The organism is Vibrio sp. ES.051 (assembly GCF_002563795.1).
GTDB lineage: Bacteria > Pseudomonadota > Gammaproteobacteria > Enterobacterales > Vibrionaceae > Vibrio.
Map to the genome: position 1 here is coordinate 461,234 of NZ_PDJL01000003.1, position 230,686 is coordinate 691,919.

Annotated in this window: 197 protein-coding genes, 4 tRNA genes and 12 pseudogenes (2 of these 213 cut by a window edge); 130 read left to right on the plus strand and 83 right to left on the minus strand. The window is 42.5% G+C overall.

Annotation, left to right across the window (positions count from 1 at the left end):
- On the plus strand, positions 1-311 hold the end of the coding sequence (locus tag ATG66_RS02740; RefSeq protein ID WP_098413863.1) for an EAL domain-containing protein. It extends 1,342 nt beyond the left edge of the window; only the last 311 of its 1,653 coding nucleotides appear in the window; the start codon falls outside the window, past its left edge; its stop codon occupies positions 309-311.
- 56 nt (positions 312-367) lie between these two features.
- A pseudogene (locus ATG66_RS02745) lies at positions 368-1,577 on the plus strand (IS3 family transposase).
- Here ATG66_RS02745 and ATG66_RS02750 read toward each other — a convergent pair.
- From ATG66_RS02750 to tnpA, 3 genes and pseudogenes are all read right to left on the minus strand, one after another.
- Positions 1,524-1,960 (minus strand): annotated as a pseudogene (locus ATG66_RS02750) (IS66 family transposase); the annotation flags it as partial. The pseudogenes ATG66_RS02745 and ATG66_RS02750 sit on opposite strands and share 54 nt — an antisense overlap.
- A 182-nt stretch (positions 1,961-2,142) precedes the next feature.
- The gene (tnpB, locus tag ATG66_RS02755) at positions 2,143-2,385 is read right to left on the minus strand and encodes an IS66 family insertion sequence element accessory protein TnpB (protein WP_143699668.1); all 243 of its coding nucleotides are present in this window, start codon (positions 2,383-2,385) and stop codon (positions 2,143-2,145) included.
- Positions 2,369-2,679 (minus strand): annotated as a pseudogene (gene tnpA, locus ATG66_RS20920) (IS66 family insertion sequence element accessory protein TnpA). Before tnpA ends, tnpB begins: the two are co-directional and overlap by 17 nt.
- 242 nt (positions 2,680-2,921) lie before the next feature.
- Between tnpA and ATG66_RS02765 the strand changes: the two are divergent.
- From ATG66_RS02765 to ATG66_RS21170, 6 genes and pseudogenes are all read left to right on the plus strand, one after another.
- Positions 2,922-4,817: a methyl-accepting chemotaxis protein gene (locus ATG66_RS02765; protein WP_098413864.1), complete on the plus strand. Its 1,896-nt coding sequence runs from the start codon at positions 2,922-2,924 to the stop codon at positions 4,815-4,817.
- 319 nt (positions 4,818-5,136) lie between these two features.
- Positions 5,137-6,293 (plus strand): IS3 family transposase gene (locus tag ATG66_RS02770; RefSeq protein ID WP_098413849.1). Its coding sequence is split into 2 segments (ribosomal slippage): positions 5,137-5,374 and positions 5,374-6,293, totalling 1,158 coding nucleotides; the frame shifts between segments, so codons are not numbered across the junction.
- Positions 6,294-6,602: 309 nt separating this feature from the next.
- On the plus strand, positions 6,603-6,908 hold the full coding sequence (locus tag ATG66_RS02780) for an EAL domain-containing protein (RefSeq protein ID WP_098413866.1): 306 nt from the start codon (positions 6,603-6,605) through the stop codon (positions 6,906-6,908).
- A 280-nt stretch (positions 6,909-7,188) separates the two neighbouring features.
- A pseudogene (locus ATG66_RS02785) lies at positions 7,189-7,548 on the plus strand (VOC family protein).
- Between the two features lie 137 nt (positions 7,549-7,685).
- Positions 7,686-8,111 (plus strand): VOC family protein, encoded by a 426-nt coding sequence (locus ATG66_RS02790; protein WP_098413867.1) that lies wholly within the window; start codon positions 7,686-7,688, stop codon positions 8,109-8,111.
- A gap of 15 nt (positions 8,112-8,126) precedes the next feature.
- A pseudogene (locus ATG66_RS21170) lies at positions 8,127-8,413 on the plus strand (transposase); the annotation flags it as partial.
- On the opposite strand, the gene ATG66_RS20790 reads toward ATG66_RS21170, so the two are convergent.
- Positions 8,356-8,538 carry a hypothetical protein gene (locus ATG66_RS20790; protein WP_179885574.1) on the minus strand — a complete coding sequence of 61 codons (183 nt, stop codon included), beginning with the start codon at positions 8,536-8,538 and terminating at the stop codon, positions 8,356-8,358. The pseudogene ATG66_RS21170 and the gene ATG66_RS20790 sit on opposite strands and share 58 nt — an antisense overlap.
- A gap of 1,178 nt (positions 8,539-9,716) precedes the next feature.
- On the opposite strand from ATG66_RS20790, the gene ATG66_RS02805 reads away from it, so the two are divergent.
- Both ATG66_RS02805 and ATG66_RS02815 read left to right on the plus strand, forming a co-directional pair.
- Positions 9,717-10,268 (plus strand): hypothetical protein, encoded by a 552-nt coding sequence (locus tag ATG66_RS02805; RefSeq protein ID WP_098413868.1) that lies wholly within the window; start codon positions 9,717-9,719, stop codon positions 10,266-10,268.
- Positions 10,269-10,682: 414 nt separating this feature from the next.
- The gene (locus ATG66_RS02815) at positions 10,683-10,832 is read left to right on the plus strand and encodes an NUDIX hydrolase N-terminal domain-containing protein (protein ID WP_257145706.1); all 150 of its coding nucleotides are present in this window, start codon (positions 10,683-10,685) and stop codon (positions 10,830-10,832) included.
- 36 nt (positions 10,833-10,868) lie between these two features.
- Here ATG66_RS02815 and ATG66_RS02820 read toward each other — a convergent pair whose 3' ends face one another.
- From ATG66_RS02820 to ATG66_RS02835, 3 genes are all read right to left on the minus strand, one after another.
- On the minus strand, positions 10,869-11,294 hold the full coding sequence (locus ATG66_RS02820; protein WP_098413870.1) for a YlcI/YnfO family protein: 426 nt from the start codon (positions 11,292-11,294) through the stop codon (positions 10,869-10,871).
- A 389-nt stretch (positions 11,295-11,683) separates the two neighbouring features.
- Positions 11,684-12,862 (minus strand): site-specific integrase, encoded by a 1,179-nt coding sequence (locus ATG66_RS02830; RefSeq protein ID WP_098413872.1) that lies wholly within the window; start codon positions 12,860-12,862, stop codon positions 11,684-11,686.
- Between the two features lie 12 nt (positions 12,863-12,874).
- Positions 12,875-13,087, minus strand: a complete 213-nt coding sequence (locus ATG66_RS02835) for a hypothetical protein (protein WP_098413873.1) — start codon at positions 13,085-13,087, stop codon at positions 12,875-12,877.
- 116 nt (positions 13,088-13,203) lie between these two features.
- On the opposite strand from ATG66_RS02835, the gene ATG66_RS02840 reads away from it, so the two are divergent.
- On the plus strand, positions 13,204-13,419 hold the full coding sequence (locus ATG66_RS02840) for a helix-turn-helix domain-containing protein (RefSeq protein WP_098413874.1): 216 nt from the start codon (positions 13,204-13,206) through the stop codon (positions 13,417-13,419).
- 217 nt (positions 13,420-13,636) lie between these two features.
- Here ATG66_RS02840 and ATG66_RS02845 read toward each other — a convergent pair.
- Positions 13,637-13,711, minus strand: a tRNA-Gly gene (locus ATG66_RS02845).
- Positions 13,712-13,964: 253 nt separating this feature from the next.
- Between ATG66_RS02845 and ATG66_RS20980 the strand changes: the two are divergent.
- Positions 13,965-14,069, plus strand: a pseudogene (locus ATG66_RS20980) (DUF4136 domain-containing protein); the annotation flags it as partial.
- 291 nt (positions 14,070-14,360) lie between these two features.
- On the opposite strand, the gene ATG66_RS02855 reads toward ATG66_RS20980, so the two are convergent.
- From ATG66_RS02855 to ATG66_RS02865, 3 genes are all read right to left on the minus strand, one after another.
- Positions 14,361-14,684 (minus strand): hypothetical protein, encoded by a 324-nt coding sequence (locus tag ATG66_RS02855; protein WP_098413875.1) that lies wholly within the window; start codon positions 14,682-14,684, stop codon positions 14,361-14,363.
- Between the two features lie 19 nt (positions 14,685-14,703).
- Positions 14,704-15,258, minus strand: a complete 555-nt coding sequence (locus tag ATG66_RS02860) for a hypothetical protein (RefSeq protein WP_257145707.1) — start codon at positions 15,256-15,258, stop codon at positions 14,704-14,706.
- Between the two features lie 267 nt (positions 15,259-15,525).
- Complete coding sequence (locus ATG66_RS02865; RefSeq protein ID WP_098413876.1) at positions 15,526-16,167, minus strand: murein L,D-transpeptidase catalytic domain family protein; 642 nt, start codon at positions 16,165-16,167, stop codon at positions 15,526-15,528.
- 488 nt (positions 16,168-16,655) lie between these two features.
- Between ATG66_RS02865 and ATG66_RS02870 the strand changes: the two genes are divergently transcribed.
- From ATG66_RS02870 to ATG66_RS02885, 3 genes and pseudogenes are all read left to right on the plus strand, one after another.
- Complete coding sequence (locus ATG66_RS02870; protein WP_098413877.1) at positions 16,656-17,042, plus strand: MAPEG family protein; 387 nt, start codon at positions 16,656-16,658, stop codon at positions 17,040-17,042.
- Positions 17,036-17,568, plus strand: a pseudogene (locus ATG66_RS20985) (DNA mismatch repair protein). Before ATG66_RS02870 ends, ATG66_RS20985 begins: the two are co-directional and overlap by 7 nt.
- Before the next feature lie 288 nt (positions 17,569-17,856).
- The gene (locus ATG66_RS02885; RefSeq protein WP_098413879.1) at positions 17,857-18,171 is read left to right on the plus strand and encodes a DMT family transporter; all 315 of its coding nucleotides are present in this window, start codon (positions 17,857-17,859) and stop codon (positions 18,169-18,171) included.
- A gap of 70 nt (positions 18,172-18,241) precedes the next feature.
- On the opposite strand, the gene ATG66_RS02890 is transcribed toward ATG66_RS02885, so the two are convergent.
- Entirely contained in the window at positions 18,242-19,147 is a 906-nt protein-coding gene (locus ATG66_RS02890; RefSeq protein ID WP_179885575.1) for a DMT family transporter, read from the minus strand.
- A 169-nt stretch (positions 19,148-19,316) separates the two neighbouring features.
- Between ATG66_RS02890 and ATG66_RS02895 the strand changes: the two genes are divergently transcribed.
- A complete protein-coding gene (locus ATG66_RS02895) occupies positions 19,317-19,865 on the plus strand; it encodes a GNAT family N-acetyltransferase (protein WP_098413880.1) in 549 nt (182 codons plus the stop codon).
- A gap of 130 nt (positions 19,866-19,995) precedes the next feature.
- Positions 19,996-21,408, plus strand: a complete 1,413-nt coding sequence (locus ATG66_RS02900) for a coniferyl aldehyde dehydrogenase (protein WP_098413881.1) — start codon at positions 19,996-19,998, stop codon at positions 21,406-21,408.
- Between the two features lie 68 nt (positions 21,409-21,476).
- Here the strand turns inward: ATG66_RS02900 and ATG66_RS02905 are convergent.
- Positions 21,477-22,881, minus strand: a pseudogene (locus ATG66_RS02905) (DASS family sodium-coupled anion symporter).
- Positions 22,882-23,153: 272 nt separating this feature from the next.
- On the opposite strand from ATG66_RS02905, the gene ATG66_RS02910 reads away from it, so the two are divergent.
- Entirely contained in the window at positions 23,154-24,728 is a 1,575-nt protein-coding gene (locus tag ATG66_RS02910) for a GHKL domain-containing protein (protein WP_098413882.1), read from the plus strand.
- Positions 24,725-25,402 (plus strand): response regulator, encoded by a 678-nt coding sequence (locus ATG66_RS02915; RefSeq protein WP_098413883.1) that lies wholly within the window; start codon positions 24,725-24,727, stop codon positions 25,400-25,402. Before ATG66_RS02910 ends, ATG66_RS02915 begins: the two co-directional genes overlap by 4 nt.
- Before the next feature lie 80 nt (positions 25,403-25,482).
- On the opposite strand, the gene ATG66_RS02920 is transcribed toward ATG66_RS02915, so the two are convergent.
- Positions 25,483-25,962 carry an aminoacyl-tRNA deacylase gene (locus ATG66_RS02920; RefSeq protein ID WP_098413884.1) on the minus strand — a complete coding sequence of 160 codons (480 nt, stop codon included), beginning with the start codon at positions 25,960-25,962 and terminating at the stop codon, positions 25,483-25,485.
- Positions 25,963-26,106: 144 nt separating this feature from the next.
- On the opposite strand from ATG66_RS02920, the gene ATG66_RS02925 reads away from it, so the two are divergent.
- The 4 genes from ATG66_RS02925 to ATG66_RS02935 all read left to right on the plus strand — a co-directional run bounded on the left by ATG66_RS02925 (position 26,107) and on the right by ATG66_RS02935 (position 30,587).
- Complete coding sequence (locus tag ATG66_RS02925; RefSeq protein ID WP_098413885.1) at positions 26,107-27,654, plus strand: glutamate synthase-related protein; 1,548 nt, start codon at positions 26,107-26,109, stop codon at positions 27,652-27,654.
- Positions 27,655-27,839: 185 nt separating this feature from the next.
- A complete protein-coding gene (katG, locus tag ATG66_RS02930) occupies positions 27,840-30,011 on the plus strand; it encodes a catalase/peroxidase HPI (protein ID WP_098413886.1) in 2,172 nt (723 codons plus the stop codon).
- A gap of 172 nt (positions 30,012-30,183) precedes the next feature.
- Positions 30,184-30,315, plus strand: a complete 132-nt coding sequence (locus ATG66_RS20990; RefSeq protein WP_257145708.1) for a hypothetical protein — start codon at positions 30,184-30,186, stop codon at positions 30,313-30,315.
- Positions 30,312-30,587, plus strand: coding sequence for a nitrogenase-stabilizing/protective protein NifW (locus tag ATG66_RS02935; RefSeq protein WP_098413887.1), 276 nt, complete (start codon positions 30,312-30,314; stop codon positions 30,585-30,587). Before ATG66_RS20990 ends, ATG66_RS02935 begins: the two co-directional genes overlap by 4 nt.
- A gap of 87 nt (positions 30,588-30,674) precedes the next feature.
- Here ATG66_RS02935 and ATG66_RS02940 read toward each other — a convergent pair whose 3' ends face one another.
- Positions 30,675-31,775, minus strand: coding sequence for an alkene reductase (locus tag ATG66_RS02940; RefSeq protein WP_098413888.1), 1,101 nt, complete (start codon positions 31,773-31,775; stop codon positions 30,675-30,677).
- On the minus strand, positions 31,772-31,909 hold the full coding sequence (locus ATG66_RS20795) for a hypothetical protein (RefSeq protein WP_179885576.1): 138 nt from the start codon (positions 31,907-31,909) through the stop codon (positions 31,772-31,774). Before ATG66_RS20795 ends, ATG66_RS02940 begins: the two co-directional genes overlap by 4 nt.
- 209 nt (positions 31,910-32,118) lie before the next feature.
- Between ATG66_RS20795 and ATG66_RS02945 the strand changes: the two genes are divergently transcribed.
- Positions 32,119-32,547 (plus strand): PaaI family thioesterase, encoded by a 429-nt coding sequence (locus tag ATG66_RS02945; RefSeq protein ID WP_098413889.1) that lies wholly within the window; start codon positions 32,119-32,121, stop codon positions 32,545-32,547.
- A gap of 67 nt (positions 32,548-32,614) precedes the next feature.
- Complete coding sequence (locus tag ATG66_RS20800) at positions 32,615-32,719, plus strand: hypothetical protein (RefSeq protein WP_179885577.1); 105 nt, start codon at positions 32,615-32,617, stop codon at positions 32,717-32,719.
- On the opposite strand, the pseudogene ATG66_RS21175 reads toward ATG66_RS20800, so the two are convergent.
- A pseudogene (locus ATG66_RS21175) lies at positions 32,697-32,804 on the minus strand (arsenical-resistance protein); the annotation flags it as partial. The gene ATG66_RS20800 and the pseudogene ATG66_RS21175 overlap by 23 nt on opposite strands.
- Before the next feature lie 4 nt (positions 32,805-32,808).
- Positions 32,809-33,150 (minus strand): ArsR/SmtB family transcription factor, encoded by a 342-nt coding sequence (locus ATG66_RS02950; protein ID WP_098413890.1) that lies wholly within the window; start codon positions 33,148-33,150, stop codon positions 32,809-32,811.
- 509 nt (positions 33,151-33,659) lie between these two features.
- Between ATG66_RS02950 and ATG66_RS02955 the strand changes: the two genes are divergently transcribed.
- Together ATG66_RS02955 and ATG66_RS02960 are read left to right on the plus strand one after the other, a co-directional pair.
- Complete coding sequence (locus ATG66_RS02955; RefSeq protein WP_098413891.1) at positions 33,660-35,423, plus strand: SgrR family transcriptional regulator; 1,764 nt, start codon at positions 33,660-33,662, stop codon at positions 35,421-35,423.
- Positions 35,424-35,433: 10 nt separating this feature from the next.
- A pseudogene (locus ATG66_RS02960) lies at positions 35,434-35,930 on the plus strand (PTS transporter subunit EIIC); the annotation flags it as partial.
- A 77-nt stretch (positions 35,931-36,007) separates the two neighbouring features.
- On the opposite strand, the gene ATG66_RS02965 reads toward ATG66_RS02960, so the two are convergent.
- Positions 36,008-36,343 (minus strand): helix-turn-helix transcriptional regulator, encoded by a 336-nt coding sequence (locus ATG66_RS02965; RefSeq protein WP_098413892.1) that lies wholly within the window; start codon positions 36,341-36,343, stop codon positions 36,008-36,010.
- A gap of 142 nt (positions 36,344-36,485) precedes the next feature.
- Between ATG66_RS02965 and ATG66_RS02970 the strand changes: the two genes are divergently transcribed.
- The 9 genes from ATG66_RS02970 (at position 36,486) to ATG66_RS03010 (ending at position 47,180) form a co-directional block, all read left to right on the plus strand.
- Positions 36,486-36,797, plus strand: a complete 312-nt coding sequence (locus tag ATG66_RS02970) for a hypothetical protein (protein ID WP_098414505.1) — start codon at positions 36,486-36,488, stop codon at positions 36,795-36,797.
- A gap of 687 nt (positions 36,798-37,484) precedes the next feature.
- Positions 37,485-38,642 carry an amino acid permease gene (locus tag ATG66_RS02975; protein WP_098414506.1) on the plus strand — a complete coding sequence of 386 codons (1,158 nt, stop codon included), beginning with the start codon at positions 37,485-37,487 and terminating at the stop codon, positions 38,640-38,642.
- Positions 38,643-39,160: 518 nt separating this feature from the next.
- Positions 39,161-40,360, plus strand: coding sequence for an acetate/propionate family kinase (locus tag ATG66_RS02980; protein ID WP_098413893.1), 1,200 nt, complete (start codon positions 39,161-39,163; stop codon positions 40,358-40,360).
- Between the two features lie 177 nt (positions 40,361-40,537).
- Positions 40,538-42,334 carry a recombinase family protein gene (locus tag ATG66_RS02985; protein ID WP_098413894.1) on the plus strand — a complete coding sequence of 599 codons (1,797 nt, stop codon included), beginning with the start codon at positions 40,538-40,540 and terminating at the stop codon, positions 42,332-42,334.
- Between the two features lie 943 nt (positions 42,335-43,277).
- Positions 43,278-43,820 carry a chromosome partitioning protein ParA gene (locus ATG66_RS02990; protein WP_098413895.1) on the plus strand — a complete coding sequence of 181 codons (543 nt, stop codon included), beginning with the start codon at positions 43,278-43,280 and terminating at the stop codon, positions 43,818-43,820.
- The gene (locus ATG66_RS02995; RefSeq protein WP_098413896.1) at positions 43,810-45,201 is read left to right on the plus strand and encodes a relaxase/mobilization nuclease domain-containing protein; all 1,392 of its coding nucleotides are present in this window, start codon (positions 43,810-43,812) and stop codon (positions 45,199-45,201) included. Before ATG66_RS02990 ends, ATG66_RS02995 begins: the two co-directional genes overlap by 11 nt.
- Before the next feature lie 361 nt (positions 45,202-45,562).
- Positions 45,563-46,330 (plus strand): hypothetical protein, encoded by a 768-nt coding sequence (locus tag ATG66_RS03000; protein ID WP_098413897.1) that lies wholly within the window; start codon positions 45,563-45,565, stop codon positions 46,328-46,330.
- Positions 46,331-46,486: 156 nt separating this feature from the next.
- Positions 46,487-46,684 carry a hypothetical protein gene (locus ATG66_RS03005; protein WP_098413898.1) on the plus strand — a complete coding sequence of 66 codons (198 nt, stop codon included), beginning with the start codon at positions 46,487-46,489 and terminating at the stop codon, positions 46,682-46,684.
- Positions 46,685-46,808: 124 nt separating this feature from the next.
- On the plus strand, positions 46,809-47,180 hold the full coding sequence (locus ATG66_RS03010; protein WP_098413899.1) for an HVO_A0114 family putative DNA-binding protein: 372 nt from the start codon (positions 46,809-46,811) through the stop codon (positions 47,178-47,180).
- Positions 47,181-47,410: 230 nt separating this feature from the next.
- Here the strand turns inward: ATG66_RS03010 and ATG66_RS03015 are convergent, their stop codons facing one another.
- The gene (locus ATG66_RS03015; RefSeq protein WP_025789591.1) at positions 47,411-48,412 is read right to left on the minus strand and encodes a hypothetical protein; all 1,002 of its coding nucleotides are present in this window, start codon (positions 48,410-48,412) and stop codon (positions 47,411-47,413) included.
- A gap of 237 nt (positions 48,413-48,649) precedes the next feature.
- Positions 48,650-51,277 (minus strand): AAA family ATPase, encoded by a 2,628-nt coding sequence (locus ATG66_RS03020; RefSeq protein WP_098413900.1) that lies wholly within the window; start codon positions 51,275-51,277, stop codon positions 48,650-48,652.
- Positions 51,278-52,092: 815 nt separating this feature from the next.
- On the opposite strand from ATG66_RS03020, the gene ATG66_RS03025 reads away from it, so the two are divergent.
- From ATG66_RS03025 to ATG66_RS03045, 4 genes and pseudogenes are all read left to right on the plus strand, one after another.
- Positions 52,093-52,920 carry a hypothetical protein gene (locus ATG66_RS03025; protein WP_025789589.1) on the plus strand — a complete coding sequence of 276 codons (828 nt, stop codon included), beginning with the start codon at positions 52,093-52,095 and terminating at the stop codon, positions 52,918-52,920.
- An 832-nt stretch (positions 52,921-53,752) separates the two neighbouring features.
- Positions 53,753-54,388 (plus strand): hypothetical protein, encoded by a 636-nt coding sequence (locus tag ATG66_RS03030; RefSeq protein ID WP_025789588.1) that lies wholly within the window; start codon positions 53,753-53,755, stop codon positions 54,386-54,388.
- Between the two features lie 26 nt (positions 54,389-54,414).
- Positions 54,415-54,918, plus strand: coding sequence for a hypothetical protein (locus tag ATG66_RS03035; protein ID WP_025789587.1), 504 nt, complete (start codon positions 54,415-54,417; stop codon positions 54,916-54,918).
- 265 nt (positions 54,919-55,183) lie between these two features.
- A pseudogene (locus ATG66_RS03045) lies at positions 55,184-56,119 on the plus strand (IS5 family transposase).
- A 196-nt stretch (positions 56,120-56,315) separates the two neighbouring features.
- On the opposite strand, the gene ATG66_RS03050 reads toward ATG66_RS03045, so the two are convergent.
- From ATG66_RS03050 to ATG66_RS03060, 3 genes are all read right to left on the minus strand, one after another.
- A complete protein-coding gene (locus ATG66_RS03050) occupies positions 56,316-57,314 on the minus strand; it encodes a glycoside hydrolase family 53 protein (RefSeq protein ID WP_098413902.1) in 999 nt (332 codons plus the stop codon).
- A gap of 251 nt (positions 57,315-57,565) precedes the next feature.
- On the minus strand, positions 57,566-58,573 hold the full coding sequence (locus tag ATG66_RS03055) for a LacI family DNA-binding transcriptional regulator (protein WP_098413903.1): 1,008 nt from the start codon (positions 58,571-58,573) through the stop codon (positions 57,566-57,568).
- 78 nt (positions 58,574-58,651) lie between these two features.
- Positions 58,652-59,755 carry an ABC transporter ATP-binding protein gene (locus ATG66_RS03060; RefSeq protein ID WP_098413904.1) on the minus strand — a complete coding sequence of 368 codons (1,104 nt, stop codon included), beginning with the start codon at positions 59,753-59,755 and terminating at the stop codon, positions 58,652-58,654.
- A 214-nt stretch (positions 59,756-59,969) separates the two neighbouring features.
- Between ATG66_RS03060 and ATG66_RS03065 the strand changes: the two genes are divergently transcribed.
- The 10 genes from ATG66_RS03065 to galK all read left to right on the plus strand — a co-directional run bounded on the left by ATG66_RS03065 (position 59,970) and on the right by galK (position 73,562).
- Positions 59,970-61,205: an extracellular solute-binding protein gene (locus tag ATG66_RS03065; protein ID WP_098413905.1), complete on the plus strand. Its 1,236-nt coding sequence runs from the start codon at positions 59,970-59,972 to the stop codon at positions 61,203-61,205.
- Positions 61,206-61,300: 95 nt separating this feature from the next.
- Positions 61,301-62,605 carry a sugar ABC transporter permease gene (locus ATG66_RS03070; protein WP_098413906.1) on the plus strand — a complete coding sequence of 435 codons (1,305 nt, stop codon included), beginning with the start codon at positions 61,301-61,303 and terminating at the stop codon, positions 62,603-62,605.
- A 4-nt stretch (positions 62,606-62,609) separates the two neighbouring features.
- Positions 62,610-63,452, plus strand: a complete 843-nt coding sequence (locus ATG66_RS03075; protein ID WP_041157081.1) for a sugar ABC transporter permease — start codon at positions 62,610-62,612, stop codon at positions 63,450-63,452.
- Between the two features lie 16 nt (positions 63,453-63,468).
- Positions 63,469-64,701 carry a glycoside hydrolase family 53 protein gene (locus ATG66_RS03080; protein ID WP_098413907.1) on the plus strand — a complete coding sequence of 411 codons (1,233 nt, stop codon included), beginning with the start codon at positions 63,469-63,471 and terminating at the stop codon, positions 64,699-64,701.
- Positions 64,701-66,767: a beta-galactosidase gene (locus ATG66_RS03085; RefSeq protein WP_098413908.1), complete on the plus strand. Its 2,067-nt coding sequence runs from the start codon at positions 64,701-64,703 to the stop codon at positions 66,765-66,767. The genes ATG66_RS03080 and ATG66_RS03085 overlap by 1 nt, the downstream gene beginning before the upstream one ends.
- 148 nt (positions 66,768-66,915) lie before the next feature.
- Positions 66,916-68,178: a maltoporin gene (locus ATG66_RS03090; protein WP_098413909.1), complete on the plus strand. Its 1,263-nt coding sequence runs from the start codon at positions 66,916-66,918 to the stop codon at positions 68,176-68,178.
- Positions 68,179-68,347: 169 nt separating this feature from the next.
- Complete coding sequence (locus ATG66_RS03095; protein ID WP_098413910.1) at positions 68,348-70,081, plus strand: methyl-accepting chemotaxis protein; 1,734 nt, start codon at positions 68,348-68,350, stop codon at positions 70,079-70,081.
- A gap of 43 nt (positions 70,082-70,124) precedes the next feature.
- Entirely contained in the window at positions 70,125-71,144 is a 1,020-nt protein-coding gene (galE, locus tag ATG66_RS03100) for a UDP-glucose 4-epimerase GalE (RefSeq protein ID WP_098413911.1), read from the plus strand.
- A 76-nt stretch (positions 71,145-71,220) separates the two neighbouring features.
- Complete coding sequence (locus ATG66_RS03105; RefSeq protein WP_098413912.1) at positions 71,221-72,273, plus strand: UDP-glucose--hexose-1-phosphate uridylyltransferase; 1,053 nt, start codon at positions 71,221-71,223, stop codon at positions 72,271-72,273.
- A gap of 125 nt (positions 72,274-72,398) precedes the next feature.
- Positions 72,399-73,562 (plus strand): galactokinase, encoded by a 1,164-nt coding sequence (galK, locus tag ATG66_RS03110; RefSeq protein WP_098413913.1) that lies wholly within the window; start codon positions 72,399-72,401, stop codon positions 73,560-73,562.
- 88 nt (positions 73,563-73,650) lie between these two features.
- Here the strand turns inward: galK and ATG66_RS03115 are convergent, their stop codons facing one another.
- The 4 genes from ATG66_RS03115 to ATG66_RS03130 form a co-directional block, all read right to left on the minus strand.
- A complete protein-coding gene (locus tag ATG66_RS03115; RefSeq protein WP_098413914.1) occupies positions 73,651-74,079 on the minus strand; it encodes a hypothetical protein in 429 nt (142 codons plus the stop codon).
- A gap of 155 nt (positions 74,080-74,234) precedes the next feature.
- Positions 74,235-74,720: a hypothetical protein gene (locus ATG66_RS03120; protein ID WP_257145709.1), complete on the minus strand. Its 486-nt coding sequence runs from the start codon at positions 74,718-74,720 to the stop codon at positions 74,235-74,237.
- A 56-nt stretch (positions 74,721-74,776) separates the two neighbouring features.
- Positions 74,777-77,200 (minus strand): DEAD/DEAH box helicase family protein, encoded by a 2,424-nt coding sequence (locus ATG66_RS03125; protein WP_098413916.1) that lies wholly within the window; start codon positions 77,198-77,200, stop codon positions 74,777-74,779.
- A gap of 704 nt (positions 77,201-77,904) precedes the next feature.
- Positions 77,905-78,348, minus strand: a complete 444-nt coding sequence (locus ATG66_RS03130; RefSeq protein WP_098413917.1) for a hypothetical protein — start codon at positions 78,346-78,348, stop codon at positions 77,905-77,907.
- Between the two features lie 188 nt (positions 78,349-78,536).
- Here ATG66_RS03130 and ATG66_RS03135 point away from each other — a divergent pair, with 188 nt between their 5' ends.
- From ATG66_RS03135 to vctC, 25 genes are all read left to right on the plus strand, one after another.
- On the plus strand, positions 78,537-78,917 hold the full coding sequence (locus ATG66_RS03135; protein WP_098413918.1) for a hypothetical protein: 381 nt from the start codon (positions 78,537-78,539) through the stop codon (positions 78,915-78,917).
- A gap of 20 nt (positions 78,918-78,937) precedes the next feature.
- Positions 78,938-79,210, plus strand: a complete 273-nt coding sequence (locus ATG66_RS03140) for a hypothetical protein (protein ID WP_098413919.1) — start codon at positions 78,938-78,940, stop codon at positions 79,208-79,210.
- Positions 79,211-79,857: 647 nt separating this feature from the next.
- The gene (locus ATG66_RS03145; RefSeq protein ID WP_441351604.1) at positions 79,858-83,967 is read left to right on the plus strand and encodes an HTH domain-containing protein; all 4,110 of its coding nucleotides are present in this window, start codon (positions 79,858-79,860) and stop codon (positions 83,965-83,967) included.
- The gene (locus ATG66_RS03150) at positions 83,960-85,828 is read left to right on the plus strand and encodes a hypothetical protein (protein ID WP_098413921.1); all 1,869 of its coding nucleotides are present in this window, start codon (positions 83,960-83,962) and stop codon (positions 85,826-85,828) included. The genes ATG66_RS03145 and ATG66_RS03150 overlap by 8 nt, the downstream gene beginning before the upstream one ends.
- Before the next feature lie 492 nt (positions 85,829-86,320).
- On the plus strand, positions 86,321-88,762 hold the full coding sequence (locus ATG66_RS03155) for a hypothetical protein (protein WP_010430686.1): 2,442 nt from the start codon (positions 86,321-86,323) through the stop codon (positions 88,760-88,762).
- A 259-nt stretch (positions 88,763-89,021) separates the two neighbouring features.
- Positions 89,022-89,993, plus strand: coding sequence for a hypothetical protein (locus tag ATG66_RS03160; protein WP_098413922.1), 972 nt, complete (start codon positions 89,022-89,024; stop codon positions 89,991-89,993).
- 133 nt (positions 89,994-90,126) lie between these two features.
- The gene (locus tag ATG66_RS03165; protein WP_098413923.1) at positions 90,127-91,323 is read left to right on the plus strand and encodes a hypothetical protein; all 1,197 of its coding nucleotides are present in this window, start codon (positions 90,127-90,129) and stop codon (positions 91,321-91,323) included.
- Positions 91,324-91,450: 127 nt separating this feature from the next.
- Positions 91,451-91,630, plus strand: coding sequence for a hypothetical protein (locus tag ATG66_RS03170; protein ID WP_098413924.1), 180 nt, complete (start codon positions 91,451-91,453; stop codon positions 91,628-91,630).
- Positions 91,631-92,352: 722 nt separating this feature from the next.
- Complete coding sequence (ltrA, locus tag ATG66_RS03175; protein ID WP_010430665.1) at positions 92,353-93,825, plus strand: group II intron reverse transcriptase/maturase; 1,473 nt, start codon at positions 92,353-92,355, stop codon at positions 93,823-93,825.
- Positions 93,826-94,338: 513 nt separating this feature from the next.
- Positions 94,339-94,641, plus strand: coding sequence for a Fis family transcriptional regulator (locus ATG66_RS03185; protein ID WP_098413925.1), 303 nt, complete (start codon positions 94,339-94,341; stop codon positions 94,639-94,641).
- Positions 94,642-96,060: 1,419 nt separating this feature from the next.
- A complete protein-coding gene (locus tag ATG66_RS03195) occupies positions 96,061-96,843 on the plus strand; it encodes a carbohydrate-binding protein (RefSeq protein ID WP_098413927.1) in 783 nt (260 codons plus the stop codon).
- Between the two features lie 85 nt (positions 96,844-96,928).
- Positions 96,929-97,951: a KTSC domain-containing protein gene (locus ATG66_RS20930; protein WP_218925169.1), complete on the plus strand. Its 1,023-nt coding sequence runs from the start codon at positions 96,929-96,931 to the stop codon at positions 97,949-97,951.
- Positions 97,952-98,430: 479 nt separating this feature from the next.
- Complete coding sequence (locus ATG66_RS03205; protein ID WP_098413928.1) at positions 98,431-100,044, plus strand: IS1634 family transposase; 1,614 nt, start codon at positions 98,431-98,433, stop codon at positions 100,042-100,044.
- Between the two features lie 206 nt (positions 100,045-100,250).
- Positions 100,251-100,337: transfer RNA gene (locus ATG66_RS03210), tRNA-Leu, on the plus strand.
- Between the two features lie 34 nt (positions 100,338-100,371).
- Positions 100,372-100,445, plus strand: a tRNA-Cys gene (locus ATG66_RS03215).
- Between the two features lie 932 nt (positions 100,446-101,377).
- Positions 101,378-101,797, plus strand: a complete 420-nt coding sequence (gene rbsD / locus ATG66_RS03220) for a D-ribose pyranase (protein ID WP_098413929.1) — start codon at positions 101,378-101,380, stop codon at positions 101,795-101,797.
- 23 nt (positions 101,798-101,820) lie between these two features.
- Positions 101,821-103,326: a ribose ABC transporter ATP-binding protein RbsA gene (rbsA, locus tag ATG66_RS03225; protein ID WP_098413930.1), complete on the plus strand. Its 1,506-nt coding sequence runs from the start codon at positions 101,821-101,823 to the stop codon at positions 103,324-103,326.
- Positions 103,323-104,306 (plus strand): ribose ABC transporter permease, encoded by a 984-nt coding sequence (gene rbsC, locus ATG66_RS03230; protein WP_098413931.1) that lies wholly within the window; start codon positions 103,323-103,325, stop codon positions 104,304-104,306. Before rbsA ends, rbsC begins: the two co-directional genes overlap by 4 nt.
- A 95-nt stretch (positions 104,307-104,401) precedes the next feature.
- Positions 104,402-105,280, plus strand: coding sequence for a ribose ABC transporter substrate-binding protein RbsB (rbsB, locus tag ATG66_RS03235; protein ID WP_098413932.1), 879 nt, complete (start codon positions 104,402-104,404; stop codon positions 105,278-105,280).
- Positions 105,281-105,456: 176 nt separating this feature from the next.
- Positions 105,457-106,374, plus strand: a complete 918-nt coding sequence (gene rbsK, locus ATG66_RS03240; RefSeq protein ID WP_098414508.1) for a ribokinase — start codon at positions 105,457-105,459, stop codon at positions 106,372-106,374.
- Positions 106,375-106,415: 41 nt separating this feature from the next.
- Positions 106,416-107,432 (plus strand): substrate-binding domain-containing protein, encoded by a 1,017-nt coding sequence (locus tag ATG66_RS03245; RefSeq protein ID WP_098413933.1) that lies wholly within the window; start codon positions 106,416-106,418, stop codon positions 107,430-107,432.
- 370 nt (positions 107,433-107,802) lie between these two features.
- Positions 107,803-108,711, plus strand: coding sequence for a siderophore ABC transporter substrate-binding protein (locus ATG66_RS03250; RefSeq protein WP_098413934.1), 909 nt, complete (start codon positions 107,803-107,805; stop codon positions 108,709-108,711).
- A gap of 22 nt (positions 108,712-108,733) precedes the next feature.
- Entirely contained in the window at positions 108,734-109,669 is a 936-nt protein-coding gene (vctD, locus tag ATG66_RS03255; RefSeq protein ID WP_098413935.1) for an iron chelate uptake ABC transporter permease subunit VctD, read from the plus strand.
- Positions 109,662-110,612: an iron chelate uptake ABC transporter permease subunit VctG gene (gene vctG, locus ATG66_RS03260; RefSeq protein ID WP_098413936.1), complete on the plus strand. Its 951-nt coding sequence runs from the start codon at positions 109,662-109,664 to the stop codon at positions 110,610-110,612. The genes vctD and vctG overlap by 8 nt, the downstream gene beginning before the upstream one ends.
- A 2-nt stretch (positions 110,613-110,614) precedes the next feature.
- Complete coding sequence (gene vctC / locus ATG66_RS03265) at positions 110,615-111,370, plus strand: iron chelate ABC transporter ATP-binding protein VctC (RefSeq protein ID WP_098413937.1); 756 nt, start codon at positions 110,615-110,617, stop codon at positions 111,368-111,370.
- 58 nt (positions 111,371-111,428) lie between these two features.
- Here vctC and cueR read toward each other — a convergent pair whose 3' ends face one another.
- From cueR to ATG66_RS03290, 4 genes are all read right to left on the minus strand, one after another.
- Positions 111,429-111,815 carry a Cu(I)-responsive transcriptional regulator gene (cueR, locus tag ATG66_RS03270; RefSeq protein ID WP_098413938.1) on the minus strand — a complete coding sequence of 129 codons (387 nt, stop codon included), beginning with the start codon at positions 111,813-111,815 and terminating at the stop codon, positions 111,429-111,431.
- A gap of 251 nt (positions 111,816-112,066) precedes the next feature.
- Positions 112,067-112,315 carry a YgjV family protein gene (locus ATG66_RS03275; RefSeq protein ID WP_098413939.1) on the minus strand — a complete coding sequence of 83 codons (249 nt, stop codon included), beginning with the start codon at positions 112,313-112,315 and terminating at the stop codon, positions 112,067-112,069.
- Between the two features lie 349 nt (positions 112,316-112,664).
- Positions 112,665-113,072, minus strand: coding sequence for a nucleoside diphosphate kinase regulator (gene rnk / locus ATG66_RS03280; RefSeq protein ID WP_098413940.1), 408 nt, complete (start codon positions 113,070-113,072; stop codon positions 112,665-112,667).
- A gap of 275 nt (positions 113,073-113,347) precedes the next feature.
- Positions 113,348-113,788, minus strand: coding sequence for a DUF4174 domain-containing protein (locus ATG66_RS03290; protein ID WP_098413942.1), 441 nt, complete (start codon positions 113,786-113,788; stop codon positions 113,348-113,350).
- Positions 113,789-113,907: 119 nt separating this feature from the next.
- Between ATG66_RS03290 and ATG66_RS03295 the strand changes: the two genes are divergently transcribed.
- The gene (locus ATG66_RS03295; protein ID WP_098413943.1) at positions 113,908-114,396 is read left to right on the plus strand and encodes a LabA-like NYN domain-containing protein; all 489 of its coding nucleotides are present in this window, start codon (positions 113,908-113,910) and stop codon (positions 114,394-114,396) included.
- Between the two features lie 112 nt (positions 114,397-114,508).
- Here ATG66_RS03295 and ATG66_RS03300 read toward each other — a convergent pair whose 3' ends face one another.
- Positions 114,509-115,840: an anaerobic C4-dicarboxylate transporter gene (locus ATG66_RS03300; RefSeq protein WP_098413944.1), complete on the minus strand. Its 1,332-nt coding sequence runs from the start codon at positions 115,838-115,840 to the stop codon at positions 114,509-114,511.
- Between the two features lie 248 nt (positions 115,841-116,088).
- Complete coding sequence (locus ATG66_RS03310) at positions 116,089-116,280, minus strand: DUF2986 domain-containing protein (RefSeq protein ID WP_098413945.1); 192 nt, start codon at positions 116,278-116,280, stop codon at positions 116,089-116,091.
- Between the two features lie 121 nt (positions 116,281-116,401).
- Here ATG66_RS03310 and ATG66_RS03315 point away from each other — a divergent pair, with 121 nt between their 5' ends.
- Positions 116,402-116,911: a GNAT family N-acetyltransferase gene (locus tag ATG66_RS03315; protein ID WP_098413946.1), complete on the plus strand. Its 510-nt coding sequence runs from the start codon at positions 116,402-116,404 to the stop codon at positions 116,909-116,911.
- Positions 116,912-116,924: 13 nt separating this feature from the next.
- Positions 116,925-117,314 carry a nitrous oxide-stimulated promoter family protein gene (locus ATG66_RS03320; protein ID WP_098413947.1) on the plus strand — a complete coding sequence of 130 codons (390 nt, stop codon included), beginning with the start codon at positions 116,925-116,927 and terminating at the stop codon, positions 117,312-117,314.
- A gap of 54 nt (positions 117,315-117,368) precedes the next feature.
- Here ATG66_RS03320 and ATG66_RS03325 read toward each other — a convergent pair whose 3' ends face one another.
- Entirely contained in the window at positions 117,369-118,529 is a 1,161-nt protein-coding gene (locus tag ATG66_RS03325; protein WP_098413948.1) for an MFS transporter, read from the minus strand.
- A gap of 173 nt (positions 118,530-118,702) precedes the next feature.
- Entirely contained in the window at positions 118,703-119,137 is a 435-nt protein-coding gene (gene trxC, locus ATG66_RS03330; RefSeq protein ID WP_098413949.1) for a thioredoxin TrxC, read from the minus strand.
- Between the two features lie 163 nt (positions 119,138-119,300).
- Between trxC and ATG66_RS03335 the strand changes: the two genes are divergently transcribed.
- Positions 119,301-120,395 (plus strand): ketoacyl-ACP synthase III, encoded by a 1,095-nt coding sequence (locus tag ATG66_RS03335; RefSeq protein WP_098413950.1) that lies wholly within the window; start codon positions 119,301-119,303, stop codon positions 120,393-120,395.
- A gap of 142 nt (positions 120,396-120,537) precedes the next feature.
- Here the strand turns inward: ATG66_RS03335 and ATG66_RS03340 are convergent, their stop codons facing one another.
- The 3 genes from ATG66_RS03340 to ATG66_RS03350 all read right to left on the minus strand — a co-directional run bounded on the left by ATG66_RS03340 (position 120,538) and on the right by ATG66_RS03350 (position 124,277).
- On the minus strand, positions 120,538-121,800 hold the full coding sequence (locus ATG66_RS03340) for a hydroxymethylglutaryl-CoA reductase (RefSeq protein WP_098413951.1): 1,263 nt from the start codon (positions 121,798-121,800) through the stop codon (positions 120,538-120,540).
- A gap of 306 nt (positions 121,801-122,106) precedes the next feature.
- Positions 122,107-123,810, minus strand: a complete 1,704-nt coding sequence (locus tag ATG66_RS03345) for an FAD-dependent oxidoreductase (RefSeq protein ID WP_098413952.1) — start codon at positions 123,808-123,810, stop codon at positions 122,107-122,109.
- 281 nt (positions 123,811-124,091) lie between these two features.
- The gene (locus ATG66_RS03350; protein ID WP_098413953.1) at positions 124,092-124,277 is read right to left on the minus strand and encodes a YgaP family membrane protein; all 186 of its coding nucleotides are present in this window, start codon (positions 124,275-124,277) and stop codon (positions 124,092-124,094) included.
- 179 nt (positions 124,278-124,456) lie between these two features.
- Between ATG66_RS03350 and ATG66_RS03355 the strand changes: the two genes are divergently transcribed.
- Genes ATG66_RS03355 through ATG66_RS03375 form a run of 5 tightly spaced genes read left to right on the plus strand, consistent with a single transcriptional unit; the run spans position 124,457 to position 130,071 of the window.
- Positions 124,457-124,765 carry an ArsR/SmtB family transcription factor gene (locus ATG66_RS03355; protein WP_098413954.1) on the plus strand — a complete coding sequence of 103 codons (309 nt, stop codon included), beginning with the start codon at positions 124,457-124,459 and terminating at the stop codon, positions 124,763-124,765.
- A gap of 28 nt (positions 124,766-124,793) precedes the next feature.
- A complete protein-coding gene (locus ATG66_RS03360; protein WP_098413955.1) occupies positions 124,794-125,213 on the plus strand; it encodes a YeeE/YedE family protein in 420 nt (139 codons plus the stop codon).
- 10 nt (positions 125,214-125,223) lie between these two features.
- Entirely contained in the window at positions 125,224-125,682 is a 459-nt protein-coding gene (locus tag ATG66_RS03365) for a YeeE/YedE family protein (protein WP_098413956.1), read from the plus strand.
- A 28-nt stretch (positions 125,683-125,710) separates the two neighbouring features.
- Positions 125,711-129,016 (plus strand): efflux RND transporter permease subunit, encoded by a 3,306-nt coding sequence (locus tag ATG66_RS03370; protein ID WP_098413957.1) that lies wholly within the window; start codon positions 125,711-125,713, stop codon positions 129,014-129,016.
- A complete protein-coding gene (locus ATG66_RS03375; RefSeq protein ID WP_098413958.1) occupies positions 129,016-130,071 on the plus strand; it encodes an efflux RND transporter periplasmic adaptor subunit in 1,056 nt (351 codons plus the stop codon). The genes ATG66_RS03370 and ATG66_RS03375 overlap by 1 nt, the downstream gene beginning before the upstream one ends.
- 60 nt (positions 130,072-130,131) lie before the next feature.
- On the opposite strand, the gene ATG66_RS03380 is transcribed toward ATG66_RS03375, so the two are convergent.
- Positions 130,132-130,998: an endonuclease/exonuclease/phosphatase family protein gene (locus ATG66_RS03380; protein WP_098413959.1), complete on the minus strand. Its 867-nt coding sequence runs from the start codon at positions 130,996-130,998 to the stop codon at positions 130,132-130,134.
- Between the two features lie 309 nt (positions 130,999-131,307).
- Here ATG66_RS03380 and nrdD point away from each other — a divergent pair, with 309 nt between their 5' ends.
- Together nrdD and nrdG are read left to right on the plus strand one after the other, a co-directional pair.
- Positions 131,308-133,428 carry an anaerobic ribonucleoside-triphosphate reductase gene (gene nrdD / locus ATG66_RS03390; RefSeq protein WP_098413961.1) on the plus strand — a complete coding sequence of 707 codons (2,121 nt, stop codon included), beginning with the start codon at positions 131,308-131,310 and terminating at the stop codon, positions 133,426-133,428.
- Between the two features lie 84 nt (positions 133,429-133,512).
- The gene (gene nrdG, locus ATG66_RS03395; RefSeq protein ID WP_098413962.1) at positions 133,513-133,983 is read left to right on the plus strand and encodes an anaerobic ribonucleoside-triphosphate reductase-activating protein; all 471 of its coding nucleotides are present in this window, start codon (positions 133,513-133,515) and stop codon (positions 133,981-133,983) included.
- A gap of 82 nt (positions 133,984-134,065) precedes the next feature.
- Here the strand turns inward: nrdG and ATG66_RS03400 are convergent, their stop codons facing one another.
- A complete protein-coding gene (locus tag ATG66_RS03400; protein ID WP_098413963.1) occupies positions 134,066-135,451 on the minus strand; it encodes an MATE family efflux transporter in 1,386 nt (461 codons plus the stop codon).
- Between the two features lie 120 nt (positions 135,452-135,571).
- On the opposite strand from ATG66_RS03400, the gene ATG66_RS03405 reads away from it, so the two are divergent.
- From ATG66_RS03405 to ATG66_RS03415, 3 genes are all read left to right on the plus strand, one after another.
- On the plus strand, positions 135,572-136,429 hold the full coding sequence (locus ATG66_RS03405; RefSeq protein WP_098413964.1) for an AraC family transcriptional regulator: 858 nt from the start codon (positions 135,572-135,574) through the stop codon (positions 136,427-136,429).
- A 153-nt stretch (positions 136,430-136,582) separates the two neighbouring features.
- The gene (locus ATG66_RS03410) at positions 136,583-137,770 is read left to right on the plus strand and encodes an amino acid aminotransferase (RefSeq protein WP_179885579.1); all 1,188 of its coding nucleotides are present in this window, start codon (positions 136,583-136,585) and stop codon (positions 137,768-137,770) included.
- Between the two features lie 11 nt (positions 137,771-137,781).
- A complete protein-coding gene (locus tag ATG66_RS03415) occupies positions 137,782-138,474 on the plus strand; it encodes an ATP-dependent zinc protease family protein (RefSeq protein ID WP_098413966.1) in 693 nt (230 codons plus the stop codon).
- Positions 138,475-138,549: 75 nt separating this feature from the next.
- Here ATG66_RS03415 and ATG66_RS03420 read toward each other — a convergent pair whose 3' ends face one another.
- Together ATG66_RS03420 and ATG66_RS03425 are read right to left on the minus strand one after the other, a co-directional pair.
- Complete coding sequence (locus ATG66_RS03420; protein ID WP_179885580.1) at positions 138,550-139,086, minus strand: hypothetical protein; 537 nt, start codon at positions 139,084-139,086, stop codon at positions 138,550-138,552.
- A gap of 152 nt (positions 139,087-139,238) precedes the next feature.
- Positions 139,239-139,607: a YgiW/YdeI family stress tolerance OB fold protein gene (locus tag ATG66_RS03425; protein WP_098413968.1), complete on the minus strand. Its 369-nt coding sequence runs from the start codon at positions 139,605-139,607 to the stop codon at positions 139,239-139,241.
- Positions 139,608-139,766: 159 nt separating this feature from the next.
- Between ATG66_RS03425 and ATG66_RS03430 the strand changes: the two genes are divergently transcribed.
- From ATG66_RS03430 to modC, 4 genes are read left to right on the plus strand one after another with little or no spacing between them, the layout of a single operon-like run.
- Positions 139,767-141,218: a cobyric acid synthase gene (locus ATG66_RS03430; RefSeq protein WP_098413969.1), complete on the plus strand. Its 1,452-nt coding sequence runs from the start codon at positions 139,767-139,769 to the stop codon at positions 141,216-141,218.
- A gap of 56 nt (positions 141,219-141,274) precedes the next feature.
- Positions 141,275-142,027: a molybdate ABC transporter substrate-binding protein gene (gene modA / locus ATG66_RS03435; RefSeq protein WP_098413970.1), complete on the plus strand. Its 753-nt coding sequence runs from the start codon at positions 141,275-141,277 to the stop codon at positions 142,025-142,027.
- 12 nt (positions 142,028-142,039) lie between these two features.
- Positions 142,040-142,729: a molybdate ABC transporter permease subunit gene (gene modB, locus ATG66_RS03440; protein ID WP_098413971.1), complete on the plus strand. Its 690-nt coding sequence runs from the start codon at positions 142,040-142,042 to the stop codon at positions 142,727-142,729.
- Positions 142,726-143,832: a molybdenum ABC transporter ATP-binding protein ModC gene (gene modC, locus ATG66_RS03445; protein ID WP_098413972.1), complete on the plus strand. Its 1,107-nt coding sequence runs from the start codon at positions 142,726-142,728 to the stop codon at positions 143,830-143,832. Before modB ends, modC begins: the two co-directional genes overlap by 4 nt.
- A 79-nt stretch (positions 143,833-143,911) precedes the next feature.
- Here modC and ATG66_RS03450 read toward each other — a convergent pair whose 3' ends face one another.
- Positions 143,912-144,349 (minus strand): DUF3069 domain-containing protein, encoded by a 438-nt coding sequence (locus ATG66_RS03450; RefSeq protein ID WP_098413973.1) that lies wholly within the window; start codon positions 144,347-144,349, stop codon positions 143,912-143,914.
- A 376-nt stretch (positions 144,350-144,725) separates the two neighbouring features.
- Positions 144,726-145,964, minus strand: a complete 1,239-nt coding sequence (locus ATG66_RS03455) for a GGDEF domain-containing protein (RefSeq protein WP_098413974.1) — start codon at positions 145,962-145,964, stop codon at positions 144,726-144,728.
- A gap of 258 nt (positions 145,965-146,222) precedes the next feature.
- Between ATG66_RS03455 and ATG66_RS03460 the strand changes: the two genes are divergently transcribed.
- The 10 genes from ATG66_RS03460 (at position 146,223) to ATG66_RS03505 (ending at position 156,061) form a co-directional block, all read left to right on the plus strand.
- The gene (locus ATG66_RS03460) at positions 146,223-146,588 is read left to right on the plus strand and encodes a late competence development ComFB family protein (protein WP_098413975.1); all 366 of its coding nucleotides are present in this window, start codon (positions 146,223-146,225) and stop codon (positions 146,586-146,588) included.
- Positions 146,589-146,629: 41 nt separating this feature from the next.
- Positions 146,630-146,911, plus strand: coding sequence for an HlyU family transcriptional regulator (locus ATG66_RS03465; RefSeq protein WP_098413976.1), 282 nt, complete (start codon positions 146,630-146,632; stop codon positions 146,909-146,911).
- 448 nt (positions 146,912-147,359) lie between these two features.
- Positions 147,360-148,916: a Re/Si-specific NAD(P)(+) transhydrogenase subunit alpha gene (locus ATG66_RS03470; RefSeq protein WP_098413977.1), complete on the plus strand. Its 1,557-nt coding sequence runs from the start codon at positions 147,360-147,362 to the stop codon at positions 148,914-148,916.
- Positions 148,917-148,924: 8 nt separating this feature from the next.
- Positions 148,925-150,301, plus strand: coding sequence for a Re/Si-specific NAD(P)(+) transhydrogenase subunit beta (gene pntB, locus ATG66_RS03475; RefSeq protein ID WP_098413978.1), 1,377 nt, complete (start codon positions 148,925-148,927; stop codon positions 150,299-150,301).
- A gap of 155 nt (positions 150,302-150,456) precedes the next feature.
- Positions 150,457-151,911, plus strand: coding sequence for a sensor histidine kinase VxrA (gene vxrA, locus ATG66_RS03480; protein ID WP_098414509.1), 1,455 nt, complete (start codon positions 150,457-150,459; stop codon positions 151,909-151,911).
- A complete protein-coding gene (vxrB, locus tag ATG66_RS03485; RefSeq protein ID WP_098413979.1) occupies positions 151,886-152,548 on the plus strand; it encodes a response regulator transcription factor VxrB in 663 nt (220 codons plus the stop codon). Before vxrA ends, vxrB begins: the two co-directional genes overlap by 26 nt.
- 6 nt (positions 152,549-152,554) lie before the next feature.
- Positions 152,555-153,436 (plus strand): DUF2861 family protein, encoded by an 882-nt coding sequence (locus ATG66_RS03490; RefSeq protein WP_098413980.1) that lies wholly within the window; start codon positions 152,555-152,557, stop codon positions 153,434-153,436.
- Positions 153,437-153,494: 58 nt separating this feature from the next.
- Positions 153,495-154,616 (plus strand): conjugal transfer protein TraF, encoded by a 1,122-nt coding sequence (locus tag ATG66_RS03495; RefSeq protein ID WP_098413981.1) that lies wholly within the window; start codon positions 153,495-153,497, stop codon positions 154,614-154,616.
- 42 nt (positions 154,617-154,658) lie between these two features.
- Positions 154,659-154,817: a YoaH family protein gene (locus ATG66_RS03500; protein ID WP_098413982.1), complete on the plus strand. Its 159-nt coding sequence runs from the start codon at positions 154,659-154,661 to the stop codon at positions 154,815-154,817.
- An 854-nt stretch (positions 154,818-155,671) separates the two neighbouring features.
- Positions 155,672-156,061, plus strand: a complete 390-nt coding sequence (locus tag ATG66_RS03505) for a universal stress protein (RefSeq protein WP_098413983.1) — start codon at positions 155,672-155,674, stop codon at positions 156,059-156,061.
- 245 nt (positions 156,062-156,306) lie between these two features.
- On the opposite strand, the gene ATG66_RS20995 is transcribed toward ATG66_RS03505, so the two are convergent.
- A complete protein-coding gene (locus ATG66_RS20995) occupies positions 156,307-156,435 on the minus strand; it encodes a hypothetical protein (RefSeq protein ID WP_257145710.1) in 129 nt (42 codons plus the stop codon).
- Between the two features lie 348 nt (positions 156,436-156,783).
- Complete coding sequence (locus tag ATG66_RS03510) at positions 156,784-157,308, minus strand: RNA-binding S4 domain-containing protein (RefSeq protein WP_098413984.1); 525 nt, start codon at positions 157,306-157,308, stop codon at positions 156,784-156,786.
- Positions 157,309-157,433: 125 nt separating this feature from the next.
- On the opposite strand from ATG66_RS03510, the gene ATG66_RS03515 reads away from it, so the two are divergent.
- Positions 157,434-158,387: an endonuclease/exonuclease/phosphatase family protein gene (locus ATG66_RS03515; protein ID WP_179885581.1), complete on the plus strand. Its 954-nt coding sequence runs from the start codon at positions 157,434-157,436 to the stop codon at positions 158,385-158,387.
- 9 nt (positions 158,388-158,396) lie between these two features.
- Here ATG66_RS03515 and cra read toward each other — a convergent pair whose 3' ends face one another.
- Positions 158,397-159,377, minus strand: a complete 981-nt coding sequence (cra, locus tag ATG66_RS03520) for a catabolite repressor/activator (protein WP_005397989.1) — start codon at positions 159,375-159,377, stop codon at positions 158,397-158,399.
- A gap of 374 nt (positions 159,378-159,751) precedes the next feature.
- Here cra and fruB point away from each other — a divergent pair, with 374 nt between their 5' ends.
- The 4 genes from fruB to vdeR all read left to right on the plus strand — a co-directional run bounded on the left by fruB (position 159,752) and on the right by vdeR (position 164,702).
- On the plus strand, positions 159,752-160,885 hold the full coding sequence (fruB, locus tag ATG66_RS03525; protein ID WP_098413986.1) for a fused PTS fructose transporter subunit IIA/HPr protein: 1,134 nt from the start codon (positions 159,752-159,754) through the stop codon (positions 160,883-160,885).
- 9 nt (positions 160,886-160,894) lie between these two features.
- Positions 160,895-161,866 carry a 1-phosphofructokinase gene (gene pfkB, locus ATG66_RS03530; protein WP_053808450.1) on the plus strand — a complete coding sequence of 324 codons (972 nt, stop codon included), beginning with the start codon at positions 160,895-160,897 and terminating at the stop codon, positions 161,864-161,866.
- Positions 161,867-161,884: 18 nt separating this feature from the next.
- Entirely contained in the window at positions 161,885-163,624 is a 1,740-nt protein-coding gene (gene fruA / locus ATG66_RS03535; protein ID WP_098413987.1) for a PTS fructose transporter subunit IIBC, read from the plus strand.
- A 349-nt stretch (positions 163,625-163,973) separates the two neighbouring features.
- A complete protein-coding gene (gene vdeR, locus ATG66_RS03540) occupies positions 163,974-164,702 on the plus strand; it encodes an efflux transporter transcriptional repressor VdeR (RefSeq protein WP_098413988.1) in 729 nt (242 codons plus the stop codon).
- Positions 164,703-164,791: 89 nt separating this feature from the next.
- On the opposite strand, the gene gcvT is transcribed toward vdeR, so the two are convergent.
- Entirely contained in the window at positions 164,792-165,910 is a 1,119-nt protein-coding gene (gene gcvT / locus ATG66_RS03545; protein WP_098413989.1) for a glycine cleavage system aminomethyltransferase GcvT, read from the minus strand.
- Between the two features lie 255 nt (positions 165,911-166,165).
- Positions 166,166-166,792 carry a helix-turn-helix domain-containing protein gene (locus ATG66_RS03550; RefSeq protein ID WP_098413990.1) on the minus strand — a complete coding sequence of 209 codons (627 nt, stop codon included), beginning with the start codon at positions 166,790-166,792 and terminating at the stop codon, positions 166,166-166,168.
- A gap of 379 nt (positions 166,793-167,171) precedes the next feature.
- Here ATG66_RS03550 and ATG66_RS03555 point away from each other — a divergent pair, with 379 nt between their 5' ends.
- The 3 genes from ATG66_RS03555 (at position 167,172) to gcvP (ending at position 171,893) form a co-directional block, all read left to right on the plus strand.
- A complete protein-coding gene (locus ATG66_RS03555; RefSeq protein ID WP_098413991.1) occupies positions 167,172-168,467 on the plus strand; it encodes a serine hydroxymethyltransferase in 1,296 nt (431 codons plus the stop codon).
- 52 nt (positions 168,468-168,519) lie between these two features.
- Positions 168,520-168,900 carry a glycine cleavage system protein GcvH gene (gene gcvH / locus ATG66_RS03560; protein WP_046876056.1) on the plus strand — a complete coding sequence of 127 codons (381 nt, stop codon included), beginning with the start codon at positions 168,520-168,522 and terminating at the stop codon, positions 168,898-168,900.
- Between the two features lie 128 nt (positions 168,901-169,028).
- Positions 169,029-171,893 (plus strand): aminomethyl-transferring glycine dehydrogenase, encoded by a 2,865-nt coding sequence (gene gcvP, locus ATG66_RS03565; protein ID WP_098413992.1) that lies wholly within the window; start codon positions 169,029-169,031, stop codon positions 171,891-171,893.
- Between the two features lie 125 nt (positions 171,894-172,018).
- On the opposite strand, the pseudogene ATG66_RS03570 reads toward gcvP, so the two are convergent.
- From ATG66_RS03570 to ATG66_RS03610, 8 genes and pseudogenes are all read right to left on the minus strand, one after another.
- Positions 172,019-173,632, minus strand: a pseudogene (locus tag ATG66_RS03570) (IS1634 family transposase).
- A gap of 749 nt (positions 173,633-174,381) precedes the next feature.
- The gene (locus tag ATG66_RS03580; protein ID WP_098413993.1) at positions 174,382-175,089 is read right to left on the minus strand and encodes a helix-turn-helix transcriptional regulator; all 708 of its coding nucleotides are present in this window, start codon (positions 175,087-175,089) and stop codon (positions 174,382-174,384) included.
- Between the two features lie 93 nt (positions 175,090-175,182).
- Complete coding sequence (locus ATG66_RS03585; protein WP_098413994.1) at positions 175,183-176,049, minus strand: hypothetical protein; 867 nt, start codon at positions 176,047-176,049, stop codon at positions 175,183-175,185.
- Positions 176,039-178,423, minus strand: coding sequence for a fimbria/pilus outer membrane usher protein (locus ATG66_RS03590; RefSeq protein WP_257145722.1), 2,385 nt, complete (start codon positions 178,421-178,423; stop codon positions 176,039-176,041). Before ATG66_RS03590 ends, ATG66_RS03585 begins: the two co-directional genes overlap by 11 nt.
- Before the next feature lie 91 nt (positions 178,424-178,514).
- A complete protein-coding gene (locus ATG66_RS03595) occupies positions 178,515-179,210 on the minus strand; it encodes a fimbria/pilus periplasmic chaperone (protein WP_098414510.1) in 696 nt (231 codons plus the stop codon).
- A gap of 8 nt (positions 179,211-179,218) precedes the next feature.
- Positions 179,219-179,929 carry a molecular chaperone gene (locus ATG66_RS03600; protein ID WP_373560818.1) on the minus strand — a complete coding sequence of 237 codons (711 nt, stop codon included), beginning with the start codon at positions 179,927-179,929 and terminating at the stop codon, positions 179,219-179,221.
- A 76-nt stretch (positions 179,930-180,005) separates the two neighbouring features.
- On the minus strand, positions 180,006-180,503 hold the full coding sequence (locus tag ATG66_RS03605) for a hypothetical protein (RefSeq protein WP_098413997.1): 498 nt from the start codon (positions 180,501-180,503) through the stop codon (positions 180,006-180,008).
- 81 nt (positions 180,504-180,584) lie between these two features.
- On the minus strand, positions 180,585-181,094 hold the full coding sequence (locus ATG66_RS03610) for a hypothetical protein (RefSeq protein ID WP_257145712.1): 510 nt from the start codon (positions 181,092-181,094) through the stop codon (positions 180,585-180,587).
- A gap of 919 nt (positions 181,095-182,013) precedes the next feature.
- Here ATG66_RS03610 and ATG66_RS03615 point away from each other — a divergent pair.
- The 4 genes from ATG66_RS03615 to ATG66_RS03630 all read left to right on the plus strand — a co-directional run bounded on the left by ATG66_RS03615 (position 182,014) and on the right by ATG66_RS03630 (position 186,259).
- Positions 182,014-183,645, plus strand: coding sequence for a methyl-accepting chemotaxis protein (locus ATG66_RS03615; protein WP_098413998.1), 1,632 nt, complete (start codon positions 182,014-182,016; stop codon positions 183,643-183,645).
- 108 nt (positions 183,646-183,753) lie between these two features.
- Positions 183,754-184,983 carry an alanine racemase gene (gene alr, locus ATG66_RS03620; protein ID WP_098413999.1) on the plus strand — a complete coding sequence of 410 codons (1,230 nt, stop codon included), beginning with the start codon at positions 183,754-183,756 and terminating at the stop codon, positions 184,981-184,983.
- Positions 184,984-185,222: 239 nt separating this feature from the next.
- Positions 185,223-185,954: an AzlC family ABC transporter permease gene (locus ATG66_RS03625; protein ID WP_098414000.1), complete on the plus strand. Its 732-nt coding sequence runs from the start codon at positions 185,223-185,225 to the stop codon at positions 185,952-185,954.
- Positions 185,951-186,259, plus strand: a complete 309-nt coding sequence (locus tag ATG66_RS03630; protein ID WP_098414001.1) for an AzlD family protein — start codon at positions 185,951-185,953, stop codon at positions 186,257-186,259. Before ATG66_RS03625 ends, ATG66_RS03630 begins: the two co-directional genes overlap by 4 nt.
- Positions 186,260-186,402: 143 nt before the next feature.
- On the opposite strand, the gene dld is transcribed toward ATG66_RS03630, so the two are convergent.
- The 5 genes from dld to ATG66_RS03655 form a co-directional block, all read right to left on the minus strand.
- Positions 186,403-188,109 (minus strand): D-lactate dehydrogenase, encoded by a 1,707-nt coding sequence (gene dld, locus ATG66_RS03635; RefSeq protein ID WP_098414002.1) that lies wholly within the window; start codon positions 188,107-188,109, stop codon positions 186,403-186,405.
- A 385-nt stretch (positions 188,110-188,494) separates the two neighbouring features.
- Positions 188,495-189,397, minus strand: a complete 903-nt coding sequence (locus ATG66_RS03640) for a LysR substrate-binding domain-containing protein (RefSeq protein WP_098414003.1) — start codon at positions 189,395-189,397, stop codon at positions 188,495-188,497.
- A gap of 291 nt (positions 189,398-189,688) precedes the next feature.
- Positions 189,689-189,762 (minus strand) — tRNA-Cys (locus ATG66_RS03645).
- A gap of 207 nt (positions 189,763-189,969) precedes the next feature.
- Positions 189,970-191,424 carry an ATPase RavA stimulator ViaA gene (gene viaA / locus ATG66_RS03650; RefSeq protein WP_098414004.1) on the minus strand — a complete coding sequence of 485 codons (1,455 nt, stop codon included), beginning with the start codon at positions 191,422-191,424 and terminating at the stop codon, positions 189,970-189,972.
- A 9-nt stretch (positions 191,425-191,433) separates the two neighbouring features.
- Positions 191,434-193,095 (minus strand): ATPase RavA domain-containing protein, encoded by a 1,662-nt coding sequence (locus tag ATG66_RS03655; protein ID WP_098414005.1) that lies wholly within the window; start codon positions 193,093-193,095, stop codon positions 191,434-191,436.
- A 267-nt stretch (positions 193,096-193,362) separates the two neighbouring features.
- Here ATG66_RS03655 and ATG66_RS03660 point away from each other — a divergent pair, with 267 nt between their 5' ends.
- The 3 genes from ATG66_RS03660 (at position 193,363) to ATG66_RS03670 (ending at position 195,304) form a co-directional block, all read left to right on the plus strand.
- Positions 193,363-193,878, plus strand: coding sequence for an NUDIX hydrolase (locus ATG66_RS03660; protein WP_179885582.1), 516 nt, complete (start codon positions 193,363-193,365; stop codon positions 193,876-193,878).
- Positions 193,879-193,901: 23 nt separating this feature from the next.
- Positions 193,902-194,906 (plus strand): low-specificity L-threonine aldolase, encoded by a 1,005-nt coding sequence (gene ltaE / locus ATG66_RS03665; protein ID WP_098414007.1) that lies wholly within the window; start codon positions 193,902-193,904, stop codon positions 194,904-194,906.
- A gap of 80 nt (positions 194,907-194,986) precedes the next feature.
- Positions 194,987-195,304 (plus strand): c-type cytochrome, encoded by a 318-nt coding sequence (locus ATG66_RS03670; protein WP_098414008.1) that lies wholly within the window; start codon positions 194,987-194,989, stop codon positions 195,302-195,304.
- 187 nt (positions 195,305-195,491) lie between these two features.
- Here the strand turns inward: ATG66_RS03670 and ATG66_RS03675 are convergent, their stop codons facing one another.
- The 6 genes from ATG66_RS03675 to ATG66_RS03700 form a co-directional block, all read right to left on the minus strand.
- Complete coding sequence (locus tag ATG66_RS03675; RefSeq protein WP_098414009.1) at positions 195,492-196,013, minus strand: lipocalin family protein; 522 nt, start codon at positions 196,011-196,013, stop codon at positions 195,492-195,494.
- Positions 196,014-196,125: 112 nt separating this feature from the next.
- Positions 196,126-196,377 (minus strand): DUF2999 family protein, encoded by a 252-nt coding sequence (locus ATG66_RS03680; RefSeq protein ID WP_098414010.1) that lies wholly within the window; start codon positions 196,375-196,377, stop codon positions 196,126-196,128.
- Between the two features lie 186 nt (positions 196,378-196,563).
- Positions 196,564-196,875: a stress response translation initiation inhibitor YciH gene (gene yciH / locus ATG66_RS03685; protein WP_098414011.1), complete on the minus strand. Its 312-nt coding sequence runs from the start codon at positions 196,873-196,875 to the stop codon at positions 196,564-196,566.
- Between the two features lies 1 nt (position 196,876).
- Complete coding sequence (locus ATG66_RS03690) at positions 196,877-197,266, minus strand: DUF3319 domain-containing protein (protein ID WP_098414012.1); 390 nt, start codon at positions 197,264-197,266, stop codon at positions 196,877-196,879.
- Positions 197,267-197,394: 128 nt separating this feature from the next.
- Positions 197,395-198,384, minus strand: coding sequence for a D-alanine--D-alanine ligase (locus ATG66_RS03695; RefSeq protein WP_098414013.1), 990 nt, complete (start codon positions 198,382-198,384; stop codon positions 197,395-197,397).
- 148 nt (positions 198,385-198,532) lie between these two features.
- Positions 198,533-199,102, minus strand: a complete 570-nt coding sequence (locus tag ATG66_RS03700; protein ID WP_098414014.1) for an SPOR domain-containing protein — start codon at positions 199,100-199,102, stop codon at positions 198,533-198,535.
- A gap of 236 nt (positions 199,103-199,338) precedes the next feature.
- On the opposite strand from ATG66_RS03700, the gene ATG66_RS03705 reads away from it, so the two are divergent.
- A complete protein-coding gene (locus tag ATG66_RS03705) occupies positions 199,339-201,972 on the plus strand; it encodes a bifunctional acetate--CoA ligase family protein/GNAT family N-acetyltransferase (RefSeq protein WP_098414015.1) in 2,634 nt (877 codons plus the stop codon).
- Positions 201,973-202,071: 99 nt separating this feature from the next.
- Here the strand turns inward: ATG66_RS03705 and ATG66_RS03710 are convergent, their stop codons facing one another.
- The 3 genes from ATG66_RS03710 to ATG66_RS03725 all read right to left on the minus strand — a co-directional run bounded on the left by ATG66_RS03710 (position 202,072) and on the right by ATG66_RS03725 (position 206,443).
- The gene (locus ATG66_RS03710; RefSeq protein WP_098414016.1) at positions 202,072-202,959 is read right to left on the minus strand and encodes a LysR family transcriptional regulator; all 888 of its coding nucleotides are present in this window, start codon (positions 202,957-202,959) and stop codon (positions 202,072-202,074) included.
- Positions 202,960-203,413: 454 nt separating this feature from the next.
- Positions 203,414-204,430, minus strand: a complete 1,017-nt coding sequence (gene galE, locus ATG66_RS03720) for a UDP-glucose 4-epimerase GalE (protein ID WP_098414018.1) — start codon at positions 204,428-204,430, stop codon at positions 203,414-203,416.
- Positions 204,431-204,484: 54 nt separating this feature from the next.
- Positions 204,485-206,443: a diguanylate cyclase domain-containing protein gene (locus ATG66_RS03725; protein ID WP_098414019.1), complete on the minus strand. Its 1,959-nt coding sequence runs from the start codon at positions 206,441-206,443 to the stop codon at positions 204,485-204,487.
- A gap of 317 nt (positions 206,444-206,760) precedes the next feature.
- Here ATG66_RS03725 and ATG66_RS03730 point away from each other — a divergent pair, with 317 nt between their 5' ends.
- From ATG66_RS03730 to ATG66_RS03740, 3 genes are read left to right on the plus strand one after another with little or no spacing between them, the layout of a single operon-like run.
- On the plus strand, positions 206,761-207,516 hold the full coding sequence (locus ATG66_RS03730; RefSeq protein WP_098414020.1) for a 5-oxoprolinase subunit PxpA: 756 nt from the start codon (positions 206,761-206,763) through the stop codon (positions 207,514-207,516).
- Positions 207,516-208,199, plus strand: coding sequence for a 5-oxoprolinase subunit B family protein (locus ATG66_RS03735; protein ID WP_098414021.1), 684 nt, complete (start codon positions 207,516-207,518; stop codon positions 208,197-208,199). The genes ATG66_RS03730 and ATG66_RS03735 overlap by 1 nt, the downstream gene beginning before the upstream one ends.
- The gene (locus ATG66_RS03740; RefSeq protein WP_098414022.1) at positions 208,196-209,131 is read left to right on the plus strand and encodes a biotin-dependent carboxyltransferase family protein; all 936 of its coding nucleotides are present in this window, start codon (positions 208,196-208,198) and stop codon (positions 209,129-209,131) included. The genes ATG66_RS03735 and ATG66_RS03740 overlap by 4 nt, the downstream gene beginning before the upstream one ends.
- 40 nt (positions 209,132-209,171) lie before the next feature.
- Here ATG66_RS03740 and ATG66_RS03745 read toward each other — a convergent pair whose 3' ends face one another.
- From ATG66_RS03745 to ATG66_RS03755, 3 genes are all read right to left on the minus strand, one after another.
- Positions 209,172-210,611, minus strand: coding sequence for an FAD-dependent oxidoreductase (locus tag ATG66_RS03745; RefSeq protein ID WP_098414023.1), 1,440 nt, complete (start codon positions 210,609-210,611; stop codon positions 209,172-209,174).
- Between the two features lie 351 nt (positions 210,612-210,962).
- Positions 210,963-213,419: an ABC transporter permease gene (locus ATG66_RS03750; RefSeq protein ID WP_098414024.1), complete on the minus strand. Its 2,457-nt coding sequence runs from the start codon at positions 213,417-213,419 to the stop codon at positions 210,963-210,965.
- Positions 213,419-214,111, minus strand: a complete 693-nt coding sequence (locus tag ATG66_RS03755) for an ABC transporter ATP-binding protein (RefSeq protein WP_098414025.1) — start codon at positions 214,109-214,111, stop codon at positions 213,419-213,421. The genes ATG66_RS03750 and ATG66_RS03755 overlap by 1 nt, the downstream gene beginning before the upstream one ends.
- Here ATG66_RS03755 and ATG66_RS03760 point away from each other — a divergent pair.
- From ATG66_RS03760 to ATG66_RS03775, 4 genes are all read left to right on the plus strand, one after another.
- Positions 214,110-214,712 carry an arylesterase gene (locus tag ATG66_RS03760; RefSeq protein ID WP_098414026.1) on the plus strand — a complete coding sequence of 201 codons (603 nt, stop codon included), beginning with the start codon at positions 214,110-214,112 and terminating at the stop codon, positions 214,710-214,712. The two genes, ATG66_RS03755 and ATG66_RS03760, sit on opposite strands and share 2 nt — an antisense overlap.
- A gap of 82 nt (positions 214,713-214,794) precedes the next feature.
- A complete protein-coding gene (gene fabV, locus ATG66_RS03765) occupies positions 214,795-215,994 on the plus strand; it encodes an enoyl-ACP reductase FabV (protein WP_098414027.1) in 1,200 nt (399 codons plus the stop codon).
- A 212-nt stretch (positions 215,995-216,206) separates the two neighbouring features.
- Positions 216,207-218,132 carry a sensor domain-containing phosphodiesterase gene (locus ATG66_RS03770; RefSeq protein ID WP_098414028.1) on the plus strand — a complete coding sequence of 642 codons (1,926 nt, stop codon included), beginning with the start codon at positions 216,207-216,209 and terminating at the stop codon, positions 218,130-218,132.
- A gap of 55 nt (positions 218,133-218,187) precedes the next feature.
- A complete protein-coding gene (locus tag ATG66_RS03775) occupies positions 218,188-219,843 on the plus strand; it encodes an ABC-ATPase domain-containing protein (protein ID WP_098414029.1) in 1,656 nt (551 codons plus the stop codon).
- An 84-nt stretch (positions 219,844-219,927) separates the two neighbouring features.
- Here ATG66_RS03775 and ATG66_RS03780 read toward each other — a convergent pair whose 3' ends face one another.
- Together ATG66_RS03780 and ATG66_RS03785 are read right to left on the minus strand one after the other, a co-directional pair.
- Complete coding sequence (locus ATG66_RS03780; RefSeq protein WP_098414030.1) at positions 219,928-220,548, minus strand: DNA-J related domain-containing protein; 621 nt, start codon at positions 220,546-220,548, stop codon at positions 219,928-219,930.
- 126 nt (positions 220,549-220,674) lie between these two features.
- Positions 220,675-221,514 carry an isopenicillin N synthase family dioxygenase gene (locus tag ATG66_RS03785; RefSeq protein ID WP_098414031.1) on the minus strand — a complete coding sequence of 280 codons (840 nt, stop codon included), beginning with the start codon at positions 221,512-221,514 and terminating at the stop codon, positions 220,675-220,677.
- A gap of 279 nt (positions 221,515-221,793) precedes the next feature.
- Here ATG66_RS03785 and ATG66_RS03790 point away from each other — a divergent pair, with 279 nt between their 5' ends.
- Positions 221,794-222,390, plus strand: a complete 597-nt coding sequence (locus ATG66_RS03790; RefSeq protein WP_098414032.1) for a DUF2238 domain-containing protein — start codon at positions 221,794-221,796, stop codon at positions 222,388-222,390.
- Here ATG66_RS03790 and cutA read toward each other — a convergent pair.
- The 5 genes from cutA to ATG66_RS03815 form a co-directional block, all read right to left on the minus strand.
- Entirely contained in the window at positions 222,352-222,684 is a 333-nt protein-coding gene (cutA, locus tag ATG66_RS03795) for a divalent-cation tolerance protein CutA (RefSeq protein ID WP_098414033.1), read from the minus strand. The two genes, ATG66_RS03790 and cutA, sit on opposite strands and share 39 nt — an antisense overlap.
- Before the next feature lie 13 nt (positions 222,685-222,697).
- Positions 222,698-222,949: a hypothetical protein gene (locus ATG66_RS03800; protein WP_098414034.1), complete on the minus strand. Its 252-nt coding sequence runs from the start codon at positions 222,947-222,949 to the stop codon at positions 222,698-222,700.
- A complete protein-coding gene (locus tag ATG66_RS03805) occupies positions 222,933-224,642 on the minus strand; it encodes an SgrR family transcriptional regulator (RefSeq protein WP_098414035.1) in 1,710 nt (569 codons plus the stop codon). The genes ATG66_RS03800 and ATG66_RS03805 overlap by 17 nt, the downstream gene beginning before the upstream one ends.
- A gap of 79 nt (positions 224,643-224,721) precedes the next feature.
- Positions 224,722-224,955 carry a DUF3389 domain-containing protein gene (locus tag ATG66_RS03810; RefSeq protein ID WP_098414036.1) on the minus strand — a complete coding sequence of 78 codons (234 nt, stop codon included), beginning with the start codon at positions 224,953-224,955 and terminating at the stop codon, positions 224,722-224,724.
- Between the two features lie 6 nt (positions 224,956-224,961).
- On the minus strand, positions 224,962-225,396 hold the full coding sequence (locus tag ATG66_RS03815; protein ID WP_098414037.1) for a hotdog fold thioesterase: 435 nt from the start codon (positions 225,394-225,396) through the stop codon (positions 224,962-224,964).
- A gap of 202 nt (positions 225,397-225,598) precedes the next feature.
- Between ATG66_RS03815 and ATG66_RS03820 the strand changes: the two genes are divergently transcribed.
- Positions 225,599-226,387 (plus strand): M48 family metallopeptidase, encoded by a 789-nt coding sequence (locus tag ATG66_RS03820; RefSeq protein ID WP_098414038.1) that lies wholly within the window; start codon positions 225,599-225,601, stop codon positions 226,385-226,387.
- Between the two features lie 73 nt (positions 226,388-226,460).
- On the opposite strand, the gene ATG66_RS03825 is transcribed toward ATG66_RS03820, so the two are convergent.
- On the minus strand, positions 226,461-227,543 hold the full coding sequence (locus ATG66_RS03825; protein WP_098414039.1) for a site-2 protease family protein: 1,083 nt from the start codon (positions 227,541-227,543) through the stop codon (positions 226,461-226,463).
- Positions 227,544-227,900: 357 nt separating this feature from the next.
- Between ATG66_RS03825 and ATG66_RS03830 the strand changes: the two genes are divergently transcribed.
- Together ATG66_RS03830 and ATG66_RS03835 are read left to right on the plus strand one after the other, a co-directional pair.
- Complete coding sequence (locus ATG66_RS03830) at positions 227,901-229,136, plus strand: outer membrane protein transport protein (protein ID WP_098414040.1); 1,236 nt, start codon at positions 227,901-227,903, stop codon at positions 229,134-229,136.
- A gap of 20 nt (positions 229,137-229,156) precedes the next feature.
- Positions 229,157-230,686, plus strand: the 5' portion of a protein-coding gene (locus ATG66_RS03835) for a VolA/Pla-1 family phospholipase (RefSeq protein ID WP_098414041.1). 906 nt of this gene lie beyond the right edge of the window; 1,530 of the gene's 2,436 nt are visible here — the first part of the coding sequence; it begins with the start codon at positions 229,157-229,159; its stop codon lies beyond the right edge, outside the window.

A 230,686-nucleotide genomic window follows, 5' to 3' on the forward strand; every position in this document is an offset into this window, starting at 1 on the left:
CCATTGATGATTTTGGTGCGGGAATGACCGCAATTACGGAGTTGTTCAGTTTGCCGCTCTATCAGGTCAAGCTTGACAGGGCGCTGGTCATGGAAGCCATGCGATCACCTGCTTGTTTGAAGCTTATTTCGCATTTATGCGACTATGGTCAAAGTCATGGTATTACGATAGTAGCCGAAGGGGTGGAAACCACAGAAATGTTTGACCGACTGAAGTCAACTGGTGTGCCTTATCTTCAAGGTTTTTGTTTGTATCATCCTTCTGAGCCTGACGTGTGGCTAACCTGTCGGGGGTTGCATGAGCCTGAATAGCCACCGACTTGATAGACACCTTTTAGTTAAACAAAATGATTAACAGAGAGGTGCTTATGAGCAGCAAAAGATATCCAGAAGAATTTAAAATTGAAGCGGTAAAACAGATCACTGAAAAAGGTCATAGCGTGGCTGATGTCGCCAACCGCTTAGGGACAACTACCCACGGTCTTTATACTTGGGTGAATCGCTATGGTCCCGACTCCTCCCAACACCAAGCTCAATCTGATGAAAGTGCTGAAATTCGTAGGCTTCGGAAAGAACTGCAAAGAGTTACCGAAGAGCGGGATATATTAAAAAGAGCCGCGGTGTACTTCGCAAGCCAGTCCGACTGAGGTACGCCTTTATCAAAGCCAACCAGTCAGTTTGGCCTGTTCGACGGATGTGTAAAATCCTAGGGGTTCATCCAAGTGGTTATTATGCCTGGCTAAAACACCCTGACAGCAAACAAGAGAAACGGCGTAAGTATCTTCTCGGACTTATTAAACAGTTTTGGTTGGAATCAGGTGGGGTTTATGACTATCGGAAGATATACAGTGTTCTACGAGATGAAGGGGAATCCTGTGGGATCAACCAAGTGTATCGCTTGATGAAACAAGAAGGCTTACAGTCACAACGCGGGTATCGTAAACCCAGAGCTAAAGCGGGTACTGAACATGTCATTTCGGCTAACAAATTAGCCAGAGAGTTCAATCCAGCGACTCCAAACCAATCATGGATAACTGATATTACCTATATAAAAACACATGAAGGTTGGTTGTATCTTGCCGTTGTTGTCGATCTTTTTTCTAGAAGAGTGATTGGTTGGTCGATGAAAAGTCGAATAACTAAAGAGTTAGTTTTGGATGCGCTTTTAATGGCTATATGGCGACGTTCTCCAATCCAAAAGGTACTCGTGCATTTCGATCAAGGCAGTCAGTATACGAGTCACGACTGGAATAAGTTCTTAAAGCAACATGGTCTGGAATCCAGTATGAGTCGCCGAAGTAATTGTCACGATAATGCAGTGGTAGAAAGTTTTTCCAGTTACTGAAAAGAGAACGCGTTAAACGAAAGATTTACTCTACACGAGAAGATGCTCGCATGGATATCTTTGAATATATTGAGATGTTCTACAACGTAAAACACAGGCATGGTTCCAATAATCAATTGTCGCCTGTAGAGTATGAGAAGCAATATGAGAAAAGGCTAACGACTCGGCGGCTATTCACCTTTAAGTGCATTGAGCGGGGTTTCATCCGCTTGAACCACCACTTGTTGAAGTAAGTGCGTTTTCAAGGCAGCGTAAAGTGGCATCGCGTATTGGTATTTGCCAAGGATGATATTGGTAAGCAAGGTTTTTGTCGCGAAGCTCTTAGGGAGTGATTTACGTTTACCACGCTTTTCTTCGAGGTCGTTGTTGTTACCTCAACCTCACCGACCCTCGCGACCTCACATTCCGCTTCGTTGAAGAGACCTTCTTAAAACTCATCGTAAGGTCTTAGCCTCCGAACGATTAACAAACTGGCGGTCGAAGGCGAACTTGAGTTGTTCAAGCAGTGATTGACGCACTTGTTTCCACTCACTTTGCTCCGACATCAGCGTTTTAATCATCACTTGTAGCTCGGCAATATCTTGACTTTTGGGTTGATATTTGGAGTCTTTTTCATGGCATTTATTATACTAAATGTATGCCGTGAATGCTTAGTATATAAGGCTTTATTATAGATTAAGTCATTGTAAAACCGTTTATTGCAACGGGTTTGTGGTCAATAATTGTGAAGCCAGAAAGCAGTCTGTCAAGCTCAAATGAGTGAGGGTAAACACCTGATTTTTCTCTTTTGAAGGCCATTTATATTTGTTTTTTTTCGAGTCGCTTATACCGAAGGGCGAAGCCTGTTTTATCCCAGTACAATACTTTGATTTTGTCACGTTGTTTATTGGTAAACAGGAACAGTGCGCCGCTACCAAGAGGCAAGTCCGTGTCATTCTCGACAATCGCAGCAAGGCCATTAATGGATTTTCTAAAATCGACGCTTTCACGGAAAGGTAAATCTCTGGGGCGCTGAGCATGCGCTTCATGATAATGCTCCAATTAGTTCAGCAAGATAGGTTGCTGGCGTGCCTTCAGGAATACTCAACTCAATGTCGTTTACAAGCAGTGTCATGCTGGCTGTTGCTATCTGGGCCTGATACTTAGTTGTCTTTTCGACAATTTCGGCTCTAAGAAACCTTGAGATACTACGGTTTCGTTGAGTTGTTGGCATTTAGCATAAAATGTTGAAGGATTGAGATCATTGAGCTTACAAAATGCGAGTTTTGATAATGAACTCGATTCAGATTGCTCGATAAGCATTTGCCATTTTTGGTCGGTGCGCCGTTTTACCATTTCAAACCTCCTTTGGATTGGAGAGTTGATCTTATTATTCGTGGATGGCGATTAGAATGCGAGGTTTATGGAGCGCTTACAAATGATGTCGATAAATATTAGAGGTTAAGCCGCATTTTCGAATATTCAAATCATTAATGTAATTGTAATGTGAGCTCTTCGTTTTAGTACTTGAGTGCTATTTCAATCTGACAATTGTGTTGTATCGTTGGTCGATATTTTAGCTGTTGGATTGTTTACTTATGAATGTCGGATTCAAACAAAGTCTTGTTCTGGGCGTGTTATTGTTAGTCACTTTGGCTCTCGGGGTTGTAAGTTTCATCACTTACAATAATGTGTCCTCCGCTTTTAGAGAAGATAAAATCAAAACTGTACAGGAGTATGTAGAGGCGAAAGAAGAAACCGTTCACATCTACTTTCTTGAAAAAATAGCTAGTTTAGAACAGGTAGCGGAGTTTTATAGCCAGAACCCAGTACCTGAAGATAAAGTGAACTTTGTAAAACAGTTGGCCGCGGGAGCCAATGTTGGCAGTGTTGTCTTTACTGAACATAATGGTAAAGCTTATTGGAACCAGACAGCTAAAGACTGGCCTGGCCATATACTTAACGGTGATGCGACAACTAGAGAGTGGTATTTAGTGACCCAAGGTAAACGGGGTGTTGCAATGACAAAACCATATCTAGATTCTGCTGGTAAGGTGTGGGTCTCTATGGCTATAGGAATCAGTAGTGGCGTCATCTCTTTTGACTTTGAGCTATCAAAGCTCAACGAAATTGTTAATAGTTTTAAATCTATGGATGGGGCTGTCGGTATTATCATGGATAGTGAGTCGACGGTTTTAGCGACGTCATCCCCCGCGATTAATAATGGCGAGCAAGCGCTTAAGCTTAAAGGGTTTTCTGATGTTGCCAGAAAAGCATTAGATTCCAAAGCAGCGTTGCTTCAAGAGTATACTTTTGGTGGTGACGACAAAATGTTCTACTCCATCCCTATAGAAGTGGCGGACACTGTCTGGTACTTGGGCGTCGCTCTTAAAGATGACAGAACTTTTGCTCCAATTTACAACACGCGTACTAGTTCAGTGATTATGGTGGTCGGTGGTATCATAATTACTTTGATTCTCTTCTATCTACTTATCACAAAACTTTACCAACCGATCACATCACTTCGTGAGCTAGCGCTGGACTTATCAAAAGGCGAAGCAGACCTAACCAAGCGTTTAGAGCTTGGTCGACGTGATGATTTGGGGCAGATAGCTGATGGCATTGACTCGTTTATCGATAAAGTCCACTTGGCAGTTAAAGAAATAGTTGGTATCTCCGGTAACCTCTCAAGCAATGTCGCTAAGCTTCAATCCTTGACGGTGGAAAATGCGGAGAGCATTAGCCAGCACTCCATAGAAACTGAGCAAGTCGCGACCGCGATTGATGAAATGAACAGTACGGCACAATCGGTTGCTCAAAGCGCGGTGAAAGCCTCTGAGATTACAGTGCAAGCATCGGAGCTTGGTGTTGAGTCGGAGCAAGTAGTGAAGCGTGCTCAATCTTTGACAGAAGACTTACTGCAAGATATGGAGAGCTCGGTTTTGTTGGTTGAGCAGATGGACCAAAACAGCCGAAATATCAGCGATGCTCTTAAGGTAATTGGTGAGATAGCAGAACAAACCAACTTACTGGCTTTAAATGCAGCGATAGAGGCGGCTCGTGCTGGGGAGCAGGGACGGGGGTTTGCTGTCGTAGCGGATGAGGTCCGAACTTTAGCAAGCCGCACTATGGATAGTACAGGAGAAATAGACAAGGTACTGAGCGCCTTGCTTGAGAGTAATCATAAAATGTCAGAGGCTATCTCTCGTACCAAACAGATGTGTTTAGATACAGCGGCAGGACAAGAGCAGGTCGGTGGGAGCTTGAGAACATTAGCTGATTATGCACAACAAACAGACGACGCTAGCACCCAAATTTCTACAGCAGCGGAAGAGCAGTCAGCAGTGGCGGCAGACATTAGTCAGAACATGAATCAAATTAAAGATATCGTAGTGTCATTGAGCACAGGTAGTGAAACATTGGCTGATGAAGCTGAGAAAATTCAAAAATTGAATGTTGGATTGAGTGAAACCATTCGTCAGTTTAAGGTTTAAACGTGTCTGATAGCGAGAGAGTGGGAATGCAAAAAGAAGCGCTTGTCTATGACTTAGCCCCCAATGGGCTACTGTGCTTATATCTAGCCGTGAGTGACACATCCAGTTATGTACCCGCACATAAGCGAAGAGAGATACTGACTGCATACTACAAACGTATGCTGAATGAGGCAAGATATCGAAGTGTGAGGCAGGATGTTCGATGTTTTTTGAAAGCTTGTCGCCATCCTCATAGGAACATTGATGAAGTACTGTTTGAATCGCCACTGATTTCCTAGACGCCTTTTAGTTAGATAAACTAGCTAAAAAAGAGGTGTCCATGAGCCATAAACGTTACCCTGAACAATTCAAAATCGAAGCAGTGAAACAAGTCACTGTTGCCGGCCATTCTGTTGCTGATGTTGCTCAGCGTTTAGGTACCACCACACACAGTCTTTACGCCTGGATTAAGCGCTATGGTCCTGACTCTGAGGAACACCTTCAGCAGTCTGCTGAGTCCGCAGAAATTCGACGATTACAAAAAGAGCTTAGGCGTGTTACTGAAGAACGTGACCTGTTAAAAAAAGCCGCGGCGTACTTCGCAAGCCACCCCGAGTAAGATACGCCTTTATCCAAGAACATCATCACAGCCACTCTGTGCGACATCTGTGTCAGTTGTTTGATGTTCATCCGAGCGGGTATTACGCGTGGAGGAGCTGCACAAAGTCGAAGAGACAACGTGACAATGAACGACTTACAGGCCAACTCAAACAATGTTGGCTTGAGTCTGGTGGCGTCTATGGATACCGCAAACTCCATCGAGATCTGCGTGATCTTGGCGAGCAATGCGGTATTAATCGTGTGCATCGCCTGATGCAGCGAGCAGGACTGCGAGCGCAAGTTGGCTATCGAAAACCGAGAGCTCCTAGTGGTGAGCAACACGTTGTTACGCCAAATCGTTTAGAACGACAATTCGATCCATTAGCGCCCAACACGGCTTGGGTAACGGATATTACGTACATCAAAACGCATGAAGGCTGGCTCTATCTTGGCGCTGTAATGGACTTGTTCTCACGACGAATAATTGGTTGGTCAATGGGCAGTCGTATCACCAAAGAGCTTGCGTTAGATGCTTTATTAATGGCGGTATGGCGTCGTAAACCTGCTGGCAAAGTGCTGGTTCATTCAGATCAAGGAAGCCAATACACGAGCCATGATTGGAGTGAGTTTCTAAGCGCTCATGGTTTGGAGGGTAGCATGAGCCGTCGAGGCAACTGCCATGATAACGCAGTAGCAGAGAGTTTCTTTCAACTGCTGAAACGAGAACGAATTAAGCGAAAAATCTATGCGACTAGAGACGACGCAAAGATGGATGTGTTTAATTATATAGAGATGTTTTACAACCCGAAACGACAACATAGTTCCAATGATGGGCTATCACCGTTAGAGTATGAACGTCAGTATTTTAATGAGGCTAAAAGTCGTCTACTGAAGTAGTGGCGATTCAGTTTGATTTGTACCAAAGTGCACAAAAGGTAAATGGGGAACTCGACTATGACGAGTGTTGAAATTGAGCACTACAATGAATCAAAAGCTGTGAGTTCGTGGTTGTTATTGTATCTATATGGTTATAAGAACCCATTCGCTGTCAATATAAAGCATATCGAGCAGAATGTTTCTCAGATAAAGGTAAAGTTTGTTAAGCAATGTTCTCGGTATGAGTTTGATGAAGTTCCTGCACTTATGGTTATGTCTCTACCTGATGTTTAGCTATTAAGTTGTGAGCCCGCCAGCCTTATCTGAAAGTTGACTGATTATGCACCGTTGGTTCGTGATGGCTTTAGCTACCTAGGGGGGCATAAAGTGGTGGTTGACCGTTATTACGCTCTAAAAGATGGACTTCTTAGCGGTCGGTTATACCAACAAATCACGATAGAGTTTCCTTCAAACGCGTTAAGAGGGCTAGAGGTGTTGGCCCGATGGAGGCATCCTGATTTTGGGTTGGTATCCCCAAGTGACTTTATCCCGCTGGTGGAACAGGTGATAGATACGATAGGATTAAGTGTTCAAGCAAGCTTGTGCGTTCTTAGTGGCATTCGATATGAACAGTGAAAAGCCTACTATTGACTGAGGTAGAGCCGAAATGAGTCAGTCCAATTCTTCTTTCGAAAAGTGGAATATATGCCGGTTTAACATATAAACCAGCCATTGTTTTTCGTTGAACTTTCAGCCCTTGGTGCTTTGGGTCTTCATTGGGTTTCGTGTTCTTCGAAAGGTTGTGAGGGAGGTTGAGTGTTCGTGTAGGAATAAACTTTTGTAAAGCCTAGACAGAGAGTTATATGAATAATATACGTCATGCACTTATCAAGAACTTTTAAAGAGGAGCAAGGAAATGCATCAACATGAGAAGATTAACTATGTTGAGTTTGGCGCAAAAGACTTAGAGTCAACGAAATCATTCTTTTCTTCCGCTTTAGGTTGGGAGTTTGTCGACTATGGTCCTAAATATACAGCTTTTTCAAAGCAAGGGTTGGACGGCGGTTTCTTCAAAGCTGATTATTGTAGCTAGACTCATGTGGCAGGGGACCTGATGATATTCTACAGCTCTGACATTGAAATGACCTTAAACAAAGTTGTTCAAAGCGGAGGTGAAGTCATTCGCCCTATATTTGAGTTTCGTGGTGGTTGCCGTTTTCATTTTCTCGAGCCAAGTGGTAATGAGTTTGCGGTGTGGTCGGAAGCCTGCGTATAACAAGCGCTTTAAGACGGATTCACAATGCTTGGCGGTTTTGATTTGGCTTTGTGTTATCAGCGTAGTATTTGAGTGTATTGCTCTCGCTTCAAGCACGCGCTATACAATCAAGTCTGTTCAGTAAATATGGTAAGTATATGAAGCAACAAAATATTGTCCACATTGCGTTGGTCGTAAGAGACTACGATGAAGCGATTGATTTTTACGTAAACAAACTTCAGTTTGAGCTTATCGAAGATACTTATCAATCTGAGCAAGATAAGCGTTGGGTTGTGGTTGCGCCACCAAATTCACATGGAGTGACTTTGTTGCTTGCCATGGCCTCGAAGCCTGAGCAGTATGATTTCATTGGCAATCAAGCTGGCGGTCGAGTTTTTCTTTTCTTGAACACGGATGATTTCTGGCGAGATTACGAACATATGAAGTCGATAGGAATCGAATTTGTGCGTCCGCCTAAAGAGCAGAATTACGGCACGGTAGCAGTATTCACAGATTTATATGGCAATCTTTGGGATTTACTCCAGTTAAATCCTGAGCACCCAATAGCGAAAAGGTTGGCTTAACAAACATTTCAATATGAAGTTAATACCATTGTTTGTGATAAAGGGTATGACAGCGGATCTTTCCGTTGTTTTGTTCGGGAGCATGGTGGAGAAACTGTCATTGATAAACGCAATTACGGACAATATATAGACAAAGAAAGTATGGATTGGTGCTTATATAAGTACCGTCACTTAGTCGAAAACGCTTTCGCTAGGGTTAACATTATCGTTCTATTCGACGCAGATATGAAAAGCTAGAGAGGAATTATGCCAGCAGGTTATCGCTGGCATTGATGTTAATGTGGCTGCCGATGTATTGCTGAGCATAAAACGTACAGCAAAGTTCAACACGTCCTAGATAGAATGTTTTTTTACAGCTTGATAGGGCGGCTCTGAGCCATTTATCCAACATTTGTGTTGGTAGCCCAGTGATGAGCTGTTGAAGCAATCACACCTCAAAACTCAAAAGCAGACTTAGGCTTTATTACTACATCAAAATCATTGACATCAAATCGTTGCCGTTCTCTCCAAGTCGCGTCTAAATCACTTAGCTGCGTCTTTAACTCATCAAACGGCATCCGCGTTGCATCGCCTCAAGGATAAGAGCCACTAAGTTCTGCCTTTCATCGGTTGAGGTTAGTCGTCCTCTGGCTCTTCCTCGTAAAAGGCTCTCAGCTTTTTTCGTAGAATCAACAGAGCGGCGGTTTCAGCAAGTGCCTTTTCTTCGTGGCGTAACTTTTTTCAGTTCTTTAATTTCAAGTTTGTCAGCCTTGGCTTGCTTTTTAGCTTCAGCTTCGCGCTCTTTGTTCGACATGAAGCCTTGAATAGGTTTGCTCGACCTGTTCGGGGAATAAACCTTTTGCACGGTAATTCTGACTGATTTCATTCTGTCATTGAGTAAGTTTCACGACGATGGGAAGTTCGGTTTGAGGAGAACACTGCTTGGCACTGCGCCTCCAAAACGTCTGAGTTGTTGCCGCTGTGGTGCTAATGCCTTTCTCTTTTGATAACTGGCATGGAATATGATGGCAATAGCTTCTTCAGTATGGCTTCTTTTCTTTCTGTAGGAATACGAGAAAGGTTCACTTATTACCGTCCGAACTGGTTAAATTTTAACAGTGACAACAATCCTGCCAGAGGGGGGGGGCGAGAGATCGTAATCACCGAAATACGCACACATAGAACTTAACTATAAATAGTACTTGAGTACCATTCCGAAATCATACTACGAGAGGTATTATTCGACTGTTTTTTAATTGGTGGATGAGTTGCTTATGTCTGACGGGTTCAAGCAGCGTCTTCAATAAATTTCTTGGGTTGGGGATTTTTTATCTTATGAAAAGAGCTATTGAAGGTAACGGATCATTTTTATATCTGTGACTGCGATTATCGGGCTTCCATCACTAGAGTATGTTTAGCTTTCATGATGAGTTCTTGAACAATATGGTAAGGAGTGATCGTTTGATCCGCCAAAAGTAGAAAAGTTATTGCAGGTAATGTTGAGACTAGTGCTAATTTATCAGCAAAGGCAAACTCTACACCAGATTAAGTCCCAACCTTGAGTTGTTTAATATAGTAGCTCTTGCTTTATTGTCTAAATTCACATTAAACTGTAAGGAAATTAAATTGATCTATATCATTGGTGGCGCATCTAGATCCGGCAAATCTATAGCGGCAAAAAAGTTTGCTTATATACATTCTATTCCATACTTTTCTATTGATTGGCTAATGATGGGGCTAAAACATGGGGCACCATCATTACAAGTTGATGATAATTTATTACCAGATGAAATTGCGAGAAAACTTTGGCCAACACTATACTCGATGATTGAGTGCATGATACATCAGAGGGTTGACTATATTTTAGAGGGTGAGGCGATAATGCCGGAACTTTTGAAAAAGTTGACAGAAAAGTATCCTTTGGAAATATCTTCTGTATTCTTAGGGTATGAACCAGTGTCTATTGAAGATAAGGTTAATGAGGTCATAAGATATAGTGCTATTGCCAACGATTGGATTAGCGATAAGAGTTATGAATATATTACCGAGCATGTGATAAACATGGCTAAACATAGTCAGATTATCAAGAAAAAATGTTTAATAAATAATATGGCATATATAGATACTACGGAAGAGTTTTCAGATAAGATTAAGCAGCTTTGTAATCAGCTAAAGTGAATTTGTGTGATTAAAAAGTGATACTGATGGTATATATTCTATTTCGCTTTCTTCAGTGTTGTTACGGATAGGAAATCGAATTTACTATGTTTGAGATCAACAATACTGTCTGTAAGGTCTAAATTAACAATCAACTTTTCCGATCCTAACAGCGTTAACACAGGAGTAAGTAGCCTTACTCCGAAGTCTATGGGAGCAGTAATTTCCAACCTGTTTTGTTGTCGCTTAAACGAGTATCTGAAACAACTTGGTTAAAATTCCGCTCTAAAACAGTGTATTCTTGATACAAAGACTTCCCTTTAGTAGTCAAATTAACAAAGAGCTTAAATCCAAGCTTGTTTTCTAAGCTCTTGATTTGGTAGTTGATGGTTGACTGCAATATTGACAACCATAACCGATTGAACAATTAAAGTAATGGAGTCATCAATTCAACCTTGGTTAGACTGTGCGAAACAAATTTTAGCGATTACACGATCGAGTGAAACCTATGGGTATGATAAGTATGATTTGGTGGGGTACAAGCAGCTTGATGATAGCGTTCACCAGGTGTTTTCCATACTCTAATGATGCCCTGGTTGTCAATATTTAGCCAAAGCCTGGTTATCCAACCCCAAAAAATTGATCTAAATTAAAGGGACACACAGAGACACTACTCGATGTTTTTTCTCCTTCGTTTAATACGTTAATTTCGTTCAATCGGTCCGCAATTTGTTGATAATACATTCCTTGAACATGCCATCGTTTAGCTAGAGCAGCCGCTGATTGGTTGCCAGTGTTATCAACTTGGCGCATAGTGGTTATCTTTGTTGTACCTACAGTGGAAAGCAGGTTCTGTGCGCACAGTTTCTCTTCATTGTTTTCACGTATGAGTTTTTCTCGACAAGCCTCTTTGACCCACTGAGAAAAATTTTGTGACTTTGGCTTAACTTGTTCTATATCTGTCAGTAGCTCATGCTCAAAGCGAATGTTCTTTTTAGTAGATTGGCGGTTAGTGTTACTGTTCAGCACGACAACAATTTTTTTCATGGTCTACACCTGAATGTGTCAAAACAATAAGGTTGTGCGCCCATCGCAATACGAGCTGTGCGCACACCGAATAACGAGGTATTAGTGGAGAATGGTTTTGATTGAAATATCAATCCGCGATTCCATAGCCGACAAGATCAAGACCGAATCCCGTGCGTTAGGATTATTTAGGCATTGGTGCAACACACTAATTACACCATTGGTCACGTGACAGACAAATTGATGTTCGCATTCAAATTTAATTGGACACAATGCCGCTCTCTCGCGGATCAGCAGATAAATGTCTTCATGAAACCCATCAATATCATTGTGCTTTAACGTCTTGAATGAAGCTTGTTGAATGAGGTCAAAACAAAGACTTGTACAATGAATTGCAAGAGGTGAATATTTCATAGTTCACCACCATTCGCCAAAAAATGAGCAAAAGCACTACCATCACGTCGAGTTAGGTTGGGAACATAACGAGAGTAAACACGAAATAACATGGTCGTGGTTGTATGACCCATCTGGTTTGCAATCCATTCCGGCGCTTCGCCGGAGGCTAATAACAGTGTCGCGTAAGTGTGGCGAGTCTGATATGGATTTCTCGATCTTAGCTTAGCTTGACGAAGAGTCGGGTACCATACCGACTTGGACACACTCTGGTAGTTCAAAGGCTGCCGTTTATTATTGGTAAAAACAAACTTATCTTTTAGGTGAGCTGTTTTCTTATGTTCCTTAAGGGCTTCGACCACTCTATCTGTCAGCATGACCACTCGATATGATCCATCGGTTTTTAAATCAGAAAGCTCACCACGAATTAAGCTCTGATTAACAGCAATGGTCTTGTTGTTTAAATCGACATCTTTCCACATCAGGCCATCAATCTCACCGGTACGCAATCCAGTAAAAAATCGCGTGATGTAATATGTTTTATAGTCTTCAGGAGCGTGAGCAATAACTTGCTCAACTTCTTGAAGATTAAATGGGTCAATTTCAGTACGTCCGACTTTTAATGCTTTAATATTTCGCCATGGAGAAGTAAACTCATAACGATCAGCGGCTTCATTCAACATGACTCTTAGGGGCGTCATAATATGATTGATGCGGGAAGGGCTTAACTCTTTACTTTTTCGACCTGGGACTTTGGCGAGTGTAGATCGAAAGCTTAAGATTTGCTGTTTAGTGATGGCGCTGGTCTTCTTATTCCCGAACACCGGAATGATATACTTATTTAAGATCCCTTTGACATCTTCATAGTGGCCTTTACGCCATTCTACTTTTTTCTCAGACATCCATATATCGGCAAACTCGTGAAGCTTTGGTGAGTCTATTGCATCAAAATAGACCTTTGCTTGACGTTTTCGTTCGTCAGAATTAGCAAATTTCACTACAAGTTTACTTTCAGGGAAATACTTTGAATAATCAAAATTACCAAGCATGATTTCTGCTTCGATGACTTTGAGCAAACGAGATACTCGGTTCCGATTTGCTTTTGTGTCTGATAACTTTGTATATTCTCTACAGCGATGACCTTTGTATCGAAAGTCTAGATAGAGACGTCCACCTCGTGAATTGATACTACCCATATTTAATCCCTCTTAATGTCCTAGTAGAATTGATTCACTTGAAATTCCATTCAGCATTTCTTCTTCAACACGCTCCCAGATAAAGAGAATCTTTCTTCCTCCAAACGGACGAATATAATGGATCCCTTCGAAGAGAACTGAGTCTTTAAGTTGCTCCCGAATAACACGTTTGTCGTACTTAATAACTGAAGATAACTCTTCAGTTGTGAGGTATGTGTATGTCATAATCATTCCCTGTCTTATACGCTACTTTTTGTAGCTCTATAGATACAATATGACGATAAAAGAATCCTGTCAACGCCATTTTGTGTCTTTAGCGAAACATTTAAGGTCTGTAGGAAATGATTAAGTGCCATCTATCAACTTTACTTGGAGCTAAGAAGCTAAAAATTGCAGATGTAGTGAGGGATACTGGGATTAATAGAAGTACGGTAAATAGGTTATTTCACGAAACAAATAATCGTATTGATTTTGATACACTCGAAAAAATATGTCTTTATTTGAACTGCAGCGTGGGCGATCTTCTCGAAGTTCAGGAAGACAAAGATTCAGATTAGTATTTGTAATATTGAGCTTATGAAACGTTAACAAGTTGTGGTCATGTTAAAATCAAGTGCAGAAATCCGGCTTGGTCTCAACATGGTCTCAATTTGGTCTCAACAGAATTTGATGAGTTAAGAGCTGAGTCTGACAATAATAAACAGACACAAAATATTATCCTGAAAAATTCTTTACTTTCAAATGGTTGGGATTGTTAAAGCAGAAGAGAAAACTTGGAGCGGGCAGCGGGAATCGAACCCGCATCATCAGCTTGGAAGGCTGAGGTAATAGCCATTATACGATGCCCGCGCATCGAAAGGACTCAGCTAATATGCCACATTAAATAAAAAATAAAAGTCTTTTCTCATCAATTGCTTGTTGGTTGCTCAAAAAACTATCTATCTGATGGTAAAGCATGCGATTGGCTCTGTTGTGGAAGGCGAGGCGCACTGATATTCGAGAGATTATCACCTAGGTTAGAAGTATCATTACGCTCAATCTACTAATCTAAAGTGCTCACGCTGTATTTATGTCATTAATATTGAAGACGTGTTATCCATGCTCAACCCGGAAGCTCTCAGAATCGATGAGTCCTGAGAAAAGAGAAATGCTAATCGAAGAAGAAATCGCGAAGATGTTTGAAAACTATCTGTATGGAAAAAAATAACGGTTAGAGGTTAGTTGCAAATTACTACGCGCAGGGAAATGTATTGTTCTTGGTTCGGTAACCACGGTGCTTACCGCCGTACTTATTTTTTAGGTTTGTTCTGCTTTTTGATGACAGCGCCGCTAATTACACCACCGTTACGGTTCTATGCTTGTTTAGTGCGGTGTCAGTCAACACTGAGCATTTTTGGTCTGCTGAATGCGCGCTGTGCTGAGCATTTAAAAAGAAAGGCGCTGTCGATGCGCCTTTTGATTTTTTGTTAACGGCCGTATTGAAGTAGTCAATACCGCTTTAATAGCCAATACGATATAAATATTCACCAACCGCTTGGCATTGCTTTTTGTAAGTTTGCTCAACTTCGGACTCGTCGTGATCGGTTGCTTTAAACTCGAGTTCAGCAGACGATAACTGGTTAAAACTGTATTCTCTCTCAGACATCAAATAGTGTTTAAAAATAGCTCGATGTTCTGGAACCGCATTGCGCGCATTCGAAACATTCACACATTCCAATAGTGTTTCGTTGCTCATCTGTTCTGGTTTTTTTTCTGCGTGGACGACGGTAGAAAATGTTGCGACTACTACTGTTAGGAAGGCTGTTTTAGCGAATCTTGTCATAATATGGATCTCGGATGGTTCAAGTAAACATGAGAGCTTCAATGCCTCTCATCGACACGTTTCCGTGCTTCTCTTCATTTGGTTTTATAAAATTAAACGATAAAGAAGGTTCACGACCATGAGTAAAGACATACAGTAAGTTCGCTTCTTTCCGCCCAGAAAGACGATAGAGGGAACGTTGGCTTTTGAAACTCTCGTAACCATTCAGCGGTAAAGGCGGCGTTTGCCACGCTAGCGCAAGTAACGGAGGCGGTAGGAAGGCAACGAGTAAGAAGTAGTTTGGTTTGAAACTTGACGATAATACGCCATCACTCGCAGACGTGCGGCGGCAAGAAACCAGTGCCAGTAAGTCACGTTTAATATGAAGGTAGTAACTATCAGAGCCCCAAGAGCTTGGGTAGGCAAATGAGTGAATGTCTGATAATGCTAGTTCCAAGTCTTGTGGTGTCAGTTTAAGTAAACGCTCTGACGTATAGTGTTTTCTGGCGCCATCTTCATGCGTGTATGAGGCAAGTATGCATCCAGAAAACAGTAACAGAGAAAGAACCAGCAATGTACGAAGTCGATAACGCAAGAAGCAACCCTAACCACATCAAATCATAGTTGGTCACTATGATCGCACAACATTAGCGAGACTATAAAAACAAGCAAAACTGTCGTTTGCCCAACCCCGCGTATACTAACGAGATGGAAGGAGGATGAACAGGGTTATCTGATAATTTGACCAACACTTGATAATTTTGCTTATGTTTTTAACGTAAACAGACGTTTCAACATAAAGTCGTGCGCTATGAGAGACAAGTGATGGTCAATTGCGAGGGAAGGGTTCCCCCTCGGTCACTTACGCACTAGCGTAAATGACACTGCCACCTTTAATGGTATCAATGATCTCACGAGATAACTTCTCTGGTAAAGCTGGACATCCCCAACTACGTCCTAAGTAACCATTCTTTTTGATAAAAGAAGGGTTCGCGTAATCGGCACCATGAACCACAATATATCGTTCTCGAGCTTTGTCGTTGAGACCAGAACTCAGACCGTCTAAACGGAGTGAGTAACCGTTAGAACCGTAATAAGTCGTGTCGGTCAAAAATGTACCTAGCGACGTTTTTCGCGAGTTTACGATATTTGAAAACTGAGTCGCAGTCTGTTTTCCACTATTCACACCGTGTGATACATAAGTGTTGTAGATCAGTTTCTTTTTATCTAAATCAAAAACATAGAATCGCTTTTCAGTCGATGGTTTACTGTAGTCAATGATGGTGAGTATTGGTTTCTTTTTATCAGGCGTTTTTAAATAGGCGGTGTAAGCATCATTAAATAGCGTGAAGTCAATTACACCTTTAAGGTTTGCTTCTTTAAAAGTTTGGTCGATTTGTTTTTGAGTTCCATGACTCTCAATTTGGTTACCCGACTGTTTGGCGAAGGCCAAAGGGGAGACAGACAATAGTGTCCATATAAACAGTAAAAAAAAATTTTTCATTTTGGCTAAATAAAACTCTATGGTGTTACAAACTTATCGGTAGATTCATGTATTCATTAAAACAACATGCACATCAATATAACTCTATTCTCAATGTTTCTTAATCTGCATTTTGCACTTAATATTAAGTTAGGGGTTAGGTTTCGACCTTATTAACTAACTTATTGAAAATATTTAATAATATAAAGTTCGTTGTTGTTTTCGGCAAATGTAAGCGTAAATACTATCCGATTTGAGTAATTAATAAAACTGTGTTTAACAATATTTGTGACTTTATAGATTTATAAAGCAATGTTGTATTTGTCGTCTTAGCTAGCTATCTAGGCCATAGATATTTAATTATTTGTCTGATAAATAAAGAGATTATGGCACGTAATAATTTGAAGCAACTTACGCATTGTCATGATGCTACAGTTATACTCATGGTATGTGGTTCAATTTAGCCCTCGCTCCGTTTGGGGGTATAACAAGACTAAAAAGGATTAAGTATGATCACTGCACTATACGCCAGTATTCTTGCATTACTGATGATTTGGCTAGCCGTTCAGGTCATTAAACAGCGTCGCTTAAATCAAGTTGCTTATGCAGACGGAGGGGTAGAGGCGCTTCAAATTGTGCGCAGTGCACAAAGTAATGCCACAGAATATATTCCTATTACTCTCATTTTGATGGTGCTCCTAGAACTCAATAGTGCTTATCCAACCTGGATACATCTGACTGGCATCATCTTTATCATTGGTCGAGTTATCCATGCGCGCGGGATCTTAAAAGAAGATTTGAAGAGGCGAATCAGAGGAATGCAGGTGACTTTTTTAGTGATTCTTTCGCTGGTTGCATTAAATATGATCTACCTCCCTTATGGTAAGTTATGGTAAAGCTGCTTCGTTATTTTCCGCCACCTTGGGTTCTTGTTCTTATTGGCTTAGTGCTGAATATCGGAGCCATTATCGTGACCAGCCTAATTCTCGATAGATTAAGTAAACAACATACGCTGTTAGCAGAGCAGGAATCCGATAATTTGTATTCCATTCAACTTGCGTGGAACAGTGTGGAAACATTGGAACGGAAAAGAGAAGCCTTATTGCTACATTTGCATTTAAGCCAAAATGGAGCCGTTTCTAAAGAACTAGAGCAAGTATTGCAAGGGCACTTATCAATATGGGTAAATAATGATATTGGGAGATAGAAATAGAAAGACTTCCAGAGTTAATGTCTAAGATAAATCAAGCACAATCCAATTATCGAGATCGTATTGATGAGCATTACATTAATAATATTTAGATCAACGAAATAATGACCCGACAGGATGAGAAAATCGTTTGGTATAAGAATATTGGACTGTTTTTGCAAGTGTTCGGACTCGCATTAATTCTTGCAAGAGATCTAGCGAGAAAGTCATAGAGTATATGAAATGAAAAAGTATATTGGCAATTTCTAGCTATGGCATGCGATTCCTATAACGATTTGGGTGTTGCCACGAGTTATGTAACGGATCTACGGATGAAGCTGTAAACCTTACGCTTAAGTTACGGCGTAACTCGCGTTCTGCTTTTTAAGACTCTGAGTTTTCAGTAGCTTATTTTTAACTCGCGATTTTTTTGATTATACTACAGGGCCACTAAGAAGTGAGGACGACCTCACCGCTCTACTTTTGTCGGGGACGACCCCAATCTCGTTGGGAAATATAAAATGGCTTGGGTAATACTCTTTATCGCTGGCTTATGTGAAATCGCATGGGCTGTAGGCCTTAAATATTCACAAGGTTTTACTAAACTTTCCGCGTCTAGCTTTACTGTCACTTTTATGATTTTGAGCTTTTGGTTACTGGGAATCGCGCTAAGGACGTTACCGCTGGGGGTCGCTTATGGAGTCTGGGTGGGTATTGGCGCGATCGGTACGGCAATCGTTAGTATTTATATGTTTAATGAGCCTGCAACGCTTATTAAACTACTAAGCTTGTTACTGATTGTGGCTGGCATCGCGGGTCTAAAATTGTCGGCTTAACGTCTGCTTAAATACTAGAAGGAAAAGCCAGAGTAGGTTCTGGCTTTTCTGTTTTAACAGTACGAGTGGCTTACGCTCTGCGTTTTACGAACGGTACTCTCATATGCTGACCAAATACGTTGATCAGTGCGCCCGCCACAATCAAGGCTCCACCAATGTAGGTCCATATTGCGGGTAGTTCACCGAAGAAAACAATGCCAATCAGAACCGAAAATACAATTTGAATATAGGAGGAAGCGGATGCTTTACCCGCTTCCTGAGTTTGCATCGCTTTGGTTAATCCTAACTGACCGATTTGGGTAAATACTCCAACCAGCACGAGCATGAAAGTAAGGTAGAGATCGGGAAGGACAAAGTCGTCACCAATTAATGCAATAGAGACAGGCAGAGCAACCAATGGAAAATAGAAAATGATCACCGAACTATCTTCGGTTTGGCTCAATTTTCTCACAATCACGTAAGCGATAGAGCTACCGAATGCGCCTAAAATTGCGATCATGACACTAAACATGGGTAATACGTATTCTGTTTGAGCTCCTGCTTCAGGTTTTACCATTACGTAAACACCAATTAAGCACAAAACGATACAGGTAAAGGTCGACGGCTGAATGCGCTCTTTGAGGAAAAAAACAGCCAATAAAGCGGTAAATACCGGATGGATGTATTGAAAGATCGTCGCCTCTGCCAAAGGTAATGTCGTCACAGAATAATACACGCACATTAATGCCATTGTTCCGACAGCGCCGCGGGCAAGCAGCAATGGTTTGTTATTACCCCAAACGGAAATCCGTTTTCGTTTCACATCTAAGAAGCTGATCACGAGCGAGACAAGCGCCCTCGCGGCAACGATTTCAAAAACCGGAATACCGTTTAGGCTTACGTACTTGACTGTTGCGGACATGAGTGCGAAGCCAAAGGCTGAAAGCACCATAAAGCGCACGCCAATGGGAACCATCGCGTTGAATGAATTCGACATTTTTCTGCTCACTTTTTGCGTTAGCTCGCACTTTAGCATATTCAACTAACAAATGACCAAGTGAATAGGCACTGGTTTTCTTATTGCTAAATCGAGTGGTCAGATTCGAGTTGGTGACGAATATGGATAAGTTGAGATACCCTATAGGGCTTAAACAGTGGGAGACATTATGTATCACGGGAAGGACCAACAAGCACGCTTTTCTGTTTCTGAAAGAGTATCGATTGAGCCACTGTCGATTAAACATGCAGCAGTATTGCTGGATGTTGTAAATACATATCGCGACAGTCTTACGGGTTATTTACCTTGGACTGATTCTGTGACCAACAGGCGGGAAGCGAATGACTACATCTTTCAACGAATTAACAACAAAGCGTTAGACTCGTACTGGTGCGCGATCTATTTTGATGAGTGTTTTAGCGGAGTGATAGGCGTGAAAGGCGTTAATTTAAATACGCGTGCCAATGAAATCGGCTACTGGTTAGCTGAAAACGGGCGAGGGCACAAGGTGATCGATCAAATCCTTGAGGTGCTAATCCCTATTATTAAGGATAATGGTCATGCACATTCAATACAGTTCCATTGCATGGAAGAAAACGTTGCGAGTATCAAAATTGCAGAACGAGCCGGAGCTCAGTTGAAAGAATACGTCGACCATGATTTTGAGATGCTGGATCGTTCTCAAAGGCTTGGTATTTACGAGCTTTCTCTAACATAATCGATGTCATAAAAACACGCTTTGAGCTCCTGAGTTCAAATTCTACTTTCACGAGCACTACAATAGTAACATTGTTGCACTCGTGTTAATTTGGGGCATATCAATTCAGAACTAGGCTAGGAGAAGCACCATGAGCGCAATCGCAGAGGTTGAAGTAGACCATTATTTACAGCACAGTCTTAACCAGTTAAAAATGGCGTACGCGTCTGACCCCTATCCGAGTTTAGATGAGCGTAAGCAGCGACTCGTTTTGCTGAAACAAGCCCTGATTGATAACAAACAAGCTTTGGTCGAGGCGTTGAGTGAAGATTTCGGTTACCGCTCAGAGTTTGATACTGCAATGACCGATGTATTGCCGACCATTTCTCACATTAATTACACTCTTAAACGGTTCAAAAAGTGGTGTAAGCCGAGTAAACGCGAATCAGGTTTATTACTCGCGCCTTCCAAAGTCTCGGTTCAATATCAGCCACTTGGTGTTGTGGGTATCATTTCTCCTTGGAACTTTCCTATTATCCTAAGTCTTGCTCCTGTGGTTACTGCATTGGCAGCTGGTAACCGTGTGATGATGAAGTTGAGTGAGTTCACACCGAAAACCAATCAGGTGATCGTGCATATGTGTCGAGATTTTACTGAGCATATTCAAGTCATTGAAGGCGAAACCGATGTGGCACAAGCGTTTAGCAAGCTGCCATTTGATCACCTTTTATTTACGGGGTCAACCAACGTAGGTCGAGAGGTCGCTAAAGCGGCAGCTGAAAACCTAACCCCGGTAACTCTTGAGTTGGGTGGCAAATCTCCGGTTATTATCGCTGAAGATGCCGACATGAAGAAAACGGTCGATGCTATTTTGTTTGGTAAATGCACCAACGCGGGCCAAATATGTGTTGCGCCAGATTACGCTTTTGTGCCTGAAGAACGAATGGAAGAGTTTATTACGCAGTTTCTAAAACGTTTTGAAAAGCTTTATTTGAAATCGAATAAGGATCAAAAGCTCACGCATATCATCAACCAAAAACAATATGATCGCCTAACCTCTTTGATTGAAGATGCCAAAGCGCAAGGGGCGAAGATTCATACGATTACATCCTCTCCTAAGGCAGAACGTTGTTTGTATCCGCATTTAGTCACAGATACTTCGCCAACAATGCGGATAATGGAAGAAGAAATTTTCGGGCCACTGTTGCCAATTAAGCCTTACTCAAAGGTTGGTGAGGCCATTGAATACATTAATCAACATCAGCGCCCATTGGCGCTGTATGTCATGTCAGACAACGAGTCGACCATCAAATATATCGTTCGCAATACGCACAGTGGTGGCGTCGGGATTAATGACACCGTATTACACGTTGGGGCCGAGGATGCGCCTTTTGGTGGTATTGGTGAATCAGGTATTGGTCACTACCATGGTGTGGAAGGCTTTAGAACCTTTAGTCATGCCAAAACCGTGCTCCACACGCCTAAATGGTTACCAAGAACGGGGATATTAATGCGACGCCGCGCAATGGCAATTAAAACGATCCAGAAGCTATTTCTTCGATAATATTATATTGGATAGACTAAAACCGCCGAATCCGGCGGTTTTTGTATATTTACGTTGCGATGCTTACCTTACCAAAGGCCGAGGAACTTCCACCAAGCGCCACCGACGAAGATAAAGATTGGAATGACGATAAGTGAGAAGATAAAGCCGATCTTCCACCAGTTTTGTAACGTAAGGAAGCCAGTACCAAATAAGATAGGCGCAGGCCCCGACGAATAGTGCGTTGTCGACATATACAGGTTACTGAATATACCGAGTACGATAGCGGCGAGCATCGGAGGGGCACCAGCAGAGATCGCGATGGCTAAAAATGCCGAATACATCGCACTGATATGCGCCATCGCACTTGCCATCAAGTAATGACTGTAATAGTAAACGAGCAACAGTACGACGACGGTTGTCACCCAGCCAAAACCGGAAAGTGATTCTCCTATTGATTGACTAAACCAACCAATAAAACCGAGTTTATTCAGTTGTGCCGCCATCATTACCAATACGGCGAACCAAGTAATGGTGTGCCAGGCTTCTTTTTCACCCAGAACCGCATCCCATGTGATGGTGCGTGTCAATAGTAAAAAAACGAGCCCAAGTAACGCGGTAACGGTTGAGTGAATACCCAATGTTGGACCAAGAACCCAAAGAGACACCATACCGATAAAGGTGATGCAAACCATCAATTCATCGCGAGTCATTCTGCCCATATCCACCAGTTTCTGACGTGCAATTTCGCGCATCTCTGGCGTTTTCTTAAGCTCTGGTGGAAATACTGCGTACATCACTAATGGAATGAGGAACAAACATAATAATCCAGGGACAATAGCGCCCGCAGCCCAACCTGCCCAGGTAATTTCAACACCTTGTTCTTTAGCAAAATTTGCTGCGAGTGGGTTACCTGCCATGGAAGTGAGGAACATGGCACAAGTGATCGCGTTGCATTGGAAGATACATTGCACCAAAAATGCGCCAATTCGGTTTTCGGTTCCTTTTTCTGGATCGGAGTCATAAGCGCTGGCAACAGAGCGGAAGAGTGGCGAGATAATGCCGCCACAACGTGCTGTTGTACTTGGCGTGGCTGGTGCAAAGAGCAAGTCAGTTAAGACTAAACCGTAGGCAAGGCCTAATGAATTGTGCCCAAGCTTGGCGATAAACCAGTAACCGACGCGTCGCCCGAAGCCGGTGGTGATAAAGCCGCGAGAGATAAAAAATGCGGCGGCAATCATCCAAACTAGTAGGGTGAGCAAAATCGGTGAGGGCGGTTTTTATCGGCAGCACGCCAAGTAATGTGGCCAGCGTCAATCCCATTAACGCCATGGCGCCAAGTGGCAGTGGGGCGAGGATCAAACTCAATACCGTGGTGACGAAAATCGCCATCATTTGCCATGCCTGATCGGTGAGTCCTTCCGGGGCTGGGAGAAACCATAAGATACAGCCTATAGCAACCAATAGGAGCATTTTCATTTGAGAACTATTCATACATCCATCTCCAAGTTATTTTTCATCATCATAGAGTTTGGAAATGGCAAAAAACTGAGATAAATCAATTTCATCATCGTCATGCTTGTGTTCTTTATCATCTTGCATGTCATGGCAAAGTCCGTTTGAAAAACAATTAAGAAAAAACGCATTAAATTAATAAAACTCATAAAAATCACCACTGAGATCGGTGTCAAAAATCGTGTGAGAACCACCAAGTCGAAGTGGGAATTGCGGTAAGCTTGGGGCAAGCAATCTCTTGGAATTCTATCGTGCCGTTTACCTCTTTTTCTTTTACTAAACAATTGGCCGTTTTACTCAGTGGCGTGATGTTGCTCGGAATGGTGAGCTGGTGGAGTTACAGCGCTCATCAATTGGATGACATTCTCACTCATCAAATCAGTCTGCGTGCACAAGTGCAGTCACAACAGCTATCGCAATTATCGAGTCTTGTCACGGCGGTTCAATCTGGCAGTGCTAACAAGGTGTCTGACATCATTAATGCGGTTCAAGCGGTCAGTGACGCGGACTTCATCACTGTCAGTGATCGGGCGGGTATCCGGCTTGCCCACCCATTGGCAGAGAGAGTAGGCCTTCCTGTTGTTGGTGGCGATATTGAAAGAGCGCTGGACAGCGGCGAGTCGTACCTATCGTACAGCGTTGGTTCATTAGGCCCTTCTGTTCGCTACATATCGCCGATTTTCTCGAACGATGGCGATGTGATCGGTATGATTAAAGTCGGCTATTTGATTGATACATTGGATCTATGGACAAGCGAGCATCTGGTTCCGTTGGTGTTGTTCGGAATGATTGCGGTCGTTATCTGTATCTGGCTTTCTTGGAAGTTTTCCCGTTATGTTCGAAAGCAAATGCAAGAGCTGGAACCTTGGCAGCTTAAGCAGGCATTAAAAACACATCGGGGCGTGCTGCAAGCGACATACGAAGGGCTAGTCGCGGTTAATTCAGCTGGTTATTTGTATCTGATTAACGACTCGGCACGCACCATGCTGGGCTACAAGCAAGCGTTGGGGGAGATATTCACTGATGGTATTGATAACCCAACGAGTTTTGCGCTTGATGGTGATGATTACATTAACAGTTTGATCCGTGTCAATGGCAAAAGCTTGGTGGTGAATCGAGTCACTTTGCGAACCTCAGTAGGGGAGCCTTATGGCGCGGTGTTTAGCTTGCGAGACCAAAATGAGGTGTACGTTCTTCTAGAAAAAATCGGTCAAGTGACGCAATACATGGATAACATGCGTGTTACTCGGCATGAATACCAAAATAAACTCTCGACTATCTCAGGATTGTTACAAATGGGGGCTTACGATAAAGCATTGGCCGTCTGTTTATCCCAAGCGAAAGCCAGTCAATCTCAATTGGATTCGTTAAATACCCTCCATACGCGTCCAGCGTTGTCAGCATTAATTTTAGCAAAGGCGAGCAAAGCCAATGAACTTGGCGTGGCTTTGAGTATTGATTGCCAAAGTGATTTAAGTGCCTTAGCTCGCAGCTTGTCGGAAGATCAGTTGTGTGGGCTTATTGGCAATTTAGCGCAAAACGCATTAGAAGCAGTAAAAGGGCGAGAGAACGGGTTCGTGAGTATTCGTATTTCGGAGTCAATCAGTGAATATACCATTCAGGTTTTGAATAACGGGCCAGTGATAGAAAGCGAATTTGACGCATTGTGTGAATTGGGTTTTACCACCAAACCAAACAAGATGGAACACGGTGTTGGTATGTATCTTGTCCGATCTATTGTTGAGCAGGGTCAAGGTCATATGGAACTTGACAGCGATGAGACAGAAACAGCGTTCACGGTGTATTTTCCCAAGGAGTTAGCATGATAAAAGTTGTTATAGTGGAAGATGATCCCAATATCGCGGAGCTTCACCATCATTTCATCGAGCAAGTGGATCAATATCAAGTGGTTGGCATTGCTGGCAGTATTCATATTGCTCAGCAGTTAGTGACGCATATTCAACCTGATTTGGTTATTGTCGATAATTATCTACCGGATGGGCAAGGTGTAGAGTTGGTTTATCAATGGCTAGAAGGTAACCAGAAACCAGAATGTATTTTGGTGACGGCGGCGAATGATGCTACAACAGTTCAAAAAGCGCATCGCTTCGGGGCGTTTGATTACTTAGTGAAGCCGGTCGACTATTCAAGGTTAACAGAATGCTTGCAGCGCTTTGCTAAGGTAAAAAGCCACATACGCAATCAAGAAAATTTTCGACAATCTCAGCTCGATGATTTATTTCATCTCGGCAAATCAGCGCAGGTCGATTTAACTGGTTTAGACCCATTTATGTTTTGTCAGGTGGTTAATCTTTTCACCCATGTTCACGTTGAGCATACTGCAGCCAATGTGTCAGAGAGTTTAGCTATCAGTAAAAGTACCGCGCGTCGTTATTTGGATAAGGCGGTTGAACAGGGCGACCTAGTGGCATTTTTAGAACATGGAAAAGTAGGGCGCCCCACGCGGGTTTACCGTAATAAACGGATGTCAGGAAGTTAGATATCTTGGGTTATTCATCAAAGAAAGGCTCCATTGAAAGAGCCTTGTCTTTGAACGTCGACAGGTATTAGGGAGGAACTTTAGTGAAGAACCTCGCTGCTGAATCTTAAATATTTACAGTTACCCATCAGTTGTTTAAATGCCTCTTTATCGAGCTTGATCAGAGTTTCGTGGTCACCCGCTTCAAGATAAACATGATCTAAATTGGCCAGCCTTTCATCACAGACTGTCGACATGTGGTAAGGGCTACCAATGGGTGGGATCGCGCCGTTCTCACAGTCGGTAAAGAGGTGATAAACCATTCTCTCTTTAACCAGATGGAAAGTGGCGTTGAACTCATCGTTTAATCTTGACAGACTTACTTTGTTGTTAGCAGGTAAGACCGCCATCATGTGGTGACCTTCATGATCTTCAAGAATTACGCCCTTTGCTAAATTCATTAAAGGCACACCTGCAGCGACGCCACTTTGTAGCGAGCTATGACTGTGGCTGTGATTCACTGTTTGAAAGTGAATATTGTGTTCAGTCAGATATTGATCGAGTCGGGTTGCAATCGTCATAAAGCCTCCACGTGTATGAGACCCATAAAGAGTATAGGAGAGAACGCGCACAATGGTGTGTTTTACTTGGGTTTCACTGACGCATTTTGGCTCCTGTTCTACCCTTATTGAAAGCAGAATAATAAACAATAATCTGGGGACAATATGAGCAAGCCGATAATCGCGGACAACAAACCGGTTAGAGTAGACCTTACCGAAGGACAAGAGTATTACTTTTGCCGCTGTGGACGTTCAAAAAAACAACCATATTGTGATGGGTCTCATGCTGGAACAGGGCTCAAGCCAATGAGCTTTGTCGCAGAAAAAGATGAAGAAGCCTATCTGTGTCAGTGCAAACATACCGCCAACGCGCCATTTTGTGATGGTACGCATAAACGGTTTTCCGCCGAACAAGTCGGCCAGGAAGCGCCTGAGCAAAAAAAACGAGACAAAAGTGAGAAATCTGCCATTGCGTCTTCAACCCAAGAAGAGCCCACGCTTGCATTTATTCATCAGTTAGCACGAGAAGGATTATCAACGCTGGGCCATCACGGCCCTATGACAGCAATGGGTGTGCCGAGACATCTATTACCGCATTGGGACGCGATACAGATTATGGTGGCTCAGATGGCAACACAGCCACTGATGGAAGATGTGCCTGTCGCGACGGAGCTGATTATAGGTCCTCATGCGCGTAAGCCGCTGATACTGGATATTCCTCTGTTCGTATCAGACATGAGTTTTGGCGCGCTTTCTGAAGAAGCTAAACTCGCGTTAGCCAAAGGTGCGGAGCTGGCAGGAACAGGGATTTGTTCAGGCGAAGGTGGTATGCTTCCGGAAGAACAAGCGGCGAATTCACGATACTTTTATGAGCTGGCCAGTGCGAAATTTGGCTACGACGAAGCGAAACTTTTAAACGTGCAAGCTTTCCATTTCAAAGGTGGTCAAGGGGCAAAAACCGGAACGGGAGGTCACCTTCCAGCAAGCAAAAACGTTGGTAACATTTCTAAGGTGAGAGGGATACCTGAAGGTGAACCCGCGATTTCTCCGCCGACATTTGATGATCTTCACACTGCCCATGACTTTAGAGAGTTTGCAAATAGGGTGCGTGAGATCACAGGAGGCATCCCTATCGGCTTTAAGCTCAGTGCCAACCATATTGAGCAGGACATCCAATTCGCACTGGATGCAAGTGCGGATTACATTATTCTCGATGGTCGTGGTGGCGGTACGGGCGCTGCGCCTGCAATGTTTCGTGACCATATTAGTGTACCAACCATTCCCGCGTTGGCACGCGCGAGAAGATACCTTGATCAAAAAGGCATGAGTGACCACGTCACGTTAATTGTCACCGGAGGCTTACGTGTGCCGATGGATTTTGTCAAAGCGCTGGCGCTTGGCGCGGATGGCGTAGCCATTGCTAATAGTGCTATGCAGTCCATCGGTTGTGTCGCGGCGCGGATCTGTAATACCAATAATTGTCCGGCGGGCATCGCGACCCAAAAAGCCGATTTAAGACAGCGTCTTGATATCGATAAATCTTCCCTTCAGTTAAAAAACTTTTTTGAATCGTCCGTAGAGCTCATGCAAGTCATGGCGAGAGCGTGTGGTCATCACTCTTTGAGCGAATTTACTATTCATGATTTAGCTACTTGGGATCACGATATGGCGCGACTGGCTGGGATTCCATATTCAGGTTTAGATTCACATTAATCTTTCTGTCTATTCACTGAATATAGGTCCATGTTTGATAAGCAATATTTATTTTGTGAGATATAAAAAATTTGACTTGGCGTTAACTCAAAGCTGTGTGTTTGAACTACGCTGGTTGAGGTGGATATTCGATTTATTGAATAACAATGAGTGGTTACCACAACCACAACACGAAGGAGCATTATATGAGCGACAAAAACGGCGGTTCAGTAGGTAAATGTCCCGTTATGCACGGAGGACAGACATCTACAGACAAGTCGGTGATGGATTGGTGGCCGAATGCCTTAAACTTAGATATTTTGCATCAACATGACTCTAAGACAAATCCATTTGGTTCGGACTTCAATTACCAAGAAGAACTGAAAAAACTGGATGTCGATGCACTTAAACAAGATTTAAAAGAGTTGATGACCGATAGCCAAGATTGGTGGCCTGCCGATTGGGGTCACTATGGCGGCTTGATGATTCGAATGGCTTGGCACGCGGCTGGCAGTTATCGCATCGCTGACGGACGCGGTGGCGCCGCGACGGGTAACCAACGTTTTGCTCCTTTAAACTCATGGCCGGATAACGCGAACCTCGATAAAGCGCGTCGACTTTTGTGGCCAATCAAGAAAAAATACGGCAATAAATTAAGCTGGGCCGACCTGATTGTTCTCGCGGGTAACATGGCGTATGAATCTATGGGCTTTAAAACCTTTGGTTTTGGCTTTGGACGGGAAGACATTTGGCATCCAGAGAAAGACACGTACTGGGGATCGGAGCAAGAATGGCTTGCGACAAGTGATGCTGATAATAGCCGCTACTCAGGTGAGCGTGACTTAGAAAACCCATTAGCCGCAGTGATGATGGGGTTAATTTATGTGAATCCAGAAGGCGTTGATGGTAACCCTGATCCACTAAAAACGGCTCAAGATATGCGCGTCACGTTCGCTCGAATGGCCATGAACGACGAAGAGACGGCGGCTCTGACTGCCGGTGGTCACACGGTGGGTAAGTGTCACGGCAATGGTGATGCCGAAAACCTTGGTCCAGAGCCTGAAGCCGCCGACGTTCATGAGCAAGGCCTAGGCTGGATCAATCATAAAACGCGCGGCGTTGGCCGTGACACGGTCACGAGTGGTATCGAAGGGGCTTGGACCACAAATCCTACACAGTGGGATTATGGTTACTTCAAGCTGCTATTCAAGTACGACTGGGAATCGAAGAAAAGCCCAGCGGGTGCTTGGCAGTGGGAACCGATCAACATTGACGAAGAAGATAAGCCAGTGGATGTTGAAGATCGTTCTAAACGTTGTAACCCGATCATGACTGACGCCGACATGGCGTTAAAAATGGATCCTGAATATCGTAAGATTGTGGAAAAGTTCCAAAACGATCCAGCCTACTTTGATGATGTGTTTGCCCGTGCTTGGTTCAAGTTGACGCACCGTGACTTAGGGCCAAAATCTTGCTACTTCGGTCCAGATGTACCAAGCGAAGATCTGATTTGGCAAGATCCAACCCCAGCGGGTAAAACAGGTTATGACGTTGATTTAGTAAAAACAAAAATCGAAGCAAGTGCCCTTTCTATTGCTGACTTAGTTAGCACTGCTTGGGATAGCGCCCGTACTTATCGTGGTTCCGATCGACGAGGTGGAGCAAATGGCGCACGAATTCGTCTAGCGCCGCAGAAAGGTTGGCAAGGTAACGAGCCTGAACGTCTCACGAGAGTACTCAGTGTGTTAGAAAAGGTTGCCGAGGAAGAGGGGTGCAGCGTTGCAGATGCTATCGTTCTTGCTGGTAATGTTGGTATTGAGTTGGCTGCTCGCGCTGGGGGACATGATGTCTCAGTCCCTTTCGCTCCGGGTCGAGGTGATGCCTCGCAAGAGATGACGGATGTGGAATCGTTCGAGGTGCTTGAACCTGTTGCAGACGGTTTCCGAAATTGGTTGAAGAAAGATTACGCAGTGAAGCCAGAAGAGTTATTGTTGGATCGTGCGCAGCTAATGGGGCTGACTGCACCAGAAATGACGGCTCTCATTGGTGGTATGCGTGTACTCGGTAGCAACTACGGTGGCAGTCATGACGGTGTGTTTACTGACCGTGTCGGTACACTGTCGAACGACTTCTTCGTGAATCTGACTAGCATGGCTTATACATGGAACCCAGTCAGTGCGAACCAGTATGAAATTCGAGACCGTAAGTCAGGCTCAGTGAGATGGACTGCGACAAGGGTGGATCTTGTGTTCGGTTCCAACTCTATTCTACGTTCGTATGCAGAAGTCTATGCGCAAGATGATAACCAGGAAAAATTCATCAATGACTTCATCGCCGCATGGACAAAAGTAATGAATTCGGATCGCTTTGACTTGTAAGTCATTTACTTAATCATGACGCGTTAACGAAACCATAAGCAACGAAGGCGGGCATCATGCTCGCCTTTTTTCATTCGAAAACATGTGGCGGAGGTTGATGTTTGATTGAAAATGCGGAAAGCGGCTCCCAAAAGTCTTGATCCAGAGGGTTATCGTGATAGGAAGCTCTATCGTGTTATATACAAAAGAGGTGCGCAGCATTAACCCTGTCGGTGTAAGTGGTTTGAAGTGGCGTCAAATCAAAGAAGAAAAAGAGCAAGACATTTATACTTTGAGCGAACCGTTAAAGCCAAAGAAGTTATGACTGAAAATACTATTCAAGAGAAGATTGCTCGCTTTACCTGTATAGAAGAAGCGTTAGATTATTTCGAGATCGAGTTCGACAGTCGATTTATTGAGAGTAACCGAACCGAACTGGTCAAACGATTTAATGGCTACTTAATCCTTGCGAAGCCGGATGATTGGTTTTCTGGTCGCCGCGCACTTAAGAATGCGTATTGCAAAGTTCAACGCAGCTTGCTGAGTAAAACGACGCGTTCAGCGTGTCGTGGTTGTACTTCTTGCCAAAGGCGATAGAACCCGAAAAAATAGAAACCAAAAGAACCCTGCACCTTTAAAACTATTCGGATAACAGAGCAGGGTTCTTGTTTGAAACGACCGTTTCTAACCCGCTTGGTATTTAGGGTAATCCACGAGACCTTTTTCATCACCGCCAAATAAAGTCGCAGGGTCATGTTCTGCTAGAGGATAGTCGTGTTTAATGCGAGTGGGTAAGTCGGGGTTTGAAACAAACGGACGACCAAAACCAACCATGTCAGCTAAACCACTTACGATAGCCTGCTGCGCTTTTTCTGCATGGTAGCGACCGGCATAAATCAGCGTCCCTTGGTATGCCTCACGAATTGCGGTTTTGAATGCTTGCGGCGTGTCAGGAGCGTCATCCCAATCTACCTCTGCAATGTGAATGTAGACCACATTGAGTTTATTAAGCAGCGCAGCCGCAGCGGTGTAGGTTTCTACAGGTGTTTTGTCTACCGTCCCGTTCAAAGAGGTAAACGGCGCAAGGCGAACGCCTACTCGTTCTGCACCAATGACTTGAGACATGGCTTCAACCACTTCACCAAGAAAGCGTAGGCGGTTTTCAATCGAGCCGCCGTACTCATCAGTACGGCTGTTCGCTTCAGAATCGATAAACTGGTTTATAAGGTAGCCATTTGCGGCATGTAACTCAATACCGTCGAATCCTGCTTCCATCGCGTTTAATGCCGCTTGGCGATACTCTTCAATGACATTGTTGATATCTTCTTTGGTCATTTCACGAGGCTCGACAACATCCACAAAGCCCGGCTCATCCGTTCCGTTGTCGATAAATACTTTGACGTTTTTCGCTTTTATCGCAGAAGAAGAAACAGGTTGCGCACCGCCAATATTATCTGGGTGAGTGACGCGGCCTACATGCCATAATTGCGCGAAGATAGTGCCCCCTTTGTCGTGCACAGCATTGGTGACCTTTTGCCATCCTGCGATTTGCTCTTGACTGTAAATGCCAGGAGTCCACGCATAGCCTTGGCCTATTGGCGAAATTTGCGTGCCCTCAGCAACAATTAACCCTGCTTCTGCGCGTTGTGCGTAATAAGTTGCCATCGTTTCGTTCGCGACATTACCGGGTTGAGAAGCACGAGCGCGCGTCATTGGTGGCATAACGATGCGGTTTTTTAATGATAACGAACCAAGTTGAATCGGTTGAAATAATGCGTCTGTCATAGGGAAATCTCGTTATTGTTTGGTTTGAATGAATTCGATTGGGGGCTGTCTGGATCGTTGAGGAATGCAAAGTGCATCTCGCTGCCTTTTGCTGGGGTCGGCGTACGGGTCATTGAATGGAGCAACTTCATCATTCGTCTTTCCATTACGTTGCGTAATTATTGTGTAGACAATACCGCCACTAGCTTGGAACTTTAAATTATCGTTATTTATAAAAATGATTATTTTTCATTATGGATTAGATGTTTAATTACTCAGGCGATGCAAACAAAGATTACTAGTCGTTTCTTTAAGAATAATTGGCATATGCTAAATAGTCTTTTTTAAAACGCGAGTTGCTGCCATGTCCTTAAATAACTACGTTCATACTACCCATGAGTCTCATCACCAATGCGCAGTTTGTTCTTCAATTGATGTCAACCCAAACTCTTTGGCAGTGAATTACCAGTGTTTGCATGATGGCACTGTTACTGGAGAGTTTCATGTTTTACAGCATCATCAAGGTTATACAGGACTGCTGCATGGTGGTATTGCCAGCTCCTTGCTCGATGGTGCGATGACGCATTGTTTATTGTTTAAAGGTATTCAAGCCCTTACGGCACAACTAGACGTTCGCTTTCATGCCTCTATTGCGTTAGGTGAACAGGTCAACATTACTGCTTATTGTGAACGAGAAAGGCGAGGTATTTATCTGCTAGTCGCTCAGTTGATTGTCAAAGACAAAGTAAGAGTGAGCGCGAAAGGTAAGTTTATTTGCCCAAATAAAAATTGAAGCGGTGAGGCTCTAACGTGTGCAGGTTGTTTCTTTCACTAGCCCAAGTAAAGGTCGTTTGGAGCGGATGTCTTACGAAACCTTACGTTATATGCCAGAAAAGAAATTTAAAAATAATGATAGTTTTAGCTATACCATCGGCGATGGTCAAAGTAGATCTCCAGTGGGATAGCCACGCGGAAAACATCCATTGGCAATTCTAAGATCATCTCGCCTTTTAAGCTGAACATCAGCACGATGGTTACAAGCGTGCAAAGTCAGTTAGCTAAATAAGTGAGAAAACTGGGCGTTAAATTCGTTGACTTTTTCGCGCTGAATTCGGTAACACACCTTAGGCGGATTGGGCTCTGCGCTGATAAAGCCTGCTTGTTTCAAAATTCGTAAGTGCTCTGACACGGTAGATTGAGCCAAGCCGAGTTCAGACACTAAATCACTGTTTAAGCACCCATCCATGGTATCGAGAGTATGGAGAATATGCAGAATACGTAACCGAGCTGGGTGTGATAAGGCTTTAGCTTGAGCGGCGACTAATTGCTCTTTGTCGAGTTGTTGTTGTGTCGCTTCAAAAGCAATTTGGCAAGTTTCGCTGCATTTTGCGCTCATGTGCAGACCTTTATAGTTTATCGTCGAATTGCGATTGATTGTACGTGCGCGCTGTTAATGATGCAACTTTCGAGTAAGCAAACTGGATAATCAGACGAAATAAAAAAAGCAGAACTTAAAGATACAACGAGTTGGGGGTGTGGTATCAGGAGCTAAGTTCTGCTTAAGATTGGTTAGGACCAATGTACATTTCGTTGAAATGAACCGGATCATTACTTCTCATTTGTTATTTGATGAGAAAGGCGTTTTGGGAAGCTTTTGCTTTATCCATTCAACTTCCTCTTTTTGTACTGACCCATTGATTATGAGCAGAAAAGGGGAGCAGAAAAAGAGAGTGGTTTTCTTTTTTTTGTTCCTGATAAAGGGTAAAAGCTGAGGTTGGACTGCATAATTGGCGGATAAGAGGCAAAAAGGGGAACAAGTGAGTTGGAAGTTTTTCTTATTTTATTACAGTGAAGTTAAGTAGTATGTCGATACTTAAATAACGGCCCCAAGTTAAGGAGCGTCAGGTGTCTGATCTCAACTTGTTTCGCTATTATCAACGCCTGCTCCCGTTTGGTGTTGGTGACGAAACGAAAACCACGTTACAAGAAATCGCGGATTTATTGTTTACGTCTCCTCGTCATGCGCGCAGTTTGCTATCGCAAATGCAGCACAAGGCGTGGTTGAATTGGTACCCTAAAGCAGGTAGAAATCAACGCTCAACGTTAATACTTAATATTGACATTCACGCATTAAAGGAAAGTCTGGCGCTTGAGCGTATTCAACTAGGTAAGTATGAAAAGGCACTCTCCATCTTAGAGGAAGACGAAGTTGCATTTGGACGTTTGTTGAAAACGACTTCTGGTGCCTCCGTTCAGGAAGGTCAGCTTAATATTCAATTAACCTACAAGCGAATGTTTGAGCGCATTGTTCCACATCAATTGCAGCGAAGCAGCGAGCGTTTTTTGCTGCGGCAAATCTATTGTTGTTTGGTTTGTAGTGATTACAACGGGCATATACAACCTGAGCTGGCACATCATTGGCGTTATGACGAACATACATACGAGTGGACATTTTACCTTCGTCCGAGATTGACCTTTCATAATGGCAACCCAATTGACGCAGAAACGGTGGTGGGCTTGTTTGCTAAACTGAGTTCTCTTGAGTATTACAAAAAAGAACTCGCTCACGTTGTCAATATCACGACGCCTAATCCGCTGAAAGTCGTTTTCAAACTTAATCGACCTGATTTAGGTTTTGCAGGGCTGATCTCCGGTGTTAAGTATGGCATTCAGCCAGTCAGCCAAGTGAATGTAGCAAACAACAAACTGGTGATTGGTAGTGGTCCATTCTCTGTTGTCGAACACAATGAAAGTCGCTTGAAACTGCAAGCCTTTGACGGATATTACGCGTGCCGAGTGTTAACCGACTTGGTGACCATCTGGATCGTCAATGATGAGAAAATGGAAAACCCATCACTAGCGGCGAACACATGGCAACCGCAGCCAGCACCTGTGGATGATATGTGCAGTCACTATATATCGACTCCAGCTAGGGCAGCGAGTTCGGCGAGTAAACGCAGTCGTGTTGAAGACGGATGTTTGTTCGCCTTGTTTAACCATCACGCTAAACATAAGTTATCGCCGGCGCAACGTCGTTACATCAGTGAGTTAATCCAGCCTGAGCTGTTGGCTGAAGTGATGCGTAGGGAAAATATTGTGTTTGGCAGTATACCTGCTTATAACTTGCTCCCAACCTGGAAACCTGTACTTCGTCCGTTTGGTGAGTCATTAAAATTAAAACTACCCAAACACATCACTATTGCGGGCTATAACTATACCGCTTTACGTCGGTGCGCACGTGCCATCGCTACTCAACTAAAAGGGGTGGGGTGCAAAGTCGATATAGTGATGTATTCCTACCGAGACCTGAGCGAAAAAGCCAAGAATGGCACGCTCGATGAAACGTTGGTTGTCACGAATATAAATTTGGATGATAACCGTCACCCTTCAGCATTTACTAACTTTTTCAGTAATGCGGTTTTGTACCATACATTGGGCGAACAAAACGCTCAGTGGCTAGACGGCCAGTTGGAAAAAGTACGAGCTTTGACGCCACTAGAAGGTTACTTAAATGCGTTAGAGCCGATTGCATCGACTTTGATCAGTGAATACTGGATCGCACCGATGTTTCATCACACTCAAACTTTACGCTTTCAAGGTGTACTGGAGGATGTCGCTCTCACGAACTGGGGCTGGCCAGATATACGTTCGGTCTGGTCGGCAGATTAAAAACTCGTCAATTGGCAGGTTTTCGTGTCTGTTTGCCTACGACATTGTCGGTCCGGCGGTTACGGCGGCGAATTTGTTTGTCAAATCAAGCATCGAAGCTTGGTGCCACCGGATTCCTTCCTTTACTTGCGATCATTAACGAACCGGCAAAAGTGCTGTTCTTGAATAACGCGATTGACCAAGATATCTACTACCCACTCGGCCTACAAGAAGCAGCGGAAACAGGTAAATCGATCTTTTTTATGGTGGCGTCTAACCTTGGCCCGGGTTTAGGTATGCTGCTGGCTTACGCTAAATTTGGTCAAGGTCTGCCAAAACGTTCTGCACCAAGTGCCATCATCATTCACTTCTTCGGTGGTATTCATGAGCTGTATTTTCCCGTATGTGTTGATGAAACCTGTCATGATCGTGGCAATGATTGCGGGTGCTGCAACAGGTATTGCAACCTTTAATCTATTAGATGCAGGTTTGGCCGCGGGGCCAAGTCCAGACTCTATCTTCTCTTATTAAACGCACAAGCCCGCCTACTCGTGGCGGATTTGTGCGTTTTTTGGAGTCTTTAAAAGTTCTAAAAGACACTAAGATTATGAGTTGCTTGTTTTGCTGCGCTGTTCAATGACCAGCGATAATAAGCGTACGAGTAGGGACTGAGCTTCGGGAGACAGCAAGCGTGCCATGGCCGTTACATCGGCAGCGGTCACATGTTCAACGTCTCGTATATCCAATGCGATGTCGAGATCAGTCAAATCAAGAGACCGTAGTATCGAACGATACTGAGAAAGTTTCAGATCGGATTCCCCTCTTTCAATTCTTTGATAGGTTTTAACACTCATTCCGGCGACGTTTGCCATCTGGTCACGCGAAAGGCCGTTTGCTTTTCTTCTGGCGATCAGTGCTTGAATAATAGGGTCTACCTGCATACGCGTTCTCAAAAAGGACAGTTTTGACCTGATCAAAGCAAGAAGTGGACCACTTTAACTACCCTGTATTTACCCAGATCCCAATTAGGTATAAGAATAGCATCCTAGAAAAATGTCCCAATTTCAGTCAGTTCTTAAACCAATGGAAAAGCATCAAGCATATAAATTAATGGCAACCAAAGCCTCTGCTCGCAAAATGCAACGCATTTTGGACCAATTACTTAATGAGATTGATGATAAACACCGGGCAACAAGAAAAGATGTCGTGACGCTAACTCGAGAATCTCAACAGCGTTTAATGCATTACAAGGAACTGTATCTACACCGAGAGTCACTAGGAGAGGGGGAATTGCAGATTGTGTATCAAAATATGACCATTACTGAGCAGTGCTTGGCTAATATGGGCGTGTTGGCCTTGACTCATGTAATAAAGGCCTTAGACAAAGAGTGCTAAACGTACGAAGAGTGAGAGAAAAAGACGAATACAAATGCTGGGGAACCACACCCAGCATTTGGACACTCATTTACCAAATTTTCGAACCGTAAATCAGTGCTTAGAGGCATGCGAACCGCCGTTTGTCGGTTCGTTGCGAATAATAGCGATATTGTCGGATCTAGGCTATGTCTCTTGATTTTAATGTCTCTTAATAAGGTGTAAATTTTTATGTACATCACGCGAGAGCTGAGTGCTTGTGGACACTCATTGTCTTTTTAAGCAATCAAACACTGAGTAGTGGTTGGTTTCATCATATGTTTCGCAATCCATTGGGCTTGTTAAAATATATGGTTTCAAAACTGACCTTTTACTTTTCAACTGTCCTAGTTATACCTTACAATCCTTTTGAACCAAATCCACTCAATAATGAGTGGCGATTGATGAATCGGATGGCTGATTTTGCTTCGAACCCAAAATACAGTATCTCATCAATCAAAACATCGCCCAAAAACTCTCCTTTATAAATTCATGTGCAATGGAAACGACCGTCTTTTGTTTATGTTTTTTGGCTACGTGGGGTTGTGACCCCTGAATTGTAGCGATATGGAGGTGTTTTTGATGGCTGCGCTGTGGAATACGGTTGCTTATTTCATGGAAGTTGCGTAGTTGGTGAAAAAAAACGGATTGAATTTAGAGGTATTAACCGTGAACCTAAAACTTGTCGGCAGTTCCCTGATCGTTGCAGGTACTGCTCTTGGCGCTGGTATGCTTGCTATACCAATGGTGCTAGCTCAATTTGGCCTCTTGTGGGGCACATTTCTTATGTTGTTTATCTGGGCCGGAACAACCTATGCCGCACTGCTTCTCCTAGAAGCAAGTTGTAAAGTCGGTGGTGGCGCAAGTATGAATGCTATTGCCCGTGAAACGCTCGGTAAAGGTGGTCAGCTAGTGACCAATTGCTTGCTTTATGCGCTGCTGGTTTGCCTATTGATGGCGTACATTATTGGGGCGGGTGACTTAGTACAAAAAGTGACGGCGTCTATCGGGTTTCCAACATCAATGATCTCAAGTCAAGTCGGCTTTACTCTTTTAGTCGGAATGATTGTTTCATCCGGAACGAGTGTTGTAGACAAGCTTAATCGTGGCTTGTTTATGGGGATGATCGTTGCACTTGTTCTTACTCTGTTCGCCCTTGCACCAAGTGTGTCATTGGGAGGACTGGATGACGTGGTGAGTAACGATAAGATGGCACTGATTAAAACCAGCTCGGTTCTTTTCACCAGTTTTGGCTTTATGGTGGTTATCCCGTCTCTTGTTACTTATAACAAAGAAGCGAGCAAGACGCAGTTGCGTAACATGATTATTGTTGGCTCGACCATTCCTCTGGTTTGTTATCTGTTATGGCTACTCGCGGTCGTGGGTAATTTACCTCCTCATGAACTCGCTCAATACCCTAACGTAACCGAGTTGATTTCCGTGCTTGGCCAACAGTACGAAGGTTTGGAGTTCATTCTTTCGATGTTTACTGGCTTGGCTTTATTAACCTCGTTTTTGGGGGTGGCAATGGCGTTGTATGATCAAAACGCTGACTTGCTGAAAGCAAATAAGCCCGTGGTATTTGTGACGACGTTTGTTTTGCCATTATTAGGTGCGGTGTTCGCGCCTGAGCATTTTTTATCAATATTAAGCTATGCAGGTATCATTCTCGTGTTTCTTGCGGTATTCGTCCCGCTATCGATGACGATGAGAGTTCGTCGAGTTCCGGTAGGTGATGATGATATTTATGAAGCGGGTGGTGGCGTGATAGGTATGAGTATGATCTTCCTGTTTGGTTGCTTCTTACTATTTGCGCAAGCGGTATAGGTTCAATACCTCCTCTTAAAATAGAAAAAAAGCCGCTCACTTAACAGTGAGCGGCTTTTTATGTATTGACGAATGTGGTTTCGTTTTTCGTTGTGTTCATGAACAACATTAGCCATGTTCTTTCGGGCACGGTTGTTTCGATAGACATTATGTCATTTTCCATTCTCAGCAGAGCCAATTAACCCTAAGATTACGAATAAAAATGTTATAATGAACACGTTATTCGCTCTTTTTTATTGATTGGTTTGTTGTTTTCCGTCCAACACACTAACTAGCTCATACATAATGAGGTCTGTACAAATTGACTAATTCATACATTATTTTTTACAACTGATATTTTTTACTCCTCAAATAAAATCAAAATTTGCCACAGATCAACAAAATTTGTTCAATTAAATCACTTTAACTAAAAGATTGTTGAAAGATTAAAAAAATATTGAATAATAGGGAGGCAAACAAGAAGTACGCAGCGCGGAAGCGCAATTACAACCTCTGCTCTACAACAGGATAACTATTTCATGTCTCATTCGTTTGTACTGGTGATCAACTCTGGTAGCTCTTCACTTAAATTTGCTGTTATTGACTCAAAAACTGGAGAGGACCTCGTTTCGGGAATTGGTGAGTGCTTTGGCCTGCCTGAAGCCGAAATCAGTTGGAAGTATCAGGGCGAAAAAACCGTCGAAGCTATTCCTGCTGGCGGCAATCACCATCAGTACGCTGTTAAGCGAGTAGTAAAGTTATTAGATACTCTAGGCCTCAGTTCTAAGTTTATCGCCGTGGGTCATCGTATTGTCGCTGGTGGTGAAACATTCAAAGGCACGGTAAAAGTCGACGAAGATGTTATTCAAGAGGTAGAGCGTTTAGCTGAACTAGCGCCTCTACATAACAAAGCGAACGCGGAAGGCATGCGCGCCGCGATGGAGGCGTTTCCTTCATTGCCTCAATTTGCTGTTTTTGATACGGCTTTTCATCAGACAATGCCAGCTAAAGCCTTCATGTACGCTCTGCCTTATGAGTTATATGAACAGCATAAAGTCCGTCGCTACGGTGCGCACGGTACAAGCCATTATTACGTAAGCCGTGAAGCCGCAAAAATGGTCAACAAACCAGTGGAAGAAGGTAACTTTATCACCGTTCATTTAGGAAATGGCGCTTCAGTTAGTGTGGTTAAAAATGGCGAATGTGTTGACACGAGTATGGGGCTGACTCCGCTCGCTGGCCTAATGATGGGTACGCGTTGTGGAGACCTTGACCCGAGTGTCATCGAATTCTTGTTCCGTAAAGGCTGGGAAAAAGACGAGCTGTTCGAGATGCTAAACAAAAAGTCTGGCTTCTTAGGTGTATCAGGGGTAACTAGTGACGCACGTGGTGTGCTAGAAGCGATGGAAGCGGGTAATGCTCGTGCGAAGTTAGCGTTTGAGATTTTTACTTACCGTGTCGCGAAATATATTACTTCTTACCTTGCTGCGCTAGATTCTCTCGATGGTATTGTCTTCACGGGTGGTATTGGTGAAAACTCACTGCCAATCCGTCGTGAAATCTTGAATAACCTTAAGTTACTAGGTTTTGTTGAAGACGAAAAAGGTAACGAAGCAGCAAGATTTGGTAACGCAGGTGTGATTGCAACATCTGAGTTACTTGGTGCGAAAGTAATGGTTATCCCTACCAATGAAGAGTGGGTGATAGCATCGCAATCCGTTGAGCTTTTAAATCAATAGTATAGCGGTTAATTTAAACAACAAGCCACCAAATATTGGTGGCTTTTTTGTTTAATGAATTCAGTCTTTTAACGTCTTTATCCATATAAAACCCTCTTTTTATTGATACATTTGATAAATTTGCGATAATCAATCCTAATGAAAAATTATGGGTTATAGCATTACAGGATGAATGGCATGGACGAAAAACCACGCATTGCACATATTTATTCTAGAGTTTCAAAGGGCACACAAGTAAAAGGAGATGGCCTACGGCGACAAATCGAAATAGCTAGCAAGTTTATTGAAGATGTAAACATTTCAAACAGCCGTGATGGTTTACCAGTGTATACACTTGCAGATAGCCCCATCTACGACAGGGGATTAAGTGCGTACTTTGGATTAAATACAGATGAAAACGCGGGGCTTGGCGCATTCCTAAAAGCAGCGGAAAACGGACAGGTAGAAAAAGGTACGTTGCTAATTGTAGAAGCTATTGACCGTATAAGTCGCTTGCCCGTTGATGATGCCCGCGCTCTGTTTGCACGTTTCAAAAAGTACGGCATTGACGTTGCCATTTGTCGTTTCAACCTGATCATTTATCACGACAAAAGTAGTGACTTAGGTCAAGACCTGCTTATCACTACAGCAATACATTTAGCGCACTTAGAGAGTGAACAGAAATCAAAACGCATACGTGCCAGATTCACACACAAGCGACTATTAGAAAAAGAGGGCGGTGAGAGACGCACATCAATGAGTCCTAGCTGGATTGAATTAAGCAAAGATAAAACGCACTTTGTGTTGATACCTGAGCGTGCGCGAATAGTGCGCAAGATGGTAGATTTAAAGCTGCAAGGCTGGGGTGCTCATCGCATTACAGTTTATCTTAATGAGCGAGGGTATCCTTGCTGGAACCGCAGCAATACTTGGTACACAAAGATTGTTGAGAAGTATCTAAAGATGATACAGCTTGTCGGCGACTTTCAACCAGTCGAGCATGTGCACGGCGAAAAGGGGGTGCGCAAAGAACCTGTTGGTGATGTAATAAAAGGCTATTACCCAGCATTGATTACAGAAGAAGAGTGGATCAGGCTTAAAGCATCTTTTAAGAGATCTGGAGGGCGACAAACGGGCGCGTTTTCAAATCTATTTAGCCGCATGCTTTATTGCCCAACCTGTGGTTATTGCATGTCTTACTTTAAGCCTAATCGCGGGCGCATCAAAGTAAGATGTCGCAAGCAGATTGACAAGCAAGGCTGCGACCAACGCGCACTTAACTATGAAGAAATTGAGCCGCGATTAATTAAAGCGTTGGCTGGTTTAGATTACGCAAAGATTAACAACAATAGCTTTGCTAGCTTACAGAAAGAGCTAAACACGCTAGAAGCGCAGGTTGCAGAGCTAGAAGCAAGCGCTGACGATATAAAGACACAAATGCTTGAAGAATCAGATCCTCGTATTATATCCGCTTATGTAAACAAGCTAAAAGCTATCTATACAGAGCAAGATAAAGCAAAAGCACGATTTGAAAAGCTATCAACGCAAACAAGCGACTATGATGTAAACACGCTTGAGCAGCTACAATTAGAGCGAAACGAGGACAGAGAGCGCTACAACGGCTTTGTGCGCTCATTCGTCAAGTATGTGATAGCATCGGATTCAAAGCTTGGTAAACCACTGCGTATAGTGTTTAAAAGTGAAGCTGTGGGTGAAGTGCCAGTATTCTTTAATGACGACAAAAATAACAAAGCTATTAGTGATATTTTTACCGCGCAGAAAGATGTAAATGAAGCAGCCCCAATACGGCTAATCAACATGTCACGCGTGCATGGTAATTTAGGTAAACTAGCAGCTATTGATACTGTACCCGTACCTGATGATTTGGGCGACACACTAGAAAGGATAAAATATCTTTTTGCAGTAAGACAAGCTGTATTACAAAACCCCGAAAAATGGCAAGCAATCGCAGATGACGCAAGGTTATTTGAGTAACTTCCACCAACAGAGCACCGCAAAACGGTGCTTTGTTTCGTTTGGAAAAAACGCGAAAAAACAATTATATACCCGAGATCATTGAGTAGGCAATTTTGCCTTTGAGCAGTATGTTTTCGTAGCTTATTCAGTGCCGTGATATATCTTCTTACGAAGCTCGGGGTAATAGAGTAGAAACTTTGCTAAACCTCTTTCTTAGATTTCTGCTCAGGACAATAAATGATTGGTCATTGGGTAAAACATGATTTATTAATAGTTAATTCTGTTCTATTCAATGAGAGCTATGGAAACCGATTGGGAAGCTGAAATAATTGATTGTTACAACTGGAATCGTGCATATGTTCGATTTTACTTTTCTCCTGTTCAGTATAGCGTTACTTTAAGTTTGTATCACAAATTACTTCTCTGATAATATCACTTATCCAATTCTATTTAACGCAAAAAGTATTTCTTCACGTTCTTTTATGACGACTCAGGCTATTTTAATTATTGATTAATTCAATTGTAATAAATGGATTAATTTCAAAGGGGTAACTATTGTGGTTATTATTTAATGAAATATGTTTTAAATTATTATTCGATAAGTATTTAGTATTATCTTTTTACTTAAAGGGTAAGTATTATCACATGCTATGGAAATTAATAGTTAAGAAGTCATGTGATTAGCTCTAAATTTAGAGATGTAAACTCATGATTAAAATTAAAAAACAGACACTTGATTTAAATTTATATTGAATATTTTTAATATATTGTTAATGTGATAAACATACAACTTTAAGCAAGCTATGTCTGAGAGTTCTATTTGTCCCAAATATCCTCATCAGACGATTCCCTCACAATTCGTTCGGTTGCACTAACACTCTTCGAGGTTAGCGCTATATTAAAGCATAATCGCTTCGCTCAAAAAGTTTACATACAATAATTAAAATAAGGAACATAAGCCATGAGTGATTACATAGATATATTCCATTCTGTAGATAAAAATGAACTTTTGAAAATGGAGAAAGCACTACAGTCTGCAAAGAAAAATAAAATTAAACAAAGAAAATCTGATGAAGACAAGTTGTCTAAATCAGTGAAAATAAACTTTACAGAAATGGAATATCAAACACAAATAGATAATAAGAAGAAATCAGGGTATAGCACTTTATCTGCTTATATGAGAGCTATATTAAATAGGACGATGGTGGTTAAACCAGTGGTACTTGAAGCTTCAAAAAACTTTTTCCATAAAACATCGGGTATTTTTAAAGATATTGGCTCTATTGCTTCACACCTAGAAAATGGGAATCAGCTTGATAGGCAAGAGGTAGAACTAGTTTTCCAAGCATTTGAAGTACTAAAACAAGAATTTCAAGAAACCAGGCTCTTGTTAATAAATTGCTTTACTGAAGATACTGCGTATGAAATAGCAAAGGAGCATATTTCGATTGAAAAATTAGAAAAGTTGATACAAGAAAAAAAGAGAACAAACTATGATATATGAAGAACCCGAACAAAAACACAAAAAGCACAATAAGAAGACTGTCCATATACTTGTCGATTATATAAAAGGTAACGATGAACGTCTTGCTAAAAATCTTATCAACTATTCCGCTGGTGCGAGCAAAGAGCGTGCTGCATTAACAGAGTTCATATACGCCAACAACATCATCCACATTCCGCATGAAGCCAGAACTGCGGCAGGGGAGTTATTAGACTTATCAATGGCCATCACGGAAATGCAGCAATCAATTGCTCTAAATCCCGCTGTAAAGCAACAGTTCAAGCACATGATAGTTTCTTTAGATACGAACGAACATTTGAGTAACACTCAATGGCAAAAGACAGTCAGTAAGCTTATGGGTTACCTCGGATACGGAAATTGTCGCTATATATCTTTCAAGCATAATGATACCGACGAAGAGCATGTACATATCGTGACTAGCACAATAGATATGATAACCCGAAAGAAAGTCTCTGACAGCTATAGCTATTATCGTGCACAAGAAGTTATGAGAGAGCTTGAAATCGAGTTTGGCCTGCGACAGTTAGTTTCGAGTAAGGATAAAGGCTATGACGATGGCTCAACCATCAATGATGCAAGAGTGAAAATTAAAAAAGCGCAAGTTGCTAGATTAGTCACGAGAGCGATTAACCATCTTAACCAACGCTCAACGCTAGCGCAATTTGTCTCAGCCGTAGAAAAACAACATCCAGAACTCACAGTCGAAGTACGAGAAAAGGACGGGCTGGTATCTGGTCTCGTCTTTAATTTGAGTGACAATCGTTTTAGTGCATCTCAGCTTGGCAGTAATCGTAAGTTTACATTGGGAAAGCTAATTCAAAATGAAATTCTATCGGCTGATTCGCTCAATTTTGAGCGTTTTCAAGAAGAAATGAATAAGTTAGCTTTGCTATCGCAAAGGCAGAAACGAGAAGCGCATACAAGTTACGTAAAACGCCAGTCAGACGATAATGGTTGGTTACTTGTTCTGTTTAATGCTAACAAAATTTACTTTAATAAACTGCAAGCGATATTACATAACGATCGATTCCACTTGCGCTCTAGAAAGTTTATACAAAGTGGCAATAAAATGTCTTGTGCGATCGCTATGCAGATCAATTTAGTACAACTTAGCGACACATTCTCTGATGTTCTCCGACAATTGTTTATCGAGCTGTTCTCGTCTATTAGAGAGAGCCACAACGAGATTCAACACAAGTTAACTATGCAAACATTCATCAACGATTTCAATGTAAAAGTGATCTCTTTAAAGGAACTTAGAGATTTTGAGTCACAAAAAGATGCTGAAATCTTTAGTACTGAAGAATTGTTTGAATACAAAGTTAAGGACAAAGATAATGCGATGGACCTGATTCAGTAAATATTCATAATTAATTATTTTATACGTGAGTCATTGAAAATCTACCTTTCGAGGATTTTTATAAGTAGATGTTCGTTTGATATTAATTATCGTGGTCATTCAATATAGACGTATTAGTATCTATAGATAATGATCTAGTCATTAATTTTAAAAATCAAATCGGTTATTTGTAAGTAATAGCTGGTAAATTATTTTTAAATTTTCATCTCCGAAATAATATTTTTATTGTTGAATCTAGTTAATTGTATTTAACGTTCAATTGTTTATGATAATTTCTTTGTTAATTATTATTTAGTTTACTTATTATTAATTAACTGGTAATTTATAATTAAAGATAAAAATAAATGATAAGGTTTTAATTATGGCCAACAACGCAGATGCAATTAATGTAGCAGTCGATAAAGAAAGATATAACAAAAATAATGATGGTATGTATTATACGCCGTACCGACATAGAAAAGGTATGACTCTTTATCTTCGATTAAATATAAAGATAAATAATGAAGATTCTAGAAATAGACCTCCAATGACAATGGTGATTAATGTTGCTCAAAAACGTATTGATGAGTACCCCAAGTATACATTTGAAGAATTTGTAACTAACAATGCTTCTGAATGTGTGAAGTCGGGGGAGTTCGAGATTACTCGAGGTGCATATGAGAAATTTTTAGCTAAGCATAAATACTATTACGGAATATATCAAAAAGCAAAAGTGAATGAATGCCGTGGTTATTTCGAGATTGACAGAGCTGGAATTAAGAAAGAGGCGGCAAAGATATCAAAGCCAATCCATGACGTTGCAGATATTGTTGAAAAGCTTGCTTTAGATGGTATTTTGAGTGCTGTAGAAGCACAAGATCTGTATCAGTCAATGTACAGAATTAAACAAGTATTAGACGCATACGTTATGCCTGATATTCTTTTTCAGAATATGCTTTTCTATGATAAGAAATTAACTGATAAAATTAAGACTTACAATCATTTATCTAACTTCAAAATCTCAAGTAAAGCAAATGCTGATCGTTTTGTTAAACACATGAGTAAAATAGACAGTTTTGAGACTGGTAATAGAGTTAAAAAATTAAGCACTGAAAGAAAGGTATTAGAGTCTTTGTGTTCCAGTCTTTAATAAAGCTCATTGATATCTGCCAGATCAAAGATCTGGCTTTTTACATTTTATGCGAATGTACATTTTGGAATCTAGTGGATGAATAGGATTGTTTTTCAAAAAATGATGGATTAGTATTAACTCATACTCTTCTGTCAATATTTAATAGGGATGATTATGATGGATGATATTCATAAACAGCTTGGCGTTAATAAGTCCTTTCTTAACGACACATTCGCAATGATCCGCATATCTAAAAACGGCGAAGTTTGGGTGCAATATCAAGATAAGATGGATATACCATCAGGCTCTAAAGCAATTAATATTACAGCTGATGCTCTTAAGATTATTGCGCTTCATCAAAGTAGTGAATAATGAGAGCGTGGTTTAAAGAAATTTGATATTAAGGTTTGATAAATTTGCTGTAATTTATCATTATTATCACTAGTTTCCCTTTGATTTAAAGAAAGTTGTTATATATTTATTAACTGGATAAACTATGAAAGCTAGAATCGGAATCGCCTCGGAAGAACTCGTTCGCAAGTATATATTGGATGTTGCAGCTGGTAAATTAAACCATGTGGAAGATATGCCTCAATTCTGGTTTGCATCTTTAACAGAGCTGTCACAGGTTTTAACTAACGATAATATTAAGCTCTTGAATATGATGGCTTATGAGAGGTCAAATAGTGTAGGGAAGTTATCTGAGATAACAGGTCGCAGTGTCGAAGAGCTTTCGATTTCTATTGATGAGATTGCAGCTAAAGGTTTTGTTCGTATTGATAGATGTGGAAACGAAGAGCGTCTTACTGCAATTTATACATCTTTTGAGGTCCTCATGGGTAAAGAACTGGAAGATCTGCTTCTATAGCTCATCAATTTTTAATACATGGAGTTGGTGCGCAGACGTGAGACTGGCGTTATATCGATGAGGTGTATTCGATCCCTGAAACGTGTGCAGAGAGCAATCGTTTACGTTACTAAATTGTAAAAATATGGCGACTTGCTTGAAAAACAACGTAAACGCGATCGAAATCACCGAAATACGAATCTCCCGTTTCTAAAGGGGGAGCTAAAATTAGTTGTGCAAGAACATCAAATCTAGTTCAGGGTTACTTCTTCTTGTAATCGCAAACAGAACGGGTTCATCTCAGAAAGAATGAATTCTTCAAACCAAATATTTACATCATCAAGTAACTTCAACCCTTTCTTGGCCGTATATACCGAAAGTAAGTCAAGCTCTTCAAGGTCGATCATCTCTTCAAGAGGTGAAGACCTTACTAAGTTATGAATCGATCTATTTCGCTCTTTACGCCACGAGTCCACATCACGCTTAAGATTCTTGGGTAAAAACTCATCACACAGTTCTGTGAGCTTTGCAAAGCTCTTTGTCCCTGCTTTTTGCCCTTTCAAGTACAAAACCAACGATAAACGGTCTGAAATGCAACTTTCTTCAAGAGCGATTGCTTCGAGATAAAATTCTTGGTTTATGGCCTCGTTGATACGCTCAACAATGTGCTTAGAGCGCTCTTCTTTCTTGATGATCGTTGAATAAGCAGAAAACTCTTCATCTGGGATGTGTCTTGAGATGTGCAAATTCATCACCATAGGCCTAAAGCTTGGCATAGAATCCAAGATCTCGGTGAATTGTTTCATAAAGGTATCAAGATATGTGTATGTATAGACGTTCTCACGCTTTAACCACCAAGAATAAAGCATATCCTTTTCGGTTCTTGGGATTTGAATAACTCGCTCTCCGATATGGGAAATATAATTGTGTATATTATGAAGAAAGAATGTGCAATGGAATAGAATCGTTTTCCCTTCTGGATACATTGCGTAGGCTTCTGGGGTCATATCATTAATATGAGTTTCAAAGACTTTCTTTTGTTCTACATGCTCATTTTCAATGAGTAAACACAGTGCATTGAGCAGATCTGTAGGGTTCTTTACATCAAAACCATCTAACCATAGTGATTCGAACAGCCCAAAAGCAAAGCTATAACCATCAATGTAACCATCTTTGAAGAATGTGTAGTGTTTGCGACTTTCGAGTTGAGCTTGTTGCTCTTCCAATGAGATATTCACTAGGTTCTTGTTCATTTCACTTCCTGATAATACGCCGAGATATCAAAATCAGACATTAGAAAATCTTAGTCTAGATGAACACGTTAGTTTAGTGAAGAACATCTACCCTAAGTCGAAGTAGGGCACTTTTTAGTTACAAAGTGCCAACTATTAAGGTTCTGGACAATTCCGAGTTTGGATTTTTAAGAGATAACGAACACTCGAAGAAGATCAGATTGGGCAAAAACAAAACCTGATCCCATTTTCACATTTCTATACTTCTAGTGCTTTATCAAGAGCATCAAGTGATGAAACAATTGTTCCGACTGTTCCATTCTCAAACTCGACTCGATCTGTTTCTTCGTGTGTGCCCTTGTTCAAGTAGACCCAGTGTGGATCTTGACCGCCAACTCCAAGTAAAGAATCTAATGCAACAACAATATCTGCTTTATTTGGTATAGCTGCTTTGGACTTGTTTAATTTAGAGCGCAAGTTATCAGCTAAAGCTCTTAAGTCCCAAGGTGCATGGGGAGTACGCCTAGAAACACTGATTGGTTTATCTGTATTGTCACAATGCTTTCCATAGTGTAGCCATGCCTTTTCACAAAGGTGTTCCAAAGCTCTACGAGATGACATTAAAGCATCTCGATATTCAGCTTGCGCATATAACTCAGAAGCTGCCAAAACATAGTTTTTAGGGCGCTGAAGAGAAAGCACTTGAACGTGTCGTTCACCTTTTTGAGGCATAAAGATGTAGGATTCCGCGCTTTTAGCTGCTTTTGAACCTATCGTTTGATGTGTATCTTTAAAAAACTCCTCACCATGGCACGCCATAATAATTTGCTTGGCATTGAAGAACTCATCTTTAAATAAAGTTTCTCTGATTGCTTGTCTATGTTCGTCATCGATTGCATTAACTGGATCATCGAAGATCAACAGCGGACAATCCGTTTTGATGTTTTTGGCAAGCAATATCGCTAAACCTAAACAGCGAATGTGACCTTCACTGAGTACATGTAAAGCGTCGAAGTGTTTCTCAGGCTCTGCTTGGAAAGAAATCTTCAAGCGTTGGTTTTGTCCAAGTGGTAACTGAACTGCCGCTAGCTTATCGTTTGGAGAATCATAGCGATTGAATGCATTGTATAGCTCCGTTACTTTTTCACTCAAATCAGCAACTAGCTTAACTGGCAAAGCATTTTTATACGCATTAAGCTTCTCTACAAAGGATGCGTAGGCACTAACGATTTCCTTATTTCGTGCAACCACATGTTTTTCACCCTCAACACTAGAGATTAACTCTGCATTCTCCTGATCAAAACTAGCAATTGCTTGAGTTGCTTTTTCAAATGTTGTTTGAGCTGTTTGGCGGCGTGTTTGTAATACAGTTATGCTCTTCGCAAAACCACGTAGTCTATTCAGTTCCTGCTGCTTCGCCGTTCTAACTTGGACTTGTTGTTCAATTGCGGCATCGCTTTGCTCCAATTGTTGTACTTGCGCTTCCAGATGTTGCCAAGCCGTATAACCACCTTGCGACGGTTGAAGCATTGAGTTAAACCACTTAATTGTAGGCTGGATGTTAGAGGCAAGTCTAAACTTATGAAGAGGGTTAGCTGTTAAACGATCACAGGAAACATTAATGACTTGTGATAGTTCCGCCAATGACTGATTAAGGCTCTGATAGTATTCTTGGGATTTAGCTTGTAAAACTGCAAGATGCTGTAGCTTTTGCAGCTCTTCGTCTGCATGTGCATAAGGATTCAGGGCTGTCTGTGTCAATGGAGTTTTACAGGCTGGGCACTTATCAGGGCTATTCGCTTGTAATTTAGATACTGATTCATACAACTGCTTAAATGATACTTGCTGACTGGCATTAACCAATTCTTGTTGGCTAGCATTGTAGTTAGCAAGGTTTGTATTGATTTCACTTCGAATAATAGCAAGCCTAGCTTGGGTCAAGCCGCTTTTCGCATATACTGGCTGTTGCAAATCAGTTTCCAATTTACTAATTAGCCCAGGGTTTTGATCGTCACCGTTTAGCTCTATCATCATTTGATTATAAGTACAGCCTAGACGATATTGTTGTGCCAGCGCAGCCTCTTCACCACCAAGCTGCTTCAAGTTGGTGTTGTTTTGTTCTATTTGTTGTTGATGTCCAACAAGAGTCTGTCGCTTAAGGTTCAACTGAACTGATTTTTCACCAACTAAATCAATATACTTACCATCGATTTCTGGTGAAAAGTTTTTTACGAATTCATTAAATGAATCTAACCCAAACAGTGTTGATATCAGCTCCATTTGTTTAGCTGGTGCCTGCGCTGCAATGCGAGAAAAGCTATCAATTCTGTTCTTTTCTACAAAACAGAAGCGATATAAAGATTCGTCAGGTTGGAGTACTACATCATTTCCTTGATGATCAACACCCAAGATCTGTGGTGGACTAAATGAGTTGGTATGAGCATTTTTCAGGTAATCATCCTGATTACGGAACCGCTTATTTTGCGCTTCTTCAACAGCACCTAGCAAACCATACTCTAACGCCTCGCAGAAACTTGATTTACCTGTACCATTTGGCCCGTAAATCAAAACAAGCAGACTGTGTAGGCTCAAAGACTCTTTTTTGGCAAAACCACGAAAAGGACCAATTTCAATAGACTTTAGCTGCTTGAACATTTTGCCAGCGTTACCAGTCTCGTATGTAACTTCTGCAATGGCATCTGAAAGGTTAGCCCACTGATTTGATGCTAGGCTAGCAACTTTCTTGACTCGTTTGCCTTGTGTCGTGCCTAATGGATAAACCTCTTCAAAGTGCGCAAAAACAAGATTTGCAACTTTTCGTACGCCTGCTGACACCTCCTCGGCATTCAATGTTTGCAAAAAGCGCAAATATTCATTTTTTATCATTACTATTCCCTACCAAACCGATCACAGGTTAGCTATTTTTAGTTTTAAATCTGTTCTAACTGCTCCAAAGTTCACTAACGTTGCAATCAAACAGGGAGGGGGCAGGTCTTGCCTTTGCCTCGATCATAAATTTTATTTATGCGATTATGAGCTAAGAATGAATGCTGCTCTCTCGAGCGTAACACAGTTTGGGCACTTCTGTGTTAAGAAGTGCCAACTGTGAAAGTGCTGGACATTTCTTTGTTATATGTCTTGTTATATTAGTAATCAATGATTTAACTTAGATATGGGAAACTCGTTTAGTTGAGTGTCCAGTCTGGCTGGAGCAGATCAGATCCTCCCTCAGCACGGTTCTGGATAAAAGCATCAAAAGTTGCTTAACTTAGAGTCCAGTATTGATCAGCACCACAAAACCTATTCATTCGACTCCTGCGGCGCGAGCCGCTCATAATCAGCACTGCTTTCGCAGTGCATCAATCGATGTTTAATTCATAGTCAACAAACCATCTTTACCCTTTATAGAGGGTAGTCTGTCGTTTACCCCCGATAAGGGGTAAGACCGTTCCTTTTCAAGGATTTCGTTTTTCTTTTTATATATAAATGAAGTCAAAAGTAAATACTTTATGTTACTTAAGTTATTGTATTTTATAGTAATAATTCATTGACATAATGCTTTTGGTGAGTTCTAATGAAAATGAATGCTCTCTATCTCAATTTGCATAAAGATTGAGTTAAATAAACTAAATAATATCAAATAATTCATCACCTTAGAGGTGAAGGGAGGACTTTACTAGTATATAAATGGAGAAATAAAAATGGTTAAACAAAAAAACAAACTTATCCGTGATCTATGTGACTCAGCAAAACCTATAGTTGCGAATAAAACTGATCAGCGCATCACTGATGATGTGAAAGAGGGCGTAAGAGAAATCGTATCGAACTCTAATAACGACTTTATTGACACAGTAAAGTTGGCTTCAAGTCCCATTGATAGAGAAGATATTGATACAGAAAGAGTTAAGATTATTACTCACTTTCAAGAGGCTTTTCCCTGGGATTATGGAGACGGATTTAACGCCATTGTAACAGCTAGTATACAGAGTGAAGAGCATCAGTGGTCTGGTGACCTATTTGTTCAATTATACGATGGAGAATTCTCATCTGATTGCCAAGTTTCAGCCCTAGATTTAGATCACCAGAATTGTTTAATTTCTGACTATGATAACCTTACAGTATTCAGTTCATATACTGAAGAAACAATGACAGAGTTCTTTGAAAAAGTTATAGAAGCAGCAGAGATGGGGTTTTCTGAGGAGTATACTTTTGAAGCATTGCTTGAGGAGAGAACGGGCCTTGACGTTGAGGATTATGATTTCCAGGTAGCGGGTTGCGGTGTAGGCAATGACATCCGTTTAGAAAACTATAAAGCTGTCAATGGAGAACAAATTGTTTTAGTGGCTGTTGATAATCGAGCAAGAGCAGAGTTACGAATTAACCGCTTCAAACTTTTCGCGAGTAACGACGACTATAATGAATTTCTAGATGAGTGTATGAATCTAAACGGTAAACGATTGCAATGGAATGATTGGAATTATGCTCTAAACATATACCAACACATGGATAAACCAGATAATGATTGGTGATTTTCTAAAAGAGCATGTTTAGAAGTATATAATTAGTTACTATCAGTACTAGTAATAAAGCTAAAGTCATTCACTATGAATTGAATCAAACCAGGATTCATATACTGCTAAAAGCTAGCACCTATTCTTCGGTAAATCGACCCTGCGGGGTCGTAAATTGCGGCGATATCATCTGACGCCGCATTGCCTATTTCGGCGATAACCCTTGTGCTGTTAGGCATACAGTCTCAGTCCCCAAATCCGTTGTTTCATCCTTTTCTCATCCTAGAGTTCAAGAGCTACGCCGTGATACATATGGTGCGCAGGCCAAAGCACGAAGCACCATATCATTGTTTCGGTCAAAGCTATCCTTTAAGCAGCCATAACGAATAGTTTGCCCCCGTGATTGACGACCTTTAAGAGTGCCTTAAGTCACAGCCAAGCAAATCGGTCATTTGTAATCTGCGGCGAGAGCCGCTTCCCGTGAACGAGCACTGTTTACACAGTGCATTGGTCAATAATTGAATAGTTTTAATCAAACCAAAGTTTATAGTGCAATTTACCCCCTCTAGAGGGTAAGTCGGCTTTTACCCCCGATAGGGGGTAAAGAGGTTTCCTCCCACTAGTCCATGTTTCTTATTAGATATAAACAAGCTTAAAAGTAAATGTAAGTCATTGTTTTTAATGTAAATAGTGGTTGACTGGGCAGTTTTTATTGGTTTTAATATACCTGAAAACTCTCTATCTCTACTTGCGTAAAGATTGAGTTAAACAAATGAAACTATATTAAAAACATTCGTCACCCTAGCGGTGAGAAGGAGGGTATTACTAGTCAATAAATGGAGTAAATATTATGAATTTCAATGTAATTAAAAAGAACAGAAAGTACTTTGCTGCGACAACAGACAATAATAAATCTTGTAAGATTTTGATCGACGAGTGCTCAAAAGACTTAGAGTTAGGTGAGCATTTTCTTGCTGTTATAGATATCTCAGTTCGCTCAAAGTATGGGACTGATCTGATTTATAAGTTAGCAGCAAACGTAGAAGAACAAACTAAATTAGGCATTTGTTCTTTAAAATCAGCATATAACACACTGTTGATTGAAGAGTGCCGTAAACTCGGCGGTACTTGGGATAAATCTCAGGGCGCTTGGATATTTTCAAGTATTGTAGAAAAAGAAGTTGAAGAACTCGATCAAACCTTCAATAGCGATCTCATTACGATTGAGATTGAGGCTATCGAGGAAATACAAGAGCATGGCAAGGCGATAGAGTTTCTTGGGTATCCTGTTTGTAAAGCATTTAGTCGTGATTCAGGTGCTCGAATTGAAACTGGGATTGCATTACTATCGGGCTATTGTACTTCGGGTGGCTCAAAAAAACGATGGACAACCGTCTTGAGTGAAGGCGCGACTTTAAGGCTAAAGATCCCAGTGGATTTACTCAATATTTATGAAGACAAAAAATTTCAAGTTAAAACCATATAAATGATTCATAAATAAGAGTAAAAATAATGTCAAATCGCATAATAAATATTATCGAATTTAAAACTGAAGATCTTGCTCATGCAAGTTCCATTATTGAGTGCATTAGTAATGAAAATAATGAGTTAGATTTTAATAGGTTAATTCCTAGCCCTGAGTATCTAAAGGTTTTGGAAGGAAAGAATAGTTCTTGTCATGTTGAGCAAGACAGTGATTGGAATTATAAACATTGGTACTCAAAATGGAACGCTTGGCACAGTGAATTCAAGCTTGAGGAAAAATATGAATATGTTTACGGTAGAATTAGCTTTATTTCCTTTAATAATATGCCATACCCAATATTCATCGCGCTATCAGAGAAGTACCGTGAAATCCGCTTTAAAGTAAAATTTGCTGACCAATATGCTTTTGGTTGTGATTGTGGATTTCTAGTCTTCCAGAATGGACTGGAAATTGACTGTCATGTGTCACCTAATGAATTTGAGTCAGATGAGCAATACTCGTATTGGCTAGATATCGCAATGAGTGTTTAATAATTTTTCAGCTCAATCGTTAGAGAGCAAGCTACCTCCCTCAAAGTCTAGACGCAGCTTGCTTTTTTAGCTAGATCAAAGTTTTACTTTGTGCAATCCAGCCTTTCCTTGACCACCAAAAAATCAACCCACCATCATTTGTGATATAAAATGTGCCTTTCTCCTTTTTGCTCATTTGTATGACAGTGTTGCCTTCAACGCCATGATCCAACAAAATCGATAAGCTAAGATCTGATCCACTATGTTTATCCAATAACTTAGCCTAATGCCGAAACCTCGCTACAAAACCACTAATTGGAATCAATACAATCTATCGCTTATTAATAGTGGTTCTCTGACATTCTGGATGGATGAAGAAGCTATTCACAAGTGGAAGCAGAGTAAACAAGGTAAACGTGGTAGACCTCGTCAGTTCGGCGACTTAGCCATTACCACTGCGCTTATGATGAAACGAGTTTTCTCAATGTCGTTGAGAGCATTGCAAGGGTTTATCGATTCTGTTTTTTCATTGGCTAACGTTCCTATAGTCTGTCCACATTACAGTTGTATCAGTCGAAGAACTAAGCAAGTCGAGGTTTTATTTAAACCAAAGACTAGAGTGGTAATACACAGCATCTAGCCATCGATGCAACAGGCCTCAGGTTTATGGCGAAGGTGAATTGAAGGTCAAGAAGCATGGTACTGACGGGAAGCGTAGAGTCTGGAGAAAGTTGCATTTAGCGGTAGACACCAGCACTCACGAAATCGTCGCGGCAGAACTGAGTTTATCTAATGTTACCGATGTAGAAGTCTTTTCTAACTTGCTCAAGCAAACACGCCGAAGAATTATTGAGATATCTGGTGATTGCGCTTATGACACAAGGGATTGCCACGATGCCATACGGATCAAGCGAGCTGTTCCACGAATCCCACCAAGAGAAAAGGCAGCCTTCTGGGAGAATGGTCACCCTAGGAATTTAGCGGTAGGTTGCCAGAAGCTCTACGGAGCCAACAGTAAGTGGAAAAAGTGGTACGGCTATCATAAATGCTCACTATAAGAGACAGCAATGTATCGAGTGAAGCAGTTGTTAGGTGACCGGTTAAGCCTGAGAAACTACAATGCTCATACGCTATGATTAAAGCGCTGAACAAACTTACAGGGCTTGGTATACTTGAAACGCAGTGTGTTAATTGCTCAATTTCAGGCAGTTTGGTTCTCTGACCGAATTACGCAACAAAGCCCGCAACATCATCAAAAACTGACTTTAGATACTCTGGATCTACTAAAAAATCATCTTATGATGAAATGATATTGTCAGTGTGGAAAGCGTTATAGAAACAATTATTAATTTAAGTTTGTTCTTTCGAATATGCCCCTCTAATCAAAGAGGGGCTTGAAAAATATTTTATGTTTTTACTCATTCAAGAAAGGCATCAAGAGCTTGAGTAGGCTGGCGCGTATTTGGATCCCATGCACCCAACGTATAACCTTGCCAACTATATGCCTGTGGCTCCCAATAGAAAATCCCAATGCCTTTATCTTGATTAACATTACGTACTTTTTGGATCATATCGGCAACGATAGTCTTTGCTTGAGGCTCATCCCAAGGCACGCCAATTTCAGTGATCATCACTTCCGTTCCGTAGCGTTCGACCATGTCATTGAGATTAGAGAGGCATTGATTGTTTGCTTCTTGCCAAGTAAGGCCAGTAGCATTCTTGGGATAGGACGATGCGCCAATAACATCCCACCAAGCACTGTTGGATTGTAAGCCATCAAGAATCCATCGGAAATTAGCATTGTCGTGACAGTTTGCTAAATGGACAATGACCTTGGCATCTGGGAATACTTCTTTGGCTGCGTTGCGTCCGCCATTAAACAACCAGGCATAGTTACGCATATTGCTTGAAGCCATTCCTTCATTCCATAGCATTCCGTTATTGGTTTCATTACCGACTTGAATCCATTTTGGTGTTATACCTGCAGCTTTTAAGGTGTTGAGCGAGTCTCTAGTGTAAGACCATACTTGTCCCATTAAATCTTCAAAGCTCAGTTGTTGCCATGCTGCGGGTTTCCATTGATTTCCTGGATCGGCCCAAGTGTCGCTATAGTGGAAATCAATCATCACATCCATATTCGCGTCTTTGGCCCACTGAGCTTTGACAATTACATCATCCAGTGAGCTGTAATAACCATCACTGGGATTAACCCAGACACGAAGACGTACTGCGTTCATGCCATGGTCTCGTAATATTGAAAGGACATCTTGTCGATAGCCCCAATCGTTGTAGAACTCGTAGCCACTGTCTTCCATCTGAGTTATCCAACTAATATCCGCACCTTTAATAAAAGCGTGAGAATAGTTTGAGGCCACTAATGAGCCGAAGATAGCTAGGGTTTTTAGCGTATTATTCATCGTTTCTCCGTTTTTATATATTCACGTTTTGATTGTTTTTAAACGTAAATAATATAGCAACGAATCTTAGTGTTGAGGTTATGTATAAAAGTGTTAGTGATTATTTTTATAAGGTAATTTACGTAGTTGTGATTGTGGATAAATTATCTAAGTAAATTTACTTAGATAATTGTGATTATGACCCATCTACAAAATTATCAAGTCAATTTTATCATTCGTGAGGTATTGAAGAATCATAAATTAGTTCGCAGTTAGTTAATTTTAAAGCTGTCTCGCCATATGAATTCATGACCAAATAAAACCGTTTTTTTGTATTTTCTACCTTCCATTTTTTCAATAAACATATCAATTGCTACTTCTCCCATTTCAAACGGGAACAGTCGCATTGTTGTCAGGCTTGGACTCATATGTCGGGCTGACGAGATATCATTGGTGCCGATGACTTGTATATCGGTTGGAATGGTTAACCCAGCTTCATAAATGGCTCGATAAACACCAACGGCCACCATATCTGTCGCGGCGTAGACCACGTCTGGAAGTTCATCGAGTTGTAGCATTTCTTTCATTGCTTGGTATCCCGACTCGATGCAATACTCTTTACTCACTTTACATAGCGCATCGTGATACAAGCCGTTTTCTTTGGTTACTTTACGAAAAGTATGTAAGCGCTCCTCGTTATTGCCAATAAAAGCAGGTCGTTTACAACGGCTTTTCAGTACATTTTGCATAACGTCATTGGACAACGCCAATCTGTCAATTAAGACCGCATCGGTTTTGCTACCTAAAGGGTTCGAGTCAACAAATATGATATTGTGGTTAGCTTGATATATGGTATCTACAATATGTTTGGAGAAATGTCCGACTGCAATGACGGCTGGAGCGTTTTCTATTAGATTTATATTGGTATCAATCTGGTCTAGATGGATTGTTTTTAAATCGATGCCTTTTTCTAAGCAACGATTTTGAATGCCAGCACGAATCGAAGTGAAATACGGGTCGTCTATTTCCTGTGTGGGAGTCAAAAAGTTCAACATAACAACATCACGTATGCCAACTGGCTCGTTCGTTTTGGTTACTTCATGATGAACAAACTGTTTTTTACTGCGTTTAGGGGATTGATAGCCAAGAGACTCGACTGCCTCCAAAATAGCACGCTTTTTGTCTTCACTTACAGACAAAGTAGGGTCTTCGTTAAGAAAGCGAGAAATAGTAGAAGTAGAAATATTAGCTCTTTGTGCAATGTCTTTAAGTGTAGCCAAAAGATTACCCTATATTATATTTAGTGGACGGCTCTATCATGCCAAAGAGCATTTTGAATGCTCTTTGGCGTTAAAACGTTAATGCGTTGATTGTACAGAATCAAATGTAATGACGTTTCCATCAGGTTCAAAAATGTGTAAATGGGAAGGTGATGTAAATAGCGAAATTGACTCACCTGGCTGTACTTGAGTGTCCCCATGATGAAGGTATTTGAAGTCATCCACGCCGCCACATTGGCCAAAGATGTAGGTCATGCCTCCCAATCTCTCAACCACTTCACATTGGAATGTGAGTGTGATCATATCTGGATTGTTCGTGAGGTGTTCAGGTCTAATACCCAACGTCAGTGCTTTGCCTGGTTCAATCTTAACTGTTTTTATTGGTAAGGTTATTGAGCGGCCTACATCTAGACTCACTGTTAAGCTGTTTTCATCCCACGCTTCAACGGTACAAGGAAGAAAATTCATTTTAGGTGAACCAATAAATCCAGCAACAAATCTGTTAATAGGGTTATGGTACAGATCCATTGGTGAGCCAACTTGCTCAACTTTCCCATCACGAAGTACGACGATTTTATCCGCTAATGTCATGGCTTCCACTTGATCGTGCGTTACATAGACCATGGTTGATTTAAGCTCTTGGTGTAGCTTTGCTATATGCAGACGCATATCTACGCGTAATTCTGCATCAAGGTTGGATAGAGGTTCATCAAATAAAAATACTTTAGGATCTCTCACGATAGCACGACCGATAGCAACGCGCTGACGTTGCCCGCCTGACAGTTGGGCTGGTTTACGATCAAGTAGATGTTCTAACTGTAGTGCTTTACCAACCAGCTGTACTTTTTTATCTCGCTCTTCTTTTGGAACTTTGTTTACTTTTAGTGAGTACCCCATATTTTCTGCAACAGTCATATGGGGGTATAGAGCATAAGACTGGAATACCATAGCAACCCCTCGTTCTGATGGTGGAGTGTCGTTAACGACATTTCCCGAAATAGATATTGCTCCATCACTGATGTTTTCTAGGCCTGCAATCATACGCAAGAGCGTTGATTTTCCGCAGCCCGATGGACCAACAAATACCACAAACTCACCTTCTTCTATCGACAAGTTTACGTTGTAAATGGTTTGGGTATCGTCAAAACGTTTTACGACATTGGATAATTGGATCGAAGACATTTTAATTCCTCTTAAATGATAATAAATAAAGTGTGTGATCTAATTCGATTTTTATTTAGTAAATTTTATTTTCACTTGTCTGATTCATCACAATAACTGCTAGCTTTAGTGATTTAAATCACATCGATGAATAGCCCGTATGGAAAAAATAACACAAAGGAGCATATTTGCACCATAAATTTTATTTTTACCAAAACGAAAGGCGTGAAATTTTATGGATAGCAATAAATTTAGTAAAAAACTATCTGCTCTTGCAGTTACCGCTCTATTTTGTTCGCCAATGGCGTTAGCGCAGCAGTCCTTATTAGTCTGGGAAGACATTCAAAAGTCTTTGGGTAATAAAGAGGCGGTCGCAGCGTTTGAAAAGAAACATGATGTGAAAGTGAATGTGCTTGAAATGCCATATGGCGGTCAGGTCGAATCACTGCGCATGGATGGCCCAGCAGGTACTGGCCCTGACGTCGTCTTGATCCCACATGATCAGATTGGTGGGGCGGTTATCCAAGGTTTACTTGCTCCAGTTCAGGTCGATAAAGCCGTTACCGATACATTTAGTCAATCTTCTATTAACGCATTGACTTACAATGGTGTGCTATACGGCTTGCCAAAATCCGTTGAAACCGTATTTATGGTTTACAACAAAGATCTTATTGCTGAGCTGCCAGAAACGATGGACGAAATATTTGAGCTGTCTAAGAAGTTTCGCGAAGAAAATAAATACGGTTTGCTAGCAAAATGGGATGAGCTTTATTACACCTACGGAATTTTAAACGGTATGGGGGGGGATGTTTTCGCTAAAAAAGCCGACGGTTCGTACGATCCTAATAAAATATTACTGAATACTCCAGGGGCAGTAGAAGGCGCAAAATTCATTCAGAAGTTCTATGACTCTAAAGTATTCCCTACAGGCATCATTGGTAATAACGGGCTTAATGCTATCGATTCACTATTCACGTCGGGCAAAGCTGCGATTGTTCAAACCGGTCCTTGGGCGCTCCAGCCTTACAAAGAAGCAGGAATCAATTACGGTGTAGCACCTCTTCCAAAATTGCCGTCTGGTGAGCAAATGGGTTCATTTATGGGTGTTAAGAGTTATAGCATTTCCACTTTCTCGAAAAACAAGCCATTAGCGCAAGAGTTTATTACATTCGTTAATAATTATGACAATGCTAAGCGCCGCTTTGAGCTAACTGGAGAGGTTCCAGCAGTGACAAAATTGGTGGACGATCCTGTTATCAAGACTGACCCAGGTGCAAGTGCAGTGGCGATGCAATCCATTCACGCTACATCTATGCCTTCCATTCCAGAAATGAATGAAGTGTGGGGCCCTGCGAACAGCGCACTTCAATTGATCGCAACGAATAAACAAGATGCGAAAAGTGCACTCGACTCTGCGGTAGACAGCATCAATATGCAAATCGAAGCTAACCACGCAATGATGGGTCAATAATTCAAAGATATTGTTCTGGCGAAAGCAATTGTTGGCCCTAGTTACTCGTCTGGGGCTGACAGATGACAGAAGTTTCCGAAATGGAGTTGTAAGTGATGTCTGATATGAGTGAACATTTTGAGCATAACTTGGGGCTATATCGATCCCAACGGTTTACTGCTTCTTTACTTGCGTTAATTCCTGGCTTTGGCCAGTTTTATAACCGACAGTTTGTAAAAGGCATGATGTTCTTTATCTTGCTAACAAGTTTTTATGCAGTAACTCGTGATTTTATTTCCCACGGTATGTGGGGTCTTGTAACACTAGGCGAAAACCTACCAGAGGACAATTCAGTTTTCCTACTCGCAGAAGGTATTATTGCTTCGCTAGTGGTGGTGTTTGGTTTGGTGGTTTATATACTCAGCATTAATGACGCATATAAAAACGGTCAACTGCTTGATAAAGGCCGTCCACTGAACTCATTGCGTGTGCAGTATCGCAATGTTATCAATGCTGGCTTCCCTTATCTGATGATAAGTCCAGGTTTTATCCTTTTAGTCTTTGTTGTTGTGTTTCCGATCATTTTTGGTTTTGCGATTGGTTTTACTAACTACAACCTTTACAACTCACCGCCTGCCAAGCTGGTTGACTGGGTTGGATTGAAGAACTTCTTCAATATTTTCCAAATTAACTTGTGGCGTAACACCTTTATCGATGTGTTGCAGTGGACAGTCGTTTGGACATTAGTAGCATCAACATTGCAATGTACAGTCGGGGTTCTATTGGCGATTCTAGTTAACCAGAAAGACCTTAAATTTAAACCTCTGATCCGTACTATCTTTATTCTACCTTGGGCGGTACCTGGCTTTGTTACCATCCTTATTTTTACCGGGATGTTTAACGACAGCTTTGGTGTCATCAACAACGTGATTCTCGACTTCTTTGGTATTGACCCTAAAGCTTGGCTGACAGACCCATTCTGGACGAAAGTCGCGCTCATCATGATCCAAACCTGGTTAGGTTTCCCATTTGTATTCGCCATGACAACGGGGGTTCTACAGGCGATCCCTAACGATCTTTATGAAGCTGCGACGATGGACGGTGCAAGTAAATTCCAGCAATTAAGAACCATCACTTTACCGCTGGTAATGTACTCAATCGCTCCAATTTTGATCACTCAATACACGTTTAACTTTAACAACTTCAATATTATTTATCTGTTTAACAATGGTGGTCCTGCTGTCATTGGTAGCAACGCTGGCGGCACCGATATCTTGGTGTCATGGATTTACAAACTAACGATGTCCTCATCGCAATACGGTATTGCATCTGCAATCACTTTATTATTGTCGATTTTTGTTGTGGGCATTGCTCTTTGGCAATTCCGTATGACCAGTTCATTCAAAGATGAAGCGAGATAACAATATGAGTATTAAACGTAGTAATCGCATCCGCTTGACATTGAGTTACGGCCTGATTTTGTTGGTCTCGGTGATCATTATTTATCCATTAGTGTGGACGGTTGGTGCGTCGTTCTATCCGGGTAACAGTATTATGGGTGAGTCCATTTTCCCGGATAAACCGACTTTGAGTCATTACGCAACTTTGTTTGCTAATGACAAAGTGGCTTACCTGACTTGGTTTTGGAACAGCTTGAAAATCAGCTTTTTGACCATGGTACTGACGTTGATCAGTGTGTCATGTACGTCATATGCGTTTTCACGCTTTCGTTTTAAAGGTCGGAAAAATGGTTTAATGCTGTTCCTTCTGTTGCAGATGATCCCTCAATTCTCTGCCCTGATTGCGATATTTGTCCTAGCACAAATGTTGGGGTTGATTAATAGCCATCTTGCATTAGTACTGGTTTATGTTGGAGGTATGATCCCGATGAACACGTATTTAATGAAAGGTTACTTGGACGCGATACCTAAAGATCTTGATGAGTCGGCAAAAATGGATGGCGCGAGTAATATTCGTATTTTTTTGGAAATTATACTGCCAATTTCAAAACCAATTATTGCGGTAGTGGCATTATTCTCTTTCACGGGACCACTAGGCGACTTTATTCTCGCAACAACGATTTTAAGAACGCCTGAAAATTATACGTTACCAATTGGGTTATATAACCTTGTTGTAGAAAAAATGGGGGCGAGTTATACCACATATGCAGCAGGTGCTGTGCTTATTTCAATACCTGTAGCGCTTCTTTATCTATCACTACAAAAATACTTTGTATCTGGCTTAACAGCAGGTAGTACCAAAGGCTAATACTAGAGAGAAAGATATGAACACAAAATTTAAAGTTGCACTTATTAGTGCGGCAGTGGCTTTGGCTGGCTGTCAATCTGCAAATTCTTCAAATAATAATAGCTCTGATATTAATACTGATACGGATAATATTGTTATAACTGCTCCTAAACTGAGAGCTGATTTTATTCGTGGTATGGATATTTCCATGTTGCCGGAAATAGAAAAATTAGGTGGGAAATATTACCAAGATGGTAATGAAGAGGAACTGATCAAAATATTAAAAGATAATGGGGTTAATTCTATCCGCGCACGTTTGTGGGTAGACCCAATGTCAGCCACTGGTGAAGTATTTGGTGGCGGTAATAACACGTTAGAGCGTTCCATTGAGCTTGGTAAACGCGCACAAGAAAACGGTATGTCATTCCTGCTTGATATCCATTACAGCGACTTTTGGGCTGACCCTAAAAAGCAACAAAAGCCAAAAGAGTGGGAACAACTTACGTTTGAGAACCTAACACAGAAAGTCTACGACTACACAGCAAAGGTGATGAAAGCACACCAAGCTGCGGGTGTCGTGCCTGACATGGTTCAAGTTGGTAACGAACTGAATGGCGGCATGCTTTGGCCTGAGGGTAAGAGCTGGGGTCAAGATGGTAAAGAGTTCGACCGTCTATCACTTCTCTTAAAAACCGGCATCCAAGCAGTGCATGACAACGACAGTGATAAAGACATTCAAATCATGTTGCACCTCGCTGAAGCAGGTGACAACGGTCTATTCCGTTGGTGGTTTGATGAAATCACCCAGCGTGGTGTCGATTTTGATGTGATTGGTATGTCTTACTACCCGTGGTGGCACGGCCCAGTCGATAAAGTAAAAGCCAATATGAATGACGTCATCAGTCGCTACAACAAGCCTGTCGTCTTGGTCGAAACGTCTTTCCCGTTTACCACTGAGAATGGTGATTCGTTAGGTAATAGTTACTCCGAGGCGGGGACGGTTGAGGGGTACAGTGTGTCAATCGAGGGCCAGGCACAATACCTGGCTGACATTATGACGCTGCTGAATGAACTGCCTAACGAACAAGGTTTAGGGATTTATTACTGGGAACCCGCATGGTTACCAATCGATGGGGCAACCTGGTCAACAGGTGCTGGCATGGACTATAGCGGGGACAAATGGGACATGGGTAACTCATGGGAGAATCAAGCACTGTTTGATTTTGAAGGTAATGCACTACCGTCATTGAAAGTATTTAAAGGTCAATAATGAACAATAAAAAACACATCATTCCCAAGATAAAAGGCTTGCTCCATGGAGCAGATTACAACCCTGATCAATGGTTAGACAGACCAGATATTTTAGCGAAAGATATTGAACTGATGAAGCAGACGAATTGTAATGTTATGTCTATCGGTATCTTCAGTTGGTCTGCTCTTGAGCCTGTTGAAGGTGAGTTTCAGTTTGAATGGCTCGATAACGTACTAGATAACCTGGCAGACAATGGGATTTCTGTATTCCTGGCGACACCGAGTGGTGCGCGTCCTGCCTGGTTGTCTGAACGGTACCCTGACGTCCTTCGAGTCAATAGCTCACGTGTTAAACAACTGCATGGAGAACGTCATAACCATTGTTATAGCTCACCTAATTACCGTGAGAAAGTAAGCATCATGAACGCTAAATTGGCTGAACGTTACAGTCAACATCCTACGGTGGTAGGCTGGCACGTTTCAAACGAATATGGCGGCGATTGTCACTGTAATTACTGCCAAGAAGAGTTTCGTTTGTGGCTGAAAAACAAATACGGCTCCCTATACAATCTTAATAAGCTGTGGTGGAGTGCGTTTTGGAGTCATACTTACACCAGTTGGGAACAAATTGAATCACCATCTCCCGTTGGTGAGAACTCCGTTCACGCACTGAAGTTAGATTGGAAACGATTCTGTACTGACCGCGTCTCGAACTTCTGTGAGCACGAGATTGCACCGCTCAAGTCGATTAATCCTGATCTGCCTACGACGGCAAACTTCATGGAGTACTTTTACGACTACAACTATTGGGAATTGGCAAAGTCAATTGATGTTGTTTCTTGGGACAGCTATCCGCTTTGGCACCGTGACAGCGATGAAGTTGCGCTCGCTTGCTATACCGGGATGTACCATGATTTGATGCGCACACTGAAAAATCAGCCATTTTTACTCATGGAATCAACCCCAAGCCAAACTAACTGGCAGCCAATCACTAAGCTAAAAAAAGATGGTGTCCATCTGCTTTCCTCATTGCAAGCAGTAGCTCATGGTTCTGACTCTGTTCAGTATTTCCAGTGGCGAAAAAGCCGCGGTTCTGTAGAGAAGTTCCATGGTGCGGTGATAGACCACGTTGGTCATGCAAATACTCGTACGGGTCGAGAAGTGAAAGCCGTCGGTGAGTATCTTAAACAAATTAATGATGTGGCGGGAATGAGCACACAGGCCGAAGTGGCGATCATTTTTGATTGGGAAAACCGTTGGGCAATGGATGATGCTTCAGGTCCTCGCAATGAAGGCATGCACTACGAGCAAACCGTGTGTGACCATTATCGAGGTTTTTGGCAGCAAGGTATTAGCTGCGACATCATAGAGCAGCTAAGTGATTTTACTCCTTACAAGATCATTGTTGCGCCTATGCTGTACTTAATAAAACCTGGGGTAGCAGAACGTCTGGAAGTGTTTGTCGAGCAAGGCGGAACGTTAGTCGCGACTTATTGGAGTGGCATCGTTGATCAGAATGATCTTTGCTTTCTGGGTGGCTTCCCTGGCGGAGAAGGTAGCCCTCTGCGCCGCACGTTGGGTATTTGGGCTGAAGAGATTGACTCACTCTATGACCATGAACGCGTATTGTTTGAAATGGAAACGCACTCTGGTTTTGGCTTCAGTGGTGAATTTAAGGCCAAGCACTTAATGGAACATATTCATTTAGAGACGGCAGAAGCTTTGGCTTATTACCGCGAGGATCTATTTGATGCTTGCCCAGTCATTACTAAGAATCAGCTTGGTAAAGGTTGTGCTTATTACATCGCTGCACGTACAGAGACAGAGTTTAACGAGTTATTTTATACCTCTATTGCTAATTTACATGGAATTCGCAAGCCAATTGAAAACGTGCCTTACGGAGTGTCAGTGACAACTCGTGAAGACGAACTGTCTCGATATTTTTTCATTATGAACTTTTTGAATGAGCCGCGAGATTTAAAAGTTCCGCACGGGAATTGGACAAATGAAAATACGGGGAACGATATTCAGGAGAATATTACACTTCAACCATATCAAGTTATCGTTATCAAAAATAATAAATAACTCTCCCGTCTGATTATTTAGGCGGGCTATGAATAACAAAATTTAAAAATAAGATGAAATTCATCTTACGGGTAAGTATTGCCTAAACAATGGATATGGCGATATTTACCCAGCCAACAACTCAAAAGTAATACAAAAGGAAATTAAAATGAAAAAAGCAACATTGACAGTCGCTATTTTAGGTTCTTTATTCGCTACTCAAGTTTCAGCAGTCGATTTCTACGGTTACGTACGTGCTGGTTTGGGAGCCAGTGCTGATGGAGGCGGCACCAAGGGAGGTGATGAGTTTTATAAAACGACATTGGGTCGCTTGGGTAATGAGTTTGACACTTATTCGGAAATTGGATTAGGCCAAGAGTTATTCAATGCAGATGGTCGTTCAATGTACTTTGAAAGTATGTTTGAAATGTCATCGGACGGGAACCTAGAGTCTGAAAATAGTAAAGATGACAGTGCCAACTTTGGAATTAAGCAGTTGAATGTTCAAGCGAAGGGCTATATTCCTGCTTCACCTGATGCCGTTATCTGGGCTGGTAAACGCTTTTATCAACGTCATGATATTCACATTATAGATACCAAGTACTGGAATATTTCTGGCTACGGTGTGGGCATTGAAAACATCAAGTTAAATACCGGTGCGATTTCAGCAGCGGTTATCCGAGCTGATAATGAGTTGGCCGAGTGGGATGATACTGGCAACAAAACGAGTTACGGAGATCTGAATACTTACTTTTTAGATTTACGTTACGCTGGCTTTAGCCCATGGGAAGGCTCCTGGACTGAATTCGGTGTTGACTATGCAATGGTTAACCCAACGGATGAGCAAGAAGATGCCACTGAAAACTTCGATAACGGCTTAATGGTAACGGCTGAACTTAGCCAGAGTTTCGCATTGGGATATAACAAGTTTGTGCTCCAATATATGGATAAAGGACTTGCACAGAACGCTATCTCTCAAGGGGGGGGCTGGTATGACATCTGGAATGGTGATGTAAGCGATGCAAAAGGCTTCCGTTTTATCAGTACTGGTGATTTGAACTTAGGCAAAAATGTCGTGCTCAATCATGTTCTAACTTATGGTAATGCAAAAGATCATGGTGACTGGTTAGATAAGGAAGAGTTGTTCTCATTTGTCGCTCGCCCAACTTATAACTGGTCGCCATACAATAAGACTATGTTAGAGGTCGGCTACTTTGACCAAGAAAAAACTTGGGATTCAGGCTCTGAAGACAAGTTTAGTGGCACGAAATTCACTATTGCACACGCTATCTCAACGGGAGAGTCTTTCTTCGCTCGTCCAGAAATCCGATTCTTTGCGACTTATTTGAAGGACAATGAGGGTGACTCTTTTGACAACAACAAGAGTAACGACACGATCAACTACGGTGTGCAAGTTGAGGCCTGGTGGTAATCAATAGAAATTGCCATTTTACTATTTAGATAGGCCTGTTTAACTCCATTCGGGCCTATCACATGGAAATCCTTTGCCATTTGCTCTTGAAGTGGGTCGTATTCAGCCGGAGGGGGCGGAAAATATGTCTATATTTCCATTTCAAGAGCCTTTTTACATGGACTGATGTATGAAACCACTGTCGTTAAAGAATAAGATTATAATCTTATTTGGAATATCATTAATAATTACTATCGTGACTGCTTACTTTAGTGTTAAATATATTATTGGTGATTACATCAATAACTCATACGACAGTCGTATGGTTAGCAATGTAAGATTGATTAGCAGTGAAATTAAACAGTCAATCGAACGCGATATATCGGTGATAGAGAGCCTTGACTTTGGCGTAATTGGTATTCGTGATACTAAGCAAAAACTGGGTTATGAACAAGTTGTTAAGCTTGTCAATAAGGCTGCATTAAGTGATAAAGGAAGCTTGGATAAAGCGCAATCCAAATATTATATCGATTTAGCTCGTGACCATCAAGAAGGCATAAAAATAACACAAATTTTCTCTGAAATTGGTCAGGCAAAAATAATTATTTCGAAAAAGAAACATAGTGTAGTAGATTTTTTCACTATCAACTTGAGTTTAATTGGGGAACTCATACAGCGCTATAGTGTTCCAGGCGTTTACTTTGAACTACTAGATGAACAAGGCAATTCTATTTATTCAACTGGAAAGTTAAATATAGAGTTAAAGCAAACTGATGTTGTTACTGTTGCTGGCTCAAGTTGGTATTTACGTTCGTATATTGACTACAGCTATATCGAAAAAATTATAGATGGTATAAACCAAGATATTACAAAGTATATGTCACTTTGCGCTTTTATTATGCTGATTATTAGTTTGGTAATTCTTAATTTTCAATTAAGCTCGCTATCTAAGTTAAAGGATTTAGTGGAAAATTTGGCAGGTCGTGATGCGGATTTAACCCAACGAATTAATCTTAATCGCCAAGATGAAATAGGCCATATCTCTAACTCAGTGAATTGTTTTATAGATAATCTACAGGCTTTATTTAAAAAAATCTCCAGGTCAAACGTCGCTTTAAACGGCGCCAGAGAAGAACTTGATGTTCAAATTGGACGGAATGTTTCTACTGTCTCCCGTTATAGCAAGCAAAGTGAGAGTCTGTCTGATGCTATAAATGATATTCGACTGTCATCATTAGATATTCAGCAACAAACTCAACAAGCAATGGAGTTAGCGCAGCAAGTAAGTAGTCGGGTGAGTGAAGCGGTCGTTAAAGGCAATATTGCTGAAAATATTGTGATCACCTTAGGTGAGAACACAGACAAAATATCTTCCTCAATCGGAGTGATGGATACTGTCTCTCAGGGGATCAGTAGCATTCTAAGTTCTATTCAGAAAATTGCCGATCAAACTGATTTATTAGCGTTAAATGCTTCCATTGAGGCTGCAAGAGCTGGTGAGTCAGGAAAGGGTTTTGCTGTTGTCGCTGAAGAAGTTCGAATGCTCGCGTCGAAAACTCGAAGCAGCACCATTGAAATTGATGAATTTCTTGTTCAGTTTTCCGACTCGTCGGAGCAACTTATTGGACAAATGTCTCAAGTTCTAAAAAGCAGCGAGCTAAGTCGAAATCGTACGTTAGAAGTTATTGATCAAATTCAACTGGTTGAGAATGCAGTTAGTGAAATCAAAACCATTAATTCTGGCATTTCTCAAGCGTCAAATATTCAATGTGAAATGATGAAGAAGCTGAACTCGGAGATTGAGCTGTCTAAATCTTTGAGCGATGAAATTACTCACAGTGCAAATGCTATCGCGAGTGTTCATGGAGATATCAGCCGAGTTTCTTCAGCACTAACGAAAGACGTGGCGGTATTCAAAGTTTAACTACGAAACTAACTAATTTGAAATTAGTCAAGGAGAAGCAAAAGTGAAAATTCTTGTTACAGGCGGTCTCGGTTACATCGGCAGTCACACATGCGTGCAGATGATTGAAGCGGGAATGGATCCAATCATCATTGACAACTTGTGCAATGCCAAGGTCGAAGTTCTCAACAGAATTGAAGCGTTAACAGGCAAGCAACCTACGTTTTATCGGGGAGACGTTCGTGATGAAGACTTCCTGGATTCGGTATTTACGAAACACGAAATCCAAGCTGTGATTCACTTTGCTGGCTTAAAAGCGGTGGGTGAATCGGTCGTTAAACCATTGGAATACTATGACAACAACGTCAATGGCTCACTGGTATTGGCACGCAGCATGCGTAAAGCGGGCGTGAAAAGTATTGTGTTTAGTTCATCTGCAACGGTTTACGGCGACCCGGACATCGTACCTATCACTGAAGATTCGCCAACTGGCATAACCACCAATCCATATGGCCGCAGTAAATACATGGTGGAAGAGTGTCTGAGTGATCTGTTCAATGCTGAAAATGATTGGAGTATCACTTGGTTGCGTTACTTCAATCCAGTTGGTGCTCATCCGTCTGGCACTATGGGAGAAGATCCACAAGGTATTCCAAACAACCTGATGCCATTTATTGCCCAAGTTGCCGTTGGTCGTCGTGAAAAACTGTCTGTTTTTGGTAACGATTACCCAACACCGGATGGTACGGGAGTTCGTGACTATATCCACGTTATGGACTTAGCTGATGGCCACATTGCTGCACTCAAAACCGTAGGCGCAAAGTCAGGGCTACACATTTATAACCTCGGTACAGGTAAAGGCTCAAGCGTGCTCGAAATGGTTGAGGCATTTGGCGTGGCTTGTGGTAATCCAGTTTCTTACGAGCTTTGCCAGCGCAGGCCCGGTGATATCGCTGAGTGTTGGGCGAGCACTGAAAAGGCAGAGCGAGACCTTAGCTGGAAAGCAACACGTAGTGTTGCGGAAATGACGGCGGATACCTGGTTATGGCAATCAAATAACCCTCAAGGTTATTCCGCTGAGTAATTTAAGCCGATCTGCAGATCCAATCTCATCGAGATGTGCAGTGAAAAGAACGTATTTTGAAAGTTGAGTAAATAAGATGTCGAATGTTGAATTTAATCCAGTGGATCATCCACACCGTCGTTACAACCCGCTGACTGGTCAATGGATTTTGGTATCACCACACCGGGCAAAACGTCCATGGAGTGGTGCTGATGAAAAGCCTGCGATGGACGAACTGCCGACTTACGACGGCAAGTGTTTCCTTTGTCCGACCAACGAACGTATTTCAGGTCACGTGAATCCTGATTACCAAGGAACCTATGTGTTCAATAACGATTTTGCGGCTCTGATGGTGGATTCACCAGATGCACCTGAGTCGGACAACCCATTATTCAAAACTCAGGGGGTACGTGGTTTGAGCCGAGTAATCTGCTTCTCGCCGGATCACAGCAAAACGTTGCCAGAATTACCAGTGAATAAAATTCGGGGTGTGATTGATACATGGAATGAGCAAATTGAAGAGTTAGGTAAAGATTTCATCTGGGTTCAAGCTTTTGAAAACAAGGGTGAGACCATGGGGTGTTCTCAACCACACCCACACGGGCAGATTTGGGCGAATAGCTTTTTACCTAATGAGATCGAACGTAAAGAGCATAACCTAAAAGCGTATTACCAAGAGAAAGGCAGCAACCTACTGGTTGATTACGTTCAGGCTGAGTTAAAAGACGGCTCACGAATTGTTGTTGAAACCGAACACTGGGTTGCGGTTGTACCTTACTGGGCGGCCTGGCCATTCGAAACCATGTTGCTTCCAAAAACACACATTCGCCGCATGTGTGAGTTGAACGATGAGCAGCGAGATGATCTCGCTATGGCTATCAAAAAGTTGACCAGCCGTTACGACAACTTGTTCCAGTGCTCTTTCCCTTACTCGATGGGCTGGCATTACGCGCCGTTCTTCGAAGAAGGCACAGATGTTGACCATTGGCAGCTGCATGCGCTGTTTTACCCGCCACTATTACGCAGCTCGACAATTCGTAAATTTATGGTGGGTTATGAAATGTTGGCAGAAAGCCAACGAGATTTAACTGCAGAGCAAGCGTCACAGCGTCTACGTGATTTAAGTGACGTTCACTACAAAGAGCAGTGATTTAGTAGGTTCTAGGATCCCAGAACCTAGAATCTAAAAAAGCAGAAAATCAAACAAGTGGTTCACGAGCGCGAATGAACAAAGGGTTCGGGGATCTAAATACAATTTGAAACCGAGATTTAACTATGTCAGATCTAATCCAAAATGTGAAAGCTTCTTTTGAGCAAGTATTGGGCTATGCACCAAGCCATATCATCCAAGCGCCGGGTCGCGTCAATCTGATTGGTGAGCACACTGACTACAATGACGGTTTTGTCCTGCCGTGTGCGATTAACTACCAAACTGTCGTTGCTGCCGCAAAGCGTGACGACAATCTAGTCCGTGTAGTGTCCTTTGATTACGGCAATGTAGTGGATGAATTCGATATTAGTCAGGGCATCACTTTCCAAGCAGACAAAATGTGGGCGAACTATATTCGTGGTGTGGTGAAGTGCTTGCTTGATCGTGGTTACTATTTCACTGGCGCTGATATATCAGTCAGCGGAAATGTACCGCAAGGTGCGGGTTTAAGCTCGTCTGCGGCGCTTGAAGTGGTCATCGGTCAAACGTTTAAAGTGTTATTCAATCTGGAAATCAGCCAGGCCGAAATCGCGCTCAATGGCCAACAAGCAGAGAACGAATTTGTCGGTTGTAATTGCGGTATCATGGATCAAATGATTTCCGCGGAAGGTCTTGAAAACCACGCAATGCTTTTGGACTGCCGTAGCCTTGAAACGGAGCCAGTATCAATGCCAGCAGATATGGTGGTCGTGATCATCAACTCGAATAAAAAGCGTGGTCTGGTTGATAGTGAATACAACACGCGTCGTCAGCAATGTGAAGAGGCGGCACGTATTTTTGGCGTTAAGGCACTGCGAGATGTGACTATTGAGCAGTTCAACGAAAAAGTTTATGAGTTAAATGAAATAGTAGCAAAACGTGCGCGTCACGTGATCACGGAAAACGATCGCACAGTCGAAGCGGCAAAAGCACTCCGTTCGCATGATATTAAACGCATGAGTGAACTTATGGCTCAGTCACATGCTTCGATGCGTGATGATTTCGATATTACAGTCAAAGAGATTGACACTCTGGTTGAAATGGTTAAAAACGTGATTGGCGAGCAGGGCGGCGTACGTATGACTGGTGGTGGTTTCGGCGGTTGTGTAGTGGCATTGATTCCGCCAACGCTGGTTGACGAAGTGAAAGCAACCGTTGAAGCGAAGTATGAAGCTGCGACGGGCCTGAAAGAATCAATTTACGTTTGTCAGGCAAAAGAAGGCGCTGGTCCTGTTGAAGTCTATAAGTGAAACAAGTAAGTTACTAAGTAAAGCCAGCGTGCAAACGCTGGCATAGTTCAATATGGGAAAAGAACAACAAAGAGAAATGTTCACGATTTTATGAAGTTCGATTAGGCTGAACGTGATTTAGCCAGTCGTTAATTGAGAAGGAACAACAGAAACCATCTATTTCGGAGTTGTTATCAACATCATCAAAAAGATAAAGTTGAAGTTGCCCATTATCAGTTATATTTCTAAAGTGAGATTTATTGAGAGCAAACACTACGTTTAAAATGTCTTCCTCACTTTCAATCTGACATAGAAGCATGCTTGAAAAGGTTGCCATAATAGCAGAACCATCATTCAATTTTACATACGAAAGGAGTACTAGCTCCATAGATTGTGCAAAAGTAAGGCATAGGTCTAGTGGGGAAGTGATATGTACTTTTCTGCCGTTTAAACGAATGTCATGACTAGTGAGTAGAGGTTGGTTAATCAAAGAAAGTTGATTATTTGACAGTTCTTGATAGCTCTTAAAATTTTGCATAATAAATCCTTAATAAACTTACCCCAAAACTTCGTTTATTGTAGATTTATTAAGTGACACGCGGGGTGTTTAACGCGTCTGTTTTTAAGTTATAACTGATGATGATTAAAGTCAATTAAATTATATAAAAAGTAAAGGTTTATGATTTTAATTATTTAATCATCACAATAGAGTTCTTCGTAATCGATAAGATGCATGTTTCTATCAATCCGTTTTAAATCTTCAAAAGCAAAAAATTTCTTAGCTAAGCGAATGGTGTAATAAGGTTCAGTCGTATTGGCAAGTATTATCTCATGACTATGAGGAACATGGACAAACTCAATACTGCCAAACCTAGTCTTATAAAAACCTGATTCCCCTGTTGTACCCAGAATTAAAATCATCGGGATCTGAGAGATAACACTCCATCTTGAGAGGGCATCTTCGAAAGATATATAACACAGTTCGCCTTCTCGCAGTGACAAAGCTAGTTTGTCAAAGAAATCAGGCGGCAATGTCGAACGCAAGTAAACAAATCGCTCAAAATCAATACTGACGATGTAGTCGTTTTTTGCAATGAGCTGCTCAATATCATCACTTCTAAAGATTGAGCAGATCTCTTCACGTTTATAGATGAACTTTTCTTTACGCAGATATTGCATTTCGAAAATCATTTTCATAGATTAAAAGGTAGAGTTGCTTAAACCGAACAGAATGATTACATAATAGCTTGTTTTACATCAAGTGAAGTTTCATAATAATCATGTTGATTGAGTATCGATGGATACGCGTGTGAATTTAACCGGATGTTATACTTTCTATAATTCCCGTTTGTTTTATGATCAACTTCAGTGTCAAACCCGAGTTTAGAAAGAAAATCATTTATTGCCCGTGTTTTATAGCCTTCAGAATGTGATTCTGAAGTGATGGGCTTCAACATTGTATTCATCGAACTCAGTTTTTTACAGAGTGCGGAATTACTATTTAATAACTGGTTGATAATATCATAAGCTCCATAATAACTAGATTTAGGGATAGAATGCTTCTGGTCAATACGTTCAATAGATATGTTTAAAGTTTTAAAAAGAACATTCATCAGATTAAAAAGGGGCTGGTCTGGTGTTTTAGTCTGGCGCCACTCAGTATATTCCTGCAAATGTTCTAATAACGAAGCTTTGTTTCTAGAAAATGAGATTGCGTCGTCAGTCAAATAATCAATTTGAATATGCAACCTTTCTGAAATTACTCTCTTTTCAGCAGCACTCAGTTGCACGTTGTTTGCTTGGCCTGATTGAATGACTTCATTAGCTTCATCCAGGTCAGTGACATGTTCAGGCGCGTTATAAATCGATTCGTTAACTGAGGCCCTGTATACTTCTTCAAGCTGCTTTTGCAGCAGAGATTCATTGGCATCTTGTTTTGCGTAGTATTCTTCAGCGTTAACTCGAAAACCTAACGCTTTCGCGGTGCGCTTTAAAGATACAGGCATATTATGGCGCGTATGCGTCGAGATATGATGGATAACGTGCTGCATGTGTTCGAAAGTAAACGAACTATTGATTGGTTTACCAGAAGAATCTATGTTTTTGTACTCATAGGGGATAACGTTGTCGGTTTGAATACCGTAAGTAATTTCCTTTGCTTGGCGAAACCTTCTCCCCATCTGAATGAGTCCCTTAGGTGTGAGTATGCTATGTGATATAACTAAAACCTTATCTGTGTAATTGGTTTCGATACTGACTGCTGAATCGATGTAGGGCGAGTATAAGATTTGCTTGTACAAGAAACATGAAACGTTTGGGGTAGCTAGATATTTACGTACAGCTTCAGTATTACAAGTATCACGGGTAACCACTAGATACCCAGCTTCCAGTGCTTTTTCAGCACAGCCTTTACCTGAAGATTTAAGGCCGATCGAAAACAAATATTGGTACAAAGCTTCTTTCTTATCGAAAGCAATCACCTGATAAACGTTATCTTCGTTCCTGATTGCATTCAGTACGGTATCTCTATTCACGAGGTTGATGTTGATGTCAGAATATTTTCCGCCCTCGACTTTATAGAACTGATAATCCTGAATTCCTGTAGACTTAACTAATTCAGCAGTGATGCAGTTAGTGCTGTCAGCATCCATCATGATAACTTGCTTAGCGTGGGTGATGACCGTTTTTAAAGCGTTAAATGATTTTGCTTTCAGTCGTTCATTTTTATAATGATTACCGTCGAGTGATAAGAAGCCTTTTTCGCTCTCATCGAAGATAACTAAATCGCAGCCGAGTACATACTGCAGCATGTTAGGCAGTGAGTTTGTGGTTGAAACGATGATTTGTGCCTCTTCAAGCTTTCTTAATGACTTAGTGTTGTGATTTGCTTCCTTCGCATTGGGTAGCAGCGTTGAGATCTTATAATTTATGTTATTATTGATTTCGTTTTTATGAGCAATGATGGCAACTCTTAAGTTCGAATCCTTTTTCAGAAGATCACGAAGATAATTATCAATGACATACGTTGTTTTCCCCGTCCCTGTTTCAGCAGAGATAACATTAACTCGGTTTAACGATAAGTCGATGTTGTTTAAACAGGAAACCGTCTTTGCTTCTGAAAAGTTCAGGGACAGAGTGATCGCTTCATTCTCCTTTAGCCTGACGGAGCGTAAACGCTGATTGATCTCATCGTCACTGATTTCAAAGAATGTTGAAGCAAAAGACTTCACAAAATCAATAGATGCAGAAGACGTTTGCACAGCTTTTCTGAGCAGCTTGAACGCATGTTCTATTAACTCATCACTGTTGATGTTTAGCTTACATGCCTGAGACGTTAAGTAGACTTCTTGAAATATAGGGAGCATATCGATCAAATCTATCGGGTGGCCTGAGATGAGCAACTCCTTTTTAAATCGGATGGCTGTGGCTATGGCATCGATGATTTCGTGTAAATCAGTCGATGCGTAAATACAGATTGAACTCACACAACGGTTGTAGACGTGGTTATTAATGAGTACTTCACTCGGAGATCGTATAGCTAAGTCATCACGTGCTTCGGTGTCTTTTATAACATCCTTTTCATTCTTAGTAATGTGAAGTCTAATATTGTTGTTTTTTAAATGTGTAGCTGTGCTGATATTTTTATAAAAATATTCCATGATTTAATCTCGATTAATTAGTTTTTAAAAATTCTAATTAATAAATAACGACAAAATCAATCTATTTTTTAATATTTTTTATAATATCTATTTATTCTTTGTATTTCAATGATTTAATTTTTATTGGTTTTCTATTTTAATTTTAATATTCGATGATATTAAAATTAAAATAGAAAGGTTAAATGAGTTCTTACGTTGTTAATAATATTATTTAAATAATATTACTCCCATATATAACGAACTGTTCAGGTTGTAACTGAGTGTATTTAAGTTTAGAAATATAACTTGCTTTGACTTATGATCGTATAACAATGTGTCCATTTCTGTCTTGTATATATAATACAGAAATGTAGATGTGGACACTGAGAGCCTGTATTCCTAAACATAAACTCTTAATTGACATTGATTTATTGAAATATGCATGCGATAGCATGCTAAATTTGCGGGTTGTTCATTTTGAGTAAAAGTTAACCTTTGAATGGCTATCGACCTATGTGTCCACTTCTCAATTGTATATATAATAATAAATAAAGAAGTGGACACTCAAAATTGAGCATTAAATCTATATGCCACTTGCGAGGTACTATGTATCAGTGCATCAGTAGGTAGGTAGACTCGCTCTTTGAGCGAGAGTTTCAATAGATGAGTACGTGATCATAACTCCATTAAACGAATGGTGATACTTAATGATATTTAGACTTAAACTAAAGGTTGTCATCCTCAACGATTTCATCGGTTTTAAAGTCTTTCTTAGTCAGTTTTATACCATTTTCACTATTGTATCTTTCAATTGCTGCCGCCAGTTCTCGTGATGCTTTACCTTGGGATCTTTCTTTAAAAACATCTTCTCCTACTTTAAATTTAACGAGTGGTGCTGGTTTTCGCTTCGTTGCGGTAGAAGACTTTGAACCTGTTAAAGTTTTATACTTTTTTTCGAGTTCGTGAGGGATTTCAAAGTCAATTACTTGTAAAGCGTGTATGGCTGCTTCAACAGCCTTCACTTCTTGCGCAGTATTAAGCTCATCGATAACGTGGCTAACTCTATCACGGATTGCTTCTAGCTCACCCAGAGATAGTTCTAAGCCTCGGATATTATTGCGACTATTAAATATTTCTATGGCTGCTTCTTGTTTTTCAGTCAATGTCATTAGTTTTATTCCTATTAGATGTACAACTGCCAATACTCCAATTTTAAACCAAACTTAAAAAGTGTGGAAGTGTTTAATAATTAAAAAATTTTGTTTGATTTATATTTTTGTTTTTATATTTACAATGGTTTTTAAATGTGATTTATTAAAAGGGTATTAAACATCTTCTTGATTTAAAGGTAACCAAAATGAATCGTCGTAAATATGTATATAAAAACCCAAAACTAAACCTTGTTAAAAGTCGTTTAAATGATGGTTTAAATCCCAGTATTTATTTAAATCCTTTTGATGATTATTTAATCTCAGATTGCGAAGCATTACTTAAAGCGAACAGTTTAACTGTTGAAGAACAGCAGCATAGAATTAAACCAAACGCATCATTCTCCAATAAAAAATCGGCTAACTGTATGTTGTCGAGTCAATACCATATTAAAACGGATAGACTCCAATCAGCGCAAAGCAACCAAACACAGAAAGAATCTCGTGTCCCTGGACTCTATGGCTGCAATCGTTACAAATCAAAACGAAAAGAGCAAGTCAAAGAAAGCGAAATGTTTTGTTTCTTTTAATGTGAATCGGGATAGATATTATGACGAAGAAGCATCAATGTGAACAAATGCCTGAGGAAGTTCAAGTGTACTGTACAGATCACTACACAACTGAAGAACAATGGTTTTTGTTTGTCTCTGAAACCGCAACAGAAATGGATCTAGAATTAAGCCATGAACTTAATGAGGTAGGAGAGTTGCTGTGGCAAACTGCTTTTAACATCATTCATTGCCCTTATTGCAGCTTGAAGTTGGAAGAAATAGATAATGATAGTCCCCACTTTCATAAGGCTATTAACTATAAATTCACATAGCCCCTTTACTTCGAAATTGTCATGCTTTTCAGCATGACTGAAAACCTAATTTTGAGAAGCGGTTAGGCCTTGTTTGAGCTTTGATAGAACCGCTCATAGCAATCAATGATCTCGGCAAACTCGTCTTTGCCCCAAAGTGAGCTAGATAGGAATTGATCTCAATTTCAAGCCCAGCAATTTGCCTTACCTTTCCTCATGCCTAGAACTCTAATTATGTGACCAAATTTGTTAATCCACTACATTATAACATTCACTTTACCGAGTGTGCTGTATATAAAAACAGTTTATCGTGCCACTCATCAAATGGAGTATGGAAAGTAGGAGATTTGAATGCAATCATTCCCACTTTTGCCTCGCTAGAGCAAAAAATTTACAACTCAACACGTTTGATACATTGGCACTAGAGATAATGGGAAACTGGTTATCAGTGCATATCGGACTTCCCATTTTATCAGTCTGAAATTGAGGGGGTTACGGTCATGTTTTTCAATAAAATCAGTTGATTACGGGGTGATTTTAGGTCAAAGTTTAAGCTGAAAAGTGCGCGGTCGCACTAATAATCTGTGACATGCCACTAAACATCGATATTATATGAGGGAATAATGAAGACAATTAAGAAGGATGTAGCCCTCAGGGAGAGTTCAGTGATGAAAATTGATTTCAATAAAGTAGTGAAACATATACTTGATTTTATATTAGCCTACTTTAGGCCATCACTTGCAAAGTTCATTATTTGGCCTCTATTGGTTACGGGGTTAGGGTTTCTTAGCCCTCCATTATGGACTGAAATAGTTAATTGGGTTCTGATTAATCAAAACTTCTTTCCTCAATATCAGATATCATTTTTACCTCCCAATGGAGTGTGGGGCTGGTCACTAATATTATTGAGTGTATTCATTTATTGCTTTGAAACTTTTTCTCAAGTAATTAAAAGTAAGAATGAAAATGCAGGTGAGCTACGTAATGAGTTAAAAGAATTACCTGAGAAAGCAGCAAGTAAAGTAGTTGAAAAGCTGCATGAAACAGGCTTGTCTGCGCCGCATTTACAAGATGAAAAAATAATAAAATTAATCAATAAAATAAGTAAATTAAGATTTTTTGGTTCATTCCCCAAAGAGGATAAAGTGAATCAATTGGCTGGCAGTATTCTAGATGGCGAGCTAAAAGGCGGAACTCCTCCAGTGAGAGCAAGAACCTTAGCTTTATTAGCTAGATACATGTGTTTTAGTAATAATTTAGAGGTTGCCAAATCTTACCTAGATGAATCGAAAAAACTAACACAGACAAAAGAAGCTGTTGTTGCAGATGCATTTATACAGGCTGATGAACAAGATAATATAGATTCAGTTGCTCACCTTGTTCAGGAACAATGTGCTTTGCATTATTCTGCTATTTTTATGCTAAGGCGAACTAAAAAAGGTGCTACTGAGGCAATTAGCTGGCTGGATAACGCTCAGATTAATATAGAAAACTTGGATATCGATGGGCAGTTTTCGGTAATAAGTGCGTTACTTGAAACTAAGCAATGGGAGCGAGCATTAAAGGAAGTATTCAAGCTACAAAATAAAGTACAGATAGACTCCCCAGCACTAGCCCAGGTTTCTGCATTTACTTTTCTGACCAATGCTATTAAAGCAGTTGAATTACGAGAATCGGTAATGCAACAAATTCCATTTGCGGCAGAATCATTCCCTCTTGCAGATGATTCGGAGTCGATCAGACTGAGAAGTGAAGCCGTTACAATGTTCAAGTTGTGCGCTGACCTAGCAAGAGGGTTGGGAGCACTTGAAGCACTTGAAGTAGCTGAAGTATCTGAAAAATACGCTCTTTGGTTAGAGTTAAGGAATCCAGCAACCTTCGAAATGGCAAAAGGAAAGCTGAAAATTCATGTATCGGATTCCTCTGATAAAGCTCTTGAATACTTGCCTCTAGCATTTGCATTCAAAATTAACTTGGACTATCTAGAAATAGAGGAGGAGGTAAATCGACAAACAGCTTTATGCAATGATACAAATCCAGCACTAGGGGTTGCTAGGTTCGTATTAGCACTTAATCAGAAAGGCTATCCAAAAGTCATTGAATACATCAATGATCACAGAGAACAGTTAATGAAGCACGTTAATCCTACAACTATTAACATGCTCGAAATTGAAGTTTTGGCAAAATCTGGATTAACAGAAGATGCTGAAGCGCTTCTTTCTAAATTAGATGAGAGTGGGACTATTTCGGGGGAAATTAAAAACCTTAGAAATATCATAGCATCTGTAAAAGGAGAAGACTCTATAGCGTTAGCTATAAGCCAGTATAATGACACAAAAAATGTCAGTGATCTGGCTCAGTTGGTTAATTTATTAGAGCAATCCGGGTTAAAAGAAAAATATCGCTTCTACACTTTAGAATTATTTGGCATAACGGGTACTGAGCAAGATGCTTTGAGAGTTGCTAATGCCTCTTCGGCAACTGAGCACTTTTCAGAACTACATGCATTTTTGGTAGATAATTTTTATTTAGTAGAAAGAAGTGCTGCTTTGATGTTGCATTGGGCTTGGTCTCTTTTTAGAAAAGGAGATTTTGCTAAATCTAAAGAGTGCCTTCCAGAGTTGAAGAGGATTAATGATCAACATTTGGATCTCCAAACTCTCGAAGTTCATTTAGCTATTTACACGGGTAATTGGGATGCTTTGAGTATGATTATCGAGAGTAAATGGGAGAATCGAAGCAATCTGAGTGCTGAAGAACTGATGCAAGTTGCTCAGTTGGCTAAAGCATTATCTCCTAGTCGAGCTAAAGAAATCCTAGAATACACAACAAGCCAGTTTCCTGAAGATCCCAAAGTTCTGGCATCGGCTTATTTTACAGCTACAACATTAGGTTGGGAGGATAAGAAAAATACAGGTGATTGGTTAAACAAGGCTGCTATGTTGTCAAATGATGAAGGGCCATTACATATGGCTTCATTTGATGAATTAAAAGATATGATAGCAACCCAAAAAGAAAGAAGTGACAAAGTGTACCGAGCCTATGAGGATGGTACTGCTCCGATATTTACAATAGCTAACTTGTTAAACCGTACTTTATCTGATTTTTATTTGATTCAGCCGATAGAAAACTTGAGGTCTACGGACATTAGAAAGAAAAGCTTTATTGGTACTTTTCACAGCACGAGACAAGAGCAAATCATAAAAGGAGAAGTAGCTTCTGTTGATGCTTCCAGCATATTAATTCTTGGACATCTTAACCTACTAGAGCTGTTGTTTGATGCTTTTTCCCAGATCATGGTGCCACACTCACTGATGCGATGGCTTTATGATGAGAAACAAAAAATAGCATTTCACCAGCCAAGTCAAATTCAAAAAGCTAAAGAATTCGAAGCCATCGTTGCTGATGGTCATATTAAAATCATAAAACCGACAGGAGTTAACAAACCTGAGCTAGCACTAAATGTAGGAGATGAGCTTGCCTTTTTGTTGGAGAATGCAAGAGATAACTCTTGTGTCGATAACCAAATTTTAGTTATCTGTTCCTATCCCATTTACAAGGTAGGAGGGTTTAGAGAGCAAGTAGTTGAACTTTCCGAATATAACGAAAATTTGTCTTCATGTATTACCCTTGTTAAAAAGTTGAAAGATATCGAAGTAATTACAGAAGAGGAATATGAAAAGGCGATCTCATACTTAGCGCAACATGACCAAGAATGGCCGTCTAATTCAATAATTGACGATAAAGCGACGATATATCTTGATTCTTTGTCTTTAACATATTTGATAACGGTTGGAATGCTAGATAAATTTAAAAGTACAGAATTGAGCGTATTTGTCCATAAAAATGAATTTGATAATTTCAAAAAGTTAAGATCTTTTGATTCAACAATTAGCGAGGCGAATATAAAACTCGAACAAATTCGCAAGGAGATTTTTGAAGGAATTCAATCTGATAAGGTTGCTTTTTCATCAATGCAGGTATCTGCTTTAGACGTTGAAAGTGATAGATATAAAGTTATTCAGCCTACAGAAGAGCTTTTTCAAGCATTAACTAAAAGTGATGTTGCGTTAATCGATGATCGTTTTATTAACCAACATGAAAATATTGCTATTGACAACAAGAATACTCCGATTTTTACGAGTTTAGATTTCATAGAAACACTTTGTGCCAACCAACTTATTACAAATGATCAAAAGTTCTCATACAGAGCTAAGCTTCGAGAATCTGGGTTTGGGCTAGTTCCTATTACCATTGAAGAATTGAATCATCATCTAGCTAAATCAAGAATAGTTGATGGTATTGTTCGCCCAACTAAAGAACTAAAACTGATTAAAGAAAATTTGTCTTTACTAAAAGTTAACCGACTAATAAAGCTCCCAAGAGATGTACAATGGCTTCATAATTTATTGCGAAATTTATCAAGCGCGGTGAAACTACAATGGTCGAGTGATGTTCCCAATGACATTAGCAGTGCCAGATCAAGTTGGCTTTATGGACTTTTAGATTTTAGAGGGTGGTCACATTGTATGGATATCAGGCATGAAGAAGGAATGGCCTATATTGGTGAAATGATTAGAGCTAACACTTTATTAATTGCACCAGAAGGATTAACTGGAGATAAAAAAGCGCAATATAACGAATGGTTAGAAAAGAGTGTCTTATTACCACTCAAAAATTTAGATATAGCAAGTTATAAAGCTTTAGTTGAATCAACGAAAGTGCAAGTAGAAAACCTCGCTAGTGAAGGCTTGTTAGAAGGATGTTTGAGTGAATAAATATAATATAGATCACTCGCTCTTGATTTCGTTCTCGTTGAATATTTTTCCGCCATCCTTAAGAGAGGCTGTTCTTTCAGATTCTAAATTTTGCAAGAGGAACGATATAGATACGGATGCTCAAGTTATACTAGGAGATTCAAGGGCATCATTTTCTCGTTCAACACTATTTAATGCAATTAGAGAAGCCTTCTCTACTTCTTTTAGTTCGAGCGTATTAGATTCAAATAATACCGAATGGTCTATATCGATACTACCGGATGAACAATCACGGCTCTGTATTGAAATGCCAGGTGCTAAGCTAAATATCAATACGTTTTGGCCTCTCATAAACGATATTAAATTACGCACTTCAATATTTGAAAATGAGGCCAAGAGAAGAAACATTGCACAAGTTGATATTGAACAATGGTTACCAATTTTATCTAAGGAGCAACTTGATGATGATGAAGTTGGGGACATAACTTCTGATTTAGAATTATCGCCTTCATACATTGAAGAGCTGTTAAGATTTGAGCTTAGTAACGGAAGCAACAAAGTACAGACTCTTGTGCCAGATAATGTTCGTTATTACGAGAGGCTTATCGGTACACACTCTGATAGTTACGATATATATAAATATGCTACCAACGAACTTAGCCAGCATTTTGATAGCCGTGTTAATAAAGGTTGCAACTATTTAGATGTTCTTTTGTGTTCTCAACAATCAATATCTGCGGCTATATCAGAAAACATATCTAATGAAGAGTTCACATGTTTGGCTAAAACTGCTATCAAGGTAAAAGATCCAATTTCGATGATTGGGTGTTTCGAAATTGGGGTGTTAAAATTTTTAGATTCAAATGAAACGATACTTCAAGAGCTTTTTGATTGTCTATGCGAACCAGAGATATTGAAGTCCTTAACTCTACTGTGTTCAATGACTATATTTATAGATGGCGAGCTTGCAAGGCTAAAAATTTTCAAAAATAAACCTCCGTTTTATAGAAGATTAGCATCAATTTCACAGGCATCTTTAATTACTAAGGTCGCACTAGAGCAAGGTAGGGAGTTTTCAGACATTGAAAAGTGGGCAATGAAGGAAAGGGGTGTGTTTTTCTATTGCCAGACATTTATTGATTTAAGAAGCGAACCTAAGTGGCTACCAGGCTATTTAAGCCCTGAGCAACTTCGAGATGAGTTATTAGGAAGAGTTTATAATGTATGCCAAAAAATTAAGAATGCTGAGTTCTGTATGCGTATTTTACAGGGCCTTACTAGTAGATCTCTAATCCAATTAAATGCATTTTTACCTGGACCTCTAGAAGGGAATACAGAGCCCGCGGAACTACCTGATTACATGTCAAAAAGCCTAGATGAAGGAATGAATAACCAAGCGTCATTAGTGGCATTCAGGGCGTTGATAAATTCCGCACAATTTTGGAAAGTGGATGAAAAATATGTAGAGCTTGCATTAACGTTGCTCGAAAATGCGCAGCATGAGTTAAGAGAAACCGACAATCAAGAGTCTATTTTCCAAACATTAAACGGATTAGCGAAAGTTGCAGCTTTAGTGAGGAGCAAAAAGCTTGCTGCTTCAGTTATGATCTTAAGTCGGATATATAGAGATTATCTAAACGTTAATGCTGAACCTGAACATATTATGGAGATGGGCCTTGTAGCATCTGCTGCTTTTGAGGAAAAAGATGAATGGGCGGAATATATAGGTCAATGGTTAACTGAATTAGCCTACTTACCACTTGAAGCTAGAGCGGTTTCATCATTAAGTTCCATGCTTGAGCAACTTTGTATACTAGAACCATATCTTTACTATACATGTGGGCGTCCACTAGAGATTCTGAACTGTTTAGAGCAACACTAATGACGCGTTGAAAATGTAAAGGAATACTGCCCTAGCTCTGGTGAAATTTAACTTGGCCACCCACTCATGTTACAAAAAGTAGCCCTTCAGTTACGTTGTTGATATAAAGGTTGCATGGATTTTATGTTAACTGCCATTGTAGCCTGCATGTAACAAGGCGCAATTGTAGGACTGTTTTTCCGCCGCGATCCAAAACAACCGCAAAGCGCGGAGTTACCATCCCATACTTCAGATAATCCGCTAAACGCTAATTTAGGAATCTACACAACTCATAAATGTCCAGAGGCTTCATAGACCTGAAGTTTTACTCGTGGCACTTTTCTCAAAAAGTGCCAGTTAGCTCAGATCTGTCCCATTGTTGTAAAGTAGTCTTCAGCACACATTTTTAAGCCAGCTTATTTGACCTAGTTTTTCTAATCAAATTATTATGCCATTTGTTGCTTTTCTCATGTGCACCAATTTGAGATAGCCTTATGTTACCAAGGATGAAGAATGAACGATCTACATCAGGCTCGACAAGTCCTTTTTGAGCTAGCTGAGAAGTATGGAAAGGCAGATATTAAAAATGAAGCACAAACTCGTTTTCATATCATAGATAGGGTTTTGGAAGATTGCTTTAACTGGCGAGACGATATTGAAGTTGAAAAATATGAGTCAAAAAATGGCTTTACTGACTACGAGTTAGGAAAACCAAGAATACTTGTTGTAGAAGCTAAACGAGAAGGTATCCCATTTGATATACCTGCGGGTCTATCTAAACAGTTGACTGTTCCGATTCAATCTCTTTTCGAAGCTAATACAGCTCTTAAAGAAGCTATTGAACAAGTGCAGACTTATTGTGCTAGACGAGGTGTTCCCTTGGCGCTAGTTACCAATGGTCACCAATATGTAGCATTTTTGGCTTCGCGAACCGATGGTGTCGATGTTCTGGATGGAGATGCACTAGCTTTTACTTCACTTGATCATATGCATCATCACTTCACTCAAGCTTGGAACTGTTTATCAAAAGCAGGCATAGAAGAGAATAGACTTTTTAGATTACTGACTACTGGTGATAAAAGACTTCCAAATAAGCTTTCAAGCCAATTGGTCGATTATCCAAGGATTAGGTATCCAAGTGAAGTACAAGCTTCACTTAAACAGCTTTCTGAGTTGTTCATACAAGATGTAATGGATAACCCTGAGCTAGAGAGTAACTTCTACAAAGACTGTTACTGCGAAAGTGGAGCGTTAAATAAATATGCTCTACTGAGCAAGAATGTACTTGAGGCAAGGTACGCTGCAATCTTTAGTGCATCAGAAGAGCAACCATCAGTTCAACCTGTAAAATCCAAAAAAGGCTCAAATTTTTCGCCTGATATCGTTGCGGAAGCATTGTCCAGACGTCCTATAGTTCTGATAGGGGATGTGGGAGTAGGAAAAACATCATTCGTAAAGAATTTAAGGCATAACAGCGCACACGAAGAGTTTAGTAAGGCTATTTATGTCTACATTGACTTAGGCGCAAATGCTTCCCTCAATACAGACATAAACTCATTTATTTTGGATCAGATTGAGCATCAGTTACTAAGACAATATGAAGTTGACACCTACGATAACAGTTTTATTCATGGGGTTTATGATAGTGAAATTCGAAGGTTTGCCAAAGGCTTATGGGGAAGTTACAAAGATTCAAACCCAGAAAAATACCAAGAAAAGCTTATAGAAGAACTGGCAAACCTCGTAGAAAACAAAAGTAACCATATGAAGCGCTCCGTAGAACATATTGCGAAGGGGCGAAAAAAACAAGTCATAATTTGTATTGATAATGCTGACCAACGAGACTTCGACATTCAACAGGAAGCTTTTATTATTTCCCAAGAGCTAGCCAAAGAGTGGAAAGCTACTGTATTTCTGTCTGTGCGACCACAAACGTTTTATAAGTCTAAACGTTCAGGGGCGTTAACAGCTTACCCACATAAAATCTTTACCATCTCTCCACCACGTGTAGACCAAGTTGTGGAAAAAAGGCTACGGTTCGCAGCAAAATTAGCTAGAGGAGAGCATGCGATTGATTTACCTTCTGTTCGATCTGAGAATTTAGCCTTATTCTTGGAAGCATTAGTTCGATCACTACAAAATAACAGAGAGCTAAACGAGTTTTTAACGAACATTACTGGTGGCAATATTCGCGCGGTAATAGAGTTCGTTACTGGCTTCATAGGATCTCCGAACGTAGAGGCACAAAAGATAATTGATATAATGGAGAAGGAAGGGGACTATCGAATTCCTGTACATGAGTTTTCTAAACAGGCCCTTTTAGGTGACTACTCTCACTACAGTCCAGATACATCAATTTCAATGAACGTGCTCGATATATGTAATGCAGATCCAAATGAACACTTCTTAGTCCCAGTTATTATTTCGTATCTTGATACGAAAGGTGGGCATTTGGACAAGGATGGATTTTGTAGGACCGAAACTTTAATAGAGGAATGTCAAAACGCTGGCTTTACAACAAATCAGGTAGAATCCGCATTGAGGAGAGCCACGAACAAAAAGCTGATAGAAACCTCACTAAGAGTTACGTTTGAAGAAGACGAAGATAGTAATCTTATCGGAGATATGCCAGATAGTTTTAGGGTAACTACTATCGGTGCGTATCATATTAAGAGGTGGCTCGGTGAATTTGCATATCTTGATGCGATGCTTTTTGATACCCCAATAATGGACGAACTTTCCAGAAACGAACTCATAGTAGACTTATCATGCTTAAAAATTGCGAGCAGATATGCAAGAACAGCCATTTTTAGAGAGTACTTGAGAAGTTGCTGGCGAGCTTATAGTGGCGCTCCCTCATACTTCGACCTTGAGGAGGCATTTTCAATGGGAGATGACAGTTTCCAAAGGGTTCATAAAGCAATCAAGAAATACGAAATGGATGAGAATAAGTAATCTGTACTATTTTAGCACTTGAACCGAAGAAATAAGTTGGAGATGTTTTCCAACTTGTTTTTGTCCAACGGCTTGATGACGGGGTAGATCATCGTAACGCAGAACTGTCCCGCCCTTAGTTGGCACTGTGACTCGTCACATTTCTTTAGGTGGTGGTTTGACCTACATTTTCTTATGCTACAAAGTGTCCATTGAGATGACGGCTACTCACGCTAACTTTTCAACTTAGTAGTTTTAAAATATAAATTTGGGCAGATGAATGGAAAAAGACTTAATGATTTCTCTAGAGGGGTTTGCTAATGAAGCAGATGCTAACTCCTTAGGTAACACCGTCATGAGCATTGTTCGCGCTTTATATGAAAAACACCAACTTGATTTAACAAATTTAAAGCGTATCTTGATCTCGTATGATTTTCCAAATGCTCTAAAAAGAGTAACCGAGGAATACAACCACACTTCACCCTCTTCCTATACGAACTCGAAACAAGCCAGAGCAATAGCGCAACTAATTACTAAAGGTGCGCGTGAAGAGTTTACTCTTGTGTTGGGTATAGAATTCTTCTTTGAATGGTTCAATAATGACGGAAAGTTTGAACTTACTGAAGACAACATACATTTTGTCTTGCACCGAATCCATCATGAGTTAATTCACGTACACGAGAAGAATGTTTTAAATTGCTTGGACTCTTCTTTATTAGTTGATCAATATGATGATGCTCTATTAATGTCAGCTACAAGATCTTGGTCGGAATATCTAGCAAACCTTAATTCAGCATATTCTGCTCCTCAAGAAACCGTTACCTTATTTCTCGAACAACTAGATAGCGTGATCAAAGAGGTTCCAAATGAGATAGAAACTTTAGTTCTTCAGTACCAGTGTAAGTTAATTCCGTTAGATGAAATGTACCTTGCAGTAAAAGATAGAATTAAACTGATTGCTAATTCTTATGCGTATGCTTTTGGTTATGTTGATGCTTTAGGAATAGATCTGAATGACAATTTTCCTGAATTATCACAGAATCTTGTTGAGTGTAAGCTTTCAGATGTCATTCATAAGTTGGTAGTCAGTTTTAGAACCCTGACCAAGTTATATGATGAAGGGGCAATCGAAAATTATGACGCTTTCGATGAGGTCGTAAAAGTGATAGATAGTATGTTTGAATGCTTCGGCTTAACTCTAGAACGCACTCAGGATGAAAATGGCACGGGGCTATATATCCATGTAGGGTAAAAAAGCCAGTTTTGAATTAATGCATCTTTCACTAAATTTATCCTCAAGCCATTGAATCGATTTATAATGTACTTTGAATGAGTGTGGTATTATCGCCTCAGGATTTCAGTTAAATAGTTTGAGGCGGTAATGTATGGCTTCTTTTAGTTCATCTGAGATGGATATAATTGAGAAGTACTTAGGTATGAAGCAAGGATACGTTCTGGAGTTTAGTAACAGAACTTTTGCTGACTTCATGAAGAATTACGATGTCGATATTTATGGAGAAAGATTCAATTTTGCATCAGGCTCGAAGGCCAACCGTCTAAGGTCATTCATCAACCAATCTCCTGAAGTTCTGGTAGCGAATGTTCTATACGCTCTATCAAAAGAAAAGCAAAAAGAAACTAGTGGTGCAGCATGGTCTGAAGATGACCATCACCTGTCAATGGAATACATGTCTATCGTAGACAAGTTGAGAAAGCGTTCAATTGAAGCTTCTGAATCCTCATCAAGCTTTGTTCCATATTCAATACGAAATGGTCTCAATCCAAACTCAAACGGTTTTGGAATAATCGAGTTTCGTAATCTGTTCCTATACACATACAATACGATATTTTCGAAAGGGCTACTTGAGGAATATCTTGCTATCGAGTGCGAAGAGCACAACGTAGGAATCAAAGTAGATGTTGAGCATCATTTAATGGTGTCATTACGTAAAGATAATCTGTGGCCTATCCAAGATAAGTACCATATGTATAGTGAAGAGGATATCTTTGATCTGATCGAGTTTTTCTTTTCTAAAGTGAGTAGCCCGCAGTTTGGCCCATCTGCATCGTTCTACTGCGGTTATTGTCAGGAAGAACACAGTATGACTTTCCACAGGGAACAGGGTATCCAAGAATACTTGAAAGAAATCAATGCGATTCTTGCTTTATACGAGAAGCCCCATGAGTTAACTCAAGAAGGGATGGTTGTCGTCAGGCCTGAGTATGGTTTTGATAAGATTTTCAAAGCAGAGATACCAACGGAAGACGAACGTATTATCGATAAAGTTAACAGTGCTGTCTCAAGATTTAGACGTCATGGGTCGAGTATCGATGATCGCAAACATGCAGTGAGAGACTTGGCTGATATTCTTGAGAATGTGCGAGATGATATAAAGAAGCTCCTATCTAAAAAAGACGATCAAGCTCTATTCGATATTGCTAATAATTTTGGTATTAGGCATATGAACAGTAAGCAAAAAGACGACTATGATCCAGTGTGGTTAAGCTGGATGTTTTACTTCTACCTTTCGACTATTCATACAGTATTGAGAAGGCTCAAGGATCAGAACTGTAATGGATAGATATGAAGCAGATTTTGATGCTTGTTATAAGTAGTTCTTATAACAAGAAGTTGCTGTCGGACAATTTTCCCGCTGCACTCCGAAGTTTCCGCAGAGCGCGCGGCGTGATACAAAAGAGGATGGTTAAATGCCTTTGCAAATGGCACATGAACTTAGGTTCCCAATGGGAGCAACATCACCGTTAGATAATACTGTGGTCAATGATTTCTTATCGTTGATGAAAAGAGTTTCTGCGCCGAAAATGAGTAAGCAGCAAGTTGTTGAAATTTACAAGCAGCACTTGTGTAAGGTTTCTGGCGATTATTGAACAAGACCGATGCCTCTAGATACGTAAATTGTGCGATCTTATCCAGTTCTAGCCTCACCTCGATGGTTTCTTTAAGTCGATTCACGATACTTTTTCTAATCTGAAATGAGCTTTTTAGGGTAGCTACCCTAACGCATTTTTGTCCGTGCGACCTGAAGTCGTATGAAGCGTTGTTCACCGCTTTATGAGTGAACCGTCTGTATCACCAGATGAACCTACGAGCCTGAATAAAGCAGCGGCTCGGACAATGTAACGAAACTTGGCCGTTGGGCTGAGTGGGAAAAGAATCGTGAGAGGACGTTCCTCCTGAAAACCACAATTCGGGTAAGTGCTAGGTAGTCAGTATGATGAACATATGTGAATCCATTCAAGGTGCGTTATATGATGAAGCAGCGGAAGTGGTTATTACGCTGTAGCCAAAAGGCAATGAGAGTTGGAAAGAGGTTGGACAGTACTTTTTCGTGGTCACTGCACTCTCCGCACTATAGTGGGCATCTAACCCGACATTTTACGCAACATACGGAACAGGGTAAGCCTGTATCACTCCCTTTGGGAAAGCCTTTGTGGCCGATAGTGGTGCAGGTATAGGAGGTCGGAAAAAGCGAAAGCTACATTGTAATGATGCAGATACAGACTTATGTCTGATCACGAAAGTGAGCCCACTTCCGACTGGTCTTCCATTGCGAGAGAATTTGAAGAACTTTATTCAAGGAGAAAAGCAAATGGTGATCTCGAAAGAGATTAGTGCATCTTCTGACGGCGATCAATGGCAGTCCATCGACTGGAAATCCGTTGAAGTACACGTATTGAAGCTTCAAATGCGTATCGCAAAAGCAACTAGAGAAAAGAAATACGGTAAGGTGAAGTCTTTACAGTGGCTCTTGACTCATTCTCGCTCAGCCAAGCTTCTCGCGGTTAAGCGAGTCTCTCAGAATAAAGGCAGTAAAACGCTTGGAATAGACGGTGTCATCTGGAACACAGATGCACGCCGTATGAAAGCAGTCGATCAACTGAGTCGCAAGGCTTACTCCGCAAAACCACTCAAACGTATCTATATTCCCAAAAAGAACGGTAAGCTCAGGCCACTGGGTATTCAATGCATGATTGATAGAGCGCAACAAGCCCTCCACCTTCTTGCATTAGAGCCCGTGTCCGAAACGTTTGCCGACCTCAATAGCTATGGTTTTAGACCAAATCGCAGCACGGCTGACGCTGTCAGTCAGTGCTTCAAATGTTTAGCTCTAAAGCAATCCGCGAAATGGGTTCTTGAGGGAGATATTAAGGCTTGCTTCGACAAAATCGGGCATAAATGGCTGATGGACAATATCATTGTAGATAAACGAATGTTAGAGCAATGGTTAAAATCTGGCTATGTAGATAAGGGGCTGTTCTACGATACCGAAGAAGGTACACCTCAAGGTGGAATAATATCTCCAACCTTGATGCTAATGACTCTCGCGGGAATAGAGCAACAAATAAAATCTACAGCTCTGAAAATGGGTGCTAGGGCCAACTTTATCGGTTATGCGGATGATTTTGTGGTCATCTGCTCTTCAAAGGAAGTGCTAGTGAACGATATCAAACCGTTGATTGCTGGCTTTTTGGCAGAAAGAGGGTTAACCCTCTCCGAAGAAAAAACGAAGGTCACTCATATTGATGATGGCTTTGACTTTCTGGGTTTCAATCACAGGAAGTACAAAGGGAAATTGCTCATTAAACCGAGCAAATCCAATACGCTGTTATTCCTTAGAAATCTACGTGAACTTATTAAAAAGCACGCAACCATCCCTGTTAACGATCTTATCAAGTTGATAAATCCGAAACTTAGGGGATGGGCGAATTACTATCGCCACTGTGTTGCTAAACAAGTATTCGGGTATGTCGGCCACAAACTATTCCAAGCGTTATGGCACTGGGCAGTTAGACGTCATCCAACCAAGTCCAAAGACTGGGTTGTGCACAAGTATTTTCTCAATCGTAAAGGCCAGTGGCAATTTCACGGTTGGCAGAAAATCATGAACATGGACTGTCACTTCAATCTGTTCCAAATAGCGAAAGTGCCTATCGAAAGACACGTAAAAATTAGGAGTGCTGCGACCCCTTTTGACCCTCAATACCAAGAATATCTGGTGAAGAGAAAATCTAAAAGGCTAGCTCGTAACTCTTGGAAAGAGCCTGTCCCGACTGCGTTATAAGTTGCTGGGTATCAATGATGCCTTAGTGGAGGCTTGAGCCGTATGCAGTGAAAGTTGCACGTACGGTTCTTAGAGGGGCGGCACTTGGTAACAAGTGTCGTCTACTCGACAAATCCCTGTTAGTAGGTGCGATACTAATGGAAACCCAACCAACGAGGAATTTGTGATCGCCAAGCAATCGCTTGAGTTGCTATAATTAATAATAAAACATGGTTAAAAGCGAGCTTGTTGCTCGCTTTTTTTGTTCTTTATGTTGGATAGACCATCGCAAAGCACGCGTATGACGACGCAACCATCATTCACTAAATTGACTTTGCAACTGACTTTCGTCGCTCCCGAGTCAGCAAGGTGCGTATTGACTTGTTTACGATCCTAAATGTGTTTAGAACACAGTAAACCTTCATAAGAATAATTTTATCAATAGGCCGTTGACTAAATTCCACGGCCCATATCGTTTAAGACAATATAAGCTGAAACCTTTTAAAGGTGTTAGATAGGAAGGAAGTTTAATTTATGCGCAAATCAGATAAGAAGGTCGAGAATCTAATTAGAGGCGTGTTGACCGAAGTTTGTGAAGATACGTTAAAAGGCTATGATGGCTTTCTTTGGGTGACTCATACGGTAAAATTCTCTTCTTTTCCACAAAGCTTAGAAATAATCTGCGTATTCGAAACGAATCAAGATAGAGCAAACTTTTTAAGGGGAGAAGGCAGCCAGCATGTCTCAACAACTATCCAAGAAGCGTTTAATAAGGTAGGGGTGCAACTAAAGAACGTAAGTAAGCAAATTAGTTACGATACACAGCAAAAGTGTTAGTGCGGCCATCAATGGAAGTGAATTAGGGTTGTAGTGGGTATCCAAGGCTTTATTTTACGAGCTTTGATATAAAGTCTGAAGGCTAAGCTTACCTTCTTAGTCAAGTAGCTGAGACTGGCTTTACACCAAACTTACGCCCCGCCCTTGCAAGATCAGACAATAAATTCATTTTCCCACCTACGACTCACGGATAGTATTTATGTTTTTATGGAATTCTTTAAACTTTCTGATCACTGGATAATAGCACAAGAGTTTACAGCTTGAGTCAACAACGTCTGTATAGTTCATGTTGTTGAGCATTAGAGGAGAGCCAGAATATACATATATCCTAAATCGATTATTTTATGAATATGTGCAATGCATCTAAATAAAATGAAACAAACAAAGTAGACTACAAACATTTATTAAAGATAATCCCGAAACGTAACTTAATATTGTTACGCTTTTATTCAGAAGTGATATTTTTTGGTTCTTTATAACGAAAAGTTCATTTCATGAAAAAGATACTATCTCTTCTTATATTCCTGAGCCAGATCGTTTGCCCCTCAACACTGGCTGAAGATACTCTTCGCGTAGCCACATATAACAGTAAATTCTTATCAGCCTGCATGAATAAAGTGCGGGTAATCAATTACCAATACGTTGCTGCCAAGTTGAGTGATGTAGATGTTATTACACTATAGGAAGTTCGGGATAGATATTCTGTCGAGCGCTATTTTACGCCCGAAAAATGGAGTGTTAATCACGGATGATGATAGCACTGATGATATGAACCTTGCCTATGCGGTACTTAGCGGTGTGATATATCGACTTGAGCCTGGGAATTTAAAAAATGCAGACGATATAACTGATTTTGTTTTTGACAAAAAATTCCAATTTTATAGGTGAAAGACGTGTTCTCAAATTAATAATAAGTAATGGTGAAAAAGAAACTCTCATTTTAAATAATCATGCTAAATCACGATATAACGGAAGGAAAGTTACAGAACCGACAAGAGTGTCTTCTTCGGTTGATTTGGTCAATTATTTATCAATGGCCAATTACGCAAATTATATCCTTCTTGGCGATTTTAATGACACGTCTGACGACAGTTCATTGAACACATTAGAAAGCGGTACTAGGTACAGATCGTGGACATGAAACAGTCACAGTTACAAATACGGGGGAGAGTTCAAAGGGGAAGTAATATTACAAGATTTATCGCTGAAAAACACAATATTAAGACTGGATTTACCTACGGGGATATCTAAAACATTTACCATCACAACCGGAGTCAGATTAAACAATTCGGGGGATACTATCCGGCTTCTGGACAGATATGAAATTTTTATAGATGAAGTTGCTTACTCATTTAGCAAGGAAAATCAAACGCTCAAGGTTTTGAGAGTTAGTTAAATTATTTATAGAAAGGGAATGTAATGAAAAATAAATGGTGGTTACTGCTTTTTTTAGCATTTTTCAATGCAAAGGCTTTTGCATACGACAAATGGGATAAAGATGCTCAATATAATGCAGGCGATATTGTTGAAAGTAACGAGATTGTTTATTTTTCTTCGCACTGGAATCAAGGAACACAACCAGTAGACAATGATAATAAATGGGATGGTTGGATTAAACTAAACGAGACAAACCCTGAGTGGAATGCTGATACCACATATACTGGTGGTGATGTTGTTGCCTACAATGGTGATATATACCTATCAAAACAGTGGAATAAAAATGCTGCACCTAACGTCAGCGATCATTGGATTAAGATTGTTGGTAATGTCAAACCCGTAGAGCCACCGACGAAAAAACCAGATCCAGAAAGCAAGGAAGCCATTCTAGGTAAAGATACGAATAAAAACGGTATCAGCGATGAATTTGAAACTACCATCGCCGAAAACTACAGTTCAGAAGGCGATATCAAGCTAGCCAGTGCTGCAGCCATCCAATGGCGGTTAATGACGGAAGTTTTCTTTTCTGACGAACCGATATCTAAGAAATTCGCAAGCGACGCCTTATACGAGTCATCATTCATTTATAGCTGTATCTACCAAAAGAAAAAAGCCGATCGTAAATACATCTCTGTAAATCAATTGTATTTCACAACAATCGACAGATCAGCAGCATACCGCAAAGCTCAAGTGAAACTACTTGAGGCCAACAACCATGAAAGGCCGAAAGAAGTTTCAGAAGAAGACTGTGCAATTTACGATTAAAAGGGACAAAAAAATGAGACACTTATTACTAATACTATCCGCTCTGGTTCCTTCGTCGTATGCGTACGCTAACTGCACCCAAAATGTGGATAAGTTTAACCTATTTTATGTAAATGGAATGTTCACGAACAGCGAGGCATTTTCTCAAAACATACTAGAAATAAAACGCTTTTATGGCCGAAATCTCGCTGAATTGGACGTGACGAATTCAGGCGTTATCGTCGATGGTGAGCACAATCCAAGTGAATCTTTCTTATCGCAATTTGAGCAGGTGGCTAAACATAAGTTTTCTGAATTAAGCGCTAGCGAGGCCTCACAAGCCGAGATAGCTAGTTTGTTTAGCGGCTTCGAAGCAGCGGACTCGTTGCAAGATGATGTTACTGAGACTACCACTGTACTTAACAGTATTTTGGCTGAAATTGACAATACCTATAGTCAAGATGGCACATATACCCGCTCTGTTGCTAAGTTAACCAGCCTGCTAAATGAATGTAAGAGGACCATGATAATTGGGCATAGCCAAGGTAATTTCTATGCTAACGCTCTCCTTGATGGCATGTATAGTTCATTTACATACCAAGATGGTTCTACACTGCTTCAGTACCCTATGCTTGGGTATTTCGGCTTTGCATTGCCAACGAGCTCTGTCGGTGGAACAACTGGTCAGTATTATTTCCCAGAATTGGTAGACCATATTACTAACGATAATGATTTTATTATGGCCGCTGTTAGACACACTCTAGGCGCTGTTCCGGCAAATTATAATAACTCGTTTACCTTTAGTGACTGGACTGGACATGCACTCACAACGTCCTATCTCGATAAGCAAGGGCAGAGCCATAGGGCATCAATAAGCATCAAAGATATTGCACGGCAATTCGTCCCTATGCCGCTCACAGAACAACATAGGACAAATAGTTCATCTATCAATAGTTATGGGTACAGTGTTCATAGCGAAGTGTTGGACATTGAGTTTCACGACAACTCGTCATACCGCTATGTATACGTACCTCGCGACGTCCTAGAGGGTTTCCATGAGGCGGGTTCAAAGGGGGGCTACTTTAACTCACAAATTCGCGATAAATACCAATTTATAAAGATGAATTAACTCCCGTTAGCCATGACAGTGGCGGCAAAATAGCCGCCCTCTTTGTATTCTTGCGGCACCATGATTTTGGCCATCTGATGAGGAGGCGTACAACTACTCACCGACTTAGACCCTTGAAGTAATTCATAGATTACTAAATTAGTAAAATCACTGACAAACTTTTGTCCAAAAACGTGTTGGTCGATGCGATGTTAATAGATATACAACCAACGAAGAATTCGTGATTGCTCAACAGTCGGTTGAACTGCTTTAATCATCAGCGACGGAAAAGTTTAAGAGATAGTAAAGTAGGCAGAATTGGAATAGAGCCGCGACACCTATCTCCTAATAAATAACAAACGTGTATAGCCGTCATTCCGCAGCCAATTTCAGAATTAAAATAATGTGATCCAGTGATCGTTTACAACTGTTAGTGCGACAGACATCTTGACCGCGATCCCCAGTTTTGATCTATTACTGTTATTTAATGGTCACTTATTATGTCTGCTGCTCAACCTGTCATTAAACGCCTAGACCACTTAGGGTTAATCGCTGCTTTCTGTCATGAAGTCGATTTACCAGGCATTATTGATCACATCATTCCCAAGTACTCGGATCACAACGTCTCACACGGCGATGCAGTCTTAGCAATGATTCTTAATGGTCTTGGCTTTCACAGTAGAACGCTGCATATGTTCTCTGACTTCTTCGAGACGAAGCCTGTTGCCAAGTTGCTCGCTAAAGACATTGAAGCGCACCATTTAACTGACGATGTACTCGGACGTACGTTAGATGCTTTATATGAAGCTGATGTGTCCGCACTTTATCAAGCGATTGCAGAGCATGTCGTTGATAAGCTTGGGCTTAAAGCAGACTCTGTCCACCTTGATATCACGAGTTTTCATGTCGATGGTGAATACGCCCAAGACGAAGATCTTAATGCCATCAAACTGATAAAAGGCTACAGCCGAGACCACCGTCCAGAGCTAAATCAAGTGGTCCTTGAGTTGATTTGTGAAAACCAAGCAGGCCTACCTGTTTACATGCAAGCGCTCAGTGGCAACACCAATGATGCTAAGGCATTTTCAGAGGTCACTAAACGGCATATTCATTGCCTAAAGGCAGCTCAAAACAGTCGCTACTTCATCGCTGATGCCGCCCTATACACCGAGGAAAGCATTCGTTCACTGGATGAGCAACAACAGAAGTTTATTACGCGTGTTCCAATGACCATTAAGTCAGCCAAAGAAGCCTTAATGAACCTTGAGCCAGAGCAGTTGAACCGTATCGGCAATGGCTACTCGGGTTGCTGGGTTGATGCTGACTATGGCTCGGTATCTCAGAAGTGGCTGTTGGTTCATAGTGAACAAGCAACCAAGCGAGAAGAAGCAACGCTCTATAAGAACTTAGACAAAAATATCACCAAAGAGCTGAAAGCACTGGGACAACTAATGAAAAAGAAGTTTGCTTGCGCAGTGGATGCCGAGCAAGCAATGAGCGACTTCGCTAGCCAGTGTTATTTGCTTGGCTTTGCGCAACCAACCATCGTTAAAGAGCCAATCTATTCAGGTCGCGGTCGGCCGAAGAAAGACGCAGAGCCAACGGGATACCACTATTTGATAGATGCTACGCCTTATACCGATCTAGAAAAAGTGAAAATGGCCAAGCTTAAAGTAGGTATGTTTATTCTCGCCACCAACGATACTGACTACGCCGATCTAACAATGGCTGCGCTACTTGAGCATTACAAGTCTCAGCAAAAGGTAGAGCGCGGATTTCGCTTCTTGAAGAGCCCTGAGTTCCTAACATCATCAATTTTCCTGAAGAAACCTCAGCGAATCGAGGCATTGCTGATGATCATGACGCTTAGCCTACTCGTTTACGCAAGCTTAGAGCACAAAATCCGAGATAGTCTCACTAAGACCGAGGAATTCTTTCCTAGCATGGTAAAGAACAAGACGACAACCAAACCGACGGCACGTTGGGTATTCTTAAAATTCGAAGGTATCGACACACTCGAATTTGGCGGTCAAAGCTTCATCACGGGTGTTCAGGAGCATCAGACTCGGCTGCTTAAGCTTCTTGGCGTACTGTATGAAGCGGTTTATTCCTAAATTGGCTGCGGAATCTCGGGTATATGGATGAATACGTAACCATTGTTTAAGTTGGGTGATTAATTGCCAATATGGCGTAGTTTTGAGCGTTTGAATCATTTACTTAAAGTTAACTGTTGACCTAGTTTTTTTTTTCGTTAAAGTACGCCTCGTTCTCACGACAAAGCTCGTTGAGGCAGGTGGTGTTACCATCGCATGATTGCGTTGCCCTGGTGGTGGAATTGGTAGACACAAGGGATTTAAAATCCCTCGGCGTTCGCGCTGTGCCGGTTCAAGTCCGGCCCGGGGCACCATCAACTCTTTCTGATAGAGATATAAATCAGACAAGGCGCCTTGGCAGAGTGGCTATGCAGCGGATTGCAAATCCGTGGACCTCGGTTCGACTCCGGGAGGCGCCTCCATCATTTCAAAAGCCAGTCTTCAATGACTGGCTTTTTTCGTTTCAAAGTCTGAAGATTCATCCCTTTTATCTTTTCTGCATCTATCGCGCGACTTCTTATTCGATATCATTCAGCTTGTTTGACTACCATTCAATATTTTATACGATAATACCTATCGTGAGTTTGCCCATCTTAATTGATTCACAATTGTATCAGTCGAGTGATGCCCATTTTCTTTGCTTGTGATCCGAATAGTCTGTCTTTCGCAATAACGAAAGGTGCTCATCAGTGACGGTAAATGAACAGTGTCGAGGCGTCATTAATCCATGATTCATCGTCGTTTAATCGAAGTAATATCGATTGTCGAGATCGTTCATGTGCGTATTTTATATTTTTAACCAATGCATAATGAGACTGAGAATCAAGTTTAAACCAGCGGTGAAACCTCCACTGTCCTTGACGGTTAAGACAATATTTATGTGTGTCCACTCACGCTCTTATATGGTTGATGTAGGTGACGCCTGGCTGACCATCACCATAACGCTAGAAAGTCAAAGTCATCAATAGCGGCTTAATTTCATTCACTATGCTACCACACAGCAATACACGACTATTAATTCGCGAAGGGAAGTTACGAGCCTCGGAACGGTTGTTGGATAACGGGAAAATCTCTCCGAAATAGGACGCTTTCTTCACGTTAAAACGCATGTGATACAGACAGGATCTTTCCCATCGAAACGTTTCGATGGAAAGTGTGATTTAGGTAAAGTTTTCTTATGCGTTGATGTTTGAATTACTGATCATTCTCACACCTTATCGATCCGGCGCTGGTCAAATCAGCACGGCGAATTATTATTGCATCGAAACGTTTCGATGAGTTTTTTGTTAATAATGAAAACCCTTTAAAACAGACGCTCATGGTTGTATGAACGTGTAACCGAAAGGTCAATAAGATGAAAAAAAGCACCCTAATTAACTCAGATATTTCTTACTTAGTTGCAACGCTAGGTCATACGGATGAGATCACGATTTGTGATGCGGGCCTGCCGATCTCGGAACATGTACAGCGGATTGATTTAGCGCTGACTCATGGTGTTCCAAGCTTTCTTGATACCGTGCGAGTGATTTTATCTGAGTCACAAATTGAAGGGGTCATTATTGCTGAAGAGTTTTCCGACTTTAGTCCTGTGTTACATAAATCGCTGCTTGATGAATTGAGTAAAGAAAGCGAAAAAAACGGCAAACCCATCGAGATCAGCTATGTATCACACGAAGCATTTAAGGTTCGCACACAACAAAGTCGTGCCGTCATTCGTACTGGCGAATGTACGCCATATGCGAACGTTATTTTCCAAGCTGGTGTGGTTTTTTAAGCCAGAGAATTTGAGGACAGATTATGACTCAAGCTATCCTACAACTGAGTGACATCGAAAAAGCGTTTCCTGGTGTTAAAGCACTGGATAAAGCCAGCCTTAACGTTTACCCGGGCCGCGTGATGGCGCTCATGGGAGAGAACGGGGCGGGTAAGTCCACGTTGATGAAGGTTTTAACCGGCATCTATCACTTGGATGCCGGCAGTATTCGATATCAAGGTCAACCAGCGTCGTTCAAAGGACCGCGTGATTCGCAAGAAGCTGGGATCAGTATTATCCACCAAGAGCTGAACTTAATCCCTGAGTTGACCATTGCTGAAAACATTTATCTAGGCCGTGAATTTACGGGCTCTATGGGCCGTATTCAGTGGAGTAAAATGTATCAAGCCGCCGATAAGCTTCTCGCACGCTTGAATGTAAAACACAGTTCTAAAACCTTGCTTGGTGATTTAAGCCTAGGTGAGCAACAAATGGTAGAAATAGCCAAGGCGCTCTCTTTTGAGTCAAAAGTGATCATCATGGATGAGCCGACCGATGCCCTCACCGATACTGAAACTGAGTTTTTGTTTAAAGTCATCAATGAGCTTCGTGACCAAGGCTGCGGCATCGTTTACATCTCGCACCGATTAAAAGAAATCTTTGAAATCTGTGATGACATCACGATACTTCGCGATGGTAAGTTTATTGGGGAGTGTCAAGTCTCTGATACCAACGAAGATGGCCTGATCGAAAAGATGGTAGGGCGCAAGTTGGAAGAGCAGTATCCACGTATTGATGTGACTCACGGCGAAACATGCTTAGAAGTGATCGGGTTGACCGGCTCTGGTGTTCAAGATGTGAGTTTCAATTTAAAACGTGGTGAAATCCTTGGTATTTCTGGCTTGATGGGCGCGGGTCGTACCGAGTTAATGAAAGTGATTTACGGTGCGTTGCCAAGCGAGCGTGGCGTTATCAATCTAGATAACAAAAGCGTCAATCCGGTTAGTCCGCAAGATGGCTTGGCTAACGGTATCGCCTACATTTCAGAAGATCGAAAAGGAGATGGTTTAGTTCTTGGATTATCGGTTAAAGAAAACATGTCGCTTTGCGCGCTTAACCATTTAACCAAAGGTTGCCAAATTCAACACGGTGATGAAGTGATTGCCGTAGAAGACTTTATCAAACTGTTCAATATTAAAACACCAACTCGAGACCAAATCATCGGTAACCTTTCGGGTGGTAATCAACAGAAAGTGGCGATTGCGAAAGGGTTGATGACGAAGCCTAAAGTTTTGATTTTGGATGAGCCAACACGAGGTGTCGATGTCGGTGCCAAAAAAGAAATTTATCAATTGATCAATAAGTTTAAAGCCGAAGGGATGAGCATCATCTTGGTTTCTTCTGAGATGCCGGAAGTGCTTGGGATGAGCGACCGTATTATCGTGATGCATGAAGGTCGTATTACAGGCGAATTCGATGCGAAAGACGCCGATCAAGAAAAACTACTCGCCTGTGCCGTGGGCAAAAAGATAAATGAGGAAGCAGCATGAGTACCAATACCATGAGCAAACCGACTGAAGCAGTCAGCAAAAAGCTGCTGAATAAAGAATGGTTGATTGAACAGAAATCACTGATTGCCTTAATATTTTTGATTGTTGTTGTGTCATTTTTAAATCCTAACTTTTTTACGTTAGATAACATTCTGAATATTCTTCGCCAAACCTCCGTCAACGCGATTATTGCTGTCGGTATGACACTGGTTATTTTAACCGCGGGGATTGACTTGAGTGTTGGTTCGGTACTGGCGCTTTGTGGGGCCTTTGCCGCTAGCTTAATTGCCATAGAAGTACCAGTATTAGTGGCTATCCCAACGGCTTTGTTCGCGGGCGCAGCTCTGGGCGCTATCAGCGGCATCATCATAGCGAAAGGCAAGGTACAAGCTTTTATCGCAACGCTGGTTACCATGACGCTATTACGCGGTGTGACGATGGTTTACACCGAAGGTCGCCCAATCTCGGCCGGTTTTACTGATACAGCAGACGCATTTGCATGGTTTGGTACGGGTTACGCGCTTGGTATTCCAGTACCAGTTTGGTTGATGGTGGCTGTGTTTGCAGCAGCTTGGTACCTACTTAATCACACTCGCTTTGGCCGTTATGTTTACGCGGTGGGTGGTAATGAATCTGCGGCTCGTTTGTCGGGCATTAACGTCGACCGTGTAAAAATGGGCGTGTATGCCATCTGCGGTATGTTGGCAGCATTGGCGGGTATTATTGTTACCTCTCGCCTCTCTTCTGCACAGCCAACCGCAGGCATGGGCTACGAGCTAGACGCCATCGCAGCCGTTGTTTTGGGCGGTACAAGCTTAATGGGTGGTAAAGGCCGTATCATGGGGACACTCATCGGTGCTTTGATTATCGGCTTCCTAAACAATGCACTAAACCTACTTGATGTTTCTTCTTACTACCAAATGATTGCGAAAGCAGTGGTTATCTTGCTTGCGGTTTTAGTGGACAACAAAAACAAGTAATTCATAACAATCTACCTATAAATATATATAAATCTGTGAATACAAACTGAGCCAGGTGATATGTACTGGCTCACCCTACACAAAGGACTAGAACGATGAAAAAATTGGCAACTCTTATCTCTGCTGCACTTCTTTCTTCCACTGTATCGGTCGCGGCGCAAGCTCAAGATACCATGGCGATTGTTGTATCCACGCTCAATAACCCGTTCTTCGTAACGATGAAAGACGGCGCGGAGGCGAAAGCGAAAGAATTGGGATACGATTTGATTGTACTGGACTCGCAAAATGACCCGAGTAAAGAGCTTTCAAACATCGAAGATTTAAGTATTCGCGGCGTGAAAGCGATTCTGATTAACCCTACAGATTCCGATGCTGTTTCAAATGCTATTCGTATGGCAAACCGTTCTAATATCCCTGTATTGACACTTGACCGTGGTGCGAGCCGTGGTGACGTTGTGAGTCATATCGCCTCTGATAACGTAATTGGCGGTGAGATGGCGGGTCACTACATCATGGAAAAAGTGGGCGAAAAAGCCAAAGTCATCCAACTCGAAGGTATCGCGGGTACTTCTGCTGCGCGTGAACGCGGCGAGGGCTTTATGAATGCGGTTAAGAGTGGCGATATGAACCTACTTGCGAGCCAGCCAGCTGACTTCGACCGCACCAAAGGTCTTAACGTTATGGAGAACTTAATGGCGGCGAACCCTGATGTTCAAGCGGTATTCGCTCAGAATGATGAAATGGCGTTAGGTGCACTGCGTGCGGTTCAAGCGTCAGGTAAAGATGTGATGATTGTAGGCTTTGATGGCACAAAAGACGGCATCGCTGCGGTTAATCGTGGCAAGCTAGCCGCAACCATTGCGCAACAACCCGATCTTATCGGTGCGCTTGGTGTTGAAACGGCTGATAAAGTATTAAAAGGCGAGAAAGTGGAAGAGTACATCCCAGTACCACTAAAAGTGGTCACAAAATAAGCCTGACGTTAATTAACGCGTCCTAATTTCTTCGCTCTCTCCTCCGTTTATATCTGTCGTTTAGGAGGGGAGAGCGAGAATAGATGCCTTTGGCTTTTTATCGCTATACCAAAGAGAAGTTAAAGTCATCTATTACATTTTTCAAAAAGGGTTCATTCAGAACCGAGGATAACCGTATGAATAAGTTAGTGGTATTAGGTAGTGTAAACGCTGACCATGTTCTTCAAGTGCCTTCTTTTCCTCGCCCCGGCGAGACGCTACATGGTCGCAACTATCAAGTTATCCCAGGTGGTAAAGGCGCCAACCAAGCGGTAGCGGCCGCTCGATTAAACACTGATATCGGCTTTATTGCTTGCGTGGGTGACGACTCGTTCGGCATCAATATTCGTGAAAACTTTAACATGGACGGCATCGACATTACGGGTGTCAAGATGCAACCAAATTGTCCTACGGGCATTGCGATGATCCAAGTATCGGACAGCGGTGAGAACAGTATTTGTATTTCAGCTGAAGCGAACGCCAAGCTGACCGCCGAAGCGATTGAGCCAGATTTAGAACGTATTCGCCAAGCTGATTATCTGTTAATGCAATTAGAAACGCCGATGTGTGGTATCGAGAAAGCCGCGCGCATAGCCAAAGAGGCTAAAACCAATGTAATTCTGAACCCCGCTCCGGCGCATGAGCTTTCTGATGAGTTACTTGCTTGTATCGATGTTATTACCCCTAACGAGACAGAAGCAGAAGCCTTAACTGGTGTCATGGTGACTGACAATGACAGCGCGCAAGAAGCCGCGAATGTTTTACATTCTAAGGGCATTGAAATCGTCATGATTACACTAGGGGCGAAAGGCGTGTGGTTAAGCCAGAATGGTCGTGGTGAAATGATTGCGGGTTTCCGCGTTGACGCAACGGATACAACCGCGGCAGGGGACACCTTCAACGGCGCATTCGTCGCTGGTCTATTAGAGGATTTACCTTTAGAATCAGCGATTAAGTTTGCACATGCGGCAGCAGCGATTTCTGTTACCCGCTTTGGCGCACAGACGTCGATTCCGACCCGTGAAGAGGTAGACGCGTTTCTCGCTGAACAATAAGAATCAGCCGCAAAAAGCCGAGTCAAAATAGGAGTAATAACATGGCGACGATGAAAGACATCGCAAAACTGGCAGGGGTTTCTACTTCAACAGTGAGCCATGTTATTAACAAGACCCGTTTTGTGAGCGAAGAGATCTCTGAACGCGTGAATAACGCAGCAAAAGAACTCCACTACTACGCACCATCTGCTTTGGCGCGCAGCCTTAAAGTGAACCGAACCAAAACCATTGGTATGTTAGTAACCACCTCTACTAACCCATTTTTTGGTGAAGTGGTAAAAGGCGTTGAACGCAGTTGTTACCACAAGGGTTACAGTCTGATCCTGTGTAACACCGAAGGCGATAACCAACGAATGCGTCAATCGATTAATACGTTATTGCAAAAGCGCGTCGATGGTTTGATCTTGATGTGTTCATCTTTAGAAGGGGAGCGCATTGAGGTATTTGAGCGCTACCCAGACATTCCGGTGGTGGTCATGGATTGGGGCCCAATGCTGTTCACCAGTGATAAGATTCAAGATAACTCCTTACGTGGTGGCTATTTAGCAGCTAAGTACTTAATTGATTGCGGTCATAAAGAAATCGGTTGTATCACAGGACCACTGATTAAACATCAAGCTCAGATGCGATACGAAGGCTACAAGCGCGCCATGATAGAAGCGGGCTTGGAGTTTAGTGCGGATTGGATCATCGAAGCTGATTTTGAATGTGAGGGAGGGTATCAGGCATTCAAGAAAATGGTGCAGCGAGGGGCGTTACCGAGCTCTATTTTTGTCTCGAATGACATGATGGCAATGGGCGTGATCAACGCCGCTAACGAACTGGGAATTAAAGTGCCTGAACAGCTATCAATCATCGGTTATGATGATATTCACATTGCTAAGTTTATGTCGCCATCATTAACCACCATTCACCAACCTAAATATCGCCTTGGGCAAGCCGCTGTCGAAACGTTAGTTCGAAAGTTGGACGATAAATCGACCGACGCACAAGTCGTGCAACTGGAACCGACATTAGTGGAACGAAAGAGTGTCAAGCTAGTAAACTCAAGCACTTAATCAGTGATATTCAATAACAAAATCTAAAGATAAATCTCTCATTATATAATCAATTCTTACTATCAAAGCATTACGTTAAGTTCGTCCGCTCCCGTCTCCCCCCGAGATCGCTTTGTGGCCATTATCAGCCATTGGATTGTAGTATGTCATTCATAATGGTGTAAAGATTTCTCCCCTAACTCTTTAATGAATACGTTCGCTTGGTTGATACTTGCAGAACTTTAGCAGAGGGCTTTCATAACTCATTGATATGGATAGAGGCAAAAGAAATGTAATCAATGTAAAGGCGGTTAAATTTTATTGAATGCTTTAAAGAGTAGCGCTATATTGCGAACGCGCATGATAATAGAACTCATTAAGGATTATAAAAATGAAAAAGCTCGTCAGTACGGCTCTTTTGTCGCTGTTTACTGTGTCACCTGCCTTCGCTGCTAATGTTGTTATTGACCATTACATGGGCAAGACTGAGTTAGAGCAATCGCCAAAGCGTGTGGTGGTGATCGGTTTTGGTCCTTTGGATGCTCTAAACAGTTTTGGCATTGACCCTGTTGCGGTATCGAATGCTTCTCACCTGCCCAGTTATCTCTCGAAATACAGTAAAGACAACTATACCTCCGCAGGCAGTTTGTCTGAACCAGACTTCGAAACGATCTACACGCAAAAGCCCGATTTGATTTTGGTTGGCCCGCGCGGTTCTGCAAAATATGAAGAACTGAGCGAGATTGCACCAACGGTTGTTTTTGCTGCGGAAAAAGATCAAGGTTACTGGGAAGGTACTCAAGCTCAATGGCGGAACATCGGTAAGATCTTTGATATTGAAGACAAAGTTGAACAAAAAATTGAATCGCTTGATGTCCAGTTTAAAGCGATTCGTGATTATAACCAATCAAACAATAATGATGCGCTGACAATTTTAAGTATTGGTGACAACATCAGTACGTTTGGGGCACAGTCCCGATTTGGTGTGATTTATAAGGATTTCGGTTTTATCGAGACGGTTAAAAACATTAAGACGGGTACGCATGGTGACGTTATTTCTTATGAATTTATCCGTGAGGCTGACCCGAAAAGTATTCTGGTGATTGACCGTAACTCACTGACGTCGACACCTGGCCTTGATGTACGTAAGTCAATGAACAACGATTTGGTCAAAGCGACAACAGCGTATAAGAATCAAAAAATCAAATACTTAGATGTGGATGCGTGGTATCTGGCAATGTCAGGGGTGACCGCGACCGAAAAAATGGTGAGCGAGATTAAGCAAACCGTTGAACTGTAACCCAAGATAGCAGAGGTTAACTTTGAAAAAGTTATTGCTAACCCTTGTGGTTTTAAGCATCGTATCTTTATTTGTTGGGGTGGCAAATATGACGCCTCAGCAATTATTCACTGGCGATGCAAAAGCACTGGAACTTTTCTTTACCAGTCGTATACCACGCTTGTTCGCCATTTTGCTGGCTGGAGCTGGGCTAAGCATCGCTGGCCTTGTAATGCAGCAAATCAGTCAAAACCGATTCGCCGCTCCATCAACCACTGGCACAATTGAATGTGCCATGTTGGGGTATGTACTGAGCGTTGTCTTTTTTGGTAATGGAAACCATCTTTGGCTGGTCTTTGGTGTATCGATACTTGGAACGTTGACGTTTATTCATTTCATTCAACGTATTCAATTCAAGAGTGTCATATTTGTTCCGCTTGTCGGGATCATTTTTGGCAACGTCATTGGTTCTATGACGACATTCATTGCCTACAAATATGATGCACTGCAAAGCTTAAGTGCATGGACGGTGGCCAATTTCGCCAATATTTTACGTGGTGATTTTGAGCTGCTTTATATTGCTGTGCCAATGGCGGTGCTCAGTTACCTATTTGCGGCAAGAATCTCGGCGGTAGGCATTGGAAAAGATTTTGCTGTGAACTTAGGACTCAACTATCAGCAAGTTGTGACTATTGGTGTGCTGTTGGTTTCGATGATGTCTGCGAGTGTCGTCATGATTGTGGGTCAATTGCCATTTCTTGGCCTCATTGTGCCAAATATCGTGAGTCATTTTTATGGCGATAACCTTAAGAACAACATTCCGTTAACCGCCATGTTTGGTGCCATTTTGGTGTTAGGTTGTGACTTAATTAGTCGTTTGATAATTTTTCCTCACGAAATGCCGATCTCTATTGTGATCAGTATCTTAGGTGGGGTGGTATTTATTACGATGTTGCTGCGAGGTAAGCAGCATGCGTGACTCAACGAAACTGATGGTGCTTGGCAGTATCGCCGTTCTCTTCGCATTTTTGTTTATTGGTTTAGGGTTGACGGCTGACAACTACCAGTACTTTTTATCACGACGAGTGCCGAAAGTTCTTGCGATGATGTTGGCCGGTGTGGCAATTGCGCAATCTTCATTGGTGTTTCAGACCATCACGCATAACCGGATCTTAACGCCAAGTATCATGGGGTTTGATGCGTTATATGTGTTAACCCAAATTTTGATTGTTTTGCTTTTTGGTGGCTTAAGTACATTGGCTCTCAACCTCTACGTTAACTTCACTGTGGCTGTGTTAGTGATGGTGTCGTTCTCATTGTTATTATTTGGGTTTTATTTTTCCAAAGGCAGTCGCAACCTGATCACGTTGTTACTGGTGGGGTTGATCTTTGGTCAGCTCTTTTCCAATATTGCGTCATTTTTCTCATTGTTGATGGATCCGAACACATTTGCGTTTGTTCAATCGAAATTGTATGCCAGCTTCAATAATGTGAAGGTGAACCTTGTCTATTTAAGCGCACCGATTTTGATGTTTGCATCCTGGTTGTTATTTAGAATGCATCGCACCTTGGATGTATTTTGGCTCGATCAAGATAACGCGAAAAGCCTGGGCGTCGATGTCTCTAAAGTGACGCGAAATGCGTTTATGGTGTCAGCAGTATTGATCGCAATTTCAACGGCACTTGTTGGCCCGATCATGTTCTTTGGTTTACTCGTGACGAATTTGAGTCGCGAACTATTCCGTAGTTACCAACACAAAACCTTACTGGTGGGGTGTTCGCTATTATCCATTGCCTCGTTGTTGGCTGGGCAATGGATAATCGAGAATATATTCAGTTTTGAGACCACCTTAAGCGTTGTGATTAACTTTCTGGGCGGTGTGTACTTTTTGTATCTGCTGCTGAAAAATAAAGTCGTATAAATATGATAGTCATAGATAAATTAACCAAGGCGTTTGGCTTTAACCGAGTTGTTGATGAAGCCAATACGCAGTTTGAAAAAGGCAAAGTGACATCCATCATTGGTCCGAATGGTGCTGGGAAAAGTACGTTGCTCTCCATGGCATCTCGATTAACAGATCGAGATGGTGGTAGCGTGATGATTGACGGTAAAGAAATTGCGGAATGGAATACCAAAGAGTTAGCAAAAAAATTGGCAGTACTTCGCCAAGCTAACTCGATCACGATGAGATTCACGGTGCAAGAGTTGGTTTCATTTGGCCGTTTTCCTTATTCAAAAGGCAATCTAACCAAAGAAGATGACGCCGTTATCGCACAAGCTATCGATTATTTGGATCTACAAGATATCCAAGACAAATATTTAGATGAGTTGAGTGGTGGGCAGCGTCAGTTGGCGTTTATTGCTATGGTTATTGCCCAAGACACGGACTATGTCTTTCTGGATGAGCCGCTCAACAACCTAGACATTAAGCACTCGCTACAAATTATGAAAATCGTACAAAGGCTTGCTCATGATATGAACAAAGCCATGGTGATTGTGATTCACGATATCAACTTTGCCGCGTGTTATTCTGATACCATTTTAGCGCTCAAACAAGGGAAAGTGGTGGCCAGTGGTGTGGTGGAAGAGGTGATTCAGGCGACGACGCTAGAAGATATCTACGAAACGCCGTTCAATATCATTGAGGTAAACGGTAAACGTATGTGTACTTACCACTAATAAATAATCGATTGATACGCATTAGCCGTAAGAGTCCACTAATGCGAGTTAGACGAGCTTATTTAGTCAGCTCGTCTATGATTGGACAGCGGCTTTCCGCATCACCTGGGCATGCAGATACCCAACCTTCAAGCTGTCTTTTTATTTCGGTTAGATGCGCGATTTTTTCTTCGACTTCTTTCAGCTTATCCATTGTTCGCGCTTTGACTTCGCTGCTCTTACGGTTCGGGTTATGGGCAAGCTGTACAAATTCTTTGCATTCTTGCAGCGAAAATCCAGCATTTTTTGCTCGTGAGACTAAGTTAAGTTCTTGAATATGATTATTTGAGTACTCTCGATAGCCAGAGTCACTGCGCGCAGGTGGAGAAATGATCCCTTTGTCTTCATACAATCGAATCGACTTAGATGAAAGCTCGGTTAGTTTAGCGACAGCACCAATATTCATGTTTAACCTCCAGAACGTTTAAGGCGATTATATACCTTTGTTGTGGATGAGATATACCCAAATAACCTTAAGGTTGCAGAATCTCGACGTATCGAAAGTTTTTTGCCTTGTTTTAAAGTATTTTTACCCTATTTCTTAACACTGAATTATCGCGCTTGGCGATAATTCAAATCTGATATTAAAAATTTATTTAATAAAAGCAAAAAAGCCCGTAGTTTCATGACTTTCGGGCTTTTTGAATTTGAATGCTATTAAGCTTTCTTAGGTTCTAGACTTTTTTTTTCCTGTTGCATTTTAACGAGGAAGTATACGTTAACGCATGCAATAAAGCCGTTCGTTAACACTACAGGCCATGAATCAATCAAAATCCCGTAAGCGGTAAATAGTGCGCAGCCAATAAAGTTAATGATGCGAAGCTTAACAATATCTTTCATAGTTAGCGAAATAGCGACCATGATTGAAGCAGCATATCCTAAAATCTCAACCATATTCATGTCCATTTTTTGACCCTCTTAAATCTGCCGAATTCTGTCGGTACCAATTCTTCTCATCTTGAGATTAATGAGGAAGCTCCATGCCTCGAATGGTCTTATTTTTGTTGTATGGGTGCACTATATCAATGGAAAAACCGTGATAAAAGCCTCAGATCAAGGTTAAGAGAAGGTTAGCGATTACGCAAACGTTTAGGGCGGGAATTACTGATAATTTTACTTATTATGTTGATTGATAATAATGATAACAACAATAGATGAAACACCGCTAAAAAGGGAAAAGCGAGTCGGGACCTGAGGAGGAAAGCGCTCCTGGTGCAAAGTCAGAAAGGCGGCCTTTGCACCGGGACTACTGAGGTTAACGGTTTAGTGCACCACAACGCTCAGGTTGGTAAGTGATATTGACAATTTCAATTGTTCTCACTTGATTATTTGGCATTGGCCACTCCAGTTTTTGACCGACAGATAAACCAATCAAGGCACTGCCTACAGGAGCAAAAATAGAAATATCATCACTACTTTTTAGCTCTGATGGATAAACTAAGGTTTTGGTCATGGTTCTATCTTCGCCAGAGAATTTAAATTCCACTGTCGAATTCATTGTTACCACGTTATCTGGCATTTGTTCTGGTTCAAGAACGGTTGCGCGGTCGAGTTCTGCTTCTAGATCAACAAGCTCTGCAGCGATGTTTGGCATCTTATCCAGCAGGGCTGTGATTCTATTCATATCTAAACTTGAAATGTAGATAGAATTGTTTTTTGACATTTGATGACTCCCAAAGAAAAGGCCGCCACACAAAATGGGACGGCGCTCTATATGTCAATTACGTTATCAAACATATGGAGTTTATTCCATATGAGCTATATCTGATTCTAGTCTTTATACAATCGCTAAGCCAGCAAAAGATTTTTATTGTGAAGTTTGATTTCTTTAAAATTTTCCTGCCGCTGTATCTAACTCATAATGTATTCAACTTGGTGTGGATGGTCACTGTGTTTCGTCCCATTAGTAAAAACAGCACAAGATGATCTGGAGGGGGATTATATTTTGCAAGGGTTACGCTGCCTTTGCATTTCTTGCTTGCGCATCGGCATTTGGTCAATTAATTGGTTAATGAACTGCCAGTCTGTTTCTGCGCCCCAGCGGTATTTTTCTTGACCATCTTTACCAAGCAAAATAGCGGTATGAGCCCCCTCTTTTACGCGATAAAGTTTTGCAAGCGTTGATAAATCAAACTCTTCTTTCAACCAAGCAGGAGATGTATACCCATCTTCTGTGATCACTAAGGTGACAATATCACGATCGATGAGCTGACATTCATTCATCAGTGTTTCTAATAAGAATTGCTTAACATGCTCGTCATTTTCTGGCGCAAAGTAGAGAACACTTCGGTGTGGCCAATATTTTGAGTTGGCTGGGTAGCCAAATACAGTCGATGACAAGATACCACAAAGTATTATCACTAATAACTTCCCACTCATGACCGCTCTCCTAGAAACGCAAGTAATCATTTATACGTTAAGTTTAGTGGAATTGGCTCATTGTGCTTTTCCGAAAACTGGCTTAGGGTAGGCAGCAAATAAACCAAGCGTATAAATAGATGAATCCGGAAAGCAAACAAAAGATCGCGATTTTGGTTGATGTGCAGAATGTGTATTACACCTGTCGGGAAGCCTACCGCCGCCACTTTGACTACAACCAGTTTTGGTACGTCGCGACACAAGACAGAGAGGTCGTTAGCGCGAAAGCCTATGCTATTGCCAGCAATGACCCCAAACAGCGTCAGTTTCATCATATTTTACGAGGGGTGGGCTTTGAAGTAATGCTCAAACCTTACATTCAGCGCCGAGATGGCAGTGCGAAAGGCGACTGGGACGTCGGCATCACCTTAGATGCGATTGAGATAGCTCCGGACGTGGATAGTGTGATTTTAGTCTCTGGCGATGGGGATTTTAGCTTGCTTGTGGAGCGTATTCAGCAACGCTATAACAAGAAAGTGGCAGTGTATGGCGTGCCAAGGCTAACCTCGCAAACGCTGGTTGATTGTGCCGATCACTTTGTTGCCATTGATGAAGATTTTCTGCTGTAGAAGGTATCGGTTAATTTAAGAACAGCACTAGCAAGCAAAGAAAAAGGCGAGTCACTTCAGGCAGTACGTAAACGTACAATGACTCGCCTTTTAAACTCACCTTAACGGTTATCTATGCAGGAATGATGATCTGTCCTAAGACGTAACCTAAACAACACGCCCCAATTACACCTATCAAACCGACGGCCATGAATGAGTGGTTAAAGTACCATTTGCCAATCTTTGTTGTACCCGATGAATCGAAGTTCACTGTTGCGATATCGGACGGGTAGTTGGGAATAAAGAAGTAACCGTACACTGCTGGCATTAAGCCGATAAGCAGAGCAGGGTCAAGACCCAAGCCCAAACCAACAGGCAACATCATGCGTGCCGTTGCTGCTTGAGAGTTTACAACTACCGATACAATGAATAATGCAAGTGCAAACGTCCACGGGTAATTCGTGACCATATCGACGATACCAGATTTAAACTGCGGCATTGCGTATTGGAAGTAAGTGTCTGACATCCAAGCGATACCGAAGATTGCGATTGCCGCCACCATACCAGATTTGAATACCACCCCATTTGGTACGTTACGAGGATCTGTTTTTGTCGCAAGAAGGATAATACCACCGAAGCAGAGCATCATCATTTGGATCACAACGGCCATGCTGATTGGCTTAGAGCCATCAACAATAGTGCGTATTTCTGGCCACATCGCGATAACGACAATCACTAAAATCGAGAGGATGAACAGCAGTACTGAGTTGCGAGCACTTGTTGGTAGCACTTCGTCAAGTGACGTTGCGGTTGTGTTTAAGATCTTCTCGCGCCATATCGGATCTTTTAAGCGTGCTTGATATTGTTCGTCGTCTTCCAATTCTTTACCGCGTTTTAAGCTGTAAAGTGACATCAATAATGTACCAAACAGCGTTGCTGGAACGGTTACAAGAAGAATAGAAAGCAGTGTGATTTCATGTTGGATGTGAGACAACTGAGCAAGGTAGTAAACGACGGCAGCAGAAATAGGAGAGGCGGTAATAGCGATTTGAGATGCTACGGATGCTGCAGCCATTGGGCGTTCTGGTCGAATCCCGTTTTTCAGTGCGACGTCGCCAATGATTGGCATGATGGAATAAACCGCATGACCCGTACCAAGAAGAAACGTCATGAAGTAAGTCACAAATGGTGCAATGAGTGTCACTCGCTTCGGATTCTTACGTAACACACGTTCTGCGACTTGCAGCATGTATTTTAAACCACCTGCGGCTTCAAGGATCGATGCACAGGTTACGACCGCCAAAATGATTAACATCACGGTTACAGGAGGAGAGGTTGGCGGCATCTTAAAGATGAATACTTCGACAACGAGACCGATACCAGATACGACCCCGAGGCCTATGCCCCCATAACGTGAGCCGATATACAGCATCACAAGTAAAAATAGAAACTCAAGATACAACATGTGGATTTCCTTATTCAAAACAAAGGGCTATATAGCCAACTACCTAATCACATTGTCCTGATATTCAGAAGAAAATACCCCATGTTGTTCACATTCCATTAGATAAGAACCAGCAATGTCGAATAATTGGTAATAACTCACGTTACAGCAAGGAACCGTTAACGTGGTTTTATCAAGGTGTTTTCATGCTGTGTCTTTTTACGAATGCATCGCTTGTCAATGCGACGATATACCACGGTTTGTTGCTTTTAATCTTGATTTACGCCCAAATCAACCGTGCCTTCTGATGACGTCGATGATTGGTTCTGCTGCTCTTCAGCTTCCATATTTGCACGCTCAGCTTTGGAAATGTAGCGTGGCTTATTACTCTTATGTAGCTTCGCGTTATGTTGTTTCTGCTTTGCTTTTAAGATTTGATTGATTTTCTTCTTGCGGTTCATGGTGGTGGTCCTTTAATTTAGCGAGGCAGCATAGTGATTTTTTTACCAAGTTACAACTAAATACGCCCTAGCGTATGCCAACAACAATAGACCTCTTTTTTAGAGTATTACTGGAGTTTATATGAAAACACTGATCACCGAACGTCTGAAATTACGTCTTGTGAGTGTCGATGACGCGCCGTTCATATTGGAACTCTACAACCATCCAGACTTTTATCGTTTTGTCGGTGATAAACAAATCCGCACCACTGACGAGGCCGCCCGTTACATCCAACAAAACATGCTGCGAATGCAAGAACTAAAAGGGGTCAGCTTGTTGGTGGTTGAAACGCAAGGCAATGGCCGCCCAATCGGCATTTGTGGCTTAGTAAAGCGTGATACATTAAATGATTATGATCTTGGGTATGGTTTTCTTCCATCGGCGTATGAGCAAGGCTTTGGAATAGAGGCTGCCCAAGCCACGTTAACGTATGCCAAAGAGGAAATGCAACTCGAAAAGCTGGTCGCCATTACGAATAATGATAATAGTCGTAGTATCAGTTTGCTCAAAAAACTGGGTTTTGAGTTTGAACGCGTAGAGCAGCAGTACGATAATGGTCGCACGCTAGAACTCTACATAACCAAATTGTGACTTCGGATAAACCATGAGTGATATTTTACGAGGCAAACTCGCGACAGAATTTAAAACCGTGAAGGCAATGGTTGAGGTTTACTGTCACCATCATCATGCTACCCAGAACGAATTGTGTGTCGAATGTCGTGAGCTATTGGACTACGCAGAAGTCCGGCTTGATCGTTGCCCTTATGGCGAGGACAAACCTACGTGCAATCAGTGTCCAATTCATTGCTATAAGCCAGAGCCAAAAGAGCAAATGCGTTTGGTGATGCGTTATTCGGGGCCGAGAATGTTGCTTAAACATCCCATTTTGGCGATTCGACATTTGCTCCACGAAAAACGGGCGGTGCCGGAGAAACCTGCCGCGAATGTATCAAACCGTCATCGACGTTTATCCAAAGGTAAAACAGAGAAATAAAAAAGCGAGGGCATCAGGCCCTCGCTTCTTATTCAATGGCAATGTTAATGTCTATTATAGACCTGCCGCCATGTGCTGTTTACTTTTGCTTGCGACGAGCAACATGTATACACCAGTCGCCACTAAGGCAGCAAACAAGTAGCCCAACAAGCCATGCTCTTGCCCCATGAACTTATCCGCCACTACCGGACCAACCACGGAACCAATGCTGTAACTAAATAGCATCACTTGGGTTGCCGACACAATAAAGCGCTCATCAAGCCCTTCACAGCCAAGGTTAATTGCAATAGGGTACAAGGCAAATGTTGCTGCGCCTAAAAAGAAAAGTGCAGCAGCCAACACAACGGCTGACGATGAAATAAAAGTCAATCCGATTGAAAAAATACCCAAAATACAGAAGAGCAGCATAAGCACTGTGCGACTCATGTATTTGTTTAATGTGGTGACCACTGGTTGAACCAACATGCCACCTAAGATGACCAACGCCATTAATGTGCCAATATCTTGGTTATTGATTTTACGGTTAGTCAGTTCAACTGGCATAAGGCCGTAGATCGCACCTAAGGTTAAGCCAGAAACGACACAACCAATAATTGCAGCATGGTTTAGCTTGGCAATTTGTTTAAACGACAATGGCGTTGATTCATGACTGTTTGGTTGCTCACAATCAATGAACATCAGTACCAACATGGCCATTAAGATCAACGTTGTGATCGCAATAAACGGAACACCGCCACTTACGCCAAGCACACCAATGCCAAATTGGCCCAATGCAGAACCACCGTACAGTGATAGCATATATAAGCTCAAGCGTTTCGCGCGTGATGCTTCGTCACCGGCCATTAGCCAAGACTCTACGATGACAAAAACCCCCGCAACGGCGACACCCGCGATAAAACGCGCAACAAGCCATACCAGAGCATTAGCAAAAACTGGTAGCGTTATAATCGTTAGCGATAGTGCGGCTAAGCAGCCAATAAACGCTTTACGGTGACCCACCTGACGAACGATGCGTTCGATAAACATCGCACCAGTCAAGAGACCGCCATAAAATACACTCGCCAACCAACTCGCATAATCAGCCGAGATGTTGTATTCACTGAGCATGAGAGGGATCAAGCTCATTAAATAGCCCGAAGCCACCGCATAAAGAGACAGTGCGACGACTGGAACTGTAACTCGTGGTGATGCTGCAGGAACGACTGTATTTTCCACTGTTTTGCGCCTATAAGTTAAGTTAAATCTGAGAGTTAATCGGCGCGAATATTAGGCTAATGATCGGGTAAGTAAAATGAATAATTTAAGTCGTTTCGACAAATATTATTTATTAATTTTATAGGGTAGGCGATGCATAAAACGCCAGTCGAAAAAGCGGCTGGCGTAGTCAGTTACTTATTAAGCGCTTGATTTAACCATTGATTAAATTGATTTTTAGGCAGCGCACCATTGATCATATCAACACGTTGACCGTTCTTAAAAACCATAATGGTCGGGATGCTTCGAATACCAAATTGTGCGGCAAGTTCTTGTTGCGCTTCAGTATCAATCTTAACAAAACGAACCGTACCTGCTTGCTCTTGCGCGACATCAGAGAAAACTGGGGCAAAACCAATGCATGGGTTACACCAAGGGGCCCAGAAATCGACGACAACGGGCATATCACTTTGTAATAGAAAAGAAAAGTTATTTTGTGTTCCCTCGATAGGTGTACCATCCAAAAGCGCACTTTTGCATTTGCCGCAAGTTGCAGGCTCTGCAACGCGTTCATTAGGGACACGGTTTAAACCGCCACAAGACGGACAACGAGTTTTAAACGATGACATGGCTTCTTCCTCTTTATGACAACTTAATGAAACATGACTTACCAGTCAGCCTCATTATTTGTATACTGATTTTTTAACCTGCCGAAATAACACATAGCAGGTTTATATTTGAGCCTAAGGTTCTAAGAAATTTCATTAAAATACAACAATAAATAGGTCTGTGATGACAAATTACTATGCTGAAATTACAGGTTGGGGGAAATGTGTTCCGCCAGCCGTGCTCTCTAACGATGATCTTAGTACTTTCCTTGATACTTCAGACGAGTGGATTCGTACGCGTACAGGTATTGAAAATCGCCGCATCAGCCATGTAAATACTTCGGATATGGCAACCGTCGCGGCACAACACGCCCTGGCGCGCTCAGGCGTAGAAGCTGGCGAGATTGATCTCATCATCGTTGCGACATGTTCTCCGGATTCACTGATTCCAAACATAGCATCGAAAGTGCAGCAAAACTTGGGCATTCGTTCAGTTGCTGCGTTTGATCTAAATGCCGCATGTACTGGCTTTGTTTACGGCCTAGAAACTGGCACGCGTTTGATTCAGTCTGGTAATTATCGCCACGCGCTCATCATCGGTGCAGAAAGACTCTCTTTCTATATTGATTGGGCAATGCGTGATACCGCTGTATTGTTCGGTGATGGTGCTGGAGCGGTTGTGCTTTCAAGAACGGAAAAAGAAACGGGCCTACTCCAAGCTCAAATTGGCTGTGACGCAAAAGGCCGCGACATTCTGTCTGTACCAAAGTTTGGCACTTGTATGGATCGTTTTGCCGAAGATAATGGTTACTGGGACTTCAACTTTGTAGGACAAGAAATCTTTAAACGTGCGGTAAAAGGCATGGGACTTGCTGCGAAAACGGTACTAAAAGCATCACAGTTAGCCACAGACCAAATTGATGTGGTGATACCACACCAAGCGAACATCCGCATTATTCAAGCTTTGTGTGATCTATCCGGTATCCCGCAAGAGAAAGCGTTTGTCAACATTCAAAACTACGGCAACACGTCGGCCGCAACTGTACCAATTGCACTGTGTGAAGCGGTAGAGCAAGGGCGAGTAAATCCAGGTGATAACATGTTACTTGCGGCATTTGGTGCTGGTTTGACATGGGGCGCAGCGGTATTGAAGTGGGGTGACCGTGTAACGCCTGTTGCTGAGAGTGAGGCCGTATTACCTGAATGTGAACAATCAGCATTGGAATTACTTGAGCGCGCGATTACGTTATGTAATGAGCGTCGTCGCGACGACACTTAAATCCATGGCGGTAAGACTAAATTGAGCAGGGAGCCTTGAAGCTCCCTTTCTAATGGCTAAGTGGAATGAGCCTACAATACCATTTAAGAGATGTGACACGACAAGGTTGCGACTGTTTAGCCGTCTCTATGGCGCTGTTATATTAACCTCGAGCGAGTTTATGATGAGCACGAGAAAAATGATCGGCGCAGAATGCCCCCACAATAGAAAGCTCACCTGCAAGACAAAGTGCAGCGGTTACTTCAGCCAATGCTTTTGCTTTGCCATTACCATACAATCCTAAAATGTCCAAACATGCCTTTTGAGTTGGCAGCCCAGTTCCTCCACCCACCGTTCCGACCATAATATTAGGTAGAGTAACGCAGGCGTATAAATCTCCCTGAGCATTCACATCCATACGTGTGATGCCAACGGCTGATTCTGCAACGCAAGCTGCATCTTGCCCGCAAGCAATATAAAGTGCCGCTAGGGCATTGGCATAATGCGCATTGACACCAATAGTACCGCTGAGCAAGCCACCAACCGTGGTCATTTTGCCAAATTGCACCATAGATTGTGGTGTTGTATGCAGATATTTCTCTATCAACTCGGCGGGGATCGTTACTTCAGCAGAGACTTTTTTACCACGAACAGAACGCAACGTATGCGCATTCGGCTTTTTGTCGCCTGATAAATTTCCGTCTAAGAATGCTTCAATAGGTTTGAGTGGGCTGGCCGCCAAAATATGATGGAACACCGCGTTTGTCGCTATAGTCACCATATTTTGACCTGAAGCATCACCCGTAATGTACTCGAAAACCAGATAGACGTGATTCCCTTCGATATTCACGTTGATGTCTTTAAGCTTGCCGTGCGCTGTCGTGGAGTGCGCAATTTGACGAAAGACATCAAACTGAGTCACAAACCAACCTACAAATTGGCCCGCATCGGCAAGGTTATTAAAGGCAAATACCGGTGTTCGGCTCACGCCTTCGCTGAGTAACAACGCACTTGCACCACCAGCGGCAGTGATCAAGTTGGCACCGCGATTGTATGAGGCGACTAATGCGGCTTCAGTGGTTGCAAGAGGTATTAAAAAGTCACCATTTGCGTATAAACCGTTAACGCGCAAAGGGCCGGCGATACCGACCGGCACATTTACGGTGCCGATAAAGTGCTCAATATTAGTAGAATAAGATGCGCAATGTGACTGAGTAAAAGGATCGAGAAGAAGATCTTTGTTTGTCGTTCCCTCTAATACTTGCCAGCGACGCGCTAAATGTTTGTCCGATAGCGAAGGGCTCAAGCAGAGGCGCTTTTCTGGCTTGTGAAACTTCGGTTCTAACGCCGATTGAATCTTATCACTGGCCTCAATATCGGAAAAGGCGGAGCTTTGGATGGTGTTATTGTGGTTTAACTTCGGCATACAAACGTTAACTGAAAAATCGAATCAGAGATTGTAGTGATTGCGGCTTTGATTACAACGCTGATGATACGTTTTGCAACAAATACCACTGGTTGACCATGTTTGATGGATGGTACTGGCTAATTTGCAGACATTAGCCGCGCGAATAAATCATTAAGTCGAAGTATGCTAACCAACAGAGCGACAAACCAATGTTGGAAGACGAGCGCGGACTGTTTTGTGGATCAATTCTAAGCTGTAACGGCTGATAGTTGCTATCAGCCGTTTTTGTTTGCTGGCGTTAAACGGATTAACGCATTGTAAAGGTTACGCTTTGGCGAATTTGTAGGTGCGGTAACCACCAAGCAAGTTACGAGCGTTGTAACCATTATTGACCAATTGACGGTAAGCGACGTTACCGCGTAAACCGACCTGACAGTAAATCACGATCTCTTTGTCTTTTGGTAGCTCGCTCATACGATGGCGAAGCTCATCGATAGGAATATTGATGTCACCTTTGAGGTAGTTACCATTTTCGCGTTCATCTGGATTACGCACATCCAAAATAATTTGCTCGTCATTTAGCGAGTCCATTTGATCATAATGAATGGCTCTTGCGTCACCTTGGATGATATTATTCGCCACAAATGCCGCTTGGTTGATGACATCTTTTGCACTGCCATATGGTGGCGCGTAAGTCAGTTCGAGGTGTTGCAGTTGTTCAACAGTCATGCCTGCGCGTTGTGCAACCGCCATTACGTCGATGCGTTTGTCGATGCCGTCTTTGCCGACCGCTTGCGCCCCTAAGATCTTGCCTGTTTTTGGGTCGAACAACATTTTAAATGACACGACTTCAGCGCCTGGGTAGTAGCTCGCGTGGCTTGCTGTATGTACGTACACTTTCTCGTATTCAATATCGTCACGTTTCAGTTGTTTCTCATTCTTCCCCGTTGATGCTACAGCTAAATCGAATATTTTACAGATTGCCGTACCTTGTGTGCCTTGGTAGGTCTCTTGGCGACCAAGCATATTACCCGCCGCCATGCGACCTTGACGGTTGGCTGGGCCTGCAAGTGGCACGAGCGTTTGCTCACCAGTCACAAAGTCTTTTTCTTCAACCGCATCGCCCACCGCATAAATATAAGGATCACTGGTTTGCATGTATTCGTTAGTATAAATACCGCCTAGAGAACCAACTTTAAGGCCAGTTTCTTGTGCCAGTTTTGTTTCGGGGCGTACACCGATCGCCATGATCAAAATATCGGTGGTGAGCTTGTCACCGTTATTCAGGGTTAACTCTAATTCACCTGTTAGGTGTTGGTGTTTTTCACTCTCGCCAGAATCAAAACTTGCTACGTGATGATTTGGTACGTATTCGACTGACTCAAGTGCAACGCCAAGCTTAAGGTCAACACCTTTGTCACGAATTTCTGCGTGAGCGAAACCAGCCATTTCTCGATCTACTGGTGTCATGACTTGGTCTGCCATTTCGATCAGAGAAGTTTTAATGCCAAGCTGATGAAATGCTTCCATCATTTCTAAACCAATAAAACCGCCGCCTACAACCGTAGCGTGCTCCGGCTTGTTCATTTGGATCGTTTCGATGATGCGATCCATATCTGGAATGTTACGTAGCGAGTGGGTGAGCGGGTTATCGAGCCCTGGAATTGGCGGAACAATAGGGCCTGCGCCGGGGCTAAGCAATAGGAAGTCGTAGGATTCTACGTATTCAGACTGATCCAACAGATTTTTAACCGTGACGGTTTTGGATTCACGATCAATCGAAACCACTTCATTCATCACACGAACATCAACATTAAAGCGTGCTAAAAAGCTTTCTGGCGTTTGTAGTAGTAACTTACTGCGCTCTTGGATATCGCCGCCGATGTGGTAAGGCAAGCCACAGTTAGCAAATGAAACAAACGGGCCACGTTCAAACATGATAATTTCGGCATCTTCACTTAAACGACGTGCGCGCGCAGCTGCGGATGCACCGCCGGCTACGCCACCGATAATAAGAATTTTAGTCATATCTATACACTCCAACTTCATGAGTAAAAACAAACAATAAAACACTCTGAGAGCGAATGAGTTATTGTTTGCTCTTATTAAGACAGGCAACAGTGCGATGAGTTTTGTTTGAGGTGTATTGCTATATACTTAACGTTCAAACTTGATGATTTCTGCGTCTTCAATCACACGACGAGGACAAGTAACTGCGGATCGGCCATCGATAACACCACAGTAAAGTCTAAAGGTGAGTTGATCTTTCGCGACAAGCGAGTTATTGCTAAAGATCAACAATCTCGAGATTATCTAAACCCCAACTTCTTGAAAAAGTACGCTGCTGGGCAGATTCCAGTGTAAGCACTTTGAATCAGATTCACACCGATAAACACGGTCAACCAAATGAAATTACTGTGGACGAACACCGTGAGTAAGACCGAAATCAAAACCATAGTGCCAGCAAAAACTCGTACTGCATTTTCTAACGTCATTACTCTTCTCCTTACTGCTCTCAAACTGAGAACGCCATCCTTTGATATTCATCACTATAAATAACTAAATTAGAAAAGTCTAATGTTTAGATTGTTTAATTTCGACATTTCTAATTTAGCATTGACTAAAGTTATTGGTTTAGTAAAATCTAATTTAGCTTTAAGTGTAGAGGTGAGCCATGAGCGATTTAGAGGTGGATATTGTAACAATGAAAGACAATGCTAATGAAGCGGCGGATTTTCTAAAAGTAATGGCGCATCCTGAACGGTTAATGGTGTTGTGCCAACTGACGCAAGGAGAGGTCGGTGCTGGGGAATTGCAAAAGAACTCACTCCTAAGTCAATCTGCTTTTTCACAGCACTTAACCGTACTGCGTAAACACAATCTCATTCGTGCTCGTAAATCGTCTCAACAAGTTTTTTACTCCCTGTCAGAACCGAGAGTGGAGTCATTAATCAAAGCGCTGCATAGCGTTTTTTGTCAGTAATTCGTAACTAAGGTTTTAGAGGTAAATAATGTTAAACGTTATTCCATGGGAATCGTTGTTTGGTGGCATTTTATTAGGGATATCCGCCACTATTTTGTTGTTGATTAACGGAAAAGTTGCCGGAATCAGTGGAATTATGAATGGCATTATGTCGCCGAAAAAAGGCGATTATTCATGGCGATTGCTTTTTGCGCTAGGAATGATTGCTGGTGGCTTGATTAGCGTTCTAATGTTGGGGATTGCGGTTCCTAGTACCGCGAACCTTTCTTTAGGGATGGTGATTACCGCGGGGTTATTGGTAGGAATCGGAACCAGACTGGGTAACGGATGTACTAGCGGACATGGCATTTGTGGCATGGGTCGTTTGTCTAAGCGTTCTATTGTCGCGACCTGCGTATTTATGGTTGTCGCTGGCCTAACAGTATTCGTTCGACTTCACCTAGTTTAAGAGAGATTCCATGAACAAGACTATTTTTCGTTTTTCTGCTCTTTTGAGCGGTGTGTTATTTGGGTTGGGCATGGCAGTGTCCGGCATGATCGACCCAGCTAAAGTCATTGGATTTTTAGATATTTCTGGCCGTTGGGATCCAAGTTTGGCTTTTGTGATGGGCGGCGCACTTGCGGTATTCATGCCAAGCTATTTTTTAATCATCAAGCCGAGAAAACAATCAGTTAGTGGTGAAGCGTTTTGCACACCAACCAATAAGAACATCGACGGACGTTTGTTATCTGGTGCGGCCATCTTTGGTTTAGGCTGGGGTTTAGCGGGTATTTGTCCTGGCCCTGCCGTTGCAAGCTTAGCATTAGGTAACGTGAGCATGGTGGTGTTCTTCGTCGCCATGTTAGTTGGCTCTCTGTTCGCGAAAGCTGTTATTACCAACCGAAATACGAAGAAGATGAAAACCGCAAACGCGTAAACAATTAATCTGATATGGAGGGGAAAGGATGCCCGACAAACTAAAGCGAAGTTTTGTTCAGTCTGTGATGAACAGCTTTTTCCCTCCGATCATGATTCTGTTGGCGTTTTCGGTTGGTGTCGCGGCATTGTGGTTAACGCCAAAAGAAGAGGATCCGCAAATTGTGGTGCCAATGGCCGATGTGCTCATTTCGGCTCCGGGATTAAGCGCATCACAAATTGAACATCAAATCACAGAACCGCTAGAAAAGTTAGTGAGTCAAATTAATGGAGTTGAATACGTTTATTCATCTTCAATGGAAGGTGCAGCTCAGGTGACAGTTCGATTCTATGTCGGCGAAAACCGCGAAGATGCACTCGTTAAGCTCTACAACAAACTGTATTCTAATCAGGACAAAATTCCTCCTTCCGTTTCCAACTGGCTTGTTAAACCCGTTGAAATCGACGATGTGCCTATTGTCGTTGCTGCCGTTTATTCTACGGATCCTGCCATACTCGATCGTCATCAATTAAGACGTATTGCTGATCAAGCGACGTTGGAGCTCAAATCTCTGGACGCAACCAATAAGGTTGAAGTTATTGGCGGTGAACCAAGAACGATTCAGATAGAGCTCGACTCTGTTGCGATGGCAAACTTCAAAGTGACCATTGATGATCTCGAACAAGCTATTCAACTTAGTAACAATAAAACTCAAGGTAAGAACATTCGAGTTAACGGACAACACTACACGTTGGAGTCTGGCCAATACCTAACCAATGCAAAAGAGGTAGGCAACCTCGTGATTGCGGTGCTTAACCGTAAGCCTGTTTACTTAAAAGATCTGGCGCACATCTATGATGGCGCTGGTGAAGCGGTCTCTGACACGTGGTATCGAGATAAAAACCAAAACGAAGCTTATCCAGCTGTGTTTATTTCTGTTGCCAAACAAAAAGGCTCGAATGCGGTAAATGTAGCGCAATCGGTCAGAGATAAACTCACTCAGCTTCAATCCGAACAGTTCCCACCTCAAGTGAAAATCGAGGTGATACGTGACTACGGTAAAACCGCGAATGCAAAAGTAACCGATTTAGTGTCCAGCCTCAGTATTTCGATTCTAACCGTTGTGGTGTTTGTTGGTTTGTTTCTTAACTGGCGCAGTGCCTTGGTAGTGGGTATCGCGATTCCTATCAGTTATGGGGCGGCGCTCGGAATGGACCTCGCGTTTGGGTATTCCATCAACCGCGTGACGCTATTTGCATTGATATTGGCGTTAGGTTTGATTGTCGATGATCCAATAGCCAGTATTGATAACATTGAGCGATACCTTAAACGCAAAGATTTAACTCGCTCTAACGCTATCGTTCTCGCAATGGCGGAAATCCGTAGCGCGTTGCTGATGTCGACTGTCGCCATTGTTATCGTGTTTACACCGATGTTTTTTATTACGGGGATGATGGGCCCTTACATGGCGCCACTGGCATTCAACGTACCCATTAGCGTGATCTTCAGTACTATTGTCGCCTTTATGATTACTCCTTGGCTCGCGAAGAAAATACTCAAAGGAGCACAGAATAGTGGTCATTACGATATCCAATCCTCACCGATGTACCGTCTGTATCGCCGTGTGTTAACGCCACTTCTAGAAAGCCCAAAAAAAGCGTGGTTATTTCTTGGTCTCGTTGTTTTATTGTTTGTCTTAGCGGCGTTATTGCCCGCGTTACGCTTGGTTCCCCTCAAGTTGTTACCTTACGACAATAAAAACGAGTTCCAACTGGTGTTAAACATGCCGGAATCGTCCACCTTTGTAGACACGTCGAATGCATTATCGAATTTTACGGATTACTTAGTGACGGTGCCGGAAGTGACCAGTGTATCTGGCTTTGCGGGCACTGCATCGCCAATGGATTTTAATGGAATGGTACGTCATTATTTTATGCGTAATGAACCATACCAAGGGGAGCTGCGCGTGGTCCTCGCTGAGAAGAATCGTCGTTCGATGCAATCTCATGAAATTGTCACTCGACTTAGAACAGATTTAGAACAGATCGCGAACAAATTCGATGCGAATATTCAGTTAGTGGAAGTGCCGCCAGGACCACCTGTCATCGCCACCATTACCGCTGAGGTTTATGGCGATGCAGCGACCTCTTATGAGGAGTTGATGACCCAAGCTGAAAAAGTGGCGGACAGACTGCGTAAAGAACAACTCGTATCAGAGGTCGATACCAGCATCCAAGGAAACTTAGAGACGTGGCAATTCATCGTTGATCAAGAAAAGGCCGCACTGTCTGGCGTTTCTGTTGCTGATATCAATAACACTTTGATCACCGCAGCCAACGCCAAAGTGATTGGCTATATTGCCAGTCCTAATGAAATTTCGCCACTACCAATTGAAGTGCAGTTGCCGCGTGAAGACAAAGATAACCTGAATCAATTGGAGCAATTGTATGTTCGAGGTCGACCGGGTATCGCCAAAGTAGAAGCCAATGGAGCGATAGTGGATGCGCCTCAGCCAGTCGTGCAATTATCTGAAATGGGACATTTTATCAAACGCGCTGCGGATAAACCGAGATATCACAAAAACCTTAAACCCGTTGTGTATGTGTACGCCGAAGTTGTAGGACGGGTTCCGGGTGAAGTGATTGCGGATTTGATGGCAGATCAAGATATCAGTGATGCCGAAGACGGACATAGCCACTGGCAAGATCGTACTTATTTAAGTAACGGCGCGGGGGTAGCGTGGAGCGTACCAGACAACATACAAGTGGTATGGAGCGGTGAGGGTGAATGGAAAATTACGGTGGATGTATTTCGTGACTTAGGTATTGCTTATGGTGCAGCTCTACTTGGTGTGTTTGTTGTCATGTTGATCCAAACGGGCCTGCCCGCAGTGTCTGGCATCATTATGCTGGCAATCCCATTAACTGTTATCGGGATTATGCCCGGGTTCTGGATTCTGAACGTCTTGAGCCATGATATCGGCAACTACCCAAATCCAGCACTGTTCACCGCCACTGCAATGATCGGCATGATTGCATTAGCTGGGATTGTAGTGCGTAACTCTCTTGTTCTGATTGAATTTATCCAGCAATCATTGCAAGCCGGCAGTGGTTTGCATGATGCATTGATTGAATCTGGCGTTGTACGTATGCGTCCCATACTGTTGACGGCAGGCACGACCTTACTGGGTAATGTGGTTATCACCTTAGACCCAATTTTTAATGGATTAGCTTGGGCGATTATATTTGGTATTACCGCTTCGACTGTCTTTACCCTGCTTGTTGTTCCGGTGGTTTATAACCTGGCATATCAAAATACAAGAGGTTATGGATTACCTCAGATGGAGGAAAAGTAATGACATTAGATAAGAAATGGTTAGGCGTTATTTTATTCGCGATACTTGCGCTTCTTTTTCTCTATATGGCCGGTTTTTTCACTGAAAAACTGCCTACGCAACCCGTGGTGAAAACCAATCAGATAGATGTTAATAATGCACAAACGCACCAGCTGATGCTAACTCGTGAACCTGTGGTTCGAGAGTTTCCTGGCGTGGTTGTTGCTGAGCAGCGCGCCGATATTGCTGCGCGACTCACCGCCACGGTGATGGAAGTACTGGTTAAGGTTGGTGACAGAGTGAAGCTTGGTGACGTATTGGCGAGACTAGAAAGCGATGATCTTGATGCACGAGTTCGGCAAAGTGAGCAAGCCTTATCGTCAGCACAAGCGCAACTCAATGCGGCGAGAAAGGAGTTCTCCCGAATTAGGTCACTCTTAAATAAAAAATTGATCCCTCAATCGCAATTTGATCAGGCCGAAAGTGCGTTGCAAACCGCTCAAGCAAACTTCAATAAAGCGCAAGCCTCGGTATCTGAAGCAGAAACCACTTTCGGTTACAGCATTATTACGGCCCCGTTTGAGGGGGTAATCACGCAAAAACCAATTAATAAAGGCGATACCGCGACGCCGGGTGCGCTACTTTTATCGATGTATAACCCCAACTCACTAGAGATTGAGGTGAACTTTGCGGAATCTGTCATGCCTTACGTAACTTACAATAAAGAGGTGGATGTCGTTTTTCCTTCCTATAATCTCAACACTTCGGCAATGGTAAAAGAAGTGACGCCTTCAGCAGATGCCAATTCACGCAGTTATACCGTTAAACTTCAATTTGACTCTCCCAATGCTATTTATCCAGGTACGTATGCCAAAGTAGCGTTAACGTTAACTGATGATGTAGTACTAAGGGTGCCGAAAGAAGCGGTTTACCAAGTTGGGCAACTGGATTACGTCAAAATAGTACGAGGCAGTGGCGAGGTGGAAACGCGGCTTATTCAGCTAGGTGAGTTGGGTCGAGTGCGCACGGGGTTAAAGCAGGGTGACGTGGTGTTACTGAACCCGAGATCACGTTGACTTGTATTTACTCCTCTGAGCAATGGAAAAGCCTCGCAAAACGTGGGCTTTTTTATTCGTTCAGTTAAACGTTATGGTCGCGTTTATAGGGCAATGGTCACTCAGCTTATAATCTAAAACGTCTCGCGAGTTAAACAAGGTTTGGTGCACGTTATTGGCCTTCAGTTTAGAACTGACAATAATGTGGTCAATAAGAGAACGGAACTGATGGGTTTTATGCGAATGCTTATTTGAACGCACCTTGCACTCTGCTTTGGTATTGCGCGTCACCAATTGAGCGTTATTATCACGTGTCATGATCGCCCATAACCAGTCGCCTTGGTAAGACAAGTTATGATTGAAATCACCTAGGACCGCGTACTGTTCATCATTCTTTTCTCTCTTACCCATCCATTTTCTAAGCGCCTCACCTTGTTGGCTTAGTATTTGGCAGCTTTGGTTATTTCTGTAAGCGGCGCGACATCCGGCTTTCAAATGAACAGACAGTAGGTGAAGCTCGTGTTCATTTTTGGGGTTAATCACAATGTAGCTGGCAAAGCGTAACTTGCGATTACCACGCGAGGTAGAAAAATCTGGCGAATCAGTAACAGTATTTCCTTTGCGGACAGCAAACCCAGTGTATTGATTAATATCAGAAAATTGAAAGGGCTTATTCTTGATCCGCGCTCGATCGGAAAGATAAATTGTGTAATCGTCTCCTGTCACTTTTTGAATCGCGCTTTTAGAGTTGACTTCCTGAAACGCAATCACGTCGGCTTGAGTTTTATCCACATAGTGATTGAGTTTTTCGAAATCAGCATTCGTTCGAGAAACTTTGCCATTATGCATAGAGAGCCATTCAATATTCCAACTGGTTACGTTGATGGAATTTTGAGCAAGCGATGTGGCGCTGACAATTAATAAGACGGCAATAAACAGTGATCGCATAGTGGATTGTTTCACTCCCATTTTTTAGCGTATTCCTTTCCACCCTTTATTCTATAAGAGTTCTAAAAAAAGCAAGTAGAGTTCGTGCCAATTTTGCAATTTTCATGGTTTTCTTTCCAACTGAGATCGGTGCCAATAAGATCGACTTGTTCTTGTTCGCTAGGCGATCTTTGTTGATCAAAATCAATGTTTTTAGGTGGTGGTTTTCGTTAAATACGCCACAATATATTGTGTTATTAGAATGAAAGATGGCCCCATATAGTGTGTTTATGGATAATTCTGTGAGTATGCTAAGGTAAGGAGAAGAAAGTGAAACCAATCGTAATCAAACGTGACGGCTCAAGAGCTCCGTTCAACAGGGATCGTATCCAAGCAGCAGTTGAAGCCGCAGCGGAGAGCAAAGATAAAGATGTGGCCATTTATGCACTCAATGTCGCGCTTGCTGTCGAGTTACAGCTACAAGATCACGATGAAGTTCACATTCATGAGATTCAAGATCTAGTCGAGAATGAACTCATGCAAGGTCCTTACAAACCGCTAGCCCGTTCATACATTGAATACCGTCACGATCGTGATATCGCCCGTGAAAAGCAAAGTGCACTCACGCGTGAAATCGAAGGTTTGATCGAAGAAAGCAATCTCGACCTCATCAATGAAAACGCGAACAAAGACGGTAAAGTTATCCCAACTCAGCGCGACCTATTAGCAGGTATCGTGGCTAAGCACTACGCGAAAACACACATTCTTCCGCGTGATGTGGTTCAAGCGCACGAAGTGGGGGATATTCATTATCATGATTTGGATTACGCACCATTCTTCCCGATGTTTAACTGTATGCTTATCGACTTAAAAGGCATGCTTACACACGGCTTTAAAATGGGGAATGCGGAAATTGATACGCCGAAATCAATTTCAACAGCCACAGCGGTAACGGCGCAAATCATCGCGCAAGTGGCGAGCCATATTTATGGTGGCACGACCATTAACCGTATTGATGAAGTGTTAGAGCCGTATGTGATTTCAAGCTATGAGAAGCATCTGACAATCGCAAAAGAGTGGAACATTGCAGAGCCTGAAGAGTTTGCACATGCACGTACAGAAAAAGAGTGCTATGACGCATTCCAATCATTAGAGTACGAAGTAAACACATTACACACAGCAAATGGTCAAACGCCATTCGTTACGTTTGGTTTTGGTCTTGGTACAAGTTGGGCTTCCCGTCTTATTCAGCAATCGATTTTGAAAAACCGCATTGCTGGCTTAGGCAAAAACCGTAAAACAGCCGTATTCCCTAAACTGGTCTTCGGTATAAAAAATGGCCTGAATCACAAGCCAGAAGATCCAAACTACGATATTAAGCAGTTAGCGCTTGAGTGTGCATCAAAACGTATGTATCCAGACATTCTTAACTACGACAAAGTTGTGGAAGTCACAGGGTCATTTAAAACCCCAATGGGTTGCCGTAGCTTCCTTGGTACTTACGAAGAAGATGGTGAGCTTATCCATGAAGGTCGTAATAATCTTGGTGTGGTAAGCTTGAACCTGCCACGCATCGCTCTCCGTGCCAAAGGCAGTGAAAATAAGTTCTACGAGTTACTGGATGATCGCCTACGTCTGGCCCGTAAAGCGTTGGAAACACGTATTTCGCGTCTAGAGAATGTCAAAGCGCGCGTGGCCCCAATTCTTTATATGGAAGGCGCCTGTGGAGTTCGCCTTAATGCTGATGACGCTGTGGCCGAAATCTTCAAAAATGGCCGAGCATCGATTTCTCTTGGTTACATTGGTGTACATGAGACGATTAATGCCTTGTTTGCTACAGAGGCGCACGTTTACGATGACGCAGTGTTACGAGAAAAAGCGGTTGCTATCGTGAAATACCTAAAAGAAGCGATAAACCAATGGACGGACGAAACGGGTTATGGTTTCAGCTTGTACGCAACCCCAAGTGAAAATTTATGTAGTCGTTTTTGCCGCATCGATACGAAAGAGTTTGGCTTGATCGAAGGCGTAACAGACAAAGGTTACTACACCAACAGTTTCCACTTGGACGTAGAAAAGCAAGTTAACCCCTACGACAAGATCGATTTCGAAATGCCATACCCAGACATTTCTAGTGGTGGCTTTATCTGTTACGGCGAGTTTCCGAACATGCAACGTAATGTTGAAGCGCTAGAAAACGTATGGGATTACAGCTACACCCGCGTACCTTACTACGGTACGAACACGCCAATCGATGAGTGTTACGAGTGTGGCTACACAGGCGAATTCGCATGCACAAGTAAAGGTTTTACTTGCCCAAGTTGTGGCAATCACGATTCGACAAAAGTATCGGTAACACGTCGTGTATGTGGCTACCTAGGCAGCCCAGATGCGCGACCGTTTAACTTCGGTAAACAGGAAGAGGTTAAACGTCGAGTGAAACATCTTTAAGTTTAACGGCCACTCGAATTCATATTTTGAAATCAACCTATTTTGGGTTGATTTTCTGTTCTAGCGATAGCAAAGAGATACCCTATGAACTACCACCAATATTATCCAATTGACGTTGTGAATGGGCCGGGTACGCGCTGCACTTTATTTGTGTCGGGTTGCGTGCATCAATGCCGTGGCTGCTACAACCAGTCGACGCAGCGTTTGGACTCTGGTGTATTGTTCACGCAAGAAGCGGAAGATACGATCATTAATGATCTGAATGACACGCGCATCAAGCGCCGTGGTTTGTCTTTATCGGGCGGCGACCCGCTTCACCCTGCAAATGTGCCTCATATTCTTAAGTTAGTGAAACGAGTAAGAGAGGAATGTCCAAATAAAGATGTCTGGGTTTGGACTGGTTACACACTGGCTGAGTTAGATGACGCCCAACGAGAAGTGGTGCAATACATCGATGCTTTGATTGATGGCAAGTTTGAGCAAGACAAGAAAGACCTCAATCTGGAATGGCGCGGAAGCTCGAACCAAATCATCCATCATTTTACTCATCTTTAACTTCATTTTATGAATATGAAAAGGGCTCACGCGTAAGTAACGGGTGAGCCCTTTTGGTGTGAGTTCAATTATCAATGATGAGTTACGCGGTCACTGAAGTATTCTCTTCAACCATATTATTGATCCAGTGTTTAGACCGAATCCGGTGTGTGGTGAGCGCACCCTTAACCATCTCTTCAACCAACAGAGACATCAAGACAAAATGCAAAGGTAGTCCTAATATCATTCCGGTGTAATAGGTGAGTGGAATGCCGATTACCCACTGACCAAATGTATCGATAAAAATGCTGTAGCGAATGTCAGCGCCACTTTTTAATACCCCACCAATACCTACCATATTGAACACTCTCAAAACCATACCAAGCGCCATGACTAAGCACACATTCAGCGCCATTTCCGGATCGGTTAACGGACTCAGCTCCAATAGATGATGAATCAAGGGTGAGCTCAACCACACTAAGAAAAATAACAACATGGCTAAGAGCGTACTGGTCAATACATACCACCATGCTGTTTTTTCGGCATGGTCATACTGTTTAGCTCCAATATCGTTTCCTAATAATACTGATGCCGCCACCGCAAAGCCCATAAAACTCGACATCAATACGCCTTCAATAGGAGATAAAAGTGAGATAATGGCGAGCTCAGACACACCTAACTGACCATAAATGATGCTATAAATAATCAAGCCGCCAGTCCACAGTGCATCATGAATCAACATTGGAAGAGAAACTCGAAAGTACTTTTGACGATGAGGTTTGAGTGTTCCTTGAGTCCAATCAAATTTGGTTGGTAAAAGGTATGAATACCGTTTACAGAAAAAGTAAACCAAGGCCGCAGTTTGGAAAAAGCGGGAAATAAATGTCCCAACCGCCGCGCCCAATACACCCCATTGCGGAAAGCCAAACAAGCCGAAAATAAGAACCGCATTTAATAGGATATTAACGATGATAGCGAGCAAGCTAACATTGGTGGCCAGTTTCGTTTGTCCAACCGATCGGAGCACCGCTTCTATTGGTACCACGATCACGGTTCCAATCAAACTTAACCCAGTGACGGTTAGATAATCACCAGCGTAACGCACATATTCGGGATCTTCAGACATAAACGCTACGATCTGTTTATCAAAGACGACGTAAAGAGCAATAAATGGCAACGTAACCAACGTCGCGATAAACCAAGACTGAGCGAGTGTTCTTTTAATTCCAGCAATATTACCCGCGCCATAATATTGAGATGCCAGCACACTGACGGCGCCGCATAGTCCTAGCACAACAGCGAGATTAAAGAAAAAGATTCGATTACCCACACCAACAGCCGCCGTTGCCGATTCTCCAAGCTGGCTCACCATAAAAATATCGACGACACCTAGTAATGAAAAAAGCATGGACTGAATTGAAACAGGGAGACCAATCGCAATGAGCTTTTGCCAAAATGCTTTATTAATGTATTCGCGTGTTAAGAGCATCGCATTTCCCCTCAAAGAATAATGTGAGTAGTTTATCCACATGATCTGGCGGTGTATTTTTCAAAGACATCCAAAACCTTTGCGTAACTCTCTATTAACGCATATGTGAGCTAATGAATCATGGAAGACAAACAAGAACGTTACGCCATTTCAGAGAAAACCTATCAAGAGTTGATCGATCACACACGTGTACTGGCATTGGAGGAGCGAGGCATAGTGCAATGCGGCATTGCTACCTGTCGGGATTTTTTTTCGGTATACCGTAAAAATCAGAAGAAGCACATGCTGCTTTATACCGTAAGAGGAAAAGGTTGGTTGGAAAGTGGTTCTTGCCGATATGATTTGGAGCCTGGTTCGTTAGTCACGGTGCCTGCTGGAATCGAAAATAGTTTGGGCATGGAAGAAGAGCCGTGGAAAATCGCTTGGCTTTTTCTTTCGCCTCACAAGCAGTGGTCGATGATAGATCGTGATATCAGTTATCAACTTACCCCAGCCCCTGAAGTGATGTACTCCTGTATCCAAACCTTACTGCGTAGTATCAACCTTCCTATTGAGTATGGCGGTACCGTGGGAGCGCACAGTGTTGCTCAATTAGAATTGATGTTGAATATGCCATTATCTGAGTCAATATCACGTAATCAATTGAAACTTCGCCGAGTGTTTGACCTTGCTCAGCGGCAACTCCATAAAGATTGGAGTGTCGACCAACTCGCATCATTATACCCTTGTTCAGAGCCGCATTTGCACCGTCTAACTCAGCAGCAATTTGGCCGAGGGCCGATGGCGCATTTGATGCGTATGAGAATGGAATATGCGGCGAGACTCCTTCGTTCTACAGAATGGCCGATTCAGCACATCGGTGAAATAGTCGGATATCCCACCAGCGCAAACTTTAGCACTCGATTCAAAGCATGGTCGAGCATGACCCCAAGAGAATTCAGAAAAAACGGGAGGGTGGATTGGGACCGAGAGAAGTGAATTGTCTTTTTATGACCGCTTGAGCGTCCAGACCTCCTCAACGTCTAGGATTTGACCTTTAACCAATGAAATAAGTGAAAAATCATTTCTCCGTTTTTAACGATAGTGTTAACGTGAGGCTCGATACTTGAATTTCAAAGGGTTATGACTTTCATGCTTTCTAATCTACCGACTCCCGTATTAGATCCTATTTTATCTCTATCCGTTGCATACCGTAACGATGAACGTCCAAACAAGGTTGACCTTGGAATTGGCGTATACAAGAACAGCGCTGGCGAAACGCCAATTATGAAAGCCATTCAAATGGCTCAAGATGTTGTTGTCAAAACTCAAAAAACTAAGTCTTACGTTGGCCTTGCTGGTTGTGAAGAGTTCAACCAAAGCATGCTTGAACTCTTATTGACGGGAACGTCAGCAATGGATCGCGCCGCTGCTGTTCAAACACCGGGTGCTAGTGGTGCATTGCGTATGTTGGGAGATCTGATTAAGGTCGCGCAACCAGATACGACTGTTTGGATTTCTAATCCAAGTTATGTGAATCATAAACCAGTGATGGAAGCGGCAGGTCTCAAGGTGAGGTTTTACCATTACTTCTCTCCGGAAACGAAACAGGTTGATACCGCACGAATGCTGGATGATCTTGCTCAGGCAGGCCCTTCGGATGTGGTATTGCTGCATGGTTGTTGTCACAACCCAACTGGAGCAGATATTGACTTTGCAGCTTGGCAAGCGATTACCGAACTTTGTCAGAAAAATGGTTTTATGCCATTTGTTGATATTGCTTACCAAGGTTTCGGTGATGGTCTTGAACAGGATGCGAAAGGTCTTCGCTTTATGGCCGATAACGTCGAAGAAATGTTGGTCACAACATCGTGTTCAAAAAACTTTGGTTTGTATCGTGAGCGTACCGGTGCCGCAATTGTGGTGGGTAAAAATACTCAAGATGTAACGAATGCGAAAGGTAAATTGCTCACCTTGGCACGTTCGACTTATACCATGCCGCCAGATCATGGTGCTGCTTTGGTTAAGACGATTCTCCAAGATCCCAACCTAACTTCAGTTTGGCAGCAGGAGTTAAGCGAAATGCAACAGCGTTTAGTCCATCTTCGCCACAGTTTATGTAACGAATTGAGAAACAATCATCATACAGATCAATTCGACTTCATTGAAACTCACAAAGGGATGTTTACTGTGCTAGGGTTTAATGGAAACCAAATGGCACAACTGCGTGAAGAGTATGGCATTTATGGTGTTGGTGATGGTCGAATTAACATCGCTGGTCTAACCGAAACACACATTCCATACGTAGCAGACGCAATTAAGAAAATATCTCAACCTTAATTGGAGTGAGGATGAAAAACTGGAAATTGATTCTGCCGCTTATAATCAGTGGCAGTTTAATTGCTTGTACGTCAACTCAAACGACCACAGAACCTATTGAACCAGAAACGCCAAAAGTCGAAGAGCCTGTAACAGTCGAACCAGTCGTTAAGCCAAAGTTAGAGCCGAAGTTAGAACCGAAGCCTGACGCTGAGTCTAATCGGGAACGAAAACCAAAACCGGTAAAACCAGTAAAACCAATCAAGGTACAAAAAACATCGGATGGCCTGTTAATTCTCGGTGCAGAAGAGTGGGTTTACGTTTCTGAAATTGGTCACACGTTCAAAGCAAGAGTAGATACTGGCGCAACAACCTCGTCGATCAGCGCCACAGATATTGTGCCGTTTGAACGCGATGGTAAAGATTGGGTTCAGTTTAAAATTGATTTCAACGGGAAAACGACCAAAGAGTTTAAAATCCTCGTCGAGCGCTGGACAAAAATAAAGCAATCATCGTCGAAAGATAAAGATGTTGATAAACGTGCCGTTGTAAAGGTTTACATTACTGTGGGTGATCACAAAGAGAGAACGGAATTTACACTTGCAGAGCGTGGGCATATGAAGTTTCCAATCTTGTTAGGCCGAAGTTTTTTCAGAGACATCGCAATCGTCGATGTATCTAAGCAATATGTTCAAGATAAACCAACGAACTCGAGCCAGAAATAACAATACAGCCTAACCAGTTAAACAAAAAAATGGCCTCCATGTTGAGGGCCATTTTTTATTTTGAAATCGATTTAATTAGAATGCAAACCGTGCAGACATCACTAACTGTTGCCCGTAAACACCATTATTTTTGAAGTCGACACCCAGTGATAATTGCTGAGTTGAATGGAATCGAGCGCCAACATTATAAACGGTGTTGGTATCGTCATTATCCATTATTTGGCCAAGACGCGCATGCAACTCCACATTTTGCAAAAACCAAATACGGGTACCGATGTTAACTTCTGTGCGCCATTCTTCTCCGATTTTATCGTTACCACTTTCTTTAATATTGTGCACTAACATTTGGCCATAAATATCAGCAAACTGACCAGCAGGGCCATTAAATCCGATACCACCAGCGATGTCCCAGTCGCCACTGAACTCACTGTCTGCACGACCAATAAAATGCGTATTTTCGGTAAAGTAGGTTGTGAACTCGCCCCCAAACGTACCTGGGCTTGTACCCATGCGGAATTCCATCGTGTTGTAGTTGAAATTATTTGCATGTGCGGAAAGTGGCAAAACAGCGCACAAACCAAAGGCTGCAACCTTTAGAGCTTTACCTAGCATGGTGTCTCCGGGCAAGATGGTTAAAACGAACAAAAAAGTGGTCAGCAAGAAGCAGACCACTTTTTACAAAGTATCATTTAATTCACTTGTCGTCACCAAACAATCTAGGTAGTGCGGTTGTCTTTGGTTGGAATTGGGAGCCGATATTCCTTTTATAAGACAACCAATTTTTCTACTTCTATTTCTGGCTTACTGCCTCCTTCAAGCTCACCAAAGAGGCGAACTTTGGTGGTGTGATCAATCGGTGAAGTGAGACGAATATCGTCATCGAGTTCAACCATGATCTCGCCAGAACCATCACTAAAAATAAAGGTGTCCGCACGTACCTGACGTAATAAATTACCTTCTACGATCACATCTTTTTCAGTAAACATCCCAGAGTCTTGGAGCAAAGTGTCGAGTTTTTCTACAGAAACTGGGCCGTTAAATTGAAAGCTGGACTGACTGTGATCCTTGGCATTAGCGATAAAAGGTGTCATCACTAATGCTGCAATGGTGGCGATAATAGTGTTCTTTTTCATGTCTAACTCCTATCAGTAGGTTTGTTTTGATAATGCTATTAAAACAAAGCCTGTTTGAACCAATCATGATTCCCTTATTCATATTCGATTCATTCGCTTGAGTATGGGGTAATGATAACGTTATGATTGCCCATCTTCTTTTACTCTTTACAAATGTTCATGAAAACAGCGATCCCATCTTTAATGGTCCAAGGCTCTACCTCAGACGCCGGAAAAAGTGTACTTGTGGCAGGTTTATGCCGTGTATTAACAAGAAGAGGGATAAACGTTGCCCCATTCAAACCACAAAATATGGCATTGAATAGTGCGGTAACCAAAGATGGTGGCGAAATAGGGCGCGCCCAGGCTGTTCAGGCACAAGCATGTAATATCGAGCCGACAGTGCATATGAATCCGGTCCTTATTAAACCAAATAGCGACACCGGAGCTCAAATCATTTTGCAAGGTAAAGCGATTTCTAATATGGATGCGGCTGGTTTTCATGATTATAAGAAAGTCGCGATGGATACAGTGTTAGACTCTTTTTCACAACTGACGCAAGAGTTTGATTCAGTAATGATTGAAGGGGCGGGTAGCCCTGCGGAAATCAATTTAAGAGAAGGTGATATTGCCAACATGGGGTTTGCGGAAGCCGCTGATGTACCGGTGATCATTGTGGCTGATATTGATCGAGGAGGCGTTTTCGCGCACTTGTACGGCACATTAGAGCTGTTGTCGAAAACAGAGCAGGCCAGAGTAAAAGGTTTCGTCATTAATCGATTCCGTGGGGATATTCGTTTATTGCAATCTGGTCTTGATTGGCTGGAAGACAAAACAGGTAAACCAGTATTAGGTGTCTTACCTTATCTGCACGGACTGAACTTAGAGGCTGAGGACGCAATAACAACGCACCAAGCATTGGCCTCGGAAGTCAAATTGAACGTCGTGGTTCCGGTACTAACACGTATCAGTAACCACACGGACTTTGATGTGCTGCGCCTCAATCCTGACATCAATCTACGTTACGTTGGTAAAGGGGAAAGAATTGATAAAGCTGATTTGGTTATTTTGCCCGGAACAAAATCCGTAAGAGACGATTTGGAATACTTAAAAAGCCAAGGTTGGGATAAAGACATCCAACGTCATCTTCGTCTTGGTGGGAAAGTGCTTGGTATTTGTGGTGGTTACCAAATGTTAGGGAAAAGTATTGATGATCCAGACGGAGTTGAAGGTAAGCCTGGCTCAAGTGAAGGTCTAGGGCTATTGAACGTCCATACGGTGCTGACAGGCACTAAACAAGTCACTCAAATTGAAGCCTTGCTGCGCCTTAATAATCAAGACGCTAAAGTTAAAGGCTATGAGATTCATGTGGGTAGGAGTCAAGTATTTGATGAGCAACCACTGAAGTTAAACGCTGGGGAATGTGATGGTGCCATTAGTGAGTGTCGGCAAGTTATGGGCACTTATTTACACGGTTTCTTGGATCAAGTAGAAGCGTTAAATCTTATTACTGAGTGGGCAAATGGTATACAAGTTCAACAACAAGACGTTGAAGCACTTAAAGAGTTGGGAATTAATCGCATTGCGGATGCGATAGAACAACACATGAATCTTGACTTTCTGTTTAAATAATACCTTAACCAATTGATCCTAAACGTATTTTTCTCATCTTGTTCTGGAGTGTACCTATGAAAGCATGGAAAACGCATGCTTGCCTTGCGGCAATATTAAGTCTTTCATTTTCCGCCAACGCGACACCGGATCTCAAAGTTTACGCAGCGTCCTCTATGACCAACGCTATCGACAAAATCGCGCAGGATTTTGAAGACAAGTACAATGTCACGGTAACCCCTGTTTATAGTGGTTCCTCTTCGATCGCTCGACAGATCATGAATGGTGCGCCAGCAGATATATTTATCTCTGCGAATACGAAATGGATGGACTATTTAGTTGATGAAAATATCATTAATCGTGACAATGTCACTGACCTAGTGCGCAATAGTTTGGTCCTGATTACTCCTCAATATTCGAAGCTCGCGACGTTTGATTTTTCGGATGGAGATGCGTGGGAAGTAGCGTTGAACGACAATCGTCTCGCGCTTGGTAACCCAGCCTCCGTCCCAGCAGGAATGTATGCTAAAGAATCACTGCACACACTTGGAGTATGGAAAAACATTCAACACAGGGTCGCTCCAGCTAAAAATGTTCGCCTTGCTTTAGCTCTTGTTGAACGTGGTGAAGCCCCGCTCGGTATCGTGTATAAAACCGACGCTCAGTTAACGGATAAAGTAAAAGTTATTGGCGAGTTTAAAAGTGATACGCACGCCGATATTATTTATCCTGCGGCGATGGTTAAGGATTCAACAGAGTCGAAGCAGTTCTTTCAATACTTAAGATCGGATGAAGCAAAACGTATCTTTGTTCAGTATGGCTTTCAGTGATAAGGGAATAGAGTGACAGAACTGGAATACCAAGCCTTAATTTTAAGTTTAAAAGTCGGTGCTTATGCCGTACTTTGGCTTATTCCCTTAGGGATAACTCTTGCTTGGTTACTCTCACGTAAAGCGTTTTTTGGCAAATCGATCCTTGATAGCTTGATACATTTACCACTGGTTTTACCCCCAGTGGTTATTGGTTATCTATTGTTGGTCTCTTTGGGACGCCAAGGCTTTCTTGGCCGATGGCTCTATGAACATTTGGGGTTGGTGTTCAGTTTCAATTGGAAAGGAGCGGTCGTCGCTTGCATTGTGGTTGCTCTGCCTTTGATGGTTCGATCCGTTCGCTTGAGTCTTGATAATGTCGACCCTAAGCTTGAGCATGCGGCGTCGACATTAGGTGCTTCACCATTAAAAGTGTTTTTGACTATTACTTTGCCTCTCACCATTCCGGGTATCATTACAGGCACTATGTTGTCATTTGCGCGTAGCCTTGGTGAGTTTGGCGCGACAATTAGCTTCGTTTCTAACATTCCTGGGGAGACTCAAACAATCCCATTAGCGATGTACAATTTTATCGAGACGCCTGGAGCTGAGATGGAAGCGGCTCGGCTCTGTATCATCTCAATAATCTTAGCATTATCGACACTCATGATATCAGAATGGTTAAACCGTAAAGCTGCGACTCGATTGGGGGCTAAGCGATGACAATTCAAATTCAATTTAAACAATCACTTGGCGAAACCGATTTTGATATCGACTTGGAGTTACCACGTAACGGGATTAGCGCGTTATTTGGCCGTTCTGGCGCGGGTAAGACAACACTTATTAATATCATTAGTGGTTTGGTTATTCCTGAGCAGGGAAGAGTAGCGATTGGCGATCATGTTCTATTTGATAGTGAATTGAATATCAACTTGCCAACGTATAAACGTAAGATCGGTTACGTATTTCAGGACTCACGCTTGTTTCCTCATTACTCAGTACACGGTAATTTATTGTATGGCGCAGAAGATAAGGATGATGCCTATTTTGACGCTGTTACTGAACTTCTTTCTATCAAGCCACTACTAAAGCGTTTCCCAATTTCGCTTTCTGGTGGTGAAAAGCAACGTGTGGCTATTGCGCGAGCTTTGTTATCGAAACCGAACCTACTGTTAATGGATGAACCATTAGCCTCACTTGATATGCCCAGAAAACGAGAAGTGATGCCATTCCTTGAAGAGCTTTCGGATTCAGTGAATATTCCTATTGTCTATGTCACTCATAGTCTGCAGGAGATTTTAAGGCTGGCTCAACACCTTACTATTCTTGATCAAGGTGAAATCATAACCGAAGGTAAGCTAGAAGAAGTCTGGGCCTCTCATGCTATGCGTCCTTGGCAATCGTTCTCTGACCAAAGTAGTTTGTTTGAAGGGAAAATTGCAGCGCATCATGAGCAGTATGCTCTGACTTACGTGAAGCTTGCACCTAATGCGTCTTTATGGGTACAAAAGATTGATGGTGAACCAGACACGCTAATTCGCTTACAAGTGCGTGCAAATGACGTGTCGATTACTTTGGAGAAGCCTAAGGCAACGTCAATTCGGAATATATTACCAGCCGTTGTTGATTCGATAGAAGTATTTAATGCGGCAGATGACAAACAGAGCATCAGTGTTTCATTACAGTTAGACGATGGATGCTATTTATGGGCCACCATCACACCTTGGGCATTGGACGATCTCAATCTAAAAGAGGGGGATCGCGTTTTTGCGCAAATTAAAGGGGTGAGTGTTACTCAAAAAGACGTTGTGTTAGCACCACATTAAACGCTCGATGAAATAGCGATAACGATCACGAGATCAAAAAAGGCCGCAAAAGCGGCCTTAATCTTGTTTTTACAAAAGATTACTTTGCAAATACTTCCTTAAATTCATGTTTTAGAATAGGGTCGCGACGTGCTTTTTTTAGTTGCTTAACCATGTCTTTCACACTGTTGTGAAGAACGCTATCAAGCAATTGAGAACGGTATTCTTCTTTATCTTCATCTGTCATGTCTTCTGGCAGATTAAGAGTCGGGAACTCTTCCATTACGTTAATGCCAGCAAATGCTTGGCTTATCGAGACTAGAGCGTGGAATTGCTCGAAGTTATCTAGGATATTTTGTGCGCTTGCAGGCATGGCGTCCCAAGACGCACGAACAGCTTCTTCTGATACTTCATGGATAGAGGTAACCATTTCGAACATTTGCTCTGGAACTTCTTCAAATTCAATAACTTTACGTAGCTCAGGAGAAATGGTTGTTAGATCTATTTTTTTGCTTTCACTGCTAGTTGCTTCTGACATAGTGTGTCTCTCATTACAAAAGGCGGAAATGTTAATACCAAATACATCAAATAGCTATACCCAAGTGACGATAAGGTGACCATCAGGAACGAGTTTATACGACTCGTCAGGATTGGTCAGGACTTTGGACTCAACAGAGTAAACCGTTCATTCAACATTGAGCTAATACGACTAAAGTTACCAGAGTTCTCGAGTTAGTTATTTGATTTCGAGACAATTAAACAAAAATATAACACTTAATTACAGATGTAATGCAGCAAGGCTGTAACATATGGTATATGTTTAATAAAAACAAATATAAAGGATGGAACGCGCTATGCAAGCAACAGGGACATCAATGCGTATTCTCGTAGCCAAATAAGTTGGCGGTTCAGCTTTAGTGAAGCCTCACGCAATTGCGTCCAGCCTTTTTCGCTTTGTAAAGCGCTTCGTCCGCTAACTTAATCACGTCCTGAGGTGCTTGCCCGTTTCTGCTGTCGGCCGCTCCGAAGCTTGCGGTAACAAAGACCGACTTTCTCCTCGAACTGTCGTTACCACGTTTTTTCTGCCCTTGCTTGTGATCGTCAGGACGAGACTCTTCATCTCGTAAAATCATTTCATAACCAGCGATCGATTTACGTGCTGTCTCCAAATGCTCTTTACACTCGTCGGTATATTTACCTTTAAATACGATAGTAAATTCTTCTCCTCCAAATCGATAAACCTTGGCGCCGCCTGGCGTTTTCATTAGCAGAGAAGCGACCATTTTCAAAACGTCATCCCCCGTATCGTGTCCATAGGTGTCGTTAAACTTTTTAAAGTGATCCACATCAAGCATGGCGATAGTATATTTCCTACCCATATGCTTGAGATCGAGGTCGAGCGCACGTCGGCTTGGAATCAACGTTAAGCTGTCTGTAAATGCCAGTTGGTGGCTTGTTGATGTGGCATAAATAATGATGAGCAGGCCTGTTAATGTAAACATGGTACTAGAGATGTACTGTACATCAAAAAAGATGAAGGTTGCGGAGGCCAGCATCATCGCAGAGTAAGTCATGACATGGATAATCTTGTTTTTCTTTAAAACCAGAATGCCCAAAAAGCATACAATGCCAATGCAGTATAAAACTAAAATAAAAGGGAGTTTAGAAATGCTAGGAACAATGAACAAAATGCCACTTGTCCATTGCTCAAACCCGCCAACAACATAGTACTCTAACGCGATGTAAGCACAGAGCACAAATATTGCTAACATCAAGATGTAAGTCATCATGGCTCTAGAGTCGAGCCCGTCTTTACTGAACAAAAAAACAGCGAGGAAAGAAACTGGGAGTAACGTAGCTAAAATCGTCAGTTCCAGTAGAGCAGTGCCACTGCTTAATGGCACTTGCAACCGATGTTGAATGACAGAATACGCCAATAGCATCGCCAAGCACACCATAGACTCCCGTCCTTGCTTAAATGAATAGCAGAGCAATAGCGCACAGCCCAATAAAATATAAGGTAAGTTGGCGACAATGCCCCAATTTGACTGAGTCATCTGAATGATGTTTTTTATACCCAAACTCACTATGCCCAATAATACTATCGGGAATGTGAATCTAAAGCTTGATGAGGTAATTAACGATGAGAACATCTATTACAAACTGCCTACAAATAGTTGATGATATCTAGTTAGAGCTACATTAAACATTTAACCAATACATTAATTCTATTGTCATTGATTTGCTTGCTGTTGGAACTAGCAAGAATACGACTATTTAGTTATTTTCCCAAGCATTTTGGTGGATATTGCGACAAAAAGAGAGGGTTTGACTAAATTAAGAGCAATCAATGACTTGTTATCAGCATGTCGTTGCTATACTTGCTGTTATAGGATAAAGGAGGTTCGGTAATGCAGATAAGTTCAGACGTACATAATTATATGGAAACCTTAGTTGGCCAAGTACTGAGTTCGCCGCAATTCATCAATCAATTTGATAATGAACAATTGGCCGATATTGCGTGTTTAGCGCTGATTCAGCTGAAGCCCGTTTATATTCGTCATGACATTGATTTTTTATCTTCTCTTCCAGAACGCAAAATAATTCAGTTCAAGCAAAGTGCTGACGTTGCCGTCCATAACGCGGTGGCAATGATTCAGGAAGATAGACGTAAAGATCGTGATGACGATGTACCTGTCATTTTTACGCATACCAGTTATGATGAAGACAAAGAGTTGGATTGGTACGAGAAACCTATTCTCAATATCAAACATTAAGTAATAAAGATCCAAGTCAGTTATTAATCCAAGGAGGAATTGTGGGATTTTTTTCACGTTTATTTGGCGATGGCGAAAAAACGACCGAAGTAAAAACGTTAGAACCAATAGAGTATAAAGGCTTCTTGATTTATCAGGAGAGCCTCTCTGAAGGTGGTCAGTACCGCATTGCAGGTCGCATTGAAAAAAAGTGTGATGGGGAAATCAAAACACACCGTTTCATTCGTTCCGATTTGCTTGGTTCAGAACACGAAGCGAATGAACTCATGTTAAAGAAATCTCAGATGTTCATCGATCAAATGGGTGACAAAATCTTCGATTAACAATTCACCGCAACTTGACTCCAATCATCTTAAAGAGAGCCATTAGTGTATATGCTGATGGCTCTTTCTTTTTTTAGCTTAAATACTTGTTAACTAAGTGGTTAGCAACTGACTGGTAAGACCTTGGTGTAGTCGTAGTGTTAGACGCTGTTATTTATCGTCGTCAGAGATACAATCACTCATTACCTAACGTTATATGTCATGATATTTAGTCTTTTTAATTACAAAACACTTGAAGTCATGACACTCGTTAGATACAAACAGAATCATAGTAGGACTGTTAGTCAAGGTGTTACAGTGCAAATGGGCGCTCTAAACGGCATTACCCGTTTGAAATGATTTTGCGTAATCAACAACAGATTGAAAGAAGAAAAAATTAGAGTAAAGAGCTTCGGCTTAGCTCTTATTTAGAACTAATTTATTGATATGTATACAAGGAGTATGCGTTTTGCAAATCGGTGTACCTAAAGAGATACTCGCGGGCGAATCGCGAGTGGCTGCGTCACCCAAATCGGTTGAGCAGTTAATAAAATTGGGATTCGATGTCGCGATTGAATCTCAAGCAGGGAAGCTAGCGAGTTTCGACGATGCCGCTTATGAAGCCGCTGGGGCGAAAATTGTTTCTAGCGAAGAAGTATGGACATCAGGCCTTATCTTAAAAGTAAATGCCCCAATCGTAGATAAAGAGAAAAATATCGACGAGATCGCATTGCTAAAAGATGGTGCGACGCTGATTAGCTTTATTTGGCCTGCGCAACAAACGGAGTTGATGGCGCAACTTTCAAGCAAGAACATTAACGTTCTCGCGATGGATTGTGTTCCTCGTATCTCTCGTGCACAGGCTTTAGACGCGCTCTCTTCAATGGCAAACATCGCTGGTTATCGCGCCGTCGTTGAAGCAGCCCATGAGTTTGGTCGCTTCTTTACGGGGCAAATAACGGCTGCTGGTAAAGTTCCGCCCGCAAAAGTACTTGTAGCCGGAGCTGGTGTTGCTGGTCTAGCCGCTATCGGTGCAGCTGGCAGTCTTGGCGCGATTGTACGTGCGTTTGACGTTCGTCCAGAAGTAAAAGAACAAGTTGAATCGATGGGTGCTGAGTTCCTAACCGTTGAATTCCAAGAGGAAGCGGGATCGGGAGATGGCTACGCGAAAGAAATGTCAGATGACTTCAATAAAAAAGCAGCCGAGCTTTATGCAGAGCAAGCAAAAGATGTTGATATCATCATTACCACCGCTCTTATCCCAGGCAAACCTGCACCGACGCTGATCACTAAAGAAATGGTTGATAGCATGAAAGCGGGTAGCGTGATTGTGGACTTGGCAGCAGCGAACGGTGGTAACTGCGAGTACACGGTTAAAGACCAAGTCATTACCACAGATAACGGCGTTAAGATTGTCGGTTACACTGACATGGTCGGTCGTTTGCCGACGCAATCATCTCAGCTTTACGCAACTAACCTTGTAAACCTTCTAAAACTGCTTTGTAAAGAAAAAGACGGCAACATCAATATTGACTTTGAAGATGTTGTCATTCGTGGTGTTACCGTTGTTAAAGAAGGCGAAATTACGTGGCCAGCGCCGCCTATTAAGGTTTCAGCGCAGCCGCAAGCCAAACAAGAGCAACCAGTTAAGAAAGAGCCAAAAATTGAACAACCAACGTCACCAACGAAAAAAATTGTTGGGTTAGTAGCGGCGGTTGGTGTTTTTGCTTGGATTGCATCTGTCGCTCCAGCAGCATTCCTTTCGCACTTCACTGTATTTGTCTTAGCTTGTGTGGTCGGTTATTACGTGGTTTGGAACGTAACTCATGCACTGCATACGCCATTAATGTCGGTAACTAATGCTATTTCAGGCATTATCGTTGTTGGTGCATTGCTGCAAATTGGACAAGGTGATGGGGTGGTTTCCTTCCTATCCTTTATCGCTGTGTTGATCGCGAGTATCAACATCTTTGGTGGTTTCACCGTAACCAAGCGTATGCTTGAAATGTTCCGTAAAGATAAATAGGAGTTACAATGTCTGCAGGATTAGTACAGGCAGCTTACATTGTTGCTGCATTATTTTTCATCATGAGTTTAGCGGGACTTTCTAAGCAAGAGTCAGCGCGTAATGGTAATTACTATGGTATCGCTGGTATGACGATCGCGCTAATTGCAACGATCTTCAGTCCAGAAGCTCAAGGGTTTGCTTGGGTTATTATTGCGATGGTGATTGGTGGGGCGATTGGTATTTTCTACGCGAAGAAAGTAGAAATGACAGAAATGCCAGAGCTCGTTGCAATCCTCCACAGTTTCGTTGGTTTGGCAGCGGTCCTTGTTGGTTATAATAGCTACCTAGATGCCCCCGAAGCGGTGACGCATGCTGAACACGTTATTCATCTCGTGGAAGTGTTCCTTGGTGTGTTTATCGGTGCCGTGACCTTTACTGGGTCTATTGTTGCATTTGGTAAGCTACGTGGTGTAATTTCTTCTTCACCGCTTAACCTTTCTCATAAGCACAAAATGAACCTAGCGGCAGTCGTTGTGTCTACGCTTCTTATGATTTACTTCGTAAAAGCCGATGGCAGCATGTTCGCGTTAATAGTGATGACGTTAATTGCGTTTGCATTCGGTTACCATTTGGTGGCATCAATAGGTGGTGCAGATATGCCTGTTGTCGTTTCAATGCTGAACTCATACTCAGGTTGGGCTGCGGCTGCGGCAGGTTTTATGCTTGCAAACGACCTACTGATCGTAACCGGTGCATTAGTTGGCTCTTCTGGTGCGATACTGTCGTATATTATGTGTAAAGCAATGAATCGCTCTTTCATTAGTGTGATAGCGGGTGGTTTTGGCCAAGAGATAGTGATTTCTGGTGACGAAGAGCAGGGCGAACACCGTGAAACCACGGCGGAAGAAGTTGCTGAAATGCTGAAAAACTCCAAATCAGTCATCATTACTCCGGGATATGGAATGGCTGTGGCTCAAGCGCAATATCCAGTACACGAGATCACCGATAAACTTCGCTCACAGGGTATTGATGTGCGATTTGGTATCCATCCAGTCGCAGGCCGTTTGCCTGGTCACATGAACGTGTTGCTTGCAGAAGCAAAAGTCCCATATGATATCGTTCTGGAAATGGATGAAATTAATGACGACTTCCCTGAAACCGATACCGTGCTGGTCATTGGTGCCAACGACACAGTAAACCCTGCTGCACTTGAAGATCCAAACAGCCCAATTGCAGGTATGCCAGTGTTGGAAGTTTGGAACGCGAAAAACGTCGTTGTATTCAAGCGTTCAATGAATACTGGTTATGCAGGCGTTCAGAACCCACTGTTCTTCAAAGAAAATACTTCAATGCTATTTGGCGACGCAAAAGAAAGTATTGAGTCTATTTCTAAAGCATTGTAATCACTATTGATTTAAAACTGTTCAGGGTCAGCAATTGCTGGCCCTTTTTCTTTTCTCTTCAATGTTATAGTAATGCAAATCCTGCCGTCAGCTGATGTCAATTGCATTTAGATTAATGTATAGTTTTGGCTAATGTAACAAGTAACGGTAACAGTTTGATTAAACAGTTTTTGCTCGGTTTTGCAGCTACACTGCCGTTTGTGTCGGCGCCTGCATTTTCCGATTCACTACCAGAACGAATAGATACGTTTACAGAGCTATTTAACTATGAGATGGCTCTTAAGTCTTATGATATTCGTATTTTGCAATCAAATTATCCTACTAAGTTACTTGCGCCAGATTCGCTTCTGCCGCAAACGTCCGATTACCCATTAAAAGATATTCAACAGCTTTATAGTTTGGCAAATACTTGTCGTGGTAAATTGCCGTTAAGCCCTTTGATCACTGAGCCTTTGGTATTTACAAGAGCAATCTGTAAAGGCACACAGCTTACTCCACGTTGGTTTTCACGTAGTGGCCTTATCCATCCTGGCGGTGGGAGTTACGCAGCTCGTTATGTTGATAAGTATCCAGAACTTAGACCCAAGTTAGCCCAATACATGCACATTAAAGAGCGTGACAATGAAGAGGGCGATGAACTATTAGAAAGCTTGAAAAACATGGACGATGATGCCATTAATGCCTTGATTGCTGGCGCAAGTATGTTTATTGAAGATAACGAATTTTGGCTACGTCGTGGGGATCGTTACTTTGTTTTTGACAAAGATATCTGGCAAGAAAATGTCGCGAATGCTGGCCTTTCTTACGCTTTGGCATCACAGAATAAAAGCTGTTTCGTAAAACGAGGCAACATTTGCTGGGATGTAGAAGATCACTCACAAGTTTTGCGGATCAGCATGATCATATTGGTTATCGCGAATATCCTGCTTGTGATTGGTTGGGCTGTTTATCGTTGGAATAGTAAGCGTGAAGAACTTCGTAGTCGAATGCTTGTGTTACAAATTTTGACACACGAGTTAAGAACGCCTATCGCATCACTCTCTATGACTGTAGAAGGCTTCCGTCGAGAGTTTGAGCATCTACCTGAAAGTGTATATGACGAATTCCGAAGATTGTGTGAAGATACGCGTCGTTTACGTCAATTGGCAGAGGCGAGTAAAGATTATTTACAATCAGATAACCAAATGCTTGCAACAGACTGGGTTCCATCCGTTGCAGAATGGTTAGAATTTAAGATTGAAGAAGAATTTGATAATGCCGTGCTTTTAAACATCAACGCAGATGCGGCTGCTAAAGTTAATGTGTACTGGTTAGGTACCTGTATCGATAACTTGCTTCGTAATGCACTTAAGTATGGCGTTCCACCGGTTGAATTAAACGTTTCAACCAGTAAAGAAAAACTAGAGTTCCAAGTCCGTGACGCTGGTGGCCTAACTGCTAAAGATTGGGCTAATTTGAAAAAGCCGTTCGTAAGTAAAAGCGGATTAGGACTTGGATTAACAATCGTTGAATCTATGGTAGGCCGCATGGGCGGAAAAATGTCCCTAATGGGACCACCTACAACTTTTATATTGGAGATACCTTGTGAAACAGACACTGCTTCTCGTTGAGGACGATAAAAACTTGGCTGATGGCCTGTTAGTAAGCCTGGAACAAGCAGGATATGAGTGTTTACATGTGGAACGTATTGCTGACGTTGAACCACAATGGAAAAAAGCTGACTTGGTTATTCTCGATCGCCAACTCCCAGATGGGGACTCGGTACAATGTCTCTCTGGATGGAAACAGATTAAAGATGTACCAGTTATCTTGTTAACGGCACTCGTTACTGTAAAAGATAAAGTTGCTGGCCTTGATTCCGGCGCGAACGATTACTTGACTAAGCCTTTTGCTGAAGCAGAACTTTTTGCGAGAATTCGTGCTCAGCTACGAGCTCCGGATGCAGATGAGCAAAGCAGCGCTGACAAAGTGATGACTAAAGATTTAAAGATTGACCGTGCAACCCGTGAAGTGACATACAAAGATGAGCTTATCACCCTAACTCGTACTGAGTTTGATCTGCTACTGTTTTTAGCATCTAATTTAGGACGCGTGTTTACTCGAGATGAGTTGCTTGACCATGTATGGGGTTACAATCACTTTCCTACAACACGTACCGTTGACACTCACGTACTCCAGCTACGTCAAAAATTGCCAGGGCTAGAAATCGAAACACTTCGTGGTGTTGGCTACAAAATGAAAGCATAAACAATAATGAAAACACTACTCCCTGTAGTTCTCTCATTAATGTTGGTAAAACCAGTCCATGCGATGGACTGGTTTCAAACCAACACACCGTTAATACAGGCACATCAACACTTACTCGAAGATGATCTTGCTGGGATGTTTAACTCCCTCGTTGAACTTTGGCAAACCGAATCAAGTAGAGACTTGACGCCTCACCTCAATGAACTTCTTGCTCAATCACTATCCAAAAACTGCGGAAAATCGCTAACAGATGTAACGCTGCCTGAATGGATAAGTGGTGTGAACGTTATTCGTCAAACAATACAAAGCCCGGGTCGTGATACATTTCGACTCGTGGTTAAATTAAGAGCAACGACCGATATTGAAGATATTTCATTCCACCGTTGGGTAGATGATTCAATATCAGCAGATAGCTCTTTCAGTAAAGAAGAACCGGCTAACGAGACAGAGCTTGCTAATGAGCGTAGCTTTTTAAAACGCTATAACCTGACAGGTAAACTCGAAGCGGGTTTATATCACCTATCTATTGTTGCAAAAGACAAACGAAAGTACCGAACGTGGGTGATTTTAGGAGACTCCAACTCTTCACAGTATGTTCGCTGGATGTCAAAAGAGAACTGGAAGGTAGAAAAAAGTGCTCTGCGCAACCCGCACTGCCCATTACCACAACTTGAAGTCGGTCTCTATGACTATATTGATGGCCAGTATGAACAAATATGGAAGAAGACCTACGAATCTAACTATCCAAACTCGTTAGAGCTTGCTGGTGTACCTAATGATCGATATGTGCTTGCTGTCAGCATTAACAGCCGCCGTTGGCAGGGTGATATAATTGTTGAACAAGCTCAAACTATCAGCCGTACTTATGATCTTTCTCAAGAAGAATAGTTAAAGAAATTACACTTGTGCCGATATATGTTCAGGAAGAATAAATCGTAAGTGTAATATGAAAATCCAACTCAAAGTTTTAGCCACCGCCATCACTGCAACCATTTTCGTTAATGTTGCGTCTGCCGCCACTTATGCTATCGAAGCACGCAGCGATGCGATGGGTGGTGTTGGCACGGTATCAGCAACTTATCTTACCGCTCCATTTTTCAACCCAGCACTTACCGCAATCTATCGCCGCAACGATGACGCAGGTATGATCGTACCAAGTTTCGGCGGAAACTATAATGATCAATATGATCTTATTGATGAAATGGAACGCATTAGCAAACTCAATGATGTCAATGAAATCAAAACGTCGATGAACGCTATCAACGGCAAGAGAATGGACTTTGATCTTGGAGGCGTCGTCGCTATAGGCATTCCGAATCAGTTTTTATCTGCCACTGCATACGGGAAGTTGTATACCGAGTCATTTGTCCAACCAAATATAGACACTTCGGGCAACGATCCTCTGAACGATAGCTACGTTCAAGGAGTATCAATTGGTGTCGCTGAAGCAGGAGTCTCGCTCGCCAAATACACCAATTTTATGAATCAACACCTTTCACTAGGTATTACGCCTAAACTTCAGCGTATTTACACATACTCTTACGCCACAAGCTTTCAACACTTTGACACCAAAGACTTACGAGAAAATGAAACAGCTGAAACGATATTTAACTTAGATGCAGGTGCATTATGGTTCTTTGGCCCTTATCGTTTAGGTCTTTCTGCAAAGAACTTAATAGGAAGAGATGTGAAAACCAAATCCTTTCAATATGGTGCCGATACGATTAAATCCTATGAGTACAGCATGCGTCCTATTTATACCGTAGGGGCGGGGATTGTCGCTGACTACTTCACCATGAGTGTTGACTACGACTTGAATGAAGAAAAACGATTTTCTTCTTTCGACGATAATACACAGATGATCCGTGCTGGAATTGAGTTTGATATTTTACGTCAAATGGCGTTACGTGCAGGATACATGAAGAACTTAGCTCAAAGTAATAGTGAGGACACTATCACTGCAGGGATTGGTTTATCACCTCTGAATCTCATCGAGCTGGATATTGCGGCACAGTATACGAACGAAAATGCAATGGGCGCTTCAATTAATTTCCTTGCGACCTATTGAGCTAATCGTTATAGTCAGCTCCACAAAAATGAGGAGCTTTTTATGTTTGACGATTTACCTCCGCTGTCTCACCAAGAGCAGCAACAAGCTGTAGAGCGAATTCAAGAATTGATGGCGAAGGGGACAAGTACCGCTGAGGCCATAAAAATTGTTGCTCAGAAGATTCGAGCTGATTACGCCAATAAACAGCAGCAAGATTAAACCATAAACTCAAAAAACAGGGCTCAGACCCTGTTTTTTATATTAAAACCTTCCCCCTCATCATTCCATCGCCTCACTTAGTTACGACGTAACACTATATGTAGATTAGTCATCGCATAAATACCCCAAACTAAAAAGGTAAAATTTTACCTTTTTGAATTTAACAGACTACGCTTTCAACATCAGGTTAAGCCCATCTAGGGATTTTAAGATTAAATTCCTTTATTTACATTACCTTATAAAAGATGATTGCGCTAACAATAAAGCAAAAAAAGAATGTCTCTGTAATTTTATTACATCCTGAATAGCGTGTGTTTTATGGATAGTGAAATATGCTAGAAAAATATAAAAGAGACGCGGTAACATATGATCTGAGAGTCATAATGCCGACATAGTTAAGGTTTAAGGTACAGTAAGCACTTGCAGACATTTCAGCTGCATTGCAACTCACCGAGAAGAGGTTCAGGCTAATTGCCATGATCATCTAACCCGGTTTGGGTATAGTAAATCGAATAGCTCGTTAACAATGCTCTATGAGTACCTCACCATAACCTTGTAAGCGTTAACTTACATGTCACAGTGTCACTTAATGAAAGGTAAAACTAAAGACAGGCATTAACCATTTTGTGACAACGTAATCACTAAGTGTTTTTGATGCTTTATGAGCAGTCGTTAAGGATAAAATAATGAAAGTATCCCTGTCTCATACCAATGTACTTCTTCATTCGGCCTACTTTCTCACGGCTGAAAAATTGAACTCGAATATTTCGAAGAAATCTCTTTTCTCACATAACAATCGTTTTTAGTGGGCTAGACTTAGGGTAAGCACATGAAAACTAACAGGGAGAGAAGGAATGGATTACAAGCACATATTAGTCGCTGTTGATTTATCTCAATCTAGCCAAGTCGTTATCGAAAAAGCAATTAACCAAGCAAAGAGCGCAAACAGTAAACTTTCGTTGGTATACGTTGATGTTGATCGAGTAGTAATGGAAGCAAAAGAAGAACAAAAGCTTCAACGTGAGTTAAAAGAACTTGCGGATAAATACGATTATCCTATTAGCGATAACATGGCAGTAATTGGCGATCTGCACATTAAGCTATCAGGAATAGTGAAGAGAGAGGGGATTGATTTAGTTGTGTGTGGTCATCATCATAATTTATTGAGCCGTTTTTTCTCATCTGTACCAAAGGTTGCAAATGAAGTAGAAGCAGATCTACTGATCGTGTATCTAGACGAGTAACCAGAGGCGTTGAGAATAAGTTTTGTCCAGCTTGCGCTTTGCTTCTAACCGCCAGGCGCAACAACGAACGCAAACTTAAACCGTGTGAACTGCACCGAAATGTCATAAATGATAATCTACATAGTAATAAGGAAGCCGATACTTTTGTTTAGTTGATTGATCTCGACAGGCTGAAATCTGTGTTAATACGATGCCAAACAAAAAAGCCGAACCTTAGCGATGGGGTTCGGCTTTTTTGATCGTGTTCATTGATAGAATCCCAGCGCACTCAAATCAAGAATGTCTGCCGCATCGACTCGGCGGATCCAACGGTCACAAACATCTTGGATTACTTTAAAACGATTGATATCAGAGTCATTCATAGTCACTAGCATCTCAAATGTATCCTTATAGAGCTTAGTAACTGCAAGCTAAGGAGACATTTTAACTTTGGTAAATAGTGACATTACAAATTTGCTCCCACAACTTAAGTGCGCATTATATGTGTTATGTTAAATCAATCCGGAATGAGTGATTGGTATACGTTCTTTCTTTGCTACCCTAGTTTCAATAAATTAAAAATATGCTGGTGCAGACTCCCGCTATGTCAGGTACTTATTTTTTAGTTCATATTGAACATAAGCTATTTACCATAAACTAGATAATATTCCTATTTATTGAGACATTACATGCCTCAATAAATGAAAGATTATCAATAACCTGAGAAATATTTCACGATAAAGCTAGAAAAAGTCAATAGAGTTACGTCCGCTCTTCGGATCACGAGTCGCTTGCGGCTTTTCAGCTTTCTTACCTTTCTTCGCCGATTGCGACAGCGCGTTTTGTTGCGCTTTACGCTCTTTATGCGCTGCTTTACGACCCGTTGATTTAGGGCCAGAAGGTTTCGGTTTAGATGATTTACTTTGTCGAGATGAGCTTGCTTCTTTCTTTGCTTTCTTCTCCGCTTTTTCTTCTGCGGTTTCGGGCTCAGTCGCTGGCGCATCACAAACAACTACGTAGTATTCTTGGTTGAATTCAAAGAAGTCACCATCGTACATTTTACGGCGTTTACGCGTTTCCAGCTCGCCATTAACCGCCACATAACCTTCATCTATGATGTGTTTCGCTTCACCACCACCACTGACCAAGTTTGCGATTTTAAAAAGCTTGTACAGTTCGATCGGATGCGCATCAACGTCGATACCAATCGCTTCGATCTCAATCTCTTCGCCTTCTAAATACTCTTCGTGGTCGTAATCTTGGGTCATGTCATTTACTCATCTGATTTTCTGTTCGGGAGTTTAAACGGAATATGTAAAAATAGAAACCATAGACTGCTATTAGAACCAGCTGGGTATATACTCTCGAAACTATTGTGAAAGGAGTGATTGCTTTGTCTCAACCAAGCAGAATTACCTTTGTCACGGCAAACTTATTCAATTTTGTCGCACCGCCTGATGCTTACTACGATTTCGAAAACATCTACTCGTTAGATCAATGGCAAGACAAACTTGCCTGGACGCAACGCCAAATTGAAAAACTCGAAGCTGACGTGATTGGCTTACAAGAGGTGTTCAGTATTGAACACACTAAGTCTTTCTTTTCAACCATAGGTTATCCCTACTTTGCTACTGTCGACACACCGCATGTGGAAGGTGATTACATCTACTCTCGCCCTGTTGTCGCGATCGCCTCTAAGTTCCCCATAGAAAAAATACAGCCAGTCGACTTTGACACCGCATCGCTCGAACCATTTGGTGTGAACGCAGCGCCAGAGTTCAGCCGAAAGCCCGTGTATGGACAAGTTGTTCACCCTGTTCTTGGTCATATCGCCGTTTACGTGACGCACTTAAAATCTCAACGCCCTGCCGATTCTGAAACGCCAGATGCCTCTAGCTCTGTCATTGCTCGTTGGTTATCCACCCAGCAAAGAGGTTGGGAAGCTGCGATGTTAAGAGACGCGATGCAAAAAAGGTATAGAAAGGAGCCAATGCCAACGGTGTTAATGGGTGATATGAATCAACCTATCACACCAACCAGTGTTAATAGCGCATTGGTATCCAATGCTGGTGACAGCGTCACTGAACTGCAACTCAAAGATGGATGGTCATTACAAAGTGACGTTCTGAAGGATGAACGCCCCGCTACGCATTATCATTTTTCCACTGGGAATGTGCTCGACTATATCTTGCTCTCTCAAGAGTTTGACACCTTATCAGATATATCGGTTGCCGAGGTTGTTGACTATCAGGTGTCTAACCAACATCTGATCAACCCGATTTATGACAGAGATAAAAACGCCAGCGACCACGCATTTGTGGCGCTGACGGCTGAAGTAAAGCTTTGAGTAACCTGTTTAGTGACGTTTAACAATTTTACGTGGAATCAACTCAACACCCGGTTTATAACGTTTGGCGGAAGCGTTGAGTGCTAACTCCATTGCACTGTCCGCGATCAACTCAAATTGTTGAGGTAAAGAGTTGATTTTCACTGGCAAGAAGTCCAACAGTCGATTATCACCAAACGTCGCTAGGCGAACTTTGCTCATGAGTTCTGGCTTTTCGAGCATCACATCCAACACACCTTCTAACAGTGTGTATGACGTTGTGACAATGGCATCTGGCAGCTCGTTCTCTGCTAGCCATCTCTCTAAGACTTTCTTGCCTTCTTCTCGGGAGAAGTGTTGTCCATAACCCACTGTTGCCGTTTTGCCACCTTGTTGAGAAGCGGATAGAAAACCGAGCTCACGCTCTTTTGAAACTTGAAGATCTTGCAATGCGCCGATTAAGCCAATGGACTTTATATCCTCGGACAGTACTGACTGAGTGAGTTCAAGTGCGGCGTCAAAATCTTCGCTGATGACACAACAAAAGTGCTCATCATCCATTGGGCGGTCTAGCGCGATAACTGGCGTACCAGAATTTTGCAACTTAAGATAATACTCGTTTGCAGTGGGCATACCACTTGCCACAAACAACGCATCAATGCGACGACTGACTAACGCTTCCGCCACCTTTTGCTCTGTATCAGGATCATCATCAGAGCAGCCAATTAAAATTTGGTACCCTGCTTTACGCGAGTTTTGTTCAATCAGTTTTGCAAGACGCGCATAACTGGTGTTTTCTAAGTCTGGGATGATAAGCCCAAATGAGCGTGAATTACCTGCTCGCAAAGAAGACGCCGCATGATCTGGCTTATAATTGTATTCTTCTACAACGGCCATCACTTTCTTCTGAGTCTTCTCGCTGATGCGGTATTTCTGCGCTTTTCCGTTAATCACATAGCTTGCAGTTGTCTTAGAAACGCCTGCTAATTTGGCTATTTCATCCAGTGTCATATTCTAAACCTTATTCTGTGCGCGCGATCATATTAATACATCAGCGATCTTTCGATAAGTTGAATTATAAGCTGAACCGATTCAGTATAAAAGCTGAAAGGATTCAGCAAAACTTAAAAATTGACGTAAATCACCTGAATACACAACAAACCAATTTGTAGGCTAGGCTATAGGACAGCGCCAAAGACTCATTTGTTAACGTCAGTTTTTAAAATAGTTTTTCTGAGTCTTTTAAAAAATTTACCAATAAGCTGAATCGATTTAGCTTGAAAAATAGAATGGTTTGAGGAGTGATAAGCGCTCAGCAGAAGCAGCGTTCAACTTCTCACACAGAATACATTTTTAAATTGATACCTTAAGGCTGGAGAAGCACCATGCTTAAGCTAAATAAGAACGACATTACCCTCTCGCAATCAGCGACAGATAAGTTTGCAGCAATCAAGAATATTGCGCAAAGCCTGACAGACAAAGGCCTTGTTGAACAAAGTTATGTGGAAGGCATGCTAAACCGTGAAAACCAAAACTCTACGTTTTTGGGGAACGGTATTGCCATCCCGCACGGCACGACTGACACTCGCTCAATGGTGAAAACAACGGGTGTTGCTGTGCACCACTTTCCACAAGGTGTCGACTGGGGTGGTGGTAACACGGTATTCGTCGCTATCGGCATTGCAGCTAAATCTGATGAGCACCTTGGCATTCTTAAACAGCTAACGAAAGTGCTAGGCGCTGACGGCGTAGAAGAACGCCTACGTAATGCAAAAAATGAAGACGAGATTATTGCCCTGCTCCACGGTGATGTTCAGCTTGAAGCAGACTTTGACGCTTCTTTAATTCAACTTATGTTCCCTGCGAGCGATATGCTACAAATGAGTGCTGTTGCTGGTGGTCTTTTGAAAAACACGGGCTGTGCTGATAACGAGTTCGTCGCAGATCTCGTTACCAAAACACCAACTCACTTAGGTAATGGCCTTTGGTTAATTGGCAGTGACAAACATGTAACTCGCACAGGCGTGTCATTTGTCTCGACGGCAAACGACTGCGAATATGAAGGTCAAAAAGTGCGTGCACTTGTCGCGTTTGCGGCATGTAACAATGCTCACCAGCCTATCCTAAAAACGCTTTCTCATATTGTGTTTAACAATGAGCACGGCAAGCTTTTAGATGCATCAGTAGAACAGATTCTTGCTTTGTTTAAAGGTGAAGAAGTCACAGCCGCATCTTCAGAAGAAGGCAATACCGCTGTATTTAAAATCAAAAACTCTCATGGTTTACATGCTCGTCCGGGTGCAATGTTAGTGGCGGAAGCGAAAAAATTTGAATCCACCATTCGCGTTGCCAACCTAGACGGTGATGGCAAAACAGTAAACGCGAAGAGCCTAATGAAAGTCATTGCGCTTGGCGTTAAGCACGGTCATCAACTTCAATTTACTGCGGAAGGCCCTGATGCACCGCAAGCCTTGGAGTCTATCGGGAATGCTATCGCTTCTGGCCTTGGTGAAGGTTAAGGAGCCGATATGACGAACAAAACAAGTAAAGTTGTCACTATTACGCTCAACCCGGCATTGGATTTAACAGGTTCAGTAAATGAGCTAAACGTTGGTTCCGTGAGCCTAGTGCAGCAAAGCAATCTCCATGCTGCAGGTAAAGGTGTCAACGTAGCAAAAGTGTTGAGCGATTTAGGCGCAGATGTCACGGTTACCGGCTTTCTCGGTAAAGATAACCCAGAGCTATTTCATCAGCTTTTCAATGACATCGGCGTCAAGAATGAGTTTGTAGAAGTACAAGGTGCCACTCGTATCAACGTCAAGCTCGTTGAGGCTAATGGCAACGTTAGTGACATTAACTTCCCTGGTGTTCAAGTAACGGCTGACGAAATTGCTCGCTTTGAGGAGACGCTATTCCGTCTCGCAAAGACTCACGATTACTTTGTGCTTGCAGGTAGCTTACCTGGAGGCGTAACCGCCGAACAATGTGCTGCGTGGATAAAAGCACTGCATCAACAAGGCAAAAAGGTGTTGTTCGACAGCAGTAAAGCCGCATTGAAATCAGGTATTGAGGCTCACCCATGGTTGATTAAGCCTAACGATGAAGAACTTGGTGATTTTGTTGGCGAACACCTAGAAACACCAGAACAATGCCAAGCCGCCGCGCAAACACTGAGTGACAAAGGCATCGAGAACATTGTTGTGTCGATGGGCGCTGACGGTGTGATGTGGCTAAACCAAGGCAAATGGCTTCGTGCACAACCCCCTCGAATGAATGTGGTAAGCACCGTTGGCGCAGGCGATACGCTAGTTGCTGGCTTGTGTTGGGGCCACATGCAACTGATGCCGAAAAACGATTTATTGCGCTTCGCTACAGCACTTTCTGCCTTGGCAGTTAGTCAAGTCGGCGTAGGGCTAACCAGTCAGGAAGAACTGGAGAACATCAAGCAGCAAACTGAAGTTAGCGAGCTTTACCCTATTACAAACTTAGAACAAAACTAAGGAACAGAAGGTTATCGTATGAATATTGCCATTATTACTGCCTGTCCGAGCGGTGTTGCAAATAGCATCCTTGCGGCAGGGTTACTAGAACAAGCAGCCGCAAAATTAACCTGGAATGCAAAAATCGAATGTCAATCAAGTGTAGTTGAACCTACACTGCTGACGGAAGCTGACGTTGAACAAGCAGAAGTCATTATCATTGCGGCAAATACTAGCGTGGATACTTCTCGTTTCGTAGGGAAAAAGGTTTACCAAGCGGAAATCAGCGAAGTAGCAAAAGACGCAACTGCGTTTCTCCAGCAAGCGGTTGAAAACGCCACTTTACTTGAAAAAGCAACCACACTTGCAGCCCCTATCACTCCTGAAGCAACATCAGCAGCGAAGAAAATTGTCGCAATCACCGCTTGTCCTACTGGCGTTGCGCATACCTTTATGGCAGCAGAAGCGCTAGAAGAAGAAGGCAAACGCCGTGGCCATCAAATCAAGGTGGAAACTCGTGGTTCAGTTGGTGCGAAAAACCAACTGACAGATCAAGACATCGCAGACGCTGATCTAGTGATCATTGCTGCAGATATCGAAGTGCCACTTGATCGCTTCAACGGCAAAAAGATGTACCGCACGAAAACAGGCCCAGCTCTGAAGAAAACAGCCGAAGAGATGGATAAAGCATTCGAGCAAGCCACGATTTACCAACACTCAGGTTCTGCAAATTCTGCTTCGGCAGCGGATGAGAAGAAAGGCGCTTACAAACACTTGATGACAGGGGTATCGCACATGCTGCCTGTGGTTGTCGCGGGTGGTTTGATCATCGCCCTATCGTTCGTGTTTGGTATTGAAGCATTTAAAGAAGAAGGCACGCTAGCAGCAGCGTTGATGAACATTGGTGGTGGCTCTGCATTCGCATTGATGATTCCTGTTCTTGCGGGTTACATCGCGTTCTCAATTGCTGACCGTCCGGGTCTGGCTCCTGGTCTTGTTGGCGGTATGCTGGCAAGCTCAACAGGTGCCGGTTTCCTAGGTGGCATCGCAGCTGGCTTCATTGCCGGTTACGCGGCGAAGCTCCTTGCGGACAAAGTAAAACTCCCACAATCGATGGAAGCGCTTAAACCAATTCTGATCATTCCATTTGTGGCAACACTGTTCACTGGCCTTGTGATGATCTACATCGTAGGTGGCCCAGTTTCAGGCATCATGAACGGCCTGACTGACTTCCTAAACAACATGGGATCTGACAGTGCAGTTCTGCTAGGTATTATTCTTGGTGCGATGATGTGTTTCGACCTAGGTGGCCCAGTAAACAAAGCCGCTTACGCATTTGGCGTCGGTCTATTGGCTTCGCAAACTTACGCGCCAATGGCAGCAATCATGGCAGCAGGTATGGTTCCTGCGCTAGGTATGGGTTTAGCGACCTTCATTGCGAAGAACAAATTTGAACAAAATGAACGTGAGGCAGGTAAAGCATCTTTTGTATTGGGTCTGTGTTTCATCTCTGAAGGCGCAATTCCATTTGCCGCCAAAGATCCAATGCGTGTGATTCCATCTTGTATGGTAGGTGGCGCGCTTACTGGTGCCCTATCTATGCTGTTCGGTGCAAAATTAATGGCACCACACGGCGGTCTGTTCGTGCTGTTAATTCCTAACGCAATTTCACCAGTGTTAATGTACTTAGTGGCTATCGCAGCTGGTACCGCAGTAACTGGCTTTACTTACGCATTGTTGAAAAGTAAAGCAGAAGAAAAACAACAAGTGACTGCATAGGCAAGATTACTTCGGTTAACAATGCCACCCTCGAATTTGGCATTCAGCACCTCCCTTTAATTTAGGTTAAGGGAGGTGTTTTTTATTCCGTCGCCGGAACCGCTTTGCTATCCACATTCCCACTACTCACATTCATCGTTGCTTGATAAGTTGCTAAATGCTTAAACATAAAATAATAGACACTCACTGGCGTCCATCGGCTCAGTTATATTACATGGATATGTATAGTATTAACTATGAAGTTAAACTGATTAGTATATTATCCGTGTGGAAAATAAATTCATTAGTCAAAGCGTTTGGTTTCTGGTAAAAATAAACGTGTTGACTAATATTCGGGAAAGTTCGAACTATGAATGAGAGAAAGCAGGGGCGCAGAAGTGCCGAGGCCGCAGAACACACCAAATGTCTGATCCTTAAAGTGGCAGCAGATATGTTTTGTGAACTTGGTTACGAGCGTGTCTCACTGCGCAATATCAGTGAAAAGGCTGGTGTTTCACATAGTTTGATCCGTCACCACTTCGGCAGCAAAGAGAAGATTTGGCAAGCGGTTAGCGACGCGATGGATGAATTCATGCAGTGCTATATGGCTGAATTAATCAATGAGATGCCTGAGAACACACCTTCGAATAGAAAAATTTATCTGTTCATGGTTCGCATGCTGGCATTTGCGCTCGTTAATCCGCATCCGATACAGATGATCGCCGATGCCATTCGTCAAGGTGATGATGGTGCCCTACTGCAATACTTCTTAAAATCAAAAGATGAATTCGCCGCGATATTTACCGGAATTTTCGAGCAATATAATAGTCAGAACCCTGACGCGCAATTTGATCAATGGGAATCAAAGTGGCAGATGTTGATTTTTGCACATGGTGCAATCAGTCTCACTCCGATGATGCAAGAAACATGGCCTGACATTGCAGATAAGCGCGAAAAAATGCTGATTAAACACTGGGAGCTGTTCAATACGATCATGGCGTCTCAGTTTGGGATAGCCAAAGAAGACATGATTCATCCGGAAAAACTTGAAGATATCGTTATCGACATGTGCTGCACGATTGATAACGCGATCAGGTAAGCGGTGGAAAAGAGAATGCTCGCCTAGCTAGTCAAATAGAGTGATATAAAAATGCCGAGCTAAAAACTCGGCATTTTTAGTTTGGCTTATTAACCTCGGTGGTAACGCTGTGGCACAAATGGCATTTTCTCAACCGTCATTGGCAACATTTTACCGCGCACTTCAGCATATAACTCGGTACCAATCGCGGCTAAGTCAGCACGAACATAACCCATTGAGACGGGCTTTCCTGCATTAGGACCGGCAGTACCGCTGGTTACAACACCAATTTTGATACCATCAGCATCAAACAGCTCTACACCTTCACGCACTGGTGCTTTAGTTTGACCAACTAACCCTACACGCTTACGCGCCACATCTTTTGTCTCGATCTGCTTAAGAATAATATCAGCACCCGGGAAACCACCTTCACGTTCACCGCCGATACGACGAACCTTTTGTATGCCCCATAACAAGCTCGCTTCTACAGGCGTTGTTGCTGTGTCTAGGTCATGACCGTATAGGCAAAGACCACACTCAAGACGAAGTGAATCACGAGCACCAAGGCCAATCCATTCGACTTCTTCTTCCGCGGTCAATTTACGTGCTAGCTCTTCTGCTTTATCTGCAGGAACAGAAACCTCGTAACCATCTTCGCCAGTGTAACCACTGCGAGAAACAACGCATTCAGCACCTAAGATCTCTACTTGACGTATATCCATGAATACCATGTCAGAAACTTCCGGCGAAAAACGCGCCAATACAGCCGCCGCTTTAGGGCCTTGGATTGCAAGCAAAGCGCGATCTTCGATAATTTCTAGCTCAACACCAGATGGCAAATGCGCTTGTAGGTGTGCAATGTCTTGCTCTTTGCATGCCGCGTTCACAACCACAAAAAGATGATCGCCTAGATTAGCAACCATCAAGTCGTCCATAATGCCGCCCTCTTCATTAGTGAAGAAGGCATAACGCTGCTTGCCTGACTCAAGATCCACGATGTCTACAGGTACTAATGTCTCTAAGAATGCAGCAGCACCGTCACCAACTAAGCGAACTTGGCCCATATGAGAAACATCAAACAGACCTGCCGCATCACGAGTGTGTAAGTGTTCCTTCTTTACGCCCAAAGGATACTGAACAGGCATATCGTAACCCGCGAACGGGACCATTTTGGCACCAACTTCAACATGAAGTGCGTGTAGTGGTGTTTTCAGTAGTTCTTGAGTCATTTTCGTCTCCATTTAGATAGACCCGAGAATGCTATGGCATTCGATGTGTTTCCAATAATAAACATGGCTCATTCTATTTTGCACGAACAAGACACCGTTCGGCTTGCAAAAGTGTGACTCTTAACATTTTAATCACAACAAAGCACACCCTAAAAGTGTCTTAGTGAGCAAAGTATTGCCGTTATAACGCCCTTTTATTATAACTCCCGCCAAAAGCAATCGATTGCTTCCACTATAGGAAAGTTGTAACTTTTATCACTGCTTAGCCGTCACCCATAAAATGTGCGCATCTTCTTCGCTGACACTGGTCAACATATGTCCCATATTGGCATCGTAATAAACACTGTCGCCCTCACTTAAAATAACGGGCTCATAGAATTCCGAATAGAACATCACCTCGCCAGATAAAATAAGCAGAAACTCTTCGCCATCGTGGCGAACCCAGTCTTTGTATTCGTCAAAACTACGAGCGCGAATTTGGCTCTTAAACGGCATCATTTTCTTATTGGAAAGTTGAGTCGCCAGCAGCTCATGTTCGTAGGTTTGGGTCGGGTGCGGTTTACCTTGGTATTTTTTGGTAATGTCTCTACGTCCAGTTGCCACTTTTTTTCTTGGTGGTTCAAAGAGTTGTGGCATATCAATTTGCAGTCCAAGTGCTAGTTTCTGCATAGCTTGGAACGTAGGGGAGATCTGCTCATTCTCTATTTTGCTTAGGGTAGAACGAGCAAGGCCAGTTCGCTGACTGGCTTCTTCTAGTGTGATCCCAAGTTTCGAACGAATATCTTTAATACGCTGGCCTAATTTGAGTGGCTCAATATTTTGGTCTTGCTGCTCTTTTGCTAGCGTCATCGATGGGTATTCATCGTAAGTACTTTCTGCCATAAATCCCTCTACAGATATCCTTAATTTCTTCCTATCTGCATTGTGCATGAAGCCTATAGTGGATAAAAGTCCACCAATGAATTAAAGCGTGCTCTTGTTAACAAATTTTGAAATCTAGTTTCCTATAGGAAATTTTTGGTTGATTGTTCCTGTCACAGCCGCTATGTTACCAACTTGTTAGATGTAGAGATGCCTATTTCCGTAAGTGATTGGTAAAGGAAACACGCAATCCGACGGAGTTTTTGCCCACCTTTTAGGGCTGGATGTTCACTCTGTTCTGCTATGCAGTTCAGCTGTTTTGAGGACAAATGAACCACCACTGCAAATCAATCATTTATTTTATTGCGGGTTCATTTTCAGATTTGGAAGGTCAACTACCATGAATAAGAGTTACCCTAACCACAGCTTGGAAAACTTTTTCTCTACCAACCTCTCTGCGACAGATGATGCTGTCTTTGCTGGAATTCAGGCAGAATCCGCTCGCCAAAACGAACAAATCGAACTTATCGCTTCTGAGAACATTGTTTCTAAAGCGGTCATGCAAGCTCAAGGCACATGCCTAACAAACAAATACGCTGAAGGTTACCCGGGTCGCCGTTATTATGGTGGTTGTGAGCATGTTGATACTGTAGAAGCCATTGCAATCGAACGTGCAAAAAAACTTTTTAATTGCGAATACGCAAACGTTCAACCTCACTCAGGTGCGCAAGCTAACGGCGCAGTAAAACTGGCGCTTCTTCAGCCTGGAGATACCATTCTTGGTATGTCTTTAGACGCTGGTGGTCACCTAACACACGGAGCACGCCCTGCTCTTTCTGGTAAATGGTTTAATGCGGTCCAATACGGCGTAGATCGTGCCACACTAGAAATCAACTACGACGACGTTCGTGCACTGGCCTTACAACACAAACCAAAGATGATCATCGCAGGCGGTAGTGCAATACCACGGACTATCGATTTTGCAAAATTTCGTGAAATCGCAGACGACGTTGGCGCCATCTTAATGGTTGATATGGCGCACATCGCCGGGCTTATCGCAACGGGTGCACACCCTAGCCCACTTCCGCACGCACACGTTGTGACTACAACCACGCACAAAACATTGCGTGGCCCACGTGGTGGTATGATTCTGACGAACCACGAAGACATCATTAAAAAAATCAACTCAGCCGTATTCCCTGGCTTACAAGGCGGCCCACTGATGCACGTTATCGCATCTAAAGCTGTCGCGTTTGGTGAGGCGCTTGGCCCTGAATTTAAGACTTATATTAGTTCGGTGATCAATAACGCAAAAGTCCTAGCGGAAGTATTGCAAACTCGCGGTTGCGATATCGTAACGGGTGGCACAGACACGCATCTGATGCTGGTTGATCTTCGCCCTAAAGGGCTGAAAGGCAACAAAGCAGAAGAAGCATTAGAGCGTGCTGGGATCACATGCAATAAAAATGGCATCCCATTCGATACAGAGAAGCCTATGATTACATCGGGCATCCGTTTAGGAACGCCTGCGGGGACAAGCCGCGGCTTTGGCGCTGAAGAATTCAAACTCATCGGTAATTGGATTGGTGACGTACTGGATGGTTTGGTGAACAACCCAGAAGGTGACGCTGATGTTGAAAAACGCGTTCGCAAAGAAGTTAAAGAACTTTGCAGTCGCTTCCCTCTTTACCAGTAAACGATTTTTTAAAATCACAATAATTCCTGACAAGTTATTTGGAGATTAAGCAATGGACAAAACACTGAAGTTTACAGATAGCCACGAGTGGGTACGTGACAACGGTGACGGCACAGTAACACTTGGTATTTCTGAGCATGCGCAAGAAATGTTGGGTGACGTAGTATTCGTAGACCTACCAGACGTAGAAGACGAAGTAGAAGCAGGTGAAAGCTTCTCTTTGGTTGAGTCTGTAAAAGCAGCGTCAGATATCTACTCTCCGGTTACTGGTGAAATAGTAGAAATCAACGAAGAACTAGAAGACAGCCCAGAGCTAATCAATGAAGAACCGTACGAAGGTGGTTGGATTGTGAAAGTGAAGCTTTCAAACCCATCAGAGTTGGATGACTTAAAAGACGCGGAAGAATACCTAAACTCTATCGAAGAAGAGTAATTAGGATGTGACGAAAGCTGTTCCCTAGCCTGTTTAGAGAGCAGCTTTTTTTCTAGGTTCGGACGTATAATTAAATGTGTCACTAACGACCATTTCCGTTACCCGAGCCAAGGAGTAGGTAAAGGACAATGACTGAATTACTTCAAAGCCTCAGCACACAACATGAGTTCGTTGGACGCCACAACGGACCAAGCAAATCAGACCAACAAAAAATGTTGGATGCCATCAACGCGGTAAGCCTTGACGCCCTCATCGAAGAAACCGTGCCTGCACAAATTCGCCTAGAACAACCAATGACGTTGGCAGAAGCGAAAAGCGAAGCAGACATGTTAGTGACGATGAAGCAGTTTGCTAAACAAAACCAAATTAAACGTACATTCATTGGCCAAGGCTACTACAACACGTTTACTCCAAACGTCATTCTACGTAACGTGCTAGAAAACCCTGGCTGGTACACAGCTTACACACCTTACCAACCTGAAATCTCTCAAGGTCGCTTGGAAGCACTCTTAAACTTCCAACAAATGATCATCGACCTAACTGGTATGGAAATCGCGAACGCCTCATTGCTAGACGAAGCAACAGCGGCAGCAGAAGCAATGACTCTGTGTAAGCGTGCAGGTAAGAGCAAGAGCAACGTATTCTTTGTGGCGGATGATGTTCACCCACAAACGCTAGAAGTCGTCAAAACTCGTGCAAAATTCATCGGTTTTGAAGTTCTGGTTGGTTCGCTAGAATCCCTACCAGAGCAAGACGTGTTCGGCGCATTAGTTCAATACCCAAGCACAACAGGTGAAGTTCGTGACCTAACGGACATCATCGCCAAAGCGCAAGCAAACAAAACGCTTGTCACTGTTGCCACTGATCTGCTTGCTTCTACCCTACTTAAACCAGCAGGTGAAATGGGCGCAGACGTAGCAATCGGTTCTGCTCAACGTTTCGGCGTGCCTATGGGTTACGGCGGCCCACACGCGGCATTCATGGCAACGCGTGACAAACACAAGCGCACCATGCCAGGTCGTGTTATCGGTGTTTCTATCGATACTAACGGCAACCAAGCACTGCGTATGGCAATGCAAACACGTGAGCAGCATATCCGCCGCGAAAAAGCGACATCGAACATCTGTACCGCGCAAGCATTGCTAGCAAACATGGCATCTTTCTACGCGGTTTATCACGGCGCAGAAGGTCTACGCACGATTGCTCGTCGTACACACCATATGACTGCAATTATTGCTGCTGGCCTAACCAAAGGCGGCTTTGAACTCGCTCATAACAGCTTCTTCGATACCATCACCATCAACACTGGTTCAAAAACAGAAGAGCTATACGCAAAAGCACTCGCAGCGGATATTAACCTGCGCTTACTTCAAGGCAAGCTCGGTATCAGCTGTGACGAAACTACTACCGTTGCAGACGTAGAAGCCCTATTCACAGTCTTTGGCGTGAAAGAAAAAGCGGCAGCATTATCAACAGAAATCGCTGGCAACGAGTTTGCCGCGATTCCAGAAGCGCTACGCCGTACAACAGAATACCTAACTCACCCTGTATTCAACACGCACCACAGTGAAACGCAAATGATGCGTTACCTGAAACAGCTAGAGAACAAAGACTTCTCGCTAACGCACGGCATGATCCCACTAGGCAGCTGTACGATGAAGTTGAACGCGGCGGCAGAGATGATCCCAATCACTTGGCCAGAGTTTAGTTCCATTCACCCGTTTGCACCAGCAGAGCAAGCAGCCGGTTACGCCGCATTAGCGGAAGATCTAAAAGAGAAGCTTTGTGAAATCACAGGCTACGACGCATTTTCACTACAACCAAACTCTGGTGCATCGGGTGAGTACGCTGGTCTTATTGCGATTCAACGTTACCACGAGAGCCGTGGCGAAGGTCACCGCAACGTTTGTTTGATCCCAAGCTCTGCGCACGGTACTAACCCTGCAACAGCCTCTATGGTGTCAATGAAAGTGGTGGTAGTTAAGTGTGATGAAGAAGGCAACATCGACATCGATGACCTAGCAGCGAAAATCGAGAAACATAAAGACAACCTATCAAGCATCATGATCACTTACCCTTCTACGCACGGCGTGTATGAAGAGCAAGTGAAAGAAGTATGTGAAATGGTTCATGCGGTAGGCGGTCAGGTTTATCTCGACGGCGCAAACATGAACGCGCAGGTTGGTCTAACTTCACCAGGTTTTATTGGTTCAGACGTTTCTCACCTAAACCTACACAAAACCTTCTGTATTCCTCACGGTGGCGGCGGTCCTGGCATGGGGCCTATCGGTGTCAAATCACACCTAGCGCCTTTCCTACCAGGCCATATTGAAGACGGCGTAGAAGGTGAAGACTTCGCAGTATCTGCAGCCGACATGGGCAGCGCGTCTATCTTGCCAATTTCTTGGGCTTACATCGCCATGATGGGCGAAGCAGGTCTGACAGATGCAACGAAAGTGGCAATCCTGAACGCGAACTACGTGATGGAGACACTTCGTCAACACTACCCTGTTCTTTACCGTGGTAAAACCGGCCGAGTAGCGCACGAATGTATTATTGACATCCGTCCGCTTAAAGAAGAGATAGGGATCAGCGAAGAAGACATTGCCAAACGTCTGATGGACTACGGTTTCCACGCACCAACGATGTCATTCCCTGTTGCGGGCACGCTGATGGTTGAGCCAACAGAATCTGAAGACCTAGCAGAACTGGAGCGTTTCTGTGATGCAATGATTGCTATCCGAGAAGAAATGGAAAAAGTGAAGAATGGCGAGTGGCCATTAGAGAACAACCCGCTTGTTAATGCGCCTCACACTCAAGTTGATCTTTCAGCAGAACAGTGGGATCGCCCATACTCTCGCGAACTTGGCAGCTTCCCGTCGAAAGCAACCAAATCTTGGAAATACTGGCCAACAGTAAACCGCGTAGATAATGTTTATGGCGACCGTAACCTAATCTGTTCGTGCCCAAGCATCGACAACTACGAAGATTAATTTCGTAGTTGTGTCCAAGCATTTAAAATTTGGATGATAAAGTAATAAAAAATAGACAAACTTCGGTTTGTCTATTTTTTTGTTGCAAGTAATAGTCGCTCTATACCCGAGATTCCGCAGCCAATTTAGGAATAAACCGCTTCATACAGTACGCCAAGAAGCTTAAGCAGCCGAGTCTGATGCTCCTGAACACCCGTGATGAAGCTTTGACCGCCAAATTCGAGTGTGTCGATACCTTCGAATTTTAAGAATACCCAACGTGCCGTCGGTTTGGTTGTCGTCTTGTTCTTTACCATGCTAGGAAAGAATTCCTCGGTCTTAGTGAGACTCTCTCGGATTTTGTGCTCTAAGCTTGCGTAAACGAGTAGGCTAAGCGTCATGATCATCAGCAATGCCTCGATTCGCTGAGGTTTATTCAGGAAAATTGATGATGTTAGGAACTCAGGGCTCTTCAAGAAGCGAAATCCGCGCTCTACCTTTTGCTGAGACTTGTAATGCTCAAGTAGCGCAGCCATTGTTAGATCGGCGTAGTCAGTATCGTTGGTGGCGAGAATAAACATACCTACTTTAAGCTTGGCCATTTTCACTTTTTCTAGATCGGTATAAGGCGTAGCATCTATCAAATAGTGGTATCCCGTTGGCTCTGCGTCTTTCTTCGGCCGACCGCGACCTGAATAGATTGGCTCTTTAACGATGGTTGGTTGCGCAAAGCCAAGCAAATAACACTGGCTAGCGAAGTCGCTCATTGCTTGCTCGGCATCCACTGCGCAAGCAAACTTCTTTTTCATTAGTTGTCCCAGTGCTTTCAGCTCTTTGGTGATATTTTTGTCTAAGTTCTTATAGAGCGTTGCTTCTTCTCGCTTGGTTGCTTGTTCACTATGAACCAACAGCCACTTCTGAGATACCGAGCCATAGTCAGCATCAACCCAGCAACCCGAGTAGCCATTGCCGATACGGTTCAACTGCTCTGGCTCAAGGTTCATTAAGGCTTCTTTGGCTGACTTAATGGTCATTGGAACACGCGTAATAAACTTCTGTTGTTGCTCATCCAGTGAACGAATGCTTTCCTCGGTGTATAGAGCGGCATCAGCGATGAAGTAGCGACTGTTTTGAGCTGCCTTTAGGCAATGAATATGCCGTTTAGTGACCTCTGAAAATGCCTTAGCATCATTGGTGTTGCCACTGAGCGCTTGCATGTAAACAGGTAGGCCTGCTTGGTTTTCACAAATCAACTCAAGGACCACTTGATTTAGCTCTGGACGGTGGTCTCGGCTGTAGCCTTTTATCAGTTTGATGGCATTAAGATCTTCGTCTTGGGCGTATTCACCATCGACATGAAAACTCGTGATATCAAGGTGGACAGAGTCTGCTTTAAGCCCAAGCTTATCAACGATATGCTCTGCAATCGCTTAATAAAGTGCGGACACATCAGCTTCATATAAAGCATCTAACGTACGTCCGAGTACATCGTCAGTTAAATGGTGCGCTTCAATGTCTTTAGCGAGCAACTTGGCAACAGGCTTCGTCTCGAAGAAGTCAGAGAACATATGCAGCGTTCTACTGTGAAAGCCAAGACCATTAAGAATCATTGCTAAGACTGCATCGCCGTGTGAGACGTTGTGATCCGAGTACTTGGGAATGATGCGATCAATAATGCCTGGTAAATCGACTTCATGACAGAAAGCAGCGATTAACCCTAAGTGGTCTAGGCGTTTAATGACAGGTTGAGCAGCAGACATAATAAGTGACCATTAAATAACAGTAATAGATCAAAACTGGGGATCGCGGTCAAGATGTCTGTCGCACTAACAGTTGTAAACGATCACTGGATCACATTATTTTAATTCTGAAATTGGCTGCGGAATGACGGATATACTCCACTTTAAGGTCCAGGTTCCAAGAACTAAAAATTATCCGTAATTCTTGAGACCAACGAGTCTATAACTTGAGCCAGTGAAGCCAACTTTTCCTTAACCTCCTGAGTCGGCGATGAGCTTGATACTCTGGTTGAGTCCCTTGCTTTTTCCTGTTGGGAGAAGTGTTCTGACTTTACTATGCGAAGGTTGTTGAGATGGAGGTACGGTACGGAGGGATTTCGGCTATTTTGACTCAGTCGTTCTTCAAGCGCTGCCAATTTATTCAATAGAAAATGGATGATATCTTTCACTTCTTCAGTCGAATCGAAATTTTGCGGTGAAGGCAATGTTTTATTATTTATACCTCTAGATTTCAGCCCGAAAAAGGTCACTCAAATGAAGGTGGGCTCAAGTTAACTATGTCACAGTAGTGCTTTGTAAATGCCTCGTAGGTAAAGAGTTACTGGCGAACAACCGCCATTTCGTATTGCATTACTCCAACCAGAACCACTTTGATACGGTCACAGGCGCTACCATCACGAGCAGAATCATGCATTTGTTCGAATTCTTGTTTATTTCGTGATTGTTAAGCCTTGCAAATCAAAAAGGTTGAATACGTTTAACTCAATTCCTCATGTTTTCAGGTCAGACTTTGAGGAAAAATATAAATTCTTAATGCACATAGCCTTTTGAATTGCTTCTTTACGATTGGTAACGTTGAGCTTTTTATATATGTTATATATATGCGTTTTTACAGTACTTTCAGCGATAAATAGGTCTTCTGATATTTCCAAATTTGAATTCCCTTCAATGATACGTTTAAATATTTGTATTTCCCTTTTAGTAAGGTTTGATAGAATTTCTTGAGAGTGAATCGCATAAGGATGTAAATTAGATAGCATCTGAGACATTAGTTTTCTCGGCAGCCATAGATCATCGTCACATACTGTTTTCAAACAACGTGTAAGATGTTCTATAGGTGCATCTTGATAGATAATACCTTTTAAATTCATGAAGTTGATAAATTGCATTTCTGCAATACTTTTACCCACAATATCTTTTGGGAAATCATAAATCACCCATTTATTGGATGTAACCTTTGATAAGGTTACATTTATATCTTTGATAACGCTCAAAACAAGATAGCTAATTAGAACGACGTCGGAGGATCTAGGCTTACTTGACCTTTCGATGTCCAAGATGCATGTCCTACTAAGTGAAAAATAACTATTTTTTTCTATTTCTCGTTGAATGAATTGATTGTTAATACAATTATCACCAATCAGAAGTATATGCTTAAACTTGTTTTTTTTATTATTTTTATATTCACCGGAATGCATCTTCAACCCCTAAATTGGTAACTCTAGTATTTAATTATAAAAAGTAGACAAAGGAACGATATATTTCTAGTTATTTTTAATAATTTGACAGCTTTATGGTTGCTGCGAAAGGCGAGGTTCAATGGAAATCTGTAATGTATCATCATATCGGCCCCCTGGTTTGTTCACTGTTTCACCAACAACAAAACTTAAAGAGATCGGTTGACCAACCGTTGCTGCATGACGTTGAATTCGTGCATCAAGCTGCTTAAGGCTAACTCTATCGTTGTCGAGAGAAAGTTGATATGGAATGTCCCATTTTGGGTCATTAGACTCATGTCGTAACATTCCTTGATGAGATGATTCCACAACGACAGTGTAAGCAGTATTGCTTTGAACCCATAGGTTGGGTGATGAGTTGATGATTTTGTTTGAATATAATGTTCCTAAATCAAGATCATAGTGTTGTTGCTGTAACCCATAAAAATGAATTTTCGCAGCCGGCGGTACGTTTACGGCGACAGGTAATGAGCTAGGGCTAATTTCTATTTGATTATTACCATAAACCTCCAAAAGACCTCGATAAGTTCCTGATGTTAACCATTGTTTGCTAGGGAAGCGCATTTGTACCGTTGCCGAAGGTTGACTGTCGGTTAAGGATAAATGCCATTGATTAGCCACCGACGTACCAAATTGTCCACTCCACTCAAATGTTAGTTTATCTTGAGCTGAACCTTTTAACGATCGGCTCGTGTCATCAAGTTGTAAAACTAAGTTCAGCTTACACTGTTCGCCGATTATATTTGCGCTAATGCGATAAGTACTTATCGTTGCGAAAGTACCTGCATTAAAGACGTCGTATTGTGATTGTGCTGATACTGGTTGAATAGATAATGAGCTAGCCTCACAAGCAAGGGCAGAAGGAAAACTGCTTAAGACAAGTGAACTCCATGCAATACACATAAGTCGTTTAATCCACATACAGCTCTCCTAATCTGATCAAAGTGTCACTGCGTTCACTGAGGTTAATGATGACTGACTCTTGTTCTTTAGTATCGAGTATGAGCTGATATTGTCCAGGTTTTAATCCAGATATCGCAAATACGCCGTTACGATTTGTAAAAAATTCAATCGGTGATTGTTTTGTTTTACCAAGATACTGAGCAAAGCCTGCTACAAGTGAAATAGGACTGTTACTTTGACGATCGTATAGTTTACCAATAACTGTCAATACAGCATCGGAGCCTATCTGTAGCTGGAATCCTTTTTTATACCCTGGCTTAACCCAAAAAGCACCATCACCTAAGTTATACCCTGGTGGTAAATTTTCTACCTCGTAACTGATGATTTGACTATTATAAGCAACAAGGTCAGGGACCATGGCACTTGCGCCACCATCAAGGTAAACGCGTGCATGCTCGCCATCTCTAGTAGGGTCGATAGCAACTTCATTCTCTGCGAGACTATCGTGTTTACTGATAATGGCAAAGGCTTCACGAACCGGTCTGCCGATCGTTACGGATGAACCTGAAAATGCAAGAGCACTGCTTATTTTAATGTCAGTGCTATGGTTTCGTGTGTCGCCACTTATATCCTCCAGTCGCGAAGTATGACTCGCATTCAATTCGTAACGGTTTGCAGTATAGTTAACACCTACATCCATATCGGCATCATTTTCTCTGTTAGTAATGGCACTGGCAAAAGCTGATACACCACCAGTATTGCCAATATTATTTTGATAGCTGTAATCTAATGCTACCTCATCAAGCTCTGTTGAATAACGACCAACAACACGTGTTTGTCTGCTGAACGGCCAGCTTATTGTGAACGTGGAACTGATGTCATCGCCCCCACTTTCGTTATGTTGATAGCTAACACGCGCACTCCAAGTAGCTGGCGTATCAAATAATCCGGCCGATAGACTCGGACTAATAAGCCAATAATCATTTTCTTCGTCGATGCCAGAGCGATAGTTGAGGGTCATGGCTGCACGTAAAGAACGGCTAAGATAAATGGAACCGAACGCAGAAGCATAGTGGGTTGTTAAATTTATATCGTTGTCGGAAGCGTCAAACCCAGTTACACCGGTAAAACTATTGGTTAAATATTCGTAACTGAAACTCAGCTGTGGCTCTAATGTGTTCGTTTGAGAAAACTCTGCATCGAACGCAACTTTATATGCATCACCACGTCCGAAAATTGGGTGATCGCTGTGTGAAACATTTAATTCAGTGACGCCCCATGCGGAAGCGACCAGTGCTATTGCGCCATATTGGGATAAATCTTCACGGGTTTGGGAATTGACACCTAACGTTAACCAAGGTGAAACGCCAACATCAATATAACCATGAAAAATACGTTCATCGGTTAGGTATTCTAATTTTCCATTCTGGATTTCAGACGGTGCTCCATACATAACACTATATTCAAACTCACCGCTATTTAATAAGTCGTTTCCGGTCGCAATAGAAAATTCGATGCGTTCTTCATTACCTGAACGATCGGTAATGACTAATTCGATATCATTGCTACCCTGCGCAAGTGGTATGTCGCTAAGGTTATAACTACCAGCACCTAAGGTTAATCGCTGCACTGCAATACCATCAACATAAACATCGACATTTGAAGCTCTTTGAAGCGTGAATGATTGATTCGCACGTGGACGTACGTTTCTGGTTGGGATAAGTGTAAAATCGCGAGTAATACCAATACCAAGAATGTCGGTTCCGTCTTGAAAGGCTTGACCACTATTGTACATGTCACCGAGTACAAGTCGTGTTCCTTGTTCGGGAGAGTCTATATTAAGGCGTGAGCCTTCTCTCACGTATTTAGAGTTTTGTTTGGAACTATTTTCTAATAATGATTCATACTCAAAGTTTAAATCACCAATATTGAGTGCCGAGTCGAATTGGCTACGATATAGATCCTCTCTAGATGACTCTTCCTCGATAAATCGACTTTCATTAGCGGACAGGGAGACATTAAGATACCCGCTAAACGTACTTGGCTCAGAATAATTATAAAAATCGTCTGATGCGCGCATGGAAAGTTGCTGTATTAAGCTTAACTCTGGCGGTACAGTAATAATACATTCTAATGAAGAAATATCGAACTTAAGGCCTAATCCTGCGTGCTCGAAATGGCGTTGCGACAGCATTTCATTGTCCGTTGTGGCGCGTATATTTTTAATACCTTCTTGAGTCACGATGGAAGAAAGAAGAGAAAGTGTACTTTCTTTTGGTAACAAAACTTGGTTGTCTGCAGTAATAGTAATATCTGCTTCACCTAATATTGTGTCACTTATCCTTAGTAAAGATGTTAGCTGAATATCTCGTCCTGTCGGGTTCAACACAATTTCCTGACTCAGTACGGAGAAAGTTAGAATGACATAACCAAAAAGTAACAAGACTAGAATATGTAACCAATGCTTTATTTTATAGTAGAAGTCAGTTTTCATGCCCATGGTAGGTGCCCACTGGTAAATGATTTAGAGAGGAATATAAAATAATAGTAGAACGTGGTGGAATAAATTGCTCACCTAAAGCTTCATGTATTTTTGGGCTGAGAGATTCAAGCCCCGAAAAATGAAGTAACGATGTATAGGTAAATCGCGTCCCTGAATTTGTGAGCGTCAGGTTGCCCTGTTCACCTATGTGCAGTGTCACATCTGGCTTGAGCGAAGATGAATGAACGTGTAAAAGAGCATTATAATGAATTTGTAAGTTAATACCTGTAGATAAAGTAGATAAACCAAGAGACTTCTCGGTTTTTTCGTTGTTTTGGTTGACGTTTGCTGCACTAAATCGAATGAAGTAACTCTGAGACGCTTCGAGTGAACTTTCACTTAACCATTGTATACGGAATACTTGCCGCTCACCGGGAGCCAACATCGCAGCAGGTGGAAACACCAGTATTTCTTCATTCGGTAAGTCCGATGTTTTAAAAGTGCCATTTGATCGGAACTCCAAACGGCGAACGTTGGCTTCAAGAGGGAGCGTTTGTGTTGAGTTGTTAGTAACAACCAGTTGCGATGTTGTCCTGTGGTCAGTATTAAGTTCAATAACTGTTGGGGACAGTGTCACCCCAAACGTTTTTGCACAAAGAACGCAACAAACGAGCCCCCCAAAAATATAACGTTTCATCGCACGCATTACTTATCCTGTTCTATTTCAATCGACAGGGTATTCACATTGAAATCTTCAAGTGGCTGCATTTCAAAAAAACGGGTGGAATGCGGAAGCACTAACGTTCCAGGGATACGTTTAGCTATTTCTACTCCTTGTAAGTAAGCTGACTGTGTACCATCGGAAACTTTCCAAGTAGTGTTGGTTAACCGACCATAACTATTACCGCTATTCATCACTTCAAGGAGCCACTTATTATTTTTGTCGTTTTGTTTGATACTTTTCACCTCTAACTTAGCTGCTGTGTTTTGAGGACGCACGTTGATAAGCGTATTAAACTGAAGCAAAAGACTTACCTGCCCTTGATCGCTGCTCGCTCGTTGGACTTTTACTTGTTTTACAGCGATACGATACGCCTTAGATTCAGTGATTGATGGATCGCCTAAATACCGAACCATTATTGATTGTGACCGACCAGGCTCAATAATTGCGGTAACTGGGATTACTAATAACTCATCTTCAGCAGACGTAATCGTTTCTTTACCGTATTCATTCATTGTCATAAACAATGGATATAACTCAACGGTTAGTTGTTCGGGAGATGTGTTTTCGACCCGCATCGTCATTTGAGCTCGTTTTCCGAGAGGCGTCATTTCCGCAGACATTGGCTCTACTTTGAAAGCATGTGCGAACACACAAGTAAATGACAATAAACAAACAACGATCCATCGAAACATAATTGTGAGCTCCAAATTAAATACGGTTAATTAAGATTAAAGTAGGAGACTAAATAAGTCTCCTACTTATAAACCTCTAATTAGAGGTAATATTTACTGTCAAAGTATCTGAATAGCCACCTGCCCATGGAGAGGTCTCTGTAGTTGCGATATCAATGGTTGCAGCTACACCAGTAGCCAATGATCCGGAACCACCATAAGCATTACTGACTGAAACATCATTCAGACCAGGGCCACCAGGTGCATTAAGTGTAAATGAAGGTAATCCTGAAGGGTTAAACGTTGCGTCGTATTTAAGAGCGAAGTCTTCATTATCATCGGACTCTAGACCGCCCTCTGCACTTGTTAATGTCACAGTTGCACCATCAACGTCATTACATTTCATGCTAAGTCCACCAACAGAAATGTTTTGAATTTGAGATACGTTACCAAAGTCAATAAGTTGTGTTGAAAGACCTGTAACTTCACATACAGGAGAAACAAAACCAACTAATTGTACATCACCAGGTGCGGCGTGAACTTGAGTTCCAAAAATAGCGGTGACTGCTGCTGCACAGAGTGTTAGCTTTTTCATAAGAAATTCCTTTATCTTAGATTATTGGCTCGAATACGGCTGAGCTTATGTTTGTTAATCTGCAAGTGCCTTGCAGAAATCCTACTTTGTCACGCTATGAATTGAAGGATAGACTTCAATTTCAATAACGTCTTGGTAATAACCCGCAAAACGCAAGTTATTTTCGAGCGTTACCCTGAGATTCCCTTGTTGAGAAAAAGGAATAACACCAGAACTGTCTATCATTACTGGTGAGATGAGTTGACTACTATGCCGATGTTCGTGAAGGCGAAGCTCATCTACTTGTAATGACAAATTATAATTTTCAATAATATCAACCCCCTGCTGTTGGTGTTTTAGGCCACCATATTTAGAGTTGATGGACATACCTAAAGGACGGTTGCAATAGATATCAAACGGCAACGATTGCGCATTGTGTTGCTCGGAAAACGTCATCACGTTGCCAGAAAAAAAATTTATTTCACAACGATCTTTTATTTGACCTGTAACTCCCATCGTTAACGTATTAGCACTGACGCTTAATGAAAGTGACAGACTAAAAATTAACTGCATAGCCGTGAAGTTATAATGAGTCCAAAGCGTTCGATTCATTAGCTTACCTCGCTTCTATTGAATGAATGGAACTCGTTGCTTATCTACTCTGACTATAAGATCTACACAAAATGGTGAAGTAGTAAAAAAAGTTGATTATTAATGAGGAGTAGTAGATTTAGTATGATTTTAGTGTGTGGCATCGTGAGCAAATTTTAGGTAATAATCAGATATTCAACTAGATAGGTACTTATTATCCATCTGGTGGATAAAAATTAGATATTTACTATGTTGCTAATACGTAACTTCTAACTTAGCGTCTGATTAAATTTCGGGGATTACTATAAATAACTAGCTCAATCTCACCTTCATTATCATCGGTTTCAGTAGTTGCTCTCAGTACAACATTATCAAACCATCTAAAGGAAGGTATTGCTTGTATCGGTGGTCCGACAGGCTTCACTCAACCTATCTTGATGACATATCCCGACTCCAATAACGCATTATTCATAAACCTAAATTCATGAAGTATGTTGCTTTAAACACCATAGGTAGGGGGAACCAACCTACCAACTGCTTTTGAATTGAATGCTTAAAAACACTCCGGCCGGTACAATTTCCGCTCAATTAGGCAGAAACACCCACTAACCCACTTATCATGCCGAACTGCCATTATATTCAGGGCTAGATACTCTGAATCAACACCTTGTTATGACTCCGAGGCAAGATGATTCCCTACTCTTGGTAACACGTTTGGTATCGATAGAAAGCTTTTGTTACCAACATCTTTACCTCTTATCTGGTCGTACCTTTATAAGTTATTGACGTATTTATTTTTATTTAAAGCTCAATTCATTATCGAAAACATCGTTAATTAGTGATACTTTACAGTTGTTGCAGTAATTTAGGGACATGTATCACATATACGGACGTGGTTTGCTTTGACGACACAACATAAGAAAAACAAGGTATATCAATAATGTCTATCAAGAACCTTTCTATAGCGAAGAAGATATCGCTATCATTTATACTCATTGCCATTGTCAACATTGCATTTGGCGTGTTTTTATCTACAGAGCTCAAAAGCATCAAAACTGAGCTATTAAACTATACTGATGATACTCTCCCAGCAATGGAAAGAGTCGATGCGATTAGAGACGACTTATCTCGATGGCGCCGTGACCAGTTTGCCACTTACACCTATGAAGATGCAGGCAAAATTAGAAACAAAATCGCCAGCAATATTCGTGAGCGTGAAAAAATCAGTAAAGAGCTAGACGCTTATGGTGAGACGGTTTGGCCGGGTGAAGAACAGCAAACCTTCCAGCGCCTGCTGCGTCAGTGGAAAAAGTACTTGGTTACTATGGACCAATACAATGAAGCGATGATAGCCAATGACAAAAGCAAGGCCCACCCTATCTTAGTTAACTCTTTACCTGCTTTCGAAGCCGTTGACTCTGAGTTAGACGAGCTGATCCAACTGCTTAAAAGTGCAATGGATAATAACAGAACCAATATCCTTTCTTCTATAAACGGATTGAGCAACTCATCGATCGCGAGCAACGTGACAATTCTATTGATCATGGTGGGAATGACTTACGTCTTGACTCGCCTGATTTGTGGCCCGCTTAAACTCGTCGTTGAACAAGCAAACGCGATTGCTACCGGTGACTTATCGAATGATATTGATCGTAAGGCAATCGGTAATGACGAGCTTGGTGAACTGGCCGACGCCACCACTAAGATGCAAGACGACCTACGTCAAGTGATCGACAATGTTATCGCAGCGGTGACCCAGCTAAGTAGTGCGGTTGAAGAGATGAGCCAAGTCTCTGACATTTCAGCATCCGGCATGAAAGACCAACAGCTGCAAATCACTCACGTCGCAACTGCGATGACAGAAATGAAAGCAGCCGTAGCCGATGTGGCGCGGAACACTGAAGATTCAGCCAACCAAGCGAACGAGGCTAACCGCCGCACACAACACGGTGTGCGCGAAACTCAAAGCATGGTGGATGCGATTGGAGGGGTGGCAACTGTCATCGGTAACGCGGGTGATACGGTGGCTGAATTAGAGCAACAATCTAACAAGATCAATGTTATCGTCGATGTTATCCGTGAGATTGCCGATCAAACTAACTTGCTTGCACTTAATGCCGCTATCGAGGCTGCGCGAGCTGGTGAATCTGGTCGTGGTTTTGCCGTTGTGGCTGACGAAGTGCGCACACTTGCTGGTCGTACTCAAGATTCAACCAGCGAAATCACTTCGATCATTGAACAGCTACAATCTCTCGCGAAAGACGCAAAATCTGCCACTGAACTTTCGAGAAGCAGCATCTCAGAATGTGCAGACCAAGGTATTCAATCAAAACAGCTGATGAGCGATATTGAACACTCTATGTCTGATATCTCAGATATGGGCAGCCAAATCGCTACTGCTTGTAATCAACAAGACTCAGTAGCGGAAGAGCTTAACCGCAGTATTGAAAACATACATTTGGCCTCTCAAGAAGTCTCACAGGGTTCTGAGCAAACCGCTCAAGCTTGTCGTGAATTAAGCCAGCTATCTCTTTCTCTTCAAGATGTGATGAGCCGCTTCAAACTAAGCTAATCCATTGATTAAAAACGCTTCATACCATCACTTGGGGCGTTTTATTTCCTCAGGCACTCACCCTGTACTCAATAAAATAATCAATACAAAAACGCGTACGGAGACTTTATGCGCTTAAATAAAACCTTACTATCATTGACCATCGCTACTGCCATCTTTGCTCCCACTATGCAAGCGACTGCTGCCCCTCTCCAAATCACTAACGCAGCGGCAAAGGCTGAGCAAGTTCAAAGCGCTAACGCATGGCTAGAGATAAACTTGGGCCAGTTTCGCGATAATATTGAGCAATTTAAATCGCATATGGATGGAACAACTAAAATCTGTGCCGTGATGAAGGCAGACGCATACGGCAATGGCATCGCTGGGCTCATGCCAACAATTATCGAACAACAAATCCCTTGTGTTGCGATTGCCAGTAATGCCGAAGCAAGAACAGTCCGAGACAGCGGTTTTAAAGGCCAACTTATGCGTGTACGCTCGGCTGACTTGGGTGAAATCGAAGCGGCAATGGACCTAAATATTGAAGAGCTTATTGGTACAGCTGAGCAAGCGAAAGCACTGTCTAAACTAGCCGAGAAAGCTGATAAAGAAATCAAAGTTCACCTAGCTTTAAACGATGGTGGTATGGGACGTAATGGCGTTGATATGACCACTCAAGAAGGCAAGCAAGAAGCTTTAGATATCACTCAACAAGCGGGCGTTAATATTGTTGGTATCATGACTCACTTCCCTAACTATAACGCAGATGAAGTGCGCGAAAAACTCAGTTCATTCAAAGACAGCTCTACATGGCTGATGAAAGAAGCTGACTTGAAACGCGAAAACATTCTGTTGCACGTTGCTAATTCGTATACCGCGATCAATGTACCAGAAGCACAGCTCGATATGGTTCGTCCAGGTGGCGTTTTATATGGTGATCTGCCAACTAACCCTGAATACCCTTCTATCATGTCTTTCAAAACGCGCGTAGCATCACTTCACCACCTGCCAGAAAATAGCACTGTCGGTTACGACAGCAGTTACAGAACAAGCAAAGAAAGCGTGATGGCAAACATTCCGGTTGGTTACTCTGACGGTTATCCGAGAAAAATGGGGAATACTGCGGAAGTGCTCATCAATGGCCAACGTGCGAAAGTCGCTGGTGTGGCCTCTATGAACACCACCATGGTAGATGTATCAGACATCAAAAATGTTACTCCTGGATCTGAAGTGGTGTTATTTGGCGCGCAGCAAGGTAAAACTATCTCCGCAGCTGAAATGGAAAAACATGCCGAGGTTATCTTCCCAGAACTATACACAGTCTGGGGGACGACGAACCCTCGCGTCTATGTAAAATAGCCCCTCTCGCGTATGCCTGACGGAACGAGAAAGCGAGTGCATGCTCGCTTTCTCGTTATTTCCGTGACCAAGTTGCTCATTAAACGTTAATCCTCAACGTTTTCTTTGTCACTATGGCTCATTTTATCTTTCTCGTTGTGTTTGAAAGCCCTCGCAATTGATGTTAAATATGCAGTTTACAAAAGAATAACAAAATTCTTCTATGGCTCTGCCCTTTTGCCTGCTGGCTAGGTACCTCTATGACAGAAAAAACTCAACACCTTCAACCTTCTTCGACTGAATTACACAAGTTTACTCGTCTCGACGTCTGGAATGGATTCACCCAACTTTTGCCTCTTTCTTTTTTTGTGGTGATATTTGGCCTCGCATTTGGCGTCGCTGCCGTACAAACCGGGCTTGATGCTTTTCCTACCATGCTAATGAGCACACTGGTTTTCGCGGGTGCTTCACAGTTTGCCACGTTAGATATGTGGGGAGCGGAAGTGCCGCTGATTCCTGTGCTTATCACGGTCTTTGCCATCAATGCGAGACACCTACTCATGGGCGCAACCCTCTACCCTTGGTTGCGACAGCTACCACCAACTCAACGATATAGCATGATGCTGGTCGCATCGGACGCGAACTGGGCAATGGCTCTTAATGCCTTCGGGAGGAAAGAACCTGGGTTTGGTTTGCTGGTTGGCGGTGGCATTGCCATGTGGTCGTTTTGGATTATCGGCACTTGGATCGGTATTTACTTTGGTAATGCCATCAAAGATCCAGTAAGCCTTGGACTGGATATGGTCATGGGGTGTTTTTTACTCTCCATGGTAGTCGTTGGTCCTAAAAACTTACGTATCTTTGCTATTTGGGTCACTGCCGCGGCCTCCTCAATGCTTGCATATTGGTATTTACCAGAAAATAGCCACGTCGTGGTTGGCGCTATTACAGGTGGGGTTTTGGGCGCGTGTTGGAAGGAGAAGAAAGCATGAACATCGAAACAAGTGTAGGTGGCACGCTGCTGATTATCATTGCAATGGCGCTTGTGACTCTGATGACACGCTGGGGTGGCGTGTATGTGATGTCATTTATTCCCATTAGTCAACGCGTTCAACGTTTTATTACCGCGATGTCAGGCTCGGTATTAGTCGCCCTATTGGCTCCACTTGCGGTAGAAGGCGATGCTGGAGCTAGAGCGGCTCTATTTACCACAGCTGTTGTGATGCTCATTGTCAAAAAGCCCTTACCAGCCATTGCCGCAGGGATCATCGCCGCCGCTGCAGTGCGAGCCATTTAGTTGCCCTTTCTTAAGTAACCCAGTCAAAATAATTAAGCCCTGATGACATGCTACTGACGTCATTAGGGCTTTTGCTTTATACCCAAGCATCTTGAAGGCACTTGGTTTATTGCTCAACGAGTCTCAATACTTGAAGTCGATGACTATACACAACAGTTACAGTTGCGTTTGTATTTGTCCATTTTACCGATACCAGGGTTGAAGGTATTGGTTGGATCTAGCTCATGGTAGAACTTCTGGAGCGAGTTTTCCGCATCGTATAAGTGGCCAACATTGTGCTCTGCTGGGTATTTTGCACCTCGGCTGTTGAGGTGTTCTAGCATCAGCTTTTTCATCAATTTGGTGTCGGTTCCTTTTTTGAATATGTAGTCCTGATGGAACACAAAGCACATAAAGTGACCATAATAAAGCGCCTGAACAAGGTTCTTATTCACTTCTTCTGGCAAGGTCTCTAACCACTCTTCATCATTACGGCGCAGTGCGATATCCAGTGCAACGATATCTTCAACGTCTTTGCGATGAATCGTTTCGTAACGAATTGCAGCTCCTGCAGCGGCAAAGCGGTGCAAATAGGCTTTTTTACCCTCGTCCGGCGTACATTCGAAGAAATCGCTGTCTTCTTCGATTGCCCAGACTTCTTTCAGGTATTTTTGAGCTTCGGCAATACCACCATCACTCATTTTCAAAACCAAGTGGTGTTCGTACTTATCTCGAAACGCTAGCATTCGCTCAGGAAGATGCTGTGGAAATAGTTTACTTGCGTAGTAGAGAATCGTATCTGGGAGATATTTACTTACGAGTGGCAAGCGTTCTAACAAGTTCTCTACTTTGGCTTTTAGCGCAAACATTTTAGGCAACTTGTCTGTACCGAGTAAGTCGATGGATAAGAATACATCTTTGCCATATTTTTCTGCCATATTAAAAATATCGCGATGCAGGTACTCTCCCATCTCTGGCAAGTTACCGAACGTAGATAAGAAATCTTTTCTTAGCTGAGTCAGCTTGGCAGGGTCATTCGTGCCAAGATAAAAAACCTGTTCTTTTTCTGGTACTGGATAACTATCAACACGAACGGCAAACACACCTAATTTACCTGCGCAGCCACTTGCCTCAAACAGTCGACGCTCATCGGCATTAAAACGTGACGGAATATCAGAGGTGACGTCTCGCACACGCTCATCGTATTCTTTGTCTGACGCCATTCGCTCATCGTGACTGATCTGAGCAGGGTCAAAATTGCCTTCTTGTAAATTCTGCAGGATTTCTTCTGGTGTCTCTCCTAACCCTTCAATACCAAGATGATTAACAAGATGAAGATTGCCTTGTTTATCGACCTGTGCATACATCGCGAGCTCGGTATACGCAGGGCCTCGTTTCACTAATGCACCGCCGGAGTTATTGGCGATACCACCGACTACGGTCGCGCCTAACGATGAAGAACCAATGATGGAATGCGGCGCTCTATTCACTGCCTTCAACTCTTTTTCCAATGAATGTAGGCTTGCACCAGGCAAGCAAACCACTTGCTTACCACCCTCTAACAGGTGAATTTTCTTGATTTTCGTAATATTGATCACAACCACATCACGATCATAATCGTTACCACTTGGCGCTGAGCCTTCGGTTAAACCCGTCTTGGCAGCCTGCATAATAATGATGCAATTTGCTTCGACGCACTGTTTAATCAGCTTCCACTGCTCTAGCAGAGTATTAGGGAATACGACCGCAAGCGCTGTACCGCTGCCTGAACGGAAACCCGATCGGTAGTATTTGGTTTTAACCTGATCAGTTAGAACGTTTTCATCCCCAACGATCGTTTTAAATGCTTTAATCAGCTGCTTTTGTTTCATATCCATATCTCTGGTTATTTTATTTCGCTCATCGATCCGCTATCGCAACGGTAATTTGCGTTTGAGTCACTATAAGCAGTCCGTTTCTTTGCGTCTATCTAAGTCAAACGTACAAATATTCACCACCAACAAACAAGCATAATAATTCTTTTATTTTCTGTTAGTTATCTTTTGTATGTGGCAATTTTAACGAAAGAAACAGACCGTTTCCTCAAAGAAACAATAGCAAAACCATTTATTAACAGTTGTGTGCAAGCTCGAGTTATCAAGATCACTGGCTGTAGGGCTGATAGTAGTTAAGTCGTTAAATTGAATGAACTATTTGAAATGTTCGTTGGAAACATAACCACAACACCAAAGTAACCATTAATGTGGTGTTGTTAGATTAAAATCGATGATTTTGACTTTGGAAACTCATATACAGATGCTCAATGAACATTTTTATTTTTTCTGGCTGTTGCCGAGTGTAAGGGTATACCGCATAAATACCGAGACACTTCGCCGTTTCATCTTTAAATAATTGAATTAGGTGACCTTTGTTCAGATCGTCATAAACCAGTACGCGTGGGACGTAAATGATCCCTTGCCCTAAGAGCGCGACATTTCTTAGTACGGAGGAATTATTGGTACAAAGGTTACCGTCTACCGTCATTTGATACACGTTACCACCCTCTTTAAACGCCCACTCACGAGCTCCCGTCTCTTGATAGGAATAGACGAGACAATTGTGTGTCTCTAAAGCTTGGGGTTGCTTAGGAATACCATGTTTAGCAAGGTATTGAGGTGAGGCGCAGACAACCCAGTTGGCGTCCACCAGTTTTCTCGCAATTAGGCTAGAATCTGGTAGAACCCCCGTTCGAATAGCGAGATCAAACCGTTCATTCACAATGTCGACAAACCGATTATCAAGATCCATATCAATATTAATATCGGGATACTTTTGATTAAATTCATTGATCACGCTAGGAAGAATCAATTCACCAGAAATAGTAGGGACAGAAATTTTAATGCTTCCGGATAGGTTTTTACCTAATCCCACGATAGATTCTTCTGCGGTTGCAACGGCGTGATACACAGACTTGGCATGGCTGAAAAACGATTGACCCGCTTCTGTTAAAGTTAACGTGCGTGTCGTACGGTAGAGAAGCTGGACCCCGAGATCTTGTTCTAGTTTGGCGATACGTTTGCTGACAACCGATTTCGTCAGAGTCATTTGTTTCGCAGCCGCGCTAAATGAACCTTGCTCAACCAGATGATAAAAGATGATGTAGTCGTCGGTATTTCTCATGCTTCTGCGTCAAATCCTTTGGAAGCGTTATTGTAGGCAAGTAACGATAAGAGTACAGAAAGTATCATCACACTTATTCAATTGTATGGACTTTTTAGTCGCAGTAAATCACGGTTTATTCTAGCTTGTGAAGTTCTGTTCCAAAATAATCTCAAGATACTGAGTTTGCGAGTGACGTGGTTTGCAAACACAACTGTTTGATTAATATAGATACAAAAAAACCAGCTTTCGCTGGTTTCATGTGGACGCTTAAAGCATCAAGATACCGCCATTAGCAATATCTGTATAATATGGAGGCGCCTCCCGGAGTCGAACCGAGGTCCACGGATTTGCAATCCGCTGCATAGCCACTCTGCCAAGGCGCCATTCTATCAACGCTTTACGAGGCCTACCTCGCTGCGTTGATTGCTACTTTACGGATTAAGAAAAGATAGTCAAACAAAAAGGTTTTACTCCCCGTTTGTTTGATTTGTTTTAAGCCAATTAGACGAAAGTTCGATCTGATTGGCTTAAAACAACACAATAAAAATCTGGCTTCGGTGCTCAGTAGCTGAATATGTTTTGAGTGAACGTTATTGGTTACTAACACGTTTTAGCAGTCGTCCCACAACGTTGGGGTGGTATGACCAAGAATGATCAAACATCGACATTAATGCGGGGTTTCCGTATTTGGACAAGCTAATAGCATGGAAACGGTTCTTCTTTGCTTTTAGCGCCTCAACTTTCGCGAGCAACTCATCTTGTTGTTTTGGCGCAATGAAGTCTGAAATCACCACCATGTCCGCATTCTTGTATTTATCGCCGTTCATTAAGTCAATGGACTTGATCAATGTCGGCTCTAAATCGGTGCCACCATGAAAGCTATAGGTTAAAAAGTCTGCCGCTTCACGCAGTCCATCTTGCTTGGTTAACTCATAAGTAATGTGCTCTGTGGAAAAGATAATCACGTAACAATCACGCTGCTCGGCTAACGCAATTTGCATCAGAGCGTAAGCCATTGCTTTGGCGCATTGTTCAGGAAACCCGCTCATAGATCCGGAAGCGTCAACACAGACAATAAATGGGCCTTTCTCAATGTCCACCGCTTTGTTATCAGGTCGGTGCGCTTTGACTTTGCGCAAAGTTCGCGATTTTCCTTGCATGCGATAATTCATCAAACGTTTGTCGACTAAGTGTTTATAAAACACAACTTCCAGTTCAGGGTACGCCAAAAACATGGTTTCGTTAGGAAGCAACTTGTTTAAATCGTCACTTTCATGAATGCCGACAATGTCGTCTGTCGCTTCGTCACTCTTCTCCTCAACCATTTTCAGCTCTTCGGTAGGAGCTCGGTTTAGATCTGGGTCGTTAACTTGCCCTGCCATGCGACCAAGTTGCTCGGCGATTTCTTGTAAGCCTTGGTGTTTTTTCAAAAACTCTGCATGATGCTTCATCACCGTGAGGTCTGTTTTACTTAGCCTCGCAGAAGCCATATCCCACAAGCGCCCGACACTTTCAGCGTCGCCCGACTCTGTGACTTTATCCATATTACGCATGGTTTCCATACGCTGGTACAAATCATTGAGCACTTTCTCTTTGTTAGCTTCCAGTTCGTTGATTTGCGCTTGTTTAATCGCATTCGCTAAACTTTTATACCATTGATCGCAGAAGTAATGCGGGAACATCGGGTTATCCACCCCTTTGTTTTTATCCATCAACCCACGAGCTTGCATGTAAAACGCTGAATGCCATTCAAGTTTTTTGAGTACCTCCTCAATGTGTTCAAAAAACTCGTCTTCATCCCAGTGAATGACCTCTTGATACAAGGCTAACTCTTGTTGAAAACGCTCTGTATCACACACTTTGGTGATGCGCTTCTTCACGCTGCCCTGCCATTTTAACAAATGGCTTTTCACCGACGATTTCACGCCGTGATTGTCTGCCATCATCATCACTTGTGAACGAGCCATCAAGTCATTGACAGCACTGTCGATGATGCCTGAGTCAGCGACCATCAATGCCAAATTGAATCCGTCTGCACCTAACATGTCGTCCCCTTAAGCGAAAAACTGATGTAAGCTTTTAAAGCGCTGAATAATTTTCTCGCTTTCACTTTGGATAGACTCCAGTTGTTGGCTGACCTGTTGCAAACTCGACTCCATTAAACGCGGTAATTCAGGATCAACAAAACTGTGTGGCAAAGCGCCATGGAAATTCGCTTTTACTTTGCGCATATGATGTTCCGCTTCACTCAATTGGTTTACTGCTTTTTCACTTTGCGCTAACCACTTCTGATACCGTTCAAGATCTAAACCCTTTTCGGTAACTAAACTAACCAGAACGCCTCGGTTCGCGATATCCCGAACGACCAAATTGCTCGCCGCATCGACATCAAAACGTAGACGGCACATGTTAGTGTTTTGGTTCACATAACCGTATACATCTCCGTAGCCATCTTTAATCACGCGCTCCAGCTCATCTTTTGGTAGATAAACCCAACGGCTATCACCTTTTTCAGATTCCGATACCGACATGTTGCTCTGCAAAATCACCAACTTGACTAAGTTGACAGCAGCACCAACTTTGTAGGTTTTTGCCTTAGACGTATCGAAACGCAGGGTTTCTTTACGCAAAATCCCTGTTGCCGCCTCTGGTGTCAGCGTCATGCGGTAAGCATCTTCAAGCTCGTGTTGAACGTCGATTAACGACTCACTGCAGTATTCAATTTCTTGCTCCACATCTTGTTGGTCAAAAGCGTGTTTGAGAGCAAACTCTTGAACTACCTCACGAACCACATCTCGTGACTCCGGATTGTTCCATAAACAATCTTGAAGAAGCAGCAAATCAAGCGGGTTAATTTCATCGCGCCCATTAAAGAATGCACTCGCCTTTAAGAGTTTTACCGCTTTCTTCCAGCGACGGTCAGACACATACATGTCAGTATTGGCCGCATCACCAAACTCCGCTTTGACTTTGCTTTCTAGCATCGTTTTTAATTGGAATAGCTTTTCGAATGCATTGTCAGTCAGCGTCAGTTTATCGAGTTGCTGTTGCCACTGGTGATATTCTTCATTGGTGATCGCTAACCCCTCTGGCACTTGCGCTTCTTGCGGGGTACCCACCGTCAGCATTGACTTGAAGTTTTGTTTGTTCTGAATCCGATTAACAAACACGCGCACCAACATACGGTCATAAAGAGCGTCTAGACCGCTCTCTTCATCGGGTAATTCGTTCGAGGCAGAAACAAGCAAACGCATTGGCACACGCTCAATATCACTGCCATTTTTGAACGTTTTTTCGTTTACCACTGTCAATAATGTATTCAAAATTGCAGGGCCCGCTTTCCAGATCTCATCTAAGAAAACAACTTGGGCTGTTGGTAGATAGCCTTTAGTTAGGCGAACATAGCGTCCGTTGTCTTTCAATTCTTGAATGCTTAATGGACCAAATACTTCTTCTGGTGTTGAAAATCTCGTCATTAAATATTCAAAATAACTACTATTATCAAAAGCTTGAATAAGACGTTTGGCAATTAAACTTTTTGCAATTCCAGGAGGGCCCAAAAGAAAGACACTTTCACCGGCAAGAGCAACAAGAAGACATAATTTGATGGTGTGTTCACGTTCATAAACGCCATCAGTCAGCGCTTTAGCCAGTTTATTGATACGCTCAGAAAGAAGCGCTTTTTGGGCATTTGATGCAAATGAAGGTTGAATCATACATTCTCCGACGGCTTTAATGATGTTTTGTTATTGCTTTTATGCATTTGCTATCATTTTGTTGCGGTTGTATTTTGTTGGTTTTCTCTTATAACAGATGCTTAGCGCTTGCTTGGCTCGGCAATCAAAGTTTTCATTTATGAGACGCCATTCACTGAGGGGGCAAACACTTTCGTAACGTGACAAAATTTTTACTTTTGTTTCTCAGCATTTGTGGTTAATGTGCAAAACACATCAATATGCGGTAAAGCTAGGATTAATCGCTGCATGAGCAAAACTATTCATAAGTGGAAGCAAATTTCTCTCGTTGAAGAACAAGTTATGCTCCCAACGGGGCAGGCAATTATACATACCACTATTCACCACCCTGGGGCTGCGGTAATTCTGCCTATTACCACAGATGGTGAAGTGGTCCTTGTTAATCAATTTCGGCCTTCTCTTAATAAGTGGCTTTTAGAGCTGCCTGCAGGCACGCGTGAAAGTAAAGAAGAACCTCTCTGCTGCGCCCAAAGAGAGTTAGAAGAAGAAACCGGATTCAGCGCAGAGAAGTTTACTTCCCTCGGCCAAGTAACTCCTCTTGCTGGTTTCTGTGATGAAATTCAGCACTTGTTTGTCGCAGAAAAGCTCAGCAAAACCAATCGCTACGAATGTGACCATGACGAAGTGATTGAGGTTGTGACGGTGTCACTCAGCGAGCTTGAAGACAAGATCATCGACGGCACAATTACGGATGCCAAAACTATTGCTTGCCTAAGCAAAGCGCGCCTTTGCGGCTACCTTTAGGACTTTTGACCAAGGAGATATTCATGGATTTTCGATCAGATACCGTCACTCAACCTACTCAAGCCATGCGACAAGCTATGTTTACCGCACCAGTTGGTGATGATGTGTATGGTGATGACCCAACGGTCAATGCATTAGAAGAGTTTGCTGCTGAACTGGCGGGATTTGAAGCAGCCTTGTTTACCACGTCAGGCACTCAAGCAAACTTGCTGGGGTTAATGGCCCACTGCGAGCGCGGTGATGAATACCTATGCGGGCAGCAAGCGCACAATTATAAGTACGAAGCTGGCGGCGCGGCAGTGCTGGGGTCAATTCAACCTCAACCCATACAAAATAATCCCGATGGCACGTTACCATTTGATAAGCTAGAATCTGCCATTAAACCAGACGACTGTCACTTTGCTCGTACTAAGTTGCTCAGCTTAGAAAATACAATTAACGGTAAGGTATTGCCTTTATCTTACCTCGCAGAAGCACGTGACTTTGTGAATAAACACAACTTGAAACTGCACCTTGATGGCGCTCGCGTTTTTAATGCGGCCGTTGCACTGGATGTGCCAGTAAAAGAGGTTGGCCAGTACTTTGATTCGATGACCATTTGTCTATCAAAGGGCCTCGCAGCTCCAGTAGGCTCATTGTTGCTTGGCTCGGCGGAATATATCGCCAAAGCGAGACGTTTGAGAAAAATGGTAGGTGGTGGCATGCGCCAAGCGGGCATTCTAGCCGCAGCAGGTAAACTCGCTATCACGGAACAAGTCGCACAATTAAAACAAGATCACATCAATGCCAAAACGTTAGCTGCAGGTTTGGCTGAGCTTCCTGGGTTCTCGGTCAACCCTGATTTTGTTCAAACGAACATTGTTTTCGCAAAGCTGGATCCACAAGTAGACATCCGGACCATCGCTGAAAAACTAAAAGCGCAAGGCATTATTATCACCGCCAGCAACCCAGTTCGTTTTGTTACACACAAAGATATCTCGGCACAAGATATCGACACTTTTCTCTCTCACCTTAACTCTCTACTTTAATTTGATTTTGATCATTGAGCTTCCCCTTAGGGGAAGCTTTATGGTAATCCCATTACCTACTGTCAAATAGAGAACTATTCATGCTCAGATTCGTGTTTTTTGCCTCTCTTCTTTTTTCTTCGGTAGTTTCTGCTGAGTCTTTCGGGGATGCAGATAAAGGCAAAATTAAATCGCCAAGTTGTGTCTATTGCCATGGAACCAACGGTATAGCAGAGAACGACGCTTATCCAAGCCTTGCGGGTCAAAATGCACCGTATCTTTACAACGCGATGAAAGCCTATCAGTCAGGTGAGCGTGAAGGCCCTCTTGCCGATATGATGGAGGCACAATTAAGAATGCTAGATGATGAAGACCTCCGCGACGTGGCTGCATTTTTCGCAGAGAAAAAACGCAATTAATTGGTTTTCCCACTTCAAAAAAACTCAAAAATAACGTAATTGCTCAATACCAATACTTCCTGTATTGGCATTTAAAGGTGAAATAGCTGATAAGAAAATCATGCTCACTGCGGGTCTTCATCTCCTTCTGAAATGAAGACCATAGAGGTAAATGAACGAATAGAATCTCCAATCTATCATTAGTGCTTTATTGAGCTTGATCGACAAGGATCAATTCATCAAGTTCAAAGCCTTTTTCTTTGGCTACTTGCTTAAAGCGTTCGACGATTGCTTGATCGACGGTTGGCGTTCTGGAAAGCAGCCATAAGTAATCGTGATTGTAGCCCGATATAAATGCATAATCGTAGTTCTCACCTAACTCAAATACGATATAGGATGAGTAAAAGGGTCCAAAGAATGAGACCTTCAGGTGGCCAATGTTTTCATCTTCGACAAAATAGGCTTTTCCTTCGGCTTGTGTCCACGCTTGATCTTCTTTCGAGTACCCTTGGTTTATCACTCTCACACCGCCATCTTCACGGCGTTGGTATTCAGCGGTCACGTGCGATAAACCGCGTTCAAATGAATGGTCAAGACGTGCAATCTCGTACCACTTACCTAAGTAAGGCTGTAAATCGAAGTTGTCTACTGGTTCCACGCCACTGGGTTTGGAAGTGCAGCCAAACAAAGTCGCAAGTGATAAAAATAAAATTGTCTTTAGCGCTCTCATACAACAACCTAAATCTGAATTAGTGACTGATTTCACTATAGAAGGCAAAGAATCGATCAAAAAGCTGGCAAAACAATCAAGTTTGCCAGCTTTTGGTTTTCTTGAAACGCGGTTATTGCTGCAACCTTTCTGTTGCTTCAACAACTTTTGAGAAGTCTAGACCCAGCTCTTCTACGGCTTCTTTAATCAGCGCTGGGTTTTGCATTACCTGTGCCATCAGAGCTTGAAGCTTATCTTGTGGAAGACCTAACTCGCTGACCGTTGCCATTGCAGCCAAAGGGTTTTGAGTTAATGCCTGAAATAGCTCGTGGATTTGCTCATCGCTAATATTGTTCTCTTTTAAGATCGCAAGAATCGGGTTCATCAAATTACCTTTATATACTATATAAAACAGACCGGCAGTTTATCATTAGGTATTCGCTTTGTACTAGCAACTTGCACATCGTCACTTCGTAGGCTCAACTCCTTCCTTTGAAGTGCGCAACCTGCGATTACTGGTTTTTCAGATACAAAAAAGCGCCTTCGATGAGGCGCTTTAGGGTTAGTTAAATTAACCGCCGGCTAATTTAACTGTCATGCCTTTTTTTTCAAGATGCGCTTTGATCTTGTCTCGAGCGTCACCTTGAATTTCTATGCTGCCGTCTTTTACCGAGCCGCCACAGCCACATACTTTTTTAAGTTCTGCTGCTAGCAGTTTTAGCGGTGCATCATCCAAGTCTAACCCCGTAATAATGCATACACCTTTGCCTTTTCGTCCTTTAGTTTGGCGCTGAACTCTTACGATACCATCGCCTTTAGGACGGTTTACTTTTTCTTCTTCCGGTTTAATTCGACCGGTTTCCGTTGAATATACCAAGGTCATTCTATTGTTTCTTTTGTTGTTGTGCTTGCATCGCTTTTTGCATTGCAACCAAATAAGCTTCGATATGGCGTTGAATTGCAGTTTTACTGCCTTTAATTAGCTTACCATTGAACATACAATACCAAGCATTGAGTTCGCCTGTATCGTTTTTAATAGTATAGCCGTTAAAAACTTCAGATTGTTGCACTCCGCCTGTATGCAGCGCTCTTTGATCAAGCGCCGCAAACTCTTTCGGGTCGATGATTGATGCGGTATCGCACCACCAATCTATACTCTTCTTTACCGCCGTCAAACTACCTTGTAAAACGTGGTGTTTGATTTTAACCTTCCAAATACTGCCGTCTGGCCCGCCTGATTGCAGATTAAAACCTCTATAATTTGAAATCGCCATACCATTGAGTCATCTGTTTAATGCGTTAATATCATCATAATTGTTACTGAGCATTATTCAAATATAGCTTGAACAAACCTTGCTCAATCAAACAATTTTTAACACAAAACAGGCCTCAATAACGTTAATTACTTTGCACTATTTATGCAACATTCGAGGAATTCATGGAACTTGTGGCCATTGTTTTGAAGCATTTTAGGGAACATAGAGATTGGCGTCATGCCTGGGAATGTGTTGACTTCGTTTAGGTATATCTTGGCATCTTCTGTCAAGAAAAAATCGATGCGAGATAAATGACGAAGGTTCATCTGTTTAAATACGGTTTCAGAAGCGTGTTGAATTGCTTCTAACTGCTCTTGTGTTAGATTTTTGGCTTCCACTTCCGTCAATGAGTGACTAGCACTGCTGTATTTTTCATCGTATGAATAAAAGGCACCATCCGGTGCAATCACTTCACCTGGTTTAGTAATGTGAAGCTGACCATTCATCTCATACGCTGCGACTTCCAACTCTCTTGGCTTCACTGCTTTTTCCACTAGAACTTGATCTGAGAACCCAAAAGCATTATTCACAGCAGCCGCTAACGCCCCTCGCTCCATGACACTGTAACAACCGACAGATGAGCCTTGACGCGCCGCCTTTACAAATACTTTTCCCCATTTTTCAAACATTTTTAACGCTTGAATGTGCGCTTCTTCGTCATTACGAGTCAGAAACAAGTATGGTGTATTGGGAATACTAAGAGCGTCATACCAAAGCTTAGATGTAATTTTATTAAAACTATTGCTGCTCGCTTCAGGACCACAGCCGAGGTAAGGAATGCCTGCAATTTCAAACAAAGATTGGATATCACCAGTCTCTCCTGGAAAACCATGTATGCAAGGTATGACGAAGTCAATGGTTTGACTCGACTCACTGGTACACAACTGTTTGCTATTCAGATCCAAATAAACCAACTCATCTTGAGCGGTCATCCAACCTTCGTTTTTTATTTCTACACGGATAACTTTCACATTTTCGATAAGATTTAGCTGTTGCTCGACAAAGTTTGCAGACAACAATGAAATCTCGTGCTCAGAAGAGCCGCCGCCGCATAGAAGAAGAATATTTTTAATCATGGATCAATCTTTCCGTGACCTACAAAAGATACTATTTATTATGATAAACCTTTGAAGTGTGACGTACAGTAATTTTAATGTGAGGAATTCTGTTTGAATAGGATTTAAGCAAAAAATAAGGGAGCGAATAGCTCCCTTATTTGATTTGTTAGTTTAACTTGTTAAGTGTTGGATAAGCCGACTTTTTGATGGCATCAATGCTCTTAACAAATGGCTTCAATTGTTGGAATTGAGCCGGCAGTGTTGAGATGGCTTGTTTTGCTTCATCACTTGTTGCGTAGTCACCGTAAAGCACAGAGAACCACTTGGTACCGTTAACAACTTTATAGTTCTCCCAAATTGGTTGTTCACTTTGTGGCAGTTTATTGGCAAATTGGTCAACTTTAGCTTGGCTACCCAACGCGACTACCTGAATGGTGTAGCCAAATCGCTGAGTGTCTGTTTGATTCTTGCTTGGCGGTATAACCTTAACTGGTTTAGCCTGCTTTTTAGGCGTTAACTTAACGACTCTTTTCTCTTCAGGCTTTGCCGTCATTTTCACAACAGTTGGTTCTACATCTCTTTCCACTACTGCATTTTCAGACGCCATAATAGGCTTAGATACACGGTCTGATTTGTAATCCTCTCGGTGGCTTTCAGAAGTGACATCTGTGATGTAAGTTTCCGATGCACAAGCAGAAAGTAAGACTGACAAGCCGATGATTGCGATTTTTTTCATGAAGTAACAAACGCTCTGGATAAATATTAAGATAAATCATGCCGATAGCAGACTCGTTTATCAAGCATCAAATACAATAATCTGTGATTTTGATGTGATGAATAACACAAACTCCATAAGCATCGTCCACATTTTCTCCAATGTCTGGTCTGAAGACGTTTTATCAATAAATTATTCGTTTATGATTGATATGAAACCGATAAGCAAACGTGACTTGCAAACGGCTAGGAGTCAGCATGAATAAACTACATAAACTCTTTAAACCCAACTCTGTGGCCGTTATTGGGGCATCTCAGAAAGAGTTGCGTGCAGGGCATGTTGTTATGCGCAATCTTCTGCAAAGCGGTTTTGGCGGTGCTATCATGCCGGTTACACCAAAATATAAAGCCGTGTCTGGTGTGATTGCTTATCCGGATGTTGCTGCCCTGCCCTATACGCCTGATATCGCTATTTTATGCACCAATGCTTCTCGTAATGAACAACTGCTAAAAGAATTAGATGAACGAGGCACGCCATTCGCGATTGTTATTTCAGACGATACTCAATATCTTAATATTTCCTCGCTCAATATTCGTGTTTTAGGCCCTAACAGTTTAGGGATTATTCTGCCTTGGAATAACTTCAACTGTACGTTTTCTCCCGTTGCGGCTAAGCCCGGAAAAATCGCATTCATTTCACAATCCGCAGCGGTATGTACCACAGTTCTGGATTGGGCCAATGATAAAAATATCGGCTTTTCTTCGTTTATTTCTATTGGTCGTGGCCAGGATATCGATTTTGCCGATTTACTCGATTACTTGAGTATGGATGGGAACACCGAAGCGATATTGCTGTATGTGGATTCTATCCAAGATGCGCGTCGATTCATGTCGGCAGCTCGAGCAGCCTCTCGTAACCGCCGTATTCTGGTTTTAAAAGCAGGTCGCTCGAAAGAAAAGAACACGTTTGACCAACAAGACGGCGACACACTGGATGTCATCTACGATTCGGCTATTCGCAGAACGGGTATGCTACGAGTAAGCAATACACATGAGCTATTTGCGGCAGTAGAAACCCTGACACATTCGGTGCCACTTCGAGGGGAGCGTCTGGCGATCATCACCAATGGCGGAGGCCCCGCTTTGATGTCTGTAGACACCTTAATCGAGCGCGGCGGTAAACTTGCAACACTGGATGAAGCTTCGGCTGAACAATTGAAAGCTGTTCTTCCTAAAAATTGGCGCCAAATAAACCCGATAGACCTTTCTGGTGATGCGACTAAAAAGCGCTATATCGATACACTTAATGCTCTGATGAATAACGATTGTGCTGATGCGATTTTGATTATGCACAGCCCTTCTGCAGTTTCAGATCCCCTCGACACCGCACAAGCGCTCATAGAGGTAATCAAAGCTCACCCGAGGCATAAACATTTCAACATTCTGACGAATTGGTCGGGTGAACAAACGTCTCGCGAAGCTAGACTAGCATTTACACTGGCTGGAATTCCGACTTATCGAACGCCAGAAAGCGCGGTTGTTGCATATATGCACCTTGTGGAGTACAGGCGCAACCAAAAGCAATTAATGGAGACTCCTACAACCGCAGAGCCATTACACTCGGGTAGTGTTAGTTCCGCCAAAGAGTGGGTAGACCATAAATTACTGGATAAAAACACAGTCACGCTCGATACGCACCAAACGAGCCCATTATTTAAACTGTTTGGCTTTAATGTGCTGCCGACGTGGATTGCTTCCGATGAAATAGAAGCCGTACATATGGCAGAGAACATTGGTTACCCAGTCGCCGTAAAACTTCGCTCTCCCGATATCCCACATAAGTCGGATGTTCACGGCGTGGCGCTTAACTTGAGAAACAGCAGCGAGGTTTCTAATGCAGCCCAATCTATTTTGGATAGAGCTAAGCTTAGTTACCCTTCAGCAAATGTACATGGTTTATTAGTGCAAGGTATGGCCAAGCTAGGTAGCGCCGAAGAACTACGGATTAGCATTGCAGTTGATAAAGTATTTGGGCCCGTGATCCTATTAGGTCAAGGGGGATCAGAATGGAATATCGCGCAGGATGCAGTCGCAGCGTTACCACCGTTAAACATGACGTTAGCGCGTTACTTGGTGGTGGTGGCGTTAAAGTCAGGCAAGATTCGCTTGCAGAAACACAAAGACGCCATTGATATTGCCGAGCTCTCTAAGTTCTTAGTTCGTATCTCCCAAATGGCGGTTGAGTTACCGGAAATACAAAAGCTGGACATCCATCCAGTTCTGGTGTCAGAACGCGACTTAACTATCATTGATGCAGACATCACATTATCAAAATACGAGGGCGACGCGCAGAAACGTCTCGCCATTCGTCCTTTCCCTGCCGAATTTGTTGAAACAGTTACACTTCGCGATGGCCAACCTATTCTACTTCGTCCTATTTTGCCTGAAGATGAGCCACTCCATGCGCAATTCATTAATAGCGTATCTAAAGAAGACCTGTATAAGCGTTTTTTCTCTGAAGTTGGCGAATTTAATCACGAAGCCTTAGCAAATTTCACACAAATAGATTATGACCGAGAAATGGCGTTTGTTGCCGTAGCTTTTGATAAGAGTGGGCCATCGATCATTGGTGTTGCTCGGGCACTGATTACTCCAGATAATAGTGATGCTGAGTTTGCTATTTTGGTTCGCTCTGATTTGAAAGGTAAGGGCTTAGGGAAAGTGCTGATGCAGAAAATCATCAGTTACTGCAAAATTAAAGGCACTAAACAAATGTCAGGGATGACAATGCCCACTAACCGAGGCATGTTAATGTTGGCGCAGAGTCTTGGCTTTGAATTAGATGTCCAATTTGCTGATGGTACCGCAGACATGGTGTTACCATTGAACTAGATAAGACTTTCTTGTCTTATATTTATTCAACTTCTTAGGTTCAGTGGACATTGTAATATCAATGTTCGTTCTGAATCTAAGAAGCAAACCGTGACGTTGTTATTTTAATTTCCAGTTCTTTTTCAGGTATTGAATACACCAAGACTTTGCTTCACCCATAGTATTTCTGCGCCATGCTAGGATAATATCCATCGGTTGCTCTTCTGTTCCTTCAATTCTCTTTAGTACCCCACTATCAATGAGTGGTTGTGCAATTTGGCCTGGTAGCGTACCAATACCTAGCCCTGCCGTTAATGCGTCGACTTTAGCGGTAAAGTTTGTGACGGTTAATCGAGGCTGTTTTTGAATGATATTGATTGAGAGTGCTGGCTGTTCACGTGCAGTATCAGCAATTGCGATGATCCGGTATTTCTCTCTTGCTGCTTCATCGAACTGACCACTGCGCTTATGTACATAGTGCTCAGCTGCCGCGACCCAAACCATAGCCATTTTTCCGATTTTTTCAGATTTAACTTCTTGCGGTAACGTATCGAGCGATGGACAAATCAATAAGTCGGCTCTCCCAGAGTTGAGAGATTCCCAGCTCCCAGCAAGAATCTCCTCCTGTAGTCGTATTCGTGTTGAGCTGACTTCAGCCAGCGCATCAACCATTGGGAAAAAATTAGAGATAGGAATGATGCCATCAAATGCGATAGTGATGTCCAACTCCCATCCATTAGCCAGTAATGTGGCATCATTAACGAGTTTTTCACTGGCCTGCAAAATGGCTCTCCCCCTTTCTAGGATGAGTTTGCCTGCTTCAGTAAAATGCGCCTTGTGACCAGAACGGTCAAAGATAATAATATCTAAATCTTGTTCGAGTTTTTGGATTTGATAACTCAGTGATGATGGGGCTCTGTCTAACTCATTCGCAGCAGCAGCAAAACTGCCTCTTCGGTCGATAGCATCCAGTATATGGAGCGCTTCTAGTGTTATTGGGCTCTGCACATGAACTCTCTTAACGTGATTTACACCGCGCTGATGATCTTATCAAGATAATATAACTTTAAACAATATAACACATTGATTCGTGAAGACTAGAAAGGCGCTTAATTGTTGAAAATAAGTTTATAAAAACACAAAAGCCAGCTTAGTGCTGGCTTTATTTTGGCTTTCATTTCTAAAATGTTAAGAAAAGTATGTAAAATGAAAGTTTACTGTTTTGCCATCTCTTTTTTCACCATCACTGCAGCAGCGACGATGAATGTGATGATTAGACCGAGCTCCATGAACTACCCCAATAGTTATGAGAAAATTTACGACTCAAATTAAGAGTCATACATATTTTAACAGCTCTATATATAGTTGCTACCTTTTAACCACTAATTTAGGTTTTTTCCCGATTTAGATCAAAAAAGACGCAGCAACGCGTCTTTTTTTGTTATTAATATGTAAATTCCGATTAAGCACTTGGATAACCTTGGGGGTTATTTAATTGCCAACGCCATGTATCTCGCGTCATTTCTTCAAGAGTGCGTGATGCTTCCCAGCCTAACTCATTCATTGCTTTCGACGGGTCAGCCCAACACTCTGCAATGTCTCCAGGACGGCGTTCTACCAATTGATACGGAATATTTTTACCACTCGCTCTTTCAAAGGCTTTCACCATTTCAAGAACACTGTAGCCATTACCTGTACCAAGGTTATAGATATGAAGGCCGGCTTTGCTACCTACCTGTTTCAGCGCCGCCACGTGGCCGTCAGATAAGTCCATCACATGGATATAATCACGTACGCCAGTACCATCTTTCGTTGGGTAATCGCTACCAAAGACAGAAAGGAATTCACGACGCCCTACCGCGACCTGAGAAATAAATGGCATTAAGTTATTTGGAATACCTTGAGGGTCTTCACCTAGATCACCTGTTGGGTGTGAACCGACAGGATTGAAATAGCGAAGCAATGTAATACTCCAATCTGGATTTGCTTTTTGAAAATCAGTTAAACACTCTTCCACCATCAACTTGCTGCGACCATAAGGATTAGTCGCGCTGGTAGGAAAGTCTTCTGTGATGGGAACGGTGGCAGGATCTCCGTACACTGTTGCTGAAGAGCTGAATACTAACGATTTCACACCAGCTTCACGCATCGCATCAACTAATACAAGTGTGCCATTTACGTTATTATCATAATATTCTAGTGGCTTAGCTACGGATTCACCTACAGCTTTTAGGCCTGCAAAATGGATAACGGCTTCAATATCGTATGATGTGAGTGCATCAACCATGGCTGATTTATCTCGAATATCCGCTTGAATGAATGCCGGCTTAACACCACATACTTTTTCAATCCGGCTCAATACGGTTGATTTACTGTTGTACAGGTTATCTAGAATAACGGGAGTCATTCCTGCTTCGATCATTTGAATGCAAGTATGGCTACCGATATAGCCCATACCTCCCGTAACAAGTACTTTCATTTTATAATTCCTTTTGACGCGAATCGGTTTAGTCTAAAGCTTTAGTGCTATGATTTAAACGGTCTCCTGTAATTCACATCCTATCAATATTGCTTGCCCTTTTCCGGCTTTCTTTGCTTGATACATTGCAGTATCTGCGCTTTTCAAAATTCGCGTTGCGTCCCGTTCATTAACACCCACTAATTTGACACCAATACTGACACCCACTCTAAGGTCGTTGTCTTTGTATTCTATTAGCGCGCATACATTATCTAATAACTGTTCTGCGATCCGAGTAACCACTTTTTGGTTGGCAGGGTTCACCAACATAACAAACTCATCCCCAGAAAGTCTTGCGATTAAATCACTGTGCCTTGTTGCTGATGTCAGACGTTCCGCTACTTTTTTCAGAACTTCGTCACCGGCATCGTGCCCGTAGGTGTCGTTCACCTCTTTAAAACCATCTAAATCAAGATAAAGCACCGCGAATTCATCACGCAAGTACCCTGATCTTTGCACCAATTTTTCTAGCTGCAAATGAAATTTCGAACGATTGGCTAATCCTGTGAGCGCATCATGATGAGCTAAGTATTCTAAACGCTCCATCTCTTTTGCGCCGGAGAGATCGGTAAGCATAATGACAAGATCATAAAATCCGTGATCTTCACATTTAACGATGCGATTTACCTTTGCAAACATTGGTACCAATTGACCTAGTTGGTTTTGCTCTATGACTTCCCCTTGCCAGACGCCGTAGTTTTCGATCGACTCAATGATATTTGGCATCATTTCCTGCAATTTGCGCCATTTTAGTGTTTGAATGAAAGATTTTCCTACAAGTTGATCAGCCTCTAGCCCTACCAGCTTGGTCACTGCGGGGTTTACCATTGTAATGACTCCACGATGATTAAGCACAACCAAGCCATCTTGACTACTCTCAAAAACACGACCAGCAACACGCTGCCTGTTCATCGCTTCTTCAATTTCAGTAATATCTTGAATAGAGAATAGTAGATAGCCATGACTGGAGAAACGACGACTCGTTAAACTTAACTGTTGCTGATTATCGATATTTTGCAGATGAATATCATCACACTCTAACCCTCGGCTGAGTATTTGGCTCAATTCATTTGGTGTCTTGGTTTTAATCAAGTCACGAATGCTTGCGTGTTCAAGTTCTTTTGGTTTTTTTTGAAATATTTGATGAGTTGCAGTGTTGCAATAAATAATACAGCCAAGATTGTCAGTAATTACCAATGCCTGCTGAACCGACTCTAGCACCCCTTCAAAAAACGCCTTTTTTTGTTCGAGTGTTTCCAGCGAGTACTGACGTTGCTTCTCTCGTTTTTTCAACAGATTCATCATTCGGTTAAAAGAATGCGCGAGATCACCCATTTCGTCTTTGGAGTAATAACGAACTTCAACATGGGTAGTTTGTCCATTCGTGAGATTGTCTATACCGCACTTTAGCTCAAGTATGGGTTTTAGGATAAGTCGCTCAATACTGATGTAAAAAATCGCACCACCAGCGACAAGCAGGAAAAAGAGTATTATACCGTCTTGCTGTAGAGACTGATGTGCATCAAAAATTGGTTGGTGCGACAGCGTGACTTTTATGGTCCCGATTACATGGCCGTCATGAACAATAGGTTCTAATACATATAGAAACTTAGCGAACAGCGCATAGCCTAATGCAGGTAATTGACTTAGTTCATTTTGGTTTGGAACTGGCGCTGAAAGATCGCGTTCTTCTAAGACAACAAAGGGTTGGTCATCTTGGTCGTATAACTTTACTCGAGCGACATTGGGTTGTGTTAAAAAACCGGCAAGAATTGTTTGGGCTTTTTGCTTGTTCTTTGTTGTAAGCGCATCTTTAATTGAGAAAGAAACGTTGTTAATCCAATTTTTGGTCTGTTCAACCAATTCATGCTTTGATGATTGGTATGCAGTATACGAAGTGTAACCTTTTGAGATAACAAAGATAGTCGTGATAAATACCAGAATCGGCAAGATAAGCTTTGCTCGTAATGACATATATATTCCTGTCGGAAGACAACAACCAAATCACAGACATGTGATTGTGCAACCTATCACCCATTAAGGGTGGGAAGATTAACACGATGTTAAAATAAAATAACTTTAGATTCTCAAAAATGGGATTAAAACTGAACGAAATATCTTAAAGTTCGGACCAATTCAAAGAGCACTTCGATCTTTCTAGGCTCAGTGATCTTGTTCGCCGCACATTTGGCACTCAACCTCACTCTCATCCTGGAAGAATGAACTAAGTCACTGAACCGGGATGCATTTTCCTGCATCGTGAAATAATAGCCTGTACAAAAAAGAAGCGTATGACATTGAATAAACAGCAACTTACACTAAATTGTGATATGGGTGAGAGCTTTGGCTATTGGTCAATGGGCGCGGATGAAGACGTGATGCCTCATATCGATATGGCCAATATTGCTTGCGGATTTCACGCATCCGACCCTAATGTGATGCATGACACCATCACCCTTGCCAACGACCACGATGTTGATATTGGTGCTCATCCCAGTTATGCCGACCTTCAAGGGTTTGGTCGGCGTAGTATCAACATGACGGGTGATGAAATTACCAATATGGTCATCTATCAAGTTGGAGCACTTCAAGCCCTTTGTCGAGCGCAATGCACTGATATTCGCTACATTAAGCCTCATGGCGCGTTGTATAACGACATGATGAAAAGTGATGCAATACTGCGAGCGGTAGTTAAAGCTGCTGCCCTTTTTAAAGTACCTCTCATGATCCTTGCCTCACAAGAAAATGAAAAGTACCTAGAAATCGCGGATGATTTCGACGTCCCTTTATTGTTTGAAGTCTTTGCCGACAGGCAGTACCAAGACGATGGGATGCTCACGCCAAGAACACAACCAAATGCAGTATTAACAGCTGAACATGCCATACTTGAACAAGTACGTTCCCTCGCTGACTCTGGCCGAGTAAAAGCGGCATCAGGTAGTTATATTTCACTGGAGGCTGATACGATTTGTGTTCATGGCGATAACAAGGAGTCAGTCATCTTAATCCAGAAGATCCGCCAGAGTTTGTATGCAGGAGGGAATTAATGCATCAAAAACGATTTAGTATATCTTGGGTTTCCGAATGTAGTCTCTTGGTCAAGTTCGACGAACGTATTTCTGAAAAAGAAGTGGGTGAATTAGCTCGTAAAATAAAAAACATTTTGGCCAAGGTCATTATGAACGTGATTCCTTCCTACCAAACTATATTAATCGATTACCTTCCCTTCAGAATAAGTGAATCACAATTGATGAATGAATTGCACCAACTCATCGAGCAATTCGATACCCCATCATCAAACCTCGTTCAACCAAACCAAATTAACATTCCTGTCTATTACTCTGAAGAAACTGCACTGGACTTATCGCGCTTTCAAAGCCAAGAGCTATCTCTAGAGTTGCTTATCGCATTACACACTCAAGCGGTTTATACCGTTTCAGCGATTGGTTTTGCTCCCGGTTTTGCATTCCTTTCGAATGTCGACAATCAGCTATACATGCCAAGGCTTGAAACACCAAGAACTCACGTCCCAGCTGGCAGTGTAGGTATTGCAGACAACAAGACGGCAGTATACCCGTCAGATAGCCCTGGTGGATGGAATATTATAGGAAGAAGCCCGACGTCTCTTTTTTCTGACATTCCACCTTTTATACCATTCGAAGTGGGTGACAATGTCACGTTTTATTCCATTTCGAAAGAGGAGTTTATCAAGTTAGGAGGCGCATTATGAGTTATGCCGGATTATTGGTAGAGAAGCCAGGACCACTCTCACTGATTCAAGACTTTGGTCGTTTTGGCTTAGGGCATATTGGAGTGACTCAAGGGGGCCCGGTCGATGATTTTGCTTATAGTTGGTCCAACTACCTTCTCGGTAATGCTGTTAACTGTGCTGCCATTGAAATTACTTTGGGTAATGCGTGTTTTGTTGCTTTACACAACTGCCACCTAGCGATTTGTGGTGGCGATTTGAAGGCAACCGTAAACGGCGACCCCATTTCTAACTGGTCTGACTTTACGTTAAAAAAAGGACAAAAACTTCATTTCGGAGTAGCACAAAACGGGTTACGTACTTATCTGGCTGTTAAAGGTGGATTTGATATCGCTCAGCACTTAGGAAGTACTTCGACTGTCGTTAGGGAGTCTCTTGGTGGTTACGACTCTAAAGGTGGTGCTCTAAAAGCTGGCGATATTCTGCCCTTTTTTCCACATAACCTTCCAAAGCATAAACCGAGACAAATGACCTTTCGCTTTAAGCCGGATTACAACTTACCAATCCGTTTGCGAGTCATTGAAAGTTATCAAAATGCGGATTTTGACGAAGATGCTCGCCACGCGTTTTACTCGAACGCTTTTACAATCTCTCCAGATTCTAACCGGATGGGTTACCGCCTTGAAGGTAAGTCAATTAAGTCGCCCTATGATGGGGTGCCGTCTGAAGGTATCGCGTTAGGGTCAATCCAAGTTCCTAGTGATGGAAGCCCAATTGTATTGCTTAATGACCATCAAACCATTGGCGGTTATCCTAAATTTGGCTGCGTTGCCCGAATCGATCTGCCAAGGTTAGCGCAAGCCAAGCCAGGGCAAAAAATCAGTTTTGTAAAAGGCGACAGGAAAAGATTACAAGACGCATGGTGCCAATGGGCTCGGTTTTTTGGTTATTGAAAAGCGATAACCGTTTCCCGCCTGAGCCCATAAGTGAAGTTTATATCAACAACCCGTAACGTTCTGCTAACGCTTGTGGATAATCACGTTCCTGGGTCAGTTGGATAGCGTATTGCTCCACTTCTTGCTCTGACCAATGAACGGCGATGGGGTGCTGTGATTCAACGTCCTGACTTGGCTTAATATCAAACCAATATTGCAGCATTTTTTGTGCAGCAAGTAGCGTTGATGAGGCTTTTACAACCTCGATACGAGCGTAGTGATTTTTCTCGAAAGTCACATCCGAAGCCCTTAGTACAGGGTCGGTACCAGGTATTTGCTGAGCACCAAACAGTGCCTTACCGCCTTTAACCGCCGATTTATAATCAGGGATAAACTGCGCCATGTGCTGGATGGCATTATTGGTTCTTTCTTCTAACACGTCCTCTCGCCAACCATTGCGGATCTTAGAAAGTAATGGAACAGGCAATGTAGGTTGAGCAGAAACGTAAGTACTTTCGACTAAACCACCTTCAAATAAAGTAATATCCTTTGTCATTCCATGAAGCTGAAAGTAACCATCGCCGTATGGCGTCAATTGTGCCATTCCTTTGTCGGTTCCACGTGGTCCATGAAAGATGACTTCGGGCCATTGTTGTTGGCAGTCTTTCCACTTGGTTACATAGGCGGCTTTAAACTCGACCAATCTATCGCGTTTTGCACCCACTACATTATCCAAAGACCCCGTTTCGAAGCCACACGCGTTAACGAGGTAATCACATGTTAATAAGCCATCAATACCATCACGCTCATAACCAAGTTGCCAACCATTACCCGTCCAGTCGGCTTGCGTGAGTTTGGATTGAGTAAACACCGAAGCGTTTGGCAAACTCTCTAAGGTTAAATTTGCAATTGCCGCAAGGCGAAACACACTCCAACCATATTCCTGAACGGCTACAACTGGATATTTTAATTCCTCGAGGTCCGCATGCTGAGCAAAAGGAATACACCATTCATCAAAGGTTGAAGGTTCCTTTGGTTGCGTACAATTTGCTAACGCAATTAACTCTTCTTTGGAGTACAGTTTGTAATACTCACTTGGTTCGCCAAGCACTTTATTTCTCACATCTTGATCAACAAGAGTTTGATAAGCGTTTTTGATGACTTCTAAGCGAGGAATGAGCGTTGATGGATCACTGCCGTCTGAGTATGGAACCGCAATCATAGTCGGACGAATATTCAGTGAACGTGGATACAGTCGAACCGTATCAATGGATTGAGCAAGCAAGTCCAAACACTGTTGCTCAGAGATCTCACGGTATAAGTTACCTCCCGCATGCAAGTGACAGATTGGGGGACCATTCACCAGGGATGCCCCTTTTTCTATTACAGACACTTTAAATCCCAGCTCCGCAAAGTGAATTGCTGCTGTTGCACCTGCGACACCACCACCGACGACGGCGATGTGCTTATCTTTATAATTTGGAAACTCAGACTTCATTGCTTCACTAAAAATTTTATAAGGAAAATTCTTTACTAACAGTGGATTCTACTCGTGTTTGAACTTGAATAAAATCACAAAAAGTTCATGGGTTTGCGAAATAATCCAATAACTTCTCATGGTGTATTCAACAAGAAAAAAATTCCAAAAAAGTACTTGACGACATACTTGGGAATAGACTTTTTTTAGCTCGTGTGAATAAGATTTTCACTGTAAGACCCATGGCACAAAGCTTACAGAAACACCCCCCTTTTTACCCTTTTTAGTTATCCCAAAAGTTATCCACTGTTTTTGTGGATAACTAAAATAAAGTGTCATCGCATGCCTGTGATTTAATAACATTCATCGCGATTAAGTGTTTATTGGTGTTAACAATCTTTTCAATAAGCTCATTACCACAAGCGCTAGGGTAACGAATGTTGCGAGCGGTAAAGCTATCCATAATTCAGGGTGTATTTGAGCCTTGAGATTAAACCCATAAGTCATCACTGCAGCAACACAAACCTCGGCCGCAAACACTGCTACACCGCTGGCAATGAGTGCCATGATTCCGTACTCGGCCCATAGCGTCGTGTTGATTCGCTTTTTGCTCGATCCTAATGTGCGATACAACCGAATTTCTTGCTGACGTTGAGACAAACTCAAGCGTAATAGCGTGAAGATAAGCAGCAGTCCTGCCACAACCCCAAGCAATGCAAGAATCGTAATCGCCGATACTATTTGTTGAATCAACGCTTGGACCTTCTCACCCATCGTACGGATATCTAAAACGGATACTGTAGGGTGCGCTCGAGACATGGACGTTAACAACTCTTCATTCCCTTCATTTATTCTATAGCTGATGAGATACGAACCAGGTAAACTTGCCATGACGTCTGATGAGAAGATGAAATAAAAATTTGGCTTCATATCACGCCATTCAACATGACGGATCGTATCTACGGTTGCATCAAAGTTTTGACTGTTGATAACAAACCTGAGTTTATCGCCAAGCTCAATACCTAAGTCATTAGCTACATCCGCTTCAACGGACACACTGCCTTTATTCGTCCACTCGCCAGATAGCACTTCATTGTAACCGGGAAGACTATCACCCCAAGTGAGGTTGAGCTCACGACGTATTGCATCGGATCCTTCCCCTTCGTAATCAATGTCTTTAACGCTTTGCCCATTAATTTCACTCAAACGACCTCGAATAATTGGAAACGCCTTTGACCTCGTGACATCATTTTTGTCCAGCGTACTTAGGTACTTATCTAGTTCGTAATCGCCGATGTTTAATGCAAACACATTGGGAGCGTCAGCTGGTAGCGTTCTCTCCCAATCAGCAAGAATATCGCTACGTACCAGCCAAATGATGGACAATAGCATCAATGACAAGGACAACGCCCCAAACTGCAAACCACTCGTGACTGGCGTTCGATTGATACGGCTTAGTGCCAACTTCATCGCTGGGCGTGTTGAAAAATGAGCAAACAATTTCGTCAGTGCCACACTCACGGCGGCAAGTACAACAAATAAGGCAGCGATACCAGCGAGCACTATCCAAACCAAGGTGTTATTTGCATAAAGCAGTAACAACGGAATAATGGGAACCAGAATCAGCAACATACGCTTCCAAGAGCGCTGTGCTTTCCCCTGCTGCATAACTTCTAACGCTGGCGTTTTAATCAATCCAAGTAATGGAATACCTAACGCTGGCACCGTTATCAGTATCGCTGAGATAAATGACACTAAAAATGGTGTGAAGCCATAACTAGGCAGTGGGTCTGGTAATAGATCTTTGAGCGGAATACGCAGTAAATATTCTAAGCCGCTGCCAAGCAGCAAGCCAATGACACTGGCACTAATGAGTAATATAAAAGCTTGGATGAACAACCATTTTTCAATCCAGCGACGACTCGCCCCAAGGCTTTTTAACATGGCGATGGTTTGCGTACGGCTATTTACATAGCTCTGGCATGTCAGAACCAAAGTGGTTGCCGCCATAATAATCACAATTGCCACCGTTAACGATAAATACTGCGTCGTTCTCTCGAACACTTCATTACTGCGGTTGGCAGTATCTTGCGTGCGCCAACGGTCGCTCGGAGAAAGTTCTGTGTTATCTTGCAGCTGCTTTAATGTTCTATCATCTACCTTTAAAAACAGACGATACTGGACGCGGCTCCCTACTTGAATCGCCCCCGTTTTTTCAACGTCTTTTTGATGTATGTACGCTGATGGCATTTGTTGGAATGGATTAAAACTTAGGCCTGGCTCCATTAGAACGGCGCCAGAAACCGTAAAGTTAGCATCACCTATCGTCACTTTGTCACCAGGCTTAACCTCTAACTGAGCCATAATCCGCTCATCCAACCAGAGCTGATTTTCTTTCACACGCCCGGACGTGTTGTTATCTAACACAAGCTCGCCCATTAACGGGTATTGGTCATCCACGGCTCGAACGGAGATAAGCTGCATACCGCTTTCGCTGAAAGCCATAGTCGCGAACCGAGTCATCGTCGTTTTTTCTAGTTTTTCGGTCGACGCTAATAAAGTTTCAGGGATGGGGTTTGCGGAAACAAAGACAGCATCGGCGGTCAACGCATCTTTCCCCTGCTTAACGATCACTTGCTCCATACGCTCAGCTAATGCAGAAAGCGCAAAAATACTCGCGATAACCAGAATCAGCGCGACACTAATAGGCCAGAGATAGCCCTGTTTTATTTCTCCTAAGCTCCAACGTACTAAGCTCTTGTTTGGAGAATGTTTCACAGCTCTTCCTTGCTCTGTAGATGCTTGCTCACTTGACGACACTGCAGACATTACACCTCCTCCTTAAGCTCACCGGCCTCCATACGATAAATACGGTCGCACCGACTGGCTAAATGGCCATCGTGAGTCACTAATATCAAGGTAGTACCATGTTGCTCGTTGAGATCAAATAGTAGCTCTATCACTTTATCTGCAGTTTGATGATCGAGGTTTCCCGTTGGCTCATCAGCAAATAACAATTCAGGTTGAGTCATAAATGCACGGGCTAATGAAACACGCTGTTGTTCCCCCCCAGAGAGTTGACTGGGTAAATGCTCAAGGCGCTTTTCTAAACCTACCGCCTTTAATAATTCAGCGGCTCTTGCTTCATCTTCGGCTTCACCACGTAAAAGGCAAGGTAGCGTGACGTTGCGTAAAGCGCTCAGACTGGGGATAAGGAGAAAGCTTTGGAACACAAACCCCAGCGAGTCAGCTCGGATTTTCGCGCGCGCTTCATCGTCGAGCTTGGACATCTCATGCCCAAGGAGTGTGATTTCACCCGTTGTTGGTGTATCGAGACCAGCAAGTAGCGTCATTAATGTCGATTTTCCCGCACCAGAGGTACCAACAATGGCAATTTTTTCACCCTTTCTGATATCAACATTTACATCCTTAAGGATTGTTAATTGTTCTTGATTAGTAGAAACTTGTTTACAAACCAAATTCGCTTGAACAATAGGTGCTTTAAGTACAGGTGTTTGCATGATTCGTATACTTTCCTTAGTTCTCTTTTTTTGTCTTCCCGCTACAGCGCATGCGAGCGAAAAGCTACTTGTGTTAGGAGATAGTCTGAGCGCAGGCTACCAAATGCCAATTGAGAGTAGTTGGCCTAGCTTACTCCCTGATGTGCTGTTAGAACATGGTCAAGATGTAACAGTTATTAATGCCAGTATTTCTGGTGACACGACGGGGAACAGTTTAGCTCGTCTGCCCCAGCTTCTAAACCAACACACACCCGACATGGTTTTAATTCAACTGGGTGCAAATGATGGCTTACGAGGTTTCCCCCCTCAACTTATTACGTCGAATCTTTCAAAAATGATTACTATGATCAAAGATTCTGGTGCTGATGTTGTCATGATGCAAATCCGAGTTCCACCTAACTATGGCAAGCGCTACAGCGATATGTTTTACGACATCTACCCTAAGCTTGCTGCACATCAACAGGTTAAATTGATGCCATTCTTCTTGGAGAAAGTCGTCACGAAATCAGAATGGATGATGGACGATGGTCTTCACCCAACGCCTGAAGCTCAACCTTGGATCGCGGATTTTGTGGCTCAAGAATTGATTAAACATCTCTAATTTTAATGGTCTAGCTCAATAAGTTTTACTTTACTTTACGTTAATCTATTCTCAATTCCACTCATCGAGGATAGATAACAACATGCGAATCGAACCGTTAATTCAAGGTGTTGTTGCTCGCTCTGCGCATCCAAACGGGTGTCACGCATCCATCAAAGAGCAAATTGAATACGTAAAACACGCCACTCAGATCAAAAATGGCCCTAAACGGGTTCTGATTATTGGCGCTTCCTCTGGTTTCGGGTTGGCGGCTCGTATCGCCCTTACCTTCGGCGGTGCTGAAGCCGATACCATCGGTGTCTCTTTTGAGCGCGGCCCATCAGAGAAAGGCGTGGGTAGCGCAGGTTGGTATAACAACATCTTTTTTAAACAAGAAGCAAACCATGCAGGCCGTACAGCCATCAATATTGTTGGCGATGCATTTTCTGATACCGTACGGAATCAAGTCATTGAAGCCATTGAGACGTATTTTGAAGGCGAAGTGGATTTAGTCATCTACAGTTTGGCGACGGGGGTGCGACCTAAACCGGATTCAGACGCCTTCTGGCGTAGCGTCATTAAGCCGATTGATGAGCCGATCACTGGCGCTTCTATCATGTTGGAAAATGATCAATGGGTAGAGACCACGTTAAATCCTGCTACGGAAGAAGAAGCCGAAGCAACGATTAAAGTCATGGGTGGTGAAGACTGGGAAAGCTGGATTGACACACTGATCAACACAGAATCGCTCGCTCAGGGCTGTAAAACCATTGCCTTTTCTTACATGGGTCCCGATGTCACGCATCCTATCTATCTCGATGGGACGTTGGGAAGAGCTAAGATCGATCTGCATCAGACCAGTCACGCCTTAAACCTAAAACTAGCCAACTTTGATGGCGGTGCATACGCGACCGTGTGTAAAGCACTGGTCACGAAAGCAAGCGTTTTCATTCCTGCACTTACGCCTTACCTACTCGCACTGTATCAAGTAATGAAAGAAAAAGGCACGCATGAACGCTGTATCGAACAGATGCAACGCCTGTTTACAACCAAGCTATATAACCAAAATAAAGTACCTGTCGATGGCGAGCGCTTAATTCGAATTGATGACTTAGAGCTTGATCCCGATGTACAACAAAAAGTGCATTCAATTCTTGAACAAATGAATGCCGATAATTTCAAAGAACTCGGCGACTACCAAGGGTTTAAAGATGAGTTTATGAAACTCAATGGCTTTAACTTTGAAGGTGTTGACTACTCGCAAGCTATCTCCATTGAGTCTTTAATAGCACTCAAGCCATAGCGCGTTGAACTTGTTTCACTTTTGAGACGCTTGATAATAATTTTTCTAGTCCTGAAAGCTTTTCAGGACTTTTTTTGTTTCCCTCACCAGCCCTCTATACTTAAGTTAACTAAGTGATGATATACTCAGCAGCTTGAGGTTATTTGGGTATATACCCCAATAAACTCACTCTTTAATTCACAGGAAGTGAACGACTGCAAAGGACCGCCTATATGGGGAAACTCCATACATTAGATTATGAAATTCCTGAGTCTATGCAGAAATGCTGGCAAGAGATCGTCAATTTACTCGCTCAAATAACAGACGTGCCCACCACTCTTATCATGCGAGTTCATCAAGACCGCATCGAAGTAAACACCTCAAGTGAAACTCAAGATAACCCCTATCAGTCCGGAGATACAGAAGCACTTGGCAATGGTTTATATTGTGAGTATGTAATTCAACATAAAAAAGAGCTGGTCGTTCCGAATGCATTAACCGATGAAATATGGTGCGACAATCCAGACATTAAACTCGGTATGATCTCTTATTGTGGCTTGCCTTTATTTTGGCCAAATGGCGAATTATTTGGAACCATTTGTATGCTCGACACCAAACAGAACGAATACAATGACACCTATCTTCAGCTACTGGGGACTTTCAAAAACTCGATAGAAGCCCAACTCTCTATCGTTCATCAACAATACAAGGTTCAACGTCTAAATCATGAGCTGAAAACCCGTGTAGAAAACCGTACGACTGATCTTGCCCAGTTAAGTTACTCTCTAACCAAGGAAATTGATCGACGAAAAGCAGCAGAAAAGCAGGTGACTTACCAAAAAACGCACGATCAAGGGACAGGTTTTTTAAACCGAGTGGCACTAGAGGCCGTTATTGACGATAGGCTCCAGTCACTTGACTATGACCAACAAGCATTAATGGTTATTAATGTTGGCTTTAGCAACGCCCGTAGTGTTCAAACTCGGTACGGTTTTGAAGCCTTTGATGAAATATTGAAAGAGTTTCGTTTTAGATTGGGTAAAAAAGAGTCGAACTATTTTGTCACTGGTCGGCCAAGTTCAAATGACCTCGTGCTCTTACTCTGCGGAAGTGACGTTGACGCTAAACTCCACAAGTTACTCGACGACATAACAAATATCAGTGTTGGTAATTTCTACATCAACGATACAGAAGTCCACCTCCACTCTTACATTGGCGTTGTGCAAGCTCACCAAACCAGTGACGCGAAGCAACTTCTACAAAACGCGTGTTATGCCATGCTGCTCTGTAAAGAGTCTGGTGAAACGTATAGTTACTTTTGTGAAAATCACTCAGATAAACTCAACCACCACAATCAGTTAGAAAGTTATCTGTTACAAGCCGTACGAAATGACGATCTCATGTTGTATTTTCAGCCTAAAGTTCACCCTCATACGCACACATGGATTGGCGCAGAAGCCTTACTGCGCTGGCGACACCCAATACTCGGTGACGTCTCCAATGAAGCGCTAATACATATGGCAGAACAAAACGGACTGATTTTTGAAGTCGGATCTTTTGTGCTTCGTACTGCCATCGATAAAGCCAAACAATGGTCTGAGTTAATTGATAACTTCAAAATAGCGGTAAATATTTCTCCTATCCAATTGCAAAATGTAAATTTTGCCGAACAAGTTCAACATTTACTTGAGACCTTCCATCTCCCTGCGCATTCTCTTGAACTCGAAGTGACCGAAAGTGCCTTGATTGCGGATGAAGTGGTTGCACGGACTACGTTAAATAAACTCCACAAACTCGGGGTGACGTTATCACTTGATGATTTTGGTACTGGTTACGCCTCTTTCAGTTATTTAAAGAAATACCCTTTTGATGCGATCAAAATAGATAAGAGTTTCGTCCAGCAAATGGAAAACTCAGAGGATGATAGAGCTATCATCTGCTCTATCATACACATTGCAAAAAAATTGGATCTCCAAGTGGTTATTGAAGGCATTGAGTCGCTTCAGCAGGAACAATTTCTCATTGCTGAAGGCTGCGATATCGGCCAAGGCTTTCTCTATGGTAAACCGATGCCTAGCAATGAATTTGAGCAAAGTTTGTTGAATCAAGGCCTTTCTGACCAGCAGCACGTTATTCTTCCTAACCATTCTCTTTACTAAGATGACGGTGGTTTCTATAATCGCCGCCCGCTCCTAATAAAAGGCCAATATCTTCATGGATCAGTTGACTGCTACGCTTAAGAAAATTGAAAAGCAGAACTTTCGCGCTTATCAGCAAATCAAAGGTCAATACGACTTCACTGATTTCACTTTGTTTATCGATCACGTACAAGGTGACCCTTACGCTTCAGCGTCACGTATTCGCGCTACGCGCGCATGGTCTTTAACAGGGCTAGAATGGTTAAAAGACGAATCCCTAGCGTTTCAAAAAGCGGCTCGTGATTTTATTGCACGTAGCTTCGATCAGCTCGCCAAACAAGAAAACTCCGTATCGATCGCGCTGAGTGGCCAAACAGTACTAGACAATACCGCTGTCTTGTTTACCGAGGAGGGCATAGAACTGCGTTTTCGAGTTAACCTTCCAGCCGAAGGTCGTTCCGTACTAGGTAAAAAAGCCAATAACATTCTGACTTTCCATTTGCCTAAATTTATCCGTCGAGCCACTTTAGAACGTGAACTCGACAAGGATGCCCTGCTCAAACACTGCCAAATAACGGAAGATCAAGAAGCATTAAGAGAGCAGTTAGAAGCGAATAGTCTGGTCGCATTTGTCGCAAACGGGAGTGTTCTTCCACGTATTGCTGGCAACTGTGATTTGCCAATGAAAGAAGCAGTTGAGTTTAAGGCTCCAGAATCACTCCAAGTTACATTGCATGCACCAAACAAAGGCTATGTTACAGGACTAGGTATTCCCAAAGGCATTACGCTGATTGTTGGTGGTGGTTTCCATGGAAAATCGACACTATTAAATGCGATCGAACGCTCTATCTACGACCACATTCCTGACGATGGCCGCGAGTACATTGTAACTGATAATAAATCGATGAAGATCCGCGCTGAAGATGGCCGCTGCGTGCATCACTTAAACTTATCCAACTACATAAACCATCTCCCGATGGGTAAAGACACCTCGGACTTTTCTACTCAAGATGCTTCAGGTTCCACCTCCCAAGCAGCTTGGCTCCAAGAATCTATTGAAGCGGGCGCCGGTTCACTTCTTATCGATGAAGACACCTCGGCAACAAACTTTATGATTCGTGATGAGCGCATGCAGGCACTGGTAGCAAAAGGTGATGAACCTATTACACCGCTTGTCGATCGCATCGGTCAACTGCGCGATGACCTAGGTATCTCAACGATTATTGTTATGGGAGGCTCCGGGGACTACCTTGATGTTGCCGATACTGTGATTCAAATGCATGACTACCAAGCTGTCGATGTGACTGAAAAAGCGAAACAAGTGATTGCTCAGCACCCGACTCAACGTCACAACGAATCAGAAGAAAGTCTGCAAACCTTTCCTCCTCGCTCTTTAAATCGCGTTGCATTGATGAACATTCTGACTGACGGAAAATTCCGTGTGAATTCAAAAGGAAAAGAGTCACTTCGCTTTGGTAAAGAGTTCACAGACTTAAGTTCACTTGAGCAATTAGAGTCGGCAGATGAAGTAAACACCATCGGTTGGTTATGGTTCCAGTTAGCTCAATTACCCGGATGGTGTGAGAACCCTGCCAAAGAAATTGAAGAAATGCTTACTGGGGACTGGCACGCAACATTACCAAAACAAGGTGACTTAGCGAAACCACGTACGCTAGATGTTATGGCGGCGCTTAACCGAATGCGCAAGTCTCAGTTTAAACCATCACGTTAATATCTCTTTCTTCCAATAACCTCTAGAAAAAGAGACAGTTCAAAATACATTAAGAGAGATAGTGGTAACGCTATCTCTTTTATTTTATCCATTTCGAAGTACATTCCATGCTTCACACAATATTCTAAATTGTTCCGCGTCACCATTTTCACGGTCTGGATGCCAGCGCAGTGCGAGTTTTCGCCACTGCTTTCGGATGACCGTTGGCGTTGCATCCGTATTGAGTTCAAACAGTGCTAATGCCTTCGTCTTATCGATACGACTTACTGTCGAGCCACCCATGAATTTTTGGTACGTGGTCCAAAACTCATTGAGTAATCGACGGACTTCTTCTTCATTCGCCTCGTAATTATTCCAGTCTAAGTAATATTCACGCAATGGATCATGGATATCGACCACACGCCGAGCGGCTTCAAGAGCGGACATCAATTTGATATTCATCGCTTCTACTTGCAACCAGCAATCTGGATAGAGGCTTTCTTGTAACTGAAATAGCGCATTCATCACAAGAAAATTCCTTTTAAACAGATTTTTGTCTGGCGAAGTGTCCAGTTGTGGTATGTAGCCTTGTTCGCTCAACTTACTTGCTATGGTGTGCACTTTCCAAGTTGAAGGCTGCTTTCTGAGAATGGCTAGCATCGGCCATAATAATGGATTTTCCATCTCATGCTGACCGCCTTGGCGGATAGTGTGTTGCTCTTCCATGCATCCTCTCTAATTTGAGCCTAGAGCGATAATGTTAACCGAAATACTGTATAACCTTTTGTAACATAAACGCAAAAAGGCCGATAGTCACAAACCATCGGCCTTGGGAATAAGATCGCGTTAAGGTTAGATAACACCTAACTCACGTAAACGCTCCATCAGGTAACTATGTGCGGTGTAACGCTCAGACAGTACAACTTCCGGTTTTGGATGTAAAAATAGCGGCAATGAAATACGTGCTTTTTCTTGGCGTCCACCGGTTGGATTAATGACACGGTGTGTGGTTGATGGGAAATAACCACCAGAGGCTTCTTGCAACATATCACCGATGTTGATGATCAAGTTACCGAAATCACACGGGACATCTATCCACTCGCCCTCCTTGCTCTTCACCTGAAGCCCTGGCTCATTCGCAGCAGGAAGAACAGTCAATAAGTTAATGTCTTCATGTGCGGCAGCGCGAATTGCGCCCGGCTCTTCTTCTCCGGTCATTGGTGGGTAGTGCAGAACACGCAGTAATGTTTTATCACTGTTGTTGACCATTTCTGACAACGCAATAGAGAACTTCTCTTGTACCTCTTTTGGTGCGTAGGCTTCTACCCAGCCTAACAGTTCTTGGGCAAACGTATTGGCTCGCTCATAGTATTCCAAGATATCAGCTTTAAGTTGCTGTGGAATTTGACCCCACGGATAAACGTGAAAGTATTCCTTAATGTCTTTCACTTTGTGCCCTTTGGCGACTTCAGAGACAGAAGGTGGGAAATAGCCATCTTGTGTATCAACATTAAAGTGAAACTCATTCTTTTGCTCTGAACAGAAAAACTCATGCCAGTTTTTGTAAATTGACTCTACTAACTCTTGCGGTATTGGGTGGTTCTTCAACACACCAAATCCGGTTTCACGCAGAGAGGCAACGAACTGTTGAGCAGCATCGTTAGCAAGATAATCGACAGTTTCCAGTTTCATGGCTTTACTTCTTTTTTATTAGACTGAATTGTGAATTCTATGGATGGGCATGTTGTAAATCAAACTTTAATGGAATGTGCGCACGCAAACGTTTTAATGTTGAGCAGCTTACCAATAATTCAACATTTTCGGTGTTTGTCATTCCTACAAAGACAAATAATTGCACGCCGTTCAATTAAGTGTAATCATGATTGAGCTTTATTGAATTTTTTAGGTTAACAGAGCTTATTGTGTATGGAGTTCTCGTTGTACAATTGAATTGAAGGATCAAGTAACCCTATGAAAAGCACATCTACACTCTTAGGATTGACGGTTTTTTACGCTATCATTTTTTTATTCTCAGCACTTGAACCAAATTCACGCGCAGTATGGTTTGCTGAAATTATTCCTGCGATCGGCATTCTAATTGCAATTTGGGCGATTTCCATTCGCTACCAATTTAGTAATACCGCTTATGTTTTAATGTTTATCTGGCTCTGTTTACATACTATCGGGGCGAAGTATACGTTTTCCGAAGTGCCATTTGATTGGTTTAATCAATTGATAGGCTCAGAGAGGAATAACTTTGATCGCGTTGCACACTTTGCCATTGGTTTATATGCCTACCCAATAGCAGAATACTTGATTCAAAAGAAGAAATTTAATACCGCATTTTCTGGTTGGTTTGCTTTGTTTGCCATCATGTCTTTAGCGGCGAGTTATGAAATTATTGAGTGGTGGTACGCTGAACTGGCCGGTGGTGATGAGGGTATTGCCTTTCTGGGTTCACAAGGCGATATATGGGATGCCCAGAAAGACATGTTATGCGATACCGTGGGTGCGGCATTATCGTTATTTTTAATGTCGACTCAACGTCGATTCTCTAATCCACTCTAGGTATGGGTTAAGTCCATCCACAATTGGAACCTGTACTATTTGAGCCACTTCATATTCGTGCAGGTTCTCTATTTTCTCTTCGACCAATTCGTATAACTCTCGACGGGTTTTAATCACCAACAACCATTCGTGATCAGTACAAATTTCCCCTTTCCAGACATAGTGACTCTCAATTGGCATTGTTTGAATGCACGCCGCTAACTGTGCGTCCAACAAGCCTTTAATGATTTGATCTCGATTTTGCACATTACTTGTGGTGCTTAACACCATGCAATAGTCATGTTGTACACTCATTTATCATCCTTCATTATTTCATCGTCACTTTGCCGCCAATCATTTTATAAGCTGGCGTGCCTCTCACTAAGGTTTCTCTTGCAAACTCTTGCTCGCAACTAGGACAAATGCATGGCGTCTGCGTGAAATCGTTCACGATACGTTCCTTAAAGCATTTTACTAAAGCCCCTTTTCCACCTTTACGATACTTAAATAATTGAGCCTTACACTTTACACAGAAGACGTCGACGGTTTTAGTCGGTTGTTTTTTATTCGGTTTCGCCATGATTTTTTTCTAAATTTGGTTTTACCCATACATTATTGAAGTCAAACCAACCTAACGCATTACATTTTGCATTTTGTAGCGCACCACTGTGGTCTTTATTCACACCGAGCCAGCAGTGAAACATTGGAATAACTTGGCAGCTTTTCACAAGTTGCCTTCCTAGTTCACGCGCAGGAAAATCTGGATACTCCCCCGCTCGCCACTGATCAACCAAAGTCGCCCACTCAGAAAAATCGTAGTTAGAACTAAATTTCTCAATATCACTATAGTCCAGAAGCCAACCCGCAAGGGCGTCATTTCTATTCGTCGCAATCCCCATGGCTTTAACCCAGATGTCAACCTCTTCAGGTACCGGCGGTTGAGCATCATAACGAATAAATTTCACCTCAATACCATGCGGTTTCAAAAGATTTTTAATGCTCTTGGCGATCACTGGAAACATTGGATGCTTCTTCTGATAGGCGACAGAAATTATTTTTTCTGTTTGAGGCACGCAACCCGCTTCTGCAGGTCTTAAGTCAATCCAACCCGGTTTGAGTCCAAACGCCTGTAACACACCGAGCTCAATCACTTTATCTTGAGGAACGCGAGCATAAATCTGGTGGCTATTCAGTGTTTGTGAGAGAAACTCCGCCCAACGCGGATCTTTAGCGATGCCTGTATTTTTATTCAGCAATAGGAAGGTGCAGCCCGGATCAAGTTCAACTTCATCGGATGAACCGGGTTTATCCATCTGTGGTTTAGATAAACTAGGATAAACCATTGAAGAATATGCTTCGTCAATGACCCAGACTTCCACTTGGTCTAGTAACGGACGAAAGCCAAAGTAGCCATCAAAAGCAGTAAGAATAAGCCGCTTGTCATCATTCACCTTAACTTGAAAAGGTCCGGTTCCTACGGGTTGCCGATCATAGTTTTCAGAACGTAAAGCGCTCGGTAATAATATTTTTGCCTGTGACTCACTTAACGCCAATGGTAAATAGCGATCTGGGCGTACGAGTTCAATATCAATGGTCCAAGCTTGTGGTGAGGACACCTTCTTGATGTGTGAAAATAGGTTGAGATTACGGAGTGCCAAGACACTCTCTAACACGCAGTCCGTTGTAAGAGGCTCGCCATTATGGAAACGAACACCACGACGCAGATAAAAACGCCAATGTGTATCGGATACCGACTCCCAAGTATGGGCTAAATCCGCTTGGAGCTGTTCATGCTCATCGAGGCAAGTTAATCCACTAAAGACTTGTCTTGCGATGTGCTGTTCTGAGCGTCTCATTTGCTTTTGTGGATTGAGCATCGTCAATGGTCGGTAATAAGGCAAACGAACGACTTGCTCACCTTGCCTATGCTGCAGTCCTAGATAGCCTTGTATAACCTGCGTGAGGCGCGCAGCATCATTATCGAGAGCTTCTAGTGCTTGACCTATTTTTCCTTCATCCAAATAACGTCTTGCAAGATTTTCGCTTACATCGCTACGGTTGCGTTTAAAGATCAGCTTGGAGAGTTTTCCACGACCCGCGGCTGGGTGCCATTCAATCCAGCCCTCTTCTTCTAACTTGTTGAGGACAATACGAGCATTACGCCGCGTACAGAACAGCGCCTCGGTAATATCTTCGAGCTGGACTTCAGTATCGTGACCGGCAAATTTTTCAAATAGTGTTTCAAACTGAACACGTAAACGAGGGCTGCTCATAAAGAGGAAATACTTGTCTTATTTTCGATAAGTTAAGTTTCCTCATTTTTATGAGAAAGTGCAAATGTAGAGTGGTAAATTATTGAATATCGATGCCTATTTCTTGTGCAAGCTGGGAAAGCTGCTCTTGATTGTCTAATTTAATTGACCACTTACACTCTGCGCCATGAGACAAAACCACGTTCGCACCTCTTCCCAGTAACTGGATAGCGTCCGTTTGTGATTGCAACGTCACCATTGCGCTGCCAGCAAGCTTAATTACGATTTCACGCTGGGTCGCAATGATTTTACCGAGTGAAAATTGAATAACCATATGACTCTACACCGACTTGGTTTTATGTTGTTTTACGGCAATGGTCAAACGGCTAGTACACACTAATCGGCCACGCTCATCGGTAATATTGATTTGCCACACTTGTGTCGAAATGCCGAGGTGTATCGGTTTTGCTGTGCCAATCACATGCCCACTTCGCATGGCACGTACATGGTTGGCGTTGATATCTAAACCGACACAGTAACTGCCTTCATCCACAGAAAAGTTCGCCGCTAATGACCCTAATGTTTCTGCTAATACGACCGAAGCGCCGCCATGAAGCATCCCTAATGGTTGGTGAGTAAAATGGCAAACCGGCATGCTTGCCGAGAGGGAGTCGTCCGTGAAATTGGTATACACAATTTGCAAATGCTCCATCATGGTGTTTTTTGATGTGCTATTCAGAATCTCTAAGCTAACGGGCTTTTTCCATATACTCATATTTTGCTCTTATTTCACGAACTTAATTGTGGGATTGTAACGATTTATCAAGGCGCTAGCATAGACTTTACTTAGGCATAACTTCAAGATGTAACCTGCAATATGTCTTATCACGCTAGTGAATAACTTGATCCATGCATCATGTTACTATTTGGGTATATACTATTGCTTCAAAACAAAAATAATTTAGATGGAGCCTATTATGAAGGTATGGATGAAAGCCTCTGCTCTTTTAACTATCGCGGGCTTAACGGCGTGTAGCGCATCACCGACCGGCCGTAACCAGATCCTGATGTTTTCAGATCAAGAAATGTCATCGCTTGGCGCCAAATCTTTCGAACAAATGAAGAAAGATATCCCAATCAGCAAAGATCGCAAAACGAATGCCTACGTCCAATGCGTTGCCAAACACATCACTGACACCATTCCTGCTCAAGCTGGATTTAAAGATTGGGAGGTGGTTGTTTTTGATAGTGAACAAGTCAATGCGTTTGCTCTACCTGGTGGGAAGATCGGCGTTTACACGGGGCTTTTAGGTGTCGCGAAAAATCAAGATCAGTTGGCAACAGTCATTGGTCACGAAGTGGCTCACGTCCTTGCTGACCACAGTAATGAACGCCTTTCACAAAGCCAGCTAGCAAATGCAGGGCTGTCTCTGGCAAACGTTGCCATTGGAGCTTCCGAGTATAAACAGTATCAGCAAATGACGATGGCCGCGCTTGGTGTCGGTGTCCAATACGGTGTTATTTTGCCATACGGTCGTACACAGGAATCCGAGGCTGATATTGTCGGGCTTGAGTTTATGGCAAAAGCAGGCTTCGACCCACGTCAAAGTGTCGATTTATGGAAAAATATGAGTACGGCATCAGGTGGTTCTCAACCACCTGAATTCTTCTCAACTCACCCATCGCACAGTACGCGTATTAAAGATTTACAAGCAACCATAAATAAGTTGCCTGCGTATAATGCGAAAGCGCCAGAATGTGGCTAAACTTCTGCTACCAGTGTCTATTATTCGCAAAAAAGCTCCCTAGGGAGCTTTTTAAATGGGTATAAGGAATAGTTTAAGTACCCAGTATCTGTAGTGGCAAGCTCAACAGGCTATCTCCAAGGGTAGCAAAATACCAAATGATAGCGACAAAACCACCGACAGAAACCAAGTACCAAACAAACGAGAAAAGCTGTCCGTAACGCGTTAAGGGCAATAAATGACTATGATGGCGAGCTTTCCATTCCATCACCACTTCCAACATGCCCATAAGCAGTAAAAAACCAAGCAAGGTTAATCCGAATGAATAACTCAATGCGATCCCTAACAGTGCAGTAACAATACTGCCAGCCAACCCTACCCATGTATTCATCGAGAAGGTAATGCTTTTAAGTATATGACCACCATCTAAAGGCAGTATAGGTAATAGATTGAACAAGTTTAGCAAGGCGTTAAACACCGCCAGCCCCGCAAACATGACCTCACCCGTCATCCAATAAAGTAATGTAAATACCAGACTGAGGACCAAGCCAAAAAAAGGTCCCATAATCGAGATAACCACATCTTGCCAGCGTGTGTTGATCTTTTCATCACTCAGCGCTAAACCGCCAAAAAATGGAATCAAATAGATGCCCTTGGTCTTCATTCCAAAGTACTTCATCGCTCTAATATGGCCATATTCGTGAAACACTAAACAGGCCACCAACGCCAGCGCAAACTCGATAGAAAACAACCATGAATAAGCGGCTAAGCTTGCTGAAGCTAATGCCACTTTAATGACTTTCGCACTCTTGAGCGCTTTCATTCCTAGAGACACAAGCCCAATAAGACTCAAACGTTTTTCGGTTGAAGGAGCCACAGTCGGCACTTGGCGTTCAATGTCTTTTTCGTTCCGTGAGCCTTCGCTAATCAGCTCACTGTTAACCGTCAATCGATAAGCCAACTCAAATGGTTGCCACATAAGGGAACAGTCCAACTGGCATAATAGAATGTCTTCTCCTACAGAGAGTTTGAACTGATGTGAGCGGGTTTCGGCGTCATCATCCTTGGCATCAATCTGGGAGACTAATGTGTTGTCCCAATACAACTGTTGCCACCCAGCTAGAGAGCCTTCTAACCTCAACGGACGTCCTAAAAATTCAATATGTAGTAATTCCAACGCGATTCCTATTGCGATATCCACAAAGCGCGAATTATGCCTGTTAAGTAGATAAACGGCAAAATGCACTATCTCTTGGTTTAATCTTCATTTCGTCATAAGGAGGATAAAACCATTCTGGTCAAACCATTCATTAAAAAAATACAACTTTAATACATAGCGTTACCGCCCACCGTTTGACCTATGCATCAAATCTAACACACAAAATACGCTCAAACTTTGACAAGTTATCATACATACAATTAACATTACATTTACATAGCAGTTGTATTCCAATGTAATGACAACTGCTGAAAGTGACATACAACAATTACAAGGACTTCGGTCTAACATTACCACACCCTAGGAGGGTCAAGGATGAACAAGAAGCACTGCTCTCTGCTTACAATTTCAATATTGTTTGCGTGTCATGCCCATTCAGCGGGCTTCCAAGTAGCTGAGCACTCGGCATCTGGTCTTGGTCGAGCATTTTCCGGTGAGGGAGCTGTCGCAGACAATGCCAGTGTCCTTGCGCGTAACCCAGCGGCGATGACGCTTTTTAAAGAAGCTCAGTTCTCTGGTGCGTTGTCTATCATCGATCCTGAAGTTGATGTTTACGATACCTACCACAATGAACAATCTAAAGACATCGCCCCTTTACAAGTTGTGCCGGCTGGTTACTACATCAGCCCTATCAATGATAAATGGGCTTGGGGTATTGGTATGTTTACAACCTATGGTGTCGCGACCGATTACCCAGATGACATCTCCGCTGGTGATATGGCGGGTGATACCTCTCTGCTTTCCGTCAACATTAACCCAAATGTTGCTTACCGTATTAATGAATCCTTTAGTGTTGGCGGCGGTATCAACCTAGTCTATGCCGAAGCAGAACTGACTCGCCATAAAGGGGCACTCGCCGGGGTGTTTGGCGGTAATAAATCTGACAACCTTGTTGGTATGGAAGGCGAAACCTTCGCTTGGGGTTGGAACATTGGTGCGCAGTTCGAATTAAATGAAAACAACCGTTTTGGCTTCGGCTACCGTTCTAAAGTGGATCTTGATTTTGATGATGGAGAGTTCAGCAGCTATGACTCTGGCATTGCTACATCAGCAAAAGTGGATGGCCGTCTACAGATATCTCTTCCATCGATCATTGAACTTTCTGCTTTCCATCAGCTAAATGACCAATGGGCCGTGCATTACGGTTGGCAACAAACTGATTGGAGTACATTTAAAGAACTCAAAGCGACCAGTAACGAATGTAATGATGGGGTGTGTTTCTTCAAACCAGAAAAGTACGAAGACAACAACCGCTACTCTGTTGGTGCAACGTACACTCTCAACACAGAATGGACATTCCGTGCAGGCTTGGCATACGACGAACAAGCCGGTAAAGCCACATTGAGCATTCCCGACAGTGATCGTATGTGGTACAGCGCTGGTTTAACTTACGCGATGAACGAGAATCTAACTTTCGATGCAGGTTTCGCGCTAGTGAAGAGTGAGTCGGGCTCTTTCACCGAGACTAACGCAGCAGATCAAGAGATTAAGTTCAATTCAGAAGGCACAGCCTACATTAGTGCAGTGCAGATGAACTACACCTTCAAATAATGGGATTACGGAGTAAACCAATGAAACATACGTTTAAATTATCACTGCTTTGTTCTGCGATCCTACTTTCTGGTTGTGGTGACAATACATCAAGCTCGGGGACTTCTGACAAAGTGCAGTTTGAAGATGAAGTCCAAGCACTACTCGATCGTGGAACATCCATAAGCTTCACTCTTCAAGGCACTAACGCAGATGTGCCTACGCCATCCTACCTACTCATGGACACCACCGACGGTACACTTGGTCTGCCTACAGGCGGCGATGATGCATTAACTAACCCTCGTGCGGCGATGAATACGATGGATGGTTGGTCAACATCGATGCCAATCGTTTTGAACTTTAAAGGCGATGGATTCGCAGATGGCCTTGTTACGTCAGGTGTAAGTGTTATTAAACTCAGCCAACGTATAACCGATTGGGATGGTCAATCTAATCCCATTGCAGAAGTGCTTAAAATAAAAGATGGCGTGACTCCTGACGAAGACGTCGACTTCAAAGTCATCTCTCGCGGTAATAGCCTCTATATTCAGTTCTCAGATGCACTAGATGAATCCAGTGAATATATCTTTGCTGTTACGCAAGAGGTCAAAGATGTCAATGGCGATGAGATTGGTACGTCGTCAAGCTATGCGACTGGTAAAACGAAAGAAATCATTTATGAAACAGGCGACCTTGCTTCTGTGCAAGCCGTGACCAAAGCGGTTGAAGGTATTTTTAGTTTAGCGAGTGTTAACCCTGCAGACATTGTTTACTCTTCATGGTTTAGCACTCAATCTGTCGGTGACACACTCTCGGCAGTCAAAGGGGTCACCGCAACCGGTTTTTCAACCGGTGCAAATACACTCAATACCGTTTACAAAAACGAAATTAACCAAGGTGCTGTGGATTTATCCGCCGCTTACACCATGACACTTGGGACAACTCAAGACTTTGTGGCGGCGCTAGACTCTGACGACGATTTTAGTAAGTACATTAGTGACCTAGACGCGGCGAAAACGGCAATTAAAGGCCTTTATACGCAGTCAGGTGCCGATGTAAATGTCACTCAAGGTGTCGTCAGACTGCCTCATTATCTAGAAAAAGGGGCAAACTGGAACATGCAGCCAATGGCGTCTGCCATGCCAAGCTTAGCGAAACTCAGTGCAGCGCTGGCAGAGCCTACAGAGCAAGCGAATATGGTTCAGCAGTTATCAACGGGTGTTTTTGCCGACGACCCTGTTGATGTAACCAAACTTGCCAACGACCCAACTGAGCAGTTGAAACTGGTCGGCTCTACACTCACATTGAATGATGGAACTCAACTCGACAGTGAACGTGTTGTGACCCGCTACTCCCCAGTTCCTGTAGTTAAATCGGTTGAAGACGTCGAAGTGTTAGTCTTTACTCCTAAATCCGGTGTCGCGACAGGCGTGGTAATTTATCAACACGGCATTACTTCAGCAAAAGAGAATGCGTACGCGTTCGCGTTCAATATGGTAAAAGCTGGTGTGGCTGTTATCGCTATTGACTTACCTATTCACGGTACCCGTAGCTTAGATGAACAACGTTCA

Excerpts from the sequence above, each read along its gene's own strand:
- ATG66_RS02945 (WP_098413889.1), top strand. The coding sequence starts at position 32,119 with ATGTCCTTAAATAACTACGTTCATACTACCCATGAGTCTCATCACCAA.
- ATG66_RS03550 (WP_098413990.1), bottom strand. The coding sequence starts at position 166,792 with ATGGCAGAAAGTACTTACGATGAATACCCATCGATGACGCTAGCAAAA.
- ATG66_RS03010 (WP_098413899.1), top strand. The coding sequence starts at position 46,809 with ATGAAAGCTAGAATCGGAATCGCCTCGGAAGAACTCGTTCGCAAGTAT.
- ATG66_RS03595 (WP_098414510.1), bottom strand. The coding sequence starts at position 179,210 with ATGAAACGTTATATTTTTGGGGGGCTCGTTTGTTGCGTTCTTTGTGCA.
- ATG66_RS02920 (WP_098413884.1), bottom strand. The coding sequence starts at position 25,962 with ATGACGATTGCAACCCGACTCGATCAATATCTGACTGAACACAATATT.
- ATG66_RS03830 (WP_098414040.1), top strand. The coding sequence starts at position 227,901 with ATGAACAAGAAGCACTGCTCTCTGCTTACAATTTCAATATTGTTTGCG.
- ATG66_RS03075 (WP_041157081.1), top strand. The coding sequence starts at position 62,610 with ATGAGTATTAAACGTAGTAATCGCATCCGCTTGACATTGAGTTACGGC.
- ATG66_RS03290 (WP_098413942.1), bottom strand. The coding sequence starts at position 113,788 with ATGAGTGGGAAGTTATTAGTGATAATACTTTGTGGTATCTTGTCATCG.
- ATG66_RS03250 (WP_098413934.1), top strand. The coding sequence starts at position 107,803 with ATGAAAAAGCTCGTCAGTACGGCTCTTTTGTCGCTGTTTACTGTGTCA.
- cueR (WP_098413938.1), bottom strand. The coding sequence starts at position 111,815 with ATGAATATTGGTGCTGTCGCTAAACTAACCGAGCTTTCATCTAAGTCG.
- ATG66_RS20795 (WP_179885576.1), bottom strand. The coding sequence starts at position 31,909 with ATGATGAAGTTGCTCCATTCAATGACCCGTACGCCGACCCCAGCAAAA.
- ATG66_RS03705 (WP_098414015.1), top strand. The coding sequence starts at position 199,339 with ATGAATAAACTACATAAACTCTTTAAACCCAACTCTGTGGCCGTTATT.
- ATG66_RS03025 (WP_025789589.1), top strand. The coding sequence starts at position 52,093 with ATGGTTAAACAAAAAAACAAACTTATCCGTGATCTATGTGACTCAGCA.
- ATG66_RS03810 (WP_098414036.1), bottom strand. The coding sequence starts at position 224,955 with ATGGTTATTCAATTTTCACTCGGTAAAATCATTGCGACCCAGCGTGAA.
- ATG66_RS03065 (WP_098413905.1), top strand. The coding sequence starts at position 59,970 with ATGGATAGCAATAAATTTAGTAAAAAACTATCTGCTCTTGCAGTTACC.
- ATG66_RS03315 (WP_098413946.1), top strand. The coding sequence starts at position 116,402 with ATGAAAACACTGATCACCGAACGTCTGAAATTACGTCTTGTGAGTGTC.
- ATG66_RS03405 (WP_098413964.1), top strand. The coding sequence starts at position 135,572 with ATGGAAGACAAACAAGAACGTTACGCCATTTCAGAGAAAACCTATCAA.
- ATG66_RS03195 (WP_098413927.1), top strand. The coding sequence starts at position 96,061 with ATGAAAAATAAATGGTGGTTACTGCTTTTTTTAGCATTTTTCAATGCA.
- ATG66_RS03510 (WP_098413984.1), bottom strand. The coding sequence starts at position 157,308 with ATGACCCAAGATTACGACCACGAAGAGTATTTAGAAGGCGAAGAGATT.
- ATG66_RS03755 (WP_098414025.1), bottom strand. The coding sequence starts at position 214,111 with ATGCAAACACCTGTACTTAAAGCACCTATTGTTCAAGCGAATTTGGTT.
- gcvH (WP_046876056.1), top strand. The coding sequence starts at position 168,520 with ATGGACAAAACACTGAAGTTTACAGATAGCCACGAGTGGGTACGTGAC.
- ATG66_RS03030 (WP_025789588.1), top strand. The coding sequence starts at position 53,753 with ATGAATTTCAATGTAATTAAAAAGAACAGAAAGTACTTTGCTGCGACA.
- alr (WP_098413999.1), top strand. The coding sequence starts at position 183,754 with ATGCGCTTAAATAAAACCTTACTATCATTGACCATCGCTACTGCCATC.
- ATG66_RS02830 (WP_098413872.1), bottom strand. The coding sequence starts at position 12,862 with ATGGGTAGTATCAATTCACGAGGTGGACGTCTCTATCTAGACTTTCGA.
- ATG66_RS03690 (WP_098414012.1), bottom strand. The coding sequence starts at position 197,266 with ATGGCGATTTCAAATTATAGAGGTTTTAATCTGCAATCAGGCGGGCCA.
- ATG66_RS03555 (WP_098413991.1), top strand. The coding sequence starts at position 167,172 with ATGAATAAGAGTTACCCTAACCACAGCTTGGAAAACTTTTTCTCTACC.
- ATG66_RS03400 (WP_098413963.1), bottom strand. The coding sequence starts at position 135,451 with ATGCTCTTAACACGCGAATACATTAATAAAGCATTTTGGCAAAAGCTC.
- ATG66_RS03580 (WP_098413993.1), bottom strand. The coding sequence starts at position 175,089 with ATGCATTCCGGTGAATATAAAAATAATAAAAAAAACAAGTTTAAGCAT.
- ATG66_RS02815 (WP_257145706.1), top strand. The coding sequence starts at position 10,683 with ATGGAGTCATCAATTCAACCTTGGTTAGACTGTGCGAAACAAATTTTA.
- fruA (WP_098413987.1), top strand. The coding sequence starts at position 161,885 with ATGAATATTGCCATTATTACTGCCTGTCCGAGCGGTGTTGCAAATAGC.
- ATG66_RS03805 (WP_098414035.1), bottom strand. The coding sequence starts at position 224,642 with ATGAGCAGCCCTCGTTTACGTGTTCAGTTTGAAACACTATTTGAAAAA.
- ATG66_RS02995 (WP_098413896.1), top strand. The coding sequence starts at position 43,810 with ATGATATATGAAGAACCCGAACAAAAACACAAAAAGCACAATAAGAAG.
- ATG66_RS03145 (WP_441351604.1), top strand. The coding sequence starts at position 79,858 with ATGAAAATTGATTTCAATAAAGTAGTGAAACATATACTTGATTTTATA.
- ATG66_RS03005 (WP_098413898.1), top strand. The coding sequence starts at position 46,487 with ATGATGGATGATATTCATAAACAGCTTGGCGTTAATAAGTCCTTTCTT.
- ATG66_RS02870 (WP_098413877.1), top strand. The coding sequence starts at position 16,656 with ATGATCACTGCACTATACGCCAGTATTCTTGCATTACTGATGATTTGG.
- ATG66_RS03365 (WP_098413956.1), top strand. The coding sequence starts at position 125,224 with ATGAACAAGACTATTTTTCGTTTTTCTGCTCTTTTGAGCGGTGTGTTA.
- ATG66_RS03800 (WP_098414034.1), bottom strand. The coding sequence starts at position 222,949 with ATGGCGAAACCGAATAAAAAACAACCGACTAAAACCGTCGACGTCTTC.
- ATG66_RS03135 (WP_098413918.1), top strand. The coding sequence starts at position 78,537 with ATGAATCGTCGTAAATATGTATATAAAAACCCAAAACTAAACCTTGTT.
- ATG66_RS03170 (WP_098413924.1), top strand. The coding sequence starts at position 91,451 with ATGCCTTTGCAAATGGCACATGAACTTAGGTTCCCAATGGGAGCAACA.
- ATG66_RS03585 (WP_098413994.1), bottom strand. The coding sequence starts at position 176,049 with ATGTGGATTAAACGACTTATGTGTATTGCATGGAGTTCACTTGTCTTA.
- ltaE (WP_098414007.1), top strand. The coding sequence starts at position 193,902 with ATGGATTTTCGATCAGATACCGTCACTCAACCTACTCAAGCCATGCGA.
- ATG66_RS03735 (WP_098414021.1), top strand. The coding sequence starts at position 207,516 with ATGCATCAAAAACGATTTAGTATATCTTGGGTTTCCGAATGTAGTCTC.
- ATG66_RS03205 (WP_098413928.1), top strand. The coding sequence starts at position 98,431 with ATGTCTGCTGCTCAACCTGTCATTAAACGCCTAGACCACTTAGGGTTA.
- ATG66_RS03000 (WP_098413897.1), top strand. The coding sequence starts at position 45,563 with ATGGCCAACAACGCAGATGCAATTAATGTAGCAGTCGATAAAGAAAGA.
- rbsA (WP_098413930.1), top strand. The coding sequence starts at position 101,821 with ATGACTCAAGCTATCCTACAACTGAGTGACATCGAAAAAGCGTTTCCT.
- ATG66_RS02890 (WP_179885575.1), bottom strand. The coding sequence starts at position 19,147 with ATGTCGAATTCATTCAACGCGATGGTTCCCATTGGCGTGCGCTTTATG.
- ATG66_RS03430 (WP_098413969.1), top strand. The coding sequence starts at position 139,767 with ATGAAAACAGCGATCCCATCTTTAATGGTCCAAGGCTCTACCTCAGAC.
- vctG (WP_098413936.1), top strand. The coding sequence starts at position 109,662 with ATGCGTGACTCAACGAAACTGATGGTGCTTGGCAGTATCGCCGTTCTC.
- ATG66_RS03410 (WP_179885579.1), top strand. The coding sequence starts at position 136,583 with ATGCTTTCTAATCTACCGACTCCCGTATTAGATCCTATTTTATCTCTA.
- ATG66_RS03340 (WP_098413951.1), bottom strand. The coding sequence starts at position 121,800 with ATGCCGAAGTTAAACCACAATAACACCATCCAAAGCTCCGCCTTTTCC.
- ATG66_RS03730 (WP_098414020.1), top strand. The coding sequence starts at position 206,761 with ATGACATTGAATAAACAGCAACTTACACTAAATTGTGATATGGGTGAG.
- ATG66_RS03160 (WP_098413922.1), top strand. The coding sequence starts at position 89,022 with ATGGAAAAAGACTTAATGATTTCTCTAGAGGGGTTTGCTAATGAAGCA.
- nrdG (WP_098413962.1), top strand. The coding sequence starts at position 133,513 with ATGAACTACCACCAATATTATCCAATTGACGTTGTGAATGGGCCGGGT.
- ATG66_RS03310 (WP_098413945.1), bottom strand. The coding sequence starts at position 116,280 with ATGAACCGCAAGAAGAAAATCAATCAAATCTTAAAAGCAAAGCAGAAA.
- ATG66_RS02840 (WP_098413874.1), top strand. The coding sequence starts at position 13,204 with ATGATTAAGTGCCATCTATCAACTTTACTTGGAGCTAAGAAGCTAAAA.
- ATG66_RS03380 (WP_098413959.1), bottom strand. The coding sequence starts at position 130,998 with ATGCGATCACTGTTTATTGCCGTCTTATTAATTGTCAGCGCCACATCG.
- ATG66_RS03125 (WP_098413916.1), bottom strand. The coding sequence starts at position 77,200 with ATGGAATATTTTTATAAAAATATCAGCACAGCTACACATTTAAAAAAC.
- fabV (WP_098414027.1), top strand. The coding sequence starts at position 214,795 with ATGCGAATCGAACCGTTAATTCAAGGTGTTGTTGCTCGCTCTGCGCAT.
- ATG66_RS03615 (WP_098413998.1), top strand. The coding sequence starts at position 182,014 with ATGTCTATCAAGAACCTTTCTATAGCGAAGAAGATATCGCTATCATTT.
- ATG66_RS02925 (WP_098413885.1), top strand. The coding sequence starts at position 26,107 with ATGAGCAAGCCGATAATCGCGGACAACAAACCGGTTAGAGTAGACCTT.
- ATG66_RS03745 (WP_098414023.1), bottom strand. The coding sequence starts at position 210,611 with ATGAAGTCTGAGTTTCCAAATTATAAAGATAAGCACATCGCCGTCGTC.
- ATG66_RS02765 (WP_098413864.1), top strand. The coding sequence starts at position 2,922 with ATGAATGTCGGATTCAAACAAAGTCTTGTTCTGGGCGTGTTATTGTTA.
- ATG66_RS03630 (WP_098414001.1), top strand. The coding sequence starts at position 185,951 with ATGAACATCGAAACAAGTGTAGGTGGCACGCTGCTGATTATCATTGCA.
- trxC (WP_098413949.1), bottom strand. The coding sequence starts at position 119,137 with ATGTCATCGTTTAAAACTCGTTGTCCGTCTTGTGGCGGTTTAAACCGT.
- ATG66_RS03360 (WP_098413955.1), top strand. The coding sequence starts at position 124,794 with ATGTTAAACGTTATTCCATGGGAATCGTTGTTTGGTGGCATTTTATTA.
- ATG66_RS03455 (WP_098413974.1), bottom strand. The coding sequence starts at position 145,964 with ATGTTCTCATCGTTAATTACCTCATCAAGCTTTAGATTCACATTCCCG.
- ATG66_RS02990 (WP_098413895.1), top strand. The coding sequence starts at position 43,278 with ATGAGTGATTACATAGATATATTCCATTCTGTAGATAAAAATGAACTT.
- ATG66_RS03695 (WP_098414013.1), bottom strand. The coding sequence starts at position 198,384 with ATGATTAAAAATATTCTTCTTCTATGCGGCGGCGGCTCTTCTGAGCAC.
- ATG66_RS03415 (WP_098413966.1), top strand. The coding sequence starts at position 137,782 with ATGAAAAACTGGAAATTGATTCTGCCGCTTATAATCAGTGGCAGTTTA.
- ATG66_RS03295 (WP_098413943.1), top strand. The coding sequence starts at position 113,908 with ATGAATCCGGAAAGCAAACAAAAGATCGCGATTTTGGTTGATGTGCAG.
- ATG66_RS03670 (WP_098414008.1), top strand. The coding sequence starts at position 194,987 with ATGCTCAGATTCGTGTTTTTTGCCTCTCTTCTTTTTTCTTCGGTAGTT.
- ATG66_RS02885 (WP_098413879.1), top strand. The coding sequence starts at position 17,857 with ATGGCTTGGGTAATACTCTTTATCGCTGGCTTATGTGAAATCGCATGG.
- viaA (WP_098414004.1), bottom strand. The coding sequence starts at position 191,424 with ATGTTAGGTGCAGACGGATTCAATTTGGCATTGATGGTCGCTGACTCA.
- cra (WP_005397989.1), bottom strand. The coding sequence starts at position 159,377 with ATGACACTGGATGAAATAGCCAAATTAGCAGGCGTTTCTAAGACAACT.
- gcvP (WP_098413992.1), top strand. The coding sequence starts at position 169,029 with ATGACTGAATTACTTCAAAGCCTCAGCACACAACATGAGTTCGTTGGA.
- ATG66_RS20995 (WP_257145710.1), bottom strand. The coding sequence starts at position 156,435 with ATGCTAGTGACTATGAATGACTCTGATATCAATCGTTTTAAAGTAATC.
- ATG66_RS03500 (WP_098413982.1), top strand. The coding sequence starts at position 154,659 with ATGTTTGACGATTTACCTCCGCTGTCTCACCAAGAGCAGCAACAAGCT.
- ATG66_RS03505 (WP_098413983.1), top strand. The coding sequence starts at position 155,672 with ATGGATTACAAGCACATATTAGTCGCTGTTGATTTATCTCAATCTAGC.
- ATG66_RS03085 (WP_098413908.1), top strand. The coding sequence starts at position 64,701 with ATGAACAATAAAAAACACATCATTCCCAAGATAAAAGGCTTGCTCCAT.
- ATG66_RS02950 (WP_098413890.1), bottom strand. The coding sequence starts at position 33,150 with ATGAGCGCAAAATGCAGCGAAACTTGCCAAATTGCTTTTGAAGCGACA.
- ATG66_RS02915 (WP_098413883.1), top strand. The coding sequence starts at position 24,725 with ATGATAAAAGTTGTTATAGTGGAAGATGATCCCAATATCGCGGAGCTT.
- ATG66_RS02985 (WP_098413894.1), top strand. The coding sequence starts at position 40,538 with ATGGACGAAAAACCACGCATTGCACATATTTATTCTAGAGTTTCAAAG.
- ATG66_RS02835 (WP_098413873.1), bottom strand. The coding sequence starts at position 13,087 with ATGACATACACATACCTCACAACTGAAGAGTTATCTTCAGTTATTAAG.
- ATG66_RS02970 (WP_098414505.1), top strand. The coding sequence starts at position 36,486 with ATGGAAAAGCATCAAGCATATAAATTAATGGCAACCAAAGCCTCTGCT.
- ATG66_RS02790 (WP_098413867.1), top strand. The coding sequence starts at position 7,686 with ATGAAGCAACAAAATATTGTCCACATTGCGTTGGTCGTAAGAGACTAC.
- ATG66_RS03680 (WP_098414010.1), bottom strand. The coding sequence starts at position 196,377 with ATGAACCCGATTCTTGCGATCTTAAAAGAGAACAATATTAGCGATGAG.
- ATG66_RS03760 (WP_098414026.1), top strand. The coding sequence starts at position 214,110 with ATGATTCGTATACTTTCCTTAGTTCTCTTTTTTTGTCTTCCCGCTACA.
- fruB (WP_098413986.1), top strand. The coding sequence starts at position 159,752 with ATGCTTAAGCTAAATAAGAACGACATTACCCTCTCGCAATCAGCGACA.
- cutA (WP_098414033.1), bottom strand. The coding sequence starts at position 222,684 with ATGAGTGTACAACATGACTATTGCATGGTGTTAAGCACCACAAGTAAT.
- ATG66_RS03050 (WP_098413902.1), bottom strand. The coding sequence starts at position 57,314 with ATGAATAATACGCTAAAAACCCTAGCTATCTTCGGCTCATTAGTGGCC.
- ATG66_RS03130 (WP_098413917.1), bottom strand. The coding sequence starts at position 78,348 with ATGACATTGACTGAAAAACAAGAAGCAGCCATAGAAATATTTAATAGT.
- modA (WP_098413970.1), top strand. The coding sequence starts at position 141,275 with ATGAAAGCATGGAAAACGCATGCTTGCCTTGCGGCAATATTAAGTCTT.
- ATG66_RS03300 (WP_098413944.1), bottom strand. The coding sequence starts at position 115,840 with ATGTTGTATCTTGAGTTTCTATTTTTACTTGTGATGCTGTATATCGGC.
- gcvT (WP_098413989.1), bottom strand. The coding sequence starts at position 165,910 with ATGACTCAAGAACTACTGAAAACACCACTACACGCACTTCATGTTGAA.
- ATG66_RS02935 (WP_098413887.1), top strand. The coding sequence starts at position 30,312 with ATGACTGAAAATACTATTCAAGAGAAGATTGCTCGCTTTACCTGTATA.
- ATG66_RS03185 (WP_098413925.1), top strand. The coding sequence starts at position 94,339 with ATGCGCAAATCAGATAAGAAGGTCGAGAATCTAATTAGAGGCGTGTTG.
- ATG66_RS03775 (WP_098414029.1), top strand. The coding sequence starts at position 218,188 with ATGGATCAGTTGACTGCTACGCTTAAGAAAATTGAAAAGCAGAACTTT.
- ATG66_RS03165 (WP_098413923.1), top strand. The coding sequence starts at position 90,127 with ATGGCTTCTTTTAGTTCATCTGAGATGGATATAATTGAGAAGTACTTA.
- ATG66_RS03115 (WP_098413914.1), bottom strand. The coding sequence starts at position 74,079 with ATGCAAAATTTTAAGAGCTATCAAGAACTGTCAAATAATCAACTTTCT.
- pfkB (WP_053808450.1), top strand. The coding sequence starts at position 160,895 with ATGACGAACAAAACAAGTAAAGTTGTCACTATTACGCTCAACCCGGCA.
- yciH (WP_098414011.1), bottom strand. The coding sequence starts at position 196,875 with ATGACCTTGGTATATTCAACGGAAACCGGTCGAATTAAACCGGAAGAA.
- ATG66_RS03245 (WP_098413933.1), top strand. The coding sequence starts at position 106,416 with ATGGCGACGATGAAAGACATCGCAAAACTGGCAGGGGTTTCTACTTCA.
- modC (WP_098413972.1), top strand. The coding sequence starts at position 142,726 with ATGACAATTCAAATTCAATTTAAACAATCACTTGGCGAAACCGATTTT.
- ATG66_RS20800 (WP_179885577.1), top strand. The coding sequence starts at position 32,615 with ATGTCTTACGAAACCTTACGTTATATGCCAGAAAAGAAATTTAAAAAT.
- ATG66_RS02820 (WP_098413870.1), bottom strand. The coding sequence starts at position 11,294 with ATGAAAAAAATTGTTGTCGTGCTGAACAGTAACACTAACCGCCAATCT.
- ATG66_RS03275 (WP_098413939.1), bottom strand. The coding sequence starts at position 112,315 with ATGGACATGAATATGGTTGAGATTTTAGGATATGCTGCTTCAATCATG.
- ATG66_RS03095 (WP_098413910.1), top strand. The coding sequence starts at position 68,348 with ATGAAACCACTGTCGTTAAAGAATAAGATTATAATCTTATTTGGAATA.
- ATG66_RS03370 (WP_098413957.1), top strand. The coding sequence starts at position 125,711 with ATGCCCGACAAACTAAAGCGAAGTTTTGTTCAGTCTGTGATGAACAGC.
- ATG66_RS03320 (WP_098413947.1), top strand. The coding sequence starts at position 116,925 with ATGAGTGATATTTTACGAGGCAAACTCGCGACAGAATTTAAAACCGTG.
- ATG66_RS03015 (WP_025789591.1), bottom strand. The coding sequence starts at position 48,412 with ATGAACAAGAACCTAGTGAATATCTCATTGGAAGAGCAACAAGCTCAA.
- galE (WP_098414018.1), bottom strand. The coding sequence starts at position 204,430 with ATGAAAGTACTTGTTACGGGAGGTATGGGCTATATCGGTAGCCATACT.
- ATG66_RS03495 (WP_098413981.1), top strand. The coding sequence starts at position 153,495 with ATGAAAATCCAACTCAAAGTTTTAGCCACCGCCATCACTGCAACCATT.
- ATG66_RS03120 (WP_257145709.1), bottom strand. The coding sequence starts at position 74,720 with ATGCAATATCTGCGTAAAGAAAAGTTCATCTATAAACGTGAAGAGATC.
- ltrA (WP_010430665.1), top strand. The coding sequence starts at position 92,353 with ATGGTGATCTCGAAAGAGATTAGTGCATCTTCTGACGGCGATCAATGG.
- ATG66_RS03090 (WP_098413909.1), top strand. The coding sequence starts at position 66,916 with ATGAAAAAAGCAACATTGACAGTCGCTATTTTAGGTTCTTTATTCGCT.
- ATG66_RS03420 (WP_179885580.1), bottom strand. The coding sequence starts at position 139,086 with ATGCTAGGTAAAGCTCTAAAGGTTGCAGCCTTTGGTTTGTGCGCTGTT.
- vctC (WP_098413937.1), top strand. The coding sequence starts at position 110,615 with ATGATAGTCATAGATAAATTAACCAAGGCGTTTGGCTTTAACCGAGTT.
- ATG66_RS02855 (WP_098413875.1), bottom strand. The coding sequence starts at position 14,684 with ATGACAAGATTCGCTAAAACAGCCTTCCTAACAGTAGTAGTCGCAACA.
- ATG66_RS02940 (WP_098413888.1), bottom strand. The coding sequence starts at position 31,775 with ATGACAGACGCATTATTTCAACCGATTCAACTTGGTTCGTTATCATTA.
- ATG66_RS03750 (WP_098414024.1), bottom strand. The coding sequence starts at position 213,419 with ATGTCTGCAGTGTCGTCAAGTGAGCAAGCATCTACAGAGCAAGGAAGA.
- ATG66_RS03790 (WP_098414032.1), top strand. The coding sequence starts at position 221,794 with ATGAAAAGCACATCTACACTCTTAGGATTGACGGTTTTTTACGCTATC.
- galK (WP_098413913.1), top strand. The coding sequence starts at position 72,399 with ATGTCAGATCTAATCCAAAATGTGAAAGCTTCTTTTGAGCAAGTATTG.
- ATG66_RS03725 (WP_098414019.1), bottom strand. The coding sequence starts at position 206,443 with ATGTCATTACGAGCAAAGCTTATCTTGCCGATTCTGGTATTTATCACG.
- ATG66_RS03700 (WP_098414014.1), bottom strand. The coding sequence starts at position 199,102 with ATGAAAAAAATCGCAATCATCGGCTTGTCAGTCTTACTTTCTGCTTGT.
- rbsB (WP_098413932.1), top strand. The coding sequence starts at position 104,402 with ATGAAAAAATTGGCAACTCTTATCTCTGCTGCACTTCTTTCTTCCACT.
- rbsK (WP_098414508.1), top strand. The coding sequence starts at position 105,457 with ATGAATAAGTTAGTGGTATTAGGTAGTGTAAACGCTGACCATGTTCTT.
- ATG66_RS02895 (WP_098413880.1), top strand. The coding sequence starts at position 19,317 with ATGTATCACGGGAAGGACCAACAAGCACGCTTTTCTGTTTCTGAAAGA.
- ATG66_RS03815 (WP_098414037.1), bottom strand. The coding sequence starts at position 225,396 with ATGAGTATATGGAAAAAGCCCGTTAGCTTAGAGATTCTGAATAGCACA.
- ATG66_RS03035 (WP_025789587.1), top strand. The coding sequence starts at position 54,415 with ATGTCAAATCGCATAATAAATATTATCGAATTTAAAACTGAAGATCTT.
- ATG66_RS03460 (WP_098413975.1), top strand. The coding sequence starts at position 146,223 with ATGCAGATAAGTTCAGACGTACATAATTATATGGAAACCTTAGTTGGC.
- ATG66_RS03770 (WP_098414028.1), top strand. The coding sequence starts at position 216,207 with ATGGGGAAACTCCATACATTAGATTATGAAATTCCTGAGTCTATGCAG.
- vdeR (WP_098413988.1), top strand. The coding sequence starts at position 163,974 with ATGAATGAGAGAAAGCAGGGGCGCAGAAGTGCCGAGGCCGCAGAACAC.
- ATG66_RS02965 (WP_098413892.1), bottom strand. The coding sequence starts at position 36,343 with ATGCAGGTAGACCCTATTATTCAAGCACTGATCGCCAGAAGAAAAGCA.
- ATG66_RS03640 (WP_098414003.1), bottom strand. The coding sequence starts at position 189,397 with ATGAGAAATACCGACGACTACATCATCTTTTATCATCTGGTTGAGCAA.
- ATG66_RS03105 (WP_098413912.1), top strand. The coding sequence starts at position 71,221 with ATGTCGAATGTTGAATTTAATCCAGTGGATCATCCACACCGTCGTTAC.
- ATG66_RS03660 (WP_179885582.1), top strand. The coding sequence starts at position 193,363 with ATGAGCAAAACTATTCATAAGTGGAAGCAAATTTCTCTCGTTGAAGAA.
- ATG66_RS03490 (WP_098413980.1), top strand. The coding sequence starts at position 152,555 with ATGAAAACACTACTCCCTGTAGTTCTCTCATTAATGTTGGTAAAACCA.
- ATG66_RS03070 (WP_098413906.1), top strand. The coding sequence starts at position 61,301 with ATGTCTGATATGAGTGAACATTTTGAGCATAACTTGGGGCTATATCGA.
- rbsC (WP_098413931.1), top strand. The coding sequence starts at position 103,323 with ATGAGTACCAATACCATGAGCAAACCGACTGAAGCAGTCAGCAAAAAG.
- ATG66_RS03600 (WP_373560818.1), bottom strand. The coding sequence starts at position 179,929 with ATGTTTCGATGGATCGTTGTTTGTTTATTGTCATTTACTTGTGTGTTC.
- ATG66_RS03655 (WP_098414005.1), bottom strand. The coding sequence starts at position 193,095 with ATGATTCAACCTTCATTTGCATCAAATGCCCAAAAAGCGCTTCTTTCT.
- ATG66_RS03625 (WP_098414000.1), top strand. The coding sequence starts at position 185,223 with ATGACAGAAAAAACTCAACACCTTCAACCTTCTTCGACTGAATTACAC.
- pntB (WP_098413978.1), top strand. The coding sequence starts at position 148,925 with ATGTCTGCAGGATTAGTACAGGCAGCTTACATTGTTGCTGCATTATTT.
- rnk (WP_098413940.1), bottom strand. The coding sequence starts at position 113,072 with ATGTCAAAAAACAATTCTATCTACATTTCAAGTTTAGATATGAATAGA.
- ATG66_RS03780 (WP_098414030.1), bottom strand. The coding sequence starts at position 220,548 with ATGGAAGAGCAACACACTATCCGCCAAGGCGGTCAGCATGAGATGGAA.
- ATG66_RS03140 (WP_098413919.1), top strand. The coding sequence starts at position 78,938 with ATGACGAAGAAGCATCAATGTGAACAAATGCCTGAGGAAGTTCAAGTG.
- rbsD (WP_098413929.1), top strand. The coding sequence starts at position 101,378 with ATGAAAAAAAGCACCCTAATTAACTCAGATATTTCTTACTTAGTTGCA.
- ATG66_RS03155 (WP_010430686.1), top strand. The coding sequence starts at position 86,321 with ATGAACGATCTACATCAGGCTCGACAAGTCCTTTTTGAGCTAGCTGAG.
- ATG66_RS03675 (WP_098414009.1), bottom strand. The coding sequence starts at position 196,013 with ATGAGAGCGCTAAAGACAATTTTATTTTTATCACTTGCGACTTTGTTT.
- ATG66_RS03820 (WP_098414038.1), top strand. The coding sequence starts at position 225,599 with ATGAAGGTATGGATGAAAGCCTCTGCTCTTTTAACTATCGCGGGCTTA.
- ATG66_RS03350 (WP_098413953.1), bottom strand. The coding sequence starts at position 124,277 with ATGACGTTAGAAAATGCAGTACGAGTTTTTGCTGGCACTATGGTTTTG.
- ATG66_RS03355 (WP_098413954.1), top strand. The coding sequence starts at position 124,457 with ATGAGCGATTTAGAGGTGGATATTGTAACAATGAAAGACAATGCTAAT.
- ATG66_RS03345 (WP_098413952.1), bottom strand. The coding sequence starts at position 123,810 with ATGACTAAAATTCTTATTATCGGTGGCGTAGCCGGCGGTGCATCCGCA.
- ATG66_RS02900 (WP_098413881.1), top strand. The coding sequence starts at position 19,996 with ATGAGCGCAATCGCAGAGGTTGAAGTAGACCATTATTTACAGCACAGT.
- ATG66_RS03605 (WP_098413997.1), bottom strand. The coding sequence starts at position 180,503 with ATGAAAAAGCTAACACTCTGTGCAGCAGCAGTCACCGCTATTTTTGGA.
- ATG66_RS03740 (WP_098414022.1), top strand. The coding sequence starts at position 208,196 with ATGAGTTATGCCGGATTATTGGTAGAGAAGCCAGGACCACTCTCACTG.
- ATG66_RS03080 (WP_098413907.1), top strand. The coding sequence starts at position 63,469 with ATGAACACAAAATTTAAAGTTGCACTTATTAGTGCGGCAGTGGCTTTG.
- ATG66_RS03450 (WP_098413973.1), bottom strand. The coding sequence starts at position 144,349 with ATGTCAGAAGCAACTAGCAGTGAAAGCAAAAAAATAGATCTAACAACC.
- dld (WP_098414002.1), bottom strand. The coding sequence starts at position 188,109 with ATGAAACAAAAGCAGCTGATTAAAGCATTTAAAACGATCGTTGGGGAT.
- ATG66_RS03375 (WP_098413958.1), top strand. The coding sequence starts at position 129,016 with ATGACATTAGATAAGAAATGGTTAGGCGTTATTTTATTCGCGATACTT.
- ATG66_RS03020 (WP_098413900.1), bottom strand. The coding sequence starts at position 51,277 with ATGATAAAAAATGAATATTTGCGCTTTTTGCAAACATTGAATGCCGAG.
- ATG66_RS03610 (WP_257145712.1), bottom strand. The coding sequence starts at position 181,094 with ATGAATCGAACGCTTTGGACTCATTATAACTTCACGGCTATGCAGTTA.
- ATG66_RS03060 (WP_098413904.1), bottom strand. The coding sequence starts at position 59,755 with ATGTCTTCGATCCAATTATCCAATGTCGTAAAACGTTTTGACGATACC.
- ATG66_RS03425 (WP_098413968.1), bottom strand. The coding sequence starts at position 139,607 with ATGAAAAAGAACACTATTATCGCCACCATTGCAGCATTAGTGATGACA.
- ATG66_RS03785 (WP_098414031.1), bottom strand. The coding sequence starts at position 221,514 with ATGAAACTGGAAACTGTCGATTATCTTGCTAACGATGCTGCTCAACAG.
- katG (WP_098413886.1), top strand. The coding sequence starts at position 27,840 with ATGAGCGACAAAAACGGCGGTTCAGTAGGTAAATGTCCCGTTATGCAC.
- ATG66_RS02980 (WP_098413893.1), top strand. The coding sequence starts at position 39,161 with ATGTCTCATTCGTTTGTACTGGTGATCAACTCTGGTAGCTCTTCACTT.
- ATG66_RS02865 (WP_098413876.1), bottom strand. The coding sequence starts at position 16,167 with ATGAAAAATTTTTTTTTACTGTTTATATGGACACTATTGTCTGTCTCC.
- ATG66_RS03335 (WP_098413950.1), top strand. The coding sequence starts at position 119,301 with ATGACAAATTACTATGCTGAAATTACAGGTTGGGGGAAATGTGTTCCG.